Genomic DNA, 216,908 nt, shown 5'->3' on the forward strand with positions numbered 1-216,908 from the left:
TTCCCCATTCGGACATCCCCGAGTCAACGCGTATCTCCAGCTCGTCGGGGCTTTTCGCAGGTAATCGCGTCCTTCATCGGCTCCAGTGCCAGGGCATCCACCGTGGACCCTTAGTATCTTGACCCTTTCATTCATTCACGCACGTCCTGACCCACCCAGGCGAACCCGAGCGGCGCCCGGAAGGCGCTCTCTGTGCTTGTTCTCTCGCACACCTCTTCGCTTGTCATGCTCCCCGCCTCGCTTGAGGCTCAGAAAAGATACAGGGGGGAGTGGGACTTGTCAACTCCCCCTTTGCCCGGTCTTCGCTCAGGCTGTGGGGGGAGCTGGTTTACGCGTGCTGCACGGCGTTAGCGGGAGAGAAGAATCGTCTCCTGAACCTTGAGGCCCTGGCCCAGGGCGTCGCGGGCGTGCTGACGGGCAGCCGTGAGGTCGTGGTCACGGTAGTTGCCGCACTCCAGTTCGCTGACTCCTGGAATGGGACGGTCATGGGCTTCCACATCCCGCAGGGCCTGCTCGAAGGCGCGGAGAACGCCCCCCTCGTTCGGCTCACCGATGACCGCCATATACATGCCCGTACGGCACCCCATTGGGGACACGTCCACCACATCAGTCAGGTGATCGCGCAGGTAACCCGCGAGCAGGTGCTCCAGCGTGTGGATGGCAGCCGGGTCGATGGCGCCCTGATTGGGCTGAAGCAGACGCAGATCGTACTTGCTGATCGCGTCCCCGCTGGGGGTGCGCTTGATTCCGGCCAGCCGCACGTAGGGGGCCTGCACTTTGGTGTGGTCGAGGTCAAAGGATTCCACATTTGCCATACCGCTCATTCTGGCCGGGGCGCGGGCGGACAATGTAAGGCCGAGCGGTTCTGATACCCGGCCAAGACGCCGAATGTTGGCCAGTGGCCCCAGGCTCCGGATTGGCCGCTCCTCATCTCTCGACGCAGGCGGAGATGGGCTGCCCTGCCCAGAACCCAGCGCCACCATTCAAGCGCTGTGGCGACTCCCTCTCCGGGTTCATCTGCGATTCGCTGCGCCCTTGCAGCAGCGGCGAGAAGGCGGGCTCCTCCATCCGGCATACTGCGCGGCGTGCCCACCCTGCTTCGCCGCCCGCGTGCCTTTCCCGTTTGGGTTCCGCTGCTGATCGCCGCGCTGCTGGTCCTCGCCGATCAGGCGCTCAAGGCTTGGGCGCTGGCGAACCTGACCGAAGGGGCGACGCCCATCCCCTTTCTTCCGGGCCTGCTGAGCTGGCAGCTCACCTTCAATACGGGCGCTGCCTGGAGCCTCTTCTCCGGGTCGGCCGTGCCGCTGGCCCTGGTCCGGCTGGCGGTCGGGATAGGGATTCTGGTGTATCTCGCCTTGCGGCCCCAGCCACGCCTCCTCTCGGTGTTGCTGGCGATGATCGCCGCCGGAGCCATCGGCAACAGCATCGATGGGCTGGTGCAGGGCCGAGTCACGGACATGTTCTACTCGCCGCTGCTCAGTGCCGTGACCCAGGCGCTGAACGCTGGACACTTCCCCATCTTCAACATCGCGGACATCTGCGTGGTACTCGGAACGCTCCTCCTAGTGGTCGTGAGTTTTGCCGAGGAGCGGCGGAGCAAGGCCAAGACGACCTGACAGCCTCGCTGAACACTGAAAGCAAAACGCCCCCAGCACTGAAGCCGGGGGCGTTGTCATAGAGGGGATCAGATCAGGCTCTTGCGGCACTTGGTGCAGACGCGCATCCGCACGGCCACGCCGCCCCGGTTAACGGTGAGAGGCTGGAGGTTGGGCTTCTGGACCCGCTTGCTGATTCCAGTAACCTTGCGGCCCACACCGCCCTGAGCACGGGCCTTACCACGGCGAATGACCGAGTTCACGACGATCGGCCCCTTACCGCACACTTCGCACACTTTCGACATGTTCCTTGCTCCTTCTTCAACCTGACCCGCTGTTGTGCCGGGGGCGGGTGACCTGAGATCGGGTGATCTGGGGTGTCGCTGCCACGCCGGGCAGGGTCAGGCAAGCCTTCCAACTCTAGCACATGGACGGGAAGCAGGAAAAAGGCCTGGCTTCCCGCTGGGGAGGCCAGACCTGAGAGAGACGAAACCTTAGCGCAGAATTCGCAGCGCCTTGAGAATGGCGATCAGGACGACACTCCCGACCACGCCCCAGATGATGCTCCAGAAGCTGAAGCCGCTGCCCGCAACCTGGGCACCGCCGATTCCCAGCAGGCCGCCGAAGATCCACTGCGCCAGCACCGCACCGACGATCCCGATCAGGATGTTGGCGACGGCACCCTGCTGGGCGTCGGTCTTCATGATCAAGCTTGCCAGCCAGCCGCACAGCGCACCCACCAGAATAAGAACGATCCAACTCATAGTTTCTCCCTCCAGGACGTTGAACTTCAACGCTTCTCGTGCCTCGTTGTGAGTGCACAATGGGACCGGGCGAGCCCTTACAGTGTTACGCATCCCACGTTCTCAAGGGCAGCCCAAGGGCAGATGGAGAGGGGACGAACTTGGCCTAAACCCAGGAGTTAGGAAGGGCCTCTCGCGGCTCATCTGCGGGGGTTCATACGCGGGAATGGTCCAGTGACCAGCTTGCTTCCCCGCAAACAAGGGAGGGCCTGTCCGCATTCATGCCGCTAGGATGCCTGGGAAGGGCCGCCCGGAGGTGGCCGCAGGAGGACGCCCCGTATGCCTGGACTGCTGGAACGCTACCGCAAGTATCTGCCCATCACTGACCGCACGCCCGCCCTGAGCCTGCATGAGGGCAATACGCCGCTGATTCCTGCTCCCCGGCTCGGGGAACAGCTGGGAGTGCAGCTCTACCTGAAATACGAGGGGCTGAATCCGACGGGCAGTTTCAAGGACCGGGGCATGGTGATGGCGGTCGCCAAAGCGGTTGAGGATGGAGCCGACACCGTGATCTGCGCGAGCACCGGAAACACCAGTGCGGCGGCGGCGGCCTACGCGGCGCGGGCGGGGCTGCGCTGCGTGGTGCTGATTCCAGACGGCAACATCGCGCTGGGCAAACTCGCGCAGGCGGTGGCGTACGGGGCCGAGGTCGTGGCGGTGAACGGCAATTTCGACGCGGCGCTGCGGTTGGTGCGCCAGATCAGCGCCGCGCATCCCATTGCGCTCGTGAACTCGGTCAATCCCCACCGCCTGCAGGGGCAGAAGACGGCTGCCTTTGAGATCGTGGACGTGCTGGGGCAGGCGCCGGACGTGCTCGCCATTCCGGTGGGCAACGCGGGGAACATCAGCGCGTACTGGATGGGCTTTACCGAGTACCACGCGGCGGGGCAGAGCGCGAATCTGCCACAGATGTGGGGCTTTCAGGCGGAGGGCGCCGCGCCCCTCGTGCGGAACGCCATCGTGGACGAGCCACAGACGCTGGCGACCGCCATCCGCATCGGCAATCCGGCGAGCGCGGACCTCGCGCGGGCGGCAGTGCGCGAGTCGGGCGGGCTGCTCGACATGGTGAGTGACGACGAGATCATGCACGCCTACAACCTCGTGGCGCGGGAGGGCGTGTTCTGCGAACCGGCGAGCGCGGCCCCGGTCGCGGGACTGCTCAAGCGGCATGCGGCGGGCCTGCTCACGCCAGGGCAGACCGTCGTGGCGGTGCTGACCGGTAACGGGTTGAAAGACCCCGACGCCGCGCTGCGGGCGGTGGAGGCTCCCCAGGCGGTGCAGGCCAGCCTGGACCACGTGCTGGAGCGGATTCTTTGAGGGAGGTCACTCTGCCCTCCTTTACCGTCCGCACCCCGGCGAGCAGCGCCAACCTGGGGCCGGGGTTTGACAGCCTGGGCCTGAGTCTGCCCCTGTTCACCAGCGTGACCGTGACCCCGCAGACCGTGACTGAGGTGGTGCCGCTGGGGCCGGAGCTGGCCGGAACGCCCGCCGACGAGCGGAACTACGTCTACCGGGCGATGCTCCTCGCGGCGGGGCGGGCCGGACGCGAGCTGCCGCCCGCCCGCGTCGAGATTCGGACGGAGATTCCGCTCGCCCGGGGGCTGGGCAGCAGCGCCGCGGCCCTCGTAGCCGGACTCGTTGCTGGAAACGAGCTGTTGGGGCGGCCCCTGAGTGACGCGGAGGTGCTCGACCTCGCCGCCCGCGAGGAAGGCCACCCCGACAACGTGGCCCCGGCGCTGCTGGGAGGCATCGTGGTCGCCACACTGGACAAGCGTGGCACCCACCATGTGCGGCTGGAGCCGCCGCCGCACCTGGGAGTCACGGTGCTGATTCCCGACTTCGAGCTGTCCACGCACGGGGCGCGGGCGGTCCTGCCGGGCGAGTACAGCCGGGCGGACGCGGTGCACGCCCTCTCGCACGCCGCGCTGCTGGCTGCCGCGCTCGCGCAAGGACGGCTGGACCTGCTGCCGCACGCCATGCAAGACCGCCTGCACCAGAGCTGGCGGGCGCCGCTGGTGCCGGGGTTGAGCGACATTCTGGAGGGCGCGACCGGGCATGGGGCACTCGGGGCGGCCCTCAGCGGGGCGGGGCCGACGGTGCTGTGCTTCCACGATGCGCGGGAGGAAACGGCGAAGCTGCACGCCTTTCTACGGGAAGTGATGGAAGGGCATGGGCTGACAGGGCGGATGCTGGACTTACCCATTGAGACGGGGGGGACGGTGGTTAGGCGGGGCGGGTAGGAAAGACCCTTCACCCCCTCGCTGCGCGAGGCCCCTCTCCCCATGGTAGAGGGGGCTTACGGCTTCAGCTTCAATGCTCCAGCCGCAGCCGGGGCAACAGGCGGTCGAGCCAGTCCGGCAGCCACCAGTTCCACTTTCCGGCGAGCTTGAGGAAGGCGGGCACGAGGACGAGCCGCACCAGGGTGGCGTCCAGCGCGACGGCGACCGCCAGCCCCAGGCCGATGCTCTTGTTCGCCACGACTCGCCCGGCGATAAAGGCCGCAAAGACGATGAACATGATCAGCGCCGCCGAGGTGATGATGCGGGCGGTGCGGCCCACCGCGAGCACGACCGCCTCGTCATTGGGGTGGCCGCGCAGGACTTCCTCCTGCACGCGGGAGAGCAGGAAGATCTCGTAGTCCATGCTCAGGCCGAACAGCACCGCGAAGAGGATGAGGGGCAGGCTGGAATCCAGCACACCCACGTCGTCAGGGATGCCGAGCGGCCCGGCGAAGAGGCCCCCCTGCACCACCAGAGTGACCACCCCGTAGGCCGCGCCCACCGTCAGCGTGTTCATCAGCAGGCTCTTGAGGGGCACGAGCAGGCTGCGGAAGGCCACCATCAGCAGCACGAAGGTCGCCGCGAAGACGGTCAGGACGGCGGCGGGCAGCGCGTCCGTGAGTGCCCGGCTGAACTCGCGCTCGCCCACCGGGGCGCCCCCCAGCAGATACTGGAAGCCCGAGTCCTTCAGTACGCCGCGCAGCCGCCCCTCGAAGGGGTCGATCTGGTCGGCCCGCAGGTAGGCATCGGGCACCACGGTCACCCGCAAGAGGGTGCGGTCCTCGCTGAAGGAGCGGGAGGTCAGCAGGCTGAGGGCGGCGATCGCGTCCGTTCCGCCGCTCCCCGCGTCCCCGGCGAGGTCGGCGGGGGTCAGGAAGGGGCTGATGACGGTCTGGACGCCGGGCAAGGCCCGCAGGTCCTCGACCACCCCCTGAAAGCGGGCGCGGTCGTCGGGGCCGTAACGCTCGCCCCCCAGGTCCAGAATGACCTCGAACTGGCTGAGGAGGCCGCCCGCGCCGAGGTCGCGCACGTCAGCCAGGGCGTCGCGGCTCTCCACGCCGGGGGTCAGGCCCCAGGCGCCCGCGTAGCCCGTCTTCATGTTCAGGGCGGGGAGGGCCAGCACCAGCAGAAAGAGGGTGCTGAGCAGCACGGCGAGGCCGGGGCGGGCCGTGACCCGGCGGGCCAGGGCCGTCCACGCCGCCGACGCGCCCGCGCTCTGTGCCCAGGGAAAGCGCAGGATTCGCGGGCTGTTGACCCGCTCGCCCAGCAGGGCCAGCAGCGCGGGCAGGACGGTCACGCTGGCGAGGACGGTCAGCAGGACAGCCAGGACCCCACCCAGTCCCATCGACCGCACGAAAGCGATGGGCGGAATCACCAGCGCGGCCATCGCAATCGCCACCGTCAGGCCACTGAACAGCACGCTGCGCCCGGCGGTGAGCACCGTGCGGGAGGCCGCCGCCTGCGAGTCGCCGTCCCTCGCCAGCTCCTCGCGGAAGCGGCTGACCATCAGCAGGGCGTAGTCGATTCCGGCTCCCAGCCCCAGCATCGTGATGACGCTCTGGGCGAAGGTGCTGACCTCGGTGACGCGGGTCAGGCCATACACGCCCGCCATCGCCACCGTGATGCTCAGGACCCCCACCATCAGCGGGAGGCCGGTCGCCACCAGCGCCCCGAAGACGCCCAGCAGGACGAGCGCCGTCAGGGGCAGCGCCGCGAACTCACTGCGCTTGGTGTCCGACTCGGCGAACTCGGTGAAGTCGTCCGCGATGGCCTGCCCCCCCGTGACCCGCACGGCCAGCCCCTCTCCCCCCACCCGGTCGGCGTAGGCCCGCACGCGGGCGAGGGTCTCGGCGGCGCCCTCCTCCAGCGGAATCTGCGCGACGGTCAGGGAGAGGCGGCCGTCCTCGCTCACGGTGGGCACGGCCCCCTGCGCCCCGGCGGCGAGGACGCGGGTCACGCCGGGCACGTCCTCCAGCCCGGCCAGCAGGCGGTCGTAGGCGGCCTGACCTACCGGCGTGGTCAGCGGCGGGTCGTGGCGGGTGACGAGGAGGGCGGTGTTCGTGTCCTCCTCCCCGAAGCGTTCGCGCAGCAGGGTGGTCACGCGGGTGCTCTCGGCGTCGGCGAGGCTGCCGGGATCGGCGCTGAGGTTCCGGGGCGCCTGCGAGGCCGGGTAGGCACTCAGCAGCGCAAGCAGCCCCCACAGCGCCAGCACCAGCCAGGGGCGACGGGTCACGAACTCGGAGAGGGCACGCACGCGGGCCAGTAGAGCACGCTGGGGAGGGGACTTTTCCCTCTGGGGGAGGCTAGAACAGTTCGTCCAGCAAGCGGTAGTAGGCGAGCTTGCGTTCATCCACCAGCGCCCGGCCGTACAGGTCGAGGAACCGCTCGGCATGGTCCCGGCCCAGGTGGTGCGTCAGGCTGTGGTGCGCCAGCGCGAGGTCGGCGTGGCGGTCGGCCAGCCCCGCGCGGCCCACGTCCACGAAGCCCTCCACGTACTCACCGTTCACGATCAGGTTGGGCAGCCAGGGGTCGCCGTGGGTGACGACCAGGTCCTCCGACTCGGGCCGGGTGCGGACCAACTCGTTCCAGACGCGGGCGGCCGTCCATCCCTGACGTTCGTCGTCAAAGTCCGACTCGTCGACCACCCCCGCCTCCACCCGTTCGCGGGCGAGGCGCAGGGTGACAGACAGGGTCATGGTGAAGGGGCAGTCGCGCACGGACAGGGCGTGCAGCTCACGCAGGGCACGGGCCAGCAGGTCCACGACGCGCTCGGGGTGCAGCACGGCGTCGGGGTGACTCATGGGGATGCCCGGCAGGCGGGTCATGGCGAGGTAGTCGTGGGTGGGCGTGGCCTCGTAGCCCACCACGGCAGGCACCGGGACCCGCCCCGCCAGCCAGCGCAGGCGCTCGCGCTCCTGAAGCAGCGTGGAGACGGGCAGGCCGCCGCGCTCCTGCACCTTGACCACGTACTTCTGACTGCGCCACACGCCCGCGCCGCTCTTGCCGTCCGTCACGCTCTCCCAGCGGGCGGCGGGCAGCACACGGCGCAGGGCGGCGGGGAGGGTCAGCGTCATGGGCAGCAGGATAGCGGGAGGCCGGGCCGCGCTACCGCGCCGGGGCGGCCAGCTCGGCGGCCATCTGCCGGTTCAGGCCGTAGGCATTCGAGATGATGGCGTAGGCCGTGAGCAGGTCAGCCCCAGAGGGCGGGGCCGCGCCACACACCGTCTTCAGGACCACGCCCAGGTCCATCGAAAGGTGCAGGAGGCTGCTGACCTGCCGGGTCAGGCGCGGATTCGTGTCGAAATTCTGCTGGGTCTGAAAGCCGGTGACCTCAGGGGCGTACAGCGGCTCGAAGACCTTGAAGGCGTTCTGGCGGGCCTCACACCCGGCGCAGCGAGCGCGGGACCGCAGTTCGGCGCGGCGTCCGTCCCTCCCTCTCCCAGCCCCTGTACACTGCCGGGCGATGAAGGTCGGTCTGCTGGATACGCTGGGGGCGCGATATGGGCGGTACTGGGCCGCGTTCCTGAAAGAACTCGGAGTCGAGGGGGTCACGCCGGACCTCCCTGCCGCCGAGGCATTCGCGCTGGGTCAGGAGAGCCTGCCGGACGCCCCAGTGCAGGTGCAGCTCGTGCTGGGGCGGGTGCTCGCGCTGGGCCGGGTGGACCTCGTGCTGCTGCCGCAGACGCCGCCGCTGCGGGGGGACGCCTGGGGCGAGGCCTTGCCCGACCTGCTCGCGCGGCGCCTCAGCGGGTTGCCGCCCATGCAGGCGCTGCCCGACGGCGGGCCGGAGATGGTCGCCGCCGCGACCGACCTCGGGCAGCGGCTCACCCACAACCCTGGCCGGGTGCGGCTGGCGCTGGAGCGGGTCAAGCCCCTGGCGGCCCCCCCCCGCGAGGACATGCCCGCCCTCAGCCGCGCCTCGCGGGTCACGGTCGCCGTGGTCGGGCCGCGTGTGCTGCTGGGGGACCCCGACCTGGGGGCGGGTCTGCGGGCGGCGCTGGAGGAACTGGGGCTGCATCCGGTCACCTCCGCCGAGTTGCCTCCCTCGCAGGTGGCGGCGCGGGGCGAGCGGATGGAGAAGGCGGCCACGGCCCCGGCGGGCGAAAAGGAGCTGTACGGCTCCCTCAAGCTGCTGGACGGCAAGAGCGCAGTGCGCGGGGTCATCCTGGCCGCCCCTGCCCGTGACGGCGCGGCGCGGACGGCGCTGGAGAGGCTGGCGGAGCAGACGCACAAGCCCACCCTGGTGGTGGACGTGGACGCCGGTCAGACCGAGTGGCCCGAGCTGACCGCCTTCCGTGACCGCATCACCGTGGGCGCGGCCGCCCGGCCCGCCGCTGCGGGCGAGGACGACACTTGAAGCTGTGGCGCTGGCTGATGACCCCGGACCCCGAGCCAGGGTTTACCGGGCGCAAGCTGGGGCGGCTGCTGATCCGGGTGCTGCTGTTCACGGTGGTAGCGACCCTGCTCTCGGGGCTGCTGCGGCTGGCGGGGCTGGGACCGTACCTCGACACCGTCTGGGGCACGGTGATCTTCGTGCTGCTGCTGTATATCCCGCTCTTCCGCTTCCTGACGGTGGACACCTTCGTGCCGCGCCGCCTCGCCGGGCGAACGCAGGCGGGCACCCGGCAGCAGTCGGCGGCCCGCACCCAGCGCCGCCGCGAGCGCCACCGCTACGCAGGCGTCAAGAAAAGCCCCCCGCGCGGTGGGGGCGGGCGGCGGTAAGCTGCCCCCATGACCCACGGCAAGGCCCGCCCCGCCCGTGAGTGGGCCGCCGAAGCGGTCTTCCGGCCGCTGGCCGAGCGACTGGTGCCTCCCCTGGCCCGGCGGCGGGTCAATCCGCTGCATGTGGTCCTGACCCATGCGGCGGTGGGCCTCCTCGCGGCAGGGCTGCTGCGGCGCGGCCACTCCCTGACCCCCGCCCTGCTCCTTCAGGTCAAGACGGTGCTGGACAACCTCGACGGACAACTCGCCCGCGCGACCGGGCAGACCACCGAGACGGGGCGCTACCTCGACTCGGAGCTGGACGCGCTGGTGAACGCCGCCGTCCTGACCGGGCTGGCAGGGCGCTGGGGCCTGCCGTTGACCCTGCTGCTGAGCCTGATTCTGAGCACCGACTACCTGTGGGAGCGCGACCACCGGGAGGCGCGGGGCCAGGTTTTCCGTGACCCGCCTGCCCAGGCGGGAGACGATCCCCGGCTGCTGGGGCTGCTGCGGAGGGTCTACGCGCTGTACTTCACCCCGCAGGAACGAGTGCTGGGGGCGCTGTTCGGGGCGCGGCTGCGAGGAGCAGCGGGAGGCGACCCCACCCCCGCCGACTGCCTTACCTACACACCCGCCACGATCAACCGGGTGGCGGTGAACCTGGGGCTCAGCACGCAACTGCTGGCCCTGGGCGCGGCGCTGGCCCTGCGGCGGCCCCGGCTGTACCTCTGGAGCCTGCCCGCACAGGCGGGGCTCCTCGTCGGGGTGCAGCTCTGGCGCGAGGAACAGGTACGCCGGGGCCGTCAGCCCTCTTCCAGCGGGTAGGTCCGCGCGGCCCGCACCGCCAGCGAGATCAGGAAGCCGTAGAAGATGGCGACCCCCAGGAACACCAGCCACCCCGGAAAGTTGCCGATGTCGGCCAGCGCAAAGGCGTCGGGGAACTCCAGAATCCAGCCCTTGGGCATGGACAGGTCGAGCTTGGCGAACCAAGCGATCAGGACTGCCCCATAGATCCACAGGTAGTTGCGGTTCAGGCGCCAGCCCAGGGCGTCGGCGCGGGTCATGGGGGATCGGGGCTTGCTCAGCTCGGCCAGCAGGAGCTGGTGCCACCCGGCGTCCACCCGGTCGCCCAGCATCGCGGGATAGAAGAAGCGCTCCATGATCCGCACCCGGTGGTGGGCGATCTCGAAGGTGCGAAATCTCCGGGCCTCCAGCCGCAGGAAGAAGTAGTTCATGCCCATCGCAAAGAGGAAGGTCGCGTGGCTGTTGTTGGGGTCACCCAGCGCGAAGGAGGCCAGACCCGCCGTCGTCACGACCGACCAGTTGGTCGTCATGTCGAGGCGCTGGCGGTAGGCGGTCATCTTGCCCACCTCGGCGCGGTAGAGGTGAATCAGGGCGTTCGCCGCGTTGGTGGAATAGTCGCGGTCGCTGACGGCACCCAGCAGCGGGGCAGGAACGGTGCCGGAGGTCACGGCCCCGCCTCCAGACGGACAGGCAGGCTCATGGCCTCAGCGTACCCCTGCCCCTCACCGCAAAAAGGGATTGGTGCGCCGCTCGGCCCCCACCGTGGTCGCCGGGCCGTGGCCGGGATAGACCGCCACGTCGTCCGGCAGGCTCAGCAGCTCCCGCGCGATGCCGTCCAGCAGTTGCGTGTGGTTCCCCCCCGGCAGGTCGGTGCGCCCGATGCTCCCCTGAAAGAGGGTGTCCCCGGCGACGACAAACCCGTCCCCGACAAACACCACATGCCCCGGCGCGTGCCCCGGCAACTCCCGCGCCGTGAGGGTCAGGTCGCCCGCCGTGAAGGGCTGCCCCTGGGCGATGCCGTGCTCGGGGTCGGCGGGCTGGGTGAAGGGCAGGTTCCAGCGGGCCGCCGACGCCGCTCCCAGGCGGTAGATCGGGAGGTCGGCGGGGTGCAGCCACACGGGCACCCCCAACGCCTCCCGCACGGGCTGCACCGCCCCGATATGGTCGAAGTGCGCGTGCGTGAGCAGGATGCCCCGCACGGTGACGCCCGACCCCCGCACCAGCGCCAGAATCCGCTCCGCGTCGTCGCCAGGGTCGAAGAGGAAGCCCTCGTTCTCCGTTCCGGCCACCAGGACCGCGTTCTCCTGGAGGGGACCCGTGGACAGGGACCAGACGCGGACCGCGCCATGTTGCCTCGGCTGAATCATGGTCAGGAGTCTACGGCTAGGCTTCCAACCCGAAGGCCTCGCGCAGCCGCAGGGCGAAGACCTGAAAGCTCAGGCTGGGGCTGGCATAAGCCTCCAGCGCGGATTGCAGGGCTTCGAGCGCCGTGTCCGCGCGGGCACGCTCATGGGGGGAGCGGTCCCGCCAGGCAAACCGCAGGGCTTCCGGGTGCCAGGTGGCGTCCCAGCGCTTTTCCAGCCGCTCGGCGGCTTCGAGGGCGGTCAGCAGGCCCTCCCCCAGCGCCCCGGTGAACTCGGCGGCGTCCGCGAGGGCCGCCCGCACTGCCTCCCGCGCGTCCAGGACCCCGGCCCGCCCAGCGGCAAAGGCGACGAGCGCCTGGTCCGTTTCCTCGCCCAGCAGGGTCAGGCCGCGTTCGATGACGCGGTCGGGGGCCGGAGCCACGTCCAGCCGGGCGCTGCGGCTCTGGATGGTGGGCAACACCGAGCGGCGGTCCTCGGCAAGAAAGACGAACAGCGCCCCGTGCGGCGGCTCCTCGACCAGCTTGAGCAGGGCGTTGGCGGCTTCCGGCCCCAGGTACTCGGCCCCGTCCACGACGACCACCCGGCGGCGGAAGGTGGGCCGGACCTCCAGGAACTCGAACACGTGCGTCTCGTACTCGCGGCCCTTGTCGCGGGCCGAGAGCACCGCGCCCACCGGAATGACCTTGCGCCGCGCGGCCTTGCCCGTGCTGGTCGTCGTGCGCGGCTCCACGATCAGCAGGTCGGGGTGCGCCCCCGCCGACAGCGCCCGGCAGGAGGGGCAGGCGCCGCAGCCCTCGCCGTACAGGCCCCGGGTGCCCGAGCAGTTGTGCGCCCCGGCGATCGTCAGCGCCGCTGCCCGCTTGCCCACCCGCGCCGGACCGGTGAGCAGCAGCGCGTTGCCGGAAAAAGCACCCGCCTGTTCGAGCAGCGGGCCGTGCAACAGGGCGGCGGGCAGGGTCATGGCCGGGGCCTCACGCTCCGCCTTAGCGTCCCAGCGCCAGCCGCGCCGCGAGCACTGGGGGCAGCCCGGCTTCCAGAATGGCGGTCTGCGCCGCCTCCACCGGGTAAGGCACCCGGATCACCTCGAAGGTCTGCCGCTCCAGGTCGAACAGGGCGTAGCTGGCGCGGGGGTCGCCGTCGCGCGGCTGACCCACGCTGCCGGGATTGCAGATGGCGCGGACGCCGGGCGGCAGGGCGTAGACGCCGCCGTTGCCGAGGCCCTGGAACTTGACCCACTCGCCCACCGGGGCATGGAGCGCCGCGTACACGCCGGGGAGATGGGTGTGCCCCACGAAGGCAAGGCGCCCGCCCCACCCCGCGAAGGCGTCCCGCGCGGCGGTGACCGAGTCGGTGTAGGTGTCCAGGCTTAGCGGGGTCCCGTGCCGCAGCACCACCCCCAGGTCCCGGTCCTCGCGCCCGTCGGGCCAGGAGGCGACCCAGGCGAGGTCGGCGGCGCACAGCCGGGCGAATTGCCATTCCAGCGCCGCGCCCACCACGCCCGCGCTGCCGGGCAGCCAGCCCCCACCCCGCGCCACGAGGTCCAGCCCCATCTGCTCGTGGTTGCCCCGGATGCACTCGGCCCCGAGGCCCCGCAGCCGGGCCAGCACCTCGGCGGGCTGTGCCCCGTACCCCAGCGCGTCGCCCAGCATCACGGCGCGGTCGTAGCCCCGCCCCGCCGCATCCGCCAGCACCGCCTCCAGCGCGGGGGCGTTGGCGTGGATGTCGGAGAGGACCAGCAGGCGCACCGCGCCATGATAGCCGCCCCTCAGGGAAACACCGTTACCCGGCCCGCCGCCGGGTCCAGCCGCACCCGTCCCCCCAGCGGCAGCGTGAGCTGAGGGCTGGTATGCCCGAAATCCACGTTCGCCACCACCGGGAGGTCCTCCCGTCCCGCCTCGCGCAGCACCCGGCGCACCCAGCCGTACAGTTCCCCCACCATCTCCCCCGTGTAGTCGCGCGCGCGGGCCAGCAGCAGCCCGGCGGCCCCGGCGAGAATGCCCTGCCCGGCGTAGTTCCGCAGCCAGTAGCCCACCTGATGGGGTGGAGGTACATCATTGCTTGTCTCCAGCGCGAGCACTGCCCCGTGCCACAGCTCCGGCCCAGGCCAGCCGGGCGTGCCGTTCAGCATGTCCAGCACCTCCAGGCAACCGCCCATCAGGTGCCCCTCGGCGGCCCGCTCGCCCTGAAGCCAGACCCAGCCGTCACCGGGGTGAAAGGGGCGGCGCACCGCCTGCGCCCCCTCGTCCGCCCAGTCCATCCGGGCCTGCGTCCACTCCGGCGCGGGTGCGAGGTCGAAAGGCTGCGGCTCGTCCACCAGCGCCCGCCGCACACCCTCCACCACGAAGGGATGCATCCCCCCGTTCTCCGCGAGGTCGGTCAGCAGCGCGGGGCCGTGGTAGGCCATGACCCCCGCCCGCAGGAACTGGGTCAGGGTGACCGTGGCGTCGCTGTAGCCCAGGAAGGCCTTGGGATGGGCACGAATCAGCTCCAGATCGAGAAAGGGCAGCAGCCGCACCGAGTCGTCCCCGCCGATGATGCTGACCATGCCGTGAATGTCTGGGTTCTGAAGCGCCCACTGCAGGTCGTCGGCGCGGGCCTGGGGATTGGCATCAAGGTAGTCGGGACCGCGCAGCGCGTTGGGGGCGGGCACCACCTCCCACCCGAACTCGGCGGCGACCTGCCGCACCCCGGCGTGGTAGCGGCCCATTACCTCGGTGACGAAGCCGCTCGACAGACTGAGGGCCGCCACCCGCGAACCGGACAGGAGGCGGGGCGGACGAATGAAGTGGGGCGCCATGCGGCAGGCTAGAGGCCAGCGGCGGCGGGCGCCATACGCCGGATGGCGGGCCAGGACACGAAAAAACCGCCCACTTGGGGCGGTGATGTTCAAAACTATAGCGTGCTATGCACCGGAGGTCAACTTATGCGCGGCTCTCACCACCCCACCCGGCCTCCGCCTCCCGGAACGCCCGCACCGCCTCCTCCCCATGCAGCACCAGCCGCACGGTGAGGCCAGGATGCTCAGCCAGAAAGTCGTGGAGGGTCCGTAAGGTGACCTCAGCCGCCTCCCGGAGCGGGTAGCCGTAGACCCCGGTGCTGATGGCGGGCAGGGCCACCGAGTCGCAGCCATGCTCTACGGTCAACCGCAAGCTCTCGCGGTAAGCCCCGGCCAGCAACTCCGCCTCGCCCTGCCCGCCGCCGCGCCAGACCGGGCCGACGGCGTGGATCACAAAGCGCACGCCCTGACGCTCCAGGTTGAAGGCCGGAGTGATCACCGCCGTTCCGGTCGGCGTGCCCCCAATCTGCCGGATGGCCCGCAGCAGTTCCGGCCCGGCGGCGCGGTGAATCACGCCGTCCACGCCGCCCCCACCCGCCAGTTCCTTGTTGGCCGCCGTCACGACGGCGCAGGTGCGCTCGCGGGCGATGTCCCCCTGAACAAGCTGGAGGGGCATGGTCCTAGCTCTCCACCACGCGGCGCAGGTCCTCGGAGCTCAGCGCCGCGCTGCGGACGGTGTGGGCCAGGCGCCCCGCGGCGCGGTCCTCCTCGGTCCATTCGGCCTCGGGGCGCTGGCGGGCACGCTCGGCCTGCTGCACAGCCCGCAACTCCTCCACGGCGCGGTCCAGGTCGTCGTTGACCACCACGTAGCGGAAGTCGTGGGCGTGCATGATCTCCTCGCGGGCGCGGGCAAGGCGCTTCTCGATGCGCTCGGGCGTCTCGGTCGCGCGGCCGGTCAGGCGGCGGCGCAGCTCGGTGAGGCTGGGAGGCATGATGAAAATCAGGATGGCCTCGTCGCCCAGGCGGTCCTTGACCTGCATGGCGCCCTCCACCTCGATCTCCAGCACCACGTCCTGTCCCCGTGCGAGGGCCGCCTCGATGGGTTCGATGGGTGTGCCGTAGTGGTTGCCCACGAACTGCGCGTGCTCCAGAAAGCCGCGCTGCCGGGCCTTGTTCAGAAAGACTTCGGGCGTCACGAACACGTAGTCCACCCCGTCACGCTCGCCGGGCCGGGCCTCGCGGGTGGTCCACGAGGTTGAGTAGAACACGTCCTGCCCGGCCAGCCAGCGCTCACGCAGGGTGCCCTTGCCCACCCCGGACGCCCCGGTGATCACGAGCAGCAGGCCCCGTGCTGGGCGGGGCTGGGGAGTGGGGTCAGGGCCAGGGGCAGCGTCCGGTACAGTCACCATCATTCGCATCAGCATACGGGGCGAAGGGGGCACGCTGGCCTCCTCCGCCCCGTCTGGGGTCTGCCCCCGGCCTTACTTCTTGCGGCTGCGGGTCTTGCTCGCGCCCCCGCCCGACGAGGTCCGGCTGCGGCCCTTGCCCAGGGCCTGCCCCTTTTCGTAGCTCGCCTGCATCTTGCGCCGGGTTTCTTCCGCCAGCGCCTTGAAATCCACCAGCCCGGCCGCGATGTTCTCGGCGGTGGGCTTCACATTCCCGGTGCGCCGGGTCTGGGCCAGCGCTTCATTGGTTTCCTCGAACCACGCCTCAAAGTCAGGCGTCACGTCAAAGAGCATGTCGCGGGTGTCCCGCTGATAGGTGCCTTCCGCGCCCCGGCGAGAAAAGGTCTTGGGCATGGTGAAGCGCTCGGTCAGAAAGGTGGCATCGAACTTGCCTTCACGGACGGCCTCGCGGAATTGCTTGACAAAGAGGTCGCTGCGTTGCGGATTGCTGAGTTCCTGAACCTGCTCGCTGAGTTTCTTGTAGGCCACACTGCCCTCCTTGCCCGAGTATGGGTTTCCGGGGGGTATCTGTAAAGAGGACGCTTTTTCATGTCGAAGAAATGCCGTCCCTGCTTGAGTCTGCGTTCGCCGTCGTTCGACCCTTCCCTTTCAAAAGAGATGCCCCGTCAACCTTCTGAAAGCGCGGGGGCAAGAAGCCCCGGAGGCAGAAGCGGCAAGCTCAAACCCGGTTTCCTGGCTCCTGCCCTGCTGTCTTCTGCGTGCCTCCATTGAAGTTCGGTTTTCAGGGTCATCCTTCCAGAGGCGTTCCCGCACTTCAGGAAAATGGCCCGCCTTCGTCCAGCCCAACGCCAAAGCCCTGGTCGAGCAGCGCTTCGCTGTAGGTGCGGAACGCCAGCATGGTCTGGGTGCGGGCGATGCCCTCGACCCGGCGCAGGTGGCCGGTCACCACGTCGTCGAGGTCCTCGTAGCGCTCCAGTTTCAGCACCACCACGATGTCCCACTCGCCCGTCACCGAGTACACCTCGCGCACGCCGGGTACTCCTGCAAGGGCCTCGGCGGTTTCCTGGATGCGCTGGCGCTCGGCCTGCACCATCACGATTGCTGTGACCATGCCCTGCATTGTGGCAGGTGAGGACTGTCAGCTTTCCGCCGTCAGCCGTACCGCTCTGGCCAACCGCTGAAAGCCCTCTCCTGACCGCTCGTTCGGGGACGTTCGCCGCCGCGCGGAACCGTACCCTAGAGGGCATGACGGCTCCTGCCCCTGCGCCCGCCCCGGCGACCCCCACGCCGCGCGAGCACCTGCTCAACCGCATCCAGAAGGACATCCCCATCGTGCAGCGGCCCTACCGCGCTCTGGCCGAGGAGGTCGGGCTGACCGAGCAAGAGGCGCTGGCGATCCTGCGTGAGGTCAAGGAGGAGGGCGTGCTGCGGCAGGTCAGCGCGATCTTCGATACCCGGACTCTGGGCTACAAGTCCAGCCTCGTCGCCGCCGAGTACGATGAAGACCAGCTCGACGCGGGGGCCGAGGTTGTCAACGGGCATCCTGGCGTGAGCCACAACTACAAGCGCAACCATGCCTTCAACCTCTGGTACACCATCGCGGTGCCGCCCGAGAGCGACCTCGAAGCGCATGTGCAGAAGCTGCACGAGTTGAGCGGTGCCAAAGTCACCCGGCTGATGCCCACCCTGCACCTCTTCAAGATCGGCGTCGAGTTCGACATGAGCGGCAAGGAGGACTGGAACGCCAAGGCGAAGCCCCAGTACACCGCCGAGCAGCGCAACGTCGGCTACGAGGTGACCGACCTTGACCGCGCCTTCGTGCTGGAGTTCCAGAAGGACCTGCCGATCACCGAGGAACCGTACGCCGACGCCTGCGCCGCGCTGGGCCTGACCACCGACGAACTGGCCGCCCACGCCCAGAAGATGAAGCATGTGGGGGCGCTGCGGCGTGTCTCCGCTGTGTTCCGGCACCAGAAGGCCGGGTTTACCTTCAACGCGATGGGCGTGTGGGCCGTGCCCCAGGAGCGCGTGGCCGAGGTGGGCCGCCAGATGGCCGAGTTCAAGGCCGTCAGCCACTGCTACCTGCGCCCGACTTACCCCGAGTGGCCCTACACCATCTTCACGATGGTCCACGGCCGGAGCAAGGAAGAAGCGTTCGGCAAGATCGCGGCCATCGAGCAGGAGGTCGCGCCCGGCCTGGAGCACGCCATCCTGTACTCGACCAAGGAGTACAAGAAAGTCCGGCTGGAGTTTTACCAGCCCGAGTTCTATGGGTGGGCGCGGGAGCATCTGGGGACTGAGGCCTGAGGGACCGGTTAGACGGTCGCCGTCCATACCGTTCTCGCATCGGGAAAGAACCGATAGCGGGAACTCTTTTCCCGGCCACCGCTGTGGTCCTGCTCGCGCTGCGGCGGCGCCCCACAGGTCCGCTCGGGTTGAACAGAGATGGTCCCTGTTGGGCTGGTGGCGCCTCATTCCTCGCCGCGCGAAGCTCCGTTCTGGCGGAAGCTGGTTCCTCTGCCGCCCACAACACATGGCGGTGGGACGAGGCGCCACGCTTCCCATAGAGAACTGATCCGTTGCCTGTTCCCCGCCGGGCGGGGACGGCCATGTTCGTCTACAGGTGCTCCTGAAAAAAGACCACGCTCCGCCGCAGCGCCAGCCCTAGGTTGCGGCTGAGGTTGTGGTCGTCGCCCTCGTAGCGGTAGGCGGTGAAGCCCTGACCGGCCTCGCGCAGGTCCCCGGCCAGCGCCTGCTGAAAGCTGTAGGGCACGTCCTCGTCGGCGGTGCCGTGGTGAAGCTGGAGGGACCGCCCGTTCAGGTCCTCCAGATACGCGTTGGGGCTGAGCGCCCGCAGGTAGCGGCGGTTGAGCGGGTCCAGCGCGGGCCGATCCTCGCCGGGACCCCGCCCCCAGTCGGTCGCCAGCACGTCGTACCCGGCGACCACGCCCGCCCACAGCGAGGCGGCCCGCAGCTCGCGGTCCACCAGCATCGCCCGCAGCGAGAGCTGGCCGCCCATCGAGTGCCCCCACAGCCCGATCCGGCCCCGGTTGACCCGCCCGTCGCGCTTGAGGCTGGCCGCCGCGTTGAGCACGTCCACCGTGTAGCCGGGGTCGTTGTAGCCGCCGGTCGCCTCGCCCTCCGAATTGCCGTGGCCCCGGTAGTCGCTTTTCATGGTGACGAAGCCTGCCCGCGCAAAGGCGTCCTGATAGGCGACATACCGCTCGGTGGTGCGGTACACGTCCGGCGGGATATAGCCGTGATTGAAGACGATGGCGGGCCAGCCTCCCTCCGGCGGGGTGCCGTTCGGGACCGTCAGCAGCGCGTAGATGGTCAGCCCGTCCGACTCGTAGCTCACGACCTGCCGTGAGTAGTTGACGCCGGAGGGAAGGGTCTGCACGACCGTCAGGGCGCTGCCGAGATACTCACGCTCCCGCAGCGCCTGAATGCTGATGGGCTGCCGGGCGACCAGGCGCTCCAGGGCGGCGTCCGTGACTCCCTCCAGCGCCCCGCCCGGCTCGGCGTTGTCCGGGGTCGGGGCGTCCTCCTCGCCCGTCGGTGCCCTCTGCCCCGCCCACGGCACCCAGGAGGGCAGGGTGAAGGGCAAGCGCTCCGGCCCGACCAGGGCGACATAACCGGCTCCCAGCGCCAGCAACACGAGCAGCAGTTGGAGAAAGCGCCTCACCGCAAGGGACCGGCGGCCCTCACAGCCGCGCCTTGAAAAAGGCCACCGACCTCGCCAGTGCCGTGCCCAGGTTCCGCGTCAGGTCGTGGTTGTCGCCGGGGTAGACGTAGCTCTGGACGGGCTTGCCCACCGCTTTCATCTGCGCCGCGAGGCGCTCGTGGAACAGGACCGGCACGTCCTCGTCGGCGGTGCCGATGTGCAGTTGCAGGGGGCCACCGAGGTCTTTCAGGTACGAGTTGGCGCTGAGCTTGTTCCAGAAAGCGGGGTTGCTCCCCGGTGTGCCGTACTTGGCGACGGCCTTCTGGCGCAGCTCCAGCACGGCGCGGGGAATGGAGGCGGGGACCGGGCTGTTCCAGTCGTTCATGATGCCGTCGTAGTCGGCGACCACCCCAGCCCAGATCACGCCCGCCTTGATCGTGGGGTCAATCGCCATCGCCCGCAGGGTCAGGAACCCGCCCATGGAGTGCCCCCACATGCCGATGCGGGCCGCGTTGACGCGGGAGTCGCGCTTGAGGCTGCCCAGCGCGTTCATCACGTCGGTGGTGTAGCCAGGTGCGAAGTAGCCGCCCAGGGCCTCTCCCTGGCTGGAGCCGTGGCCCCGGTAATCGCTCTTGAGGGTCACGAACCCCGCACGGGCGAAGGCGTCCTGGTAGGCGACGTAGCGCTCAGTGGTGCGGTAGACGTTCGGCGGGATATAGCCGTGGTTGAAGACGATGGCGGGCCAGCCGCCCTTCGGCGGGGTGCCGTTCGGCACGGTGAGCAGGGCGTTGATCCGCAGGCCCTCCGAGAGGTAACTCACGACGTAGCGGCGGTAGTTCACCCCGGCGGCCAGGGTCTGCCGCACGGTCAGCGTACTGCCGGGATAGCTCTTCTGCCGGGCGGCGGGGATGCTCATCTGCGCGGCGTCCACCTTGGCGAGGGCGGCGGCGGATTGTGCCCCGGCGGGGGCCGCGAGGGTCAGGGCGCCCAGCAGGGCGAGGGCAAGGGGGCGGGTCATCTTCTCACCCTACGGAGGAGGGGGACGCGGCACCGGAAGGGCGGCCACGCTTGGACCGACCCTTTAGACTGCGGGGCGATGCTCTGGACCCGCCCTCTGGTGATGCTGCGGCTGATGGCCCTGCTGCTGCTGAGCGAGCTGGTCCGCACCGGGCTGCTGGTGTCCGTGCTGCCGCAGGCCGCGCCGGGGCTGGGGTGGGGAGCGGCGGCGGTGGGGCTGATCGTGGGAGCGCACTACCTCGCCGACGGGCTGGCGAAGGGACCGGTGGGCTGGCTCTCCGAGCGCCTGGGCCTGGGCCGGGTGCTGGCGCTGGGGGCCGCGCTGGGGCTGGGCGTGGTCCTGGGGGCGCGGCTGGCGCCGGGGCCGGGCTGGGTGGTGCTGGCCGCCGGGCTGTGGGGGGTAGGGTACGCGGTCCTGTGGCCGGGACTGATGAGCATGTCGCAGGCGCTGGCCCGGCCCGGCTACGCGGCGCGGGCGCTCGCGGTGTCCGGGGTGGCGGTGGCCCCGGCCATCCTGGGCGGTGTGCTGGGCATCGGGCCACTGATGCAGGCCCGGCCGGAGGCCGCCTGGGCGCTGCTCGCGGGGGCACAGGGAGCGGCGCTGCTCCTCGCGTTGAGTCTGCTGGGGCTGCGGCTTCCGGCGGCGGGAGCGGTGGCCGGGGGCCTGTGGCGCGGCTGGCAGCGGGTCGCCACCCTGCTCCCCGCCGCTTTCGCTCAGACGTTGGCGCCGGGCCTGTTTGTGCCGTTGCTCTATCCCCTGCTGGAGCGGCTGGGCCTGGACCTGAGCGACCTGCTGGGGCCGGGGCTGCTCGCTCTGGCGAGCTTCGGGGTGGGCCTGACCCTCGCCGGGCGCCTCGCGGACCGGGCGCATCCGCGCCGCGCCCTGACGCCGGGGCTGGTGGGGCTGGCCCTGACCTTCGCGCTCGCGGCGCCGCCGGGGGTAGAAGACCGCCTCCTCGTCCTCGCGCCGCTGCTGGGCCTGGGGTACGGAGCTTTTCTCGCCGGGTGGAACGGGCTGGTGGGCCGGGTGCTGCCGAAGGCCAACCGCGCCGCCGCCTGGGGCACCGTGATGGCGGTCGAGGCCCTGGGCTTCGCGGTCGGGCCGGTGTTGGGGGGCCTCGCGTGGGCGGCGGCCGGGCCGGGGGGGGTCTTCGCGCTGGGGGCGCTCGTCTTCCTGCTGGCGGAGGCTTATTACCTATGGCCGGGCCGGGCGGTGGCCCGTATCTCGCCGCACGCGGACGGGTCGCTGTAGAGGCGACACCCCGAGCGTGTTTGAAAAGTCGGCTGAAATGCCCTGTCCCCCTGGTGAATGCAGAGTTTTGCTGCTCCCCTTATGGGAGGTCGGGACTGGCCCAGCTCCGCGGGAGAGGGGGGACCGCGGGCAGCCTCCGGGCGCACCTCACCGACCGTGAGGTCCCTTTGCAAACATGCCCTCAGAGCGCTTCCGGGTCGATCAGCAGCGCGTCTTCCGTCTCGAAGGCCTCGGCATAGCGCACGCGGGCCAGGGTACCCCAGTACATCAGCCGGGCGCGGCGGCGCTCCACGATCTCGGGGGTGACGGTTTCGGAGACGTAGCCGCCGCCGAACTGGCTGGCGTGGGCGCGAATGGCCGCTTCCCACTCGGGCTGCACGGCCTCCACGTCCACGAGCAGGTTGGCCTGAATGTCGGCGTTGCCCTGGTACAGCAGCACCCGGCCCACCCGGTGCGGCTCGCCGGGCACCTCGGCCCGCCGCAGCGCCGCGAGGTGCAGCGCCCGCCGCGCGAGATGGTAGGTGCCGAAGTGGTCCGGGTGACGGTCCCGGTGGTGCGGCACCAGCAGCACGCGGGGCCGCACTGCCCGCAGCGCCGCCGCCAGCGCGTGGGCACCCCCCGGCGTGTCGGCCAGCCCGCCGTCGGGCAGTTCCACCTGACCGCGCCAGCCCAGCCCCATGATCCCCGCCGCCGCCACACACTCGGCCTCGCGTTCCTCGGGGGTGCCCTGGGTGCCGCGTTCGCCGCGTGACAGTTCGAGGATGCCCACTGCCCGCCCCGATTGCGCCAGCCGGATCAGGGTGCCCCCCGCACCGATCTCGGCGTCGTCGGGGTGGGGGGCTAGGCACAGCCAGTCCAGCGGCTGCGCGGTGCCGTACACGGTGCGGAAGGGCAGCAGGGTCATAGGGGCAGCATAGGCCAGCCCCACGCCAACGAAAAACCGCCCACGGGGGCGGTAACGCTGAACAAGACAGCGTGGCAGGCAGCCGGGGTCAAGGTATTCCGGGGGCTTGCTGACCAACCCCACGGGCCACACAACCCAGCGAGACACAATGCCGGAATGGAGACGCGCAGCCTCAGATCGGAAGAGGTCAGGCAGGCCAGGTGCGGCCGGGTCCTTGATCCCCACATCGCACCCTTGAACCGTTGGGCCGGGGAACGCTCTTCCCGGACCGGGCAATGGCTTCCTTTCTTCGACCCGGCGGATGGGGGCGTGGGGGCGCGGGTGCTGCTCCTTCTCGAATCGCCCGGCCCGGTCGTGAGCCGCACACGGTTCGTTTCGGTGGACAACCCCGACGGCACGGCGGAAAACATGCGCTGTTTGCTGCACCTCTCGGGTCTGCGCCGCTCCGACGTGGTGCTGTGGAACGCCGTGCCCTGGCAGATGAGCGAGGGCGGCGTCGTGACGCCCCGGCCCGCGCAGTACGCTGAGGCCGCGCCGCTGACGCGGGAAGTCCTCGCCCTTCTGCCCCAGCTTCAGGCCGTGGTGCTGGTGGGGAAGCACGCGCAGCAGGCGTGGTTGGCCGTTCAGTCTCCCCTCCCCGCCTTCTCCTGTCCCCATCCCAGCCCGCAGAACTTCAACTCGCGTCGGGAGGAAGCGGCGAAGGCCCTCACCGCTTTGGTGGGCGTTTACGGGCGACTCTTGCCGGCGGGTTGAAGGACAAGGACCACCCCCCACGCAGGAAAGCGGTCCTCACGTCCTCCGAGACTCAGCTCCGGGTCATCTCCAGCGGCACGACCCACTCGGCAAACTGCTCCTCGGTGACGTGCCCCAGCGCGAGCGCCGCTTCCTTCAGGCTGGACCCGTCCTTGTGGGCCTTCTTGGCGATGGCGGCGGCCTTGTCGTAGCCGATGTGTTTGTTCAGGGCGGTGACCTGCATCAGGTTGATGTCGAGGTTGTGCCCGATCCGCTCCAGATTCGGCTCGATGCCGACCGCGCAGTTGTCGTTGAAGGCTACGGAAGCGTCCGCGATCAACCGAATGCTCTCCAGCACGGCGTGGACCATCACCGGCTTGAAGACGTTGAGCTGGAAGTTGCCCTGCGACCCGGCAAAGGCGACGGTGGCGTCGTTGCCGAAGACGCGGGTGGCGACCATCGTCATGGCCTCGCTTTGCGTGGGGTTCACCTTGCCGGGCATGATGGAGGAGCCGGGCTCGTTTTCCGGAATGGTGATCTCTCCGATGCCGTTGCGGGGACCACTTGCCAGCCAGCGCACGTCGTTCGCCATCTTCATCAGCGCCCCGGCGAGGGTCCGCAGCGCCGCCGAGGTCTGCACCAGGGCGTCGTGAGCCGACAGGGCCGCGAACTTGTTCTCAGCGGAGCGGAAGGGGAAGCCCGTCTCGGCCTCGTACTTCTTCGCGGCGAGGTCCCCGAACTGTGGATGGGCGTTCAGCCCTGTCCCGACCGCCGTGCCGCCGATGGCGAGGTCGTAGAGGCCCTGCTCGGCGTGCCTGACCTCCGCCAGCGCGTAGTCGAGCTGCGCGACCCAGCCGCCGATCTCCTGCCCAAGCGTGATGGGCGTGGCGTCTTGCAGGTGGGTGCGGCCCACCTTGACCAGCCCCTCGTACTCCTTCGCCTTGGCCGCCAGCGTGTCCCGCAGCTTGCCCACCGCGCCGTAGAGCCGCTCGTTGAGTTCCAGCACGACCGCAATGTGCATGGCGGTCGGGAAGGTGTCGTTGCTGCTCTGGCCCCGGTTGACGTGGTCATTGGGGTGAACGGGCGTCTTGCTTCCCAGCTCGCCGCCCGCGAGTTCGATGGCGCGGTTGGAGATCACCTCGTTGGCGTTCATGTTGCTCTGGGTGCCCGAGCCGGTCTGGAAGACAACGAGGGGAAAGTGGTCGTCGAGTTTCCCGGCAATCACCTCGTCGGCGGCCCGCACGATCAGGTCGGCCACGTCCCCCGGCAGTTCGCCCAGTTCGGCATTGGCCTGCGCCGCGCCCTTTTTCAGGATGCCCAGCGCCCGGATGACGGGGCGGCCCCACACGAAGGTGTCGCGCCCGATGGGAAAGTTGTGGATAGAGCGTTCGGTCTGGGCGCCCCAGTAGCGGTCGGCAGCGACCTGAAGCTGGCCCATGGTGTCGGACTCGGTGCGGGTCTGAGTTGGCTGGGTCTGGCCCGGCGTGGTCTGCGTCATGGGGCCAGTGTACCGGGGGTCATTTGGGGCGGGGGCGTCACAGCCGGGGGGACGCGCCCCATCTCACCGTCTCGCCCGCGCCCCCATGCCAGACTTCCCCCCATGAGCCAGATGTTCGACGTTGCCATCGTGGGGGCCGGGCCGGTGGGCCTCGCCGCCGCCATCGCCTGCAAGCGGGCGGGGCTGAGCTACGTGGTGCTGGAGAAGGGTTGCGTGGTCAACGCGATTTTCGAGTACCCCACCTACATGACCTTTTTTACCACCGCGCCTGAGCTGGAAATCGGCGACCACCCGATGGTCACCGGCCACGACAAGCCCGACCGCCGCGACGCCCTGATGTACTACCGCCTCGTCACCCAGCGTGAGGAGCTGAACGTGCGCCTCTATACGGAGGTTAAGCGCGTCCACGCGGCCCCGGCGGGTTTCACGCTGGAGGTCGAAGCGCAGGACGGCACGCCGGACGTGGTCGAGGCGCGGCGTGTGGTCGTGGCGACCGGGTACTACGACAATCCCGTCGGGCTGGGCATTCCCGGCGAGGACTCTCCCAACGTCAGTCACTACTACACCGAGGCGCACCCCTTCCTGGGCCTGAACGTCACCGTGATCGGGGCGGGCAACTCGGCCGCCGACGCGGCCCTCGACCTGTGGCGCGGGGGGGCGAACGTGACGATGGTCGTGCGGGCACCCGAGCTGAAGTCCACCATCAAGTACTGGGTGCGGCCCGACTTGGAAAACCGCATCAAGGAAGGCAGCATCGCCGCCCATTTCAGCGCTCAGGTGGTCGAGATTCACCCCGAACACGTCGTCGTGCAGCGATTGGACGGCACCACCTTCGAGTTGCCCACCCACTTCACCTTCGCGCTGACCGGCTACCGCCCGGACCTCTCCTTCCTGTCTGGACTGAACCTCGCCCAGCAGGCCGACGAATGCCTGGTGCTGGACGAGCACTACCAGAGCAGCGTGCCGGGCCTGTTCGTGGTGGGGTCGGCGGGGTTCGCGGGCAAGACGAATCAGGTCTTTATCGAGAACGGGCGGCACCACGCGGCCCACGCGGTGGCCGAGATCGAGCGGCAACTCGCGCCGGGATGGGTGGACGGCAAGCCCGAGACGGTGCTCTCGGTCCATTAACCTCTTCCCCCACCTGGGCGAGACACCTTTGGCGCTGGAGAGCGTGGGATACTGCCGGGCATGATCCAAGCCCGCACCCTTCTTCTCGCGGGGCTGCTGCTGGGGACCGCGCACGCCCAGACGGCCCCGGAGCCCATGCCCCCGGTGGACGCTCCGGCACCCGTGGCCGAACCGGCTCCGGCGACCCCCGCGCCCGCTCCTGCCGCCGCACCCGCCCGCACCGCACCGCTGCTGATCACCGTGCAGGTAAATTACCCCGCCCTAATGAACGGCAAGAAGACCACCGTGCCCTTCGTCAGCACCCTGAACCTGCCCGGCGAACGGGTGGCGGTGCTGCGGCAGCGCGGCGTGGTCACCGAGAGTTTGGAGGCGGACCTGAAGACCTTTCTGGCCTCCCTCCCCGTGCAGGGGCAAGACGCCCGCTTCGAGAACCTCGGCACAGCGGGCTGGGCGGTCGTGCAGCGCAACGGGCTGAAGGTGGATACCGAGCAGACCCGCGCCAACGTTCTCACCGCGCTGAAAGACCCCCGCGCCGTGCGGGCGAACGTGGTCGTAACCGGGCAGGTCGCGCCGAAGCGGACGCTGGACTTCTTCGCGGGCAAGGGCATCACGGCGCACCTCGCCACCGGGGTCACCAACTACGCCGGAAGCAGCGCTGCCCGCATGACCAACATCCATGTGGGCACCCGCAACTTTCAGGACCGCCTGTTTGAGGGCAAGACCTTCTCCTTTAACCAGTTTATTGGCACCGTCTCGGCGCGGGCGGGGTACGTGCCCGGCCTGATTATCGCCGGGGACCGCACCGAGACGGGCCTGGGCGGGGGCATCTGTCAGGTCAGCACGACCGCGTTCCGGGCGCTGTACGGGGCGGGCCTCCCGGTCGTGGAGCGGCACACGCACTCCTATCAGGTCCACTATTACCAGCCGCAGGGCCTCGACGCGGCGATCTACCAGCCCACCCTCGACCTGCGGTTCGCCAACGACACCGGCGGGGCGCTGTGGTTTCAGGCCGACTGGAACGACGCCGACGGCTACCTGGAAATCAGCGTGTTCGGCAAGGCCCGCGACTTCACGGTGGAACTGAGCCAGCCGAAGGTGCTCCGGACCGTGCCCTCCCCCGCCGACCGCCTGATTCGCAGCGCCAGCCTTAAGCCCGGCGAGCGCCGACAGGTGGACTGGGCGGCGCCCGGCGCCACGATGGAAGTGACGCGCAAACTGGTCCGGGGGGGCAAGGTCATTCGTCAGGATGTCCTGAAAAGCACGTACCGGCCCTGGCCCAACATTTATCTGGTCGGGCGCTGAGGTTCATGGGGAGAGGGGCGACCGTTGCTAGTACGGTCGCCCCTCTCCCCTCTCGCGGTCATTCCTCCGACGCGTAGCCCAGCAGTTCTAGCAGGCGGTCCAGTTCCTCGCGGGAGGCGAAGCTCAGCTCCACGCGGCCCTTGTCCTCACCCGTGATGCGGACCCTCGTACCAGTGCGGCGGCTCAGCGCCAGTTCAACCTGACGGTGGGCGCGGGGCGGATTGACTGGAATGGGGACAGTGGCGGTGCGGGCCCCGCGTTTCAAGGCTTCGGCCTCCCGGACGCTGAGGCGGCGGGTGCGAATCTCGCCTAGCGCCCACAAGCGGTCCGCTTCTGGTTGCGCGAGCACCGCGCGGGCGTGTCCGGCGCTGATCTCGCCGCCCTCCAGCGCCCGCAGCGCCTCGCCTGGCAGGGTCAGCAGCCGCAGGGCGTTGGAGACGGTCGAGCGGCCCTTACCGACCGCCCGCGCCACCCCCTCCTGATTCAGCCCCTGTTCCAGCAACGTCTGGTAGGCCCGCGCTTCTTCCAGCGGCCCCAGGTCCTCGCGCTGGAGGTTCTCGATGATGGCAATTTCCAGCGCCTCACGGTCCCCGAGGTCGCGGATGATCGCAGGGACCTCGGCCAGCCCGGCGAGTTGCGAGGCCCGCCAGCGCCGCTCACCCGCTACGATCTCGAAGTTTTCGCCGCGCGGACGCAGCAGCAGGGGCTGGAGAACGCCCTTCTCGCGGATGCTCCCGGCCAGTTCCGCCAGCGCCTCCGGTTCGAAGACCTGCCGGGGCTGGTAGGCCGCCTGCACGATGCGGGCAATGGGGACGGTCTGCACCCCTCCCCCGCCCGGCGCGTCCGCCGCAGGTTGAGGCTTACTCAGCAGCGCGTCAAGGCCCCGCCCCAGGCTAGATTTTCTCGACACGTTGCATCACCTCCTCGGCCAGACGCTTGTAGGCGGCGGCTCCGCTGGAGAGCGGCGCGAAGGCCCCAATGGGTTTGCCGAAGCTGGGCGCCTCCGAGAGCCGCACGTTGCGCGGCACCACCGACCAGAACACCAGTTCCCCAAAGTGCCCGCGCACCATCGTCTCGACCTCCTGCGCGAGGTTGGTACGGCCGTCGAACATGGTAATCGCCACGCCCAGCACCCTCAGGCGGGGGTTGAGGCCCCCGCGCACCCGCTCGACTGTCTCCATCAGCCCGGCGAGACCCTCCAGCGCGTAATACTCGGCCTGAAGGGGGATCAGCAGGGCGTCGGCGGCGGCCAGCACGTTTACCGTGAGCGGTCCCAGAGAGGGCGGCGCGTCCACGAGGGCGAGGTCGTAGCCCTGCACCGCCCCCAGCAGCCGCGTCAGCGCCTCCGGGTCGTCGGCCAACTCGACCCCGGCCCCGGCGAGGTCGGGGGTAGCCGGGAGCACGTCCAGCCCCTCTTGCGAGGTGGGCTGGATGAACTCGGCCACCCGGTCCGGCTCGGCGAGCGCCTTGTACAGTCCGGCCTCGGCGCCGCGCAGACCCAGTCCGCTCGTCGCGTTGCCCTGCGGGTCCATGTCGAGCAGCAGCACCCGCCGTCCCCCTGCCGCGAGGTAGGCGGCGAGGTTGATGGCGGTGGTCGTCTTGCCCACGCCCCCCTTCTGGTTCACGATGCCGAGGGTCTTCACGTCGCCCGCCAGAATAACGGCTTACGGGCCGGGACGCCCTCCCGGCGGGGGTACCGCTCGGGGGTGGTGGCCGTCTTCTCCACGATCACCAGCGTCCGCGCCTCCCCCAGCACGGGGAGGGCGAAGGCGTCCACCGCCCGCACCTCTCCCCCGACCTCAGTGGCAGCGAGGCGGCCCGCGTCCAGCTCCTCAGCGGAAATGGGGCCTTTTTGCGCGACCAGCACGCCGCCCGCTCTCAGCAGCGGCAGGGCGAGTTCGGCCAGGGCGGGTAGGGAGGCCACCGCGCGGGTGACGACCCGGTCGTAACGCCCCCGATGCTCGGGGTCGCGCCCCAGCGTCTCGGCTCGGGCGGTCAGCGGCGTGACGTTCTCCAGGCCCAGGGCGGCCGCCGTGCGGGTCACGAAGGCGATCTTCTTCGCGGTGGCGTCCACCGGGACCAGCCGCAGCTCCGGCCGCACGATGGCGAGGGGAAGAGCGGGAAAGCCCGCACCCGTTCCCAGGTCAAGCACCCGCCCGTCCCTATCCAGCCAGCCCCCGCGCAGGCAGGTCAGCGAGTCCACGAAATGCTTCAGGACAATGTCGCGCTCATCGCGCAGGGCAGTGAGGTTGGTCTGTGCCGCTCCCTCCTGCAGCAGGGCGAGCAGCCGCGTGAAGGCCTCTACGTGCGGGACCAGGTCAAGTCCCAGTTCCTCTCCACCCTGGAGCAGAAGCGCCGTCGCCTCCGGCGTCACAGGCTGCGCCTACCTGTCTGTTCATTCATCACCGGGGCATGCTAGCTCTGCAAAGCTGGGACAGGACCATCAGGTTTCACGTGAAACGCTTTGGGCCTGACGAAGATGAACCAGCAAGGCGCTGATGTCTGCGTGCCGCACACCGGGGACCCGCGCGGCCTGTCCCACCGTCGAGGGCCGCGCCCGCATGAGCTTCTCACGGGCCTCGTTCGACAAATTGCCCAGTGCCGCAAACTCTACACCTTCAAGGCTCAACTCACTTCCTTTTGCCTCGGCCTGAAGCTGCCGCTCGGCCCGTTCGATATAGCCCGCATATTTCACCCGGATCTCGACCGCCTCGCGCTCGGCTTCGCTCAGGGAAGGCAACGTGGCACCCAGCGCCTCGATGTCTGCGAGGGAGAACTCAGGGCGTCGCAGCAGGCCATCGGCGGCCTGTCCGTTGATCCGTTGACGACGAAGCGACTCCACGCCCGCCGCGACGCGGGCATATTTCTCGGCGATGGTTCGCGCGGTGCTCTCCCCCACCAATCCCAGCCGCTGCCCCAGGCCCGTCATTCGCTCATCGGCGTTGTCCTGGCGCACCAGTAGACGGTGTTCCACCCGGCTGGTCATCATCCGGTAGGGCTCATCGCTGCCCTTGAACACGAGGTCATCCAACATCACGCCGATGTATCCCGTTTCACGTGAAACCTGTACTTCCTCTAAGCCCAATGCCCGCCGCGCCGCCGCCGTGCCCGCGACCAGCCCCTGCGCCGCTGCTTCCTCATAGCCGCTGGTGCCGTTGATCTGCCCGGCGGTGAAGACGCCCGGCAGCAGGCGCGACTCGAGGTTGAGGGTCAACTCAGTGGAATCTACCACGTCGTACTCGACCGCGTAGGCATAACGCTGAATCACCGCCTGCTCGAAGCCAGGAAGCGTCCGCACCAATGCGTCTTGAAGCCGGGGCGGCAGCGAAGAGCTGAATCCCTGAAGATACACCTCGCTGGTCTGGACCCCGTCCGGCTCCACGAACAGCAGGTGTCGGTCGTGGTGGGCAAAGCGCACCACCTTGTCCTCGATGCTGGGGCAGTAACGGGGACCGAGGCCCTCAATGTCCCCCGCGTACATCGGGGACTCGTGGAGGTTCTCGCCGATCAGGCGGTGCGTCTCGGCGGTCGTGTGGGTCTGCCAGGTGGGCGACTCGGCGGCGCGGGGGCCGGGCTGTCCGGTAAAGCCGCGGGGCTGCGGGTCGGCCGGGATTTCCAGCAGGTCGGCAAACCGAACGGAGTCGGCCCGGACCCGGGGAGGCGTGCCCGTCTTGTACCGCTTCAGCCGATGCCCGGCGCGGGCCAGCGGCTCGCTGAGGAAGCGGGCGGGCGGCTCGCCCTGCCGACCCTCGGCGCGAGACTGGCGGCCGTACCAGGTCACACCGCGCAGAAAGGTCCCCGCCGCGACGACCACACTTCGGGCCGCCAGCCGACGCCCATCCGTCGTCACGACGAACCAGCCGCCCCGCCCATCGGGTTCGAGGTCGGCGGCCTCACCGCGCACGATCTCGATCTCGGGGTGGCCGAAGATCACGTCCTGGGCACGTTCAGCGTAGGCGTCCCGTTCGTTTTGCACCCGCAGGGACTGCACGGCTGGCCCCTTGCTTGCATTCAGGACGCGGGTGTGAATCGCTGTCTCGTCCGCGAGGCGGCCCATCAGCCCCCCCAGGGCCTGTACCTCGAACACCAGTTGACTTTTGCCGGGGCCACCCACGGCCGGGTTGCAGGGCATCCGGCCCACGGTGACGGGATTGCCCACGAGCAAGGCGGTGCGGGCGAACTTCGCTGCCGCCCAGGCGGCTTCCAGCCCCGCGTGGCCTCCGCCAATCACAATCACATTCCAGCCGCTCATCGGGAAGGAGTGTAGAGCGGCGGCCTCCCGCCCACACGGGGACAGCTCACGGTGCCGTGAACGTTTCACGTGAAACTTGAACCCTGTCCGGCTGAGGTGCCCCCACCATTCGGCGGCACAGCTGCATGGTCTAGAATCCAAACGAGCGTTAGGTCAATGTGTTCCGCGTCCGGTGCCGCGCCCCCCAGGGGCTCCCCGGTCCTGCCGCTCAGGAGGCCCCTCATGATTCAGCCGTTCACGTCTGACCCCCTGCGCTGGGTGTCTGAAGACGGCCAACCAATCCGGGAACTTCCCGCCCGGTTCACGCCCGAGCTGCTGCGTGAACTGCACCGCCAGATGGTACGGGCGCGGGAGTTCGACAAGAAGCTCGTCACCCTCTTGCGGCAGGGCCGCACCACCTTCTATGCCCAGGCCAGCGGCATGGAGGCCACCCAGGTGGGCCTTGCCCACTCGCTGCGGGTGGGGCACGACTGGGTCTGGCCCTACTACCGCGACCATACGCTGGGGCTGGCGATGGGCGTCTCGATGCTGGACATCGTGAGCCAATGCCTGGGCACCAACTCTGACCTGTGCCGGGGCCGTCAGATGCCGCACCACTTCGGGGTGGCCGACAAGCGCTTCGTGTCCATCTCCTCGTCCATCGCGTCGCAGGTGCCGCCCGCAGCGGGCACGGCGATGGCCCAGAAGTACCTCGGCACAGACGAGATCACCGTCTGCACCTTCGGGGACGGGGCGACCAGCGAGGGAGACTGGCACGCGGGGCTGAACATGGCCGGGGCCTCCGGGGCGCCCTGCCTGTTCGTTTGCGAGAACAATCAGTGGGCGATCAGCACCCACCTGCGCGAGCAGACCGCCAGCGAGACGATCCACATCAAGGCCAAGGCGTACGGCATGCCCGGCTACTACGTGGACGGCAACGACATCGTGGCGGTCATGGAAGTGATGGGGCACGTGGCCGAGCGGGTCCGCGCAGGGGAAGGTCCCGCCCTCGTCGAGTGCCTGACCTACCGCATCGGTTCGCACTCCAACGCAGACGCGGACGCCGAGAAGCACTACCGCACCCGCGAGGAGGTGGCCGAGTGGGAGGCCCGTGACCCCATCACCCGCGTGGAGCGGCTGCTGGAGCACCTCGGGGCGCCCATCGACCCGCAGGAGATCCGTGACCTCGTGGCTGCGACCCACCGCGAAGTGGACGAGGCCGTCCTGACCGCCGAGGCGACCGGGCAGCCGGGCTGGGAAATCATGTTCGAGGACGTGTACGGGGACAAGCCGGTTCACCTGGAGCTTCAAGAAGACTTCCTGCGGGCTGAGCAGGGCACGGCGACGACGGGAGGCCGCGCATGACTGCCACCCAGAAGCTGGCGCAGGCCGGGGCCGGAGCGGAGGAGACCCGCACCCTCACCCTGATTCAAGCCGTGACCGAGGCCATGCGCGAGGAACTCGCCCGCGACGAGCGGGTCGTGGTCTTCGGGGAGGACGTGGGCGCCCGTGGCGGCGTCTTCCTGGCGACGGCGGGCCTGCAGGCCGAGTTCGGCAAGACGCGCGTCTTCGACACCCCGCTCTCGGAAGCGAGCATCGTGGGGGCGGCGGTCGGGATGGCGGTGCGGGGCATGCGCCCCATCGCCGAGATCCAGTTTGCCGACTACATGGGGCCGGGCTTCGACCAGATCATCAGCCAGGCCGCCAAGATCCGCTACCGCTCGGGTGGGCAGTTCACGGCGCCGATGGTCATCCGCACGCCCTCGGGCGGCGGCGTGAAGGGTGGGCACCACCACTCGCAGAGTCCGGAAAGCTACTTCGCGCACACGCCGGGCCTCAAGGTCGTGATGCCCAGCACCCCCTACGACGCCAAGGGGCTGCTCAAGGCCGCCGTGCGTGGGGAAGACCCGGTGATCTACTTTGAACCCAAGCGGCTGTACCGCGCCGCGAAGGGCGAGGTGCCTACGGGCGACTACACCGTCGAGATCGGCAAGGGGGCCGTGCGCCGCGAGGGCCGGGACCTCACCATCATCGGCTACGGCGGCGTGATGCCCGACGCTGAACGAGCCGCCGCCGCGCTGGCTGCCGAGGGCGTGGAGGCCGAGGTCATCGACCTGCGCTCGCTGGTGCCCTGGGACCGCGAGCTGGTGCTGGAGAGCGTCTCCAGGACCGGGCGGGCCGTCCTCGTCAGCGAGGCGCCGCGCATGGCCAACTTCATGGGCGAGGTGGCCTACGTCATTCAGGAGGAACTGTTCGACCAGCTTCTCTCGCCGGTGGTGCAGGTCGCGGGCTTCGACATCCCGTACCCCTACGTGCAGGACAAGATCTACCTGCCTGGCCCGAACCGCATCGCCGCCGCCTGCGTGCAGGCCCTGAACTACTGATGCCGGGAGAGCCGTGAAGCCTGACGTCTGGCGCTGGGTGCTGGGCGCCCTGGGTCTGGCGATCGGCTTCACGGTGTATCCCCTGCTGGGGCGGCTGCGGGAGCCGTGGCCGGACCTCTTGGCCGGAGCGGCCTTCATGGCGCTGGGCGCGGCGGCGTGGCGTTACGCGCAGGGCGACCGCTTCATCCAGGGGGTGGCCGCTGTGCTGGCGCTGTACGGCCTGGCCCGCATCCTCTTTCTTCGCTGACTGTTGTCCACCTTATTTTCTGCCGAGGTAACACATGAAACAAGTCCTGCTGCCCGAACTCGCCGAGAGCGTGGTCGAGGGCGAAATCCTGAAGTGGTTGGTGAATGAGGGCGACCCGGTGGCCCTCGAACAGCCCCTGTGCGAAGTCATGACCGACAAGGTCACCGTCGAATTGCCCAGCCCCTACGCGGGCGTGCTCCAGCAGCGCCTCGCGCAGGAGGGCGACGTGGTGGCCGTGCACGCGCCCATCGCGATCATCGCAGAGGCGGGCGCGGCAGCCGGGGCCGCCAGCGGGGGAGGGGAGACGGTGCAGAACGCGGCCCAGTCCACCGCCCCCAGCGTCACCCAGGGCATTCAGGACACCGGGGAGAACCCCACGACGGTGGACGCCCAGCTCCCGACCCAAGCCGCCGAGGAGCGCGAGCAGATGGGCGGGAGCATCGTGGAGGCCGGGCACACCCAGAAGGACGACGGGGACGACTCCAGTCTCTTCAAGGCCTTCGCCTCCGACGAGACGGTCAGCCTGCGCGGGCTGGAGAACCGCGCGGGGAGCGGGGCACCGGGCACCTATACCGGGGGCACCGGGAGCATCCTGAACCGCCAGCAGACCCCCTCCGGCCGCACCGACGGGCGGGTGCTCGCCGTTCCGGCGGCGCGGAAGCGGGCGCGGGAACTCGGCGTTGACCTCGCGCAGGTCGCGGGCAGCGGCCCCAACGGCCGGGTGCGGGTGGACGACGTGGTGACGCACGCCGGGCAGGCGCAGCAGGCAGCTCCGGTTTCCGTAGCTGCGCCGACGCCCCAGCCTCAAGCCCAGCCCACCCCCGCTCCCCAGCCCGCTCCGGCGGCGGCCAAGGGCACGGGCGGTATGCCCGTTCCCCCGGTCCAGTACCGCACGCCCAAGGGCTACGAGCACCTCGAAGACCGGGTGCCGCTGCGGGGGATGCGCCGCGCCATCTCCAACCAGATGCAGGCCAGCCACCTCTACACCGTCCGCACCCTGACGGTGGACGAGGTCAACCTGACGCGGCTGGTGCAGTTCCGCGAGCGCGTGAAGGGCGACGCCCAGGCGGCGGGCGTCAAGCTCTCCTACCTGCCGTTCATCTTCAAGGCGGTCGCCGCCGCGCTGAAGAAGTACCCCAGCCTCAACTCGTCGTTCGACGAGGCGTCGGGCGAGATCGTGATGAAGCGGTACTACAACGTCGGTATGGCGGTCGCCACCGACGCGGGCCTGACCGTGCCCGTGTTGCGGGACGTGAACCACAAGAGCATCTTCGAGCTGGCCGGGCAGGTCACCGACCTCGCGGGCCGCGCCCAGGCGGGCAAGCTCACCCCGGACGAGCTGGCGGGCAGCACCTTCTCGGTGACCAACATCGGCTCCATCGGGGCGCTGTTCTCCTTCCCGATCATCAACGTGCCCGACGCGGCCATCCTGGGCGTCCACTCCATAGTGAAGCGGCCCATCGTGAATGAGCGCGACGAGATCGAGGTCGCTCACATGATGTACCTCTCGCTCTCCTTCGACCACCGCCTGGTCGACGGGGCCGAGGCCGCTCGCTTCTGCAAGGAAGTCATCCGGCTGCTGGAAAACCCTGACCGCCTGATGCTCGAAGCGATGTAACACCCACCCCACCTCCATCGGTCAGCCCTCCCCGGCTGGCCGCTTTGCTTTTCAAAGCGTGAACGGAGGGTCAGGGGCGGGTCACGGGGGCGTCAGCTTGAGGGACTAGGGTACGAGGTCATGGGGTCCTGGCCCACGGGCACGGACTGCCGGATTGGATAGAGTGACTGTGATGACCCGCTTGCTGACCCTCGCCACCCTGCTGCTGCTGACCCTGGTCTCCGGGGCCGGGGCGCTGAAGCTGCGGGTGTTCGACCCGGAGTTGCAACTGAACCTGGGCTACGGCGAAAGCAGCGGGGGCCGTATGACCGTGCAGCTTGTCCGGAACTACAGCGGCCCCGTGGTGCTGCTGTTTTCCCGCAGTGAAGACGAACGCAACGAGGGCCTGTTCCTGAACCTCCAGCCGCGCTACCTCGGCACCCTCAAGGCCGGGCAGCTCACGGTGGAGGTCGGCAACACCGAGCAGACCCTGACCCGCTTCCTGAGCGGCCTGAAGCTCTCGCTGACGCTCCAGCCCGTGAGCCAGAGCTTCACGCTGCCGGGCCTGCGGACGACCCTCACGGAGAAGACCGCCCCCGAAGGAGGCCGCTGAATGCTCGCCCAGATCCTGGTCGTGGAGGACGATCCCCACCTCGGCCCGCTGCTCAAGGAATATCTCTCGGCCGATTACCTCGTGCACCACGCCTCCACCCTCAAGGAGGCGCAGGCGTGGCTGGGGACCCACTCGGCGCAACTGATCCTGCTGGACCTGAACCTGCCTGACGGGGACGGCCTCGACCTCGTGCAGGCGCTGCGGCAGTATTCCAGCACGCCGGTGCTGGTGCTCTCGGCCCGCTCGGGGGTGCAGGAGCGGGTGGCGGGGCTGAATGCCGGAGCCGACGACTACCTCACCAAGCCCTTCGCCATGCCGGAACTCGACGCCCGCATCACCGCGCTGCTGCGCCGCACCGCCGCCGGAACGGGCGTGAACCTGGGCAACACCAGCCTCAGCACCAGCAGCCTGCTGCTCACCGTGAACGACAAGAACGTCAATCTCACCGAGCACGAGGCCCGCATTCTCGAACTGATGATGCGCACGCCCGAGCGGGTCTTCTCGCGGGCGGACATCGAGTCGCACCTCTACGGCTGGGAGACGCCCAACAGCAACTCGGTGGAGGTCCGGATCAGCCAGCTCCGCAAGAAACTGGAGCAGGCGGCCAGCGACCTACGGATTCGTACCATCCGCAATGTCGGCTACGTGTTGCAGGCGAGCTGAGCCCCCTGTTTGAGCCCGTCATGCCCGCCGACTCTTGCCCCCCCCAGCCCGACGTGGGGGGGGCTTGTCGTCAGGAGGACGTGGAGTGACCCGCCCCGCCCCCCTCCAGTCGGCCCGCGTGGCGTGGCGGCACAGCCTGCGCTTCCGGCTGGCGCTGGCGTACACGCTGCTGGCAACGGTGGTGATCGGCCTGGTAGGGGTGGGTATCCTGACCCTGCTGCTGCGCGGCATGGACGAGCAGTTTCAGGCCCGGCTGGAAGACCGCGCCGCCGCGACCGCCGAGCGGCTGTCGGTGCCCGAACTGTCGCTGGGCCAGAAGCCGCCACCCATCAGCGGCTACACCGCCCTGCTGGACGACGAGAACCGGGTCATTCAGGCGTCCCCAATCCTGCAACTGAAGCTGGGCGACCCCTTTCCGTACGCCGGGGAGACCAGTTTTTTCATCCTGGGGACGCCGATGCGGGCCGCGACCAGTCCGGTGGAGGACTTCGGCACCGTGTGGGTGGCCCTGCCCGAAGACGACCTCGTGAATGCCCGCGAGAGTGCGACCCGCGCCCTGCTGCTCGCGCTGCTGCTGACCCCCGGCCTGATGTTGATCGTGGGCTGGTGGGTGGGGCGGCGGGCGCTGGCGGACCTCAGCGAGGCGGCGGACCTCGCCGACCGCATCGACCCTACCCGCAGCGTGGCGACCCTGCCGCTGCCGGAGCGGGAGGACGAGGTGCACCGCCTGCTCGCGGCGCTCAACCGCCTGCTGGTGCGAATCGAGGCGGTGCAGGCCCGCGAGAAGCAACTGCTGGGGCAGATCGTGCACGAACTGGGCGCCCCGCTGACCGTGCTGCGGGCCAGCCTGACCCGCGCGACTGAGCGCTCGGGCGACCCCGAGGTGGCCCGCGCCGCGCTGGTGGCCGACGAGCTGACCTTTACCACCCAGGACCTGATGCAGCTCGCGCGGGGGCAACTGGAAATGAAGGTCGCGTGGCACTTCATCCCGGCGGCGACCCTGCACGGACGGCTCGACCGCCTGGTGCCGGGGACGACCTTCGCGGGCGACTGGGGCGGGATGCTGCTGTGCGACCCCGACCGCCTGACCCAGGCACTGCGCAACCTGCTCGCCAACGCCCGCCGCGCCGCCGGACCGGAGGGCGAGGTCACACTGACCCTGCGTGAGACGTCCGAACAGGTCACCTTTACCGTGCAGGACAACGGCCCCGGCCTCCCGCCCGAGCTGGGCGAGCGCATCTTCGAGCCCTTTGTCAGTGGCAGCGGCTCCAGCGGCCTGGGCCTGAGCGTGTCGCGGCAGATCGCGGCGCTGCACGGCGGCACCCTGACAGCGGGCAACGCGCCAGGGGGCGGCGCCGAGTTTGTCCTGACCCTGCCGGGACCGGAACTGGGCGACGAGGAAGACGAGGTGAGCGCCGCCGACCACCCCGAGGACACCCCCATCGGGGCGGGTGCCCCCGCGTCCTGACGGGCGGGCGGGGGCCTTATTCTCCGGGGGTGACCGCCCTCGCCGACTCCGCCGCAGCCCAGGCTGAACTGCTCGCGCTGCTGACCCTGCGCTTCACGCCCGCGCTGGGGCCGCGCCGCACCGAGAGCCTGCGGCGGCACTTCGGCTCGGCGGAAGCGGCCCTCGCGGCTCCTCTGACCGCATTGCGGGCGGTGCCGGGGCTGGAGGCCAAGACGGTCGCTGCCATCGGCACGCCCAAGCCCCGCGAGCAGGCCGAGGCCGAATGGCGCAAGGCCCAGGCTGGGGGCGTGACCCTGCTGGGGCGCGGGCTGCCCGGCTACCCGGAGGCCCTCGAAGCCCTGGGCGATCCCCCGGCGGTGCTCTGGGTCTTCGGCGACTTGCCCGACCTCCCGGCGGTGCCCCGCGCGGTGGGGATCGTGGGGACGCGGGGCGCGAGTCCGCACGCCCTCGCGTTGACCCGCGACCTCGCCGCCGACCTCGCGCGGGCCGGGGTGGTCGTGGTCAGCGGTCTGGCCCGCGGCATCGACACCGAGGCGCACCGGGCGGCGGTGGACGCCGGAGGCCTGAGCATCGGCGTGCTGGGCAGCGCGGTCAACCACATCTACCCCGGCGAGAACACGGGACTGGCCCGGCGCCTCACCCTGGTCAGCGAGTACCCGCTGGGCACCGGCCCCGCCCAGCACCATTTTCCGGCCCGCAACCGCCTGATCGCGGCGCTCTCGGCGGGCGTGGTGGTCGTGGAGGGCGAACTCAAGAGCGGCAGCCTGATCACCGCCACCCACGCGCTGGAATGCGGGCGCACCGTCTTCGCGGTGCCGGGCCGCGCCGGGGACCCCCGTGCCGCCGGGCCGCACCGATTGCTGCGCGAGGGAGCGGTCCTCACCGAGACAGCCGCCGACATGCTGGCCGAGCTGGGCTGGGAGGAAGGCCCCGCTGTCCCCGCCCCCGACCTCCCGCCCGAGCAGGCCCGCGTGTACGCGGCGCTGAACGCCCCCGCCACCCTCGACGACCTGCGCGGGGCGACCGGCCTGGGCCTCGCGGAACTCCAGACGGCGTTGGTAATGCTGCACCTGATGGGCCTGACCGAGGAGGTCGGCGGGCGCTGGACCCGGCGGTAGGGGAGGGGAGAGGTGAGCCTGACGGACGCGGAGGCGCGGGTTCTCCTGGCCCTGCGAGTCGGTGCCGACCTCCTCCGGCACCTGCGGCAGACCGGGCGCGGCCCCTACTACACCCTGGCGGGGCGGCGGCTGAGCGTGGTTACCGTGAAGGGGCTGGAGGGGCGGGGATTCATCACCTTGGAGGGTGGCCCCGGACAGGCCAGGGCGACGTATGCCCTCACCGAACGGGGCGAGGCGGCGCTGGCGGGGTGGGAGGAGAAGCGGCCCCTCGACCTGCCCTGAGCCTGAACGGTGCACCCCCTAGCCGCACCCTTTCGCGCCGTGGAATGCTGCCCCCATGACACCACAGGGGATGAACGTGCTGGTGCTGGGCGGAACCCAGTTCGTGGGGCGGCATATCGTGGAGGCGCTGCTCTCGGCCGGGCATCGGGTCGCGGTGTTCACGCGGGGGCGCACCCCCGACGAGCTGCCGGAGACGGTCGAGCGCCTCCACGGCGACCGCAACGGTGGCGGCGAGGGCCTGACCGCGCTCGCGGACCGCACCTGGGACGCCTGTGTGGACGTGAGCGGCTACACGCCCCGGCAGGTGCGGGCCAGCGCCGAGGCCCTGCGCGGGTCGGTGGGCCGCTACGTCTTCGTCAGCACCGTGAGCGTATACGCCGAGCAGGGCCGCCACCCTATCCGCGAGGATGATCCTCGGTTTCCTCCTGCCGCCGAGGACGTGACGGCAGTGACTGGGGAGACCTATGGACCGCTGAAAGTCACCTGCGAGGACATCGTGGGGGAGGTCTACGGCGAGCGGGCGACCCTGCTTCGCCCGCAGATCGTGGCTGGATCCTACGACCCCACCGGGCGCTACACGTACTGGGTGGACCGGGTGGCACAGGGGGGCCGTTTCCTGGCGCCGGGGGACGGCTCGGACTCCGTGCAGGTCATCGACGCCCGCGACCTCGCACAGTTCACCGTCATGGTGCTGGAAGGAGACGTGCCGGGTGTGTTCAACCTCGCCGGGCCGCGTCTGGAGTGGCGCAAATTCGTGGACGTGGTGGGGAAGGCGACCGGAGCGGATGCTGAACCTGTTTGGGTGGACGCGGCCACACTGGAGGCGCAGGGCATCGGCTGGAATGAGTTGCCCATTTACGTCCCGGCGAACGGCGAGCAGGGCGGCCTGATGGACGTGAGCAATGAACGGGCGCGGGCGGCGGGCCTGACCCTGACAGATCCCCTCACAACGGCCCGTGACACCCGCGCCTGGAGCGCCGGGAGCCCGCAAAAGGGCTTCCTGACCCCCGAGCGCGAGGCGGCGGTGCTCGCCGGGCGGGGGTAACGCCGTGAGTGTGGGCGGCCTCAGTCCCGGCCTGACGCTGGTGTGGGAGCGGGCCGTCGGCATCGCCCGCAGCCTGGTCGCGGCGCTGCCCAACATCGTGGTGGCGCTGCTGGTCTTCGGGCTGTTCTGGCTGCTGTCGCGGGTGCTGGTGGGTCTGCTGAAACGGGTGCTGCGGCGAGCGGGGCAGTCGCCCTACGTAGGGCGGGCGCTGGGGCAGGTCGTGGAGGTCGTGGTGCTGGCGGTGGGCGTGCTGGTCGCCGCGACGATCATCTTTCCCACCCTCAACGCCGCCACGCTCTTCGGCACGCTGGGCTTTACCAGCGTCGCCATCGGCTTCGCGTTCAAGGACATCTTCCAGAACCTGCTCGCGGGGTTGCTGATCCTGATTACGCGGCCGTTCCGCATCGGGGACCAGATTATCAGCGGCGCGACCGAGGGCACGGTAGAGGACATTCAGGTGCGGGCCACGGTCGTCCGCACCTACGACAACCGCAAGGTGGTGATTCCCAACAGCGACCTGTTTACCGGGCGGGTGACGGTGAACACCGCCTTCGAGAAGCGGAGCGTGAGCCTACCCCTGACGCTGCCCCACGGCACGGACCTGGAGCAGGCGCGGACGCTGCTGGTGGGGGCCGCGCGGGGGGTGCCGGACCTCGCCGAGGACCCGCCCCCCAGCGTGGTGCTGACCGACCTGAACTCCGGCGGCCTGACCCTCAGCCTGCGCTACTGGGTCAGTCCCACCCAGCGCCGCGAGGTGACTGCCACCACCGACGAGGTGCTCACCGCTGTCCACGCCCGGCTGCGGGAGGCGGGCGTGAACCTCGCGCCGCCGCCGGGGGTCGCCCTGGAAGGGGTGCCCGGCCGCCCCCTGCGCGTGCAGGTGGAGGGAGGGGCCGGGGAGGCCAGTGGTATGCTGGCCGCGCAAGACTGAGCGGCCAGGCTCGAGGGGGAGGTGCGCCTTATCACGCAGGAAATCTGGGCGGACGTGCTGGGGTACGTCCGCAAAAACATCTCGGAAGTCGAGTACCACACCTGGTTCGCGCCCATGAAGAATCTGGGCGTGCAGGGCGGCTCGCTGGTGCTGGGGGTCCGCAACTCTTTCGCGCAGGAGTACGTGCGGCGGCAGTACCAGGTGCTGCTCGAAGACGCCCTGCGCGACCTGGGCGCGGAAAATCCGCAGGTCACCTTTCAGGTGCTCCCCGCCGTGCAGGAGGCGATGATCCTTCCCGAGGACCCGCCCCCGCCGCGCCCCGGCCCGGCCGGACGCGCGGCACCGGACCCCGCCCCCGCCGAAAACCGCAAGTCGCTGAACCCCAAGTACACCTTCGAGAACTTCGTGGTCGGCCCCAACAACAACCTCGCGCACGCGGCGGCGCTCGCGGTCGCCGAGTCGCCCGGCAAGGCGTACAATCCCCTCTTTATCTACGGGGACGTGGGCCTGGGCAAGACCCACCTGATGCACGCGGTGGGGCACTACATGGCCGAGAGATTCCCCGACAAGCGCATCGAATATGTCTCCACCGAGTCGTTTACCAACGACCTGATCAACGCGATCCGCGAAGACAAGATGACGCAGTTTCGCAACCGCTACCGTTCGGTGGACCTGCTGCTCGTCGACGACATCCAGTTTCTGGCCGGGAAGGAGCGCACGCAAGAAGAGTTTTTCCACACATTCAACGCGCTCTACGAGAACCACAAGCAGATCATCCTGAGTTCGGACCGGCCTCCCAAGGACATTCAGACGCTGGAAGGCCGGTTACGCAGCCGCTTCGAGTGGGGCCTGATCACCGACATCCAGTCTCCCGAGTTTGAGACGCGGGTGGCGATCCTGAAGATGAATGCCGAGCAGAGCCACACGGTTATCCCACAAGAAGTGCTGGAGCTGATCGCGCGGCAGGTCACCAGCAACATCCGCGAACTGGAAGGCGCCCTCGTGCGGGTGGTCGCCTATGCCAGCCTCAACAATGTGCCCCTGTCGCGCGTGGTGGCGGCCAAGGCCCTCAGCAACGTCTTCGCGCCGCAGGAGGTCAAGGTCGAGATGATCGACGTGCTCAAGGCAACGGCTGCCCACTTCGGCCTCTCGCCCGACCAGATACGGGGCTCGGGCCGCGCCCGAGAGGTCGTCGTGCCCCGGCAGGTTGCCATGTACCTCGTGCGGGACTTGACCGGACACTCGCTCCCGGAGATTGGGCAGTTCTTCGGCCGCGACCATTCCACCGTCATGCACGCCGTCTCCAAGGTGACCGAACAGATGGGCAAAGACCTGGAGCTGACGGCCGCCGTGCAGACCCTGCGGGGCCAACTCAATGATGTGGAAGATGAGCGAGAAGGGGCGTAATCTCATGATTAGTTACGTCACAGGGCAAATAAGTTCCAAATTCCGTTCCAAAAGGGTGTGCGAGCTTTCACGATCTGTGGACAAGGTTGTGGATAACCTCCAAAACCTGTGGATAAGTCGCCCTTTTCTGTGGATAAAATTGTGGATAAGTAGAGTAGTTATCCACAGGCGAAAAGGGGCTGTGGAAAACCCCCCGAGTTATCCACAGGTTATCCACAGCTTTTCGAGTTTTCCACAACCCGCCTGTGGATAACTTTTCCGCGCTGGGCGCGGTCCGAGGTGAGTTTTCCACATTATCCACAGGCCCTACTACTACTACTACTAATTTATTAATTTCTAGAAGACAGAAAAAGATAGACCCCTCCAGGGGGAAAGGTGGAAGATGAGAGCACACGTCACCAAAAAGATTCTCAGTGAAGGTCTGAGTCTCCTCGAACGGGTCATTCCCAGCCGCAGCAGCAATCCGCTGCTCACGTCCCTCAAGGTCGAGGCGAGCGCCGAGGGCCTGACCCTCAGCGGGACCAACCTCGAAATCGACCTGTCGTGCTTCGTGCCCGCCGAGGTGCAGGAGCCGCAAAACCTCGTCGTGCCCGCGCACCTGTTCGCGCAGATCGTGCGGAACCTGGGGGGCGAACTCGTCGAACTGGAACTTGCGGGCAACGAACTCGCGGTGCGGGCGGGCGGCAGCGATTTCAAGCTCCAGATTGGGGACTTTGACGCCTATCCGCCGCTGTCGTTCCCGACCCACGCCGACGTGAGCCTTGACGCCGCCGAGCTGTCGCGGGCGCTGGGCAGCGTGCGCTACGCGGCGAGCAACGAGGCGTTTCAGGCGGTCTTCCGGGGCATCAAGCTGGAGCACCGGGGGGAGTCGGCCCGCGTGGTCGCCTCGGACGGGTACCGGGTCGCCCTGCGTGATTTTCCCGCCAACGGGGACGGGCGCAACCTGATCATCCCCGCCCGCAGCGCCGACGAGCTGATCCGGGTGCTGAGGGACGGAGAGGCCCGCTTCACCTACGGCGAGGGCATGCTCAGCGTGACCACCGAGCGGGTGCGGATGAACCTCAAGCTGCTCGACGGCGAATTTCCCGATTACGAGCGGGTGATTCCCAAAGACATCCGCCTTCAGGTAACCCTGCCCGCCACCGCGCTGAAAGAGGCAGTCAGCCGCGTGGCCGTACTGGCCGACAAGAACGCGAACAACCGGGTCGAGTTCCTCGTTTCCGAGGGCAAGTTGCGCCTGGCCGCCGAGGGGGACTACGGCCGTGCCCAGGACACCCTCGACGTGGTGCAGGGGGGCATGGAACCCGCCATGAGCCTCGCCTTCAACGCCCGGCATGTCCTCGATGCCCTGGGGCCGATCGAGGGGGAGGCCGAACTTCTCTTCTCGGGCTCCACGAGCCCCGCCATCTTTCGCGCGAGCGGGGGAGGCGGGTACATGGCGGTCATGGTCACGCTGCGCGTCTGAGGGGCCTCTGCGGGGCAGCACGGGGCATTCCCTCTGCCGTCCCTTCCCTCCGCCCGAGTCAGTCAACCCGCTCCCCGTATAGTGTCAGCGATACACATTCCCCCACGGGGGCAGTGCAGGTCAGGATGCAGGCCAGGAGGTCCCAGCATGAACATCGAGAAAGTGATCGCCCGTGAAGTGCTCGACTCGCGCGGCAACCCGACGGTGGAAGCCGAAGTGCATCTCGACAGCGGCTTTTCCGGCCGCGCCATCGTGCCCTCGGGAGCCAGCACGGGAACCCATGAGGCGCTCGAACTGCGCGACGGCGGCGAGCGTTACGGCGGCAAGGGCGTGCTCAAGGCCGTGCAGAACGTGAACGAGGCCCTCGGCCCGGCCGTGGTCGGCCTCGACGCCTCCGAGCAGGGGGCCGTGGACGCCGCGCTGATGGCGGTGGACGGCACCCCCAACAAGGGCCGGATGGGGGGCAACGCGATCCTGGCGGTCAGCCTCGCCACGGCGCGGGCGGCGGCCAATGAGCTGGACGTGCCCCTGTATCGCTACCTGGGCGGCAGCAACGCCAAGACGCTTCCGGTCCCGATGATGAACCTGATCAACGGCGGGGCACACGCCGACAACTCGGTGGACTTTCAGGAATTTATGGTGATGCCTGTCGGGGCACCGACCTTCCGCGAGGCCCTGCGTTACGGCGCCGAGACCTTCCACACGCTCAAAAAGGTCCTCTCCTCGCGCGGCTACAACACCAACGTGGGTGACGAGGGCGGTTTCGCCCCCGACCTGAAGAGCAACGAGGAAGCCCTGCAGGTCCTGCTGGAAGCCATCGAGAAGGCGGGCTACGAGCCGGGCAAGGACATCGCCATCGCGCTCGATCCGGCCGTGACCGAGCTGTACAAGGAGGGCCAGTACCACCTGGAGAGCGAGGGGCGGACCCTCTCCACCGCCGAGATGGTGGATTTCTGGGCGGACTGGGCGGGACGTTATCCCATCGTCTCCATCGAGGATGGCCTCGCGGAAGACGACTGGGACGGCTGGCAGCAGCTCACCACGGAGATCGGGGACCAGGTGCAGCTTGTCGGGGACGACCTGTTTGTGACCAATCCCGAGCGCCTTGCGCGGGGGATCGAGACGGGCGTGGGCAACGCGATTCTGGTCAAGGTCAACCAGATCGGCAGCCTCACCGAGTCGATGGACGCCATCGAACTTGCCAAGCGCAGCCGCTACGGGACCATCATCAGCCACCGCTCCGGCGAGTCGGAAGACGCCTTCATCGCCGACCTCGCCGTCGCCACCAACGCCGGGCAGATCAAGACGGGTTCGGCCTCCAGATCGGACCGCATCGCCAAATACAACCAGCTGCTGCGGATCGAGGACGCGCTCGGAAGCTCGGCCGTCTACCTCGGCCGCAAGGCGCTGAGGTAAGTCCGGTTCTGGGGATCAGGCGTTCAGGGAGGGCACTTCCTGAGACCTGATCCCCCGACGCTCCACCCTCTGGAAGGGCTTCCAGGCCAGAAAGCAGGCACCCATGAAACACTTCGACAGAGCCACCAAGATCGTCGCCACCATCGGCCCGGCGAGCCGCAATCCGCAGACGCTGGGGCGGATGATGGACACGGGGCTGAACGTGGTCCGCATGAACTTCAGCCACGGCGACCCTGAAGACCACCGCCAGACGGTGCAGATGGTGCGCGAACTCGCCGCCCAGCGCGGGCTGACCATCGGCATCCTGCAAGACCTGCAAGGCCCCAAGATCCGGGTGGCCCGCTTCCGGGAAGGACAGGTCACGCTGGAAACCGGACAGCGCTTCACGATCACGATGGACGACGTGGAGGGCGACGAGGAACGGGTCGGCAGCACCTACAAGGGCCTGGCGCAGGACGTGTATCCGGGCCTGATCCTGCTGCTCGACGACGGCAACCTTTCCCTGAGGGTGGAGCATGTGCGCGGTCAGGACATCCAGACCACCGTCCTGGTCGGCGGCGTCCTGAAGAACAACAAAGGGATCAACGTGCCCGGCGCCGACCTCTCGGTGCCTGCCCTGACCGAGAAAGACGTGCAGGACATGGAATTCGGAGCCGGGCTGGGGGTGGACTGGGTGGCGCTCTCGTTCGTGCGCTCGCGGGATGACCTGCTGCTCGCCCGGCATTACCTCGCCCGCTTTGGCAGCCGCGCCAAGCTGATGGCGAAGATCGAGAAGCCGCAGGCGGTCGAGCGTTTCGAGGACATCCTGCGTGAGGTAGACGGCATCATGGTGGCCCGCGGGGACCTTGGGGTGGAGATGCGGCCCGAGCAGGTGCCCACCATCCAGAAACGCCTGATCCGCCTGTGCCGCGAGGCCGGGAAGCCCGTGATCACCGCGACCCAGATGCTCGAGAGCATGATCGGCCTGCCGCGCCCCACCCGCGCCGAGGCGTCGGACGTGGCGAACGCGATCTACGACGGCACCGACGCCGTGATGCTCTCGGCGGAGTCGGCGGCGGGACAGTATCCGGTCGAAGCCGTCGCCATGATGGACCGCATCGCCCGCGAGGCCGAGAGCAGTGAGCACTACGAGATGCTTCAGCGCCAGATGGTCGTGGAGACCGAACTCGCGCAGGACTCCATCGCCTACGCGGCCTGCTCCATCGGCGAAAAGCTGGAGGCCCCGGCCATCGTGGCGTTTACCAGTACTGGTGGGGCGGCGACCCGCATCGCCAAGTACCGGCCCCGCGTGGCGATCCTGGCCCTGACCCCCAACGAGCAGACCCGCAACCAGCTCGCCCTGACCTGGGGCGTCTCGCCCATGCTCAGCGAGGACCCCCACAACACCGACGACATGGTCCGCATCGCCAACGACGAGCTCAAAAAGAGCGGTCTGGCCGACGTGGGCGACCGCTACGTGATCACGGCGGGCGTGCCCTTCGGTGTGCGCGGCACCACCAACATGCTCCGTGTGGAGCGGCTGCGCGAAGAGGACCTGAGCGACCGCGTTTAAACCTTCACCCCACTTTCATCCCGCTGCCCCTGTCAAGCTGAAGTCAGGGGCGAGCGGGGTTTTTATCCACAGGGAGCGGGTTTATCCACAGGGAGGGTGTGGATAACTCGGGACGGCTGGCCCTTGCGGCCTAGCCTTGCGGCACCACCCGCACGAAACGGTCCTTGCCCTTCTGGAAGACCACGCCCCCAGCCGGAAGCTCGACGGTCGCCTGCGGGTCGGTCAGTGTCTCGCCGTCCAGCTTCAGGCCCCGGTTCTGGATCAGCTTCTTGGCGGCGCCGTTGCTGGGTTCCAGCCCTGCGAGGACGGCCAACCGCACCGCGCTGTAGCGTCCCTCATCGCCCGCGAGGTCAGCGGGCACGGGCACGCTGGGGATGTCGTCGGGAATCGCGCCCTTCGCCACCGCCTTGAAGCGGGCCTCGGCGGCGTCCAGATCGGCCTCAGGGTGCAGCCAGCGCATCACCTCGCGGGCGAGTTCGCGGTGGGCGGCGACGGGGTGCCCGGCGAGCAGTTCGGCAATTCGTTCTTGTGGCAGATCGGTCAGCAGGGTGAAGTAGTTTTCCAGCAGGGGGTCGGGCACCTTCATCAGCCCGGCGAACATGGCGTGCGGCTCGTCGGTCAGGCCGATGTAGTTGTCCAGGCTCTTGGACATCTTCTCGGTGCCGTCCAGCCCCACGAGGAGCGGCAGGGTCATCACGACCTGCGGTTCCTGGTCGTAGTCGCGTTGCAGGGCGCGGCCCACCAGGTTGTTGAACAGTTGGTCGGTGCCGCCGAGTTCCACATCTGCCCGCAGCGCCACCGAGTCGTAGCCCTGGGTGAGCGGGTAGAGGAGTTCGTGGACGCTGATGGGCGTGCCCGCGTTGAGCCGCTTCGTGAAGTCGTCGCGCTCCAGAATGCGGGCCACCGTGTAGCGGCTCGCCAGCCGGATCACGTCGGCGTACCCCATCGGCTCCAGCCATTCGCCGTTGAAGCGCAGCTCCAGCACCTCCGGGTCGTCGCGCAGGATCAGCTTGCACTGGTCCAGGTAGCTCTGGGCGTTGGCGCGGGTGTCCTCCAGCGTCAGCGGCGGGCGCGTCTTGGACTTGCCGGAGGGGTCGCCGATCATGGCAGTGAAGTCCCCGATCAGCATGATGACCCGGTGCCCGAGGTCCTGAAACTGCCGCATCTTGCGCAGGATGACCGCGTGCCCGAGGTGCAGGTCGGGCCGGGTGGGGTCGGCGCCGAGCTTGACGCGCAGGGGCGTGCCCGTCTCCAGGCTGCGGGTGAGCTTGCGGCGCAGGTCGTCCTCGGTCACGAGGTCCACGACGCCGCGTTTCAGGACGGCGAGCTGTTCGTCTACGGAGAGGTTGCGGCGGATGTCATTCATGGGGACTCCAAAAGAAAGGGCGGCGCACATGCTCTGTCGCAGGTGCGCCGCCTCGGGGTTGGATTTCAGGCTGTAGCTGACCCTCCCACCCTAGCGGCGGGGCGGATATGCACGTCGGGTCAGACGCCTCATGCGGCGCAGCATAGCAAGCCGCGCGGCCTCCCGTAGTCTGTCCCCCGTGAAGACGATCCACGAGCTGCGGGCCACCTTTCCCCGCCCCGGTCGCCTGGAGTGGATCGGGCTGCGGGAGGCCCGCCGCGCCCCGGTGCGGAGCGTGTCCGAAGCAGAAGTGCACCCCCTCGTCGGCCTGATCGGGGACCACGGCAAGGTGGCCCCGCCCCGGCTGCGGGCGCTGAGCGGCGAGCCGGGTGAGGAGGCCGCCCCCGCCAACGCTGCTCCGATCCCCGGTGGCCCCGGACGGCGGCAGGTCACGCTGATTCAGGCCGAGCACCTGCCCGTGATCGCCTCTCTCGCGGGCCTGGAGACGGCCACGCCCGAGCAACTGCGCCGCAACCTCGTCGTGAGCGGGATTCCCCTGCTGGCCCTCAAGGAAGCCCGCTTCCGGGTAGGCGAGGTCGTGCTGGAGGGCACCGGGGAGTGCCACCCCTGCTCGCGGATGGAGGAGACGCTGGGGGAAGGCGGCTACAACGCGGTACGCGGGCACGGCGGCCTGACGGCGCGGGTGATTCAGGGCCGCGTGATTCGGGTGGGCGACGTGGTGACGCCGCTGTGAGCCACCCCCCGCTGGATGCCCGGTTGGAGGCGGTCCTGTCGCTCATTTGCGCTGACACGCACGCCGATATCGGCTCGGACCACGCCCACCTCCCCATCCGCCTGATCTGGGAGGGGCGCATCGGGCGCGGCGTGATCGTGGAACTCAATCCTGGTCCCCTGGCGCTCGCCCGGCGCAACGTGGTGAGGGCACGGCTGGAGGGGGTGCTGGAGGTGCGGGAAGGCGATGGCTTTGACCCCCTGGCCCCTGGCGAGGTGGAGAGCGCCAGCGTGACCGGAATGGGCGCGGGCACCATCGCGGGCATCCTGCGCCGGGCGGGAGAACGGCGGCCGCCCGCGCTGGTCCTCCAGCCCAACGATTCGCCCGCCCCCATTCGGGTCTGGGCGCGGGAACACGGCTACCACCTGCGGGCCGAGCGCCTGATTCCGGGGTACTGGCCCTACCCGGTGCTGCGGCTGGAGCAGGCTGGGGGAGAAGACCCGGCCTACGCGGGCCTGCCCCTCGCCGCCGCCCTGCGCTACGGCCCCCACCTGCTGCGGGAGGGCTCCCCCGTGCTGCGCCGCCAGGTCTGGGCCGATGTGGTGCGCCTGACACCGCTCGCCGCCCCTGGCCGCACCGCCCAGACCGAATTGGAGACGGCACAGGCAGCACTGGAAGTCCTGGGCGGAAACGGGCAATAAAAAAGCCGCCTTCTCGGGCGGTGATGCTGAGAACTATAGCCCGGTATACAGGCGGCGTCAAGACCCGGCAGGTCAGTCTGGGCGTCGCGTGCCCGGAGGCCCCTCGCCGAAAGTTGTTTTCGGCTCTCCGGCGGTTGGCTCCGCTCGACTCACAGTGCAGCCGGATATGCAGCCGCGCACTCTCAAATTATGTTTTAAACAGAAAATGTGCTAAGATATTCGCATGAAGACCGTTCCTCATACCCTGGAATTCGGCACGCATCGGCTGCCCGCCAGCGCGGACGGCCTGCTGCATGCCGCCACCGCCCTGCTCGCGCTGGGCCTTCCGATGCCCGCAGATTGGGCGACCTTTGCGACCGAGTACGACCTCGAAAGCCCCGAGCGCGACTTCGGCGCGGGGCCAGAAGCCACCCTGGATGCGGGCGAGTTTGCCCGGCTCGCCTTCGTCCTGAACACCCCCGAAGCGCGGCGCTGGCGCAAGCGGGCACAGACGTTGCTGGCCCGTGCGCTGACCGGCGACGTGCGCCTGGCCGCCGAGATCGCCGAGCGCAACGCCAACCCCGAGGCCCGGCGCTGGCTGGCCGCCCGGCTGGAAAGCACCGACGCCCGCCGCGAGCTGATGAGCACGGTCGCCCGACACGGCGGCGAGGGCCGGGTGTACGGTCAGCTCGGCTCCATCAGCAACCGCAGCGTGCTGGGCACCGACTCGGCCACCATCCGCCGCGAGCGGGGCGTGCGGCAGACCCGCGATGGCCTGCGCAGCGACGAGCTGCTGCGCCTCGCCTACCTCGACACCGCCACCGCCCGCGCCATCGCCGAGGCGGGTGCCCACGGCAACGAGGCCATCCTGCGCGTCCACGAGGGGGTCGCCCGGCGCGAGCGCGACCTGTGGCGCGACTCGCCCCGCGCGAGCTAGGGCGCTCGGCCCACGTCGCCCTCCCTCTCTTCCCCCCCCCAGCGCGTCCCTCCCAGGGGGCGCGTGTTCTCATTGAGGTGGGGCAGATGGCGTGGGGGCACTGGTCTAGAATGCCGCGCGTGCCGCGCCCGCGCCCCCTTCCCGCCCCAGTCGCCCCCTGCCAGGAGGCAGCGTGACCCGGCCCGTCCCCGGCACCCGGCGGGTGGCCCCGGCCCGGCGCGGGGGAGGGCTGCCCCGGACCCTGAACCGCGCGGTGCTCTCGGAGGTGCTGCGCTGGTACGCGGCGGGTGTGGCACTGTTCCTGATCCTGCGGCTGACCGACATCCTGAGCACGAGTGTCGGGGCCTTCCTGACCTATGGGGCCACGCCAGGGCAGGCGCTGGGGGTCTTCGGGGCGCTGGCGCCCAACACGCTCAACGAGGCGCTGGTGCTCTCGGTGCCCTTTGCGGTGCTGCTGGCCTTTGGGCGGATGCAGGGCGACAGCGAACTCAAGGCGGCGGCGGCGGGGGGGGTGCGGCCCCTCTCGCTGGTGTGGCCGCTCGCGCTGCCCTTCGTGCTGGTGGCGGCGCTGGCCTACTGGAACGCGGGGTACGTGGCCCCGGCGGGATTGGCCCGCTTCGACGCCGCGTGGTACACGATCTACGGCGGCCCGCAGCCCACGCCGACCCAGGATAACTACACCTATGCCTCCGAAGATGGCCTCTTTTATGCCGGACGGGTCGTAAACAGTGCGGGCGGCCCGGTCGCCTCGCTGGAGGGCGTGCTGGTGCAGCGCGGCGACGAGACGATCACGGCCACGGGCGGCACCTGGGACACCGCCGCGCAGACCTGGACAGTCACGGGCGCGTGGATCACCCGCCCCGGCGAGGACCCGCAGCCCGCGCCCGGTCCCCTGGTCTTCCGGCAGACCGATCAACCCCGGCCCCCGGCTCCTCCCGCCCAGCAGGTCAGCACTCCCGAGCTGCGGGCACGGCTGGCGAGCGGCGAGGGCACCCCGGAGGAGCGCCGGGTGGACGCCCACCAGCTTGCCGCGCGGGTGGCCGATCCCCTCACAGCGGTGATTTTCGCGCTGGCGGCGGGGGCGCTGGGGCTGCTGCTGCGTAACCGGGCGGCAGCCTTTGCGGCGGTGGTGGTCTTCGTGGCCCTCTTCTACGCGCTGTGGGCGACCGCGCCGCAACTCGCGCGGGTGGGGGCGCTGCCGCCCACCCTGGCGGCGTGGCTGCCCAACCTGTTCTTCCTGCTGGTGGCGGGCGTGCTGTCCTGGAGACTGCGGTGAAGCGCTTTGAGCGCTACGTGATCCAGGAAATCCTGCCCCCCCTCGTCGGGGCGCTGCTGGCGATCATCCTGCTGCTCTTGCTGCTGCTGCTCGAGGAGGTCATCGCGCCGCTGCTCGCCAAGGGGGCCAGCGGCCTGCTCGTGGCGCGGCTGGTGGCGCTGAACATCCCCGAGGCGGTCGCGCTGGGCCTGCCCATCGCGCTGATGTTCGCCACCCTGCTGGGCCTGTCGCGCCTCGCCGCCGACTCGGAGATCAAGGCGGCGCTGGCGAGCGGGGTCCCGGCCTCGCGCCTCTTCCGGCCCGTGCTGACGCTGGCGGCGGTGGTCACGCTGGGGGCCTTTGCGATCAACGAACTGGTGGTCACCCGCGCCCGCGTGCAGGCCCAGAGCGTGCAGCGTGAGATCGTGCTGGACAATCCCCGCGTGATCGGCCTGGGGGACCCCGGTCAGCCGGGGCTGGTGCTGCGCGACGCGCTGAACCGGGCGATCAGCGTGGGGGAAGCATTGCCGGGCGGCGAGCTGCGCGACCTGCGCATCGTGACCATGCAGGCCGGGCTGCCCCCCCGCGAGGTCATCACAGCCCGTGAGGGCCGCTTGCGCCCCGGCAGCAACGTGCTGGAGTTAACAGAGGGTCGCCGCGTCACCTTCGAGAACGGACGGCCCGTGACGGTCCTCTCCTTCGCCCAGGGCACCCTGCCCGTGCAGGACGTGCAGGCGAGCTTTGACGGCTCGGGGGCGGCGCTGGCCCCCTTTTACCTGCCGCTGCCCGAGCTGCTGGCCCGCACCGGGGCCTACCGCGCCCAGAACGTGCCCGCGCCCGCCGACTTCACGGCGCTGTACCGCAAGTTCAGCGAGCCGCTGGCGGCGCTCGCCCTGGCCTTTTTCGCGGTGAGCCTCGCCGTGTACACCTTCCGCAGCGGCCTGAACCTGGGGCTGGTGTGGGCGCTGCTGCTGACCTTCGCCTACTACGCCACCTGGAGCGTGTTCAAGGTGATGGGCGAGAACGGCGCGGTGCCGCCCCTGCTCGCCGCCGCCGCGCCGGACGTGATCGCGGTGCTGGCGGGAGTGGCGCTGCTGTGGCGGGCGAGCCGGAGGTAGGGGCGGAGCGCGGCAGAACCTCCTCGCACGCTCCATTCCCCACGGACTACGCCCCGCTCCCCACCTGCGTCGCCTGAATCGCCGTCAGCGCAATCGTGTACACGATGTCATCCACCAGCGCCCCCCGCGAGAGGTCGTTGACGGGCTTGCGCAGGCCCTGAAGCATCGGCCCGACGGCGACCACGCCCGCCGAGCGCTGCACGGCCTTGTAGGTCGTGTTCCCGGTGTTGAGGTCGGGAAAGATGAACACGGTCGCGCGGCCCGCGACGGGGCTGTTCGGGGCCTTCTGGCGGCCCACGCTCAGGACGGACGCGGCGTCGTACTGGAGGGGGCCGTCCACCGGGAGGTCGGGACGGCGCTCGCGCACGAGGCGGGTGGCCTCCTTGACCTTCTCCACGTCGGCGCCCTCGCCGCTCTCGCCCGTGGAGTAGCTGAGCATGGCGACGCGCGGCGGAATCCCGAAGGCCCGCGCACTGTCGGCGGACTGGATGGCGATGTCCGCGAGTTCCTCGGCATTCGGGTTGGGGTTGATCGCCGCGTCGCCGTACACCAGCACCTGCTCAGGCATCAGCATGAAGAAGATGGACGACACCAGCGACGAGCCGGGGGCCGTCTTGATGAGTTGCAGCGCCGGGCGCACCGTGTTGGCGGTGGTGTGGACCGCGCCGGAGACCAGCCCGTCCACCTCGTCCAGCGCGAGCATCATGGTGCCCAGCACCACCGTGTCTTCCAGCTCCCCCTCGGCCTGGGGCGCGGTCAGCCCCTTGTGCTTGCGGAGGTCCACCATCGGTTCCACGTACTGCCGCCGCACGCTCTCGGGGTCCACGACCTCCAGCCCCTCGGGGACGGTGAGGCCCTGCCCCTCCGCGACCTGCCGCACCCGCTCGGGGTTGGCGAGGAGCACGGGGCGGGCGATGCCCTTCTCCACACAGCGAATGGCGGCCCGCACGGTGCGCGGCTCGTCGCCCTCCGGCAGGACGATGCGCTTGTTCGCGGCCCGCGCCCGCTGAATCAGCTCGTAGCGGAAGGCGCTGGGGGGCATCCGGCGGTCGCCTTCCGCCTGCGGGGTCTTCAGGCGGCTTCTGAGCGGCACGGTGTCCAGGCGGTCCGCGATGAAGTCCAGCGTGCGCTCCATCCGCTCCAGGTCGTCGTGCGGCACGCGGGGGTCCAGCCGGGAGAGGGCCGAGGCCGTGTGGAACGAGTTCGTCTCCACCCGCAGCACGGGGAGCGAACTCGTCAGCGCGGCGCGGCACAGCCGCTCGATGGAGGGTTCGGGGCTGCTCCCGGAGGTGTACAGCAGTCCCGCGAGCGGCACCCCGCTGAGGTGCGAGAGGGCCGCCGCCATGACCACGTCCTCGCGGTCGCCCGGCGTGACCACCAGCGCCCCGGACGCGAAGAGGCCCGCGTCGGCCATCTTGGGGACGGTGCGGGCGGTGACCACCGTGCTCGTGACCCGGCGCTGGGCCGCCTCGCCCTCATTGAGGATCTCGGCCCCGAGATGCCGGGCCACGTCCAGGGTGCGCGGCGCACTCAGGGCCGGAGACTGCGCGATCACGCCGAGGAGCGGCAACTCGCCGCCCGACAGCACCCGGCTCCGCACCCGCAATTCGGCCAGCAGGCCGCCGAAGTCCAGGCCCAGCGGCGCGAAGTTCAGCACGTACCCCGCGAGGCCCGAGCCGTCCGAGCGGCGGTAATTCTGCGCCGCGATTTCCAGCTCGTCCGCGAGCGCCCCCGCCGTGACCCCGGCGAGGCTGGAAACGAGGACCACGTCGGCCTCCAGGTTGCGGGCGAGACTGGCGTTCAGTGCCCCGGCGTAGGTGTTGCGCTCGTTCAGCGCGAGCCCCTCCGCGATCAGCACGTCGGCCCCGCCCGGTCCCCCGGCAGCCTGCCGCGAGAGGGCGACGACCTCCTCCATCAGGTCCTCTTCCGCCCCCTGGCTGAGCTGCTCCTCGGCGTGCGCGAGGGCAATGGGCGTGGGCGGCTGGAGGTGCGCGAGGGTGCGGGCGAAGTGCACCGAGTCGTCGGTCGCCGTCTCGTGCGTCTGGGCGATGGGCTTGAGAAAGGCGACCCGCAGGCCCTGCCGTTCCAGGGCGCGGGCGAGGCCCAGGGCGGTGCTGCTCAGGCCCACGCCGTTGCGGGTGGGCGCGACGAAGAGGGTATGCATGGAAGGCTCCTTCGGGGGGTGGGGGAGGGTGAAGGCTCGGGGCGGCCCGTCTTCTACGCTACAGGCCCCGCGCGACGAGCTGCGCCGTCTCCCGCGCGATCATCCGTTCCTCGTTCGTGTTCACGACGAGGGCGGGCAGGCTCTCCGGCGTGGTGATGACGCCGCCCTGCCCGCGCACGGCCCTTGCGTTCGCCTCCGCGTCCAAATGGAAGCCCAGCAGCCCCAGCCGCTCCAGGGTGGCCGAGCGCACGGCGGCGCTGTTCTCCCCGATGCCGCCCGTGAAGACCAGCCCGTCCAGGCGTCCCAGGGCCACCGCCATCCCCGCGACCGTTTTGGCGAGGCGGTACACGAAGACCTCCACCGCGAGGCGTGCCCCGGCATGGCCCCGCCCGGCGGCTTCCTCCAGCTCGCGCATGTCGTTGCTCAGCCCCGAGAGGCCCAGCAGCCCGCTCTCCTTGTTCAGCGCCGCCGTGACCTGGGTGAGGCTCAGGCCCGCCTCCCGCGCGATGAAGTCGTGCAGGCCGGGGTCCACGTCGCCGCTGCGGGTGCCCATGACCAGCCCCTCCAGCGGGGTCAGGCCCATGCTGGAGTCGGCGCTGCGTCCGCCCGCGACCGCGCACACGCTCGCCCCGTTGCCCAGGTGCGCGGTGACGAGGTTGAGGTCTTCCAGCGGTCTGTCCAGCATCCTCGCCGCCTCGCCCGCGACGTAGGCGTGACTCGTGCCGTGGAAACCGTAGCGCCGCACCCCGTGCTGGCGGTACCAGCTTTCCGGCACGGCGTAGCGGTAGGCGACCTCCGGCATGGTCTGGTGAAAGGCGGTGTCAAAGACGGCCACATGCGGCACGTCCCCGAAGGCTGCCTGCGCCGCCTCGATCCCCGCAATATTGGCCGGGTTGTGCAGCGGTGCGAGGGGCACGCAGGCCCGCACCGCGTCTAACACCTCCGGCGTGAGGAGGGCCGGGGCGCTGAAGAGGTCGCCGCCGTGAACGACCCGGTGGCCCACTGCGCCCACCTGCTCGCGCAGGTCCAACGCGCCCAGTTCGGCCAGCACCACCCCGAAAGCCTCGGGATAGCCCCCACCGGGCAGCGGCACCGTGACCCGCTCCCCGGCACGGTCCACCCGCACCGAGGCGGCGTCGGTGCCCAGCCGTTCAGCCAGTCCCGCGAGGGGCACGTCGGGGGTGTCTGGCCGCAGCAGCGCGAACTTCAGGCTGCTCGACCCGCAGTTGACGACAAGGGTCCACATGGGGGCATTCTGGCCCAGACCGGCAGGGGGGGGCGTCCCGGCTTCCTTGAGGCTGCGGACTTGAGCCTGCGGAAACTACTCTCACCGCACCCGCGTCACCCGCCGAACCTCCACCTCGCCCTCCACATGCTCCAGCCGCAGCACGGGGGCTGCCGGATAGTCCGGGTACAGCCCCTCGCCCCACTCGACCACGCTGAGGCGACTGCCCGCGACGAGGTCTTCGAGGTCCATCTCGTACAGCTCGGCCACGTCCCGCACTCGGTAGGCGTCCACATGCAGGACCCGCCCGACCGGGGTGGGGTAGACGTGCATCAGGGCGTAGGTGGGGCTGGTCACGCCCTCCGAGAAGCCGTAGGCCTCCACCAGCCCCTGCGTGAGCGTGGTCTTGCCTGCCCCCAACTCGCCTTCCAGAAACAGGACCGAGCCGGACGGCAGCGCGTGGGCGAGGGCGGCCCCCAGCGCCCGCTGCTCGCCTTCACCGCGCAGCAGGCGGGACTCGCCGGGGGTCAGGGGCAACTCCGTCATGGGGGCAGGATAGGGGAGAGGCCCGCTCTCTCAGTCCGACCCGGCCAGCCAGCCGCCCACCCGGTCGTCAATGGCCCCGGCGTTGGGGCCACGGGCCAGCCGCCACACGCCCCCGCCTTCCAGCCGGGCTGCCCAGGCGGCGCGGTCGTCGGTCAGGCGCAGGGTCAGCCCGCCGAGGTCGTCGGCCTGCCCGAGGAGAGCCGCGACTCCCTGCGCGGCGGCGTCGGCCGGACCGTCCACAAGCTGACCGCCCCGCACCCGCCAGGTGTCGTAGGGCAGTTCGGCCCCGGTCGGGTCCGCCGCCTCAGTGGTCGGAGTGCCCCCCAGCAGCCCCGCCGGGAGGGTGAAGGCCGGAACAGCCGGGGTCGCCGGGACAGGCTCTGGCACGGCCAGGGGCGCTTCCGACTCCCCGCCGCCAAAGTCGAACACGTCCAGCAACCCGCTGAGGGCGTCCGCGCCAAAGCTGGCGGTGACCTGTTGGGCGGCCTCGTACTCGGCGTGGGCCTCGGCGAGCAGGGCCTCGGCGTCTGTCAGGGTTTGGGCGTAACGTTCGCGGGCCAGTTCGGACATCGGCCCCAGGCGGCGCTGGGCGCGGAGGGTGTCGGCCAGCCGTCCCAGTTTCTGGGTCGTCTCGCCCGCGAGGTGCCGCACCGTGTCGTACTCGCGCACGACGTGATCGGCGCGGGCGTCGAAGTCCTCGCGCTGCTGGGCGGCCTGGGCCATCCGGCGTTCCAGGGCGCTCCACAGAGCCGCCACGTCCGGCGTCTCGCCGCGTGCCAGAGCCTCACGGGCCGCCGCGAGGCTGGGAGCCAGCTCGGCGGCGGCGCCGGGCACGTCGCGGGCCGCGCGTTCCAGCTCCGCGAGGTCGCGCTGGAGTTCCAGGCGCCGGGCCGCCACCTCGGGCGCCGCCTGAAGGGCGTCGAGGGTGGCGTGCAGGTCGCGCAGCTCGTCGGTGGCGAGGCCGCCGCCGTCCAGGGTCAGGCGGGCCACGTCCAGCGCCAGCCGCGCTTCCTCCAGTGCCGGGCTGGGGGGCAGGGCCGCGAGGCCCCCCTCCAGCGCCGCGAGGTCACCGCGCTGCCGGGCGAGTTCGGCCTCGCGGGCCTCCTCCAGCTCGCGCCGCCAGGTGTCCACGGCGGGCGCGGTCAGGGTTCCGGCCGCCCCCTCGGCGCGGAGGGCCTGCAAGCGGGCCTCCAGCTTGGGGCGGGCGCGGCGCAGCGCCTCCGAATCGCGGGCGAGGTCCGCGAGCTGCCGCGAGGCGTGCTCCTGCTCCAGCGCGAGCACGCGGGCCTGCGCTTCCGGGTCTGCGGGCGCGGGCACCTCGCCGGAGGGCAGGGCCTCCACCACCGATGATTCGAGCAGCCGCCGCAGGGTGAAGGTGATTGACCGCGCCCGCTCGACCTCGGCGGGCTGGAGGACGCCGCCCTTCTGGGCCTCCTCGACCTGGGCGATCAGGCTTTCGAGCCGCCGCACGTCCTTGCCGCCCATGCCCTGCACGCGCCCGAAGGCGGCCCGCAGTTCGGCGAGGTCCTGCGCCTGCGCGACCAGCCCTTCTTCGAGGCGGCGCTCCATCAGCGCGATCAGGTCCTGCCCCTCGCGCATCAGCGGCCCGAGGTCCGAGCCCGCTGCCTGCTGCTGCCGCGCGACCCCCAGGATGCCGCGCAGGCGCTGGGTTTCTGGCCAGTCGAAGTAGAGGGTAAATCTCCGGGCGCCCTCCTCCAGCGTGCTCAGGTCCCCGCCGGAGGACGCGGCGGGGGCACTGGGAGCCGCCTCCATCAGCGCCCCGATGACCTCCGAGACGCGGCGCTTGGCCAGGGCGGCGGGCACCGAGAGTTGCAGCCGCTTGAAGACCTCGCGCTTGAGGATGTCCTCGAGGTCGCCCGGCCCCAGCGTTTCGGGCGTCTTGCCCCGCGCCTGCGCCCCGTCGGCCAGGATGCGTTCCAGGGCGCGGGGCGAGACGAGGTCGCCCAGGAGCCGCACGGGAAGGCGGTGGAGGGGTTCCTGACGGGCGGCGGTGTCGGGGCTCACAGGGCTTCCTCCCACTCCACGGTCTGCGCGGGGGCGAGCGTCGCCTCACGGCGGCCCCCCAGCAACCCGAACTGCACGCACAGGCCCCGGAAGCCGTAGGTCGCCAGCCCCAGCGCGGCGGCCGTGAGCAGCGCCCGGAGGGGCAGCCCAAAGGGCGACGACCAGGGCGAGTAGGCCGGAGCCGCCCGCAGCGCGGCCACCCCGATCAGGTCGCCCAGCCAGCCCACGGCCCCCAGCACCCCCTCCACGAAGGTGGGCAGCAGCAGCAGCGCCAGCGCGGCCGTGATCGCCCGCCAGAAGGGGTTGCGCCCTCCAAAGGCGAGGTTCAGCAGGTACAGCGGCACGGGCGCGAGCAGCGCGAGCAGCAGCAGCCCCGCCCGCAGCCCCCCGCCGAAGGTGCCCGTCGCCGAGAGCGAGGCCCTGTCCACTGCCGGAAGCGAGCCGCGCTCCAGCCCGGCCAGTCCCGAGATCAGGGCCTGCACGCTGTCGGGCCGCAGGCCGCGCCGCTCCTGCGCTGCGCCGAGGTCCGCGAGGTAGACCTCGAAATTGGGCGCCGTGCGCAGGGCCTCGGGCGCTGCCTCCAGCGCCGTGCGGGCGCGGGCGAGTTCCTCGCGGGCCGTGACCGGGTCACCGTGGCCGCTGGCACTCAGGGCACGGCCCAGGGCGGCGTAGGCGCGGCCCACGGCATCCACGCTGGAGGGTGCAGCGGTGGCGGGCGCAGGGCTTTCCGCCGGAACGGGAGGCTCCGTCGGAGTGGGTGCTGGAGTCGAGGCCGGATCGCTCGGCTCTGGCGTGCTGGGTGCGGGGGCCGTCAGCGCCGGAGGGGTCGCCAGCGCCTGCGTCAGCTCAGTACCGCCCTGCCGGAGGGCCGCCAGCGAGGCCGTCAGGCCCGCCCGGTCCCCGGCGGTGAGCTGGGTCAGCGCTTCCGTGAACTGCCCGGCCCGCAGGCTTCCGGCCCCAGCCTCCTGCACGGTGGTAAACCAGCCTGCCGCCCGCGCCAGCGCGAGGTAGGAGGCCGTGGTGCGCTCGGGCCGGGCCTCGTTCAGCGCGGCGCGGACCTTGGCGGCCGCGGCCCGTTGCAGCCGCCACGCGACCCGCTCGGCCCGGCCCGCCCCGGCGTCGCTTCGCAGGGCCTGACTTGCGGCGGCGCTCAGGCCGAATTCTTGGCCCAGCAGCCGCACCTGGGCCGCGCCGGGGGGGGTGCCCTCGCCCAGACCATTCAGCGTCTGGGTGTACAGCGCTCCCCGCGCCAGTCCCCGCGCGAGCAGCACCTGGGCCTGGAGGTCGGCCGGGGTGCGGGCCAGCGCGGCGCGGGCCTGCCCCAGCGCTCCCTCCAGCCCCTCCACCATCGGGGGGTTGCCCAGGGTGGGGGCCAGGCGGTTCAGGGCGGCCCCGGCCCGGTCGAGTTGCGCCAGGGCACGCTCGGCGCTCTGCGGACGGGCAGCCGCTGCCGCGTCGAGGCTGCCCACCAACTCGCGGTAGGCGGCGAGGTCCTGGGCAGAGGCGCCCCCCATGCCCAGCAGGGCGGCCAGCAGTACGGCCCGCCTCATGCGGCGGCTCCGGCCTCGACCTGACCAAGTTCAGCGAGCAGCCGCCCGATGTTAACCCCGGCCCCGGCGACGACCGCCACGCAGTAGCCCCCCAGCGGGCGCATGCAGACGGTGCGGTCGCCCATATCGGCCGACATCAGCCGCAGCGAGCGGGCCTGAAACAGCATGGCGGTCGCGGCCACCACGCCGCCCAGCCCGCCGCCCCCGCGCAGCGCCCGCTCGCGCAGAACCTCGCCGTTGGCGCGGCAGACCAGCACGCCCTGCACCCCCTGAAGTCGCCCGAGGTCCTGAATCAGGGCCTCCTGCCCCCCCGGCGTGTCCAGCGCGTAGGTGCGCCCGCCCGCTGGGGCGGCGTACTCGGGGTCGTCGAATTCGAAATCGTCGGCGCTGAGGCTGGTCTCCACAGTGTCCTCCCAGGCGGGTGCGGTCCAGGCCTGCTCGGGGCTGTTCTCGTCCCAGGCGGCGGCGGGCGGCAGGAAGAGGGTGGGCGCCTTGGGATAGCGGGCCTGCACCTCGGCGGCGAGGGCCTGAAGCTCGGCGCGGGCACGTTCGGGGGGCAGCAGCCCGGAGAGCCGCGCGAGGAGGGGGCCGCGCAGCACCTGCTGCATCTGCGCCGCCGTCACGGTGTCGGGGCTGAGGCCGCTCTCGCGCAGGGAGGCCCGCAGCATGGTGTCGGCGGCCCGGTCGGACACGATGCCGGACAGAGCACGCACGATAAGGGTGTACACGGCATTGGTCATAAGAACCTGCCGGGAGTGTAGGCGGGGGGGGCTTACACTTTTCTTCTTCGTGCCCGCGCCCCGGCTCACGGTCCCCGGCCCGCGCCGCCCTCTAGACTGCCCCGCATGACCCTCACCCTTTCCGAGCGCCTCAGCCGCGAACTCGCGGGCCTGCGCGAGCAGGGCCTGCTGATCTCGCCCCGCGTCCTCGAGACCGCCAACCGCGCCCGCACCCGCGTGGACGGCCGGGACGTGGTGAACCTCGCCTCCAACAACTACCTCGGCTTTGCCGACCACCCCGAGATCAAGGCCCGCGCGGGGGAGTACCTGCGCGAGTGGGGCGCCGGGGCCGGGGCCGTGCGGACCATCGCCGGAACGCTGACCATCCACGAGGACTTCGAGCGCCAGCTTGCCGAGTTCAAGCACACCGGCAGTGCCCTGGTGCTCCAGAGCGGCTTCACCACCAACCAGGGCGTGCTGGGCACCCTGCTCCAGCCCGGCGACCTGGTGGTCAGCGACGAGTTGAACCACGCCAGCATCATCGACGGGCTGCGGCTGACCAAGGCCACCAAGAAGATCTACAAGCACGCCGACCCCGACGACCTCGACCGGGTGCTGGCGGAGAACGACACCGACGGCCTGAAGCTGGTCGTGACCGACGGCGTGTTCAGCATGGACGGCGACATCGCGCCCCTCGACCGATTGATCGAGGTGGCCCGCAAGCACGGCGCTGTCACCTACGTGGACGACGCGCACGGCTCAGGCGTGCTGGGCGAGGCTGGACGCGGGACGGTGCACCACTTCGGCTACGAGCACGCGGACGACGTGATTCAGGTCGGCACGCTCAGCAAGGCCTGGGGCGTCGTGGGCGGCTACGCGGCGGGGCACGCGGACCTGCGGCAACTCCTGATCAACCGGGCGCGGCCCTACCTCTTTTCCACCGCGCATCCGCCCGCCGTCGTGGGCGCCCTCTCGGCGGCGCTGGACCTCGTGCAGCGCGACCCCGCCTTCATGGAGCGGCTGTGGGACAACACCCGCTTCTTCAAGGCCGAACTCGCCCGGCTGGGCTTCGACACGATGGGCAGCCAGACGCCCATCACGCCCGTGCTGTTCGGAGAGCCGGAAGCCGCCTTCGAGGCCAGCCGCCGCCTCCTCGACGAGGGCGTGTTCGCGGTCGGCCTGGGCTTTCCGACCGTGCCGCGCGGTCAGGCCCGTATCCGCAACATCGTGACCGCCGAGCACACGCGGGACGACCTAGAGCACGCGCTCGCGGCCTATGAACGGGTGGGACGGGCGCTGGGCGTCATCGGCGGTTGACCGAATACCGCGTTCGGGCGGCGGTGGACTTCGCTGCTCTTGGAGGGCTCCGCGAGGCAGCCTGGGGTGGGCGGGACGACGGCAGCGGGTGGCCGGGCATCCTCGCCCGCAGCCTGACCTGGGTGACCGCGCACGACCGCGAACGCCTCGTCGGCTTCGTCAACGTGGCCTGGGACGGCGGCTCACACGCCTTCCTGCTGGACACGACCGTTCACCCGGACGTTCAGCGGCGGGGCATCGGGAGCGGGCTGGTGTGGGAAGCGGTGCAGGCGGCCTGTGTGGAGGGTGCCCACTGGTTGCACGTGGACTTCGAGCCTCACCTGGCAGAGTTCTACGCGGCCTGCGGCTTCCGGCCCACGGCGGCGGGGCTCCTGCGGCTGGCCTGAAGTCCCGCCCCACTCCCCCTATCATCCCCCCATGACGAGTTCCCGCCCGCCCGTGGGTGACAAGCAGGACCGGGGGCGCGAGGTGCAGGCGATGTTCGCCTCCATCGCGCCCCGCTACGACCTTCTCAACCGCGTGCTGAGCCTCGGCGTGGACCGCGCGTGGCGGCGGGAGGCGGCGCGGGAGGCGCTGGCCCTCTCGCCCCGGCGCATCCTCGACGTGGCGACCGGAACCGGCGACTTCGCGCTGGAGCTCAAGGCCCGTGCCCCGCACGCCGAGGTCGTGGGCAGCGACTTCGTGCCCGAGATGCTGGACATCGCCCGCGAGAAGGCCAGGGGTCGGCATCTGGAAGTGCGGCTGGAGGAGGGCGACGCGCTGAACCTGCCCTATCCCGACGGGTCCTTCGACGCCGTGACCTGCGCGTTCGGCTTTCGCAACTTCGCCGACTACGCGCGGGGCCTCTCCGAGATGTGGCGGGTTCTCGCGCCGGGCGGACGGCTGGTGATCCTGGAGTTTCCGCCGCCCCGCCCCGGCCTCTTCGGGGCGCTGTTCCGCTTCTACTTCCGGCAGATTCTCCCGCGCGTGGGGGCGCTCATCAGCGGCAACGCGGGCGCCTACACCTACCTCCCCGAGAGCGTGCTCGCCTTTCCCGACCCGGAGCGCCTCGCGGGGCTGATGCACGCGACGGGCTTCCGCACCCGCTTTCGCCTGCTGACCTTCGGCATCGCGGCGATTCATGTGGGGGACAAGGGGTAAGGGACCGCTGGCCCGTGGCGTGTGGCGCGGGGAACGGCCCCTCTGTATGCCACACGCCACACGCAGCAGGCCACAAAAAAAGGCCCCCGCGTGGGGAGCCTCCTTGACTTGCTGATCCTCAGACGGCCAAGACCTGACGGCCGTTGTACGCGCCGCAGCTCGGGCAGATGTGGTGCTGGAGCTTCTTGGCGTGGCACTGGGGGCACTCGACGAGGTTGGGGGCGACGAGCGCGTGGTGGCTGCGGCGCATGTCGCGCTTGCTCTTGCTGGTCTTCTTCTTAGGGACGGGATGCTTCGCCATGATGTTTCTCCTCGCTCTCGCCGCTCGGCGCTGGGGGGACTGGGGGACGCGCCGGGGCCATCTTCTCGGCCGGGCCAGGCCGGGGGCGCGGGCCGGACGCGAGACAACAGCCGGGAGTATAGCACGCGCTCTGACAGATGGGAGAGGGCCGCGTTAGCATGGCGGCAAGGTGCATGAACTCGTCCTCCCCGAAGTCACCCTGCAAGCGGGCCTGCGGTGGCTCGATCTGCTGGGCATCCTGGCCTTCAGCCTGTCGGGGGCGCTGCTGGCGGTGCGCAAACGCTTTGACCTGTTCGGGGTGCTCGTGCTGGGCTGCGTGACGGCGGTGGGCGGCGGCGCCATCCGCGATACGCTGACCGGGCAGGCCCTCCCCGTGTTCCTGCGCGACGAAACCTACCTGTGGGTGGCGATTGCCGGGGCCGTGATCGCCTTCGCCTTCGGGGAGCGGCTGGCCCGCTTCGAAAAGGCGCTGAGCGTGTTCGACTCGGTCGGGCTGGCCCTCTTCGCCGCGTCGGGAGCGCTGGGGGCCATTGCCGCCGGGTTAGGGCCGCTGGGGGTGATTTTCGCGGGGGCGCTTAGCGGGGTGGGCGGCGGCATCATCCGCGACCTGATCGCCAACGAGGTCCCCGAGGTGATGTACCGCCGCGACCAGCTCTACGCCACTGCTGCCGCCGCCGGAGCCCTCACCGTGTACCTGCTTCACCCGCACCTCACGCCCTTCCAGGCCCAGCTCGGCGGCGCGGCCACGGTCCTGCTGCTGCGCTACCTCTCGCGCCGGGGCTGGGTGCGGTTGCCGGTGCGGCGGTTGCCGGAGGGGTGAGGGGCGGCCAGCTTCCAGCCGCCAGCAACCAGCTCACGGGGCCAGGGCCGAAGCGCCGGGAGACTGGCGACTGGCCGCTGGAAGCTGGCGACTCGGCTTCCCCATGCCCTACACTGCCCCTACCATGTCTACACAAGCCGACCGGCCCGCCGGATTCCGCACCCGTGCCGTCCACGCGGGACACGGCCTCGACCCCGTGACGGGCGCCCACGCGGTGCCCATCTACGCGACCTCGACCTTCGGCTACGGCACCGCCGAGCGCGGGGGGCGGCTTTTCGCGGGCGAGGAAAGCGGCTACTTCTATTCCCGCCTCTCCAACCCCACGGTGACTGCCTTCGAGGAAAAGGTCGCCAGCCTGGAAGGGGCGGAGGCCGCCGTCGCCTTTGGCAGCGGCATGGGCGCAGCGAGTGCCATCGCACTAACGCTGCTGCGGACCGGGGACGAAGTGGCCTTCGTCGGTCCCCTCTACGGTGGCACCGAGGGGCTGCTGCGCGACATCCTCGGCAATTTCGGGGTGACCGTTCACGAGGCGGCGGACGTGGAGGCGCTGCGCGAAGTGGTGACGGAGCGCACCCGGCTGGTCTGGCTGGAGACGCCCACCAACCCCACGGTGGGGATCGTGGACCTCGCGGCGGCCTCGGCGGTCGCGCACGCGGCGGGGGCGCTCGTCGTGGTGGACAACACCTTCGCCACCCCGTACCTGACGCGTCCGCTGGAGCACGGCGCCGACCTCGTGATGCACTCGGCCACCAAGTACCTCGGCGGGCACGGGGACGTGGTGGCGGGCGTGGTCGTGGGGTCGGCGGACCTCGTGACCGAGCTGCGGCTGCACGGGCTGCGGCACGTCGGTTCAGTGCTCGGCCCCTTTGAGGCGTACCTGCTGCTGCGCGGCCTCAAGACCCTGCCGCTGCGAATGGAAGCCCACTGCCAGGGCGCGATGGCACTCGCGCGGGCATTGGAGGGTCACCCGGCCTTGAAGGCCCTGCATTACCCCGGCCTCCCCTCCCACCCCGGTCACGCGGTCGCGGCGCGGCAGATGCGCTCGTTCGGGGGCCTGCTCAGCCTGGACCTCGGCACCCAGGAGGCCGCCTTCACTTTCCTGAATAATCTGCGCCTCTTCACCCAGGCCGTCAGCCTCGGGGACGTGGAGAGCCTGTCGTGCCACCCCGCGAGCACCACCCACCAACTGCTGGGCGAGGAAACGCTGATGCGCCAGGGCGTCACGCCGGGGCTGGTGCGCCTCTCGGTGGGCATCGAGGACGAGGCCGACCTGATCGCGGATGTGCTGGGCGCCCTGGAGCGGGTGCCGGTGGGCGCGGGAGACTGAAGGCCGGGAGGAGCATTCGGCAGCATCGCCTACCGTCCCGGCGGCGTGGGGCAGGGTAGAACCCGGCCATGATTCAGCCCGAGCGGGTGGAGTGGTTGCGGCCGGGAGAGCCGGGGCGGGGCGGCTTCGTGCTGCTGTGGGTGCAGTCCAGCGTGCGGACGGTGGGCAACCACGCCCTCGAATACGCAGTGGGGGAGGCCCGGCGCCTCGGCGTGCCCCTCGCCGCCGTCTTCGCCCTGAACCCCGCCTACCCCGAGGCGAACGCCCGGCACTTCCAGTACCTGCTGGAGGGGCTGCGCGACCTGAGGGCCGGGCTGTCGACGCGGGGGATTCCCCTCTCCGTCCGCCTAGGGGACCCGCCGGAGGAGGTCGCTAAGGCCGCGCGGGGGGCCAGTCTCGTCGTGACCGACCGGGGGTACCTGCGCCCTGGCCGCCAGTGGCGGGCGAGCCTCGCGGAGCGGCTGGAGGTCCCCTTCGTGCAGGTCGAGTCCGACGCGGTGGTGCCCGTCCGCCTCGTCTCGAACCGGCAGGAGGTGGGGGCGCGGACCCTGCGGCCCAAGCTGCACCGCGTGCTGGAGCGCTTTCTGGTGCCGGTGGAGGTGCAGGAGGGTGGGGTGGGCCACCCCGACTGGGACCCCGGCCTGGACGTGTCTGACCCCGCGCTGACCGTGCGGGCGCTGGGCGTGGACAACAGCGTGCCCCCCGGCGAGGAGGAGGGCGGCGAGGCGAAGGCCCTCGCGCGGCTGGAGCACTTCGTCACCCGGTTGCTGCCGGGCTACGACTCCGGGCGGCGTGACCCCAACGTGGACGGGGGCAGCCGCCTGAGCGCCTACCTGCACTACGGGCACCTCTCGCCCCTGACGGCGGCTCTTGCCGCGCGGGAACATTCGGACGGCGGTCCCGGCCTCGACACCTTTCTGGAGGAGATGATCGTGCGGCGCGAACTCAGCTTCAACTTCTGCGAGTTCAACCCCGACTACGACCGCTACGAGGGCCTGCCGAAGTGGGCACGTGAGAACCTGGAGGCCCACGCCGCAGACCCCCGCCCGCACCTCTACACCCGCGAGGAGTTGGACGCGGCGCAGACCCATGACCCCTACTGGAACGCCGCGCATACCGAGATGGTCCGCACCGGCCGAATGCACAACGCCATGCGGATGTACTGGGGCAAAAAGATTCTGGAGTGGAGCGCGACCCCGCAGGCGGCCTACGCCACGACCCTCTGGCTGAACAACCGCTACCAGCTCGACGGCCGCGACGCGAACTCCTACGCCAGCGTGGGCTGGATTTTCGGCCTGCACGACCGCCCCTGGGCACGCCGCCCGATCTTCGGCACAGTGCGCTACCTAGCCGCGAGTGGCCTGAACCGCAAGTTCGACGCCGACGCCTACGCCCGGCGCTGGACGGGTTTGTCCTGAAGTGCTGTCATCCTTGACCTTGTGAGCCAGACTCCCAAGGGTTGGAATCCAGCCTTCGCCGCCCTGATCGATTTCCTTGTGCTGTGCTTCGCTGTCAGCCTGTTCTACTTCACGCCACGGAATTCGTGTGGGCAGATACTGGGCGGCATAAAGGAGAGGGCGCTCTTCACCTTCTCCCTGAGCGTCATGTCGTTCGTCGTCGCCTACTTCTCCACTCAGTTCACCTTCTGGGCCGCGTTGGGGGTTTCCCTGCTACTGGCGGCGGCTTTCCTCATCTTCACGGCCCCGTTTTTCTGCTGATCCTGGCAACGCGCGGTCGTCGGTGGACGGTGGAACCTCGAAGTTGCCCTCCCAGTGAGTGAGGTGTGTAAAGCACTCACCGGGAGGGGAGGTGCTATGCTCGGCCCGAACCGCGGGTGTCCGGTTCCCCTGACTGAGGGCAAACAGCGACAGGGCAGCGCAAGGTCTGCTCCCTCCCTGGGGGCAGAAGACGAGGTGGAGGTCAGCGAGTTTCTGCGGATGCCTCCAGGCCCCAGCACGGGCCTACCCGACCGCTTACGCGGTGAAGCGCGGCGATAAGCTTCTGCGGCGACGCAGGGATAAGGCCGCGCGGTGCATTCAAATCCAACCCAGACACTGCCCGCCCTGGCCCGAGTGCCGGGCGCGGGAGAGGAGTTCCCATGTGCGGAATCGTCGGATACATCGGCAGCAGGCAGGCGCAGGACGTGCTCATCTCTGGCCTCGCCAAGCTGGAATATCGCGGCTACGACAGCGCAGGCGTGGCGGTCGCGGACGGCGGCCAGATTGAAGTGAAGAAGAAGGCCGGGAAGCTCGCCAACCTCAGCGGGGAGCTGGAGCACTCGCCGCTGCCGGGCACCCTGGGCATCGGGCACACCCGCTGGGCCACCCACGGCCTGCCCAACGACACGAACGCGCACCCCCACGCCACCGAGGACGGGCGCACCGTGATCATCCACAACGGGATCATCGAGAACTACCTGTCCCTCAAGGCAGGCCTGATCGAGCGCGGCCACACCTTCAAGAGCGAGACGGACTCGGAAGTCTTGGCCCACCTGATCGAGGAAGCCTACACGGGCGACCTCGAAGCGGCGGTGCGGACGGCCCTCTCGCAGGTGCGCGGGGCCTACGGCATCGTGGTGACGCACGTGGACCACCGCGAGATCGTCGCGGCCCGGACCGTCAGCCCGCTGGTCATGGGCGTGGGCGAGGGCGAGATGTTCCTCGCGTCGGACGTGCCCGCGCTGCTGCCCTACACCCGCAACATGGTCTTCCTGCACGACGGCGACATGGTCGTGCTGCACGACGACGGCTACCGGGTCACCGACCTGACGGGCAACCCCCAGGAGCGCCCCATCGACCGCATCGACTGGGACGCCGAGGCCGCCGAGAAGGGAGGCTTCGACACCTACATGCTCAAGGAGATCTACGAGCAGCCCACGGCGCTGACGAACACCCTGATCGGCCGCCTGCACGACGACACGGGCGAGGTGAACCTCGACATCGGCCTTGATCCCCAGAGCTTCAAGCGCATCTCGATCATCGCCTGCGGCACCGCGTACTACGCCGGGCTGGTGGGCGAGTACCTGATCGAGCAGCTCGCCCGCATCCCCGTCGAGGTGGACGTGGCCTCCGAGTACCGCTACCGCAATCCGCTGGTCAGCGAGAACACCCTTGCCATCGTGGTGAGCCAGTCGGGGGAGACGATTGACACCCTTGAAGCCCTGCGCGAGGCCAAGAAGGGCGGCGCCAAGACCCTCGGTGTCATCAACGCCAAAGGCTCCTCCATGACCCGCGAACTTGACGACACGCTGTACATTCACGCCGGGCCGGAAATCGGGGTGGCGAGCACCAAGGCGTACACGTCGATGGTGGGCGCCTTCGTGATGCTCGCGCTGTGGCTGGGCCGTGCCCGTGGCACCCTGAGCGACACCCAGGCGAAGGACCTGCTGCACGCGACCCGCGAGTTGCCGCGCTTGGTGGAAGAAGCGCTGAACCCCGCCCGCGTCGCCGAGATCAAGCGGGTGGCCGAGAAGTACGCGCAGGCCCGCGATTACCTCTTCCTGGGGCGCGGCGTGAACGCGCCCACCGCCTTCGAGGGGGCGCTGAAGCTCAAGGAGATCAGCTACATCCACGCTGAGGGCTACGCGGCGGGCGAGATGAAGCACGGCCCCATCGCATTGATCGACGCGAACCTGCCCGTTGTGGTGGTGGCGACCGAGAGTCACCTGCTCGAAAAGACCATCTCCAACGTGCAGGAGGTCCGCGCCCGCTCCGGCAAGGTGATCGCGCTGCTCAGCGACGGCGATACCGAGAACGCCCAGCACGCCGACGACGTGCTGTACGTGCCCCGCGCCCACGAGATGGTCAGCCCCGTCGTGAACGCGGTGGCCCTGCAGCTGCTAAGCTACTTCACGGCAAGCTACCTGGGCAAGGACGTGGACAAGCCGCGCAACCTCGCCAAGAGCGTCACGGTGGAATAGCTCCAGCGCGACAGGCAGATCGCCCTGCGGTCCGCGACATCCGGTCAGGGGTCGACTTCCCGGTGGTGTTCATCACAGCGCCACCACGGGAGCCGACCCCTCACGCCCAGGACCGAAGGGGCCATCCGGCGCTCTAGCGGTAGGTGGGCGCTTTCACGCTGTTGGAGACGGTCATCTTCACGTACATGCCGTTCTGGGCATGCCGCCCGACGCGGCACAGGATCAGGTAGGTGCCCGGCCGGTTCGCCACGAAGCGGGTCGCCGCCGCCGCCCCGCCGGGCGCGATCACGCTGGTCGCCGCGTTCGGGAAGGCGAGGCGTACCTTGCTGAAGTCGGTGGGCACCGCCGTCCCCGCGACCACGGCGAAGTCGTGCGGCATCTTCCCGGCGTTGCTGAGGCTGACCTCCACGGTCCAGCCCAGTGGCACGGTGAGCGTCTTCTCGCCTTTGGCGTCGCCGTTGTAGTTCAGGCCGCCATTGTGGCCCGCGTGCCCCGCGACAAACGCCACCTGCACCGTCTTGCTCGCCGACCGCGAGGTCACGGTGGGCGGGGCAGAAGTGGTGCCCGACGACTGCGCGAGGGCGGGAGCGAGGGCCGTCAGGAGCACGGCGGACAGTGCGAGTCGGTTCATGGTCTTCCCCCTGGCCGCCTGGCAGCGCCAGTGTCCCGCGCCGGACCCACCGCACGGCGGGCACGAGGTGAAGGAAGCTGAGGGCAGGCGGCTCGGGTTCACCGTACAGGGGCCGCCGCCGGGCGGGAATGCCCGGATGGGACGGCGGCATGTCTGTTTTGCCGGTCAGCGGCTGAGGTCGTAGCCCGGCTCGCCCTCCTTTTTAACTGGGCGAGGATTGTCCCCAGTCAGAGCCGCAGCGTGATCGTATAGGTTCCACCCACGCTTCAGGCGTAGGGCGGGAAGCACTTCTCCGTCCCACTCGGGGAAGTACTCCCGGAGACGGGAGGACGCTGAGATAGTGACACGCTTGGATTCCATATCTGCCGGGCTGAAGATCAGCCACTGGCGGTTGCGGGCCGCCTGACCCACCTCGTCGGGGTCGAAGCGGGCATCACCGTCGCGGTCCACGAAGGCCACGACCTGATAGACGCCCAGCACGTCGGGCACCGGGGGCAAGTCCATTCCAAACGTCCAGGTGCCGTCCGACTGCCGCACCGCCGTCTGCTCGTAGCGGCTTTCATTCTTGAAAGCGTCGGGCAGCCCTATCCCGACGAGTGCGAGACGGGGCTTTTCCGCCCAAGTCTCCGACACAGTGCCGCTGAGGTCATGTGCCTCTGGAGGCCGCGCCTCCCGCGACCCGCAGGCAGCGAGCAGGAGGGCGACGGGCAGCAAGAGGGAGAGGCGGCGCATGGCCCCAGCGTAGGCCGCGCACCGCCCTTCTCCGTGAGAGGGCCGGGGAGCGACCTCCTCCCGGCCTCCCCCGTTACTTGCCCTGCTGCGCCAGCCGCAGGAAATAGGCGCTGCTCTTGTCGTTCGGGTCCAGCGCCACCGCCTGCCCGTAAGCCTGCGTCGCGCCCGCATAGTTCTTGGCCTCGTAGCGCACGCGGCCCAGCCACGCCCAAGCCTTCGCGTAGCGGGGGTTCAGGCGGGTCGCTTCCAGGAATCCGGCCTCGGCCCCGGCACGGTCGCCCGCCGTGTACCGGGTGTAGGCGGTGCGAAAGGTCTGCACGGCCCCCAGCCCGAACTGCTCGCCCTCCTGCGCGAGCGCGAGGTTGTAACGGTCGCTCGCCGTCGCGCCGGGCAGGGCCACCGCCCCCTGGTAGGCGGCGCGGGCGGCCCCCGCATCTCCAAGCTCCAGCGCCAGCCGCCCGGCCTCCCGCCACGCTTCCGCGAAATTGGGGGCGCTGCGGGCCGCCTCCTGAAATCCGGCGAGGGCCTGAGTCTTGCGGCCTGCCTCCAGCTCGCCGTAGGCCCGGCTGAACGCACGGGTGGCGGCAGGGCCATAGCGCGACGCACTGGCCGCCAGCCCCCGGAAATAGGTCAGGGTGCGGTCGCCGGGCGCGAGTTGCAGCGCCCGGTCGTAGAGGGTCTGGGCCCCGGCGTAGTTGCCCGACTCCAGCGCGGTGCGGGCCGCCCACGTCGCGCAGGGGACGCTGGTGGGGTCAAGTTGCAAACATGCTGCGAAGGAAGCCGCCGCCTGACTGGGCTGGTTGCGAGTGTAGGCCGCATACCCCAGGTTGTACTGGGCGGTCGCCGCCTGCCGGGCGTCGGCGCTGCCGGGGCTGGCGGGCGCGACGCGGAAGAGGGCCTGCCAGCTCAACTCGGCCTGACGCCAGAAGCCGACCTCGGTGTAGAGCTGGGCGCGGAGGCGCAGGGCGTCCGCGTTGCCGGGGTCCAGGGTCACCGCCGCCTCCGTCGCGTCCACCGCCGAGCGCCACAGCGCCTGGTCGATGCTGGCGCTGCCCGCCGGATAGGTGCGCCGGGCCTCGTCCGCGAGGCGGCGGGCCTCGGCGGTGGCCTGGGCCGCACTCGCGAAGGCAGGCGCGGTCGCGGCGGGCTGAGCGGGTGCCGTCTGGGTCGTCGTCTGAGCAGTGGCAGGTGCGGCGAGCAGCAGGGTGCCGAGCAGCAGCAGGGAACGGGTGGACATGGGACCTCCTTGGGGGCAAAGCAAACGGAAAGGGCCGGAAACGTCCTCCCGATGCTGGGCAGCGGGTATGGCCGCTGCGTGAGAGGGGCCTCAAGGCCCGCCCCCGGCGTGGGACGCTGCCCCCGAAGGTGCCCGCGTGCCGGGGCAGGCTCACCGGCCTCTGGTAAAACGGAAGCATTGTGAAGGCCACTGACGCCCCGCCCCGCATCTACCCCATCCGTCTGTACGGCGACCCCGTGCTGCGCCGCAAGGCAAAGCCCGTGCAACCGGGCGACACCCTGACCGTCCCCGGCTTCGGTCCGCAGACTGTCCGCGAGGTGGCGAACACCATGCTGGAGACGATGTTCGAGGCGCGGGGGGTGGGCCTCGCCGCCCCGCAGGTGGGCCTCTCCGTGCGGCTGTTCGTGGCGGTCGAGTACGAGGACGACGAGGAAGAAAACGAGGGCGGCGACAAGCCCCTGAAGTCCCGAGTCCTGCGCGAGTTCGTGATGCTCAATCCGGTCCTCACTGTCACCGACAAGAAAAAGGACCGCGCCTACCAGGAAGGCTGCCTGAGCATTCCCGGCATCTACGAGGAAGGCGTCGCCCGCGCCCGAGGGGTCCAGGTGCGCTACACCGACCTCGATGGCCAGGAGCGGACCCTGGAAGCAGACGACTACCTCGCCCGCGTCTTCCAGCACGAGACGGACCATCTCGACGGCGTCTTCTTCCTCGACCGCCTGCCCCCCGAGGTCACCGAGGACTACCGCAAGGAACTTGCGGCCATGCAGCGCAAGTCCAAGCAGTTCCTCGCGGAGCTGGCCGAGGTGCAAAAGGCGCAGCGGGAGAGCCGAGAGTGACGTTCACGCCCCGCGTGGCCTTCTTCGGCTCGCCCGCCTTCGCCGTGCCCGTCTTGGACGCGATCCGCGAGCGCTTCGAGGTCGTGCTGGTGGTCACGCAGCCCGACAAGCCCGTGGGCCGGGGCCTGAAGCTCACGCCGCCCCCGGTCGCCGCCCGCGCCGCCGAGGTGGGCCTGCCCCTCGCCCAGCCCCGCAAGCTGCGCGGCAACGCCAGTTTCGAGGCCCGCTTGCGCGACTCCGGTGCGGACGTGGCCGTCACCTGCGCCTACGGCAAGATTCTGCCGGGGCCGCTGCTGGCCGTGCCCCGGCACGGCTTCCTGAACACCCACACCAGCCTGCTGCCCAAGTACCGGGGCGCCGCGCCGATCCAGTGGGCCTTGATTGGGGGCGAGACGGTCACGGGCACGACCATCATGCAGACCGACGAGGGGCTGGACACCGGGCCGATCCTGTTGCAGGAGGAGCTGCCCATCGCCCCCCAGTGGACCAGTCTGGAGCTGTCGGACGCGCTGAGTGTCCAGGCTGCCCGCCTGATCGTGGAGGCCCTGTCGCGCCTGCCCGACCTGACCCCCGTTCCGCAGGACGACGCGCGGGCCACCCATGCCCCGCTGCTTACCAAGGAGGACGGGTTCGTGCGCTGGGCCGACCCCGCGCGAGCGGTCGTCGACCGTTACCGGGGCGTGGCCGCGTGGCCGCAGACGACGGCCTTTCTGGGGGGAGCGCGGTTGAAGCTCTCGGGCCTGACGATCACGGAGGGGCAGGGCCAGCCCGGCGAGGTGCTGGGCGTGGACGCTGATGGTCTGACCGTCGCGTGCGGCGAGGGGGCCGTGCGGGTGGCGACCGTGCAGCCCGAGGCCCGCAAGGCCCAGCCCGCCCCCGTGTGGGCCTCGGGCGCGGGGGTGGGCCGGGGCACCCAGTTCGACCTCTGGGAACCTGTGGCCGACCCAGGGCGTACCGGGTAGCGTGAATCCCGCCTTTCCCCTCACGCTGGAATTCAAGTTCAGCCTGCTGACCGAACTGCGCGTGACCGACGCCGAGGGCCGACTGGTGGCGGTCGTCAAGGAGAAGTTTTTCAGCGTGCGCGACGAGGTGCGCGTCTACAGCGACGAGACGCGGCAGGTGCAGACGCACGGCATCCGGGCGCAGGGGCGGATGGCCGGGGCGCTCGACTGGCGGGCGCGGCGGCTGATCCGGCGGCTGGACGGCACCCCGGTGGGTGCCTTGCAGGCCCACGGCGTCCGGACCCTCTGGGGCGCGAGCTACGAGCTCTACGGCGCGGAGGATGACCTCGCCTTCACCATGCGCGACGACCACCCCTGGATGAGCGTAGTGGAGGGCGTGATCGGCGCGGTGCCCCTGGTGGGCGACCTCGTGGCGGCGGGCTTCGACTACCTCGTCAACCCGACCTACACCGTGAGCGACGCTGCTGGAGAACCTGCTTTCCGCGTCCGCAAGCGCCGCAGCCTCTTCTCGCGCCGCTTCGAGGTCGAGGCGCTGCGCCCGGCCCGCCCCGAGGAGGGCGAACTCGTCACGCTGGGCCTGATTCAACTCGTGCTGCGCGAGCGGGAACGGGGCTGAAGGTCAGGACTTCGCGGGCTTCTCGCTGAAACTGGGCACGTTGTTCCCATAGACGGCAAAGGCGTCGCAACGCTCGCGCAGCACGCAGGCCGGGCACTTCGGGCGGGTCCACGTGCAGACGCGCTGGCCGTGGCGCAGCAGGTTGACGTGCAGTTCGTAGAGGTGCGGCGGGTCGGGCGGCAGCAGCGTGAGGAGTGCCCGGTGCGCCGCCTGCTCGCCCATCCGGGGAATCGTGCCCACGCGGGTGTTGATGCGGTGGACGTGCGTATCCACCGGAAAGACGGGCCGCGCGTAGTTGAACAGCAGCACGAGCGACGCGGTCTTGACCCCCACGCCGGGCAGGTCGGTCAGCCATTTCAGGGCGTCCTTGACGGGCAGTTCGGCCAGAAAGTCGAGGTCGTACCCGCCCCGCTGTTCCCGGATGGCCCGCAGGGTGGCCTGGATACGCGGGGCCTTGCTCTCGGGGTAGTTGCTGCGCCGAATGGCGTGGGCGACGGCTTCGGTCGGGGCCTCTATGATCGCGTCCCAGTCTCCCAGGGTGAGCAGTTCCTGATAGGCCGCCTCCTCGTCCTGATGGGTGGTGCGCTGGGAGAGGATGGTGCTGATCAGCTCGTGCATGGGGGCACGCCGGGGGACGAGCGGGCGCTCGCCGTACTCGGTCCGAAGCAGGCCGGACATCCACTCCAGCAGTTCGGCCCGCTCCCGGGGAGGGCGGGCCGCGTTGAGGGTAGGCTCAGTCACGGGCGGCGCTGGAGCGGTCGGCGCCCTCGCCCCCGGCCTCATCCCGGCCCCCCTCGGCAGGTTGGTCCTTGTCGGCGGGGTCGGTGCCGGGGTTCTCGCCCCGCGCCTCATTGGGGATGGCGTGGCTTTGGCCCTCGGCGGGCGAGGTCTGGGCGGGGTCGTAGCCCTTCTTCTGGGTGTCGTCGGTCATGGCCTCAGCCTGCGCCCCGCTCCGCATGGCCGGGCGAGACGGGGGTAAAGGCGGATTTAGAGCATTTGCTATAGGAATGCGGTGGTGTCCCGCATTCGTTAGCCGGGCAGAGCGAGCGAATTCAAGGAGAGCGTTGGGCGCTTGGGAGACACCTGGGGCGCTGTTCCCCAGGGGCCGTAACTCGGTCAAATGCTCTAGGGCGGTGCCGGAGTGGGCAGCGCCCATCGTGTCTCCCATCCACCCCTGCTCCGCTCAGACTGAACGGGTTCGGAGCGGTTTAACCGGACTTTGTCGGAGCCACCGTGGGAGGGGCGGCGTGGACCGACATGAAAAAACCGCCACTACGGGCGGTTGAGTGAAATAAAGATAGCGCGGTATGCAGGATTCGTCAATCTCAACCGGCCTGAGGGTGGGTTGGGCCATCGGCTGCAAAACGGGGCGGACCATCCTGGGGACCGCGAAGGGAGTTCGCCGTTGATGCCGGAACGCCCGCGCCACTGTCACGCCGCACCCCGCGTCAGAATCCCGCAACCTCCGCCGCGCTCGCCTCGGCCGCCAGCACCACGGTTTCGGCCTCCCCCGGTCGCCGGGCCGCCGCCTCCCGGTCGCGCCAATTCAGCACATGCCCGTCCACGCGCACCTGCCGGGTCAACCCCAGGTCGAGGTCCTGCACGACCCAGCCCGGTGTCTGCCACTTCCCCTCGGCGGCGAGGCCGGTGTCGGGCAGGCCCACGTCGGCGGGGGCGTAGAGGGCCGCCTGTCCCACCGCCGTCTCGACCGCGTAGGTCCAGGCGGCGTCCGCGAGCAGCGGGGCGTGCAGGGCGTAGAACTGGTTTTCCAGGGCACGGGCCATGCTGCCGACCCGGACGCGGGTGTATCCGGCCCGCGTCCCCGTGAAGGAGGGCACCACCAGCAGCTCGGCCCCGCCCTCGGCCAACCGCCGCGCGAGGGCCGGAAATTCGCTGTCGTAGCAGATGGCGACCCCGAAGCGCAGCCCCCCGAGGTCGAAAACGCGCACGCCCTCGCCCGGCACGATGTCCCACTCCTCGGCCTCGAAGCGGGTCATCAGCAGCTTGTCCTGATGGCTGTAGGTCCCGTCCGGCCCGAACACATAGGCCCGGTTGACATATCCGTCCCCGTGCGCGACCGGGTAACTGCCCGCGACGATACCGGTTCCATGCTCCCGCGCCAGCCGTGCGTGTAGCGCCAGAAAGTCGGGCAGCAGGGCCTGAAGCGCGGGCCGCATTCCCAGGATGTCGTGGTGCAGCCCCGGCGGCAGCAGTGCGATGAGTTCCAGCGCCGCGTACTCGGGGAAGACCAGCAGCCGCGCTCCCTGCCCGGCGGCCTCAGCCACCCAGCGGGAGAGCTTGGCCTCGTACGCGGCCCAGTCGGGCAAGCGGTCCACCGGGTAGGCCGCCGCGGCCACCCGCACCACGTCCGTGTTCGTCGCCGTCATGGAGGGAGTGTAGCGGGGCCGCTCCCCGCAGAGGGGAAGCCGGGGCCGCTATCCTGCCTTCCATGACTGGCCTGGTGTGGCTCGCGCTGGACGGGGTGGGCCACCCGGCCGACGCCCCGCCGGAGTCGGTGTGGGAGGCCGAGTTGCCTGCCCTGCGCCCCCTGGTAGACGGGGGAGAGGCGCTGGACGCCACCCTGGGCGTGCCCGGCCTGCCGCAGTCGGGCACCGGGCAGACCTGCTGGCTGACCGGACGGGACGCCGTGCGCGTGATGGGCGAGCACTTTGGCCCGCACCCCGGCCCAACGCTGCGGCGCCTGCTCGCCCAGGAGGGGCTGCCCGCACGCCTCACGCGGGCGGGGGGCCGGGCGGCCCTCGCCAACCACTACCCCCCCGCCTATCACGCGGCGCAGGCGCGGCGGCCCCGGCCAGGCTGTTTTCCCTACGCGTTTCAGGCGGCTGGACTGCCGCTGGACCCCCCGGCGGTGCCCCCGGTGTCTCCTACGCTGGGGCTGGGGTACGCTGCGCCCTGGCCGGAGCAGACCCCACTCGCCGACCTTTCCCGCCTGGGCGAGAGGCTGGCCCACGCCGCCCGCACCCACGACCTGATCGCCGCCGACCTGTGGCTCAGCGATCTGCTGGGGCACCGGGGCCGGGTGCCCGTTCCAGCCGACGCGCTCGCGGCGGGCCGCGCCTATCTGCGCCGGGTCGACGCCCTGCTGACCGGGCTGCTGGAGGGAGGCGCCCCCGTGATCGTCAGCAGCGACCACGGCAATCTGGAAAACCTGGCGGTCAAGGGCCATACGCTCGCGCGGGTGCCCTTCGCCGGGGCTGGACTTTCGCTGCCGCCCGCCGGGGACATTGTGGCGGGAGGGCAAATCATCGCTGGCTTCCTCGGACTCCCGGCAGCCGCCAATTAGCTCTGTGAAACGCCGCATTGGAAGGTCAGCGGGTCTCTCTCAGGCGCGTTGCCGCGAGGCAAACGCGGCCACAACGAGAAAAGTGACCCAGGGCGGATTCGGCTATGGAAGTTATCCACAGCCTTTTCCACAAGGCCTGTGGACAACATCTCGCGTCTGGGCGCGGTTGGACTGGCTGCTACCTCATGGAATCGCGTCTGAGACGGGCTTTCTGTCCCAAACAGAGCATCGACCACAAGCTCGCCAAGTTATCCACAGTGAAACACCAACCTGTGGATAACTTATGGCTCAGGCGCCACGTGCGGCCTGGATGAAGGCCCGCACCCGTTCTGCGTCCTTGATTCCGCCCGCTGCTTCCAGGCGGGTCACGGCGTCCACCCCCGCGGGCTTCAGAATGCGGACTGCCTCCGCCACGTTCTCCGGCCCTAAGCCCCCGGCGAGCCAGCCCCCGGCCGGGAAGAGGCCCCGCAGGGCGGCCCAGTCGAGCGGCTGGCCCCCTCCCGGTTGGGGCGCGTCCAGCATGGGCGTCACGCCGGGGAGGCCTAATTCCTCTGCGGTGGCCTCGCGTCCCAGGTCAGCGGGGCGCAGCACACGCAGGACGGGATAATACGCGGCGACCGCCTTCAGGTAAAGGGGCGCTAAAGGGCCGTGAAGCTGCACGGCGCTGACGCGGGCCGCCTCCGCCGTTCGCAGCACCTCGTCCAGCCCCTGTCCCAGAAAGACGCCCACGCGGGCCACCACCGGGCCGACGTTCAGGCCCGCCTCCCGCGCGACCTCCGGCGTCACCAGCCGCTTGCTGACGGGGGCGAAGATGAATCCCAATGCGTCTGCCCCCGCCTCGGCCGCAAGCACGGCGTCGTGGACGGAGGTGGTACCACAGACCTTGACCCTCACCGGGAAGGGGGGGTCACTCACGGCGGGCCTCCAGTTCGGCCACCCGCGCTTCCAGCTCGCGGGTGCGGCGCAGTAGGGCGGCCAGCAGCAGGGCGTAATGGTCGTAGAGCTTGGGGCGCTCCAGCCGCAGCTCGCCCGCCATCCATGCCGAGAGCAGGCGCTCGGACTCGCGCAGCACCTCGTCGTCGGGCACGTCGCGGTAGGAACGGTCCCCCAGGATCGTTTTGGCGAAGTTGAGTTCGCGGTCGCTCATGACCGCCATTCTGGGCCAAGTGGCGGATGCCGAAAGGTCGGGGCCATGCCACGCTAGCCGAGTGCTCCCGCGCCGTGAAACCACCCTGCACCTTCTCCTGACGCACCCGGACGGCGTGCGGGTGGCCCGGCACACCCTGACCGTGGACACGCGGACGTATTACGGGGCGAACGTGACGGAGGCAGCGCATGCGGCGGGGCTGCCCGTGCGCCTCCTGCGGCGGCTGTCTTTCACCCCACTGGGAGAGGAGGGCGGCGTGGTGCGGGCCGAGACGGTCTGGCACGTCCACGCCGACGCCCTCCCCTCCGGCCTGGTTTAGCAGCGTCCCCAGGAGTGGCCGGAACACGAACGCGCCTGGGCATACGCCGCCCTCAGCCCCCACACCCCCCGGCGGGCACCCTGGTTTCACCCCGATTGGGCCGCCGGGACGCTGGCCTGGCTGGACGCGGAACTGCGAGTGCAGGGACTGACCCGCACGGGCGAGCCGACCGTCCTCAAGCACTGGCAGATCAGCCTGCTGTGGCGGGTGCCGACCTCGGGCGGGCCGGTGTACCTCAAGGCGGTGCCGGACTTCTTCGCGCGGGAGGTGCGGGTCACGCCCGCGCGGGCGGCCGGGGTGCCGGGGGCCGCGCCTCCCGTCCTCGCGGCGGACGAGGGCCGGGGCCTCCTCCTGCTGGCCGACGCCGGGACCGACGTGGACGCGCCCGACCTTCCGGCGCTGCTGCGCCACGTGGCGCGGGTGCAGCGGGCTTCCCTGCCCCTCCTCCCCGCACTGGGGCTGGAGGACCGTGGCCCGGCCCAGGTGCGCTCGCGGCTGGCTGACCTCTTTTCCGATGAGGTGCTGTTGGTGGGAGAGGAGGGCGGCCTGACTCCGGGCGAGGCCGGGCGGCTGCGTGCCCTCCGCCCCGAGCTGGAAGCGGCCCTGACCCGGCTGGAGGCCAGTCCCCTGCCCCTCACCCTGGGACACGGTGACCTGCACGGCGGGAACGTGGTGGAGCGGGCGGGCGAGTTCACCCTGCTGGACTGGTCGGACGCCTGCGTGACCCACCCGTTTCTGGACGCGAACGCGGCCTACCTGACCGCGCACGGCACGCCGACCCCACCGGAGGACATTGCCGCCGCGCACGACGCCTACCTCTCCGAGTGGGCCGACCTCGCCCCGCTGGACGACCTCCGCGGCCTGCACGCCGACGCCCTCCGCGCGGGCGAGCTGTTCCGGGCGCTGGGGTACGTGGACAACATTCAGCCCCACGTGGAGGACCCCCAGGAATGGCGCGGGGCACATCTGGAGCATCTCCGGAAAGTGCTGCCGGAATAGCTCGGGCGGGCGGGTGCTACCCTCCCCCGCGTGTCGGCCACCGCCCCCGCCTCCGCCGCCCCGCAGGGCACCACCCGCGAACTGCTCACGCTCGCCGGGCCGCTGATGCTCTCCAACCTCGCCTACACGGTGGTGGGGTTGACCGACACACTGCTGATGGGCCGCCTGGGGGTGGTGGAGGTGGGCGCGGTGGGGTTCGCGCACATGTGCCTGCTCACGCTGGTGCTGCTGTTTCGGGGCAGCCTGAATACGGCCGCCACCTTCATGGCCCGCTCGCTGGGGGCCGGGGACGAGGCGGGGGTGCGCCGATGGGCGAGCGTCTTTCTGGGCTGCGGGCTGGTGGGGGTGCCGCTCGCGCTGGTGGGGCCGTGGCTGCTGGACGGCCTGTTCGCCCTGTTGCGGCCCGACCCCAGCATCACGGCCGTGGCCCGTACCTACGTGGGCATCCGGGTCTGGGAAGTCCCGGCCCTGCTGCTGGGAAGCGCGGCCCTCGCGGTCATGGTGGGGCTGGGGAACACGCGCACGCCGATGCGCCTCGCTTGGCTGGTGATGGTCGTCAATGCTGCCCTCGCCGTGCTGTTCGTCTTCGGTCTGGGGTGGGGGGTAGTGGGGGCAGCGTGGGCCTCGGTGATCGCCGTGACCCTCCAGAACGGGCTGGCGCTGTGGCTGCTGGGCCGATTGCACGGGCCACGCTTCGGGCGGTTCTGGCCCGCGCGACCCACCCGCGCCGAACTCGGCAGCCTGGGGCGGGTCAGCCTGCCCGCCGGAGTCACCGAACTGGCGGAGGTCAGCGCCTTCACCGTCTTTCAGGGCGTCATCTCGCGGCTGGGGCCGACCGAACTGGCCGCCTCGCAGATTGCCAACCAGCTCGCCAGTCTGGGATTTTTGCCCGCCTTCGCCCTCTCGTCGGCCACCGGGAGCCTGCTCTCGCGGGCGCTGGGGGCAGGCCGGGCGGACATCGCGGCCCGCATCGGCTGGCGCGGGACCGGGCTGGCCGCCGCCTTCATGGGCGTGCTGGGGGTGCTGTTCCTGACGCTGCCGGAGCCCCTGATCGGCCTGTTCAACCGCAGCCCCGAGGTGCTTGCGCTGGGGGCAGGCGTGCTCGCGGTCATGGCCGCCTACCAGATTCTGGATGGGGTCGCCATCGTGCTGGGCGGGGCGCTGGGCGGCGCGGGCGACACCCGCTTCCGGCTGGTCGTGACGCTGGTGGGCGCGTGGTTGGTCATGGTGGTGGGCGCGACCCTGCTGGCCCCCCGCTACGGGGTGACGGGGGCGTGGGCGGCGGCGCTCGTTTTTATCGCCTTTGCCGCCGTCGCCTATGCGATCCGCTTCGCCTCCGGGCGCTGGGTGCGGGCGCGGTTGTAGCGGGGAGAACTCAGTCCGACGGGGCCGCGAAGGTGGCGACCACCGGGGCGTGGTCGGAGGGCCGCTCGTGCCGCCGGGGGGCCACGTCCACCGTGCAGGCCCGGCACTCGGCGGCCAGGGGAGGGGAGACCAGCACGTGGTCAATCCGAAGCCCCCAATTGCGGGGAAACCCCAGGCGACCGTAGGGCCACCAACTGAAAACCCGCTCGGGTTGTTCGTGCAGCCGGAAGGCGTCGTGCAGGCCGAGGTCCAGCAGCTCCCGGAAGGCGTCCCGCTCCGGTCCGCTCACGAGCACCTGCCCTTCCCAGCGCTTCGGGCTGTGCACGTCGCGGTCTTCGGGGGCCACGTTGAAGTCGCCCACGACCGCCAGCCGCCCGTGCGCGGCGAGTTCGTCCCGCAGCCAGTCCCGCGCGGCGGCCAGCCACTCCAGCTTGTAGGCGTACTTGTCCGACCCCACCGCCTGCCCGTTGGGGACGTAGAGGCAGGCGACCCGCACCCCGCCCACCGTCGCCGCGAGCACCCGCCGCTGCTCGTCCTCAAAGCCCGGAATCCCGGTCTGTACATCCCCCAGCGGTGTGCGTGAGAGCAGGGCGACCCCGTTGTAGGTCTTCTGCCCGGAGAAGGCCGCCGAGTAGCCCAGAGTGGCGAAGTCGGCGGCGGGGAAGCGGTGGTCCTCCAGCTTGGTCTCCTGCAACGCCAGCACATCGGGCTGGTGGGCCTCTAGCCAGGCTAGGACCTGCGGCAACCGCACGTTCAGCGAGTTGACGTTCCAGGTGGCAAGCTTCACTGGGGCCTGCCGAGGGAGGAGGGGAGACGGGGCTGCATGGGGCGATGATGCCACGCGGCCCCTCACCGCCCCAGCACCGCCCGCCCCCGCACCCGCCGCGCCCGGAACGCCTGCGCCGCCAGCGCCAGCACGAACTGGAGGCCCAGCACCCCAGCGACCGCTCCCGTGATGCTCGCGTCCAGCGCGAGGGCCACGACGTACCCCAGCACGCTCGCACTCAGTCCCGCCCCCAGCGCGAGGGCGAGCGCCGTGCCCAGCCGCCGGGTCAGCAGCAGCGCCGTCGCGGAGGGAACGATCAAGAAGGCGACGACCAGCACCGCCCCCACCGCGTCGAAAGCCGCCACGACCGTCAGCGCCACCAGCGTCAGCAGCGCCCCCGACAGCAGCCGGGGCGAGAAGCCCAGCGTGCGGGCGAGGCCGGGGTCAAAGGTGGAGAGCTTGAGTTCCTTGTACAGCCCGCCCACGAAGAGAGCATTCACCAGCCCCATCCCGCCCACCAGCACCCACGCGGCGGGCAGGCCCAACCACCCCGTGCGGAAGGGCGTATACGCGATCTCCCCGTACAGCACCGCGTCCAGGTCCAGGTGGACATTGCCGTAATTCAGGCTGACCGCGATCACCCCGGCGGCGAAGAGGGCCGGAAAGACTAGCCCCAGCGCCGCGTCCTCCTTGACCCGGCCGCTGCGGGCGATCAGGGCACTCAGGCCGACCGTCAGCAGCCCGGAGAGCGAGGCCCCCACCAGCGCGGGCAGCGTGGCGAGGCTTCCCCCGCTGAGCCAGTATCCCGCCACGATTCCCGGCAGCGCGGCGTGGCTGATCGCGTCGCCCAGCAGCGCCTGTCGCCGCAGCACCAGAAAGAGGCCCGGCAACGTGCAGGCCCACGCGACCAGCACGGCCGTCCCCACGATCACGAGGTCAAAGGGGAGGGTCACCGCTGCCTCCCCGCGAGGTCACCCAGCAGCCGCGCCCGTGCCCGCCTTTGCCGGGCCAGCCCCGCGAGCAATCCGCGTCCCGGCGCCAGCAGCAGCGACAGCACTGCCAGGGCCGTGGCGGTCAGCACCGTGACGGCCCCGGTGGGCAGTCCGGCCCCGCCCGCCGGGGAGAAGGCGAGGCTCAGGGCCGCCCCCAGCCCGCCGCTGAGCGCACCAAAGACCCCGGCCAGCCGCAGCATTCCGCCCAGACCCCGCGTCCACTGCCGGGCGGCCACGGCGGGGGCGATCAGCATCGCGGCCATCAGCACCACGCCCACCGTCTGGAGGCCCAGCATCACGGCCAGCACGGTCAGCGCGGTGGGCAGCGCCGTCAGCCCCGCCACCGGCCAGCCCTGCACAGCGGCGTAGTCGGGGTCAAAGAGGCTGATCTGGAACTCCTTGTGCAGCGCGGCGACCGTCCCCAGCGCCAGCGCCCCCAGCACCGCGAAGCGGGCCACGTCCCCGGCGGTCAGCGCCGCCGCCTGCCCGAAGAGAAAGCCCTCCAGTCCCGCCTGCGCCGCGTTCCCGCTTTGTCCGATGGCGGTCAGCAGCGCAATGCCGATACCAAAGAAGGTGCTGAAGGTAACCCCCAGCGCCACGTCCTCCTTCAACCGGCTGTATCTGAGGATGGCGAGCGCCAGCAGCGAGGCGAGCAGCCCGCTGAGCCCGCCCCCCACCAGCAGCCCCAGCGTGTCCCGCGTGCCCGTGAGCAAGAAGGCCGCGCAGATGCCCGGCAGCGCCGCGTGCGCCACCGTGTCCCCGATCAGGCTCTGGCGCCGCAGCACGCTGAAGCACCCCAGCGTCCCCGCCACCAGCCCCAGCAGCGCCGACCCCAGCACGATGGAACGCAGGGTGTAGTCGGTGAAGAAGTCGGCGGGACTGAGAGTCACCGCCCACCCCCCGCCAGCGCCGCCGCGAGTGCCCCGTGCCGCTCGCCGTAAGCGGCGCGGAGGTTCGCCGGGGTAAAGGCCACCTCGGTCGGTCCCGCCGCCACCAGCGAGACGTTGAGCAGCGCCACCCGGTCAAAGTAGTCGCGCACGGTGTCCAGATCGTGGTGAACGACGACCACCGAGCGCCCCTGCCCGCGCAGCTCGCGCAGCACGTCCACGATGGCCCGCTCGGTCACGGCGTCCACCCCCGCAAAGGGCTCGTCCATGAAGGTGAGGTCGGCCTCCTGCGCGAGCGCCCGCGCCAGGAAGACCCGCTGCTGCTGTCCGCCCGACAGCTCGCTGATCTGCCGCCCGGCGAAGTCGGCCATGCCCACCCGCTCCAGGCACGCCAGCGCCTGCGCCCGCTCGCGCCGCCCCGGACGCCGCAGCCAGCCCAGGCGTCCGTACAGCCCCATCGTGACCACGTCCAGCGCACTCGCCGGGAAATCCCAGTCCACGCTGGTCCGTTGCGGCACGTAAGCCACCCGCCGCCGCACCTTCGCCAAGGGTGCCCCGAAAAACAGCGCCTCGCCCGCCAGCCGGGGCACCAGCCCCAGCGCCGCCTTGAGCAACGTGCTTTTGCCCGCCCCGTTCGGCCCGATGATGGCGGTCAGCGAGGCGGCGGGCACCTCGAACGACACGTCCCAGACGGCGGGTTCCTCGGCATAGGCCACGCTCAGGCCGCGCAGGGCGAGCGGGGGCGCAGCGGGCGCGTGGGTGGTGGAGGCGGTGCCCGGTACGGTGACAGTCATCGCAGCCCCTCCACGATGGTCCCGACGTTGTGCCGCACCATCCCCAGGTAGGTGCCCTCCGGCGTGCCGGGGTCGCCCGCCGCGTCCGCGTAGAGCGAGCCGCCGAGTTCAACCGCGTGCCCCCGCGCCCGCGCCGCCTCGCGCACCGCCTCCACCGTGCGGGGCGAGACGGTGGACTCCACGAAGACGGCCCGGATGTCCCGCTCGGCCAGGAACGCGGCCAGCGCCCGGACCCGCTGCCCGCCCGCCTCCGCGACCGTGCTGATGCCCTGCACCCCCTGCACCTCCACGTCATACCGACGTGCCATATAATTGAAGGCGTCGTGCGCGGTCACGAGGACGCGCTGCCGCTCGGGAACGGTGCGGAACTGCGCGGCGGTCCAGCGGTCCAGCGCCTCCAGTTCGCCCACGTAGCGGGTCAGGTTGGCGGCGTAGACCTCGCGCCCCTCCGGGTCCACCCGCGTCAGTGCGTCGGCGGCCCCCCGTGCCACGCCCGCCCAGAGGGTCGGGTCAAACCAGATGTGGGGGTCGGGCGCTCCGGCGGGTCCCAGCAGGCGGTCACGCGGCAGCGTCTCGAAGAGGGCCACGCTGGGGGTGCGCGTGTTCAGCGCGTCCAGAACGTCCACCATCTTCCCTTCCAGATGTAGCCCGCCGTACAGCACGAGGTCGGCTCCCGCCAGCCGCCGCACGTCGCCCGCCGACGCCTTGTAGAGGTGCGGGTCCACCCCCGGCCCCATCAGCCCGGTCACCCGCACCCGGTCCCCGCCGATCACGGCCGCGAGGTCACTGAGCATGTTGACGGTCGTGACGACCTGCACGCGCCCATCGTCCGGGGTAGAGGGGGGCGGGGCACAGGCGCTCAAGCCCAGCGCGGCGAGGAGCAGCAGGCTGCGCCTCATTCCGCCCCCCCATGCACGTGAACCTGCGCGGCCACGCCCAGCGCGAGGGTGAGGGGACCGCCTGCCAGCGCCACCGTGAGGGTGCCCAGCGCCGCATCCACCCGCGTCAGGGTCAGCGCCGCCCCCGGCGTCAGCCCCGCTGCCACCAGTGCCCGCAGCCCCGCCGGGTCGCCGTCGGGCACGCGGGCCACGGTCGCCGTCTCCTCCGGGGCAAGCTGGGTCAGCCGCCGCTCGGCGCGGGCCGGAACCTCGCCCCGCAGGGTGGGAATGGGGTCCCCGTGCGGGTCGTGGGTGGGGTCGCCCAGCCACGCGGCGATGCGGGCCTCCAGCCGTTCCGACAGTGCGTGCTCCAGTCGCTCGGCCTCCTCGTGCACCTCGTCCAGCGGCACGCCCAGCGCCCGGTGGAGGAACAGTTCCAGCAGGCGGTGGTGCCGCAACACCTCCAGCGCCACCTGCTCGCCCTCGGCGGTCAGGCGGGCCCCCTGGTACGGCGCGTGCGCGACGAGGCCCTGCTCGCTCAGCTTGCGGAGCATCCCCGTGGCACTCGCCGGGACCACGCCCAGCGCGTCGGCTAGGGCCTGCGTATTGACCTTACCGTCCTGTCCCAGCACATAGAGGTGCTTGAGGTAGTCCTCGGCGGAAGGGGAGAGGAGGCGGGCCGTCATACCCAAGTTTAGGCACGCCAAAAATTAAGATTCAAGGGGGGTGAAAAGGGGGGAGGCGGCGGGGTGGGAACCTTTCCGGCCTTTCCCGCCTCCTACCCTGTGAGGTGGCCTTGAATTCTCTCCCCGACAAGCAGCTCGTGCCCCTCGCCGCGCACCCCGGTCCCCACCGGGAAGCGGCCTTCGAGGTGCTGGTGCGGCGGCATTCGCCCCGGCTGCACCGCCTCGCTGCGGGGATGGTGGGGCCAGGCAGCGCCGACGACGTGCTTCAGGAGGTGTGGATGGGTGTGTACCGGAATCTGCGGGGCTTTCGCCAGGAGGCGCAGTTCACGACCTGGCTGCACCGCATCGCCCTGAACGCCTGTCACAAGGCGCTGGCCGCCCGCCCCTCCCTGCCTCTCGACGAGGCCCCCGAACCCGCTTCCCCCCACAGCCCTGCCCGAACGGGCGAGCAGGCCGACCTCCGCGCCCGCCTCGCGTGGGCGCTCGCCCGCCTCCCTCCCGAACAGCGCGACGCCGTGACCCTGCGCGAACTCGGCGGGCTGGACTACGCCGAGATCGCCGGGGTGCTGGGTGTGGAGGTCGGCACCGTGAAAAGCCGCCTCAGCCGGGGCCGCGCCGCCCTGCGCGAGTTGCTGAGCGCCGTAGGCGTGACCCCATGACCCCCAGAATTGGAGCCCGCACCATGACCGACGACGACCTCGACCTCCTCTTCGCCCAGGCCCGCGCCGAGACGCCCGCCGACGCCGGGGCCGCCGACCGATTCCTGGCCCGGCACCGCGCAGAGCGGGCCGCGCCCCCCCGCCGCGCTCCCCGCTGGCCCCCGCTGCTGGCCGCCGCTGCCATCCTCGCCGGGGTGCTGGTGCTGCGGCCCACGCCCGCCCTGCCTGCCAGCGCCGCCTACGACGTGTATCAGGGCACGCTGGGGGAGGGCTGGTGAAACGGGCCTTTGCCCTCGCGCTGGCCCTGACCGCGCTGGCCCAGGCCACTCCCGCCGACGACCTCGCGGCGGCCCTGCGCCAGTCGCGCACGCTGGCCGCACGCGGCGAGGCGGAAGTCAGCGTGTATTTCCCGCCCCGCGCGGTGCCCACCCGCACGGCGGCGCGGCTTCCGGTGGTCCCCTTCCGCCCCGCGCTGCTGGCCCGCCACTTCACCGTGACCCGCCAGGACGCGCCCGCCCCCGTCGTAGGCCGCGAGGCCATCCGCTACGACCTCACCCCGAAGGTGGGGCAGGCCGCCCGCTGGACCCTGTGGGTGGACCGGGCGTGGAACGTGCCCCTCGCCTACGAGGAACGGATGCCGGACGGCACCCTGGCCCGCCGCGCCGCCCTGACGCGGGTGCAGCCCCAGCCCGTGCGGGTGCAAACGGACGTGCCCCCCATCCCCGCTGGCTTGCGGTCGGCGGTCCTGACCGCACTGCCGGGCCTGCGCTTTCCCCCCGGCTTCGCCCCCGTGTCTGCCGAGGTCCGGGAGGGAGGCGGGGTGACCGTGTCCCTCAGCGACGGGGTGAACGTCCTCGCGCTGGTCGTCGCACCCCGCAACGTCCGCGCCGCGCCGGGGGTGGCCTCGCGGCGGGTGGGCGGGCGCTTCGTGTGGCTGGTGGGAAATCTGCCCGACGGGCCGCTCAGGAACGCTCTTTCCGGCATTCGTGCAGTGGACGAGACCCCCCTGGGAACTTTCCTGCCCTCCGTAGGCTCCAAGAGGTGATCATGCCCCTGCCCCCCCTCTCCCGCAAGCTCAGCGCCGAGGATGCCGCCCACCTGCTGCGCCGCACGGCCTTCGGTGCCACCGACGCCGGGATTCGTGCCCTGGTGGGCCGCCCCGCCCACGAGGTGACCCGCGACCTCCTCTCGTTCGGCGACGAACGCGCCCCCGGCAATCCTTTCGACCCCTCCAGTGCCGCCACCCCCGGCGCGGGCATCCAGCTCACGCGGGCGGCGTGGCTCTACGAACTGTTCTACGGCCCCCACCCCCTGCGCGAGCTGCTGGCCCTAGCCTGGAGCAACCATTTCGTGATCGGCACCGACAAGGTGCGGAACGTGCCCATGCTCACGGCCTACCTCGGCCTGCTGCGCCGTCACTCGGCCACGACCGACTTCGCCCGCTTCACGCTGGAGGTCGCGCAGTCGCCCGCCATGCTGCGCTATCTGGACAACGACCAGAACCGCAAGGGACGGCCCAACGAGAACTTCAGCCGCGAGCTGCTGGAGCTGTTCACCACCGGCATCGGCCCCTACACCGAGGACGACGTGCGCGAGGGGGCGCGTGCCCTGACGGGCTGGAGCTTCGAGGGGGGGCGCGGCAACCAGAACTTCCTGCAAGAGGCCCGCTTCCTCTTCCGACCCGGCCAGCACGACACCGGCCAGAAAACCTATCTGGGCCAGAGTGGGAACCTGGGCGGCGAGGACGTGATTCGTCTCGCGGCCACGCACCCAGCCACGGCTCCCTTCATCGCCCGCAAACTGCACCGCGCCCTCGTCGCGGACGAGCCGGACCCGGCGGCGGTGGCGGCGAGCGCCGAGACCTTCCGCCGCACGCATGGGAACGTTCGCGCCGTGCTGGAAGAACTTCTCGCCAGCGAGCACTTCTACTCGCGCCGCGCTGCCATCATTCGCGGTCCGGTCGCCTTCATCACGGGGGCGGTGCGGACCCTGGGACAACCGAAGCTGGAGGCCAAGCAGATTCTCACGCTCGCGCAGACGGCCGGGCGGATGGGCCAACTCCTCCTGGAACCCGACACCGTGAAGGGCTGGGACGGGGGCCGCGAGTGGATCAACGACACCACGCTGCTGCTGCGGATGCAGGTGGCCGCCTCCCTGACCACCGCAGGCACCGCCCCGAAGCTGGAGGCCCAACCCTCCGACCTCGCCCTGCTGGGCACCGAACGCTCGCCGCTGGCCGGGGTGACGGACGGCCTGAACCCCAAGCAGCGCCTCTACCTGACCCTCATCAGCCCCGAGTTCGGGTTGGCCTGACGCTCCCCCAAGAGGTGACCATGACTGTGGACCGACGCGACTTCCTGAAATACTCCGCCCTCGCGGTGGCCGCGACGAGCGGGATGCCCGGCTTTCTGGCGCGGGCGGCGGCGCAGGCGGCGACCCAGCCCGCCGCGGGCGGCAAGACCCTGGTGGTCATCCAGCTCACCGGGGGCAACGACGGCCTCAATACGTTGGTGCCCTACTCCAACGGGGCGTATTACGCGGCGCGGCCCAACATCGCCATTCCCAGAAAGGACGTGCTGACCCTCACGCCCGATCTGGGGATGCATCCCTCGCTCAAGCCCTTGATGCCCCTCTGGGAGAGCGGCCACCTCGCCTGGATGGAGAATGTCGGGTACCCCAACCCCAACCGCTCCCACTTCGCGTCCATGGCGATCTGGCACACCGCCGACCCCACCCAGGCGCAGGCGGAAGGCTGGATCGGACGGGTGGCCGAGAAGATCGGGGACCCCTTCTGCGCCTCCAACCTCGGCGGCACCACCCCACAGGCGCTGCGGGCGTCCGAGTTCAGCCTGCCCAGCATTGACCGGGTGGACAGCTTTCAGGTGAGGCTCCCGGCGGGGCTGGACGGGGCCTTCGAGCGGCTGCTGAACCTCCCCCGCGAGGGCGAGGCCGACTACCTTGGCCGCGCCGCCCGGCAGATGGTGGCGAACACGCGGGAGGTGCAGGCGAACGTGGCGAAGTACCGCCCCGGCGCGAAGTACCCGGAAGGCCGCTTCGGGCTGAACCTGCAAGACGCCGCCCGCCTCATCGCCGCCGGAACCGGGCAGCGGGTGCTGTACGTCTCGCTGGGCGGCTTTGACACCCACGCGGGCCAGCGGGCCGAGCAGGACGAGTTGCTGGCGACCCTCGCCTCCGGCCTCGCGGCGTTTCAGGCTGACCTGGAGGCGCAGGGCCTCGCCGACCGGGTGATCGTGATGGGCTTTTCGGAGTTTGGACGCCGGGTCGCCGAGAACGGCAGCGCGGGCACCGACCACGGCCAGGGCAGCGTGATGTTCGCGCTGGGTCAGGGGGTGAAGGGCGGCATTCATGGCGACAGCCCCGATCTGGAAAACCTCGCGGACGGCGATATCCGCTACAGGCAGGACTTCCGGGGCGTGTACGCGGGGGCGCTCACGCACTGGCTGGGCCTGAATGCCCGCGACATCCTGCGCGGCGACTTTGCGGGACCGGAGTGGGTGGCATGAGCGCCCGCGTCGGCGGTGCGCTGCTCGCCGGGCTGGTCCTCCTCTCGGCTCCGGCGGCCCTCGCCCTGCCCAAATACCGGGTGGAGGCCGCCCGCTTCCTGGGCCACGACAAGGACGATCCCCTCTGGCAGCTCTCCGGCAAGGTGATGCCCTGCGTGACCTGTCACATCCAGCCCCAGGGCGGGAAGGGCTGGAACCCGTTCGGCCAGAGCCTCCAGGCCGAGTTCCGTGCCCAGCCGACCGCCAGCTTCCGCACGGTCCTGCGCTCGGTGCTGGCGCGGGAAGCCGATGCGGACGCCGACGGCTACCCCGACGCGCTGGAGTTCTTCGCCCGCACCCTGCCCGGCGACCCCAAGAGCAAGCCTACCAAGTCCTTACGTGACCTTCAGGCCGAGTTTGAGAAGGCAGGGGGCCTGCCGGACGAGAAGCCCAAAAAGTAAACTCCACGCCCGGTGGGGGGGCAGTGGAGTCTGATTTAGAAGGGGGAGGAGCTTGCCTCCCCCGCTCGCTTTGAGATTCAGGCGACCAGTTCGGCGCGAATCACGGGGAGACGCCGCCCACCCGCGATCTGCTGCACCACATCCTCGCGCACCTCGTTGGCGCGGCCCAGGCCCAGCTCAGCGATCAGGCGCACAAAGTCGTGGAGGGTGTACGGCCCCTCGTTGCCCTGCGCGTAGAAGAAGTAGGAGGCCAGCTCCTCCATCGTCAACTGTGACATGTCATTAATTTAGCCTTAAAGCTCTGAACATTTTCTGACTTCTGTCCCCTCCCTTCTCAGCCTCTTCTCCCACGTCACCCACATCGCCTCGGGGACGTAGCCCAGCCGGGTATTCACCCGCAGCATCGGCAGATTGAGGATGGCTCCCCCGGTCCCGGCGTGGGTGTAGCCCTCTGTCTGTGCCCAGGCCAGTGCGTGCGCCTTGACCAGCGTGGCGAGGCCCCGGCCCCGGTGCGCCGGGTGGGTGACCGTAAGGTCGCTGGAAACTTCACTCGTGCCCTGGAGGCTGCGGTCCTGCGGCAGCGTCAGGCGGGTCAGGGCCAGCAGTTCGCCGCGCCGCCGTACCACGAAGACGGCTTCCTCGCGGGTCATCACCTCGCGCAGGGCGAGCAGGTCCAGGGGCGCGGTCATCGTCGTCGGGTTGCGCGGCACGTCGGCCTCGCCCTGGCGGTGGAGGGTGTACAGGGCCTGCCACTCGGCTTCCGGGGCGTCCATGCGCCAGCGGTCGACCTCGTAGCCCTCCAGAAAGAGGCGTTCCTCCAGCGCCCGGAACCGCTCGGGGTCCCACCCCCGCAGGTCGAGGTGCGCTCCCCACGACTGCCACGCGTTGCGAAAGCCCGCCGCCGCGAAAAAGGTCATCTTCTCGGAGAAATCTTCGCGGGTCACGCCCAGCAGCCGGGAGTATCCGGCGGGCCACTCGGCCAGCAGCGCCAGATACAGCGGGCTGAACACGGCCCCCTCCCCCGCAAGGTCCAGCCGCAGTGCGTCCGGGGCGCTGTCGCCAAAGGGCGCGAGGTGCGCGGTCGCCACGACCTCGCCGCCCCGCACGGCCACGAGGCGCCGCCGCTCGGGCCGCGTGCTCTCGCGGAAATGCTCCGGGCGGTAGGTCCACAGGCCGCGCACGCTCCGGGTCACGAGATCGGCCACGGCAGGGGCGTCGGCCTGCTGGAAGGAGCGGAAATGTAGGGAAGAGCGGGTGTCAGTCACGCCTCCATCCTTCCTGCTGCCCGGCCGCCGGGCGAATCTCAGGCATACGCCGGATGGCTTAGGGCTGCATATGCGCCGAACTGCTCTTCCCCTTTGCCTGACCTGGCGAGCTTCCCACCCAAGTCGCTGCAATTCATCAGCGACTCACATTCACGGAATGACTTGACAGGATTATGCCTCCGGCGTATTCTGTTTATACCGGAATGGAAGCGCCGTGGGTGTGCTTGTTTCCCGAACCGGATGGAGCCTGTCGGCCCCGAAGTTGTCCTTTGATCACGCCCCTACCTCGTGGCAGGTGGGGGCGTGTCCTTTGCCGCGCGGCCTTGCCCGGTAGACTGCGCCCCATGACAGCCGAACGACAGGGTCAGGACCTGGATCGCCTGAGCATCACCACCATGCGCACGCTCGCCATCGACGCGGTGCAGGCGGCCAACAGCGGCCACCCCGGTGCGCCGCTGGGCGCGTCCCCGATGGCCTACGTGCTGTGGCAGCGTTTCCTGCGCCACAACCCGCAGAACCCCGAGTGGGCCGGGCGCGACCGCTTCGTGCTGTCGGCGGGGCACGCCTCCATGCTGATCTACTCGCTGCTGCACCTGACCGGGTACGACATGCCCCTGGAGGACATCAAGCGCTTCCGGCAGTGGCAGAGCAAGACCCCCGGCCACCCCGAGTTCTTCCACACTCCCGGCTTGGACGCGACCACCGGGCCGCTGGGTCAGGGCGCGGCAATGACCGTAGGCATGGCGATGGCGGAAGCGCACCTCGCCGCCCGCTACAACCGCGACGGCTTCCCGATCTTTGACAACCACGTCTACTCCATCCTGGGCGACGGCGACCTGCAAGAAGGCGTCAACCACGAGGCCGCCGCGCTCGCCGGGCACCTGAAACTCGGCAAGTTGATCTGGCTGCACGACGACAACGCGGTGCAGCTCGACACCGCCACCGAGAAGGCCGAGTCCGAAGACACCGCCGCCCGCTTCCGCGCCTACGGCTGGCAGGTGCTGCGCGTGGAGGACGGCGAGAATTTGGACGAGATCGGGGCCGCCATTCAGCAGGCCCGCGAGCACACGGCGCAGCCCACCCTGATTCAGGTCCGCACCGTGATCGGCTTCGGCAGCCCCCGCGCGGGCACGAGCAAGGCGCACGGCGAGCCGCTGGGTGAGGAGGGCGTGGCCGCCACCAAGCAGGCGCTGGGCTGGGATTACCCGCCCTTCACGGTGCCGGACGAGGTGAAGGCCCACATGGACGCCCGCGAACGTGGCGCCGCGCAGGAGGCCGAGTGGCAGGCGCTGCTCGACCGCTACGGGGAAGCGCACCCCGACCTCGCCGCTGAGGTGATGGGCCTGCTCAAGCGTGACCTGCCGGAGAACCTCGCGGCGGCGCTCCCCACCTATGAACCCGGCGGCAAGGCGGTCGCCACCCGCAACGCCAGCGGCGAGGTCATCAATGCGCTGGCAAAGGTCGTTCCTGGCCTGATGGGCGGCAGCGCGGACCTGTCCGGCAGCACCAAGACCACCATCAAGGACGGCGGGGAATTCCTGCCGGGCCACTACGAGGGCCGCAATGTCTACTTCGGGGTGCGCGAGTTCGGCATGGCCGCCGCCGCCAACGGCCTCGCGCTGTACGGCGGCCCGCGTCCCCTCGTGGGCACCTTCCTGGTGTTCGCGGATTACCTCAAACCCGCCTTCCGGCTCTCCGCGATTCAGATGCAGCCCGTGACCTACGTGCTGACCCACGACTCCATCGGTCTGGGGGAAGACGGCCCCACCCACCAGCCTATCGAGCAGCTCGCCATGCTGCGGGCCGTGCCGGGTGCCCGCGTCATCCGCCCCGCCGACGCCAACGAGACGGCGACCGCGTGGCAGATGGCGCTGGAGTACGGCAAGGGGCCGACCGCGCTGGCCCTCTCGCGTCAGGACCTGCCCATCCTGCCCGCCAACCCGGAAGGCATAAAGAAGGGCGCCTACGTGGTCCGCGACGCCGAGAACGCGGCGGTGGTGCTGATCGCCTCCGGCTCCGAGGTCAGCCTCGCGCTGGACGCGGCAGAGGCGCTGGCCTCGGCAGGCACGCCCGCCCGCGTCGTCTCGATGCCCTGCATGGAGGTTTTCCGCGAGCAGGAGCGCGGTTACCGTGACTCGGTCCTGACTCCCGGCGTGCCCCGCGTCGCCATCGAAGCGGCGAGCAAGTCGCCCTGGTACGAGTGGGTCGGCCACGACGGGGCGGTCATCGGCATGGACACCTTCGGGGCGTCGGCCCCCGCCAAGGTCCTGTTCGAGAAGTTCGGCTTCAGCGTGGAGAACGTCGTCAAGACGGTCAGGGACGTGCTGGCCCGCTGAGGTTGACCCTGGCCCGGCGCCCGCTTTCCAGGAGGAGGCGGGCGCTCCTACTTTCAGTGGCCGTTAGTCGCGGGCGTGGTCGCGGCGGTACTCATCGTGGATCATCTCCAGCAGTTCGGCGCGGGTGGCGCGGGGAAACTTGCGGCGCTTGGCGGTCACGGCCCGCTCGATGGCGCCCCGGTTGCCCCGCGTCAGCGTCAGCAGGCGCCGGAGCCAGACCTCCTCGTCGGTCTTCATCATCCGGCGGGCCGGGGGCCGAAAGCCGCCCGAGTGCCCCGGCCCGCTCCGGCGCGTGAGCAGCAACACCCCCACGCCCGCGAGCGAGATCACGATCAGCACCAGCGCCGTGGTCATGCGGCGAGTCTAGAGCGGGCGCGTCCTTCACACCTCCTCAAGCTTGTGAGCCAAGGCGGGCGGGTGCGGGGGGGAGGTGAGACAGTCGGGCCATGACCGACCACGACAAGAGCCGTCCCAAGGCCCAGCCTGAAACCGCCTCCACCGAGGACTACCCGCAGGAAACGCCGGTCGAGACGCAGGGCACCCAGCCCGGCAGCGAGGCCGAGATGGAGGTCCAGCCCGTCACCATCCGTGAGGACTACCGGGGCAGCGGCAAGCTGGCGGGCAAGGTCGCGCTGATCACCGGCGGCGACAGCGGCATCGGGCGGGCGGTGGCCGTCCACTTCGCCCGCGAGGGGGCCGACGTGGCGATTCTCTACCTCGACGAGCATCAGGACGCGCAAGACACCGTGGCGATGGTGGAGGCCGAGGGCCGCCGTGCGCTGGCCATCGCGGGCGACATCGGGGACGTAGGGTTCGCGCGCCAGGCCGTCGAGCAGACGGTGGCGCGACTGGGCAAGCTCGATGTCCTGGTGAACAATGCGGCCGAGCAGCACGAGCAAAAGGAACTCACCGACATCACGCCCGAGCAACTGGAGCGCACCTTCCGCACCAACATCTTCGGGATGTTCTACCTGACCCAGGCCGCGCTGCCGCACCTCGGGGAAGGCGCGTCCATCATCAACACGACGAGCATCACCGCCTACAAGGGCAGCCCCGAGCTGATGGACTACGCCTCGACCAAGGGGGCCATCGTGGCCTTTACCCGCAGCCTCAGCCAGAACCTCGCGGAGAAGAAGATTCGCGTCAACGCCGTCGCTCCCGGCCCAATCTGGACGCCTCTGATCCCGGCCACCATCAGCGAGGACAAGCTGGCGAGCGATTGGGGCCAGACCCCGTTGGGCCGCCCCGGCCAGCCCGCCGAGGTCGCGCCCGCCTACGTGTTCCTGGCATCGGACGATTCCTCGTACTTCTCCGGGCAGGTGCTGCACCCCAATGGCGGAACGGTGGTCGGGGGGTAGGGTTTTCCCCTCCGCGATGGGCCGTCAGCGTGCAGGGGCTGGCGGCTGATCTTTGGCGGCGATACGCATGCGGGACTGTCCGTTCTGGCCCCCTCCGCTCTTCTGCGGACGCTCAGGAACACGCAGCGGCGGCCCCCAGCGCCCCACCTAGCCTCCCACCACCCGCAGCAGGTGACGTTCCATCTGCCTTACGCTCTGGCGGGCGGCGTGGGCGCTGTCCATGCCCAGCGCATGAACGTAGATCGAGGCCCGGTCGGGGGAAAAGGCCAGCGCGACGGTGCCCGGCAGCAGCCCGGTCAGGGACGCCAGCAGCGTGAGGGGCAGGTCGCCCGTGAGGCGCAGCGGGACCTCCACGATCATCGGGTTGAGGCGGGGCCGGGGTTGCAGGGCCATCAGCGCCATATGGACGTTGGCCCGCACCAGTTCGGCCGAGAAGAAAAGAATCAGGGTCGCGGTTCCGGTCACCGTGCGGATATAGGGAGTCGCTCCCAGCGCCCGGCGAAACAGGGCCAGAATCAGGAAGCCGATCAGCCAGCCTAGCGTCAGGCTCCGCAGGCTGACCTCACCCAGAAACAGCGCCCACACCAGTCCCAGCAGCAGGTTGAAGCCCGCTCCCCTCACGGCCCACCGCTCCTGCCGGGGCAAGGAGCGTCAGGCCAGGGCCGGGGCAGCGGAGCAGCAGGCGTCATGAGGTCAGGATACGGGTTGCCCCGCCGATCAAATTGGGCGAAGGGCGGAGGAGCCCGCAGCACAGGGCTTGCGGGCATCCGTCCCCGCCCGTTCGCTGCGGGGCTTTCACCTCTCTACGTCATTCCTGTCCTGGTCCGCTCTGAACGGGCTGCACTGTCTCCCCCGCGCTCCTCTTCCAGCGGAACCGGGATCAGGACACCGCGTCGGGCCAGCTTGTCAGGCGGGCGCGGGTCCAGAATTCCAGAAAACCCTCGACCTGCGCCACGAAGTCCTGAAAGCTCAGCGATTTGATCAGGTAGGAACTCGCGTGCAGCGTGTAGGCACGGGTGATGTCGTGGTCGTGGTTGGAGGTGGTCAGCATCACCACCGGAATCTGCACCAGCCAGGGATCGGCCTTCATCGCTTCCAGCACCTCGAAGCCCGACATGCCCGGCATGTTCACGTCCAGCAGCACCACGTCGGGCAGGGCACTTTCTGGCGTCCGCAGGACGCGCAGGGCCTCCTGCCCGCTGCTCACCGTGGTGACCTCGCACAGATGAGCGTACTCGGCAAACACCTCCTCGGCGAGGTGGCGGTCCATCAGGCTGTCATCGACGAGCAGCAGGCGCAGAGGACGGCTCACGGACGCGCCTCCCCCCGAGCGCAGGGCGGCAAGGTCAGGAGAAGAGGCTTTAGAGGATGCATAGCTAAGACTCATCTTAGCGGGCCAGGCACGGCTTGGCGGGCGCATGTCTGCTCCGCACTGCTTAAAAAGTCTTGAACGGAGTTCAGCCGCATCCTGGAATCGAGTAAAGACGAACTCAAGGACCCGGCCACCACTTCAGGCCAGCGGGCTCCGCGCTACCCTGCGCCCCATGACTGGCCTGTCCTCTGCCCCCCGGCCCCGTATTCTGGTCGTCAACGACGACGGCATCTTCTCGCCCGGTATCAAGGCGCTGGGGCTGGCGCTGGCCGAGGTGGGCGACGTGGTGGTGGTCGCGCCCGATGTCGAGCAGTCGGCGGTGGGACACGGCATCACCATCCGGCGCCCGCTGCGTTTCAAGCACACGGCGTCGGCAGGCTTCGGGACCCTGCCCGCCTACCGGGTGGATGGCACTCCCGCCGACTGCGTGGTGCTGGGAGTGCATCTGCTCGGAAGGCCAGACCTGGTGGTCAGCGGGATCAACGTGGGGCCGAACCTGGGCGACGACCTGACGCACTCGGGCACGGTCGCGGCGGCCATCGAGGGGCTGGCGCTGGGGCTGCCGTCGGTCGCGTTCAGTGCGCGGGCCAATGGAGATGGCGAGTACGGCTTCGCGGCGGGAGCGGCCTACGCCGCGCGGCTGGCCCGCGAGGTGCTCTCCAGGGGGCTGCCGCCGCGGGTGCTGCTGAACGTCAACTTTCCGGCGGGTACGCCGCGCGGGGTGCGGGTCACCCGCGTGGGCGAACACCGCTGGGAGGACTCCATCGTGACCCGGCAGGATCCCGAGGGCCGCGAGTACCACTGGGTCGCGGGCCAGAGCACTGCCCCTGACGCCGACGACCCCGCGACCGACTATGGGGCGGTGGCGGCCGGGTACATCAGCGTGACGCCCGTGCGGCTCGACCTGACGGCGCGGGACCTGCTGGATGAGGTGGGGGGTTACGTGCCAGAGGTGTGATCCGGCCCCAGGCTGCGCTGCACCTCGAACGCCCAGGCCCGCACCCCGTCCGGCACCGTCAGCGGCGGCACCTCGCCCGTCCAGCGGCTGGCGACGAGGGCGAGGCCGGGCTGCGCCGGGCTGGTCAGCAGTTCGGCGCCCAGAAAACCCGGCTGCCCCGGCAGCGTGTCCAACCACGCAGCGAGGGCACGTCCAGCTTGCTCCCCTCTGGCCTCGGCGTAGTGGACCCGGTGCGGAGCGCTCACTCGTACAGGCTCAGCGGGTCCTTGGGATTCCAGCGCAGGTAGGTGCCGAAATGCAGGTGCGTGCCCGTGCTGCGGCCCGTGTTGCCCACCCGTCCGATGATCTGTCCCTGCGTGACCGTCTCGCCCGCCCGCACGAGGTTGGCGCTGAGGTGCGCGTAACGGGTGATCCAGCCGTCCGGATGCTCCAGCACCACCGTCCAGCCCCAGCCGCGCTTGAAGTCGGCCCGCGACTCGATGACCCGGCCGGAGCGGGCCGCGCGGACCGGCGAGCCGTGCGGGGCGAGGATATCCACCCCGTAGTGCATTTCGCGATCGCCGTCCATCACCCGCTGGCCGAAGTCGCTGCTGATGCCCGCGTACCCCGCCACCGGCCACAGCCACCCGCGCGAGGAGGCGGGCGCGGCGCTGACCCGCACCGACGCTGCCCGCACCACCGCGCCGCCCGTTCTGGCCGGAGTTGCCCGCAGGCCCGAGGCCACCGTGCGTGGGGGAATCCTGACGATAGCGCCCGCCCGTAGCACCTTGCCGCCCCGGTAGGCCGGATTGGCCCCCAGCAGCCGCGCGAGGCTGATCCCGTAGCGCCGCGCGATCACGGTGAGGTTCTCGCCACCCTGAACCCGGTGGGTGCGCCCTGCCAGTATCCGGTCAGGAATCTTCAGCACCTGCCCAGCCCGCACGTAGTTGGCGTTACGGAGGACCGGGTTGGCCGACTTCAGGGCGGCGATGCTCACGCCCGCACGCCCCGCGATCACCGTGAGGTTGTCTCCTGGCTTGACCCGGTAGCTCCCCGCCGCCTCCGCCGTGCCCCCAGGCAGGAGGCCGGGCAAGAGGAGGGCAGCGGCGGCCAGCAGGCCCCGCACCACCGGACGACGGGAGCGCCGGATGAGAGTGGGATTCACGCCGCTTAGTGTAATGGTGGGACACAGACCTGGATGTGAACAAACCTGTCGCGCGTTACCTTGCGAATATGTCATACGGATTCTGGTTGAACAGTTCCCCAAGCTGTTCAACCCGAGCAGAGCGAGAAGGGACAAGACGGTTGCCGGGAAAGGAGTTGATTTATCGGCGCTCTCCCGGTGGGAGAACGGAATGGACGGAAACCGTATCAGGCCCCCCCTACGCCCCACCCCCCGGCTTCCGGCGGCGGCGCCTGCTGCTTGCCTGGGACGGGGCCGAGTTCGCCGGGTGGCAGTCGCAACCCCACGCCCCCAGCGTGCAGGACACCCTGCACGCCGCCTTCACCCGGCTGGGAGCGGATGACGCTGCCCGCCCGGTGGCCGCCGGACGCACCGACGCGGGAGTCCACGCGGAGGCGATGCCCGCCCACATCGACGTGCCGGTGGCCTTCCGGGTGCCCACGGAGCGGCTGGCCCGTGCCCTCAACGCCCATCTCCCGGAGAGCGTGGCCGTGCTGGAGGCGGGCGAGGCCCCGCCCGGTTTTCACGCCCGCTTCTCCTGCACCGAGCGGCGCTACACCTACCGGCTGCTGCACGCGCCCCAGCGCCATCCGCTGTGGGCGGGCCGGGCGCTGCACATACCGGGACCGCTGGACGTGCCCGCCATGAACGCCGCCGCCCTGACCCTGCTGGGCACCCACGACTTCGCCGCCTTCGCCACCCAGGAAGACCGCCAGACGGTGCGCGAGCTGCGGGCGCTCGCGGTGCGGCCCGGTCCCGCCGTCCACGGGGGTCAAGTCTGGGAGGTCTACGTCGCGGGCGAGAGTTTCCTGCGCCACATGGTCCGGGGGTTGGTGGGCACGCTGCTGCTGGTGGGGCAGGGCAAGCTGCGTGGGGAGGAGGTGCCCGCCATCCTCGCCGGGCGCGAGCGGGCGCGGGCGGGCGCAAACGTACCCGCACAGGGGCTGACCTTTACGGGGGCGAGTTACGATGCTCCCGCCAGCACCACGTACCGCTCCTCGCGGTAGCTCAGGCCGCGTGGGGTGGCCCGCTGCTTCCACTCTCCCCGCCGCGCTTCTTCCTCCATCCACGCGCAACGGGTCGCCCAGTCCTCCGGGGTCGGTGCCCAGGCCTGCACCGAGATCCGCCACTCGCCCAGCAGGTCCCACCCGACCCCGCGCAGACGCTCGGGCACCTGCGGCACCTCCAGCCTCGGCCCCACGTAGAGGAAGCGGGCACCCGGCGCGGCGAGTTCAGGGAGCCGCAGGATCACACCCGTCGGCCCCCGGCGTGACACGATTAGGTCAAAGGGGCCACGCAAGGCCCCCGGCACCGTGCCCTTGCCGTCCCAGAGGCAGAACTCGGCCTGGGGGGCATTGATACGGGCCTGTTCCAGCAGCTCCGGCACCCGGTCGTAGGCCACCCAGCGGCCAGCCTCGCTCCCAAACCGGGCCGCGTCGGGGCCGTGGCCGCAGCCTGCCTCCAGCACCCGCACCTCTGGCCCCAGCCGCCCTTGCAGCAGCTCGTCGAAGGTCCGTTCGGGGTCGGGGCCGTCCAGCTCGCGGGTCCAGGGATGACGGTACCCGCCCAGCTCACGGGCCAGGCGGGCATACCACTCGCGCGAATGGGGACGGTCGGGCATCCGTGCAGGGTAGGGCGCTCAGCCCCGCTTGGTCACCCCGTCGGTCGTCATCAGCACGCCGTACAGTTCCGGGCGGCGGTCGCGGAAAAAGCCCATTCCGGCGCGGAACTTGCGGGCTTCCGCGAGGTCGAGGGTGTGCAGCAGCGGCCCTTCCTGGGTTTCCCCGAACTCGGCCACGATCTCGCCCGTGTAATCCGAGATGAAGGAGTGCCCGTAGTAGGTCTGTTCCAGGTCCCCGACCTGCTCGGTGCCGATGCGGTTGCTCGACCCCACGTAGGCCGAGTTGCTCACCGCGTGCCCGACCATCGCCCGCTGCCACATCTGGTGGTTGTTGGGCGTCTCGACCTCGGCGGGTTCACTGCCGATGGCGGTGGGGTAGAGCAGGAAGTCCGCGCCCATCAGCATCATCGCGCGGGCGGTTTCGGGGTACCACTGGTCCCAGCAGATGCCCACGCCCACGCGCCCGAAGCGGGTCGGCCAGACCTTGAAGCCCGTCTCGCCGGGATTGAAGTAATACTTCTCCTCGTAGCCGGGGCCGTCGGGGATATGCGTCTTGCGGTAGTTACCGAGGATGGCGCCGTCGGCGTCAATGCACACCAGCGAGTTGTAGTGCGCCTGCCCCGCCCGCTCGAAGTACGACAGGGGCAGGACCACCCCGAGTTCCTGCGCCAGATTCTGAAAGCGGCCCACGAAGGGATGGTCGTCCAGCGGGTGCGCCAGTCCGAAATAATCCTCGCGCTCGACCTGACAGAAGTAGAGATTCTCGAACAGCTCGGGCAGCAGCACGACGTTGGCCCCCTGCCGGGCGGCGTCCCGCACATGGGCTTCGGCGCGGGCGAGGTTGTCTTCAAGCTGGCTGGTCATGTGCATCTGCACGACGGCCAGATTGACGGTCTCGGGGGTGCGGGTCATGGCCCCAGGGTACCCGGCCGGGGCGCGGGGCAGGGTGAAGGAAAGCGGGTTCGGTGGGTTCACGGGAAGGCCCGGCGGGGCGTGTTAGCGTGCCCGCATGACCGCTTCCCCCTCCGGCACCACCGAGGTCTACGTCGATTTCCTGTGCCCCTACGCCTGGCGCGGCGTGGAGCTGGCCGCCGTGCTGCGGCAGGAGGGCCAAGCCTTTCGCCTGCGCCACTTCTCGCTGACCCAGGGCAACCACCCCGACAACGCGAAGGGGACCGTCTGGTGGCTGACCGACCAACCGCTGGGCGAGGGCGACCGCTTTCAGCAGGCGAGCCTCCCCGCCTTCCTCTCCGCGCAGGCTGCCGCCCGCCAGGGGGAGGAGCAGGCGTGGGCCTATACCCTCGCCCTTTACCGCGCCCACCACGAGCACAAGCAGCCGTTGGAGGAGGCCACCTTCGTCCAGGCGGCTCGGGACGCGGGCCTGGACCTGAACCGCTGGGAGGCCGACCGTCAGGACGAGTCCGGCCTGCGGGCCAGCCTGCGCGCCGACCTCGCGGACGCGGCCGAGATCGGCGTGTTCGGCACGCCCACCTTCGTCCTGCCCGACGGGAGCGCCGCCTACTACCGCTTCGAGAACCTGACCCGCGACCCCGATACGGCCCGGCAGTGGTGGGCACTCTACGGCGAGGTGCTGAATGCGGGCGCCGGAATCGCCACCATCAAGCGGGCGAAGAACCGTCCGGCTCGGCGAAGCTGAGCCTGGGCCCGAGCTGAAGTTCCGAGTCGTTGAAAAAAAGTGGAGTTGCGCGAAAGACCCTCACCCAGCCTCTCCCCTCTAAGAGAGCTTTTCTGCCCCCTCTACGTTGGGGAGACTGGCAGAGCCGCTTGCGGAGGGGCCTCGCGCTGCGAGCGGGTGAGGGGTCCCCCCGTCAGCGGCTCGACCCTGCCGTCTCCAGCCCCAGCCGCCGCGCCACCTCGCCCTGCGGCCGCGTCAGTCCGCTGCGAACGTCCATGTAGTCGCGGTACACGTCGTCGAAGCTGTGGATCAGGACCGCCATCAGCCCGTGGTGGTTGACCTCCAGGCCCTGAATCCGGAAGCCCGCCCGGAGCTTGGGCACGATGACCGCGTTGTTGGTGGCGTGGTGGTGGCTGCGGACCAGCGTGTAACCCGCCGCGCGGAAGGTGCCCAGCAGGTGCGGCAGCAACCGGCTATACAGACCCTTCCCCCGGTGGGCGGGCAGCAGGGCCGTGTTGCTCATGTACACGGTGCGCTCGTCCCAGCCACGGGCCGAATGCCAGCCGACCACCTCGCCGCCGTGGGCGAGCAGCCACGCGAGGGTCGGGGCCTCTGGTCGGGCGAGCCGGGGCGTCTCCGCCCAGTCGAAACTTCCGGTGTCGTAGGCGGCGTCTTCCAGACGGGCGTAGACCTGGCGGTAGGTTTCGTTGGAGACGGGGTGCGCCATGTACCCCCGCCCAAGGTCGAAGGCTGGCCCGTCTGTGTGCGGCAGCGGGACGGACGGCACAGGGACCGAGTCGGCCCGCCGCGAGTCCACCATGTTGATCCCCAGCCGCCTCGCCGCCTCCCCGCTTGTCTGCCGGAAGCCGCTGCGGACGTGCATCGCTTCCCGGTAGGCCGGGTCAAGACTCAGCGTCAGGGCCACGTTCAGCCCGCCCTCGTACAGATTCAGGCCCTGAAGGAGGAAGCCTGCCCGCAGCTTGGGCACGATCACCCGGTTGTTCGTCGCCCGGTGGCGGCTGGTGACGAGGGCGTATCCGGCGTCCCGGTAGGCGTCCAGCAGGTGCGGCAGCAGCCGGGTGTAGAGGCCGCGCCCCTGATGCTCGGGCAGAATTCCCGTGTCCGCCATGTAGACGGTGCGCTCGTCCCGCTGGTGGGCGTGGTGCCAGCCGATCAGGTCATCTCCGTGGTAGAGGCCCCACTGGAACGTCTCGCCCAGGGGCGGCGGGGGCTTGGCGGGCGGGCCGAAAGCGTAACCCCAGCCGCCGCCGAAGATGCGGTCTTCCAGCCGGGCGCAGGCGTCGCGGTAGGTGTCCAGCGAGATGGGGCGGGCCGTGTACCCGTCCCCCAGCGCGATCACTCCCCCTGCCACAGCGTCCCGGCGGGCTGCTGCTGGGTCAGGCAGTGGAAGGAGCCGCCGCCCTCGATGATGGCGCGGCTCTGGAGGCCAATCACCTCCCGGTCCAGGAAGAGGGGCCGCAGCACCTCCAGCGCCCGCTCGTCGTTGGGGTCGCCGTACAGCGGCACGACCACGAAGCCGTTGCCGATGTAGAAGTTCGCGTAGGTGGGTGGCAGGCGGCCTTCCGCCCCCTCCAGCCGGGTGGCAGGCAAGGGCAGTTCCACGATGCGGAAGCGTTCGCCGTTGGGGTCGGTCATCTCCCGCAGCTCGGCCAGATTCTTCGCCATGACGGCAAAGTTGGGGTCCGTCTCGTCCTCCGCCACGCTCGTCACGATGGTCCGCTCGTCCACGAAGCGGGTGATGGTGTCGATGTGCCCGTCGGTGTGGTCGTTCTCCAGGCCGCCGTCCAGCCACAGCAGCCGCTCGATGCCCAGCGTGTCCCGCAAGAGCGCCGCGTAGTCGGCTTCCGTCAGGCCAGGATTGCGGGTGTCGGTGAGGAGGCACGAGCGGGTGGTCAGGCCCACGCCCGCCCCGTTGACCTCGATGCCGCCGCCTTCCAGCACTTCCGGGCGGTCCCAGTGGGGAAGCCCCAGGTGGGCGGCGACGTGTTCGGGGATGCGGTCGTCGTTCTCCCACTCGAACTTGCCGCCCCAGGCATTGAAGCGCCAGTTCACCAGCGAGACGCGCCCCCGCCCGTCCCGCACGAAGATCGGGCCGCTATCCCGAATCCACGAGTCGTCGAGGGGAATCCGGTGGTAGGTCACGTCCGCGCCCATCAGCCGCCCCCGCGCGTCCGCCTCGCTCTCCTCGTCGCGGACCAGCAGATGCACGGGTTCGAAGCGGGCAATCGTCCGCACCAGCTCGGCGTAATCGCCCCGCACCCCGGCGAGGTGCCCGAACCAGAGGTCGTCGTCGGCGGGCCAGCTCATCCAGGTCGCGGCGTGTTCGGCCCACTCGGGCGGCATGACAAAGCCCCGCTCGCGCGGGGTGGGGCTTTCGGGGGAGAAGTGCTGCATGGCCGGTATTAAAACAGACCCGGCCTGGGCCGCAGGGTGACCGGAGCTTCAGCGCCCCTGGATTCAGCGGAAGTTCAGCCCCACCCGCAGCCCCGGAGAAAAGAGGTTCAGGCCCTCGCCCTCGCCGGGCAGCAGAAAGGTGTAGCCCAGGCTGCCCTCCGCGAAAGCGGTGACAGAGCGGGCCACGCGCACTTCCCCGTTGATGAGCAGGTGCGGCCGCACCACCGTCAGGATGCCATTGTGCCGCTCCAGGCCCAACCCGGCCCCCGCCTGCACCCGGCTCGCGGTATTCGGCGTGCCTACCAGCGGGAAGAGCACGCTCGCGTCCGCCCCGAAGCCCAGGGTGTAGCCCACCAGGCTGCGGACATCCACGCCCCCCCGCAGCGCGTACCGCTCGGTGTCGTAGGTGGCCTGTACGCCGACGCCGAAGTCCAGGGGCGTATCCACCGAGACCCGCACACCGAAATAGGTGCTCGGCGCGGCCTGGGCCACGCCGGAAGCCAGCGCCAGCAGGCCGCCGCACATCAGGAGTTTGTTCACATTCTCAGCATAGGCGGGATGGGCGGTCAGCGAGGCGCACATCGGCGGCGTATCAGGGCTGACCGTCCGTGAAGGTCAGGCGTGGCAGCCGCCCGAAGGCCGCCTCTCGCAGCCGCACGGGGAGATCCCAACCGTCAGCGACCGATGTGACGCCCTGCTCCGGCAGCGTCATGTGCAGAAGGGCGAAGCGGTCGCCCCGGCGCACCAGCACCGACGCCCTCAGTTCTCCCGCCTGGATGCACTGAACATCTGGGCGGCAACGGCTGTCCTGCACCCGCAGCACGGTCAGGGTGAACTCGCCCAGCCGCCCGGTTTGCCCCGGCTGAAGCTGGAGGGTGGCGGCACTCGCCGTTCCCACGAGGGCCAGAAGAAGGGCAGACACGAGGCGGTGCATGGGCTTCAGAGTGCCGGGGCCACCTGAGCGGGGGCTGACCCTCACCCCAGCAGCGGCCCGCCCTCCGTGCAGGCGAGTGCCCGGAAGTGCCGGGCTTTGTCGGGCAGACCCATGGCGTCGTAGCACTCGGCAAGCTTGAGGGCGAAAAACTCGACGGCGCGGCAGTCTTCCCGGCGCTCGGCGGCCTCCAGACACTCGCGGTAGTGCAGCACCGCGAGGTGGTACTGGGCTCCAGCGGCAGCGTGTTGGGCTCGGCAGTGGCTCATCCGGAGGGACACGATGTCGGTGCGAACGCCGTTCATGGCCCTGAGTGTAGACACCCTGCCGGGCAGATGAATGAAAGATGAAGCGGATTCGGTCGTGCACAGGGCGTTGTTTGAACTGGGTCAAATCCTACAAAATGCCGTGCAGGGCGGGCCGCGCCACCTATCCCACCACCCGCGCCCGCACGCTCAGCAGGGGCAGGTTCACGCCTTCCAGCCGCACCTTGAGCGCCGTGCCGGGTGCAGCGGGGGTGCTGGTCGGTACGTCAAAGGCGAGGTCGGGAATCAGCAGCGTGGCCTGCGGTCCCCGGCGGTCCACGACCACGGCGTCCCACTCGCGCTCCGGCTGCGCGGCGATGAAGCGTAGGGTGTGGTGCTTGCGGCTGAGGCGCTCGGCCTGCCGGGTGGCGTCGGCGTTCATACCCGCCTGCGCGACCCGGCCCGCGACCGCCTTGCCGTTCAGGGCCTCGCCCCCGGTGAGGTGTGCCCGCAGTTGCTGGTGCACCACCAGGTCGAGGTAGCGCCGCATCGGGCTGGTCGCCTGCGCGTAGAGATCCAGGCCCATGCCGTGGTGCGGCCCCGGCGCAGGCTGAAAGCGGGTGCGGCCCAGCGTCTTGCGCCGCGCCCACTGGGCAGGCAGGGTGTCGCCGCGCACCTCCCGCGTGGGGGCGTCCTGGGTGGCAAAGGGGAGCGCGAGGCCGTGGTCGTCAGCGTAAATGGCCGCCCCCCACCCCGCCAGCGTCATGCACTCCTGCACCACGGAGCGCATCTCCGGCTTGGGCAGCGGCAGGACGGCCGCGCCGTGTTCGTCGGCCTTGACCCGGACTTCCGGCAGGTCAATGGAGAGTGCCCCCTCTCCCTCACGTAACTCGCGGCTCGCGCGGGCGAGGCGGGCCAACGACACGAACGGTTCCTCACCCGCCTCCAGCCGCTCCTGGGACTGGGTGTAGGTCAGCCGCGTGACCCTCACGGTGGTCAGGTGCACGTCCACCGCGTCGGCGTTTCCATCGGCGTCGAGGTCCAGCGAGATGGACAGGGCGGGCGAGGTCTCGTGCAGCCCCAGGCCCGCCCGCTCGACCACCGCGTCGGGCAGCATCCCCACCGTGCGGTCAGGCAGGTAGAGGGTGGCGCCCCGCGCCCGCGCTTCCTGGTCGAGCGGGCTGTCCGCCGGGACGAGCGCGGCCACGTCCGCCACATGGACCCACAGCCGGGTCAGCCCCCCGCCAAGGTCCTCCAGGCCCACCGCGTCGTCAGGGTCGCGGTTGCCCTCGTCGTCGATGGCAAAGGAGGGCAGGTGAGTCAGGTCCAGCCGGGGTTCCGAGGCGAAGTCGGGCACGGGCAGCGCCACGTCTTGCAGCGCCGCGCCCAGGCGGTCAGCGTAGGGCGTCCGCGTCTCGTCCCACACCCCCAGCCGCAGCAGCAGCGTGTGGGCGGCTTCCGGCGTTTCCGGCTGTGAGAGGTCGCGCAGGGTCCGGCTCTTTTCCGCCTTGCCCCGCGCGAGCAACTCCACCTCCGTCCGCTGGGCAGGCGTGAGGTCCGGCAAGGCAGGGGAAGGGCTGGTCATGGGAATGAGGATACGGGGCGGAGGCAAGGAGGGCCGAATGGAAAGCCGCAGTTGCCAAAATCTGGAGGAAGCGTTTGGACTGGGTGCAGACGGGCCATCTCAGGAAGCAGGCTGAACACCGAAAAATGGCGTTAGAGACGGCATCCATCTATAACTCGCTCCAACCGCCTCTCGAAAAGCTATAAAGCCAGACTTGACACACAGGTAAAGAGATGTTTCTATTCTGACAAAGGAGGAGCGCATGAATGAGCAGGCGAACGAAGGATTTCGCGCACAGGTGGAGCGTCTGGTGGCCGAGGGCAAACTCACCCCCGAGGAAGGGCAGGAACTGCTGGGGGAACCGGAGGGAATGGCAGTCGAGGACGCGCCGGAGAACATGGCCGCGCATTACACGGCGTCCGGCGAAGACACGCCGCCCGACCTGCACCTGGACGTAAGCGGGTTTACCCTGCGCGTCGTTCTGGATTCAGGGGTGGTGAGCCCGCAGTTGCACGCCAGCGAGGACGGCAGACTGCTGCTGGAAGCCCGGCCGGACGGCTGGCGGGTGGCGCGGCGGCCGGGGCAGGAGCACATCGGCTGGAGTTCGGTCAGCGCGGTGCTGAGCCTGCCCTTTGCCCCCCGGCATGTGCGGGCGCGGGTCAGCGGCGGCAACGTGACCCTGCCCGACCTCGGCGGCGAACTCGTCGCGCAGGTCAGCGGCGGCAATGTCCGGGCGGGCCGTGCGGCCAGCTTGCAGGCCGAGGTCAGCGGCGGGAACCTCACGGCGGCCGAGCTGAGCGGCCCCACCCAGGTCAGCGTGAATGGCGGCAACCTCTCACTGGAGGGCGCCCGCACCCTGAATGCCACCGTCAACGGAGGCCACCTGAAATGGGCCGGATGCCTGACGGGAGGCGAGCACCGGGCCGAGGTCAACGGGGGAAGTGCCACCCTGCGCCTGCTGCCGGGCAGCAGCGTGACCGTGGAGGCGGACGTGACCGTGGGCAGCTTCAAGGCCGATTTCCCGACCGAGCGCCGGGGCAGCTTCATGACCATGCAGCACACCGGGCGGCTCGGCGCGGGCGAGGCCCACCTCTCCTGCCGGGCGACGGCGGGGCAGATCAAGGTGGTGACCGCATGAGGGAAAAAGTCCGGCGCATTCTCGACCTCGTGCGGGCGGGCAAGCTCACGCTGGAGGACGCCGCCCCGCTGCTGGCCGCCCTCAGCCCCCGGCTGGCGATGACCGACGCCGACCGCGAACTGATCGCTTCGCTGCTCTCGCGCGGCGAACTCGACAGCGGGCAGGTGGCCGAACACCTGCTGCTGCTGCGCGGCGTGAAGGACACCCCCCAACCGCCGCAGCCGCCCCGCCCGCCGCAGTTCTCCGGCAACTGGGTGTGGGACGGGCGCGGACGCCGTGGCCCCGGCCCGGTGAACATTCCCGTGAACATGGAGGGCATCATGGACAGCGTGGGTTCCGTGCTGGAGCGGGTGGGCGAGGTCGTGGACGCGACCCACGGCCACGGCCCGGCGCACCGTCCGTCCCCTTCCGCCACGCCGCGCATCCTGCGGATCGAGGTGGAGTCCAGCGAGGGCGACAGCTACAACGCGAACCTCCCGGTCAGCCTCGCGCCCCACCTGGGCAAGCTGATTCCCCGCCACGGCATCGAGGCGCTGGAACGGGCTGGCTTCACCCTGGAGGCCCTGCACCTCCTGCTGGAATCTGGTCCCCCGCCCGGCAACCTGATCAGCGCCGAGGACAGCGAGGGCAACAGCGTCAGCATCACCCTGAAGTAACGCAGACGGGGCGTGGGGAGGCCGAGCGGTCCCCACGCCCGCCCGCGTCTCCTGACCCCGCCTAGAGTGACCCCATGTCCAGACCCCTGCCCCTGCCCTTTCCCGACGAGACGGAAGCCCCCCTCGTCACCGAACTGCGTTTCCCGACCAGCGGCGTGACCGTGCGCGGCGTCTTTGACCTCAACGAGTTCGCCACCCTGTCCCCCGAGAATCTGGAGTTTCTGCGGCTGTATATCCGCGTGCGGGGCAACCTCAAGGAAGTCGAACGGGTGCTGGGCCTGAGCTATCCCACCGTTCGCGCCCGCTTCGACACCCTGCTGCGCGCCATCGGCTACGAACCCGAACCCGCCGACCCCCAGAGCGAGGTGCTGCTGAGCCTGGAACGCGGTGAAATCACCCCCGACGAGGCGGCACGGAAGCTGCGGCGCTAAGCTCCGCTGCCCTTCGCGCGTAGGCCGCCGCGTGCGGGGCGTGGGCGGGGACGTGGGCGGTGGCGGCGGCGTGCCCGGCGGCGCGGGCAGCGGCTTTCGCGGCCTCGCCCGGCCCTTCCCGCGCCGCCGCATGAGCGGCAAAGGCGGCCGCCCGCGCCACTGGCACCGTGATCTCCCCCCGTGCCCAGGCCCGCGCCGCCTCAATCGCCTCACGGGGCCGGGAGTCGGTCGGACAGGCGGCCTCGAACAGCGGCAAGACCTGCTCGGCCTCGTCGGCGGCGGCCAGGGCGAGGGCGCGGTGGGCGGGGTCGGCGGGGAACGGGGACATGGGCTGGGTTACGCGAGCTTCCGCAGGTCGTCCCACACCAGCCGGACCTCGCGCAATTCGCCGCCGGGAATGGGAACCCTTTTCACGCCGTCCTCGCGCCCGCCCTGCCGCACGTACCACGCCCGCGTGGGGTTGACGTCCAGCACCCACAGGGCAAGAGAGCAGTGCCCCTGTGCGTGGAGCTGCCGGGCCGCCTCTACCAGCAGTGCCCGTCCCAGGCCCAGGCCCTGCGCCTCCCTCAGCGCGTAGAGGGTGTACAGCTCCGCGTCCACGTCCGGATGGTCGCGCGTCGGCCCGGCGGAGGTGAAGGCGACCGCCGCTCCCTCCCGCTCTCCTACCACCACAATCTCCTGACCCTGCAGGAGGGTCTGCCGCCAGGTCGCCTCCCGCCGCTCGCGCATGACCTCATCGGTCATCCGGGCCAGGAAGTCGTCCGGCAGCAGCCCGGCGTAGGTCTCGCGCCAGCTCGTGACGTGAATTCGCGCCAGCGTGGGCGCGTCGGCGGGGGTGGCGGCCCGTACGCGGAAGGGAAGGGTCATGCTCCAGCCTAGACGACCCCGCCGGGTGGGGAATAACCCCAGGGTTGGCGGTGCCCCCTGTCCGGCGGATAACCTGCCCGCCATGTCACGGCGGGCGCCGGGGGTCCTGGCGGGCAGTCCGAAATTCCGCTTTCGGTACGGCTCGCAGTCAGGAACGTGGCCCTCACGGTGTGGCTGTGGCGGCGACCGGACCACTTCACCCGGATCTCGACGCCTGGCTGGGGGGCCGAGCGCGGCGGGGCTGGGGAACCCTGGAGCGTGATCCTCTTCGGCCTCGACCAATTCAAGGCGATTAACAATGCCCACGGGCACCTCATGGGCGACCGGGTGCTCCGGGCGGTCGCGGCGGCGGCCCGCTCCACGCTCGGCCCCGGCGAGCGACTCGGGCGCTGAGGCGGCGAGGAATTTCTGGTCGTGCTGCCCGGACAGACTCAGGCACAGGCCGCCGAACTCGCCGCGTGGCTCTCGGAGACGGTCGCCGCGCAGGAGGTGCTGGGGGAGGGAGGCTCAGTCCTCCCCCTCGCCCCGCCCCGCCCGCCATTGGGTGTAGGTCATCCGGTCCATCTGGAAGGTGTCTCGCGTGTGCGTGTAGGTGCCGCGCCCGCCCATTCGCCCGATCAGGTCCAGCGCCGCCGTGTCCACGTACAGCCGCTCGGGATTTTCCAGCGCCCCGGCCGCCAGATGCAGCCCCAGCACTTCCCCCAGCACGATGCGGGTGCGGCCCACCGTCACCGTCTGGACCTCGCGGCATTCCAGCGCGGCGGGACTCGCGGCCACACGCGGCACCGCTACCCGCACGCCGGGCGCGAGATTTAAGCCCACTGCCCGCGCCTCACCCATGCCGTGCGGAAAGTCGGTCGCCGTCTCGTTCATGGCCTCCGCCAGCGCCGCGCCCACCAAGTTGACCGTGAACTCGCCGCCGGAGCCGATGTTGAGCGCCGTGTCCTTGGGCGTCCCGTCCGGGCGGTCGCCGGGGGCGAAAGCCACCACGCCGGGGTCCGATCCCATCAGGCCGAAAAAGGAATAGGGCGCGAGATTGACCTCGCCGCCCGGCCCCAGGGTGCTCACCCAGGCGATGGGCCGGGGCACCACGACGGCGGTGAGCAGCTTGTAGCGCTCGGGGGCGGAGAGGGCGGCGAAGTCAAAGTGCCGGGTCTCGGGCGTCGGGGCCTCGGGGGTCATGGGGCCAGCCTAGCGGCGCTATCCTGCCCGCGTGCCAGGCGACCCCCTCACCTACCGCGAGGCCTACGCGCGGCTCTCACGCATCGCCGCCGAATTGGAGACGGGCGAGGCCGACCTCGACCGGGTGCTGCCCCTGCTGGAGGAGGCCCGCACCGCCTATGCCGCCTGCCGGGAGCGCATCGCGGCGGTCGAGGCGGCCCTGGCGGGCGACTGGGGCGAGGAGGTGGGAGCCGCAGACGAGGACGAGGCGGACCCGGCCCCCGAGCCCGACGACGACCCTTTCTGAGCGGCCCTGCCCCCGTCCCGCCGGGTATCCTTCTCTCATGAGTGACGCCCGCCGCGCTGCCCCCGACGCCGCCGGAGCGGCCCCCCGCGTGAATCCTCTGGTGTACCGCGCCGTCGTCTTCGTGATGGGCCTGCCGCTGCGCTTGCGGGGCGAGCGGGTGGAGGTGCAGGGCCGCGAATACGTGCCGCCCCCCGGCACCCCCCTGATCGTGGCGGCGAACCACCGCTCGGCGCTGGACCCCTTCATCATTGCGGCCAGCCTGCCGCCGGGCCGATTCCTGCAATTCATGGCGAAAAAGGAATTGTTCGTGCCGGTGATCGGCCACATTATCCGCGCCGGGGGGTCCTTTCCGGTGGACCGCAGCACCAACGACCTCGGGGCGGTGCGGACCAGCCTCCGCATCCTACAAGCGGGGGGCACGCTGGGCATCTTCCCGGAGGGCACACGCGGCGGCGGCGAGTTGCACGGCGGGGTCGCGCTGCTGGCACTCAAGGGCAAGGCCCCCATCCTCCCCGTCGGCTTGAGGCGCGAGGGCAAGCGCTGGCTCGTGCGCTTCGGCCCCACCCTGCCGCCCACCGGGGGCATCAAGGCGCTGACGGCCGAGGTGGGCGACCGCCTCGCGGAACTCGCCGGGGAGCCGCTGCCGAGCTAGGTGGGCGGGGAAGCGCACTAACCTTCCTTTTCCCGCCCCGCTGTGCCCTATAGTGCCCCCGACGGAGGCAGGGAAAGCCGGTGAAAGTCCGGCACTGTCGCGCAACGGTAACCCCCCGCCGAGGGAGGAAGTCCGAACACCGGCCCCGTCCCGGCCTGCTCCCAGCGGGCGAGCCGGTTGGCCTGACCTCTCGCGGACTGGAGGAACCGCCCTGGCGCAGCACAGCCGCCCCCCTGGGGGCAGGAAGCCGCCCCCGGACGTGCCGAGACCCCCATTCCGCCCCCACCGGGGCGGTTTCGTCGTTTCCGGCCCCCACACGCGGAGGAGAGCCCAAGAGGAGCCTCACCCATGAAGACTCTCCCTGCCAAGACCGTGCTGGCCGCGTCCCTCCTCGCCCTGCTGCCCACAGCCGCGGCGACGACCTACCCCCTGACCCTCACCGACGACCTGGGCCGCAAGGTGACCCTCAAGGCCGAACCCAAGCGGATTATCAGCATGGTGCCGGGCCACTCCGAGACGCTGTGCGCCATCGGCGCGTGCGGCAAGCTCGTCGGGGTGGACCGCTACAGCGACTACCCCCAGCAGGTCGCGCGGCTGCCCAAGGTGGGCGACCTCTTCGCCCCCGATGTGGAGGCGATGGTGGCCCTCAAGCCCGACCTCGTGCTGGTGAGCCAGTACAGCAAGCTGGAGGGAACGCTGACCCAGGCAGGCATCCCGACCATCGCGCTGGACATGGAAAAGTACGACGAGGTCTTCTCCAAGACGCTGACCCTGGGCCGGATCGTGAACCGCGAGGCGCAGGCGAAGAACGTGGTGCTGAATATCCGCCGTGATATCGCCCGCGTGGAGATTCTGACCAGGAACGCGGTCCGCAAGCCCACGACCTACCTGGAGGTGGACCCCACCCCGTACTCGGTCGGGCCGAACTCGTTCATGGGGGTGCTGCTGGGCAAGGCGGGTGCCCGCAACGTCATCCCCGCCTCGCTGGGCGACTTTCCCAGGGTGGACCCCGAGCTGATCGTGAAGGCCAACCCCGAGCTGATGCTGGGCCTGACCCGGCAGGCAGCGGCGGCCCGGCCCGGCTGGAGTGGCCTGAAAGCGGTCCGGGCGGGCCGGGTGCTGGACCTTCCGAAGGACCTGAACACCATCCTCAGCCGCCCTGGTCCCCGGATGGGGCAGGCGCTGCGGGGGCTGGCGCGGCTGGTTCACCCCGAGCTGTTCCGGTGAGCGGGCGGGCCGTGAGCCATGAGCCTTGAGCGCACCGACGCCGTGACGCCGCCGCGCCTCTGGCGGGTGGGACGCACCGCCGCGCTGGTGGCGGCCCTCCTCGCCGCCGTCGTACTGGCGGTGGGGCTGGGCAGCGTGTATATCCCGCCAGGCGAGGTGCTGGGGGCGTTGGGGCGCGGGGTGGCGAGCCTCTGGACGGGCGCGGAACTGTCCCCGGAGGACGTGATCGTGTGGCAACTGCGGCTGCCGCGCGTGGCGATGGGCGTGTTGGTGGGGGCGTGCCTGGCGGTGTGCGGCGGGGCCTTTCAGGGGGTTTTCCGCAACCCGCTGGCCGACCCCTACCTGCTGGGCGTGGCGAGCGGGGCGGGGCTGGGGGCCACGGTCGCCATCGTCGCGGGGTGGCCGCGCCCGCTGGTGCCGGTGGCCGCGCTGCTCGCGGCGCTGGCGGCGGTCAGCCTGACCCTGACGCTGGCCCGCGAGGGCCGCCGACTGCCCCCCGTCCGCCTGATTCTGGCCGGGGTGGTAGTGGGCAGCATCCTGAGCGCGGTGTCCACCTTCCTGATCCTGCGCGGCGAGGACCGGGCGCGTCAGGTGCTGGCCTACACCCTGGGTGACCTGGGCTTCAGCGGCTGGGGGGACGTGCTGACCGTGCTGCCCTACGCGCTGGCGGGGGGCGGAGTGCTGATGCTGCTGGGCCGGGCGCTGGACACCCTGCAACTCGGGGACCTGACGGCCCGCAGCCTGGGGGTCCCGGTGGAGCGGTTGCGGCTGCTCGTCGTGCTGGCCGCGAGCGTGGCGACTGCCGCCGCCGTCGCGTATGTGGGCATCATCGGCTTTGTGGGGCTGGTGGTGCCGCATGTCGTCCGGCTGGCGTGGGGGGCGGGGCACCGGGTCCTGCTGCCCGTCTCGGCGCTGGCGGGGGGCACCCTGCTGGTGCTGGCGGACCTGCTGGCCCGCACCACGCCGCTCTCACAGGTGGGCGTGGTGACGACGCTGCTGGGGGGGCCGTTCTTCCTGTGGCTGCTGCGGCGGGGGGGCCATGACTAGCCCGGTGGTCGGCACGGGCACGCTGGAGGCCCGCGACCTCCATGTCCGTGCGGGGAGTTTCCCGGCCGTGCAGGGCGTCTCGGTCGCCTTCCGGGAGGGCGAGTTCAGTGCCGTCATCGGGCCGAACGGGGCGGGGAAAAGCACGCTGCTGCGGGCGCTGCTGGGGCTCACGTCGTCGGAATCGGGCGAGGTGCGGTTGCTGGACCGCCCCCTCCCCCAGTGGACGCGGGCGGAGCGGGCGCGGACGCTGGCCTACCTCGCGCAGGGCGAGGGCCTTCCGGAGGCGGCACGGGTGCGCGACGTGGTGGCGCTGGGGCGCGGGGCGGGGGAGTGGACCTGGGGCCTGTTGCCCCGCCGTCCCTGGACTGCCGAGGACGAGGCGGCGGTGGACCGCGCCCTGGAGCGCACCGACACGGCCCGCTTCGCCGGGCGGCGGGTGGGCGAGTTGTCGGGCGGCGAACGCCAGCGCGTGAGCCTGGCCCGCGCCCTCGCCGCGCAGCCCCGCTTCCTGCTGCTGGACGAGCCGACCAACCACCTTGACCTCGCCTACGGGCTGGAGATCATCCGGCACGCCCGCTGCGAGGCCGCCGGGGGCCTGGGCGTGGTCGCCGTGCTGCACGACCTGAACCTCGCCGCCCGCGCTGACCGCCTCGTGCTGCTGCACGGGGGCCGGGTGCTCGCGCAGGGCGCCCCCACCGAGGTGCTCACGCCCGCGCACCTGCATGCCGCCTACGGCCTGCGCGTGCGCGTGCTGCACGACGGGGACCGGCCCGTTATCCTGCCGGAGGACTGATGCCCCCCAGATACTTCAAGACCAACGGCCACCTGCTCGTCTGCCAGGGCCAGAACTGTCAGGCGCGGGGGTCCGTACTGCTGCACAAGGCCCTCTGGACCCACCTGGAGCGGCAGTCGCTCGCCTACTACAAGACGGGCGGCACCGTGCGCCTCACCGAAAGCGGCTGCCTGGGGGCCTGCTCGTTTGGCCCTGCCCTCTGCGTGTACCGCGCTGCGGAGGGCAGGCTGGAGGAAGGCTGGTACGCGGCAGTGGACTTCCCGCTGGCGACGCGCATCGCCCAGGCCGTGCAGGACGGGGCGGCGTTGCCGACGGAACGGAAGTACGGGCCGGAATAGGCCGTCGCCTCTGACCAGAAGTTTCCCCTGTCCAGCACTCGCCCCCGGCTTCACAGGCCGGGGGCTTTTTCTGGGGCGAAGGATGGTCGCCCCCCCGCATCCCCTTACCCCGGCAGGTCGGTCAGCGCGTCGAGGATCAGGAAGTCGGGCCGTCCCACCGTGCCGCTGGACTGCATGGTGGCGCGAACCTCCGGGTCGTTCAGAAAGCCATCGAAGGCTTCGCGGCTCTCCCACTCGAACAGGACCCGGACCTGATTCGGGTGACCGGGCACGGTGAAGACGCGGCTGCTGCGGCTGCCGTGCTTTCGCCGTGCCTTGGCCCCCGCCGTGGCAAACACGCCGATGAACTTCTCAAGGTCGCTGATCTCGACGGTCGCCCAGATATGGATCATGGCGTGCCCCCTTCTTCCGGCGGGGGGGACCTCAGCCCCGCACCACTTCCAGCAGCTTCTCGCCGTACTTGCGCAATCTCTCCGGTCCCATGCCGCGCACGGCCTTCAGGTCGTCCATCGTGTAGGGCACCCGGCGGGCGATCTCGGCCAGGGTCGCGTTGCTGGCGATGATGAAGCGGCTGACCTCCTGGCGCTTGGCCTCCGCGTTGCGCCACTCGCGCAGCCGGGCGTAGATGGCTGCCTGCTCGTCGGTGAGGTCGGCGGCGGGGTCGGGGGCCGCGCCTGCCTCGGTGGTCACGGGCAGGTCCGGGGCGAGGTCGGGCGCAGCGGGCACGGGATCGGGCTGGGGTTCGGGCGCCGCGTCTTCCGTGCTGGGGGCCTCGTCGGTGGCCTGCTCCTCGGTGGAAGGCGCCTCCTCCTCGGCGGGCTGCTCGGCTTCGGGCTCGGCCAGGGGCGGCTGAACCTCCAGTTCGGGCTCGTCGGGACCGTCGCTCACCGGGATGGGCAGCGGAGCGGGCTCGGCGTAATCGCTGCCACTGAAGACGATCTCGGGGGTCCAGACTTCTTCCTCGGGTTCGGCAGGCGTGGGCGCCTGCGGGGCCGGAGCCTCCGTCACGGGCGCCTCAAAGGTCACGCGGGTAGGGGGGCTGTCCGGCTGGTCGGGGCGGGCCTCGTCCGGCTCGGGGCGGTCGGGCTCGGGCAGGCGGGCAAAGCGTGGCGCCTCGGTCCCCGTCCCCGTGGTCGGCCCCTCCGCACGTCCCCCCCGGTCCCGGCGAAAGCGGTCGCGGTCGCGGCGGAAGCGGCCTTCGTCCTCGCGCTCGGGTCGTCGGTCCTCGGTTCGTCCCCCCTCGCGTGCGGCAGGTGCCGGGGCAGCGGGCGTCTCGCCGCGCAGCAGGGCGAGGGCCGTTTCCGCGTCCTGGAGCCCCGGCGTGAACACCACCCCGCCGTCCACGCTGCGGGTCGCGGCCAGCACGCCGCCGGGAGCCCAGGGGGTGTCGGGGGCGCTCTCGGGCGGGAGCAGCAGCGCGGTGGGGCCAAAGGGCAGCGCACCGCCCCCCAGCCGCTCGGCCATCGCCCCCACCGTGCGGGCCACCCGCGCCAGCCGCAGCGGGAGGGTCGCCACGTCACGCAGCGCGAGGGCCACGGCGGTGTCCGAGGGCGCGGGCGCGGCAGGCGTGGGGGCCTCTCCCTGCCCGAACAGCAGCGCGAGGTCGGTGTCCCCGAAGCCCGTCAGCGTCATCCCGTGGCGGTAGACCACGTAGGTCGCGCCCTGAGCGAACCAGCCGCCGCCGGGGGCCAGGGTCGCGTCCACGATCACGGGCACGCCCAGGCGCTCGGCGCGGCGCAGCAGCCGCTCGTCGGGTTCGGCCAGCCACACGGCCCGCGCCCCGGTCCAGTCGGCGTCCAGTCCGGCGGCGGCCAGCCCGAAATTCGCCAGCGCCGCGCGGCTGACGCCCAGGCGCTCGTCCACCCGCACGGTGCCCGGCCCCAGCAGCGCCCCGAGCTGCCGGGCCAGCGCCGCTTCGCCCGCCAGGGTCAGGCCCCACCCGGCGCCCTCCAGATCGGCCAGAGCACGGGCCAGCCGCGCGTGGGGATCGCCGCGCTCGGCGTGCAGGACCACCAGCCGGGCGTCGGGGCGGGCGGGGGGAGAGGGGAAGTCAGCAGTCATGCCCTCCATTGTGCCGCACCGCGCCGGAAGCGCGGGCCCCCAGATGGAGGGGAAGCCAAGGCAGGTGGGGAGATGTCCGGCTTCCGGATGCCGTACGGTGGACCATGCGACGCCTCCTCTTGACGGCCCTGCTGCTGCTGCCCCCCACCGCCCTCGCCGGGGGCCAGGAGGGACCGCCCCCGGCCGCGCCCCGCACGGCGGCCACCGCCCCGGTGCTGCGGCTCACGGCCCCGGTGGGGACCGCGGTCAACCTGGTCACCGAGACCGTCTCGCGCACCGAGGTGGAAAGCGTGGAGGTGCAGGGCGAGGACGCCGCCGGGATGGAGGCGGCCCTGCGCGAGAGCTTCGGCGGGGGCGAGGCTCAGCGGGCGACCGGGGAGGCCAGCACCCGCGTGCAGTCACGCGGCGCGGACGGCTCGGTCGTGCTCGTCGACACCATGCTGATTCCCTTGCCCGACGGGGGGGAGGTGGCCCTGCGCGTCTTCCAGACCGTACGCCCGGACGGCACCCGCACGGGCCTGCGTTTCGAGGTGGACGACCCGACCCTCCAACAAATTTTCGCCGGTCTGAACACCGAGCAGTTCCTGGAGCAGTTCGCCACGAACGACCCCGCCAACAACCTCTACGGCTTCCCGCTGGTCCCCGGCCAGAGCCGCACCGCCACCGCCACCCTGGACGCGCAGGCCCTGTTCGCGGGGCTGTTCGGCGGTCTGTTTGGCGTCGGGGGCACCGATGTCCCGGCGGTGCAGGCCTCGCCGCTGACCACGCGGACCAACACGACCTACCGGGGCCTGAACGCGGCCCGGCAGCACGTGTTCGAGACCAGCAGCACCTTTTCTCCCTGGAGCTTCGGATTCGGGGGCGGGGCGGATGGCCCGGAGATCCGCGCCGAACTGCTGCCGCAGGGGAGCCGCAGCGCGACGACCACCCTCTTTCGCGCCGACGGCCTGACCGCAGGAGGAACCCAGAGCCAGACCCTGCGAATGCGCCTCACGATGACCGAACCGGACGGCGAGACGATGCAGGTCACCTTCCGCGTCACCACCGAGGCGACCGTCCGCATCCGCTGAGAGGGAAGGGGGTGGGGATCCTCAGCGCCCGAAGCGCCGGTCCCGCCCCTGAAAGTCCCGCAGCGCCCGCAGGAAGTCCACCCGGCGAAATCCCGGCCAGTACACGTCGCAGAAGTAGAACTCCGAGTAGACGCTCTGCCAGAGCATGAAGCCCGACAGGCGAATCTCGCCGCTGGTGCGGATGATGAAGTCGGGGTCGGGGGTGCCCGCCGTGTACAGGTGGGCGCTGATATGGTCGGGCTCCAGCTCCGCGACGACCTCCGGCAGGCCAGCGCCCTCAGCCGCCCGCCGCGAGAGGTGGCACTTGATCGCGTCCACGATCTCCTCGCGGCCCCCGTAGCCCACCGCGATGTTGAGGGTCATGCCGTCGTAGGCGGCCGTCTTGTCCTCCAACTCGCGCAGGGCATCGAGAACGTGGGGTGGAAAGGCGCTGTGCTGCCCAATGGCCCGCACCCGCACCCGGTTGGCGTGGATGCGGGGGTCGGTGGCGAGGTTGCGGGCCTCGCGTTCCAGCAACCCCAGGATGTGCGCGAGTTCCTGGGGGTCGCGGCTGGTGTTGTCGGTGGACAGCACCCAGATCGTCACCGCCGGGATGCCCAGTTCCAGGCACCACTGGAGGACCTCGTGCGCCTTGTCCGCCCCGAAGGAGTGCCCCAGCTCACGCTGCATCCCGGCGGCGCGGGCGTAGCGGCGGTTGCCGTCCAGAATCAGTCCCAGGTGCCGGGGCAGCCGCCCGTGCGCCCGGACCTCGCGGGCAAGGCGCCGCTCGTAGCCCCACAGCAGCGCCCCCCGCCCGGTGTCCCTGACCTTCTGGGCGGTACGCAGCGCGGTGTGGAGGGCGGGGCGGCTCATGTCGGGGGGCAGTCTAGCGCCTGGGCTGTGGGGGCGGGGTCCCTCCAAAGGGGGAGGTCAACCCGGCGCGAACAGCGACTCGGCCCGCTGCCGCCAGAGGTCCAGCGCCTTGTGGTCCAGCCGCGAGAGGGCCTCGGCCGCCACCGGAACCGGGGCCGGGCCGCCCGTCGCCGCGTAGACCGTCAGCCGCACCCGGCGGTGGGTCATGGTGTGCTGAACTTCCCCCAGTTCGCCCGTGACGGCGGCACCCAAGCGGGCGCTCAGGCGAGCCAGCGCGTCCGCCTCCCGCTCGCCCTCCCGCACCTCCTCGGTGGGCAGGCCCATCAACCCCCCCAGCAGTGAGCCCACGCGCCGCTCCAGCACGGCCCGCTCGCTGTCCCCGATCAGGAGGGCCACCGCCCGCACCTCGCGCACGGCCGCCCGCACCTTGGGGGCCGGGAAGCCCGCCGGGTCACCCGACGCTCGCGCCACGCACCACGCCGCCAGCGGACACTCTGGGCAGCGCGGCGCTTTCGGGATGCAGACGGTCGCGCCGAGGTCCATCAGCGCCTCGTTCCAGGCGCCCGGTCGGTCGGACTCCAGCAGGGCGTCGGCCTGGGCCTGCACCCAGCGGTCGGTGGGCTGGCGCTCGCCCCAGAGCCGCGCGAGCACCCGGCGCACGTTGCCGTCGTTCACCGCCCGCGCCTCCCCCAGCGTCAGGCTGCTGATCGCTGCCGCTGTGTACGGCCCCACCCCCGGCAACGCCCGCCAGCCCTCGTAACTCTGCGGCCAGCCCTCCCGCGCCACGATTCCTGCCGCCCGGTGCAGGTTGCGGGCGCGGGCGTAATACCCGCAGCCCTCCCAGGCTTTCAGCACCGCCTCAATGGGGGCGGCGGCCAGCGCCTCCACCGTGGGGAAGGCGTCCAGAAAGCGCTCGAAATACACCCGGCCCCGCACCACCTGCGTCTGCTGAAGCAGCACCTCCGACACCCACACCCGGTAGGGGTCGCGCCTCCCCTCCGGCCCCACCCGCCACGGCAGGTCACGGCCCCGCGCGTCAAACCACGTCAGAAGGGCCGAGCGCAGAGCGGGGAAGTCGGCGGGCACGGGCGTCACCGGGGGAGGATAGCGGCGGGGCCGGGTACAGAAGGCGGCGGGGAGCGCAGTCCGGGCCGGGCCTTGAGGGGAACTTGAGCGAGCCCCGGCCTGTGGCAAAAGCCGCCGTCGGGTCCAATTGGCGGGGGCACAGTGAGGACATATGATCGCCTTCCATCCCCAGATGTTCGTGCGGATCGAACAGCTCGAAGGCCCGCGCTCCCCGGTACCGCGCCCGCTGGACAGCGGTTTTCAGGAGGGGCGTCTCTACCGGGTCCTCGGCGTGTATAACCCCTCGGAAACGTCCGACGCCTACTTCATCCTCGCCAATGACCGCGACGAGCTGTGGTTCATCTGCCAGCGTCACCTGCGCTTCGCGGGGTTACACGACACGGCGGCGCACCACCTGCCCGGCCCGGACCCGGTGCTGGGCAGCGCGGCGGACTGAGGGTGGGGCGGCTTAAGCTGAGGCGTGCTCTGGTTCATTCAGGCCCTCGCCCTGGGTCTGGTCCTGCTGCTTCTGGGTGGGGTGGCTGGGCGGAGGGACGCGGCCTGGAAACCGCTGTCGGTCGTGTTCCTCCTCCTGGGAGGCAGCCTCACGCTGCTCGGCCTCGTCGTCTCCGGGATGGCCGTGCTCTACGCCCAGACCATGCAGTGAACATCCTCCCCATAGCGGAGGCGGGCGCCCCCGCAGGAACGCCCGCCTCCGCTATGCCGTCTGACCGTTACTGCAAGCCCTTCACATAGGTGTGAATGGCCTCGATGCGTTCCGGGGTGGCCTCCTCCCCGTTCAGGCCCGTCTCCGCGAAGCGGGGCATGACGGGGGCAAGGACGCGGCCTCCAGGCGCCTGACCGTGCAGCACGGCGGCATTGAAGTCGGGTCCCGACCACGCGGCGCTCTCGGCCAGGCTGGGGCCGACCCCGCCCTGCGCCTGCGCCCCGTGGCAGCCCCCGCAACTGCTGGCGTAGAGGGTCTGCCCGTTGACGGTGGTGTCCCCGGCGGCGGCCGTCACGATGGCGCCCCCGCCCGTCTCGTGCGCCACGTTCACTCCGGCGCGGTAGGACCCGATGCCGATGACGGCGGCGAGGGCCACGAAGCCCACGATGGCCGTGATTTCCCCACGCGAGAAACCGTCGCCCGACATCAGTAGAGCCTCCAACCGGGAACGAGTTGCATGTTGGCGAACATCCGCGCCAGCACCGGGCCGTACATCAGGATGACCAGCACCAGCGCAACGGCCCACAGCGCCATCAGCGGCTCGGTGGCCTTGACCAGCTTGCTCGCCGTGGCGAGGTTCTCCCCGGCGGGGCTGATCGCCTCCGAGTAGGGGATGGGCGCGGCGGTCTCGCCGTTGTCCACCCGCCCCGAGAGCAGCATCCGGAAGAGAACGTAAAAGTACAGCAGGGCGCTGACCAGCAGAATCACGCCGCTGATCGCGGTGAGCAGAGTGGGAAAGGCGATGGGCAGGTCATTGAACGTCTCCACCAGCGCCGCGCTGACCTGCGAGCGCCGGGGCACCCCGTACAGCCCCTGCCAGTGCATCCCGAGCGCGAAGACCATCATGCCGATAAACCACGTCCACACCGACGCGGAGGCGATCTTCATGGAGGGCAGGCGCTTGCCCGTCAGGTGCGGAATCAGCCACAGGGCGATTCCCATGAAGCTGAGGGTGGTGGCGGTCCCCACCGTGATGTGGAAGTGCCCCGGAATCCAGGCGGTGTTGTGGACCACGCCCGAGAAGGTCGAGCTGGCGTTCACGATGCCGCCCGCGCCCCCCGCGATAAAGGAGATCATCGCCAGCACCTGGGCGCTGAAAATCGCGTTGCCCCAGGGCAATTTGCCGATCCAGCCGAAGAGGCCCCGGCCGCCGCGGGCGCGGGCCGCGTCTTCGAGCGCCGCCCCCACGCTGAAGGCGGTCAGCAGGCTGGGCACCGCGATCAGGAAGGTCAGGAACATGTGGATGTTCTTCCAGAGGTTGGAGATGTTGGGGTCGGCGTACTGGTGGTGAATGCCCACCGGCACGCTGTTGAGCAGGAAGATCACGAAGACCAGCCGGGTCAGCGGCTCGGACACGATGCGCCCGCCCGCATGTCGGGGCAAGAAGGCGTACCACGAGATGTAGGCCGGAAGCACCCAGAAGTACACGATGGCGTGCCCGGTCCACCAGAAGAGCGTCTTGGAGATGAGCGGGTCCACGCCGCCTACCAGCCCCAGCGACCAGGGAATCAGCAGCGCGACCACTTCGATCACGATGCCCAGCGACGCGACCGCCCACATCATCCAGGTCGCCACGCTCATAAAGGCGACCAGCGGCGTCACCTTACCGGGGTTCTCGCGCTTCCAGCGCAGCCACATGTTCACGACCTGCCCGACCACGAACAGGCTGGAGCCCACCATGATCGCCGCGCCGATGTAGAACAGGGCGTCGCCCTGCATGGGCGGGTAGAAGGTGTACAGCAGCGTCGCGCGGTTGAGCAGCAGCGGCACGGCGGCCATCAGGAGCCCCGCCGTCATCACGATGTATGTGAACCACGCGAACTTCATGTTGATGCGCATGCCGAGGTCACGCACCGGGAGGTAGAGCATCCAGCCCGAGATGAAGAACTGGGTGAACACCAGCGCGTTCAGCACCCCGTGCAGCGAGAGGCCCTGGTAATACGAGCCCAGCAGGTTGCGAATAATCGGCCACTCGTAGACGTTGACGCCGCCGTAGTTCAGCGCTTGCAGCGGCCCGATCAGCACGCCGATCAAGAGGGCCAGGAAAGCGGTCACGATGTAGTACTGGGTGACCTTCTTGAGGGAAGCGAGGTAGGCCGCGTCGCTGACGGCCGGGACCTCGCGGATGGGGTGGACCAGCGGCGTGGCCCGTGGGGGAGAGATCGTCACAGGGTTACTCCGTTTGGTCCTGGGCGCGGGCCTGCGTCTCGGGGGCCTCCACGATCACACTGTTGATCATGTTGTGGTGGCCGGTGCCGCAGTACTCGTTGCAGATCAGGCTGAGGGTGCCGGGGCGCCGGAAGGTCGTGGTGAAGCTCGCCACCTGTCCTGGAATCGCCGTCGCGTTGATGTTGGTGCCTTCGACCTGATAGCCGTGCATCACGTCGGCTGAGGTGACGTGGATGGTCACCGGGCGCCCGGCGGGCACGCGCAGCGCGGCGGGCTGGAAGGCGAAGGCGCGGGCGACCACAAAGGCCTCCAGCGTGCCGTCGGGATTCTCGCGCAACCCCGGCTCGGCAAAGGGCGTGGCGGCGAGGTTGCGCGGATCGAGGCGGCCATTGTCCACCCCGGTGATGTGGTGGCCGCCGCCGGTGCCTTCGATGGCGGTGTAGGTGCCGCTGACGAAGCTGGCGAGGGCCGAGACGAAGAGCAGCAGCGCCATCACGACGGCGATACCGAACCAGATGTTCTCGTACAGCTCCAGGGTGTGGTGTTCCAGCCGGGGCGCGGGGGCGGGGGAGCGGGCCATCTCAGCCCCGTCCCTGCTGAATGCCGAGGACCAGCATCCACATCCAGATGAGGGTGAGCACCAGGACGGCCACCACCAGCAGGGTGCCGATGGGGACCACGCTGGGGCGGGAGTGGGAGTCGTGGGCCGCGTCCTGCGCTTGGGCCTGGGCCTGCGGAGTGCGGTCGGGCCGGGGAGGGGGTGTGGTCATGCGGTCTGCTCCTGGGTGCGGGCCTGGGTCTGCCCGGCGTAGTCGCGCAGCAGGTCGGTCACCGTGACCATGCCGACCACCTCGCCGCGCTCCCCCACCACCGGCATCCCGCCGATGCGGCGCTCCAGCAGGGTGCGGGCCACGTCGCGGGCGTCGGCGTCGGGGGTGGTCGTGATCACGCTGCGGCGCATCACGTCGGAGACGCGAATCCCGGCCAGTTGGGTGGTCGCCTCCCACATGCTCAGGGTGGTCACGCGGCCGGGCATGGTCTCGCGCAGGTCCCGGTCGGTCACGATGCCGACCAGCGCCTCGCCGTCCACCACGGGCAGGCGGCGAATCCCGTGCTGGCGAAGGAGGTGGGCCGCGTCCGGAACACTCAGGTCCGGCGCGGCGCAAACGGGGGGATGGGCCATCAATTCGGAAACAAGCAAGGCGAAACCTCCTTCCGAGGAGGGTGTCGGCCTGCCATTACAGGGTCATTACTGATGGGGAGGGTCACCCGGAACGCCCCCGCCGGGGGCAGGGGCCAGAGTGCCTCGCGGCTTGCCTTATCAGTGGACTTCCGGCCCCCGCAGGGCGCTCAGCAGGGGCGCACGGCGCTGCTGCTCGGCTTCCTCGGCCTCGCGGCACAGCAGCTCCCCGGCCTTGAGGCGCTCGGCCAGCAGCACGGTGTCGGGCATGGGCGTGTCGCCCACCTCGTCGCGCAGGAAGCGGCGGTAGCGGCGGTAGTGCTCGACCGCCTCGAACCGCCCGCGCGTCTGCGCGAGGCAGGTCATCAGCCGCTGGTGGTGGTCTTCCCCGATGTAGGGGTCGGCCCCTACCGCCTGCCCCAGCGCCTGCACGGCGAGCGGGCACTCGCGGCGCAGGCAGTGCAGGGTGGAGAGCGCCACGTAAGCCCGCACCCGCAAGGAGCGCCAGTACAGCCGCGCTTCCTCGACCCACTCGGCGCGGACATGCGGCAGGTACTCGCCGTCCACGCACGACAAGGCCCGGCGCAGCGCCTCTTCGCGTTCCGCATCGTCCTTGGCACGGGCGGCAGCTTCCATCCCGCCTTGCAGGATCGCGGTGTCGCTGGCGGCCAGCAGCTCGGGGTGAAGCAGGTAACGTCCGCGCACCTCGGCCACCGCGTCGGAGCGGCCCAGGGCGGTACGCAGGCGGTGCAGCGCCACCCGGAAGCGGTTGGCGGCCGCCGGGCCGTCATCCAGACCCCACAGGTCGGCCAGCAGGTCGGCGCGGTAGGCTCCGTCGGGGTGGGCGTGGAGGTACCACAGCAGTTCTTCGGCGCTGCGGGCGGGCCAAGTCAGCGGCTGTCCGTTCACGGTGACCTGGGCGTCACCGAGCGTACGCAGGTGGAGGGCAGGGGGGGCAGAACGTGGGCTCGTCATCTCTCGTGACTCCCTTCACGAACAGGATGCGCCTTGTGGGGAAGGCAGGTGTCCCAGTTGGGCAGGCAGGGCCGGGGGGATGAACTGGCCCCGACTGTACCATTCCCCTCACTCTTGCGCCGACCGGGCCGCTCGCGCAGCATGGCCCCATGAGCGACCTGCACCCCGCCCACCCCGAGTTCCCCGATCTGTTTCCGGCGCAGGCCCGCGTGACCCGCCTCGCCGGGGGCTTCACCTGGGCGGAGGGGCCAACCTACGTGCCCTCGCGCCGCGCCGTGATCTTCAGCGACGTGCGCCAGAACCGCACCTGGCGCTGGACGGACGCGGGCGCACTGGAGGAGGAACTGCACCCCAGCGACCACCAGAATGGGCATTGCCTGGACGCTCAGGGCCGACTCGTCGCCTGCTCGCACGGCCAGCGGGCGCTGCTGCGTCAGGAGGTGGGTGGGGAGTGGACCGTCCTCGCCGACCGGTTTGAGGGCCGCCGCCTGAACAGTCCCAATGACGTGGCCCTGCACCCGGACGGCAGCCTGTGGTTCACCGATCCCACCTACGGCCTCGACAAGCCCGAAGAGGGCTACGGAGGCGAGAAGGAGCAGCCCGGCAACTTCGTCTACCGCCTCGCGCCGGACGGCACCCTGACTGCCCCCATCCGCAACCGGAAGATGCCCAACGGCCTCGCCTTCCCGTCGCCCGGCCTCCTGCTGCTGGCCGACACGGGCAAGGAGGACGGCCATATCCACGCCTACCGGATCACCCCGGACGGCGGGGCAACCCACGAGCGGGTCTGGGCCACCGTTCGCCCCGGCAAGACCGACGGCCTGCGGGTGGACGAGGCGGGGCGGGTCTGGAGCAGCGCGGGGGACGGGGTGCATGTCCTGTCGCCGGAAGGCGAAGAGTTGGGCCGCATCGCTGTGCCTGAGACGGTCGCCAACCTGTGTTTCGGGGGGCCGGAGGGAACGGACCTCTACATCACGGCGAGCACGGGGTTGTACCACGTGCCGACGCGGGTGCGCGGGCTGGGCTGACACGACCCTTCAACGCGGAAGGGACGGAGCCACGCGCCCCGTCCCTCCCCTGTCCCCGCTCGCCTCAGCGCAACCGGGCCTTGTCGTGCAGCTTCTTGGCGATCTCCATGATCTCGCCCATGTCCCACTCGGGCGAGAAGGCCGCCGAGTCGTGGCCGCCGTCCACGTTCGCGCCGCCCTCGATGGCGGTGTACTCGTCCACGAAGACCTCCGAGCCGTCTTCCGGGTGGGTGCCCTGCCAGATCGTGCCGAGCTGGGTGAAGTCGGTGTCGCTGAAGCGGTAGAGCTTGCGGTGGATGCCCTGGTCGATGATCCGCTTGGACTCGGGGATGAGGGCCGTGGGGATGTTGGGCATGGGGAGCAGCTTTTCCATGTTCACGCCCGAGAGCGACTCCAGCGCCTTGGCGTAGGCGATCTGGTGCACGCCGCCGCGCACGAGCAGGTAGCCCACGAGCGCCTTGGCGGTGGGGTCGTCCACCATCTCGTAGACGCGCAGCTTGTTGTGCCGCGCCGCCCCCTCCAGGAAGAAGTTGTGGGTCAGGTCCAGCATCAGATTTCCGCTGGAATACACGTAGTCGCCCGTCCACGCCTTGCCGTGCGAGTCCGCGATCATCGCGCCCGGTCCCGCCGCGATGAAGTGCTTGGCGTAGCGCACGTCCTGCGCGTAGGAGAAGGGGTGGGTGGTGGGGTCGACTGGGGCCTCCTGCGCTTTCACGTCCGGCCCGGCGAGCAGGCTGTTGATGGTGGCCGCCACGAGTTCGACGTGCCCCAGTTCCTCGGCGCCGATGTTGGCGATCAGCTCATAGTAGGGCCGCAGCGTGTCCTTGCCCCGGAAGTTGAACGACTGGGTCATGTAGTTCATCAGGGTGGACATCTCGCCGAAGCGCCCGCCCATCAGCTCCTGCACGGCGGCGGCGCCGTTGGGGTTGGCTTCCTTGGGGAGCGGGAGATCGAACTGCAGCTTGTCGATACGTAGAAACATGGAAACCCTCCGGAGGCGCAGAAGCGGGGAACGCGGGGCTGACCCTCCCATCTGACGGGGCAGGCCGGGGGGCAGACGTGAGTCACCCCACCATGTAAAGACCGTCACAAGGGGGCAAGTGCGGCCCAGAGGGGCACCGGGCTGTCGTCCGGCAACCTGCCTTAACCCGGCTATCAGCGGCGCGGCCCCGGCGCGGGCGTACTGTGCCGCCGACGACAGGAGGTGCGGTATGGGCATGTTGGACGGCAAAGTCGCCTTCATCACAGGCGCGGCAAGTGGCATCGGGGCGGGCACGGCGCGGCGGTTCGCGCAGGAGGGCGCCCGCGTGGTGCTGGCCGACGTGCAGGACAGGGAAGGCCAGCAGGTCCTGGACGAGATCACCGGGGCGGGTGGACAGGCCCTCTATGTCCACTGCGACGTGTCGGACGCCGACTCGGTGCGGGAGGCGGTGGAGGCGGGCGTGCAGGCCTTCGGGCGGCTCGACATCGTGTTCGCCAACGCCGGGGTCAACGGGGTGTGGGCACCGATTGACGAGCTTCAACCCGAGGAATGGGACCAGACCATCGCCATCAACCTTCGGGGCACGTACCTCACCGTTCACTTCGCGGTGCCGCACCTCAAGCGGGCGGGCGGCGGCAGCATCATCGTGACGAGCAGCGTGAACGGCAACCGCACCTTCTCCAGCCCCGGCGCGAGCGCCTACAGCACCTCCAAGGCGGGGCAGGTGGCCTTTACGAAGATGATCGCGCTGGAACTTGGCCGCGACAACATCCGCTGCAACGCGGTCTGTCCGGGGCTGATCCACACCAACATTCAGGAACGCACCGAGCACCGGGACACCGAGAAGCTGGGCATCGAGGTCGAGCTGCCCGAGGGCAGCCCCGCGCTGAACGAGGGCGAGGGCGAACCCGTGGACGTGGCAGATACTTGCCTTTTCCTCGCGTCGGACCTCAGCCGCCACGTCTCGGGCGTCGAGATCTACGTGGACGGTGGGGCGTCGCTGCTGCGCTGACTCCCCCCGCCTTCCCGAAAGGACCACCGTGGGCTTGATCGTCGTTTCCAACCGTGAACCCTACGCGCCGAGGAAGGGCGAGGACGGACAACTGACCTGGCGGCCCTCCATCGGGGGCCTGACCGCCGCCCTCGACCCGGTGCTGCGGCGGGTGGGCGGCACCTGGATCGCCTGGGGCGAGGGGCAGGCCGAGGTGGAGGAGGTCGCCTTGCCCCAGGGCGACCCCCGCTACCGCCTGAAGCGTGTCCAGCTCTCCGAGGCCGAGGTGCGCGACTATTACCACGGCTTTTCCAACCGGGCGCTGTGGCCCATGAGTCACTATTTCATCGAGCGGACGAAGTACCTCTCGGCGCAGTGGCAGACGTATGTGGAGGTCAACCGCCGCTTCGCGCGGACGGTGCTGGAGAGCCGGGAGCCGGGCGACCCGGTCTGGGTCCACGACTACCAGCTCGCGCTGGTGCCCCGGCTGATCCGCGAATCGCGCTCGGACGCCCGCATCGGCTTGTTCTGGCATATCCCCTGGCCGTCCTCTGAGGTCTTCCGCACCCTGCCCTGGGACCGCGAACTGCTGGAGGGCCTGCTGGGGGCTGACCTGATCGGAATGCATACGCCCGAGTACGTGCGTCACTTTCTCTCGGCCTGCCGCCGGGTGCTGGGCGCGGAGACGGAGGGCGACACGGTGCACTGGCAGGGCCGCGCGGTGCGGGTGGTGGACCGCCCCATCGGGATCGAGGTGGACGAGTACGGGGCCCTCGCCTCCAGCCCCGAGATCGAGGAGGCCGCTGACCGCATCCGGCGCACCCTGCAAACCCAGCTGCTGCTGGGGGTGGACCGTCTGGACTACACCAAGGGGATTCCCGAGCGGCTGGAAGCCTTCGGCGACTTTCTGGACCGCCACCCGGAGGCGCGGGGCCGGGTGACGTTGCTCCAGATCGCGGTGCCCAGCCGCGAGCAGGTCGAGTCCTACCGCCAACTGCGCTCGCGGGTGGAGGGGCTGGTGGGGCGCATCAACGGCAGGCACACGCAGGGAGGCTGGGCGCCCATCCAGTACGTGTACCGGGGCATGGGCCGGGAGGAACTGGTCGCCCACTACCGCGCCGCTGACGTGATGCTGGTCACGCCCCTGCGCGACGGCCTGAACCTCGTCGCCAAGGAATTCCTGGCCTGCTCGCGCGACGGGGTGCTGGTGCTCTCGCGCTTCGCCGGGGCCGCCGACGAACTGCCCGAAGCCGTGCAGGTCAATCCCTACAACCCCACCGGACTGGCCGAGGCGCTCAATCAGGCGCTGGGCATGTCGCTGGAGGAAAAGAAGGCCCGCTTGACCCGGTTGCAAGAGCGGTTACGCGGCAGCGACCTGCGGGCCTGGGCAGACGGCTTCGTGGCGGAGTTGACCGGCGCATGAGCCTGCCTCCCGATCTGCTGTCCCTGGGCGAGCGTCCCCTCCTCGTCCTGGCCGACTACGACGGCACCCTGGCCCCCATCGTCCCCCGCCCGGAGGAGGCGTGGCCCGAGCCCGGAGCGCGGGAGGCGCTGGCGCGGCTGCTTGCTGAGAAACGGCACCGCGCCGCCGTCGTGACCGGGCGCCTGGCCGAACAGGTCCACCGGTTCCTGACCCTCCCCGACCTCCCGGTGGTCGGCCTGCACGGGATGGAATGGCCCGGCGAGCCCATCGCCCCCGCCGACTCCGGGGCCCTGCGGCACCTCGCCGCGCACCTGCCCGCCGTGCCCGGCCTGCGGGCCGAGGACAAGGGCTGGACCCTGGCCGTCCACTTCCGCGAGGTGCCCGAAGAGCGGCAGCCCGACGTGGAGGCCGCGCTCGCCGCCATCCCCCTTCCCCCCGGCTGGGAGGCCATCGCCGGGAAGAAGGTGCGCGAGTTCCGGCCCGGCGGCTTCGGCAAGGGCCGCGCGGCGGAGCGGCTGGCGGGGATGCACCCTGGGCACCTCCCCGTCTTTCTGGGCGACGACGTGACCGACGAGGAAGGCTTCGTGCGCCTCCGGGCGCTGGGCGGCGTGACGGTCAAGGTGGGCGAGGGCGACACCGCCGCCGAGTACCGGGTGGGCAGCCCCGCCGACGTGGTAGCGCTGCTGCGGGCCTGGGCGGGCGCTTAACTCTCCGCGCCGACCACCGCCTGCACCCGGCCCACCTGCCCGGAGGTCAGCCGCACCTTGATGCCGTGCGGGTGGGTGGGCGACTTGGTGAGCAGCGCCGCCACCACGCCGCGCGTGAGTTTGCCCGTGGCCTGGTCCTGCTTCTGCACGATGTCCACGGTGAGGCCGGGGCGAATCTGGGAACGGGAGGGGGGCATGGGGGGAGGATAGGGGAGAGTGGGTACCCGCCCCACTCACTTACCACTCGTTCGCCTCGAAGGTTCGTCGGGCGGCTTCCGTCTCGAAGGAGAGGCCCCACGCCTCCAGCCGTTCCAGATCATCCGGCACCGCGTACAGGCATACCCCAAGTTGGTCCCCCACGCTGAACGCCGCGCCCCGGCAGCTCACGCGCCCGCGCTCTACGCTCGCCCCCCACGCCAGCGTGAATGACCCGGCCGACGAGGGCGCCCCGTGGTCCCCCTCCACCGCTGCCAGCACCCGCTCGGGCGTGGCCTCCTGCACCGTGTAGCGCATTCGGAACCACCGATACCCCGCGTCCTGCACCAGCACCACGCGGCCCCAACCCGACCCGCTCAGCAGCTCGGAAATAAGGGACAGCCACCACGCCCGCACGCTGGGTGGCACGTCCTCCCACCCGTCGGGCTGGGAATCGGCTGCCCAGATGCAGGAGAGGCGGGCGTCAGGGGGAGGGTGGATGCGGGCGAGGGCGGGGCGGAGGTCGGGGGAAGTGGGGGGAAGGTCGAAGGAGGAGACAGGCATAGGCGGGTTCGAGGTTGATGTCGCAGGGCGCATGGCGTTGCGACTCCTCAAACCTCCAGCGCCAGCTTGTCCACATCGTTCAGAAGCGGTGTCCCCGCCGGATACTCCCCGGTAAAGCAGGCCCCGCACAGGCCAGAGCCGCCGATGGCCTCCCGCAGCCCGCGCTCGCTGATAAAGGCGAGGGTGTCGGCGCCGATCAGCGCCCGGATTTCCTCAATGCTGTGGGTGCTGGCGACGAGCTCCTTGCGGGCGGCGGTGTCGATGCCGTAGAAGCACGGGTGCGTGATGGGCGGGCTGGAGACGCGGAAGTGGACCTCGGTGGCGCCCGCCTCGCGCAGCAGGTTCACGATCTGGCGGCTGGTGGTGCCGCGCACGATGGAGTCGTCCACCAGCACGACCCGGCGGCCCCGCACCGCGCTGGTCGGCGAGAGCTTCATCTTGACCTTCAGCTCCCTCGCCTCCTGGGTGGGGGCGATAAAGGTGCGGCCCGCGTAGGGATTCTTGTACAGGCCGTAGTCGAAGGGGATGCCGCTCTCGCGGGCGTACCCGATGGCCGCGCCGATGCCGGAGTCGGGCACGGGGACCACGATGTCGGCCTCGATGGGCTTCTCGCGGGCCAGTTGGGCGCCCATCCGCAGGCGGCTCTCGTGGATGTCCACGCCGTCGAGTTCGCCGTCGCTGCGGGCAAAGTAGATCCACTCGAAGGAGCAGGGGGTGGGCCGCTTCGGTTCCACCATCAGCGAGTGCAGCCCTTCCCGGTCGAACCACACGAGTTCACCCGGTTGCACGTCCCGGATCAGCCGGGCGCCGACCGCGTACAGGGCGCAGGGTTCGGAGGCGAGCACCCAAGCGCCGTCGTCGCGCTGCCCGATCACCAGCGGCCGGACGCCGTGCGGGTCGCGGAAGCCGAGGAGCTGGGTGCGGCTCATCAGCACGCAGGCATAGCCGCCCTTCAGCTCCTTCATGGCGCTGGCGGTCGCTTCGACCAAATCCATGTGCGACTCGCGGGCGATCAGGTTGAGCATGACCTCGGAGTCGTTGGTGGTCTGGAAGAGGGCGCCTTCCATCAGCATTCCGCTGCGGACCTCGCGGGCATTCACGAAGTTGCCGTTGTGCGCCAGCCCCAGAATGCCCTTGTTCGTGCGGGTGGTGAGCGGCTGCGCGTTGAAGCGCAGGTTCGATCCGGTGGTCGAGTAACGCACGTGCCCGATGCTCACGCGGGCGTTGGGCAACCGCAGGCCGTCGAGCCGCCGCTCGTCGAAGACCTGCGTGACCAGCCCCAGGTCCTTGTCCACGTGGAAGCGGTCGCCGTCGCTGACGCACATGCCCGCCGCCTCCTGCCCCCGGTGTTGCAGGGCGAAGAGGCCCAGGTAGGTCAGCCACGCGAGGTCGTTGGGGGTGGGCGAGTACAGCCCGAACACGCCGCACTCGTCCTGCGGCTTGTCGGTCGCCGGGTCGAAGATCATCTCAGAATCTCCCGCAACGGCGACTCATGGGCGGTCCTCAGCGTCTCAAGGTTCACGCTCAACTGTACGTTCGCCCCGCTCACCGCAATGGTCACCCGGTCACTGCCCGGCAGGCTCTCGCCCAGCGCCGTGAAGGGCACGCCCAGGCTCTCCAGCGTGTCCTGCGCGGCCTGCTCGTGGCCCACCGGGACGGCCACGATCACCCGGCTGTGCGCCTCCCCGAACAGCAGGGCGTCCGGTCGCACCCCTTCCGGGGCCTTCAGCTCGACCTTCAGGCCCTGCCCACCTGCAATCGCCATTTCCGCGAGGGCCACCGCCAGCCCGCCCTCCGAGCAGTCGTGCGCGGTGGTCGTCAGCCCGGCGCGGATCAGGGCCAGCGTCCCGGCGATGACCTTTGCCTCCAGCCCCAGGTCGAGGTCCGGCACCCGCCCCGCCTCCAGCCCATGCACGGTTTCGAGGTACTGCGAGGCGCCGATGGTGGTCGCGTGCTCGCCCAGCAGGTAGAGGACGTGCGGCCCCGGCTTCAGGTCCAGCGTCGCCCGCACGGTCACGTCGGGGAGCACGCCCACCATGCCGATCGTCGGCGTGGGGTGGATGGCGACCTTGTGATCACCTTCCGCATACTGGTTGTACAGGCTGACATTCCCGCCCGTGACCGGGGTATTCAGCGCCCGGCACGCGTCCGCGATGCCCTGCACGGCCTGCTGAAGCTGGAAGTACACGCCCGGCTCATGCGGATTGCCGAAATTGAGGTTGTCGGTGATCGCCAGCGGCGTCGCCCCCACGCAGGCGAGGTTGCGAGCAGCTTCTGCGACGGCGGCGGCGGCCCCCGCATACGGGTCGAGATACACGAAGCGCGGGTTGCAGTCCGAGGTCGCGGCCACACCCATTCCGCTCCCCTTGACCCGCAGCACGGCGGCGTCGGCCGCGCCCGGCACGACCACCGTGTTCGTCATGACCTGATGGTCGTACCGCTCGAAGATGGGCCGCTTGGAGGCGATCGTGGGGTGCGAGAGCAGGTCCACCAGCACCGCGCCGAGGTCGCCGGGCACGGGCACGCCGCTCAGGTCGCGCTCGCGCTTGGCTTTGATTTCTTCCAGTTCCACGCCCTCGCGGGTGTACTTGGGCGCCTCGTTCAGCAGGGCGACGGGCAGGTCGCACACCACCTCGCCGCGCCACGTCAGGCGGTAGCGGTCGTGGGCCTCCACCTCCCCGATGGTCACCACGTCGAGTTCCCACTTGGCGAGCAGGTCGAGCAGTTCCTGTTCCCGGCCCGGCACGGGGACCAGAATCATCCGCTCCTGCGACTCGGACAGGCACAGCTCCATCGGCACCATGCCTTCTTCGCGGGTGGGCACCAGGTCGAGGTCCATCGTGATGCCCAGCCCGGCGCGGTAGGCCATCTCGCAAGTGCTGGACACCAGCCCCGCTGCCCCCATGTCCTGCACGCCCGCGACCAGCCCGGCCTCGATGGCCTCCAGGGTGGCCTCCAGCAGCAGTTTTTCCATGAAGGGGTCGCCCACCTGCACGGCGGGGCGGTCGGCCTGCGAGGCGTCACTGAGGTCCGCCGACGCGAAGACCGCGCCGCCTAGTCCGTCGCGCCCGGTCTTGGAGCCGACATACACGATCTGGTTGCCGACCTCGCCCATCGTCCCTTTGGCGAGGTCCTCGTGCCGCAGCAGGCCCAGGGCCATCACGTTGACCAGGGGATTTTCCTGATACGACGGGTGAAAGGTCACCTCGCCGCCCACCGTGGGCACGCCGATCGCGTTGCCGTAGTGACTGATGCCCTCCACCACGCCGTTCACCAGAAAGCGGGTGCGGGGCGAGTCGGGGTTGCCGAACCGGAGCGAGTCCAGCACGGCGAAGGGCCGCGCTCCCATCGCAAAGATGTCGCGCAGGATGCCGCCCACGCCCGTCGCCGCGCCCTGTACGGGTTCCACCGCCGAGGGGTGGTTGTGGCTCTCCATCTTGAAGGCCACGCCCCATCCCTCCCCGATATCCACCACGCCCGCGTTCTCGCCGGGGCCTTGCAGCACCTGCGGCCCGGTCGTGGGAAAGGCCGAAAAGAGGGGCCGCGAGTTTTTGTACCCGCAGTGCTCGGACCACATCGCGCCCACGATGGCAGCCTCCAGCGCGTTAGGCTCGCGCCCGATGCCGGAGACGAGGAGGTCATATTCGCCTTCAGTGAGGCCGAAGGTGGCAGCTTGGGGGCGGAGAGAGTTCACCTGCGTCACTTGACCAGCGCCCCTTTCAAGCTCTCAAAAATTCCCCGCCCGTCCTCGCTCCCCAGCAACGGCTCGACCGCCCGCTCGGGGTGGGGCATCATGCCCAGCACGTTGCCGCCCTCGTTTACGATTCCGGCGATGTCGTTCAGCGAGCCGTTGGGGTTGTCCACGTAGCGGAACACGACGCGGCCCTCGGCCTCCAGCCGGGCGACCGTCTCCGGGTCGGCGTAGTAGTTGCCCTCGCCGTGCGCGATGGGGATTTCGAGGGTCTGGCCCTGGTCATAGGCCCCCGTGAAGGCCGTGTGCGCGTTCTCCACCCGCAGGTGGACCGGGGCGCAGTGGAAGTGCAGGTCGCGGTTGCGCGACAGCGCTCCGGGCAGCAGCCCCGCTTCGGTCAGCACCTGAAAGCCGTTGCACACGCCCAGCACAAAGCCGCCGCGCTCGGCGTGCGCCTTGACTGCCTCCATGATCGGGCTGCGGGCGGCAATCGCGCCCGAGCGGAGGTGGTCACCGTAGGAAAAGCCGCCCGGCAGGAACACCAGCTCGGTGCCCTCCGGCAGCCCGGCTTCGGTGTGCCACACGAACCGCGCCTCGGGGTCGAGGGTCAGGCGGGCGGCGTGCAGGGCGTCGGCGTCGCAGTTGGAGCCGGGAAACTGGATGACGGCGGTCCTCACAGGCGCTCCAACTCGGTCACGGTGCGCTCGCCGCCTGCCGTCCCGGTGTTCACGGTCGAGGCGGGTTCCAGCAGCATCACCCACGTCTCCTCGCCCTCGGCAGCGGGGCAGTGCTCCACGCCGCGCGGCACGATCAGGAATTCGCCCTCGCGCACCCGCACCTCGCGGTCGCGGAAGCCCATTCGCATCGTTCCCCGCACGACGAGAAACAGTTCGTCCTCATGCTCGTGGGCGTGCCAGATGAACTCGTCCCGGAACTTGGCGAGCTTGACCTGCTGACCGTTCAGCTCTCCCACGATCTTGGGACTCCACGCCTCGGCAAAGAGGCCGAACTTCTGCTCCAGATTGACAGGCTGGGGGGTGGTCATGCCTCCTCCAGCTCCCAGCGGGCATCCTCCATGATGGGGTTACTCAGCACGTCCCGCGTGATGTCCGCGAGTTGCGCCTCGACCTCGGGGCGCTCGCCCGTGAGGGTCAGTTCGATCAGCTTGCCCACGCGCACGCCCGAGACGTTGGTGTGGTCCAGGTGCGACAGTGCCCGCTCGACGGTGCGGCCCTGCGGGTCGAGGATGGACGGCTTGAGGGTGACGAAGACTTTGGCGTGGTAGGTGGGCACGGGGGAACTCCTTGGAGTGGGTGGGCGTTGTCCGGGGAGCGGCGGTTCGGAGAGGGTTAGCACCTGAGCCAGTCCAGGTACCATTCCCCGAACGACCTTTTCTGGACGAGCGCGTGGTGCTGGTTCAACTCGTCGAGCAGAGCGGGGGAATTGCCCCATGACGCCAGGGCCGCCCGGAATTCCTCATCCGGCAGCCACGGCACCCAGAGGCCGTCAAGAAAGTCAAAGACGTGCCCGCGTTCTTCCCCCGCCACCACCAGAACGGACAGGTTGCCGCAGCCGTACTCGGAGAGCAGGAGGTAGCCGCCGCCGTCGTCCTCGTCGCTCAGCGGGACAAAGCGCTGTCCCACGCCAGCCGCCGCCGCGCTCTGTGCAGACCAGAGCCCGTGGTGGGGACCGGCGCCGCCCCCCCCGATGGTCGTCAGGAAGAGGCGGTAGTCGGCCGGGAACTCGAAACCGTGCTGCGCCTCGAGGCCCTGCACCTCACGCGCGGACAGCTTCGGCTCCAGCACGTACCGGTCAGCTTGGCCGGGTTCTCGCCCCGCCTTGTCCGCGAGGCGGGCGAGCACGAAAGCTTCGTCAAAGGGCAGGGTCTGCGGAACGCTCATGGTCTGGTCCTTGGAAGTCCGAGCGGTGCTCAGGCGGGGGCCGTCACGCGGCGCAGCATTTCGGCATAGGCGTCCTCTACCCCGCCCAGATCGCGGCGGAAGCGGTCCTTGTCGAGCTTCTCACCCGTCTCAGCGTCCCAGAAGCGGCAGGTGTCGGGGCTGATCTCGTCGGCCAGGACGACCTGACCGTCGTGGGTGCGGCCGAACTCCAGCTTGAAGTCGATCAGGCGGATGCCGCGTGCCTCGAAATAGGGCACCAGGAAGTCGCGCACGTTCAGGCTCAGCTCACGGATGCGCCGCAATTCCTCCTGGGTCGCCCAGCCCAGCGCGACCGCCGTGTCCGTGTTGACCAGGGGGTCGCCCAGCGCGTCGGACTTGAGGCAGTACTCGACGACGGGGCGCGAGAGCGGCGTCCCCTCCTCCAGCCCCAGCCGTTTGCAAAAGCTCCCGGCGGCCACGTTCCGCACGATCACCTCGACGGGGATGATCTCCACCGCCCGCACCCGCTGCTCGCGCCCCGAGAGCCGCTCCAGAAAGTGCGTCGGAATCCCGGCCCCTTCCAGCAGGGGGTAGAGGTGCGCCGTGATCGCGTTGTTGATCTCGCCCTTGCCCGCAACCTGGGCCTTTTTCACGCCGTTGAAGGCGGTCGCGTCGTCCTTGTACTCCACGACGTACTCGTGCGGGTTGGCGGTCGCGTAGACCCGTTTGGCCTTGCCCTCGTAGCGCTGCTCAAGCTTCATGCCGGAACTCCAAAAGGAGACGCGAGCGACTCACGGCAATCAGGAGAACGCTCGTGGGCTGGGTATGGCTGATCATGGGGCCTCCATCGCCGCCTCTCGGGCGGGCTTACCGCGCCTGGGGGCACGGGGCGTCTCGCGGGACGCGGGTGGAAGGAAAAGAGGAGAGGGGACGCAGCCGGGGGCTGCCGTACTCCACCTTAACACCACGTAAAGCCGCCTGGGTCAGCCGTCCCCGCCGCGCGGACGCGGCACAATGCCCCCCATGAACCGCACCGAGGCCACCCTGATCGCCACCGGACTCAAGTTCGCCATCGTCAGCACGCGCTGGAATCACTTCATCGTGGACCGGCTGGTGGAGGGGGCACAGACGGCCTTCGTGCAGCATGGCGGGGACAGCGCCGACCTTGACCACTACCTCGTGCCCGGCTCCTTCGAGGTGCCGCTCGTCGCCCGGCGGCTGGCCGAAAGCGGGCGCTACGACGCGGTGATCTGCCTGGGGGCCGTCATCAAGGGGGCGACTGACCACTACGAATTCGTGGCGGGGGCGGCCACCAACGGCATCCTGAACTCGATGCTGCACACGGGCGTGCCCATCGCCTTCGGGGTGCTGACCACCGACACCACCGAGCAGGCCATCGAGCGGGCAGGGACAAAGGCGGGGAACAAGGGCGGCGAGGCCGTCCTAGCCATGATCGAGACCGTCAACCTGCTGCGCCAGATTCCTGAGCGGGGCTGACTCCGGGGGGCGGGGGAGAAGCCCGCACGAAGCGCTCGCGTCCGGTGAGGTCGGGCAGGACTTCGGCCTCCCAGCCCTGCGCCCGCAAGTCCCCAGCCAGGGTGGGAGCATTGCGGGGGTCGAGTTCGAGGAGCAGGAGGCCCCCCGGCGCCAGCGCCGCCCCCGCCTGCGCTGCGAGGGGCCGCGCCACGTCCAGCCCGTCCGGTCCCGCGTAGAGGGCGAGGTCGGGGTCGTACCTCACCTCCGGGTCAGCCTCGGCGCGGTCCCCATCGGGGAGGTAGGGCGGATTGCTGAGCACGAGGTCGAAGGGGCCGGGCAACCCCGCGAGCAGACTGCCCGACGCGAAGGCCACGTCCAGCCCGTTCAGCGCGGCATTCTCGCGGGCCAGGGCCAGCGCCTCCGGGCTGAGGTCGGTCGCGGTGACGCTGGCGTCGGGGCGGGCGGCCTTCAGCCCCAGGGCGAGGGCGCCCGTGCCGGTGCCGACGTCGAGCACGCGGGGAGCCGGAACGCCGCGCAGCGCCACCAGCGCGAGGTGCAGCAGCCACTCGGTTTCGGGGCGGGGCACCAGCGCCCGCGTGTCTGTCCGCAGCCGCACGCCGCCCCACTCGACCTCGCCCAGCAGGTGCTGGAGGGGCACCCGCGCGGCCCGGCGCTCCACCAGTGCCCGCAGCCGCGCGGCGTCGGCCTCCGGCACCACCTCCTCCGCACGGGTCAGCAGCGCGGCCCCGGTCAACCCCAGCGCGTGCAGGACGAGGGCGCGGGCGTCCGCCTCCGGGGAGGGGACGCCCGCCGCCCGCAGCCGCTCGCGGGCCTCGGTCAGCAAGGTGCGGAGGGGCGGCATGGGCTAGGGAAGCCGCCTCACTCCCCGTAGCTCCTGGGCTTGATGATCAGTCGTCGCGCCGAGCCCTCGCCTACCGACTCGGTGGTCACGTCGGGATGCTCCTTGAGGGCGATGTGCAGCACGCGGCGGTCGGCGGCGGGCATGGGCTGGAGTTCGTGGGCCTCGCCGCTCTTGGCGACCTGCACGGCGAGGCGCTCGGCCAGTTTGCTCAGCGTGTCGGCCTGCCGTTTGCGGAAGCCGCCCACGTCTACCCGCACCCGCAGGTCGGTGCGGCCCGCCTGTTTGGCGAGCACGGTGTACGCCAGCACCTCGATGGCCCCCAACGTGCGGCCGTCGCGGCCCGCGAGCCGGGCGGCATTCTCCCCCGTGATCTCGGCTTCCAGAGCGCCTTCACCCTCGCGCACGCTGACCGAAAGGCCGGGGTCGATGCGGGCGGCGAGGCCCGTCAGAAAGCGGTCGAGCACCGCGCGGGGGTCCTCGTCGGCGGGGCTCATGACCGGGACCGGGCCAGCGGCGACCTCCGGCGCGGGCGGGGGCGCCTCCGTCTCGTCCGCGCCCGAGATGCCCAGCCCGGCGAGGTAGTCGTCGAGGTTCGTGCGGTTGTCCATGAGAAACAGTCTACAGAGCAGGGGGGGCGGCAGGCTGCTGGCCCCCACCCCCCCCAGCCCCGTGCGCTTAGCCTTCCGCGTTCTTCTCCACGAGGTAGGCCCGCTCGATCACGTCCGGCGTGCCGGGCATGCCGGGCTGGATGCGGGTGAGGCGGTCGAGCACGTCCAGCCCCTCCACCACGCGCCCGAAGACGGTGTGCCGTCCGTCAAGGTGCGGGGTCGGTCCGAAGGTGATGAAAAACTGCGAGCCGTTGGTGCCCTGGCCCATCCGCGTCCCCGCGTTCGCCATGCTCAGCACGCCCTTGGCGTCGTGGCGCTGCCCGTTGATCTCGTCGTCGAAGGTGTAGCCGGGGCCGCCCGTGCCCGTGCCGGTGGGGTCGCCGCCCTGCGCCATGAAGCCGTCAATCACGCGGTGGAACTTGATCCCGTCGTAATAGTGGTGCCGGATCAGGTACGCGAACGAATTGACGGTCATAGGTGCGTCGTCGGAATACAGGTCGATCACGATCCGGCCCTTGCTCGTCTCCAGCACGGCACGGTAGGCCTTGCCCGGCTCGATGCCGTCGCCGAGTTCGGGCATCTGGGAAAAGCTGGTCTGGCGTTCGTCGCTCAGGTACGGCGTGGCCTGGAACCCGTCCGCGGTGTAGTCACTCATGGGGAGCATTGTACCGGGGTAGAGCAGAGGATCGCCGGACGCGGCACCCCCCGCAAAGCCACGCTCCGCGCCACCTTGAACTTATACCGGATGCCGACCGCCTCCAGCCGTTCCCCCAGCCGTCTCAGGTTCTCGGGGGTTACGTCCGGGTGCGGCTCAAAACCGATGGAAAGTCCTTCCGTACCAAAGCCAATCTCATTCAGCCTTGGCCCCAGGAGGGGGTCGGTCTTCACCAGGTAAAAGGCGAGGACGAGGTTGGCTGGAGCGTCTTGCGCCACGAGCCGCCGGAGGTTGAGGGTGTCGGTTTCGGACAGGAGGCGGGCGGGGGCAGTGGGGACCTCTGGCGGAAGAAGATCGTCCCAGGAGGCCGGGGCCGTCTGAGCTGCCGCCGTGGTCAGGAGAGTGCTGAGGGCCAACCCCACCGCGAGGCCCCTCACTCCACCACCCACTCCCCCCCGCGCATCAGCGGCTCGCGCCCCCCGTCCGCTGTCACGCCGTCCACGTCGGTCCCGGCGGTACCGATCATCCAGTCCACGTGAATCAGAGAATCGTTGCCGCCCGCCGCGAGCAGGGCCTCGGGGTTCTCGCCGTGCTGCACGTTGGTGGGGTAGCAGCGCCCGAGGGCGATGTGCGAGGCCGCGTTCTCGTCGAAGAGGGTGTTCAGGAAGAGGGTGCCCGTCTGCGACACGGGGGCGCTCGCCGGGACCAGGGCGATTTCCCCCAGCCGGGCCGCGCCCTCGTCCGTCTCGATCAGGCCACGCAGGGTTTCCTCGCCCTTCTCGGCACTGACCTCGACCGCTTTCCCCCCCGCGAAGCGCACCCGGATGCCCTCGATGAGTTGCCCCCGCGCCGAGAGCGGCTTGGAGGCCACCGCCACGCCGTCCACCCGCTCGCGGTGCGGGGCGGTGAACACCTCGTCGGTGGGGAGGTTGGGCACGCCACGAATGCCATTTTTCGCCGTCTCCGCGCCGCCCTGCCAGATGTGGACCTCGGCCAGCCCCACGGTGAGGTCGGTGCCCAGTTCGGAGCGCAAGTGAATCGCCGCGTACTGCTTCGCGTTGAGGTAGGCGGTCAGGCGCTCCAGCCGCCCCAGGTGCGCGTCCCAGGCGGCCACCGGGTCGGGCTGGTCGGCCCGCGTGACGGCAAAGATGTCGTCCCAGAGGCGGGCGACGGCCTCGGCCCCCGGCAGCTCGGGGTAGACGCGGGCGGCCCAGGCGGGGGTGCTCATCGCGGCGACGGTCCAGTTAACCTGAAAGCCGCTGGTGGCCTCCGAGACGGCCTTCATCGCCTGCGCGAGGAGCTTGGAGCGCCGGGCGATGCGGCCGGGGTCCGCGCCCGCGAGCAGCGAGGGGTCCTCGCCCACGATGCCAATGGAGGCGTAGCCGTCCGCAACCATCGCCTCGCGCTGCGCCGCGTGCCAGTCGGGCAGGAAATCCACGGCCTCGTCGCTGCCGTCCTCGAACAGTGCCAGGCCGAGGTGCGCGTCGTTGTAATTCACGCGTACGTCGGCCGCCCCGGCCCGGTACGCCGCCCGCGTCACCAGCCGCACCAGGGGCGCGGCCTCGATGGGCGCCTGCACCAGCAACTTGCCGCCCTGGGGCAGATTCACGCCCGTCCGCACCAGGAGGTCGGCGTAGCGGGCGAGCTTGTCGTCGAAGGAGAGGGTCATGGGGGTCACTCTACGGTCCCCGGCAGCCGCAGGGTGAGGTCGTCGGCCATCTGAGGGGTGCGCGGCGCGGCCTCCCCGGTCACCCGCCAGTACACGCCCCTGTCCCGCGCGAGCAGTCCCAGCCCGACGAGTTCGCGGCGCAGGGTAAAGAAGTCGGGGTGGTACTCGGCGAGCGCGTCGCTGACCTCGCGCTCGGTGTAAGTGCGCCCCGGCTCGAAGAGGGCGGCGAGTTCGCGCAGAATCACGTCGCGTTTCTTGCGCTGTGCGGGGATGCGGGTCAGCTTGCCGCCTTTGAGAAAGGCCCGCAGCACCCGCGCCCGGTAGGGGTCCTCCGGGGTGGGCGGGGCCGCCTCGCCGCGCACCAGGGCGCTCAAGGTGAGGTCGAGGGCCGGGCGGTTCGTTCCGAAGAGGCGGTGGTGGCCGTCCTGCCTCACCGTCATCAGCCCCGCCTCGGTCAGTTGCGAGAGGTGGTGGCTCACCGTGGCGGGCGCGAGGTTCATCAGCCGGGCCAGCATTTCGCCGGACAGGGCGTCGTCCCAGGCCAGCCTCAGCAGCGTCACTCGGGCCGGGTGAGATAGGGCGCGGAAGAGGGCGGCCTGATCGTTCGCGGACGCCCTCACGGGGCCACCTCGCGGGGCCAGGGCCGCTCGCCGTGGGCGTGGACGTGGCACGCGGCGTAGATTTCCAGCGCCGCTCGCAGAGTCTCCAGCCGGGCCTGTGCTTTCGCCTTCCCTGCCCGGTCCCCCACCGCCCGTGCCAGCCGGACATCCCGCTCCGCGTTCGTGAACAGGTCGTCCAGAAGGCGGCGGTACTGCGCGTTCATGTTGTCCTGATTCATTTCGACTCCTTTCGAATTCAGTCTGAGACATTTCGAGACTTGTCGAAATAAGGCGGATGGCCTAACGGTCCTCCTTTCGGTACGCTGGTTCATGCGCCGCCTGCCCATCCTCGTCGCCTCGCTGTGGGCGCTTCTGACTTTCGGACCGCTGCTGGGGGTGATGATCGCCTCGGCGGTGGCGGGTGCTTTCGGCTGCCGACTGGACGAGGCCGGAAGTTACCCCTGCGTGGTCGCCGGGGTGGACGTGGGCGGGCTGCTGTCTACGCTGTTCGTGATGGGGTGGCTGATGCTCCTCACGATTCCGCTGGGGGCGGTGCTGGGTGCGGCCGGACTGGTGGCGTGGCTCGTGGCCCGCCGCCGACCGGGTCAGCGCCCCTGACCTCCTGCCTCACCACCCCTCAATCTGCCGCCCCGCCTCAAACGCCGCCACTCCTGCCGCCACCGCCAGATTCAGGCTGCGGCCCCCGCCAGGCTGGGGCAGCTTGAGCGTGGGCAGGCCCTCCCGAAGCCAAGTGGGCAGCCCGCGCGACTCCGGGCCGAACAGCAGGTGGTCGCCCCGGCGAAAGCCCGCCCGCGTGTGCAGCGTGGTGGCGTGGGTGGAAAAGGCCCACACCCGCGCTTCCGGCGGCAGGCTGGCCTGATACGCGGTCCAGTTCGCGTGCTCGTGCAGCGTCACGCCCTCCAGGTAGTCCATCACCGCGCGGCGGAATTCGCGGTCGTGCAGGTGGAAGCCGAAGGGCCGGATCAGGTGCAGCTCGGCGCCCAGCACGGCGCAGGTGCGCGCCACGTTGCCGACGTTCCCGGCCTTTTCCGGCTCATACAGGACGACGTGGAGGAGGGGATCACTCGCCATCGCGCACCAGCAGCACGGTGACGCGCACCTGCACGTGATCGGGGGCCAGCCCCTCGGAGGTTTTGAAGCTCACGCCGACCTCCGTTTCGGGCAACTCCAGCAGCCCGGCCACCGTGCGGGCGATCTCGGCCCGCAGCGGCCCCAGCTTGGGGCGGTCGAGGGTGACGACCAAGGCCACGTTGGCGGGGCGGTACCCCCACTCCCGCACCAGCGCGAGGCTGTCCCGGAGGATCACCCGCGAGTCCAGTCCCTGATGTTCGGGGGCGGTGTCCGGGTAATAGTGCCCGATGTCCCCCAGCGCGAGGCCCGAGAGCAGGGCGTCCGCGACCGCGTGCAGCACCGCGTCGCCGTCCGAGTGGGCCACCGCGCCGCGCTCGGCGTGCGGGATGGGCACGCCGCCCAGCACCAGGGGGCGGCCTTCTGCCAGCCGGTGCGCGTCCTCGCCGTAGCCGATGCGGTAGGGAAGGGAGGGAACAGTCATGCGGGTAGCTTAGGGGAGGATGTTCCAGAACCACATGCTGCTCAATCTCACGGTGCCCGCCGCGCTGATCTTGCTCCTGAGCAGCGTGGTGCTCGGAGTTATGGCGGCCCGGACCCGCCGGAGGAGCCTGAGGGTCGCCAGCGCGGTCTGTGGAGTGCTGGCCGTATTGATTGGCGTCCTTTCCTTGCTGCTGGGCCTGACCATCCCGTAGGGGCGGGTTCTGGTCAGCCCCCCGCCTCGGTTGCCTCCTCTATCACCTCTGCCGCTCCTCGCGTGCCATCCCGCAGCGCCGCCGCGAAGGCCGCCGCGTCTTCCGGACAGACCTCTACGCTCAGCTCGACGCCGGACGCCGTGTACGCCTCCTCGCCCCGCACGGTGTCAAAGGTGCCCAGCAGGTGATACAGCACGCTGAGGTGCTCGAAGGGAACGCGCACGGTCAACGGCTGCCGGGGCCGGACCTCCAGCCGGGGCGCGGTGCGGAGACACTCGGCGGCGGTGCCCCCATAAGCGCGGACCAGCCCGCCTGTGCCCAGCTTGACCCCGCCATAGAAGCGCACGACGACCACCATGACGTGGTCCACCCCCTGCCCCTCGATCGCCCGCAGAATGGGGGCGCCCGCCGTCCCGCCCGGCTCGCCATCGTCGCTGAAGCGGTAGGCGGGGCCGATGCGGTAAGCCCAGCAGTGGTGGGTAGCACTGGGGTAGCGCTCCCGGAGGGCGGCCAGTTGCCCGAGCGCCTTCTCCGGCGTGTCGGCCCGGTCCGCGAAGGCCAGGAACTCGCTGTTCTCGATCACCGCGTCGTGGCGGTGCCGCCCGGCGAGGGTGGTGAAGGGCGCGGGCAACCCGGTCACAGCAGGCCGCGCTCCTCCAGGTGGCGCCGGGCGTGCCACAGGGTCAGGCTGCTGGGGCCGTCGTGAATCTCGCCCGCCTCCAGCATCCGGTAAACCTCGGGGAGGGGCAGGGTCACGCGCTCGATGACCTCGCTGTCCTCGTGGGCGGTGTCGCCCAGGCGCACGCCCAGCGCCAGCAGCGAGTAAAAGACCACCCCGCTGATGCTGGGCTGCGGGTAGAAGGCGGGGAGGGGCACCCATTCCCCCGCCACGCCGCCCACCTCCTCGGCGAGTTCACGCGCGGCGGCCTTCAGCAGGTCCTCGCCGCGCTCGACGCCCCCGGCCACGACCTCCCACACGGTCGCCCCCAGCGGGTAGCGGAACTGCCGGATCAGTACGGCCTCGCCCTCCGGGGTCACCGGCAACACGAAGGTGGCGCGGGGACCGCGCGGGCGGTACTGGTAGCGCACTTCGGCCCCCGAGGGGGTCTGCACCCGGTCTTCGAGCACCACGCGGAAGCCGTCCACGAGCACCCGCGACGAGAGCGTTTTCCAGGGCTGAACCCCGCCGGGCACGAGCGCGGCCCAGTTGGGGTGTTCCGGCGGTGGGGGGGTCATGGGGGCAGGCTACCGCAGAGCGGCCTCCCGCTAGACTGCTTCCCGTGATCGTGAAATACGGCGGCAACGCCATGAAAAGCCCCGAGCTGCGTCGCGCCGTCGCCCGTGAAATCGCGGCCCTTCGCGCCGAAATGCCCGTCGTGGTGGTGCATGGGGGCGGCCCGGTCATCGAGCGCGAATTGGGGGCACGCGGCATTCCCTCCGAGTTCCGGCAGGGGCTGCGGGTCACCTCGCCGGAAGCGATGGACGTGGTGGAGATGGCGCTCTGTCAGCTCAACAAGCAGCTCAGCCAGGAGGTCGGCGCCGCCGTGGGGCTGATGGGCCGCGACAGCGACTTGCTGCGGGCCGAAGTGCTCGACCCCGCGCTGGGGCGGGTGGGGCGTGTCACTGGAGTGAATGGGGCGCTGCTGCGGACCCTGATCGGCGCCGGACTCACCCCGGTGGTGGGCTGCGTGGCGGTCGGGCCGGACGGCGAGGCCCTGAACGTGAACGCGGACACGGCGGCGGGGGCGGTTGCCGGAGCGCTGGGCGAGGGCATTGTCTTTCTCACCGACGTGGACGGCATCTACCGTGCCTACCCCGATCCGCAGAGCCTTGCCGGGCACCTCACCCGCGCCGAGGCCGAGGCCGGAATCACGCAGGGCTGGATCGCGGGCGGCATGATTCCCAAGGTGCGGGCGGCACTGGATGCATTGGAGGCCGGAGCCCCCTTCGCCGTGATCGCCAGCGGGATGCGGGAGGGCGTCCTCGCGGCGGCGGCGCGGGGGGAAGCGGGGACGCGGCTCACGCCCTGAGGGGCAGGCCGATGGCGGAAGGCAGAGGGCAGATGGCGCCGAAAAGCCTTGGCCTTCTGCCTCCGACCATCTGCTCTCTACCTCGTCAGGCTGAACACCAGCGTGTCCCGCAACTCCGCAGGGTCATCCGCCGCTACGGCGTCGTTCCGCAGCGTCGCGTCGAGCGTGTACCCCAGAGCACGGGGAATGCGGGCGCTGCGTTCGTTGCGGGCGTCCGTGCGGATTTCCAGGCGGCGAAAGCCCAGGCCGCTGTCCTCCTGCGAGCGCAGGGCGAGGTCGGTCAGGGCACGGGCCACCTCGGTCGCGTAGCCCTGCCCGGCGTGTGGAGTGGCGATCCAGTACCCGATCTCGCCCCTGGGCACCCGCCAGTCCAGCGCGTGGTAGCCGCTGCTGCCGATAAACTTGCGCCCGTCCGCGCTCCAGACGTGCAGCCGCAGATTTTCACCCGCCGCGTAGTCCGCCGCCGCGCGGGTCAGGTTCTCCACCGTCCCGGCGAGGTCGAGGGGGGCCTGCGCCCAGATCATCCAGCGCCGCAACTCGGGGAGGGAGGCTTGAATGGCGGCGTGAATCGCCGGGGCGTCGTCGGGGTGGGGCGGACGCAGGAGCAGGCGCGGGGTGCGGAGTTCGGTGGGGAGAATCGGAGGTTTCATGGAATCAGCCCCTCCAACTGCGCCAACCGTTCCCGCAACGTGCCCACGTCCGGCGCGACGAGGTTGACATGCCCCACCTTGCGCCCCGGCCGCGCGGCCTTGTGGTAGAGGTGAGTGCGGGTGCCCGGCAGCGCGTCCACCGCCGCCCAGTCGGATTCTCGCCCATCCGGCGTGCCCACCACATTTACCATCGCCGTGGGGTGGAGGGGCGCCCAGTCGGTCAGCGGCAACCCCAGCACCGCCCGTACCTGCGCCTCGAACTGACTGACCCCGCCCCCGTCCTGGGTAAGGTGCCCGGAGTTGTGGACACGCGGGGCGACCTCGTTGGCGAGCAACTCGCCGCCTGGCAACGCAAAGAACTCCAGGGTCAGCAGCCCTTCCAGGCCCCACGATTGGGCAACCGCCCCGGCCAGGGTGCGGGCCTGCTCCTCCGTCCCGGCAGGCACGGCGGCGGGCCACACGCTGGTCCGCAGAATGCCGTCCCGGTGGACATTTTCCACGAGCGGCCCGAACGCCAGCTCGCCCGCCGCGTTCCGCGCCACCGCGAGACTGACCTCGCGCTCGAAGGCCACCAGTCCTTCCAGCACGCAGGGCACGCTCCCCAGCTCGGCCCAGGCCGCCCGCAGCTCCGTCTCGCTCCCCGCCCGGCGCTGCCCTTTGCCGTCGTAGCCGAGTTCGGAGGTTTTCAGCAGGCCGCGCCCGCCCACAGCCTCCAGCGCCCCGGCGAGGTCGGCCTCCCCCCGCACCTCCACGAAGGGCGCGGTGGGGACCCCCGCCGCCCGCAGCGCTTCCTTCTCGCGGGCGCGGTGTTTGGAGCGGACGAGCAGGGCGCCGCCGGGACGCACCGGGACCCGGCCCTCCAGCGCGGCGAGCGCCTCCACCGGCACGTTCTCGAACTCCAGCGTCACGGCGTCGCAGGCGGCCAGGCGCTCCAACCCGGCGGGGTCGGTGTAGGGGGCCTGGAGGTGCTCGGCGCACAGGCGGGCGGGGGCCTGGGGGTCGGGCTCCAGCACCACACAGCGTACGCCCAGCGGCAGCGCGGCGAGGGCCAGCATCTGCGCGAGCTGCCCGCCGCCCAGGATGCCGAGGGTCCGGCCCGCAGCGCTCACTCTGACCCCGCCTGCGGGTGGCCGTCGAAGAAGGGGTCGTCCAGCACCGCCTGCGTCTGCGCCGCGCGGAAGGCGTCCAGCCGTGCCCGCACCTCCGGGTCGGTGGTGGCGAGCAGGGCGGCGGCGAAGAGGGCCGCGTTCCTCGCCCCCGCCTCCCCGATGGCGAAGGTGGCGACCGGAATCCCGGCGGGCATCTGCACGATGCTCAGCAGGCTGTCTTTGCCTGAAAGGGCGCGGCTCTGCACCGGCACCCCCAGCACGGGCACCCGCGTGAAGGACGCGAGCATTCCCGGCAGGTGCGCCGCGCCCCCCGCCCCCGCGATGATGCAACTCAAGTTCAGCCGCTCGGCCCGCGCCGCGTAGGAGGCCAGCAGCCCCGGCGTGCGGTGCGCCGAGAGGACCCGGACCTCGTAGAGCACGCCCAGCCGGGCGAGCAGCTCCAGCGCCCCCTCCATCGTCCCGAAGTCGCTGCGCGACCCCATCACCACGCCTACGCGGGGCCGCTGCCCCGTCTCGCCTGTCGCCGGAAGGTCCGTCACGGGAGGCATGGTATCCGGCCTATCCTGCCCCATGCGCGTACAGGACCTGAACTGGGAGGGTGTGGAAGCCTTCCTCCGCCGCGACGACCGCGCCGTGCTGCCGCTGGGTTGCACCGAGCAGCACGCCCGCCTGAGCCTGGCCACCGATAGCCTGCTCGCCGAGCGGGTGAGCGTGGAGGCTGCCGAACACCTCGGCATCCCCGTCTTTCCCGCCTTGCCCTACGGCATCACGCCGACCTTCACGGCGTACCCCGGCACGGTCAGCCTGCGGGTGGGCACCTACCTCGCCCTGCTGGACGACCTGCTCTCTGGGCTGCACGCGCAGGGGTTCCGGCGCCTGCTGATCGTGAACGGGCACGGCGGCAACAGCCCCGGCCAGGGCTGGCTGGGCGAGTGGCTGGCCCGGCACCCCGACGCGCGGGTGCAGTGGCACAACTGGTGGAACGCCCCGCGCACCTGGGCCGCCGTGCAGGCGACCGATCCCCTCGCCAGCCACGCGAGTTGGATGGAGAACTTTCCCTGGACCCGGCTGGAAGAGGCAAGCGGCTCCGCCGAACGCAAGCCGATGGTGGACCTCGCCCGGATGCGTCAGCTTCCCCCGGCGGGGGTGCGGGCGCTGCTGGGCGACGGCAACTTCGGCGGCCTGCCGGGGCGACCCGACGCCGAGATGGAGGCGATCTGGCAGGAAGCGGTGGCAGAGACGCGGGAGTTGCTGGAGGGTGGCTGGGCCTCCTGACGGGCGCTACCCTCCCTCCATGACGCCCGACCTCCCCTATTACGACTGGCTGTATGCCCGCACCCGAGCGGGCCGCGAGCGGGGACCAGGGGGAGCGCGGGCGCTGCTGGACCAATTGGGGCGCCCCGACGCCGCCTTCGGAAGCGTCCGCGTCGTCGGCACCAATGGCAAGGGCAGCACCTGCGCGATGCTGGAAGCCGGGCTGCTGGCCGCTGGGGTCCGCGTGGGCCGCTTCACCAGCCCCCACCTCCAGCGCTACGAGGAACGCGTGCGGGTGGGGAGGGAGGAGCTGGACCCCGCCCGCACCGCCGCCTTCATCCAAGGGGCGAAGGACCACGCCCCGGACGCGGCCTTTTTTGACCTGACCCTCGCGCTGGCCTGCCAGGTTTTCGCGGAAGATGGGGTGGAGATCGCCGTGATGGAAGCTGGAGTGGGCGGCGCCTCCGACGCGACGGCGGCGCTGACGGACGTGCGGGCGGTGGCCCTGACCAACGTGGCGCTGGACCATGTGGCAACCCTGGGGCCGACCCTCGCGGACATCGCCCGCGACAAGGCGGGGGCTGCCCGGCCCGGCGTGCCCCTCCTGACCACCGCGGCCGGTGAGACGCTGGCCGTCGTGCGCGAGGTGGCGGGAGCGGTGGGAGCCCCGCTGTTCACCTCGGACACCCACCCCGACCTTTTCACCGTGCCCCACCTGCCGCGCCTGCCGGGACCGCACCAGCACGCCAACGCGGCGCTGGCCGCAGCCACCCTGCGAACGCTGGGCCACCCAGAGGGCGTGGAGGCTGCCCTGAACGCGACCTTCCCCGCCCGGCTGGAGCGCTTTGAGGCGGAAGGCAAGACCGTCTGGGTGGATGGAGCGCACAATCCCCACGCGGCCCTGGCCCTCGCGGCCAGCCTGCCGGGGGGCGCGGATGTGCTGCTCTTCGGCGGCCTCGCCCGCAAGGACACGGCGGCCACGCTTGAGCCGTTGCTGGGACTGGCCCCGCAGCGCGTCTTCACGTCCCCCGGCGCCCCGGCCGCCCCCCCGGAGGAGCTCAGCGCCCGCTACGGCGGCGAGGCCGTGCCCGACGTGGGGCAGGCCCTGGCCCTGGCCCTCGCGCAGACGCCCCCCGGCGGCACGTTGCTGGTGGCGGGAAGCCTGTATCTGGCGGGAGCGGTGCGGGGCCTGCTTGACAGGAGCGGGGCGGGCCGCTAGACTTCTTTCCGCTCTGGGTCGTTAGCTCAATTGGCAGAGCAGCTGACTCTTAATCAGCGGGTTGTAGGTTCGATTCCTACACGACCCACCAGAGAAAAGCCCCGCTGAGTGCGGGGCTTTTGCTTTTGCAGTCGGGCTCATATTGACGCGGCTAGAGCTGAGTGACGCAACCGTGACACAACCAGCTAATTTACGGCTCCAGCCGTGGGGAAGAAGTCGTTGATGTCAAAGGCTGCCTCTTCGCGCTGTTCGTCGTAAAGGTGCGTGTAGGTGCGGAGGGTAAACCCCACATCCGCATGGCCCAGGCGTTCGCTAACCGTCTTGGGCGGAATGCCGCGCCGAATCATCAACGAGGCTGCGGTATGCCGCAGGTCATGGAAGCGGATGCGCGGTACCTCCGCCTCTGCCAGAATCTGGGTGAACCACCTGTAGAAGTTCCGGGGGTCCGTTGCAGTGCCGATCTCCGAGGCGAAGACATACCCGTCGTTCCCGTGACCCTGCCACGCTTCGGCGGCGGCCTTGCGCTCGGCTTCCTGACGTTGACGGTGTTCCTGCAATTTGCTCAAGGTGCCCGCAGACAAGATGATGGTCCGCCGTGACCCAGCCGTCTTCGGCGTTTGCAGGACGAGCTCGACAGAGGACACTGCCAGTTTGCCCGCATGCATCTTCCCGGGCTTCGCCTCCAAACGAACCTCGACAAGGTTGTGCCGGACTTTCAGGCGGGAACGCTCCCAATCAACGTCACTCCACTGCAGCCCCAGCAACTCGCCACGCCGCATGCCCGTCATCAGTGCCAGATAGAACGCCGCGTGTAGGCGGTGGGTCTGCGACTGGTCGAGAAACGCCGCTACCTGTTCGGGGGTCCAGACATGCAGTTCCGGGCGCGTGGTCTTGGGTGCTTTGATCGCCTCGGCCACGTTGCGCGGCAGCATCTGCCAGCGCACGGCCTGCCGGAGGGCCATCTTGAGCACACGCAGGGTATAGCTCATCACTTGTGGGGACTTGCCGTCTCGCCGCAGGGCGGTTAGAGCTGCCTCCACGTCCAGAGGCGTCAGCTTTTCCAGCTTCTTGCGCCCAAGTTGCGGCGTGATGTAGAGCCTCGCCGTATCACGGTAGGAGCGCAGAGTATTGGGTTTGACGCCGTCCCGCTCCTTTGAATCAATCCAGCGGTGAAGGAACGCCGCGACAGTCAGATTCTCGGCATCAGCCAGTGTCCCGGTGTGCTGTGCGGCGAGAAGGGCTGCCATCTTTTCCCGAACCTCGTCCTGGGCCTTCCCACTGACCGTCTTGCGGATCGGCTTGCCTTGCAGGTCATAGCCCAGACTGATCGCGCCGCGCCAGCCGACCACCTTGCCGTTCTTGATCCGCTTGCTGATGGTGCCCTCGCCATTGGCCCTTTTTGCCATGTTTCAACCGTCCTTTCGCGTCACGGTGAGTTGGAGGTCCAGGGCGGCCAGAAGCTTCTGCCACCCCTCAGGGACACTGCCACTCTGGCCGGTGAGCATCCGTGTGATCTGCGGGCGCGGCATCCCCAACTGTTCGGCAATCTGGGCATGTGTCAGGCCGCGCTCGCGCAGCTCAGCTCTGATGGCTTCACGGATGTCTACATTCATCTCAGTCAAGGTAACACCTGCGATTACAACGTAGCACTTTTAATTACACACCTGACTTTGACTGTTCCAAGCGCCTCTCGCTGCCCACAGGTGGGCGAGTTGCCGTTCTGGGTCGAAGCCACAGGCATACAGGGCCGCGCAGGTCAGCACGTACCCTCCCAGGTCCGGCACCATCCCCGAAGGCAGAACACCGGGGCGGTTCAGGCTGTGCCCTGACGCCGCCCGCACCAGCCGTACGAGCGGTTCAGGTAGGCGGGCAACTTGCCCGCCCGTGCTGGCCTGGAGTTCCCGCAGAAGGGCATTCTTCTGCAGCTTGATCTGCTCAGCCAGTTCTGGAGTTACGGCCCCGGAACGCCCGCGAGCGACCAGGCGCCCACCGTCCACAGCCAGGCGCACGCCGCGCCCTTCCAGCTCCCGCAGCAGGTCACCCGCTACCACGTCCCCAGCACCTCCCCGTCTTCACCGTCCGGTCCGTCCCCCGGCGTCCCTGCCACTTGCACCACTACATCAGATGCAAGGGTTTGGTGTGGTGGTGAAACCTCGGGCGCATGGCCCGGCAGGGCGTACCGTCCCCGGTCCAACTTCACCACTTGGCCGGAGTTCTCCAGCGCCTTCAGCGCCCGGTCGAAGGTGCCGCCCTTCCTGCCCAGCTTGGCGCGGGGCAGGGGACCGTCTTGCAGGGCGTCGAGGATGCCGCGCTGAGTCTCCTGTGCCCGCTCGTCCCGCTCCCGGTGAACCGTCCGGGGGCCAGCCTCTCCCAGGAAGTCGAGGCCCAGCGTCTCCAGGCGGTCGCCCGTCCCCACGAACTCCAGCCGGGTCAGGAAGGCATCGAAGGGGGCCGTGTTGCTCTTGTCCACACTCCAGCGCGTGACGTTCCTGTCGCGTTCCTCTTCCTTCTCCAGAGCGACGGAGACACGCGCCCACGCCCGCTTCTGTTGACTCCCCATCGGCGTAGGGATGCCCGCACCACCCGCCGCCGCTTTCGTGGCGTGGTCAATCACCAGCACCGCCGCGCCCGCCTTCCGCGCCGGGTTCAGGCCCAGTCTCAGGGCCAGCGCCACGTCCTGCCCGCTGTTGGTATCGCCCACCATCATCTGACCCAGTGAGTCACACACCACGAGGTCTATTCCCAGGGTCTTGACCGTCAGCGCGAGGTCCGGCCCCATGGCCTCCAGGGATTGCAGAGGGGCGGCTTCGCCCGGAAAGGCGCACTCTTCCGTGTTGGGGCTGTAGTAAACGAAGGCTTCCGGCAGCCCTTCCAGCCCGACCCCCCGGAAGGCCGCTTCAAAGAGTTCCCGGTTGTACTCCCAGGAGCCGTCGAAGTCCAGGTAGAGCACCCGCAGGCCGCGCGTCACAGTCTTCAGGTGAGCGAAGGACCGCCCTACCACCAGACAGGCCACCAGATGCGCCGTGTGAGCGGTCTTGCGGCCTCCGGGCTGCCCGAAGAGCAGCGTTCCCGCTCCCCGCGCCAGAAACTTTTCCACCAGCCATTCCACCGGCTTCACGGGTGGGGCGGTCGTGCCGTTGAAGACCGGGAGCAGCCGAGGTTCACGGGGCGCAGTCACAGCACACCCCCGAACTTCCGCAGCTTGGCCCGGTACTTCCGAAGAGCCAGCGTCTCCGGGTTGTCTTCCACCACCGCACCACTTCTAGGGGTTTGGTGTGATGGTGAAATGTAGGGGGCCGTTCTCTCACCGGTTGGTGAAACGGTGCGGTGAGTGGTGGAATTGGCGGGCCATAACCCCACATGAGTCAGGGGATCGGGAGAAGTCGTACCATCCCGCAGGGCACGGGTCAAAGTGCTCCCTATCTCACTGTCTGGCAGGCCCGTCGCCGCTGCGGCCTGCCACAGAACGGGCTGGGCCTCTTCGCTCTCTAAATGGCCTCCGCCGATCAGTTGCCCAACGCGGAAGCCTGCGCCGTTGAGGTGGTTGTTCCTCTCCCCTTCGCCTGCCTGAGCCAACTCGTCACAAATTCGGGTGAGCGCGGCCAGAGCGTACTTGCGCCGCACGCTATTCGCCCCCGTGGGGACACTGAGCAGAGGGGGCAGTAAGTCAGGGTGCCTACGGACAGGCAGAGGGAAGGCGGCCCGGACCTGGGCCAGGGTGTAGCGCCGTCCAGTGTTGGACAGGATGCGGGTCATGAACGGGTCGCCCTTTTGGTGAAGGAAGCCCGGCAAACGCATTACGCGGCTGAGACCCTTGCAGTCATCCGGACAGCTTCCTACCGCGTGGGCCAGCGCCTCTTGCTGAGCATTGAACGCCGCGCCGTCCAGAGGGGGCGCTTCTCCATTCTCAAGAATCCAGTAGGCATGAAACTTGCCCTGACTGCTCTCGACGAGGAGAGACGGTTCAAGTGACCAGCGGGCGGGGAGGGGTTGACCGTCGAAGTCCGCATAGTAGGCGCGGATGTGGGTCACGTTGCCATTCTTCCGGCCCGCGCCGTCGCCTTCGTTGACCATCACGAAAACGCCCGCGCCTTGCCGGTTCAGGGCGGGCAGCTCTGCCGGACTGTGCAGGATGCGGGACAGCCGCGCGTCTTTGTTGGGCCGGTCGTCGAAGGTCTGGAAGGTATGACGCCCGGCGAACTGAGCGAGGAAGGCGGCAGTTTCGGCGGGAAGGATCATGTCTTCCCCCCCGTCGAGTGCCGGAAGCCCGGCACGTTCAGCAGCGCCTCAAGCACCTTAAGGCCCGCACCGATGCTGCTGGGGCGCTGGGCGTCCTGCTGCGCTAGGTGAGACAGGTGGGTTAGACTGCGTTTGCCCGGACCGTCCCCGTCATGTCCGTGACGGGGGCCTTTCATTGCTGGCTCCTGGTGCCATTCAGGAACTCCTCCAACGCGCTACGCGGAATCAGCCACTTGCGTCCGTATCGAATGGAGCGCAATTGCCCGCTGCGGAGCAGGGCGTTGACGCTGTTCTTGGAGAGACAGAGCAGCCCCTCAATGTTCCTAGGGGTATAGACCAGGGGCGTGACCGCCTGGTCCCGGTCCTGGGCACTGGGTGACCCCTCTTGAAAGAATGCCGAGGGCGCGTCGTTTTCGGGCATGGAGAACCTCTTCGTCGTTGAAAGACGAATTTTGAGTCTTCCCGCACCGTTTAGGGAGTAAGATGACGCCACACGATTCCAGCAAAACGGAACCGTGACTTCTCCCCTCCCTACGGAGCGGGAGCTTGTGAGGGAACTGGTGTGGTTGGCGCCGACGTCCAGTTCTCTCGCCTTTTACTTTTTCAACGTCTGGCCTCCCTCCTGGGACCATGGAGAATCTTTCCATATAAAACCAGCGTTGGCAATAGACAGGGCATGCTTGCTTTAACGCAAGCTCGGGTTTGTCACCCAGAGAGGACAAAAGAGGACAAAAGAGGATGCTTGCTTTCATGCAAGCATCCTTTGATGTTTCAGGCGGTATTTGATTGAATATTCGGGTAGTTTCTGGTCGTCTCCGCCGTCACCCCGCACGCCTGCTCCAGCGCCGTCACCGTCCGGTCAAGTTCGTCGAAGAGGGCCAGCAGGCGGGGGTGGTCCCTGCCGCCGGGAGCCGCCCGGTAGGCGTCTACCAGCAGGCGGTAATACTGCAAGGTCCCGCTCTGCCCCTGTTTGAAGCGGCCAAAGAACGCCGTCCGCGCTTCTGACGAGTCGCCCGCCGTCAGCACATCGGTCAGGATGGCGCGGGCGTTGTGGAGCTTGTCCGACGCGCTGACCAGCAGGGACGAGGCGCTCTGTTGGGCCTCCAGCTCGCGCAGGTAGTTTGCCTTGCGCTCGCCCCACGGGGCTTTCTCCTCGCCCGCCTGCGGTTCGGCGTCGGTGGCGTCTTTGACCAGCCGGGCGACTTCCGGCCCGAAGGTGTCTCTGATCTCCCCGTGCAGCGCGTCCGCGCTCCGCCGTGTGTATTCCGGGCCATCCTCCAGGGCGTCGTGCAGCAGGGCGGCGATGGCTTCGGTTTCGGTAGCACCGAACTCCAGGGCGACCGAGGCCACGCCGAGCAGGTGCGAGAGGTAGGGCACGGTGGGCGTCTCGCCTGGCGCCACCTTGCGGTACTGGCCCCGGTGCCACTCGTGCGCGAGCCGCATAGCGCCAGTAAACCTGTCCGTCAGCGGGAAGTCGGCGGGGGGCTGCTTTTGCTGCGGAAGGGTCATGCCCAGACCATAGCCAAGCAGCGCCGCCCTCTGCGCCGAATGCACCCGTCGGGGGAAGGGTGGGGCGTGGCATCCTGAGGCACCCTTCCCGGCCCTTTCACTTCCCTTCCTGCGAGGTTTCCCCATGTCCCCACCCCCGGCCCAGGCCGCCCTGCCCATGAACGCCCTGACCCTGCTGCGCTCGCCCGAGGGCCTGACCCGCCTGTACCACGACCTCGGCTACCCCGCCGACCCCGAACCGGCGATCTTCTCCCCGGAGGAAATCGGGCTGGAAGGAGCTGCCGCCCAGGACGCGCTGGACGCCACGCTGCTGGTGGACCTGGAAGACCCGGACGGCACCCTGCTGCAGCACTGGCATTTCCGGCTGCGGGGACGGCGCAGCACCCTGGCCGTCCGGCGCGTGACCGAAACCTTCCTGAAACGCTCCGGGCACTACCTGCTGAGCTTCACCGACGAGGAAGGCGGCTACAGCAGCGTGCAGTTCGTCAAACCGCGCCAGGAGTTCCAGGGGACAGGGGACGCGGGGAAAGAGGGGGCCGGGGCCAAAACCCTGGTGCGCCTGAGCAAGCTCACCGTCACGCCGGGCCGCCCCACCGCGCACGACCTGAGCGTGCTGCGCTCCGTGGCCGTCACGCCGCACACCAGCGCCGCCGAGGCCCATACCCGGCAGGTGGACGCCTTCAACGTCGAGCGGGTCACGCGGCGGTTTTTCGAGACGTACCGGCGGCTGTTCCGGCACGTGCGCGACGTCATCCGGGCCGAGAACCCCGGCGCCCGCATCGGGCCGTACGAGCGCAGCACCACCCACGACGACCCCACCCTGCACGCCTTCACGCAGCGCCTGCTGGGCCGGCTGCTGTTTCTGTACTTCATTCAGAAAAAGGGCTGGCTGAGCGGCCAGGGCGACTACATCACCCGGCTGTACGAGGACACAGTGGCCGCGCCGGGCGGCAACTTCTACCGCGACGGCCTGGAAGTCCTGTACTTCGCCACGCTGAACACCCCGCAGCCGCGCACAGGCGGCCTGCCCGGAGACATCCCCTACCTCAACGGCAGCCTGTTCGAGCGCGAGTACCCGGACACCACCGTCCTGAACCTGCCCAACCGCCTCTTCGACCCGGCTTGGGCGGGGGACGGCGCAGAGGACCCCGGCGGCATCCTGCACGTCCTGAACAACTTCAATTTCACGGTGGGCGAGAGCGCGGCGCTGGAGCAGGACATCAGCCTCGACCCGGAGATGCTGGGCAAGGTCTTCGAGAACCTGATGGAGGAGGAGGAGGCCGCCCAGAGCGGCACCTTCTACACGCCCCGCAGCGTGGTGCAGTTCATGGCCGAGGAAACGCTGACCCGCTTCCTGGCCGACCAGACCGGGCTGCCCCAGGAGCGGCTGCTGCCCCTGACCGCCAACGACAGCGAAGCCCACGACCTGAGCACCCCCGAAGCCCGCGCCCTGAAAGACGCCCTGGCCGACGTGCGCGTGCTCGACCCCGCCGTGGGCACCGCGTCCATGCTGGTGGGGATGCTCAGCGCCATGATCCGCATCCGGCGCAGCCTGGAAGCCCGCATCCTGAACACGCCGATCCCCGAAGGCAGCCCCGCCATCGCCGAGTGGAAACGCGAGTACATCCAGCACTGCCTGTACGGCGTGGACATCAAGCACGAGGCCATCGAGATCGCGCGGCTGCGGCTGTGGCTCTCACTGGTGGTGGACGCGGGCGAACCCGAACCGCTGCCCAACCTCGACTACAAGCTGATGGCCGGCGACGGCCTGCTGGAAACCGTGGACGGCCAGCCCTTCATCCGGGCGCAGCGGCAGATGCTGGGCGGACAGGGCGACGTGACCGAGAAAGCCGCCGAAATCGAGCGCCTGCACGACGCCTTCTACCGCGAGCAGCACCCGGGGCAGCGCAGGCACCTGCGGGCCGAGATTCAGCGGCTGGAGCGCGAACTGTTTAGGGCCGACGTGGACGACCGCATCAGCGGCCTGGACGCCGAACTGACCGACCTGAACCGCAAACTGGCCGACCCACGCCAGACCGACGCCGCCCGCACCCGCTTTCGCAAGCGCCACGCCGCCTTGAGCGACAACCTCCAGGCCCTGCTGATGCAGCGCCGCACCGTCTGGGACGAGCAAGAACCGCTGCCCTTCTTCCTGCACAACGTCCACTTTGCCGAGGTGATGAAGGACGACAACCGGGGCGGCAACGGCGGCTTCGACATCGTGCTGGGCAACCCGCCGTACGTCCGGCACGAACGGCTGGGCAAGGAGTACAAGGCCGCGTTGCAAACCGCCTTCCCGGAGGTCGGCACCGGCACCGCTGACCTTTACGTGTACTTTTTCCAGAAGGGGCTGAACCTACTGCGGCGGGGTGGGCGTCTGGCGTACATCACGCCGAATAAGTTCATGCGGGCGGGTTACGGCGCCAAGCTGCGGGGTCACCTTGCCAGCACCACGCGACTGGAACTTCTGGCCGATTTTGGCGACCTGCCCGTGTTCGACGCCACCACGTATCCCCTGATTACCCTGCTGCAAAAAGGCAAGCCCGACGGCCAGCCCGTGCAGATGCTTCCCGAGCGCACCTTGAAAGCGCATCTGGCTGAAGCCATTGAGGGCGGCGTACCTGCCGTGCGGGAGGCTCTGAGCGGCTTTCACGAGTACGCCCGCGCCCTGACTGCGCCCCTGGCCCCCAACGAACTGACCGAGCGCGAATGGACGCTGGACGACCCGCGCGTGCTGAGGCTGATGGACAAGCTGCGCCGGGCCGGAACGCCGCTGGGCGAGCTGGTGGAGGGCAAGTTTTACCGGGGTATCGTGACCGGGTTTAACGAAGCCTTCGTGGTTGACGAGGCCAAACGCGCCGAGCTGGTGGCTGCCGACCCGAAGAGTGCCGAGGTCATCAAGCCGTTCCTGCGCGGGCGCGACGTGCGGCGTTGGAAAGCGGAATGGGCGGGCAAGTACATCATCTTTACTCGCCGTGGAATCGCCATTGACAAGTACCCGGCCATCAAAAGGCATTTGGAGGCCTATCGCACTCGCCTAGAACCAGGAAGACCCGGAGGAAGAAAGGCGGGGAGCTATGAGTGGTACGAGATTCAGGACAATATTGCCTATTTCGAAGAATTTACTGGAAGAAAAATAATATACCCGGATATATCACAAACCCCCAGATTCTGTTTAGATGTAAGCAACTCCTATCCGGATTGCACTCTATTCGTAATACCGGTTAATGGTAAGGAATTTCTCCTCAGCGTGCTATCCAGCCGAGCGGTGGAGTTCTTTATGACTCAAATTATGCCGTCTGTCATGGGTGGTTCTTATCGTTTCAAGTCCATATACATGTCTCAACTTCCCATCCCCACACCCACCCCAGCCCAGGCCGCGCGGCTCGAAGGCTTCACCGACGACAGCCGCCTGGACGAACTGAACGCGCTGGTGTACGAGCTGTACGGCCTGACCCCCGCCGAGATTCAACTGGTGGAGTCGCTGACGGCGGGGGCGTATGCGGGGGCCGGGGAAGTGGCGGTGGGGGAAGGGGAGGAGGAGTAATGGCACCTGAAAATGCCAGCAGCGAAAGCCTGAAACAACTCGTGGAGCAGATTGACGCGCAGCCGCCCGTGGTGCTGCTGCCCGAGTTTCAGCGGGATTTCGTCTGGGAGATGGAGCAGACCTATGCGCTGTTCGACAGCCTGATACGCGGGATTTTTGTGGGCAGCGTGATTTACGGCAAGCCGTCCTTCGAGATGACGTTGCGCCGCATGGACCACCGACCGCGCAAAGGCGCGGGCAGCCGCGCGAAGGTGGAGCGCCTGAGCTACACCGAGGAGAAAATCAAGCACGACAGCCAGGTGTACGGCCTGAAAATTGTGCTGGACGGCCAGCAGCGCACGACCAGCATCTACCGGGCACTGAAGGGCATTGACCGGGTGTATTTCGTGGTGCGGCCCAGCGTGACGGCGGCGCAGGTGAAAGAAGATGACCTAGAGGCGCTGATGCATCCGGACCACGGCGTGCAGGGCGAGGACGTGGAAAACGCGGTGTGCATCCCGTTGCACTACGCCTTCCGGTACATGTCCGAAGCGCCCTTCGACGACGAGGTGCGGGAATACTTCGACAACGAGACGCGGCTGGGGCGGCGACTGGCGCAGGCGGGGGACGACGCCGAGGCCCGCGAGGCGTTCAAGGTTTTCCGGCAGATGCTGCCCAAGTTCAAGACCATGTTCGAGCAGCCGCAGCTTCTGTCGTACTACCTGCTCGACATGGGGCTGGACAAGTTCACGACCTTCTTCGAGCGTAGCAACAGCCGGGGCATCCAGCTCAACTTCACCGACATCCTGGCGGCCAAGGTCTTTGGCAACTTCAACCTGCGCCAGGCCTTCGAGGACTTCGGAGAAAAGCACCCCGGCATGCCGGTCAACCGGGAACTGCTGGTGCGCGCCACGGCGCTGATGTCTGGGCAGTTCGCCGACAAGATTGAAAAGGCCCGCATTCTCAAGGACCTGCGGGCCGACCACTTCAAGGCGCACTGGGAGGACGTGACCCGCCTGTACGACCGAGCGCTGGCTTTTCTTGTCGAGCAGCGGTTTGTGGTGGCCGTGAAGTGGATGCCCTACGACAACATGCTCATTCCGCTGATGATGTTCTTCGCGGAGATGGAGAGGCAAGGCCAGGGCAGCCTGACGCAAAAGCAGCTTCTGTTCCTGCGCTGGTGGTTCTGGGCGTCGGTGTTCTCCGAGCGCTACACGGCGGCGTCCAATGAGAAAATCATGGCCGACTCGGGCATCTTGCGCCGGGTGGCACGCGGGGAGATGCTCGAAGGCAGCTACTTCCTGCGCTTCCGCCCGTCGGTGGGGGACGCCGAAGAGCTGATGTCCTATTCCCGGTCCCAGAGCGCCATCTACCGGGGCGTGCTGAATCTGGTGCATTTCGAGGCGGGGGGCCTGCGCGACTGGACGAACGACGGTCTCATTTCCACCGGGCCACTGGGCGTCAAGGAACTGCAAGACCACCACTTCTTCCCCAAGGGATTCCTGAAAAAGACCGAGAGCGTGCAGGACCGCCCAGACGAGGTAGACGCCATCAAGGACTGCGTGCTCAACCGCGTCCTGATGCCCAAGAACACCAACCTGCGGGCCAGCGACAAGAAGCCCCACAGCTACTTGCAGGAGCTGCTGAAGCTGAACCCCAGTCTGAAAGGCAGCCTGACCAGTCACCTCGTGCCGGTGTCGCTGCTGGAAGACGAGTCCCAGAGTCTGCGTGTGTACGCCACGCTGCTCGAACGCGGTGGGTACGTCGTGGAGCTGATCCGGCGCGAGACGGTAGACGCCGAGCAGCAGGTCCGCGCCGCCTTTGTGAGCGAAGCTCCGGTCCGCGTTCAAGCATGACTGGGCCGCGCCGCAGGCCAGGACGCGGCGGCCCAGACGGGGCAGAAGGGCAGGCCCTGGCTCTGGGGCTGTCTCCAGCAACGGCCCTGAGGTGCGCCGACCTGGCCGGGCGCGGCTGGCCCGACCCCGCCGACGTGGAGCAGCCGCAGCGGGACTTTTTCGCGCTGTATGCGGCGGCCAGGAACCGCGCCCCGGCCTTCCGCGAGGCGGTGCGGGCGTTCGGTGCGCGGCGGGGCGTCCAGGCCGACACCCGGCCAGGGGACGTGAAGCGCCTCGACCGCATCGTGGAGAAATACAGCGTGTCGCTGGAGCAACCGCTGGACCTGCTGGGCGGCAAGGTGGTGGTGGGTAGCCTGCGGCACCTGTACGAGGTGGCGTTCACGGTGCCGGAGCACTTCGAGGTGGTGGCCTACCGCGACCGGGTGCTCCGGCCCCAGAAAAGTGGCTACCGCGACCTGCAATTTGTGGTGGCGCTGGGGGGTGCGGGCGGGCCGCCTCACTACGCCGAACTCAAGGTGTTGCATACCCTGTTCGACCAGATGGACGGCTTCGAGCACCGCCTCTACGAGATTCGCCGGGGCCTCGAAGCGAAGGAGCGGGACAGGCTGCGGGAACCCCAGGCGGGCCAGGGCTGGGGAGAGGAGCCGTGGGGGACGAACTTCGGCTCACCCATCCTGTCCCCCGTCGAGCAGATGGTCCTGGAGGAACTGGGGCAGTCCAGCCGAACGCTGTTCGAGCGAACCTGGGCGCTGGTGCAGGCGCAGGAGCACCCCCCATGAGCCGGGAACCAGGAGACAGGTCCTGGCACCCGCTGGGCAGGCGTGCCACCATGAAGCAGAGCGAGGAGGTGGCCGCATGACGAAACCAGAGGGGCGTGGTCCGGGCGTCAGGTTCTATCTGGTGGGCCGGGTGCCGGTGCGCCTGGAGGAGCGCGAGGGCGGCGGGGTAGATGTGCTGGCCTTCAACCCGCTGCTGGGCGGCTTCGTGCGGGACGCCCGCTATTACGGCGCGGTGCAGTTCGAGGACATGGGCCGCGTGCGCGAAATCGACGAGGCGAACTTCGGGGCGGCGGTCCAGACCCTGCAAAAGGAGTACGGCCAGACGGCCTGAGCCGCCGCGAGTGGAGAGGGGGCCTGTCCGCAGGGAGGAGGCCCCCTTCTGCTGCCGGGTTGCAGGAATACCGTGAGGGCTCAGCAGGCATCATGACCCCTGATGCCGCCCACCAAAATCCCCGACTTCACCGACAACGAGACCTACCACCTCTCGAAGGTCCTGGACACCCTGATCGGCGAGTACGCCGAGCGCACGCTCGACGTGGCGACGGGGTTTTTCAGCCCCGATGTGTGGGGCATCGTCGGGGAGTCGTTCGGCAAGCTCGACGCGCTGCGGCTGATGCTGGGCAAGGAACCGGACCTGCCCCCCGAACAGACGGGCCTGAACCTCGTGCGGCACTACCGCCAGCGGGTGCGCGAGGAGCTGGAGGGCGAGGCCCTGACCAGCGCGAAGGTGCGCCAGATCGAGGCATTGGTGGAGTTCCTGAAGCGGGACAGTGTGCAGGTGCGCCTGTTCGCTGACCCTTTCTTGCACGCCAAGGCGTACCTGTTCCCCTGTTACAGCATCGTGGGGTCCAGCAACCTGACCGTGAACGGCCTGCTGCGAAACAGCGAGCTGAACACCGTGACCAAGCAGGAGGGTGTGGCCCAGCAACTGCGTGAGCAGTGGTTCACGCGGTTCTGGGACCGGGCCGAGGACTACAAGACCGAACTGATCGAGGAGCTGGAGCAGAGCAAGTTCGGCACCTATCCGTGGACGCCGCATCAGGTGTTCCTGAAAGTGCTGCTGGAGAACTTCCGCGACTCACTGGGCTTGGAGGACCAGCCCGACGGGGCGGGCGTGATTCAGCTCGCCGAGTTCCAGGCCGAGGGCCTGCGGCTGGCGCTGGGGCTGCTCGACCGCTTCGGCGGGGTGATGGTGGCCGACGCGGTGGGCCTGGGCAAGTCGTTCATGGGCCTGGGCATTCTGGAGGAATACCTCATCAAGCGCCGGGGCGAGTTCGGCGGGCGGGTGCCGCGCGGGCTGGTGGTGTGTCCCGCGCAGCTTGAACGGCTGGTGTGGCGGCCTCTGCTGGAGCGCTACGGGCTGCCCGTGCAGGTGGTCAGCATGGAGTCGCTGGGCCGGGACGACTTTCCGTGGCGAACGTACGCCAACTACGACCTGGTGGTGGTGGACGAGTCGCACAACTTCCGCAACCCGGCGACCGGGCGGCACATCAACCTGATGCGGCTGCTGACCGGGGGCCGCGCCGACAAGCGGGTGGCGCTGCTGACCGCCACGCCGGTCAACAACACGGTCTGGGACTTCTACCACCAACTGCTGCTGCTGGCGCGGGGCCGCGACGACCTGTACGCGGCCTACGGCATTCCCAGCCTCAAAACCTTTTTTCTGGGGGTGGCGCGGGGCAGCCAGGAGTTCTACGACGTGGTGGAACACAGCATGGTCCGCCGCTCCCGCCGCGACGTGCGCCGCCGTCAGGAGCGCGGCGAGAGCGTGGTCATCGCCGGACAGGAGATCCGCTTCCCGGAGCGCACCCTGCACCGCGTGGAGTACAGCCTGACCGACCAGTTCGGCGACTTTTACGACGGCCTCGTCACGCGCATCGAGCGCCTCAATCTCGTGGCCTACAACCTGGAGCGCTACAAGAAGCGGGCCGACGAGCGCGAGGTCAGCAAGCGTGAGGCTCTGGCGGGCATCTTCAAGACCAACTTTCTCAAGCGGCTGGAGAGCAGCGTGCATGCCCTTGCGGCGAGCGTGGGCAACCAGCGCCGATTCCAGGAACGCTTCGAGGAGTTATTCCGGGACGGGCGGCTGCTCGACGCCGGGGTCAACCGCAAGGTGGAGCAACTGCTGCGGGCGTCCGGTGAGGACGACACCGAGACGGGAGGACGCATCGAGCGGCTGCTCGACAGCCTGCCGGAGGTGGCCCAGGGGGAGTACGACACCTTCCGCATGGCGCAGGACCTCCACGCCGACCTTGAGGCGCTGCGCTGGATGGAAGCGGCCATCAAGAACCTGCTGGTGTCGCGCGGCACGCATGAGGAGCAGGACGCCAAGGTTGCCGCCATCAAAAAGGCGCTGACAGAGCGCGTGGCTGGGCAGGGGCACACCAAGGCCATCGTGTTCAGCTACTACCACGACACCGCCGAGTACCTGTACCGCGCCCTGGTGAACGACGCGGCCTTTCTCGCGGCCATGAACCTCACGCCGGGGCAGGTCGAGCTGCTCAGCGGGGCGAGCAGCGCCGAGAAGCGCAGCGACGTGGTGCGCCGTTTCGCGCCGGTTGCCAACCGCCGCAGCGACGAGGACGAGCTGTCCTATGGGGCGCTGCTCGCGCAGCCGGTCCACCTGCTCATCAGCACCGACGTGCTCAGCGAGGGGCAGAACCTTCAGGACGCCGGCTACCTGCTCAACGCCGACCTGCACTGGAATCCGGTGCGGATGATTCAGCGCGCCGGGCGCATCGACCGCCTGGGCAGCACCTTCGAGACGCTGGAAATCGCTAACGTCTTTCCAGAAGAGGGTCTGGAGCGGCTGCTGGGGCTGGTGGAGCGCCTTCAGCTCCGCATCGCCGACATCGACCGCACGGTGGGCCTGGACGCCAGCGTGCTGGGCGAGAACATCAGCAAACGCTCCTTCGAGGAGCTGCGCCGCATCCGCGCCGAGGACCGCAGCGTCCTGGACGAGCTGGAGGCCGAGAGCGAACTCAGCGCGGGCGACGAGATGCGCCTGCCCCTGATCGCGGCCTTGCAGCACCTGGGCCTGGGTGACGTGGAAGAGATGCCGCTGGGCCTGCACAGCGTCCACCGTGCCCCGGCGGGAGCCCGGAGTGTGTTCTTTGCCTTCCGTGCGGGTGACCGGGTGCTCTGGCGGGTCTACCCGGTGGGCGAGGACGCGGCGGCGCGGTCCGTGCTGACCTCCAAGCGCGACATCTACCGCCTGATCGAGGCGCAGCCGACCGACGCCCGCCAGTCGGAACCTGCAGACCTGGAGGTGTACCCCTACCTGGACCGTGCTGTGAAGGATGTGCTGGCCGAGTCCAACCGGACAGGCCGCAAGGCGAGGGTACGCATGCCGTTACGGGGCGTGAACCTGACGCTCAGCAACTGGCTTCAGGACATGCACGTGCGTGCTGCCCTAGACCCGGAGCAGCACGCCCGGCTGCGCTACACCCTGGAAAACCGCCCCCTCACGGGCTTTGAGCGCGACCCGGCGTTGCGGGGTATCGTGGCCGGGTTAGGCCGGATAAAGACCGAGGAGACGGCTGCTGCGCTGGAAGCTTTTTTGGTGGACGCCAGTCTGCTTACGGACGCTCCTGACGAACGGGTGACCGTGCAGCAGCTCACGGCGGCAGAGATCATGCTGATCGCCTACGAATGGCTGGTATGACAGGAGCTGGCATTCCAGTAGTCCCAGGCGATCTGCTCCTTTCGCAGACGACGTTGACGGTAAGCCTCGACCATTGGGGCGATGGGAATTCCTGGCAAGCGGGCATACCGGCCATGGATGACCGGTCGACCTGGTGTCAGCAACCTCTTGCCTGTCTGGAGCTCGTGCAGGTAGCTGAGATAAGGATCGCGTTGTCGGGGCGTGCTGCCGCCATGACAACGGCATAGGAACTTTCCCTTCACGCTCCGGTCACTGGCGTACCTGCCGCAGTAGTCGCATTTCCAGGCCCAACCTCCCTTGGGAACACGGCGGAGCTGGTCGGGATAATCCAGAACGTCTTGTGCAGTCACAGGGGGAAGCAGGCTTCTTTTCCGGCGGGCCATGAACCAAGCGTGGCATCCAGAGCGGGGGGATAACTGGGGATAAGGGATGACCCTATCCCCTATGGGGACAATGCATGGGGTTAGCTGCCGGGGGATGACCTGCCGTGTAGGCCATCCACTCTGAGCGAACCGAAGGCTCGTCAAAGTGAGGATGCACCAACCTACGCAGTGACACAACAGTGACACAACCAGGCTGGGAAGCAGAGGGAAATCGAGAGACCCCAGGGACGCGTCGTCCGGAAAGATGCCGTCAGGGACAGCATCTGTGGGAGGGAGCAAGCTTGCACGGGAATCAGCCGGAGCAACTCTTAATCAGCGGGTTGTAGGTTCGATTCCTACACGACCCACCAGACCAAAAGCCTCGCCACGCGCGGGGCTTTTTTCTGCATTTGCAAGGGCGAATTATGCGCTCAGTCGCATGCCAAGCTCAGCGTCCGCTGGGCGTGCGGGGCCGCCAGCGGCTTGGCATACCACGTCATCACCGGGCGGGCGTCGAGGGCAAAGGCAAAGCCCTGCCGCTCCCAGAAGCGGGCGCCGCGCGGGTTGTCGCCCAGCACGCTCGCCAGGATGCGGGCCGTGCCGGGGGGCACCCGCCCTTCCAGGTCACGCACGGCCCGCTCGCCCAGGCCACGCGACTGCCGGTCCTCGCGGATCAGCAGCAGGTTGATGGTCAGGTCGCCGTCTTCGGGATAGTGCAGTTTGTAATCCAGGCTGCCCACGCACTCACCTGCGTCGTCGTGCAGGAGTTCCAGGCGGCGCCGGGGGTCGAGCAGGGCGATTTCCACGTCGCGCGTGACCTCGCCCTCGGTCGGCACGCGGGTGCCGAGCAGGGCGAAATAACCGGGTGCCGCCGCGTACAGCGTGTGCAGCAGGGGCGCGTGTTGGAGGGCCAGGGGGGTCGCCTTCAAGGTGAATGCCTCCCGTCCGGTGGGCGGGACCAGAGTGAAACGGGGGGACCGGACGGCCCGCAGCATACGCCCCCCCGCCTGGCCAGAAGCGTGAAATGCCCTCCAGATTCCACTTGAGCCTCGCTTCACCCGCTGGGGGCAGGGGGTGCGCTACCCTGCTAAGATGACCCCCGGTTTCTACGCCCGGCGACTCCAGGCCCCCGGCGCCGTTCTCGCGCCGATGGCCGGATACAGCGACGCGCCCCTGCGTCAGCTTGCCGCCGAGCAGGGAGCGCTGTGGACCGTCAGCGAGATGATCAGCTCGCGCGGCCTGGTGCTGGGCGGCGAGTCCGAGAAACTCACCCTGGGCCGTCCCTACCCCGGCGAGGAGGGCCGGGTGGTGCAACTCTTCGGCGCCGAGCCGGACATCCTGGCGGAAGCCGTGCGCCGCGCCGAGACGTGGTTCACGCCCGCTGCCATCGACCTCAACATGGGGTGCCCGGTTCCCAAGGTGCGTGGGCGCGGTGGCGCCTGCCTGCTCCAGACGCCGGAGGTGGCCTACGGGCTGATCACCGCGATGCGCGGGGCCACCCGGCTCGACGTGAGCGCCAAGATTCGCCTGGGCTGGGACGAGAACCGCAGCGTGGAGATCGCGCAGGGCCTCGCGGCGGCGGGCGCCTCGCTGATCACCGTGCATGGCCGCACCAGCGCCCAGCGGTATACCGGCGAGGCCGACTGGGACGCCATCGCGCGGGTCGCGGCGGCGGTGCCGGTGCCGGTGGTGGGCAGTGGGGACATCCTCACGGCGGCGCAGGCCCGTGCTCGGCGGCGGGAAGCGGGGGTGGCCGCCGTGATGATCGGGCGCGGGGCGGTGGGCAACCCCTGGCTCTTCCGGGCGCTGGCGACGGGCGACGATGCCCTCCCGCCCGCCGCCGGGCGTGCCCGCACCGCCCTGCGGCACGCCGAACTGCACGTCGCCTTCTACGGCCCTGACCGCTATGGCCTCGCCAGCGTGCGGCCGCTGCGCAAGGTGTTACCCCGCTACCTCCCCGACTTCCCCGAACTGCGTGACGCGCTCGTGCAGGTCGACACGGTGGCGGACGTGGCGGCGGCGCTCTCACCCCTGCTGGAGGACGCGGTCCCGCTCCCCGCGCCCGTGGCAGTCGGCGCGTATGCTGGGAGGCGCCCATGAATGTCCGCGAGTACTACATTTATCTGTCCGGCGCACGCGAGGAGCTGTGGAACTTTCTGCGGGCACTCCCCGAGGCCGAACTGAACCGCCCGCTGATCGAGGGCGGCGACCGCTTCCAGTCCATCAAGGACCTGGTGCTGCACGTCGTGGACGTGGAAGACCACTGGATTCACGACGTGGCGCGGGGCGGGCAGGGCGTCTCTTCCCGCTACCCTCACGACTGGGTGCGCCCCCGCGCCGAGAAGTACGCGCTGGGCTGGATTCTGCAGTACGGGAGTGAGGTGCAGGAGCGCACCCGCGCCTTTCTGGACACCCAGCCTGACTTGCAGCGCCGCGTCAAGCTGATTCAGGACGACCCCCAGAGCGAGACGGTCACACTGGACGCCCTGCTGAGCCACGTCATGACCCACGAGGTGCGGCACACCGCGCAGGTCGCCCTCCTGATCCGCCTGCTGGGCCATACCCCGCCGTGGCTGGACTTCCTGCGCTTCGTGCGGCCGCAGCCCGCCCCAACCCAGGGTTGAGCCCGGCGCGGGGCTGAATCCCGCTCAACTGCAGCCCCTGTCCCGGCCGGGAGGGGGGCTTGCCCTTATACTGCCCAGGTTATGCGGACGGTGACGGTAGGTACGCGCGGCAGCACCCTTGCGCTCGCGCAGACGCGGTGGGTGGTGGCCCGCCTGAAGGAGGAGTGGCCGGAGACGGACTTCCGCATCCAGACCATCAGCACCCAGGGGGACCGCAACCGGGGCAGCCTGGAAGCGCTGGCCCAGAAGGGCAACCGGGGCTTCTGGGTCAAGGAGATCGAGGAGGCCCTCCTCGGCAGCCGCATCGACATCGCGGTGCATTCCCTCAAGGACCTGCCCACCGAGCAGCCGGAAGGCCTGGAGGTGTCCTCCATCCCCAAGCGGGTGGACGCCCGCGACGTGCTGATCGGCAAAGAGGGCATGAAGCGACTCGCGGACCTGCCCGAGGGCGCCCGTGTGGGCACCAGCAGCATTCGCCGCAAGGCCTTCTTGCGGGCCTTTCGCCCCGACCTTCAAGTGATTGACCTGCGCGGGAACATCGACACCCGCCTCGCGGCGCTGGGGACTCCCGACTACGACGCGATCATCCTCGCGGCGGCGGGCCTGATCCGCACCGAGATGCGCCACCGCATCGACGAGTTCGTGGAACCCGACCTGCTGCTGCCCGCGCCGGGGCAGGGCGCCCTGGCGCTGGAAACCCGCGCCGACGACGACCTCACCATTGAGGTGGCGTACGCGATCCACGACCACCTCACCGACGACCGGGTGACCGCCGAGCGCGAGTTCCTGGCCGGGCTGGGGGCGGGCTGCATGGCCCCGGTGGGCGCCCACGCCACCGTCAAGGGCGGCCTGCTGACCCTGGAAGGCTGGGTGGGCGCCGTGGACGGCTCGCAGGTGATTCGCGCGACCAGTTCCGGCGACCCCGCCGAGTGCGCCGACCTGGGCGCCGAACTCGCCGCCGACATGCTCGCGCAGGGGGCGGCGGCCCTGATCGACGCCGCCCGGCCCTGAGGAACTGGCCTTGAGGAGGGCCGGGCCTTGACCCGCTGGCCCCGTGTTCTGGCCGTCGCCCTGCTCGCGGCGGGGCTGTGGTTCGGCATCGGCGTGTGGCAGCGTACCCGCGCGGGAGTGGACTTCGGGGACGCGGCCCGTGCCGAGCTGCTCCTTACGCTGATAATTTTCGTGGTCGCCGCCGGGTGGGTGATCGTCTCCGACCGCGTCCGAGGCCGCAAGTGACCCTGCTGGGTCAGCGCCTCGCCGTCATTCACACCGGGGGGACCATCGCCAGCCGTCCCGATCCGGGCGGGCCGGGTGTGACCCCGCAGGAGGCGCCCGCCGTGCCGGGCCTGCCGGGCGTCACGGTCACGGCCCACCAGCCCTTTCGCCTGCCCAGTCCCCACGTCACGCCGGGGCACATGCTGGAACTCGCCCGGCTGATCGAGCGGCTGGCCCCGGACGCGGACGGCATCGTCGTGACCCACGGCACCGACACGCTGGAGGAGACGGCCTTTTTCCTCCACCTTGCCCTGGCGACCGACACCCCGGTCCTGCTCACGGGGTCCATGCGCCACGCCGAGGAGGTGTCCTGGGACGGCCCCGGCAACCTGCTGGACGCGGCGTACGTCGCCCTGCACCCGGAGTCGCGGGGGCGCGGGCCGCTGGTCGTGTTTGGCGGGGACCTCTTCGACGCCCGCACGGTCACGAAGGTCCATACCAGCGCGGTGGACGCCTTCGGGGGCTATCCCGGCCCCATCGGGCGCATCGACCGGACGGGGGAGACGGCCCACCTGCGCTTCTTCGCCCGGCCGGAAGCGCGGCCCGTGTACGCACCCGCCCAGGTGGACGCCCGCGTGGAGATTCTCTATGCCTACGCGGGCTGGCAGGGCGAGGGCTACGCCGAGGCCGCCGCCCGCGCCGACGGTTTGGTGATCGCGGCGCTGGGCACCGGCAACCTCCCCGCCGAGCTGCTGCCCCTCGTCGCCGCGAGTGCTGGTGCTGGGCAGCCCGTCGTGATCGCCACCCGCACCCACGCGGGGCCGATTTTGCCTGTGTACGGTTACCCCGGCGGCGGCGCAACCCTGGTGGCGGCCGGGGCGATCCCCGCGAGCTTCCTGAACGCGCACAAGGCCCGCTTGCTGCTCCTGCTGCTGCTCAGCCTGGGGCAGGGGCTGGAGGAGATTCGGGGGGTGTTCGGGGAGGGAGGGTTCTAAGGGACGCCCTCACCCCGCTGCTTCGCGGCGTCCCTCTGCCAGCAGCTCTACAAGTCTCCCGGAGGTAGAGGGGTCAAAAAAACCCTCTCCCCTGGGGAGAGGGCCTTGCGCAGCAAGGGGTGAGGGGTCCTTACCCCCGCCCCCCCAGGAACGCGTCGTAGGCGGCCATAAACCGCTTCGGTTCCTCGAAGTAGACCAGCGCTCCCGTGTCAAAGCGGCTGAAGGTCCAGTTGTCCCGGTGCTGCACGTTCGTCCGGTCTCCGAAATCGGTGAAGCGGTCGTTGGTGCCGTAGGCCACCCACACGGGCAGGCGCAGCGCCTCATAGATGCGGTCGATATCCGCGCTGAACAGCAGGCCGCTGATAAAGGAAAAGGGCGCGTGCCGGGCGCCGGGCACGTGCGAGGCGGGGTAGTCGTAGCGCAGCAGCCCCTCGTCGATCGCCGCGTAGGAGCCGAAGGTCTGCTTCAGGAAAAATCGGATGCTGGGGGCACTCGCCAGCGCGTCGTAGAAGGCCTGCCCCAGCAGCGGATGTTCGTAGGCCCGCTTGAGTCCGGGTCGGCCCCGCGTGCTGCCCAGCGGCCCGTAGAACTGCTCGGTCTTGCCGAAGCCGGTCGGCGTGACGAACGCCACCGAGCGGAAGCGCTCCGGGCGCTCGGCGGCGGCGCGGGCCAGGAACTCGGCGCCCAGCGAGAGGCCCAGCGCGTCCACCGGCTCGCCGCTCTCGCGGGCGATCTCATCCAGCGCGGCGTGGATGGCGTCCGTCATCAGGCGCGGGCTGTACTCGCGGTCAGAGCGCTCGGAGAAGCCGAAGCCCGGCAGGTCCAGCGCGTACACGCGGCGCGTGGCCCGGTAGTGCTCAAAGAGGGGCCGCACCTCGTAGGTGCTCGCTGCCGCGTTCACCCCGTGAATCAGCAGCAGGGGCGCTCCCGACCCCGCCACGTACAGGTTGAGCCTCCCGGCGCGGCTCCCCAGGGTGCGCCGCTCGGCCTCCACGGCGGGCGGCAGCGGGAGGTCGTGCGGCACGCGCAGGCGGCTGAAGAGGGTCCACCCCAGCCAGGCGGCGGGGAGGGCAGCAGCGGCGGCAAGAAGTCTCTTCTCCATGCACCACCTTAAAAGGCCCTCTCTGGGAGGAAGGTTAGCCCCCGGCCAAACGGGGCTGATGGAGCCGTTCCCTTCTCCAACTGGCGGCTGACCGCTACAGGTTCCACCCCCCTGCCACCTCCAGCTCCTGCCCGGTCACGTAATCGCTGGCCCGCACGAAGTACAACGCGGCGTCCACGAGTTCGGCCACTGTGCCCACCCGCCCGGCGGGAATCTCGCGCAGGGGCTGGCTGACCGAGGTTTCAATCACGCCGGGCGACACCACATTCACGCTGACCCCCGTGCCCGCCAGCACCTTCCCCAGTGCGTGCGAGAGGTGCAGCACGCCCGCCTTCGCCACCGCGTAGGGCACGATCCCCGGCCGTGCGACGAGCTGCCGGGCGCCCGCGTAGCCCAGGTTCACGATGCGTCCGAAGCCCGCCTCCCGCATCAGCGGTGCGGCGGCCTGACAGGTGGCGAAGCTGGCGGTCAGGTTGCTGCCCAGCATGTCGGCCCATTCGGCATCGGTGGTCTCCAGCAGCGGCTTGTGAACGTAGTTGCCCACGTTGTTCACGAGCACGGCCAAGGGCGAGCCGGAAAAGGCCCCGTGCGCCGCCGCCACCAGCGCCCGCGCCTGCGCCGGGTCGGTGAGGTCAGCCTGAAGGGTGGTTGCGGGCATACCCCTTTCCTCGCACAGCCGCGCCGTCTCCTCTGCGTCCGCCCGACTGTCCCGGTAGTGGACGGCGACCGCGTACCCTTCCCCCGCCAGCGCGACCGCCAGCGCCCGCCCGATGCCCCGCGCCGCTCCGGTGACAAGGGCGGTGCCCTTTCCTCTGGCCTCGGTCACCGGCCCTCCCGGCGGGCCAACTCCACCAGCGTCCGGGTATAGGTGTTCAGCGGCAGGGTCAGCGCCTCGTCCAGCGTGGCCCACGACCAGTCCACGATCTCCTCGTTGGGGGTGACTGTCAGCGAGGCGGTGCGGGCGAAGAAGTCCACCAGCAGCAGGTGGGTGGGCTTGTGGAACTCGGGGCTGAGGACGGCCTCCTGGGTCTGGGCGTAGCGCACGCCCGTGATTTCCAGGCCCGTCTCCTCCCGGAACTCGCGCGTGACGGCGGCCTCCAGCGTCTCGCCCCAGTCCACCTTGCCGCCGGGGACCCCCCACAGGCCGCGCCACTTCGTCGTTTCTACCAGCAGCACGCGCTCTCCCGGTCCCCACACCAGCGCCCCCACACACACGACGGGTCTGTCCATGGGGAGCAGGGTACGGTGCGGGGCGGGGGCCGGGGCTAGAGTGGGGTCATGACCGCGCTGGGGTGGCTCACCGTGGGTGGGTTGGTGCTGCTCGCTCTCCTGCTGTCCGGCGGGCTGGCCCGCAAGCCCAATCTCCCGCTGGGAAGGCTGCTGCTGGGGCTGATGGAGGTATATCTGCTGGCCGGGGTGGCGGTGGTGGTCCTGTGGAACCTGTGGCCCGGCCAGGAGGACACAGATGCCCCCACAGGCTACCTGCTGGTCGGGGCGCTGACCCTCGTGCCCCGGCTCGCGGAGGTGCCCGCCGTCCGTGCCCTGCGCCTCCCCGCCCGCTGGGGCGTCATGGGGTTGGGGCTTGTCCTGCCTGTCCTGGGCTTGATGCTGGGGGCTGCGCTGTTCCGGCCTGAAACGCTGGGTGTCCTGACCGAACTGCTGCTGTGGTCACTGGGTCTGGCCGCCGCCTTGGCTGTCCTCGCGGCGCTGTGGCAGGGGCTGGAGCGGGTCTGGGTCCTTCCGGCCGGGGAGCAGCAGACCGGTGTGGGCAGTCCCGACGAGCGCCCCACCGAGGGCCGCTGACCCCTACCGCGCCCTGCGGTGGCGCAGCACCCGCCGCTCCAGCGCCGCGACGGCGAGGTACAGGGCCACCCCCAGCCCGACCAGCAGCGCGATGGCCGCAAACTGCCGGGGGGTGTCGTAGTAGGCGCGGGCCTGGTTGACCGCGAAGCCCAGCCCCGGCTGGTTGCTCACGAACTCCCACACGACCGCGCCGATCAGTGCCAGCGAGAGGGCCAGCCGCAGCCCCCCCAGCATCACGGGGAGGGCCGAGGGCAGCTCCAGCCGCGTCAGCCGCTGCCACGGGGAAGCCCGCAGGGTGGAAAAGAGTTCGTGGTCGGTGCGCCGCACCTCGCGCACGCCGACGATGGTGGCGATCATCACCGGATAGAGGGCGCTCAGGGCGCTCACGAGGACCGCCGGAAAGCGCCCGAACCCGAACCAGGTGATCAGCAGCGGGGCCAGCACCGCGATGGGCGTGCTCTGCGCCGCGACCACGAAGGGGCTGAGCAGCCGTTCGAGCGTGCGCGACTTGCCCAGCGGATAGCCGATCAGGGCACCGGCGAGTGACCCCAGCAGCGCCCCCAGCAGCGTGACCCCGGCGGTCGCACCCGCAAACGACACGAACTCTCCCGGCGTGGCGGCGAGTTCGGCCCACACCTGCCCCGGCGAGGGCAGCAGCAGGGGCTGGCCCAGCGCCCGCGCCGCCAGCTCCCACACGGCCAGCCCGACCACGATCGCCCCGACCGGCGCCAGCGCCCCCAGGTCCAGCCGCGCCGGGGGGTCGGTGCGCAACCGGGTGGAGTCGCCCGTGCCCAGCAGGTTCCGCAGCCGCGCCTCCAGCCCGTCGGTGTAGGCGGTCACGCGGCCCTCGCCCCGCGTATCGAGTTCATCCACCACCCGCCCGTCCCGCAGCACGACCACCCGGTCGGCCAGCCACACCGCCTCGCGGATGGAGTGGGTCACCAGTACGGTGGTCCGTCCGGTCTTGTCGTGGAGGTGGCGCAGTTCGGCGTTGAAGCGCTCGCGCACCAGGGCGTCGAGCGCGGCGAAAGGTTCGTCGAGCAGCAGCACGTCGCTGCTCTGGGCCAGCGCCCGCGCCAGGGCCACCCGCGCCCGCATGCCGCCCGAAAGCTGCGCCGGGTAATAGCCCGCGTACCCGTCCAGCCCGACCAGCCTCAGCGCCTCGCCCGCTTCCAGCCCCCCGCCCGCCCCGAGGTCGTGGGGCAGGGCCACGTTCCGCAGCGCCGTGCGCCAGGGCAGCAATCGGTCGTCCTGAAACATCAGCGCGGGCGGTGTGGCGACCTCCACCCGGCCTGGCCCGGCCCGCAGCAGCCCCGCCAGCACCCGCAGCAGGGTGCTCTTGCCGCTGCCCGACGGCCCGATCACCGCCAGGAACTCGCCGTGGGGCACCTCCAGCGTCACGTCCTCCAGCACGGTCTGGCCGCCCAGCCTCACCGTCACATTCGTCAGGCGGATGGCCGTCTGGCCGTCCCCCGTTCCCACCTCTCCCGGAGTGCTCATGCGGCGGGCCTCCCGCGCGTGTTCACGAGCACCACGCCTGCAATCGCCACCGCGCCCCCCAGCAGCGTGAGCAGGGTGGGCACCTCGCCCAGCCACAGCCACGCGATCAGCACGGCGAACACGGGCGAGACGTACAGGAAGGAGGTCGCCGCACTTGCCCCCACCCGCGAGAGCGCGAAGGTCCACGTCAGGTAGGCCAGCGCCGCTGGAAAGAGGCCGATGTAGACCACGGCCAGATGCGCCTCCAGCGGTGCCCGCGCAAGTTCTCCCCCGAAGCCCGGCAGGAAGATGAGCAGCGGCAGCGTTCCCGCGATCAGGCTCCAGACGGTGAAGGGCAGCGGCCCCATCCGCGCGAGCAGCGGTTTTTGAAACACGAAGTACAGGCTGGTAAACAGCGCCGCCGCCAGAATCAGCCCCGCCCCCCGTGCGAAGCCCACGCCCTCGCCCTGCCCCAGCACCAGCAAGGCCACCCCCAACAGGCTGATCAGCGTTCCGAGCCACCCCAGAGCGTTGAGCCGTTCGCCCGAAAAGCGGGTCGCCAGCAGCGCCGTGATCACTGGCCCGGCCGCGATGATCAGGCTGGCGGTCCCGGCAGGCACGCTGACCTCGCCGTAGTTCAGGCAGACGTGGTAGAGGGTGATGCCCAGCAGGCTCAGGCCAAAGAGGGGTCCCAGGTCGGCCCGCGACGGCAGTGGAAGCCGCGCGGCCAGGGCGTACACGATCAGCGCGGCGGCCGCCACCAGAAAACGGTAGAGGGTCAGGTGTCCTGGCGAGAAGGCCTTCAGCCCCGCCCGGATGCCCGCGAAGGCCGAGGCCCAGAACACGATGGTGACCACCAGGGCACCCAGCGAGAGGGGGTCCATGCGGCCCACCTGGGGCACCCGCGTCGTCATGACGGCCAGCCTAGCGCGGCCCCGGCCCGAGCGTGAGCGGCCCGTCAAGGCGGGCACATCCGCCCCCCGCCGCCCAGCCGGGAGCATGGGCAGGAAGTCTTTTCCTCAGGAGGTCTCAGCATGGATGACCGCAAGACAGACACCGGCACCCACGGCGCGTCCTACATGGGCGCGGACAATACGCCCGACACGAACACCAACCTCGACCCCAGCGTGTCCGGCGGTCCCCAGACCGGCGCCGACCGCGAGGCCGCCGAGGAGGTGGCTGACCAGTACGCCCAGGGCGGCCTCGCGGGGGGGATGGCCGCCACCCCCGACCCCACCCGCCAGAACGACAACAGCGGGATGCTCCAGCCCGGCCTGACCCCCCGCGACGAGGAGGCCGACGGCGCCGACACGATCGGGCAAAGCGGCAACGACCGCAACGACGAATAGATGAGGTCACCGGGAACCTCTCCCCAACGACACCTTAAATGTGAGTTGGGCAAGGATTAACCCAGGCTCAAGACCGCCGGGCCTAGACTGCCCGGTACGGAGGAACCAGCGATGAGCGCAAACATGGACAACAGCGGCAGCAAGGAAGGCAGCAAGAGCATGGACCAGGGCCGCCTGATCAGCAGCGCGGCGGGCGCGGCCCTGATGATTCTCGGCCTGCGGAAAAAGGGCCTGATGGGCCTGCTGATGGCGGGCGCGGGCGGCTACCTCGCCTACCGCGGCGCGACCGGCAACGACCCCGTGATGAACGCAGCGGGCCTCAGCGGGAATGCAGGCGCGGCCAAGCCCATCTTCGTGGAGCACAGTGTGGTCATCGACCGCCCCGCTGATCAGGTGTACGGCTACTGGCGCCAGCTCGAGAACCTGCCCCGCATCATGAGCCACCTCGAAAGCGTCACCGTCCTTGACGAGCGCCGCAGCCGCTGGGTCGCCAAGGCCCCGCTGGGCACCCACGTCGAGTGGGAAGCCGAGATCGTCAATGACAAGCCCGGCGAGCGCATCGGCTGGCACAGCCTCCCCGGCGCGACCGTGGACAACGCGGGCAGCGTGCAGTTCGAGGGCCTCCCCAACGGCGGCACCCGCATCCACGTGGCGCTGTCGTACCGCCCGCCTGCTGGGGCGCTGGGCGCGGCCGTCGCCAAGCTGTTCGGCGAGGAACCCAGCCAGCAGATCGCCGACGACCTCCAGAACTTCAAGCAGACCTTCGAGGGTGCGAACCCGGTCAACTGAGCTACGGCGCCAAGAGAGAGGGCGGCCTCCCGGTATGGGGGCCGCCCTTCTTCAGACGATGTACTACCAATTCAGGTCGTAGTTGCCAAAGGGCCGGGTCTGCGAAACGGTCGTGCCGTCAAAACGGTTCCAGCCCTTCTTGACGGTGAAGCCGAAGAGAGAAGCGTCCGAGGTGGCATAGATCAGGCCGCGCGTGCTCCGCTGGGTCCGGGGCTCGTTCGCGTCGAACTTCTTGTTGTTGTTGAGGTCCACGTAGGCGAGGACCTCGTACACGCCCGCCTTCGCGGTGTCCGGCAGCGAGATCGAATACACCCGCTTTTGGGGGTTGAAGGTGCCGATGTCGAGCTGATCGACCGCGTTGTTCTCGAAGCCGGTGCCTGTCAAACCGATGAGCGCGATGCGGACATTGCCGCTCTGGGGCTGGGTGCCGCGAATCTCGCCGGTCACGTCGCCGCGTGGCACGCCCAGCAGGTTGCACGACGCCAGCGTGAGGGAAAGACCGAGGGCCAGGGCCGCCTTTGTCATGGATTGCATGGCCGGAGCGTAATTGGGCCGGGCCGCCGTGGGGTACGAGGGGGCTAAACCTCCGGTGAAGCTTCGCCTTCCTGAAGGTCTGCCGCCCCCGCCTCCACCACCGTCAGCGAGCGCAGGGTCGCGCCCTGGTGCCAACCGTACTGCGGGTCGCGCAGCCCCAGCGCTTCTGCAATGGCGCGGGCCGTACTCTGATCCGGCTCCCCCTCCAGACAGAACAGCAGGAACTTGCGCCCGCCGGGGCCGATGCGGATAAACAGGTTCTCGCCCAGTTCAAGCTGCTGGGTGCGGCCCAGCTTCTCGGCGCGGCCCTGCGCGTACCGCAGCGCGTCGCGGATGCGGACGGTGACGGTGGGGTGGCTCATGGGGTCGCCTCCTTGGGCGGTGGGCGCAGGCCGTCCAGCAGCAGCCCGGCGTAGCGGTCGGCCACCTCGCGCGGACTCAGCCGCCCACCGGGGCGGTACCAGGTATAGGCCCAGTTCACCGCCGAGAGGATCAGGTTGGCGGTCATCTTCACGTCCAGATCGGCGCGGAAGACCCCCTCGCGCACTCCCCCAGCGACGAGGTCCCGGTAAAAGGCCTCGGTGGTATCCCGCCACGCCGTGACCCGCGCGTAGGCCTCCGGCGAGAGGTGCTTCCACTCATGGAAGAAGACGGTCGCGCTCTCCAGATTGCCCGCGACCACCGTGAGGTGCCGGGCCATCGCCTCGCGCAGCCGCTCGTCGGCGGGGCGGGGGTCGGTCTGAAGGTCCATCAACGCCCCCTCGAACTGCCGGGCGGCCTGCTCTACGATCTCGATCAGCAGGGCTTCCTTGCCGCTGATGTGCGCGTAGAGGCTGCCCCCCTGCATCCCCAGCTCGGCGGCGAGGTCGCGCATGCTGGCCCCGTGGTAGCCCCGCTGGGAAAACAGGCGGCTGGCGACCTCGTGAATCTGCTCGCGGCGTGTCCGCGCGGGCGGGGTGGGGGCAGGGGAGGGGGCAGAGGGGTCCGTCATGGGGGGACGCGGCGGCGTGCGGGCAGGGTAGCACGGCCTTCCGGGGGGGCAGGGTGCTAGAACGGACGGCATGACCTCCACTCCCTCCCTTCCCGGTCAAGCGGCCCCGGCGGGCGTGCGCCCCGCGGTGCGGACGGTGCCCGCCTACCCCTTTACCCCGCTGGACGTGCCCATCAAGCTCGACCAGAACGAGAACGCCTACGACTTCCCGGCGGAGCTGAAGGCCGAGGCCACCGCCCGCATGCTCGCCCGCCCCTGGAACCGCTATCCGGACCTCGGAGCGGAGGGGATTCGTGCCCGCCTCGCCGCGCTGACCGACTGGAACGAGGCGGGCGTGGTCCTGACGCCGGGCAGCAACCTGCTGATCAAGCTGCTGACCGAACTCGCGGGCATCGGGCAGACGGTCTTGACGGTCAGTCCCACCTTCGCGGTGTATACCCTGGAAGCGCGGATGCTCGGCGCCCGGCTGGTGCAGGTGCCGCTGAACCCCGACTTCTCGCTCCCGGTGGCCGGGCTGGTGGAGGCGCTGCGGACCCAGCCTCCCGGCGTCCTGTACATCACCCAGCCGCACGCCCCGACCGGGCACGTGGACCCCGCCGGGGCCGTGCGCGAGGTCGTGGAGGCGGCGGGCCGGGACTGGATCGTCGTGCTGGACGAGGCCTACGGCGAGTACAGCGGGACGGATTACCGCTCGCTCGTGCGCGAGGGCGGCAACCGCCTCAGCCTGCGGACCTTCAGCAAGGGCTGGGGACTGGCGGGCATTCGGCTGGGCTACGCCCTGACCAGCCCCGCCCTGGCGACCGAACTGCGCAAGCTCGTCCCCGCCTTCAACATCGGTGTGCTGGCGGAGGCCGCGCTGGAGGTTGCCCTGGAGAACCCCGGCTACGTGGCCGAACGCGCCGCCGAGGTCCGCCGTGAGCGCGAGCGCGTTCTCGCGGCCCTGCGGGAGCACCCGGTCTGGGGACCCCTCCCCAGCGAGGCCAACTTCTACCTGCTGCGGACGCCCGACGCGGAAGCCGCCTACCGTCACCTCCTCTCGCACGGCATCGTGGTGCGCCGTCAGGACTCGCTGCCGGGGCTGGCGGGGTGCCTGCGGGTGGCGGTGGGGACGCCCCAGGAAAACGACGCGCTGCTCGCGGCGGCGCGGGCCTACGTGACCTCGGACAAGTAAGGCCCGTCCGCGAGGGCGGTCACGCCGGGGCACGGGCGCACGCGCTAGCCTCGGCGGGACCGCCTTCCCCGTATGGACGCCTTCACCCCACCCCCCAACTTCGCGCCGCGCTCGCCCCTTGTGCGCGACTGCACGGCGTGCGGGGCGTGCTGCTCGGCCCCAGATATCCACGCCCTGCGCAAGCCGTTGGGCGTGCCGTGCGTCCACCTGCGGCCCGATTGCCTGTGCGCGGTGTACGCCGCCCGGCCCGCCGTGTGCCGGGGCTACCAGCCCGACTGGGTGTGCGGGGAGGTGGCTCCGTTGCCCACGCTGGAGGCGCGGATGCGGCGCTTTCTGGAGGTTTACGGGTTGGACGACGAAGCCCGGCTCTAGAACAGCATCGCGCCCACGGCCGCGCACGCCCCCACCACCGCCCACGCAGGCCAGCGCCCGGCGGTGAGCGCGGCGTAGGCGAGCAGCGCCAGCGCAATGTGACGCGGTTCGCGAATGCCCGCTGTGAAGACCGGGTGGTACAGGGCGGCGAGCAGCAGGCCCACGACCCCCGCGTTCAGCCCCGCCAGCGCCGAGCGGGCGGCGGGCCGCACGGAAAGGGCCGCCCAGAAGGGCAGCGCCCCCGCCATCAGCAGGCCCCCGGCCAGGAAGATGCCCAGCGTGGCAATGATGGCCCCCACCAACGCAGGCAGGGCCGTCTGCGCCGCGCCCAGGTAGGTCGCGAAGGTGAACAGCGGCCCAGGCACCGCGTTCGCCGCCCCGTACCCGGCGAGAAAGGTGGACGGCGAGACGTGCTCCGGCACGAACCCCGCCTCCAGCAGCGGCAGGACCACGTGCCCGCCCCCGAACACCAGCGCCCCCGCCCGGAAGGTGGTGGCAAACAGCGACCACCCCGGCCCCAGCGCGGCCAACAGCGGCAGCGCCAGCAGCAGGACCGCGCACAAGGCTAGCAACGTCGCCCCCACCCGCCGCGAGATGGGCACCGGGGGCAAAGTCGCCTCCGCCCCTGCGCCGGGCAGGAGGCGCCAGCCCACCACCGCACACAGCGCCAGCGCGGCCACCTGCATTCCAGCGACAGGCCACACCACCAGCAGGGCCGCCACCCCCAGCGCGAGCGCCGCCCGCACCCGGTCCGCTCCCACCAGGCTGCCCCACATCCCGGCGACCGCCTGCGCGACGACCGCCACCGCCGCGACCTTCAGCCCCGTCAGCCACCCAGCCTCCGCTCCACCCCTGAAGCGGGCCACGCCCAGCGCGAAGGCCACCATCAGCAGCGCACTCGGCAGGGTGAAGCCCACCCACGCGGCCAGCAGGCCCCACCCGCCCGCCCGCAGCAGCCCCAGCGCCATGCCGACCTGACTGCTGGCCGGACCCGGCAGAAACTGCGCGAGCGCCACGAGGTCGGCGTAGGCCCGCTCGGTCAGCCACCCCCGCCGCTCCACGAACTCGCCCCGGAAGTAGCCCAGGTGCGCGACCGGCCCCCCGAAGCTGGTCAGGCCCAGCCGCAGAAAGACAAAAAAGACCTCCAGCGTTCGCATCTAGAGGTCAGCTTAGGGTGGGAGGGTCAGTCGTCGGCCGCCTGCCCTTCCTTCTTGGGCACTTCCGGGTTCTCCACGAACTCGGTGGGGTCAAAGCGGTCGAAGCCGATCTCCTTCTCGTAGTCCTGAATCTTGACGTGCAGGCGGCGCACGTCGCCTTCAACGGCCCCGTAGTCGAAGGTGTCGAAGATGGCGGTCGTCTTGTGGTTGCCGCCCTCGAAGTCGGGCACCTCGCGGGTCTTGCGGATGCCTTCTTCCAGCGCCTTGCGGCTCTCGATGCCGAGGTTACGGAACGCCACCTGCATCACGTCGCGCTGGAAGTCGCGGGGGCCGTAGATGCCAGCGCGGTAGACGGTTTCCGCGAAGTCCTGCCAGTCGGGAACCAGCGCCGAAGCGGGCATGGAGAACTGGCCGATCACGTTCTTGATCGCGTCCAGCGTGCGCTCGGGGTAGTAGTAGAGGTACATCCGCACGCCCTCGAGGAAGAAGTTGTAGTGCGCCGCCTCGTCCACCGCAATGGTCTGCGCGACCTTGGCGAGCACAGGGTCAGAGAAGTCCTTGTACTGCGGCTTCTCGCTCTTGCCCTGAGCGATTTTCATCATGTTCAGGTAGTTGAGCTGGGTGGCCCGCTCCTGAAACACGGTGTACACGAGGTTGTGAATGGCGTCGGGGAAGGGCAGTTCCCAGGTCTGCGACCGCAGGCGCTCCTTGTACTCCTCAATCCACTGCGGGGAGCGCTGGCCGCTGAACAGCACGGCGTTTTCCCAGGCGTCGGCGTGCTTTTCTTCCTCGCTGCCCCAGCGGAGCTGGAAGTGGCTGCGTCCATGGCTTCTGCGCACGAGGTTCACGAGGCTGGAGGTGAAGTCAGGCGCGTACTGCTCGACCGCGAAAAAGCCCTGAATCACCCGGACGATCTCCGGCGGCAGGTCCTGACGCAGCTTGAGCCACTCGAAGGAGCGGTCAGGGTTCCAGTTGCGCGTCTCCTGACTGCGGGCGGTGTACCAGCGGTAGAGGCCCAGGAAACCGCGCTCGATCAGGCGGTCTTTCTCGGCGTTGCTGAGCAGCCCGGCCGGAGTGCGCGGGCGCTCGTTGAGCATGTTGGGGGGCAGAATGTCGGCCATCGGAAACTCCTTGTGAGGCGGCGTGCACGTGGCAATCCGCCGGAGGGGTAGGGAAGGGGGACGTTACCCTGCTAGGCTACGGTTCCCCACCTGACGGAGGCGTGAACTGGGACGCGGTTTAACTTGATCCTCGCCCCATGCGGCTCCAGCCCGGCGCGGGACGGAGGCAAGCAATGGTCCTGACCCTGACCGCCCTCGCGGCGCTCCTGGGAGGCGGCGCCGCTCCGGTGTCCAGCCTCGTCCCCCCACCCGCCCTGAGCGCGTCCGGTCCGGTGCGCGAACTGGCGCTGGCCGCTGACCCGGATGGGCGGCTGGTCCTCGCGGTGATGACCGACGCCGGGCGCTTCAGCAGCGGGCGGGGCACCTTTACTGGGCGGCAGCTCCGGGTGTGGCGGAGGCAAGGCACCACCTGGGAGGCGCTGGGCGGCGTCCTGAACTACGACCAGCCGCGCCCGGTATCGGACCTGAACCTCGCGCTGGACCGGGCCGGGACCCCGGTGCTGGTCTGGAACGAGAACTACGGCGACAACGACGTGGTGGTCTTCCGGGCCTACCGGGACGGGGCCTGGACCGACTGGCGCACCCGCTACCTGGGCGACGATCTGCCCTACGCGGCCCGCACGCGGGGGGTCGCGGCGTGGGACGGTGAACCCGTGCTGGCCTGGGGCGAGACGCTGCGGACCCCCTACGGCAGCCGCCTGACGGTGCGGACCTGGGACCCGGCGGCGCGGACGTGGACCCGCAGCCCCCCCTTTAACGACGGTCTGATCTTCGCCCGCACCCCGGCCCTGGCCCTGGACCGCTCGGGGCGGGCGACGGTGGCCTGGCTTCAGGGGGACGTGCTGACGAGTGACGTGTTCGTCAAGCGCTGGACCGGCACCCGCTGGGAGGCGCTGGGAGCCAGCCTGAACCGCCGCCCGCACACCTACGTCGCCTCCACCCGGTTGGTGCTGGATACCGAGGAGCGCCCGGTCGTCGCCTGGCTGGAGGACGCAGGCGGCGAGGACGCCTTGCACGTCTCGCGCTGGACGGGGCGGGCGTGGCAGGCGCTGGGTGGGCGGCTGGGCACCCGCGCGGCCTCGGCCCCAGCGCTGGCGCTGGACCGGGCGGGGCGGCCCGTCGTCGCCTGGGTGGAGGAGCCGGGTGGAGTGGGCCGGGTCTTCATGGCGCACTGGACCGGGCGGGAGTGGCGGATACGAGGGCCGCTGAACCGCGACGCCCGGCGGGATGCCCGCTCGCCCTCGCTGGCGGTGGACACTTCGGGAGCGGCGGTGCTCGCGTGGCGGGAGGACGTGGGCGGGGTGTACCGGGTGCAATTCGGGCACTTCGGGTTCTGAGCCGGGGCGCCTACACTCTGGGCATGACCTCCCGCCAGAGCCTCGTCGGTCAGCCCGCGCCCGACTTCACGCTGCCCTCCACGTCGGGGCAGGCCGTGACCCTCAGCTCCTACCGGGGGCATCAGCACGTCGTGCTGGTCTTCTACCCGCTGGATTTCAGCCCGGTGTGCTCCATGCAACTGCCCGAGTATTCCGGACGGCAGGACGACTTCGCGGAGGCGGGGGCGGTCGTGCTGGGCGTCAACCGCGACAGCGTGTATACCCACAAGGCCTGGGCCGCCGAGTACGGCATTGAGGTGCCGCTGCTGGCCGACCTCAACCTGAATGTGGCCCGGCAGTACGGCGTGGCGATTGATGAGCGCGGGGTCACCGGGCGGGCGGTGTTCCTGATTGACCGGGGGGGCGTGGTGCGCTTTGAGCATGTGGAGGCGCAGACCGGGGACTATACGGTGCGGCCCGAGGTGGTGCTGGGCAAGATTCGGGAGCTGGGCTGAAGCCCCCTCCCACTGCGCCACACGGCGGATGCTCCGGCCCCCTCCCCCGCACTAGCCTGGGGGAATGCCGGACGCGCCCCCCTCTCCTCCTTCCTCCCCCTTACGCGGCGGGTCGCTGGCCGTGCTGCGGGGCTACCTGGGGCCGCTGAAATGGCAGGTCGCGGGCCTCGCGGCGCTGCTGCTCTCCGCGACGGGCCTGAGCCTCACGCTGCCGCAACTGCTGGCTCGCTTCGTGGACACGGTGCGGTTGGGGGCGGGGGCCGATGTAGGGCGGCTGGTGCAGCTCGCGGGCTTTTACCTCGCGCTGGCGGTGGGGGTGCAACTGCTGAACGCCGGGGCTACCTACCTGGGGGCGCGGGTGGGCTGGACCGCCACCAACCGGCTGCGGGTGGACCTGCTGCGGCACATGCTCTCGCTGGACATGCGCGAGCACAAGGAACGCACCCCTGGCGAGATGATCGAGCGCATCGATGGGGACGTGACCGCCCTGAGCAATTTCTTCTCGCAGTTCGCGGTGCGCGTCTTCGGGGCGGCGCTGCTGCTCACGGGCGCGGTCGTGATGTTCTACCTGACCGACTGGCGGGTGGGGCTGGGCGTGACCGTCTTCGTCCTCCTGACCCTGATCGCCATGAACCGGGTCCGCAAGCTGGGCGTGGAGCCCACCCGGCTGGAGCGCGAGGGCAGCGCCCAGCTGTTCGGCTTCGTGGAGGAACGGCTGGCCGGGCTGGAGGACGTGCGCTCGCTGGGCGCGGGCGGGCACCACCTGCGCGGATTCCTGCGGGTGCAGGGCGAGTATTTCCGGCGCGGCGTGTACTCCTGGCAGCGCCGCAGCGTGGTGTGGTGGCTGAGCATGGTCCTGTTTGCGGTGGGCTACGTGGGCATCCTCGCCTCCGCCATCGGGCTCTACGCGGCGGGGGCGATCACGCTGGGGACCGCCTTCCTGATGTACCAGTACATGAGCATGGTGGAAGAACCCATTGACCAGCTCACCCAGCAGCTTCAGGACCTCCAGAAGGCTGGGGCCAGCCTGGGCCGCATCTCTGAACTGCTCGCCCTGCGCTCGGGGCTGCCGGAGGGGGACCGCGAGCTGCCGGACGGCCCGCTGGACCTGCGTTTTGAGGACGTGACCTTCCGCTACGACCCGGAAGACCCCACCGCGCCCGCCGTCTTACAGGGCGTGTCTTTCCACCTCCCCGCCGGGCAGACGCTGGGGCTGCTGGGCCGCACCGGGAGCGGCAAGACCACCCTGACCCGGCTGGTCTCGCGCCTCTACGACCCCACCGAGGGACAGGTGCGGCTGGGCGGCATGGACACCCGCGACGTGCGGCTCGCCAGCCTGCGGACCCGCGTGGCCGTCGTGACCCAGGACGTGCAACTGTTCCAGGCCAGCGTGCGCGACAACCTGACCTTCTTTGACCCGGCCCTGCCCGACGAGGCGGTGGAGGCCGCCCTGCACGAGGTCGGCCTGGGAGACTGGCTCGCCCGGCTGCCCGAGGGCGTGCGGACGCCGCTGCCCACCGGGAGCCTCAGCGCGGGGCAGGCGCAACTGCTGGCCTTTGCGCGGGTGATGCTACGTGACCCCGCCGTGATCATCCTGGACGAACCCAGCAGCCGCCTCGACCCCGCGACCGAGGCGCAGCTCACCCGCGCCATGACCCGGCTGCTGTCGGGCCGCACCGCCATCGTGATCGCCCACCGCCTCGACACCGTGGCCCGCGCCGACCGGATTCTGGTGCTGGACGCGGGCCGGGTCGTGGAGGACGGCCCCCGCGCCCTCCTCGCCGCCGACGGGCAGAGCCACTACGCGGCGCTGCTGCGGGCCGGAACGCTGGCCGAGGACGGGGGGGTGCTGGCGTGAAGCGGCTGAACCCGCCGGAGCCTCGGCCTTCCGCCCCCACACCCGATCAGCGACAGGCCACGCACCCCTCCCGGAGCCTCCCATGACCCCCAGCACGCCCGCCGCCACCCCTCCCTCCCGCACCCTCGCGCTTTCGCGGCGGCTGTTCGCGTACCGCCCCGGCCTGTTCGCCTTCAACGTGGGCATATGGGCGCTGGTGTATATGGCCCCGGCGCTGCTCACGGTGGCGGTGAGCACCCTGTTCGGGCATCTGGAGGACGCCGACCGGCTGCGGGTGGCGGGGGACCCCATCACGGTGCCCATCGCGGCGGCGTGGGTGGCGCTGGGATGGTTCGCCTTCGTGCGGCTGAGCCGCTTTGGGCTGTTCTACGGGGCCTTCCGGGGTCTGATTGAGCTGCTGTACACGCTGGATGCCCTGATGCGGCGCAACCTGCTGAACTACCTCCTGACCGCGCGGGGGTCGCGCCGACTCCCCGACACCCCCGCCGAGGCGGTCAGCCGCTTCCGCGACGACGTGGACGACGTGGCCGCCTACACCGAGGTGTGGGTGGACAGCCTCGGGATCGCCCTGTACTGCGTGCTGGCGGTCGTGCTGATGGCGCGGGTGGACCCGGTGATCACGGCGCTGGTCTGCACGCCGCTCGTGCTGATGATCGTGTTCGTGGGCCGCCTCTCGCCGCGCATCCGGGCCTACCGCCGCCGCATGCGCGAGGCGACCGCCCGCGTGACCGACTTTATCGGGGAGACCTTCGGGGCCGTCAGCGCCGTCAAGCTCGCCGCCCGCGAGGAACCCATGATCGCCCACTTCGCCCGGCTGGGCGAGACGCGGCGGCACTCGGCCCTGCGCGACGTGCTGCTCACCGAGCTGATCCGGGGCGTGAACGTCAACATGGTCAACCTCGCCGTGGGGCTGGTGCTGCTGCTGGGGGCCAACCAGGTGCGCGGGGGCACGATGACGGTCGCCGACTTCGTGCTGTTCATCGGCCTGCTGCCGCGCCTGACCGGGAGCATGGGCTTTTTCGGGGACGCCATCGCCCGGCACCGCCGCACCGGGGTGAGCTACGACCGCATGACCCGGCTCTTGCAGGACGCGCCAGGGAACACCATCGTGGACCACCACCCCCTCTACCTGCGAGGGGAACCGCCCGTGCAGAGCCAGCCCGCGCCCACCCTCCCGCTGGAGGAGCTGCGGGTCGAGGGTCTGACCGCCCACCACCCCGACGGCTCGGGCGTCACGGACGTGAGCTTCACCCTGCGCCGGGGTGAGTTCGTGGTCGTCACCGGGCGCATCGGCAGCGGCAAGACCACCCTGCTGCGGGCGCTGTTGGGGCTGATGCCGAGTCAGGGCGGGCGCGTGTTCTGGAACGGGCAGGAGGTCAAGGACCCCGCCACCTTCTTCGTGCCGCCGCGCAGCGCGTACACCGGGCAACTGCCCAACCTCTTTTCCGACACCCTGCGCGAGAACGTGCTGGGGGGCGGCGACCCCGAGCGCCTGAACCGCGCCGTGCGGCTGGCCGTGCTGGAGCCCGACCTCGCGCAGCTTCCGCAGGGGCTGGACACCCAGGTCGGGGCACGCGGGGTCAAGCTCTCGGGCGGGCAGATGCAGCGGGCGGCGGTGGCCCGGATGCTCGCCGCGCCCGCCGACCTGCTCGTCTTTGACGACGTGTCCAGTGCGCTCGACGCCCGCACCGAGGCCGAGCTGTGGGACGGCCTCTTCCGCGAGACGGACGCGACCTGTCTGGTGGTCTCGCACCGCCGCGCCGCCCTGACGCGGGCCGACCGCATCCTGCTGCTGGAGGGGGGCCGCCTGACCGACGAGGGCACGCTGGAGCAGTTGCTGTCGCGCAGCCCCGAGATGCGGGCGCTGTGGGCGGAGGAGGGGGTGGAGGGGTAGGTCGGCTCGCCCCTACCCTTCCCGCTGCCCGGTCACCCAGTAGCGCACCCGCTCGGCCACGTTCTCCATGTGGTCCCCGACCCGCTCCAGGCTGCGCCCCACCCGCATCAAGGTCAGCGCCTTGGAGATGTGGCGGGGGTCTTCCAGCATGTAGGTCACGAGTTCGCGCTGGGTCTGCTCGTACAGCTCGTCCACCTCGTCGTCCATCCGCAGGGTGGCTTCCGCGCGGGACACGTCGCGGTCGGCGATGGCGGTGCGGAGGTTCTGGCTCATCTCCGACAGGCGTTCGAGCATCCGCGCGAGGTTCACGTACCGCTTCAGCGCGGGCTGCTGCGCGAGTTCGGCGCCGTCCTCCGCGACGTGTACGGCGTAGTCCCCCATGCGCTCGATGTCGCTGAGACTCTTAAGAATCAAGGCCACCAGCCGCAGGTCCCGCGCGACGGGCTGGTGCAGGGCGATGATCCGCAGGCACTCGGCCTCAATCTGCGCCTCCATCGCGTCCACCTCGCGGTCGATGGCGCGGACCTCATCGAGCCGCTCGGGGCGGGCGTGCAGCAGCACCTCCCCCGCGATGGGCAGCATCCGCTCGACGGTGCCCAGCATGTTCAGGGCGCTGTTCAGGACGTTGCGGAGGTCGGTGTCGAGGGCTTCACGCATGGGGACTCCTTGGGGTGACTGGGACAGGGGACGCGGCGGGAGGAGGCGGGCTACAGCTCACGGTGCCCCCCGCCCGGCAGGGTGAAACAGAAGGCGTTGCGCTCGCCCCGGCGCTCGGCCCAGACCTGACCGCCCCAGCCTTCCACGATGGACCGGACGATATACAGGCCCATGCCGCTGCCCTGCCCGTCTGCGCTGGGGCCACGGGTGTGGGCACGGAACAGGCTGCCCGTATCGCCCAGCGGGGCGCCGTGGTCCAGAACCGCGACCTCCACCCAGGCCCCGCGCCCCGACGTGGCGATCTCCACCGCCCCGGCGGGTGGGCCGTAGCGCAGCGCGTTCTCCACGAGATTGAGCAGCACCTGCAGCAGCTTGTCGGGGTCGGCGCGGACGAGGTGGTCGTCGCCAAACGTGAGGGTGGCCCCCCGCGCCGTGACCTCGGGGGCCAGCAGCCGCTCGGCCCGCGCGAAGGCTTCCGCGAGCGGCAGGGTGCGGGCACGGGTGGGCCGGAAGCCCACGGCGAGGTCCTCGACGAGGCGCCCCAGCCGCTCGACCTCCTGCAACCCCTGCCCGACAAACTTGCGGGCCAGCTCGGGGGGCAGGTCGTACTCCAGCGCCTCCAACACGCCGCGCAGCCCGGCCACGGGGGTGCGGAACTCGTGTGAGAGGACGGCCGCTGCCTCGCGCAGCTCGGCCTCGCGGCGGCGGTGCTCGGTCACGTCCTCCACGATGAGCGCTCCGGGTTCCCCCGCCCCCGCGCGGGTCGCGGTGCAGCGCAGGGTGCGGCCCGCCATCTCCAGTTCCAGTTCGCCGCCGCGCTCGGCCAGCGCCTCCAGGGTGTGGCGGCGCACAACCTCCAGGAGCGGGCGTCCGGCGGCCCGTTCCTGCGGCACGCCCCACAGCCGGGCGGCGGCGGCGTTCACCCGCAGAACGGTGGGGGGACCGCCCTGCACCGCGCCGAACAGCAGCACGGCCTGCCCCAGCGCGTCCATCCAGGCGTCGGAACGGGGGGTGGGGGGTGCCTCGGTCATGCCTCCCCCGTCCAGGGGCGCATGCGGTAGCCCTTGCCGCGCACCGTTTCCAGAAAGCGGGGCCGGGCCGGGTCGTCGCCCAGGTGCGCCCGGAGCTGGGTCACGTGCTGGTCGACCGTGCGCTCGCCCCCCAGGAAGTCCGGTCCCCACACCCGGTCGAGCAGTTCGGCCCGCGAGTACACCCGGCCGATGTGCGCCGCGAGAAAGGCCAGCAGATCGAACTCGCGCCGGGTCAGTGGCAGCCCCTGGCCCGACAGCCGCGCGTCGGCGGCCCCCAGGTCGAGGACGAGGGGGCCGTTGGAGAGCTGTGGGGGCACGTCGGGCAGCGAGCGGCGCAGCAGCGCCCGCACCCGCGCCACGAGTTCGGCGGCCGAGAAGGGTTTGGTGAGGTAGTCGTCCGCGCCCGACTCCAATCCCTCGACCCGCTCGGCCTCGGCGGCGCGGGCGGTCAGCATCAGCACCGGGAGGCGCCGCAACGCAGGGTCCGAGCGCAACCGCCGCAGGAAGGTCAGGCCGCTCTCGCCGGGAAGCATCCAGTCGAGCACCAGCGCATCGGCGCCCACCAGCGCCTCCTGCGCCGCCGGGACCGTCTCGTAAGCGCTGACCCGGAATCCGGCCCGTTCCAGATGAAAGCGCACCACGTCGCGCACGGTGCCCTCGTCCTCGATCACGACCACGTGGCTCATCGGTCCTCATTCTGGGGGCGGGGAGGTCAGGGGCGTGTCAGGAGAAGAGGGGAACGGCGCCGGTTGTCAGGCCGTCGTTCCCGTGCGCGGGGCGTCGTCCTCCGGGCCGCCCTGTTCGGGGAACTCAAGCACACGGGCGTCGCTCCACAGGCCCTCGAGGTCGTAGTACTCGCGGGCGTCTTTGGTCATGATGTGCACCACGACCGAGCCGCCGAAGGCCAGCAGCAGCCAGCGCTCGCTGGGGCCTTCCACGCTGGGGCGCGGCAGCCCGGCCGCCTGCGCCTTCTCGCGGATGTTCTCCTGCACGGCGTTGAGCTGGAGGCCAGCGGTCGCCGTGCAGATCACGAAGTATTCGAGGGTGCTGCTCACGTCGGTGAGGTCGAGCACGACCACGTCCTCGGCGCGGCGCTCGCGGGCCGCGTCCACGATGGCGCGGAGTTGCGCGTGCAGTTCGGTGTCACTCTGGTTCTGAAGCTCGTTGTGGGCCTGGGTCATGGAGTCTCCGTGGAGGTGAGGGGGGTGTCGGGGGAGGGCGGCAGGGCGCTGAGGGCCGCGAGGCTCTGCCGGGCATCTGCACCCAGCAGGATACCTACCTCGCCCGCATTGACGGGAAAGCGCTCGCCTTGAAGCCGGGGCAGCCCCAGGGCGTCGGCGAGTTGCGAGGCCGCCGCCACGTCCGGCCCGGTCACGACTTGACTGGCTTCGCGGCTGGCGGGCACCGTCTCCGCGCTCACCCGCGCGTAACCCAGCGTCCGCAGCGCCCCTGCCAGCCGACCGCCGAGGTCCGCGCCGCTCGCGTCCCGAATTCGCACAGTCACGTCCGCAAGGTCGCCGGGGGTGGCCGCCGCCGGGCCAGCCGCCGCCTCGCCCCCACTGCCCCAGACCTGCGCGAGCGCTTCCGGGTTCACGGCGAGGTTGGACGTGCCCGGAATCGGCGTGGTGGGGAGGGTGGCGAACCTCAGCCGCAGCTCGGGCAGTTCGGGGAGCAGCGTGGTCAGCAGCGCGGGGTCGGCGTCCGTCTCCACCCCGTTGCCCACCCCACCCAGGATGGTGGGGAGCGCGGTCAGCCCCTGGGCGGAGGTCAGGCGCGAGGCGAGCTGCGTCAGAGCCTGCTTCTGGTGGTCGATGCGGCCGTAATCGTCTCCTACGCCCTTGCGGACACGCAGGTACAGCACGGCCTGCTCGCCGGTCAGGTGGTGGGGACCGGGCGGCAGGCGCAGGTCCACCCCCGCCGCCTGATCTACCCACTCGATGCCGCCTTCCGGGACCGTCACGTCCAGCCCGCCCAGCGCGTCGATCACGCGGGCCACGTAATCGGTCCGCACGATGACGTGGGCGTCGATGCTCTCGCCGGTAATCGTCTCCACCGCCTCCACCAGCGCCGCTGGTCCCCCCGCCCAGTAGCGGCCGTTGACCTTCTGCTCGGCCCACCGCAACTCCGGGTTGAAGGGGCCGACGTTGGTGTCGCGGGGAATGTTCAGCACGTTGACCGCCGAGCCGTCCACCTTGACCAGCATCAGGGTGTCGGTGTTGGGGGGTTGCAGCAGGCCCGTGCGCTGCTCCTGATCGGCGCAGGGGGTGCGGTAGGCGCAGTACACGATGTCGCGCCCGGCCAGCAGCAGCGTGAACTGCGGCACGCCTGCCATCCCGGCGGCTGAGGCGTCCCCCGAGCTGTTCAGCACCGCGAGGCCGCCCAGCGACAGCGCCGCGAGCGTCAGCCCGCCGAGCTGCGCGGCCCGAACGCCGCGTCGGGAGCGGGAGACGGACGCGGGGGCCGGGGCCGCGAAGTCGAACTGAAAGCTGCCCGGCACGCCGGGTCCGGCGGGAGGATCGGTCATGAGACGCCGGGCAGGTCGCAGGCGGGAGGGCAGAACTCTGGCAGGGCGTGGTAGGCCCGCAGGGTGCGCGGATGCACCTGGATGCCCCGGCCCTGGAGGTAGGTCACCTTGGACACGATGGCCCGGTTCAGCGCTGCCCCCAGGTCGCACAGGGCGAGTTCACGGATGTCGGCGTTGACGCCCCGGCCCGGTTCGGACACGTCGGCGATATACACGCAGGCGGCGACCGGATTGCCCCCGCGCGGCCCGGTCGTGTGGTCCTCCACGGCCTCCAGCACCACCGCGTCGGGATAGCCCCAGCGCTCCAGCAGGGTGCGGGCCGCCCGGCCGTGCAGGGCGAGCGGATGGCCAACGTCAATGGCGCACTCCGGCGGCGCGAGGCGCAGCAGCTCGGCGTCCGGGAGGTCGCGGGCAATGTCGTGCAGCAGTCCGGCGGCGTAGGCCCGCGCCTCGTCCAGCCCATTGGCGCAGGCGATCTGGCAGGCGAGTTCGGCCACCCGCAGCACGTGTTCGTAGCGCCGGGGCCGCACCATCAGCCGCACCCGTTCGTCCCAGCCCGCCAGTTCGGCGAGGGGGTGCCGGGGAAACTTCAGTTCCGCGATCATAGGGCCGCGTGGGTCAGACGCCACACCATGAGTGAAGTATACGCCCCCCACCCTGGCAGTGTGAAAGAAAGGTCGCGGTCGCTTCTGCATCTTTATCCAGTCAGAGGTCACGGCGCGTCGTCCCCCCCGGCGGGCTCAGTGGCCGCCTCCTGCACGGTCAGGCGTACCCGTACCTCCTCCAGCGCCTGCACCCCGTCGGGCAGCTGCAGGGTCACGGGGGCTGTATAGCTGCCGACCCGGTAGGGCACGCGGCCCGGAACCTCCCGCAGCCGCGCGAGCAGGGCCGGGTCGGCGACCACCCGCACCCCGCCCGGCTGCACGCTCAGCGCCGTGACCCGCAGGCCGGGCGGGGGGTCCTCCAGCACGACAGGCAGGGTCTTGACGGGCACCTCGCCGCTGTCCACCCGGCGCACGGTGACGGTCGCGGGCGTCAGGGTAAGGCCCGCGACAGGCTCGCCCCGCTCGTTCAGGGCGATCAGCGCCGCCTCGCGCGTCTCGCCCGGCCCCGGCGCCACGGGTGCGTTGACCACCCGCGTGACCGTGGCGACCACCCGGCCTGGCCCGCTGACCGTGGCCTGTGCGGGAGCGACCTCGTAGCGCGGCAGGCTGTTTTCCGGCGGGTTCGCCACGCTGAGGGTCACCCCCAGGGTGCGGGTCACCAGCGCGTCCACGAAGCCCTGCACCCGCTCGGGCACCTGCCGCTGAAGGATGGTCCCGGTGGGGGCCTGCACGGTGACCGGACGGGTAAAGCTCCCCTCCGGCACTCCAGTCACGTCCACCACCGCCTCGATGCTGTCGCCGCGCAGCTCGCGCAGGCGCTCGGGACGGCCGCTCAGAAAGACGCGGATCGTCGGCGGGCTCAGGTCGCGCACCGCCCGTTCGCCCGCCCCGCGCTCGGCGGTGGTGTCGCTGACCGTGATCGGCACGTCGTAGCCCTGCTCCACGTTGGCGCGGCGGTCGGTGGTCGCCACGAACCACAGGGTCAGCGCCACCCCCAGCGCGAGCAGCTTGGGCAGCAGGTTGTGAAGGAAGCGCCGCCACAGCCGCAGCGGGGACCAGCGGCCTTCCGTGCCCGTCACGCTGGTCCCCCACCCTCGCCGCCCGGCGCCCGGCTGGGCTCGGGGGCCTCGGCCCGGCGGGTAAAGGGCAGGTCCCCCAGCACGGGCCGGTCGTACAGCAGCGCCCGCAACTGCTCGCGCAGCTCGGTGCCGTTGAGATCCGGCCCCAGCCGCCCCGCGAGCGCGATCCGCATGCTGCCGCGCTCCTCGCTGGCGACGAGCACCACCGCGTCGGTCACCTCGGAGAGCCCGATGGCCGCCCGGTGCCGCGTGCCGTAGCGGCGGTAGGTGCCGTCGCTCGACTGGAGGGGAAACAGGCATCCCGCCGCCACCACCCGCGACCCCTGCACGATCACGCCGCCGTCGTGTAGCGGCGCGTTGCGGGCAAAGAGCGCTTCGAGAAAGGGCACACTGATCACCGCGTCGATCTGCACCCCGGTCGCGGCGTACTCGCCCAGCGGCGTGCGGCGCTCAATGGCGATCAAGGCGCCCGTCTTGCGCTCGGCCAGCCGCTCCAGCGCCCGCGCGAGGTCTTGCAGCGCCGCCCCGCTCGGCCCGGTTTCGCGGCCACGGGGGCGGCCCACCCGTTCCAGCGCGGCCCGCAGCTCGGGCTGAAACAGCACCACCAGCGCGAAGAGGCCCACCGTCCCCGCCCGCCCCAGGATGTAGCTCAGGGTGGTCAGCCCCAGCAGCTCGGCCGCCGCCCACACCCCTGCAAAGACCACGATGCCGCGCAGCACGTTCACCGCGCGGGTGCCCACCACCAGCAGGTAGCCCTGATACACCAGGAAGGCCACCAGCAGCACGTCCAGCACGTCCCGCAGGCTCACCGAGCCGGGAATCAGGGACATGGGCGGCGCTCCACCGGGCCGCCCCGCACAGGGGCCTGCGGCACGCCGCCCACTATACGCGGGGGGAGGGGAGAGGCCGCCCCGTTACACTGCCCTATGGAACTGCGTTTTCTGGGCCACAGCACCTTCCTGCTCTCGCACGGGGGGCACCGCGTCCTGATCGACCCCTTCCTCGCGGGGAATCCGCAGTGCCCGGTCAGCCTGGAAGAAGCGCTGGGCTGGAACCTCAGCGCCGTCCTGATCAGCCACGCGCACGGCGACCACTGGGGGAACGCCCTGGACTTCGGGCGGGCCGGAGTGCCGGTCATCGGCACTGCCGAGATCGGTGGGTACGCGGCGGCGAACGGGGCCACGAATGCGGTCGGCGCGAACATTGGCGGCACCGTGCGCGGCGAGTGGGGCAGCGTGTATTTCACCCCTGCGTGGCATTCCTCCTCCTTCCCCGACGGCACCTACGGGGGGATGCCCACCGGATTGGTCGTGGAGATGGGCGGCAGGCGTGTCTACCACGCGGGCGACACCTCCCTCTTTTCCGACATGCGCCTGATCGGGGACCGAGGGCTGGACGCGGCCCTCCTCCCCATCGGCGACCACTACACCATGGGGCCGGAGGAAGCCGGGCGCACGCTGGAACTGCTGCGCCCCCGCGTGGCTGTGCCTATGCACTACGGCACCTTCCCGCCCCTGACCGGCGACCCGCAGGTTTTCGCGGCGGCGGGGCAGGCGCAGGGGGTAGACGTGCGGGTGCTGGGGCCGGGGGAAAGGGCGGAGCTGTAAGCCTGTGGTGCTGACGGCTGAAAGCGGAGGGCTACCTGCTTTCACGCCATCCCCTGAAACTGCACCTCTACCCCCTGCCCGTCGGCCGCCTGCCGCGCCTGGGCGAGCGCCGAGTGCGCTCCCGGCAGCAGCGCCCGCTCGGGCCGCTGCCACAGCGCCTGCGCGAGTTTGCTGGCCCGGCGTACGGTCAGGTGCTCGCCGGGCCGCGCCAGCGTGATCGCCGCGAGCAGGGCCTGGGCGCTGGGCGGCACGTCCGAGAGGGGGTCCAGCGGCACATGCGCCGTGACCCGCTCGCCCGGACGGCGCAGGCTCACGCGGGCTTCGGGGACGGCGGGGCGCTGCTCAATCAGCACTTCCGCCTGTGGCCCCTCCAGCGCGGGCACGCTCAGGCCCCGGCGGGCGGCATTGGCGAGGTCATGCGCCGAGAGCATGTGTCGCCGGGTGCGCGGCGTGTAGCCCACCCGCAGGGCGACGCCCCGCGCCTCGGCCTCGTCCATAACCTCCCGCGCGAGGTCCGCCAGCAGCCACGGCCCCCGCCCCCGCCCCACCGAGGCGATCACGGCCTCGTTGTCGGTGTGCACGCTCAGCCCCTCGCCGGGGGGAGCGTGCCGCACGGCTTCCAGCACCGCCCGCAACTCGGCCGCGTTGTTGTCGGGGGCCGCCATCTGGCCCTGGTAGCCCACCGGCAGGGTCCCCGGCCTCAGCAGGATCAGGCCCCAGCCGCCCACGCCGTGTCCGCCCTCCGTCTCGTGCCAGCTCGCGTCCACGTAGGCGTGGTTCATGTCACCCTCCATCATGCCTGCCCGGAGGGGGGCACAATGCGATACTCGCCGCATGGACGTTCTGGCCCTCTACCGCGAGGCGGGCGCGTACCACGAGGGGCATTTCCTGCTCGCCTCGGGCCGCCACTCGCCCAAGTTCCTGCAATCCACCACCGTGCTGCAGTACCCGCACCTCACCGAGCAAATCGGGCAGGCGCTCGCCCAGAAGGTGGAGGAGGCTGGCCTGTCCCCCCGCCTTGTCGTCGGCCCCGCGATGGGCGGCGTGGTCCTCGCCTACGAGGTGGCCCGCCACCTGCCGGAGAGTCGCGCGATTTTCGCAGAGAAAGACGGCCAGGGCGGGATGAAGGTCCGCGAGGCGTTCCGCCTTGAGCCGGGCGAACCCTTCATCGCTGTGGAGGACGTGCTGACGACCGGAGGCAGTGTCCTGAAGGCCGTTCGCGCGGTGGAGGCGCTCGGCGGGCAGTGCGTGGCGGTCGCCTGCATCGTGGACCGCCGGGCGGAGGAGGGGCCGCTCGCGAGGTATCCGCTCGTCTCGTTGACCCGCCTGACCTTTGACACCTATGCCCCGGACGAGGTGCCGGAGTGGTTGGCGCAGGTGCCCTTGCAGGAAATTTAACTATTCCAGGCGTCCCGGAACTCCTCGGCGGGGGCGTCGGCCCAGATCACGGCGTTCCCGCCCTGCCGGACGAGGAAGCGGCGGACCAGCTCATAACCGAGGGCGTACTCAGCGGAGTCCAGTAGAGGTTGCGCCCGCTTCCATAGCCTGTCCAGATCGGCAGAAATGCTGGCGTAGGGCGGCGGCCCGCCCCGTTCCCCGGCCTCGTAATGCTGCGCCAGTCCCTCCGAGACCAGGGCTTCCAGGAGCGTCGTGCCGTACCCCGGCCCCCGCCAGCGCCGCGCGTGGTGCAGTTCGTGGGCGAGGGTGGCGGGAAGCTCGGTGCGCCAGCCGCCCGCAAAGTTCGGATTGTCCGGCGTCAGCGTGATGTCCACGAAGTGCGGCAGGGGAGCGTATCCCAGCACGCCCGTCTCGGGCAGGGTCCACGGCGCGACCCGCACGGCCACGTCCACCCCGTCCACTTCCAGCCGCGCCGCGTGCCGGGTGAGGGCAGCTCCGGCCACCTCGCGCACCTCGTCGGCCAATGGGTCGGGGAGCAGCCCGCCCGCGTTCATCAGGTGCAGCACGTTCGCCATGTCTGACCCTACCCGCCCTTCTCCGGCCCCCGCCTCCGCCACCTGGCCCAGCCCACCCACGTGAAAGCGGCCAACCCCGTTGGGGGCTGACCGCTGACGGCTCTAAGGCTCAGGGCTTCAGATCTCCAGCAGCATCCGCGCCGGGTCCTCGAGGATGTTCTTGATGGTAACGAGGAACTGCACGGCCTCCTTGCCGTCGATGATGCGGTGGTCGTAGCTCAGAGCCACGTACATCATCGGGGCGATCACGACCTGACCGTTCTGGGCAATCGGGCGCTCGATGATGTTGTGCATCCCCAGAATCGCGCTCTGGGGTGCATTGATGATCGGGGTGCTCATCATGGACCCGAAGGTGCCGCCGTTCGTGATGGAAAAGGTGCCGCCCGACATGTCCTCCATCGTGAGCTTGCCGTTCCGCGCCTTGGTCGCGTACTCGGCGATCTGCTTCTCGATGCCCGCGAGGCTCATCTGGTCGGTGTCGCGCAGGATGGGCACCACCAGCCCACGGTCGGACGCCACCGCGATGCCGATGTCGTAGTAGCCGTGGTAGATGATGTCCTTGCCGTCTACGCTGGCATTGACGACCGGGAACTGCCTCAGGGCCTCGGTCGCGGCCCGCACGAACAGGCTCATGAAGCCCAGCTTGACCCCGTGCTTGGCGACGAACTGGTCCTGGTACTTCTTCCGCAGGTCCATCGCGGGCTTCATGTTGACCTCGTTGAAGGTCGTCAGCAGCGCGGCGGTGTTCTGCACGTCCTTGAGGCGCTCGGCGATGCGGGCGCGAATGCGCGTCATGGGCACGCGCTGCTCAGGCCGGGCACCCTGGGGGATGGGAGTGCTTGCGGCGGCGGGCGGGCTGCTGGCCGCTGGTTGCTGGCCGCTGGTGCCCTCCGCCTCGCGCATACTGGCGGGCTGCGCGGCGTCCTGCGGTCCCTGGTAGGTCAGCCCGCCCTGGGCCGCGACCACCGCGTCCTCCTTGGTGATGTTGCCCCTCGGCCCGGTCGCGGGAATCTGCGCGGGGTCCAAGCCCTTCTCCGCCACGATCTTGCGGACGGCGGGGGAGAGGTCGTCGCGGCGGGCGGGAGCGGTGCCCTGGCTCCCCTGGCTGTCGGGCTGGACGGCTGTGCCGCCCGCGCTCGTCTCACCCGCGACGGGGCCGCTGGCCTGGTCCGCGCCCGCCGCCGCCGGAGTGCTCGCGGCCGGGGCGCTGCCCGCCTCGCCCACGGTGCCCAGCACTTCCTCGCTGAGCACGGTGTCGCCTTCTTGCTTGGCGATGGCCGTGAGCACGCCGTCTTGCTGGGCGGTGACCTCCAGCACGACCTTGTCGGTCTCGATCTCGGCCAGGACCTCGCCGCGCTTGACGGGGTCGCCGGGCTTCTTGTGCCAGGTCAGGAGCGTGCCCTCGCTCACCGACTCGGAAAATACGGGAACCTTGATGTCGGCCATAACGTGTTCCTTTATACCCCCCCGAGCGCGTGACTGGCCGGGTGACGGGCTTGGGCCTCCGCAGAGGCAGCGAGAAGGGCCGGGGCACGTAGCCCCGACCCCGGCAGAAGCGCGGCTCAGCCCTGCGCTTTAGCTTCCTCGGCGATCTCGATCTGCGCCTCGAAGTCCTCGCGGCTGACGCGCTCGCCCAGAGCGTCCGCGATCACGCGGGCCTGCTCCTGCGCGTGCACGCTGGCATAGCCCACCGCCGTGCTCGCCGCGCGGGGGCGGCTGGCGTAGGTCAGGGTCTGGCCGTCTTGCAGCGCCCGCTCCAGATCGTCACGGATCATCAGCCACGCGCCCTGGTTCTGGGGTTCCTCCTGCGCCCACACGACCGCTGCTCCGGGATGACGGGCGAGTTCAGCCGCGAGCGCCTCGGCCGGGAAGGGATAGAGCTGCTCGAGCCGCACGAGCGCCGTGCCCGCGTACCCTTCCTTGTCGGCGTCCCGCGCCTCCGAGAGTTCCCAGTGCAGCTTGCCGGAGGAAATGACGACCCGGCGGGCCTTCTCGACGGTCGGGTCCCCGATGACCTCGTGGAAGCGGCCCTCCGTCAGCTCCGAGAGCGGGCTCATGGCGAGCTTGTTGCGCAGCAGGCTCTTGGGGGTCATCACGATCAGGGGCTTGCGGTAGGGCCGCAGCACCTGACGGCGCAACAGGTGGAAGATCTGCGCGGCGCTGCTGGGCACCACGACCTGCATGTTCTTCTGGGCGCACAGTTGCAGGTAACGCTCCAGCCGGGCGCTGGAGTGCTCCGGCCCCGCGCCCTCGTAGCCGTGGGGGAGCAGCAGCGTCAGCCCGCTGAGGCGCTGCCACTTGCTCTCGCCCGCCGAGAGGAACTGGTCCACGACCGCCTGCGCCCCGTTCGCAAAGTCCCCGAACTGCGCTTCCCACGCGACGAGCGCCTTGGGTTCGGAGGTCGAGAAGCCGTACTCGTAGGCCATGACCGCTTCTTCCGAGAGGGTCGAGTCGATGACCTCCACCCGGCCCTGCTCGGGGGCGAGGTGCGCGAGGCCCAGGTACTCGCCTTCCAGCGGCTCCTGCGCGTTCTGGTCATGCAGCACGGCGTGGCGGTGCACGAAGGTGCCGCGCCCGGAGTCCTGCCCGACGAGGCGCACCCCGTAGCCCTCCACCAGCAGCGAGGCGTAGGCCAGCATCTCGCCCATGCCCCAGTCCAGCGGCTGCTCGCCCCGGCTCATGGCGGCGCGGGCGTCCAGCACCCGCTTGACCCCCCGGTGCGGGGTAAAGCCCTCCGGCACCTGCGCGAGCTTCAGGCCCAGCTCGCGCAGCCGCTCTTCCGGTACGGCGGTCGCCGTCTCGTCGGTCCAGTGGGTGTCCGTGTAGCCCTTCCAGTCGGCGGCGAGGCGGCTCTGCTCCTGGTTGTCCATCTCCTCGACCACCGCGTCGCCCGCGTCGAGCTGGTCGCGGTAGCGCTCCACCAGGGCGTCGCCCTCGCCCGCTTGCAGCACGCCCGCTCCTTCCAGCGCCTGCGCGTACAGGGCGCGGGTGCCGGGATGCGCCTTGATCTCGCGGTACATGATGGGCTGGGTCATGGTGGGGTCGTCGGCCTCGTTGTGGCCGTGGCGCCGGAATGAGATCAGGTCGATGAACACGTCCTTGCCGAAGGTCTGCCGGTACTCCAGCGCGAGGTCGCCCGCGTAGGCCACTGCCTCAGGGTCGTCCCCGTTGACGTGCAGCACGGGCGCGTTGGCGATCTTGGCGACATCGGTGCAGTAGCGGCTGGAACGGGTATCGCGCGGGTCGGAGATCGTGAAGCCGATCTGGTTATTGATGACGATGCGCACCGCCCCGCCCGTCGTGAAGCCGCGCAGCCGCGAAAGGTTCAGCGTCTCCATGACCACGCCCTGCCCGCTGACGGCGGCGTCGCCGTGGATGGTGACGGGCAGCACAGCCCGGCGCTCGGTGTCGCCCCGGCGGTCCTGCCGGGCGCGGACGCTGCCGTGCACGACGGGCGAGACGATCTCCAGGTGCGACGGGTTAAAGGCCAGCGCGAGGTGCATCGGCCCGCCGGGGGTCCGCACGTCGCTGGAAAAGCCCATGTGGTACTTCACGTCGCCTGCGACATCGGGGTCGTCGCTGAGGCGCTTCTTGCCCTCGAACTCGGCAAAGAGGTCACTGGGCTTCTTGCCGAAGATGTTGACCAGGACGTTCAGCCGCCCCCGGTGCGCCATCCCGATCACAGTTTCCTTGACCCCGTGCTTGCCCGCCTGCTGAATCAGGCGGTCCATCAGGGGAATGAAGCTCTCGCTGCCCTCCAGCGAGAAGCGCTTCTGGCCCACGTACTTGACGTGCAGGTAGCGCTCCAGGCCCTCGGCGGCGTTGAGCTTGGTCAGCAGTCGGCGGCGTTCCTCGGCGCTGTACTGGCCCCGGCCGCGCCCCGGCTCGATGCGCTCTTGGAACCACTGCCGCTCGGTCGCGGGGAGGTAGTTGTACTCGAAGCCGATCGACCCGCAGTACGTCTCCTGAAGTTGCGCGATCACGTCCCGGAGGGGTCCCTGGAAGACGCCGTCATGGACAGGCTCGTTCAGGTCGGCTTCCGAAAGGCCGTAGTACTCGGGCGTCAGCTCGGGCACCACGGGCAGGCCGCGCATCTTCAGCGGGTTCATCTTCGCGCTGATGTGGCCGTAGACCCGGTAGGCGGTGATTAGGGCTCCGGCGGCCTGTTGCGCCCCACTCACGCCCTGCGGCGCGGGCACGACGGCCCCGCCCCGGCGCTGGGTGCCGAGCTGGTAGAAAGCCTGCTGCACGGGCGAGTGCGCCGTCTCACGGGCGCCGTCCCGTACCTCGTCGAAGTAGTCCCGCCAGGCCGGGTCCACGCTTGCCGGATCGGCCAGATACGCCTCGTACAGCCCCTCGATAAAGGCCGCGTTCGCGCCGGACATGATGGTCTGCGACTGCGTCATAACGCTCTCCAGCATACCCCTGCCCTGCCCCAGGCCCCGTGTGCCCCGGCTCCTTTAGCATCTTTGCCCCTATGGCGGTGACACCGGATTTCTTCATGAGGGGGTGGGGGAGGGCGCCTTAGCCTGCCTGTCATCCCCAACAGGTGTCTAGACGGGTATCAAGGAACACGCATGACCTGGCAGGGGTGCCCAGGACCGCCGGACGTTCCGGCGGGGGCTGCCGCTGTCCACCCCAAGGCGGAGGAATCCCATGACCCGTTACCGTGATGACCGTTACGACGACCGCGATATGACCAGCGACGACCGCCGCGGAATGATGGACCGTGGCTGGGGCCGCGACCAGGGCCGGGATGACGACCGCCGGGGCGAGCGTTACCTGTACGCCGACCGCGCGGGCATGGGCGGCGGGATGGGCCAGGGCCGCAGCATGGACGACGACCGCTCCGGTTACGGCATGGGGCGCGGGCAGGGCATGGGCAGCATGAGCTCCGGCTCGCAGGACTATGGGCAGGAGCGCTACGGGCAGGGCAGCTCCCGCTCGTCCTATTCCTCGTACTCCGATGACCGCCGAATGTCGGGGGGCATGGGCATGGGCGACGACCGCTATGGCCGCCAGACCTACGTGGCCGATCCGCAGGGCGGCATGGATGACCGTTACGGGCGCTCCTCGATGGGGGGCCAGTACGGGGGCAGTCAGTATGGCCAGTCGGGCGGCGGGCAGTACGGCAGCTCGTCCAGCTCCGGCAGGATGGGCATGTCAGGCAGCATGAGCGGCATGGACAGTCACCGGGGCAAGGGACCCAAGGGCTACCAGCGCAGCGACGACCGCATCCGCGAGATGGTGAACGACACGCTCGAAGACGACGACCATGTGGACGCCAGCGACATCGAGGTGCAGGTGCAGGGCGGCGAGGTTACCCTGACGGGCACCGTGAGTGACCGCCAGCAGAAGCGCCGCGCCGAGGAAGCCATCGAGCACCTGCGCGGCGTGCGCGACGTGCACAACCACCTGCGCGTGTCGCGGGGCGGCATGGGTCAGGGCAGCGGCGGCTCCGGCATGGTGATGTCCAGCATGGGCCAGGGCAGCGCGGGTCAATCTGGCATGGGCCAATCCGGGATGAGCCAGTCTGGAATGGGGCAGTCCAGCATGAGCGGCGACATGGACAACCGGGGCATGGACACCTCCGGCATGGGGCAGACCAGCCTCGGCGGATCCAGCATGGGCCAGAGCAGCAGCGGCCTGGGCGGGAGCAGCACCGGCGGCATGATGGGCGACACTCAGACGAGCATGGGCCAGACGGGCAGCAGCCAGACCAGCATGGGCAGCACGGCGGGCGGCACCGGGATGGGCGGGAGCAGCGACTCCAGCGTGGACCGCACTGGCAGCACCGGCTACAGCTCGGACACCGATACCCCCGCCGGGTCGCTGGGCAGCAGCGTGGACAGCGACCGCGCCAACGACACCAAGAAGTAACCGCGTCCCGACCTGCGCCTGAACCTTCCCTGACCGGGCCGCCGACCCTGCCGCACCACCGGGGTCGGCGGCTCTCCCCACCCGCAGGAGTTCCCATGACCCACGACGACCGCACCTCTCGCACCGACCAGCCCGCCCTCCCTGATGACCTCGGCAACGAGCTGAGCGAACGCTCCGGCTACTACGACGAGTCCGAGAGCGGCATGAGCAATACGCCGACCTTTCCGGGCAACCCGGCCTCGCCGCTTGATGTGCCCGGCTCCGACGCCATCACCGACACCGGGACCACGTTCGGCACGGGCGGCGACGACAAGGGGATGTAACGGACAAGAGCGCGGAAGGGATCATCCTCCGCGCTCTTTCTCTGCTGGTGTTCTACCGCACCCGCACCCGGAAGCCGCGCAGCTCGGAGCCCTTGACCACCTCGTTGAAGGTGACGCGCGGCTCAGAGACGACCTCCAGGCCCTGCCACATCATCAGGCGGCGCAGGAACACGTCCGACTCCTTGATCGCCAGAAAGGCGCCGGGGCAGCGGTGGTGCCCGTCCCCGAAGGAGAGGACCGGGGCCGTGACCCCGCGCGGGAGGGGCCGGGCCGGGCAGACCGCGCCTGCGTCCTCGCCCACCACCTCCGGGTCGAGGTTGGTGCCCTGAATGTCCAGCGCGAGCAGGCTCCCGGCGGGGATGGTCTGGCCGCCCACGGTGAGCGGTTCCTCGGCGCGGCGGTAGAGGGTGTTCACGACGGGTTCGAGACGCAGAATCTCGTGCAGGATGGCGTGCCGCTCGGCCTCGGTGCCGTGGACATACTCGGTCCGCAGCTCGGGGTTCCGCAGCAGGTGCCACGCCGCCACGCTGATGAACTCGCGGGTGGTTACCATGCCCGCCGTGCCGTAGGTCAGGCACTCGGTCATGATCTCCATGTCGCTGTAGCCGCGCGAGAGCAGGTGCGAGATCAGGTCGTCGCCCGGCTCGCGGCGGCGGGCAGCGATGGCGGGTTTGACGTCCAGCAGGTAGAACAGCCCCAGGTTGGTCTGCTGGCGCAGCGACTCGGCGCGGCTGCCCCGGCGCTGGCTTCCCGGCTCGCTGTCGCCGCCCCCCTCCACGAACGCGGTGATGCGCCGCTCCATGCCCGGCAGCAGGCTGCTGGTCAGGCCCACGACCTGCGCGGCGACCGTCACGGCGAGGTCCAGGCTGAGGTCGTCCACATTCGCCTCACCCTGGTGGGCCAGCCGCGTCAGCAGCCGCTCCACGTTCCCGGCGATCATCGGGGCGTAGGTGTCCACCTGCTTCGGCGTGAAGTAACGGGCGGTGGAGCGGCGCATCTCGTGGTGTTCCTCGCCCTCCGCGAACAGCACCGGGGCGCGGCCCAGGAAGGCCACGTCGCGCGTCATCTCCGACATGAAGCCCGCCTGCCGCACCCCCTCCGAGCGCAGCACCTCGCGGGCAGGGCCGAAGGCGTGCAGGCGGTAGACACCAGCCTCATCAGCCTCCACCGCCGGGAGGTCGCGCGGGTCGGGACCGGGGCGGCGGGTCAGGGCGGCGGTATCGCTGAACCCGAAGGGGCAGCGGGGGGTGTCGGGCACAGAGTCGGCGGTGGTCATGGGGTCATCTCCTGGGGAGTTGAGAAAGCGCGGGTCGCTGCGGCGACAGCGCTGAGGGAACGGGGCAGACCCGCGCGGTCGGTGGGGGGCAGGGCGGCGAGTGCGGGGCCAGTCACTTCCCGCACCGTCTCCAGCGCCCCTTCCCACAGGGCACGGCCCGCCGGGGTCACGGCGACGGTCACCCGCCGGGCGTCGGGGTCGTGGTGGCCGCGCGTGACGGCCCCCTGCGCCTCCAGCGCGGCGAGCACCCGGCTGACCTCGTAGCGGGGCACCCCCAGCTCGCGGGCGAGGGCAGCGGGCTGCGTGGTCCCGCCCTGCACGTAAGCCAGCGCGATAAAGGAGCGCAGGTCCAGCCCGTGCCGCCCCCGCAACTCGGCCTCGCCCCGCTCGCTGAGGGCCTGCCACACGTCCCATAGGGCCGTCAGGAAGGCCAGTTCGGGCGTCTGGAGGGGGTCGGGGTCGCGCACGCCTCCCAGGATGCTCCCCGCTCATGTGAGTTGTTGCAGAGTGCAATCAAGTTGAGGGGGGTGGGTGTTGGTCGTGGGTTGGTTCTGGATGCTTGGCCGGTTCACCCCCACCCTGCGGAGCTATACCATTCCTAGCTTCCCCCCCTTAAAACGTTTATGTGCAATAGCGAGATGTTGTGTGGGTGAAGCATTTTTCTCCCTCTCCCCTTGCGGGGGAGGGTTGGGGAGGGGGGTGGCGGGCGAAGCTCGCCCTCATGCCAGACGGCGAAAACGGTCCCACTCGGCCACCCTGCACCCCCATCAAGCGCCGCAGGAAGCCAAGGTCCTCTCCCAAATGCCCTAGCCTGCCCCCATGAGGGTCGCTGTTGCCGACGTGGGCACCAATTCCAGCCATCTCCTGATTGCCGAAGTTCGCGGCGAGGGCGGCGAACCCCGCGTGCTGGACGCCCTCAAGGACCGCACCCGCCTGGGCGAGTGCCTGGACGCGGCCGGGAACCTGACCCCCGAGGGCGAGCGGCGGCTGCGCGAAGCCCTGACCCGCTTCCGCGACCTCGCGGGGGCGGCGGGCGTGGCCGAGGTGCAGGTCTACGCGACCTCCGCCCTGCGCGAGGCCCCCAACGGCCCGGAGGTCGCCGCCCGCGTGGGGGCCGAGGTGGGCGTCTACCCGGTCATCATCAGCGGGGAGCGCGAGGGCGAGCTGACGTACCTGGGCGCGGCGCACAGCGTGGAGTTCGGCACCGACAACGTGCTGCTGGACCTCGGCGGGGGCAGCCTAGAGTTTGTGCGGGGTGGTCCCGAGCGGGCGTCCGACGTGCTGAGCCTGCCGCTGGGCGCCATCCGCATGACGCGGGCGCACCTCCACAGCGACCCGCCCAGGGGGGGCGAAGTGCGGGCGGTCCGGGAAACGGTGCAGGCGGCCCTGCGGCCCCACCTGGAACGCTTCCGGCCCGGCCCGGATACCCGAGTGATCCTGTCGAGCGGGACCGCCGAAGCCGCCGCGACCCTGCTGGCCGCGCGGGGCGACGAGGGACCCGAGCGGGTCAACGGCCTGAGCTTCACAGTTGCGGAACTGGGGGCGGCGCTGGAGCGGGTGCGGTCCCTCCCGGCGGCGCGGCGGGCGCGGCTGCCGGGACTGGAGCGGCGGGCCGACACGGTGGTCGCGGGCTTCGCGGTGCTGCACGCGGCGCTGGAGGAACTGGGGGCGCAGACCTTTACCGTCAGCGAGGGGGCACTGCGCGAGGGGATGCTCATTGAGGAACTGGAACGCACCGCCGCCTACGTCTCGGGCCTCAGCCCCCGGCAGCGCAGCGTGCTGGCGACAGCCGAGCGCTTCGGGGCGAATCTCGGGCACGCGCGGCAGGTAGCGGCCCTGTCGCGGGACCTCCTGGCCGGGCTGGAGGCGGCGGGCGAATCCTTCCCCCCCGAGGCCCGCAGCCTGCTCACCGCCGCCGCCGGGTTGCACGAGGTCGGGCAGATCGTGGCGCAGAGCAGCCACCACAAACATTCGGCCTACCTGATCCGGCACGCGGGGCTGCGCGGCTTCTCCCCCCGCGAGATCGAACTCATCGCGCAACTCGCCCGTTACCACCGCAAGAGCCCGCCCAAGCCCTCGCACCCGGAGTTCATGGCGCTGCCCCCCGCCGACCGCGCCCTCGTCTCGCGGCTGGCGGCGGTGCTGCGGGTCGCGGACGGGCTGGACCGCTCGCACGCGGGGCAGACGCGGGTGCGACACCTGGGCCGGGACGCTGGGGGCTGGACCCTGGGCGTGGAGGGGGCTACCCCTCTGGACCGGGAGGGCATGGAGGCCAAGGCCGACCTCTGGACCCGCGAATTCGGCCCGCTGCGGCTGGCGGTGGCCGAGCCCGTTATCCTCGGCGCATGACCGCCGCCGACCCTGCCGCCCCGCAGACCAGCCTCCCGCACAACATCCTCAGCATTCAGTCGTGGGTGAGCTACGGCCACGTCGGGAATGCCGCCGCCGTCTTCCCCCTTCAGCGCCTGGGCTTCGAGGTCTGGGCCATCCATACGGTGCAGTTTTCCAACCACACCGGGTATGGGGCGTGGACGGGAAGCGTCTTTCCGCCCGAGCACGTCGCGCAAATCATCGACGGCATCGAGGCGCGGGGAGCGCTGCCCTCCTGCGGGGCCGTGCTGAGCGGTTACATGGGCTCGGAGGGCACCGTGGACGCCGTGGTGGGCGCGGTGCGGCGGGTGCGGGCGGCCAACCCGCAGGCGCTGTACTGCTGCGACCCGGTGATGGGCGACGTGGGGCGCGGGGTGTTCGTGCGGCCCGAGCTGCCGGAGCTGATCGGCGAGCGGGCGGTGCCGGAAGCCGACCTCGTGACGCCCAACCAGTTCGAGCTGGAACTGCTGACCGGGCGCACGGTGAAGACGCTGGACGACGCGCTGGGCGCAGCCCGGCTCCTGCGCGGGCGGCTGCGGGAGGGCGGTCCCCGCATCGTGGTCGTGACCAGCCTGGTGCGCGAGGACGCCCCGGAAGGTGTGATTGAGACGCTGGCCGTCACCGGGGAGGGCGCGTGGCTGTGCCGCACGCCGCTGCTGCCCCTGGACCCGCCGCGCAACGGGACCGGGGACGCCATCGCCGCGCTGTTTTTCGGGCACTTCCTCCAGACCGGGGACGCGGGCGAGGCCCTGAGCCTCAGCATGAGCGCCCTGTATGCGCTGCTGGAGCTGACCCACCGCGCCGGAACCCGCGAGATTCAACTTGTGGCCGCGCAGGACGAATATGTGCGGCCCTCGCGGGTGTTCCCGGCGGAGCGGGTGGGCTAACCGTCCAAGGCCACCAACGCCGCCGCGATGGGCACGTTGCTGGGCAACAGCCGCAGCCGGGTCAGGTCGGCGGGCGCGACCCAGGCCAGGGCGCGGTGCTCCAGCGGCCGGGGATCCTCCGACAGCAGGCGCAACCGCAGCGCCACCAGCGTGAAGGGGCCGACCGGGGTGTCCAGCGCCGAGCGGTAGACCTCGTCCAGCACCTCGACCTCGGCGCCGAGTTCCTCACGCCACTCGCGGGCGAGGGCCTCAGCCAGCGTCTCCTCGCCCTCCACCTTGCCGCCCGGAAACTCCCAGAAGCCCGCTGCCCACGCTGGGGCCGAGCGTGCGCCCACCAGCACCTTGCCGTCCCGCTCCAGAATGCCCGCCACGACGGTTCGCATGAGAGACAGTCTGGCGCAGGGGGGCGCGGCCTGACCCGCTACACTCCCCCCATGACCTATGAAAGCGTGCGCCTCTCCCACGCGGGCGAGGTGGCGACCCTGACCCTGGCGCACCCCAAGAGTGCGTTTGGCCCGGCGACGTGGCGCGACATTCCCCAGGCCCTGCGTGAGCTGGGAGAAGTCCGCGTGCTGATCGTGCGCGGCGAGCGGCACTTCAGCGTGGGGCTGGATGTGGCGGCGACCGCCCCCCTGATCGCCCCCACGCTGGGCGACCCCGAGGGATTCTCGGCGCTGGTGGCCGAGATGCACGCGGCCATTGAGGGGCTGGCGGCGTTGCCCATCCCGGTGATCGCCGCCATTGACGGCTGGTGCATCGGTGCGGGGCTGGAGCTGGCCTCGGCGTGTGACGTGCGGATTTGCAGCGCGGGCGCCCGCTTCAGCCTGCCGGAGGTCAAGCTGGGCATCACCGCCGATCTGGGGGGCCTCCAGCGCCTGCCCCACCTCATCGGACGGGGCCGGACGGCGCACCTCGCGCTGACGGGGGAACCCATCGACGCGACCACCGCCGAACGCTGGGGTCTCGTCACCGAAGTTCATACGGATGCGGACACGCTCTATGCCCGTGCCGATGCGCTCGCCGCCCACCTCGCCGCCCTGCCCCCGAGGGCGCTGGAAGGCACCAAGCGGACCCTGCACGACGGCCTGCCGCACGCCGAAAGCCTCGCCGCCGCCGTGGAGTGGAACGCCCGGCACATGACGGCGGACGCGCTGCTGAGCGCCATCAAGAAAGCCTGACCCCCTCCACCTCTTTCCAAGGAGCCTTCCCATGACCCAACCCCACGACCCCGCCACCACCTTCCGCCCCGACCTGCTGCGCGGCAAGCACGCCCTGATCACGGGCGGCGGCAGCGGCATCAACCTCGGCATCGCGCAGAGTTTCGCGGCCCACGGGTGCGCCGTAACCATCCTGGGGCGCAATCTGGAAAAAGCGCAGAACGCCGCCCGTGGCATTGAGGAAGCGGGGGGCCGTGCCCTGGGCGTGTCCGCCGACGTGCGCGACTTCGCGGCACTTCAGGCGGCGGCGCAGGCGGGTGTGGACGCCTTCGGGCCGCTCGACATCGTGCTGGCGGGGGCGGCGGGGAACTTCCCGGCTCCGGTGGACGGCATCTCGCCCAACGGGTTCAAGACCGTCGTGGACATCGACCTGCTGGGCACCTACAACACCATCAAGGCGTGTGCGCCGCACCTGAAGACGCCCGGCGGGACCATCCTCTCCATCAGCGCCTACGGGGTGCCGGTGCCCATGCAGGCGCATGTGGTCGCGGCGAAGGCGGGGGTGGACGCCCTCACCCAGACGCTGGCGGTGGAGTGGGGCCTGCGTGGGGTGCGAGTCAACGCGATTATTCCCGGTCCCATCGACGGCACCGAGGGCATGGCCCGCCTCGCCCCCGACGAGAAGACCCGCGCGGCCTTTACCCGCACCGTGCCGCTGGGCCGCTTCGGGGTGCCGCAGGACATCGCCAACGCCGCCCTTTTCCTCGTTTCCGACGCCGCGAGCTACGTGACGGGTGTGATTCTGCCCGTGGACGGCGGCCAGAACATGCTGGGCGGGGCGCCGCAGTACCAGATGTACCTGGGGATGCAGGAGGCCGAAGGGCGCAAGCAGAAGGCAGAAGGCTAAAGGCAGAAGGCGGGGTCGGCCTTGGCCTTCTGCCTTTTGCCATCCGCGCCCTGCCCTATCCTGCCTCCCGTGCGCCGCGTCCTCGCCCTGCTTCTGCTGCCCCCGGCTCTGGGGGCGCTGTCGCGGGCGCAGGCGCCGCCACCTTCCACGCCCGTCCACGTCACGCTGACCCGTTCGCCGGGCCTGAGCGCCGACGTGCGGCGGGCGCTGTCGGACATGCCGCCCGGCGTGCGGCTGGGGCTGCTGGTCCGTGACCTGGAGACGGGCGAGGTGCTGGAGGCCCGCGAGGACACCCTGTCCCTGATTCCCGCGAGTACGGTCAAGCTGGTGACGGCGGCGGCGGTGCTGCTGGACCGAGGCGACGCGGGCTGGTGGAGTACCGAGCTGACGGTCCTCGCCGCCGAGCAGGGCCGGGCGCGGGTGTCCCACCTGACGCTGCGGGGTGGGGGAGACCCTACCCTGAGCGCCTCGGACGGCCCCAACAGCCTGCGGGCGCTAGCGAGACAGGCCTACGCCCGTGGCCTACGCGAGGTCGGCGCCGTGCGGCTGGATGAGAGGCGGCTGAACGCGGCGGCCTGGAACGACCTCGTGCTAGGGGTGCCCATGACTGCTGTGGGGCTGACCGACTGGTATGCCTCGCCCCCCACGTCGGCGGCGCAGGCCCGTGCGTGGGCAGGAGCGGCGCTGATTCGGGAACTGCGGCGGGCCGGGGTGCGGGTGCGCTCGGATGCGGTGGGCACGGCACCCCGTTACGTCCCCCCCGTGCCGCCCCTGCGCCGGGACAAGCGGGGCCGCTTCCTGCCGCCCGATCCCCTCATCCCAGTAGCCCAGCGGCCCGAGCAGGCCGTCGCCTCCGTCCGCAGTGCGCGGCCTTTCCGGACGCTGGCGAACGTGCTGCGGCCCAGCGACAACCTGCGCTCTGAGGAACTGCTCGCCTCCCTCGCCTCCCCGCCCGGCACCCTGACGCGGGCGCTGGGGCGCGAGTGGGCGGCGCTGTGGCAGCTCGGGGTGGACACCTCGGGCGTGGAACTCGCCGATGGTAGCGGCCTGAGCCGCGACAACCGCCTGACCGCGCGGGCGCTTGTTGATCTGCTGGACCGCATGTATGACGTGCCCTACGTGCGGGGCGAGGCGCGGGCCGAGGTGCCGGGCCAGACCTACCGGGCGCGGCGCAACGCCTTTGCCGAGGCGCTGCCGCAGGCGGGGGTAGGGGGCGACAAGGCGGGGCGGGGCGGCACCCTCGCGCTGAGAATGCAGGGCACCGGTCTGGACGTGCGGGCCAAGACGGGCACGCTGCCGGGCGTGTCAGCACTGGCGGGATACGTGACGGCGGAGAGCGGGCGGGTGCTGGGGTTCGCCCTGCTGATGAACGGGCCGCGTGAGACGCCGATTCTGACCCTGCGGGCAGTGCAGGATGAGGTGGTGGAGGCGGTGGCGGGGCGGTATTGAGTGGGGGCCGGGCATCTTGATTGCGGCTTACCCCAGCCCCCCTCCCCGGAGGGAAAGGGGGAGCGGCGCTGCGCTAGGCAAAGGTCGTCCCCCCATCTGGACGCGTGTCTAACCCCGCCCCCGTTTCCCCCTCCGCGCCATCCTCTGCTGCGCAGCTTTGCAAGTCCGCCCAAGTGAAAGGCCTCGGCCCTGACGCGCCGAACGGCCTGTCTGCCTGGACGTTAGGCTTACGAGGCGCGGACGCTGAGGTCGGCTGACACAGAGAGAAGACAGCTTATGCAACAGCAGGTCAATGTCTACTCCTCCCCCCTTGTGGGGGAGGCTGGGAGGGGGTGGCCACCGCAGGTTGCCCTCGTTCCTGCACGGCGACCGTCCCGTCCGCAAACTCCAGCGTCAGCCGCTCCCCCGGCCCCACCCCCGCCGCCCGCGTCACGGGCCTCCCCGCCTCGTCTCGCACCAGCACGTAGCCCCGTGCGAGGGTACGCTCTGGCGTGAGTCCCAGCGCCTGCCGCATCAGGGCGTCGGTATTCAGGCGGGCAGTGTCGGCCTGTCGGCGGGCGCTTCCCAGCACCCGGTCCAGTGCCCAGCGCGACCCGGCTTCGGCATTCACGAGGGCTTCCCGGCCGTGGGCGCGGATGCGGCGGGCATCTTCCTGAGCTTGGGCGGCAGCGGCCGCCACGGTGCGGACAATCAGGGCGGCCGCCTTGCTGGGCGTGTCGGTGCGGGTGTGGGCCACCTCGTCGGGGAGGGTGTCGTCGCGGGCGTGGCCCAGGCCCGTGATCACCGGGGCCGGAAAGGTCGCCAGGGCACGCGCCACCGCGAGGTCGTTGAGCCAGGCGAGATCGGTCACCGCCCCACCCCCGCGAATCACGACGAGCGCGTCCAGCGGTTCATCCTCGTGCGCGGCCCGCGCCTCGGCAATCGCCGCCGTCAGGCTGTCCGCCGCCGCCGCTCCCTGAAAGGTCGCCTCCAGATACACGAGGTCCAGCACGCCCGCCGCCTCCAGCGCGTCCACCTCGCGCCGGAAGTCGCCCAATCCCGCCGCCCCCTCTGGGCTGATGACCGCCACCCGCGCGAAATCGGTGGGGGCAGGCAGGGTGCGGTTCAGGCCGTAGACCCCCTCGCGCACCAGCGTCTCGCGGAGGGCGTCCAGCCGCAGGGCCGCGTCTCCCACGGTGAATTCGGGCGCCACATCCAGAACGTTCAGGGAAAAGCCGTACTGCGCGTGGAACTCGGCGGTGCAAAAGAGCAGCACCTTGAGCCCCGCCGTCAGCCCTCCGCCCCCAGTCACCCGGCGGAACTTGCCCTCCAGCGCGAAGCGTTCGCGTGCCCACACGGTCGCGCGGCACTTGGCGACCTCCGCGCCGCCGTCGAGTTGCACGAGGTCCAGGTAGAGGTGACGGCGGTCGGTGAGGCTGGCGATTTCCGCCCGCACCCACACGGCGCCCGGCACCCCCCGCGCGATG

The 216,908-nt window shown here is 70.3% G+C and carries 239 protein-coding genes, 1 tRNA gene and 1 rRNA gene (1 of these 241 running past the window's edge); 109 read left to right on the top strand and 132 right to left on the bottom strand.

What is annotated here, in order from left to right; translation table 11 throughout:
* A 23S ribosomal RNA gene (locus F8S09_RS09920) occupies nt 1-124 on the bottom strand; the annotation flags it as partial.
* Between the two features lie 223 nt (nt 125-347).
* A complete protein-coding gene (locus F8S09_RS09925; protein ID WP_194165300.1) occupies nt 348-815 on the bottom strand; it encodes an S-ribosylhomocysteine lyase in 468 nt (155 codons plus the stop codon).
* A gap of 270 nt (nt 816-1,085) precedes the next feature.
* On the opposite strand from F8S09_RS09925, the gene lspA reads away from it, so the two are divergent.
* Nucleotides 1,086-1,616: a signal peptidase II gene (gene lspA, locus F8S09_RS09930; RefSeq protein WP_407643660.1), complete on the top strand. Its 531-nt coding sequence runs from the start codon at nt 1,086-1,088 to the stop codon at nt 1,614-1,616.
* 68 nt (nt 1,617-1,684) lie between these two features.
* Here the strand turns inward: lspA and rpmB are convergent, their stop codons facing one another.
* Nucleotides 1,685-1,900, bottom strand: a complete 216-nt coding sequence (rpmB, locus tag F8S09_RS09935; protein WP_152871349.1) for a 50S ribosomal protein L28 — start codon at nt 1,898-1,900, stop codon at nt 1,685-1,687.
* Between the two features lie 189 nt (nt 1,901-2,089).
* Complete coding sequence (locus F8S09_RS09940) at nt 2,090-2,359, bottom strand: GlsB/YeaQ/YmgE family stress response membrane protein (RefSeq protein ID WP_152871350.1); 270 nt, start codon at nt 2,357-2,359, stop codon at nt 2,090-2,092.
* A gap of 318 nt (nt 2,360-2,677) precedes the next feature.
* Between F8S09_RS09940 and thrC the strand changes: the two genes are divergently transcribed.
* Nucleotides 2,678-3,715: a threonine synthase gene (thrC, locus tag F8S09_RS09945; RefSeq protein ID WP_152871351.1), complete on the top strand. Its 1,038-nt coding sequence runs from the start codon at nt 2,678-2,680 to the stop codon at nt 3,713-3,715.
* Between the two features lie 11 nt (nt 3,716-3,726).
* Nucleotides 3,727-4,638: a homoserine kinase gene (thrB, locus tag F8S09_RS09950; RefSeq protein WP_194165316.1), complete on the top strand. Its 912-nt coding sequence runs from the start codon at nt 3,727-3,729 to the stop codon at nt 4,636-4,638.
* 70 nt (nt 4,639-4,708) lie between these two features.
* Here the strand turns inward: thrB and F8S09_RS09955 are convergent, their stop codons facing one another.
* From F8S09_RS09955 to F8S09_RS17660, 3 genes are read right to left on the bottom strand one after another with little or no spacing between them, the layout of a single operon-like run.
* Nucleotides 4,709-6,931, bottom strand: a complete 2,223-nt coding sequence (locus F8S09_RS09955) for an MMPL family transporter (RefSeq protein WP_322618699.1) — start codon at nt 6,929-6,931, stop codon at nt 4,709-4,711.
* A gap of 49 nt (nt 6,932-6,980) precedes the next feature.
* Nucleotides 6,981-7,751: an APH(3') family aminoglycoside O-phosphotransferase gene (locus F8S09_RS09960; protein ID WP_152871354.1), complete on the bottom strand. Its 771-nt coding sequence runs from the start codon at nt 7,749-7,751 to the stop codon at nt 6,981-6,983.
* Between the two features lie 31 nt (nt 7,752-7,782).
* Nucleotides 7,783-7,926 carry a hypothetical protein gene (locus tag F8S09_RS17660; RefSeq protein ID WP_194165301.1) on the bottom strand — a complete coding sequence of 48 codons (144 nt, stop codon included), beginning with the start codon at nt 7,924-7,926 and terminating at the stop codon, nt 7,783-7,785.
* 214 nt (nt 7,927-8,140) lie between these two features.
* Here F8S09_RS17660 and F8S09_RS09965 point away from each other — a divergent pair, with 214 nt between their 5' ends.
* From F8S09_RS09965 to F8S09_RS09975, 3 genes are read left to right on the top strand one after another with little or no spacing between them, the layout of a single operon-like run.
* Nucleotides 8,141-9,034, top strand: coding sequence for a hypothetical protein (locus F8S09_RS09965; RefSeq protein WP_152871355.1), 894 nt, complete (start codon nt 8,141-8,143; stop codon nt 9,032-9,034).
* Nucleotides 9,031-9,399 (top strand): hypothetical protein, encoded by a 369-nt coding sequence (locus tag F8S09_RS09970; protein ID WP_152871356.1) that lies wholly within the window; start codon nt 9,031-9,033, stop codon nt 9,397-9,399. Before F8S09_RS09965 ends, F8S09_RS09970 begins: the two co-directional genes overlap by 4 nt.
* A 9-nt stretch (nt 9,400-9,408) precedes the next feature.
* Entirely contained in the window at nt 9,409-10,203 is a 795-nt protein-coding gene (locus tag F8S09_RS09975) for a CDP-alcohol phosphatidyltransferase family protein (protein WP_152871357.1), read from the top strand.
* Here F8S09_RS09975 and F8S09_RS09980 read toward each other — a convergent pair.
* From F8S09_RS09980 to F8S09_RS10020, 9 genes are all read right to left on the bottom strand, one after another.
* Entirely contained in the window at nt 10,182-10,850 is a 669-nt protein-coding gene (locus tag F8S09_RS09980) for a DUF2270 domain-containing protein (protein ID WP_322618700.1), read from the bottom strand. The genes F8S09_RS09975 and F8S09_RS09980 overlap by 22 nt on opposite strands.
* Nucleotides 10,851-10,904: 54 nt before the next feature.
* Entirely contained in the window at nt 10,905-11,549 is a 645-nt protein-coding gene (locus tag F8S09_RS09985; protein ID WP_194165302.1) for an MBL fold metallo-hydrolase, read from the bottom strand.
* Between the two features lie 16 nt (nt 11,550-11,565).
* Nucleotides 11,566-12,507, bottom strand: a complete 942-nt coding sequence (locus tag F8S09_RS09990; protein ID WP_152871359.1) for a DNA polymerase III subunit delta' — start codon at nt 12,505-12,507, stop codon at nt 11,566-11,568.
* Between the two features lie 22 nt (nt 12,508-12,529).
* Nucleotides 12,530-13,291 (bottom strand): metallophosphoesterase family protein, encoded by a 762-nt coding sequence (locus tag F8S09_RS09995; protein ID WP_322618701.1) that lies wholly within the window; start codon nt 13,289-13,291, stop codon nt 12,530-12,532.
* Nucleotides 13,292-13,311: 20 nt separating this feature from the next.
* Nucleotides 13,312-14,343 carry a S66 family peptidase gene (locus tag F8S09_RS10000; RefSeq protein WP_152871361.1) on the bottom strand — a complete coding sequence of 344 codons (1,032 nt, stop codon included), beginning with the start codon at nt 14,341-14,343 and terminating at the stop codon, nt 13,312-13,314.
* Between the two features lie 124 nt (nt 14,344-14,467).
* A complete protein-coding gene (locus F8S09_RS10005) occupies nt 14,468-14,998 on the bottom strand; it encodes a macro domain-containing protein (protein ID WP_152871362.1) in 531 nt (176 codons plus the stop codon).
* A gap of 4 nt (nt 14,999-15,002) precedes the next feature.
* Complete coding sequence (gene gmk / locus F8S09_RS10010; protein ID WP_407643661.1) at nt 15,003-15,734, bottom strand: guanylate kinase; 732 nt, start codon at nt 15,732-15,734, stop codon at nt 15,003-15,005.
* 69 nt (nt 15,735-15,803) lie between these two features.
* Entirely contained in the window at nt 15,804-16,256 is a 453-nt protein-coding gene (locus F8S09_RS10015) for a hypothetical protein (RefSeq protein ID WP_322618702.1), read from the bottom strand.
* Between the two features lie 286 nt (nt 16,257-16,542).
* Nucleotides 16,543-16,839 (bottom strand): Lrp/AsnC family transcriptional regulator, encoded by a 297-nt coding sequence (locus F8S09_RS10020; protein WP_194165303.1) that lies wholly within the window; start codon nt 16,837-16,839, stop codon nt 16,543-16,545.
* A 134-nt stretch (nt 16,840-16,973) separates the two neighbouring features.
* Between F8S09_RS10020 and ahbA the strand changes: the two genes are divergently transcribed.
* Nucleotides 16,974-18,035 (top strand): siroheme decarboxylase subunit alpha, encoded by a 1,062-nt coding sequence (gene ahbA, locus F8S09_RS10025; protein WP_152871364.1) that lies wholly within the window; start codon nt 16,974-16,976, stop codon nt 18,033-18,035.
* 310 nt (nt 18,036-18,345) lie between these two features.
* Here the strand turns inward: ahbA and F8S09_RS10030 are convergent, their stop codons facing one another.
* Both F8S09_RS10030 and F8S09_RS10035 read right to left on the bottom strand, forming a co-directional pair.
* Complete coding sequence (locus F8S09_RS10030; protein WP_407643663.1) at nt 18,346-19,233, bottom strand: alpha/beta hydrolase family protein; 888 nt, start codon at nt 19,231-19,233, stop codon at nt 18,346-18,348.
* 199 nt (nt 19,234-19,432) lie between these two features.
* Complete coding sequence (locus tag F8S09_RS10035) at nt 19,433-20,410, bottom strand: alpha/beta hydrolase family protein (RefSeq protein WP_152871365.1); 978 nt, start codon at nt 20,408-20,410, stop codon at nt 19,433-19,435.
* A 78-nt stretch (nt 20,411-20,488) separates the two neighbouring features.
* On the opposite strand from F8S09_RS10035, the gene F8S09_RS10040 reads away from it, so the two are divergent.
* Entirely contained in the window at nt 20,489-21,661 is a 1,173-nt protein-coding gene (locus F8S09_RS10040) for an MFS transporter (RefSeq protein ID WP_152871366.1), read from the top strand.
* A 181-nt stretch (nt 21,662-21,842) separates the two neighbouring features.
* Here F8S09_RS10040 and F8S09_RS10045 read toward each other — a convergent pair whose 3' ends face one another.
* Nucleotides 21,843-22,565, bottom strand: coding sequence for a PIG-L family deacetylase (locus F8S09_RS10045; RefSeq protein ID WP_152871367.1), 723 nt, complete (start codon nt 22,563-22,565; stop codon nt 21,843-21,845).
* Nucleotides 22,566-22,799: 234 nt separating this feature from the next.
* Here F8S09_RS10045 and F8S09_RS10050 point away from each other — a divergent pair, with 234 nt between their 5' ends.
* A complete protein-coding gene (locus tag F8S09_RS10050; RefSeq protein WP_194165304.1) occupies nt 22,800-23,318 on the top strand; it encodes a uracil-DNA glycosylase in 519 nt (172 codons plus the stop codon).
* 52 nt (nt 23,319-23,370) lie between these two features.
* Here F8S09_RS10050 and fumC read toward each other — a convergent pair whose 3' ends face one another.
* On the bottom strand, nt 23,371-24,795 hold the full coding sequence (gene fumC / locus F8S09_RS10055; protein WP_152871369.1) for a class II fumarate hydratase: 1,425 nt from the start codon (nt 24,793-24,795) through the stop codon (nt 23,371-23,373).
* A 102-nt stretch (nt 24,796-24,897) separates the two neighbouring features.
* Here fumC and F8S09_RS10060 point away from each other — a divergent pair, with 102 nt between their 5' ends.
* On the top strand, nt 24,898-25,923 hold the full coding sequence (locus tag F8S09_RS10060) for a YpdA family putative bacillithiol disulfide reductase (RefSeq protein WP_194165305.1): 1,026 nt from the start codon (nt 24,898-24,900) through the stop codon (nt 25,921-25,923).
* A gap of 60 nt (nt 25,924-25,983) precedes the next feature.
* Nucleotides 25,984-27,225: a VanW family protein gene (locus F8S09_RS10065; protein WP_152871370.1), complete on the top strand. Its 1,242-nt coding sequence runs from the start codon at nt 25,984-25,986 to the stop codon at nt 27,223-27,225.
* Between the two features lie 58 nt (nt 27,226-27,283).
* Here F8S09_RS10065 and F8S09_RS10070 read toward each other — a convergent pair whose 3' ends face one another.
* The 4 genes from F8S09_RS10070 to mnmG form a co-directional block, all read right to left on the bottom strand.
* Nucleotides 27,284-28,135, bottom strand: coding sequence for a ParB/RepB/Spo0J family partition protein (locus tag F8S09_RS10070; protein ID WP_322618704.1), 852 nt, complete (start codon nt 28,133-28,135; stop codon nt 27,284-27,286).
* On the bottom strand, nt 28,119-28,868 hold the full coding sequence (locus tag F8S09_RS10075) for a ParA family protein (RefSeq protein WP_322618705.1): 750 nt from the start codon (nt 28,866-28,868) through the stop codon (nt 28,119-28,121). The genes F8S09_RS10070 and F8S09_RS10075 overlap by 17 nt, the downstream gene beginning before the upstream one ends.
* On the bottom strand, nt 28,865-29,599 hold the full coding sequence (rsmG, locus tag F8S09_RS10080; protein WP_322618706.1) for a 16S rRNA (guanine(527)-N(7))-methyltransferase RsmG: 735 nt from the start codon (nt 29,597-29,599) through the stop codon (nt 28,865-28,867). The genes F8S09_RS10075 and rsmG overlap by 4 nt, the downstream gene beginning before the upstream one ends.
* Before the next feature lie 69 nt (nt 29,600-29,668).
* The gene (mnmG, locus tag F8S09_RS10085) at nt 29,669-31,477 is read right to left on the bottom strand and encodes a tRNA uridine-5-carboxymethylaminomethyl(34) synthesis enzyme MnmG (protein ID WP_152871372.1); all 1,809 of its coding nucleotides are present in this window, start codon (nt 31,475-31,477) and stop codon (nt 29,669-29,671) included.
* A gap of 222 nt (nt 31,478-31,699) precedes the next feature.
* Between mnmG and F8S09_RS10090 the strand changes: the two genes are divergently transcribed.
* The 15 genes from F8S09_RS10090 (at nt 31,700) to pyk (ending at nt 47,644) form a co-directional block, all read left to right on the top strand.
* Nucleotides 31,700-32,821, top strand: coding sequence for a thiamine pyrophosphate-dependent dehydrogenase E1 component subunit alpha (locus tag F8S09_RS10090; protein WP_152871373.1), 1,122 nt, complete (start codon nt 31,700-31,702; stop codon nt 32,819-32,821).
* Complete coding sequence (locus F8S09_RS10095; RefSeq protein ID WP_152871374.1) at nt 32,818-33,840, top strand: alpha-ketoacid dehydrogenase subunit beta; 1,023 nt, start codon at nt 32,818-32,820, stop codon at nt 33,838-33,840. The genes F8S09_RS10090 and F8S09_RS10095 overlap by 4 nt, the downstream gene beginning before the upstream one ends.
* A gap of 13 nt (nt 33,841-33,853) precedes the next feature.
* Nucleotides 33,854-34,087 carry a hypothetical protein gene (locus F8S09_RS10100; protein WP_322618707.1) on the top strand — a complete coding sequence of 78 codons (234 nt, stop codon included), beginning with the start codon at nt 33,854-33,856 and terminating at the stop codon, nt 34,085-34,087.
* A 34-nt stretch (nt 34,088-34,121) separates the two neighbouring features.
* Nucleotides 34,122-35,705, top strand: a complete 1,584-nt coding sequence (locus tag F8S09_RS10105) for a dihydrolipoamide acetyltransferase family protein (protein WP_152871375.1) — start codon at nt 34,122-34,124, stop codon at nt 35,703-35,705.
* Nucleotides 35,706-35,877: 172 nt separating this feature from the next.
* Complete coding sequence (locus F8S09_RS10110; RefSeq protein ID WP_152871376.1) at nt 35,878-36,297, top strand: hypothetical protein; 420 nt, start codon at nt 35,878-35,880, stop codon at nt 36,295-36,297.
* Nucleotides 36,298-36,960 carry a response regulator transcription factor gene (locus F8S09_RS10115; RefSeq protein ID WP_152871377.1) on the top strand — a complete coding sequence of 221 codons (663 nt, stop codon included), beginning with the start codon at nt 36,298-36,300 and terminating at the stop codon, nt 36,958-36,960. It abuts the gene before it with no gap.
* 85 nt (nt 36,961-37,045) lie between these two features.
* Nucleotides 37,046-38,428 carry a sensor histidine kinase gene (locus F8S09_RS10120; RefSeq protein WP_322618708.1) on the top strand — a complete coding sequence of 461 codons (1,383 nt, stop codon included), beginning with the start codon at nt 37,046-37,048 and terminating at the stop codon, nt 38,426-38,428.
* Nucleotides 38,429-38,457: 29 nt separating this feature from the next.
* Complete coding sequence (gene dprA / locus F8S09_RS10125) at nt 38,458-39,546, top strand: DNA-processing protein DprA (protein ID WP_322618709.1); 1,089 nt, start codon at nt 38,458-38,460, stop codon at nt 39,544-39,546.
* Nucleotides 39,547-39,558: 12 nt separating this feature from the next.
* A complete protein-coding gene (locus F8S09_RS10130) occupies nt 39,559-39,828 on the top strand; it encodes a hypothetical protein (RefSeq protein WP_322618710.1) in 270 nt (89 codons plus the stop codon).
* Nucleotides 39,829-39,883: 55 nt separating this feature from the next.
* Entirely contained in the window at nt 39,884-40,873 is a 990-nt protein-coding gene (locus tag F8S09_RS10135) for an NAD-dependent epimerase/dehydratase family protein (RefSeq protein WP_152871379.1), read from the top strand.
* Between the two features lie 4 nt (nt 40,874-40,877).
* Nucleotides 40,878-41,804, top strand: coding sequence for a mechanosensitive ion channel family protein (locus F8S09_RS10140; RefSeq protein WP_152871380.1), 927 nt, complete (start codon nt 40,878-40,880; stop codon nt 41,802-41,804).
* 30 nt (nt 41,805-41,834) lie between these two features.
* The gene (gene dnaA / locus F8S09_RS10145) at nt 41,835-43,211 is read left to right on the top strand and encodes a chromosomal replication initiator protein DnaA (protein WP_322618757.1); all 1,377 of its coding nucleotides are present in this window, start codon (nt 41,835-41,837) and stop codon (nt 43,209-43,211) included.
* A gap of 382 nt (nt 43,212-43,593) precedes the next feature.
* A complete protein-coding gene (gene dnaN / locus F8S09_RS10150) occupies nt 43,594-44,676 on the top strand; it encodes a DNA polymerase III subunit beta (RefSeq protein WP_152871381.1) in 1,083 nt (360 codons plus the stop codon).
* A gap of 147 nt (nt 44,677-44,823) precedes the next feature.
* The gene (gene eno, locus F8S09_RS10155; RefSeq protein WP_152871382.1) at nt 44,824-46,092 is read left to right on the top strand and encodes a phosphopyruvate hydratase; all 1,269 of its coding nucleotides are present in this window, start codon (nt 44,824-44,826) and stop codon (nt 46,090-46,092) included.
* Nucleotides 46,093-46,195: 103 nt separating this feature from the next.
* Entirely contained in the window at nt 46,196-47,644 is a 1,449-nt protein-coding gene (pyk, locus tag F8S09_RS10160; RefSeq protein ID WP_152871383.1) for a pyruvate kinase, read from the top strand.
* 130 nt (nt 47,645-47,774) lie between these two features.
* On the opposite strand, the gene tyrS is transcribed toward pyk, so the two are convergent.
* Nucleotides 47,775-49,010, bottom strand: coding sequence for a tyrosine--tRNA ligase (gene tyrS, locus F8S09_RS10165; protein ID WP_194165306.1), 1,236 nt, complete (start codon nt 49,008-49,010; stop codon nt 47,775-47,777).
* A 178-nt stretch (nt 49,011-49,188) separates the two neighbouring features.
* On the opposite strand from tyrS, the gene F8S09_RS10170 reads away from it, so the two are divergent.
* The 5 genes from F8S09_RS10170 (at nt 49,189) to F8S09_RS10190 (ending at nt 53,712) form a co-directional block, all read left to right on the top strand.
* Nucleotides 49,189-49,743, top strand: coding sequence for an MOSC domain-containing protein (locus tag F8S09_RS10170; RefSeq protein ID WP_322618711.1), 555 nt, complete (start codon nt 49,189-49,191; stop codon nt 49,741-49,743).
* Complete coding sequence (locus F8S09_RS10175) at nt 49,740-50,423, top strand: tRNA (adenine(22)-N(1))-methyltransferase TrmK (protein WP_322618712.1); 684 nt, start codon at nt 49,740-49,742, stop codon at nt 50,421-50,423. The genes F8S09_RS10170 and F8S09_RS10175 overlap by 4 nt, the downstream gene beginning before the upstream one ends.
* 223 nt (nt 50,424-50,646) lie before the next feature.
* Nucleotides 50,647-51,339 carry a DNA damage response protein DdrC gene (ddrC, locus tag F8S09_RS10180; RefSeq protein WP_152871386.1) on the top strand — a complete coding sequence of 231 codons (693 nt, stop codon included), beginning with the start codon at nt 50,647-50,649 and terminating at the stop codon, nt 51,337-51,339.
* A 172-nt stretch (nt 51,340-51,511) separates the two neighbouring features.
* Nucleotides 51,512-52,615: an LptF/LptG family permease gene (locus F8S09_RS10185; protein ID WP_322618713.1), complete on the top strand. Its 1,104-nt coding sequence runs from the start codon at nt 51,512-51,514 to the stop codon at nt 52,613-52,615.
* A complete protein-coding gene (locus tag F8S09_RS10190) occupies nt 52,612-53,712 on the top strand; it encodes an LptF/LptG family permease (RefSeq protein ID WP_322618714.1) in 1,101 nt (366 codons plus the stop codon). Before F8S09_RS10185 ends, F8S09_RS10190 begins: the two co-directional genes overlap by 4 nt.
* 46 nt (nt 53,713-53,758) lie before the next feature.
* Here the strand turns inward: F8S09_RS10190 and pta are convergent, their stop codons facing one another.
* The 6 genes from pta to F8S09_RS10220 form a co-directional block, all read right to left on the bottom strand.
* Nucleotides 53,759-55,876, bottom strand: coding sequence for a phosphate acetyltransferase (gene pta / locus F8S09_RS10195; protein WP_152871387.1), 2,118 nt, complete (start codon nt 55,874-55,876; stop codon nt 53,759-53,761).
* Nucleotides 55,877-55,934: 58 nt separating this feature from the next.
* Nucleotides 55,935-57,122, bottom strand: a complete 1,188-nt coding sequence (locus F8S09_RS10200) for an acetate kinase (protein ID WP_152871388.1) — start codon at nt 57,120-57,122, stop codon at nt 55,935-55,937.
* An 81-nt stretch (nt 57,123-57,203) separates the two neighbouring features.
* Nucleotides 57,204-57,647, bottom strand: coding sequence for a tRNA (adenosine(37)-N6)-threonylcarbamoyltransferase complex ATPase subunit type 1 TsaE (gene tsaE, locus F8S09_RS10205; RefSeq protein ID WP_152871389.1), 444 nt, complete (start codon nt 57,645-57,647; stop codon nt 57,204-57,206).
* Nucleotides 57,648-57,677: 30 nt separating this feature from the next.
* Nucleotides 57,678-59,672 carry a hypothetical protein gene (locus F8S09_RS10210; protein WP_322618715.1) on the bottom strand — a complete coding sequence of 665 codons (1,995 nt, stop codon included), beginning with the start codon at nt 59,670-59,672 and terminating at the stop codon, nt 57,678-57,680.
* Complete coding sequence (locus F8S09_RS10215) at nt 59,669-61,222, bottom strand: hypothetical protein (protein ID WP_152871390.1); 1,554 nt, start codon at nt 61,220-61,222, stop codon at nt 59,669-59,671. Before F8S09_RS10215 ends, F8S09_RS10210 begins: the two co-directional genes overlap by 4 nt.
* A complete protein-coding gene (locus F8S09_RS10220; protein ID WP_152871391.1) occupies nt 61,219-61,962 on the bottom strand; it encodes a roadblock/LC7 domain-containing protein in 744 nt (247 codons plus the stop codon). The genes F8S09_RS10215 and F8S09_RS10220 overlap by 4 nt, the downstream gene beginning before the upstream one ends.
* A gap of 105 nt (nt 61,963-62,067) precedes the next feature.
* On the opposite strand from F8S09_RS10220, the gene F8S09_RS10225 reads away from it, so the two are divergent.
* The 3 genes from F8S09_RS10225 to ubiE are packed head-to-tail and all read left to right on the top strand — an operon-like array spanning nt 62,068 to nt 64,398.
* Nucleotides 62,068-63,258, top strand: a complete 1,191-nt coding sequence (locus tag F8S09_RS10225; protein WP_152871392.1) for a glycine C-acetyltransferase — start codon at nt 62,068-62,070, stop codon at nt 63,256-63,258.
* Nucleotides 63,255-63,644: a GNAT family N-acetyltransferase gene (locus F8S09_RS10230; RefSeq protein WP_152871393.1), complete on the top strand. Its 390-nt coding sequence runs from the start codon at nt 63,255-63,257 to the stop codon at nt 63,642-63,644. The genes F8S09_RS10225 and F8S09_RS10230 overlap by 4 nt, the downstream gene beginning before the upstream one ends.
* A gap of 31 nt (nt 63,645-63,675) precedes the next feature.
* Nucleotides 63,676-64,398, top strand: a complete 723-nt coding sequence (gene ubiE / locus F8S09_RS10235; protein WP_152871394.1) for a bifunctional demethylmenaquinone methyltransferase/2-methoxy-6-polyprenyl-1,4-benzoquinol methylase UbiE — start codon at nt 63,676-63,678, stop codon at nt 64,396-64,398.
* 118 nt (nt 64,399-64,516) lie between these two features.
* On the opposite strand, the gene rpmF is transcribed toward ubiE, so the two are convergent.
* Nucleotides 64,517-64,699 (bottom strand): 50S ribosomal protein L32, encoded by a 183-nt coding sequence (rpmF, locus tag F8S09_RS10240; RefSeq protein WP_152871395.1) that lies wholly within the window; start codon nt 64,697-64,699, stop codon nt 64,517-64,519.
* A 169-nt stretch (nt 64,700-64,868) separates the two neighbouring features.
* Here rpmF and F8S09_RS10245 point away from each other — a divergent pair, with 169 nt between their 5' ends.
* From F8S09_RS10245 to glmS, 5 genes are all read left to right on the top strand, one after another.
* Nucleotides 64,869-65,519: a trimeric intracellular cation channel family protein gene (locus F8S09_RS10245; RefSeq protein WP_322618716.1), complete on the top strand. Its 651-nt coding sequence runs from the start codon at nt 64,869-64,871 to the stop codon at nt 65,517-65,519.
* 124 nt (nt 65,520-65,643) lie between these two features.
* The gene (locus tag F8S09_RS10250) at nt 65,644-66,846 is read left to right on the top strand and encodes a trans-sulfuration enzyme family protein (protein WP_152871396.1); all 1,203 of its coding nucleotides are present in this window, start codon (nt 65,644-65,646) and stop codon (nt 66,844-66,846) included.
* Nucleotides 66,847-66,914: 68 nt separating this feature from the next.
* Nucleotides 66,915-68,264, top strand: coding sequence for a deoxyribodipyrimidine photo-lyase (locus tag F8S09_RS10255; protein ID WP_152871397.1), 1,350 nt, complete (start codon nt 66,915-66,917; stop codon nt 68,262-68,264).
* A 21-nt stretch (nt 68,265-68,285) separates the two neighbouring features.
* Nucleotides 68,286-68,564, top strand: a complete 279-nt coding sequence (locus F8S09_RS10260) for a hypothetical protein (RefSeq protein WP_152871398.1) — start codon at nt 68,286-68,288, stop codon at nt 68,562-68,564.
* A gap of 380 nt (nt 68,565-68,944) precedes the next feature.
* The gene (glmS, locus tag F8S09_RS10265) at nt 68,945-70,765 is read left to right on the top strand and encodes a glutamine--fructose-6-phosphate transaminase (isomerizing) (protein ID WP_152871399.1); all 1,821 of its coding nucleotides are present in this window, start codon (nt 68,945-68,947) and stop codon (nt 70,763-70,765) included.
* A 133-nt stretch (nt 70,766-70,898) separates the two neighbouring features.
* Here the strand turns inward: glmS and F8S09_RS10270 are convergent, their stop codons facing one another.
* The 3 genes from F8S09_RS10270 to F8S09_RS10280 form a co-directional block, all read right to left on the bottom strand.
* Nucleotides 70,899-71,396, bottom strand: coding sequence for a sulfocyanin-like copper-binding protein (locus F8S09_RS10270; RefSeq protein ID WP_152871400.1), 498 nt, complete (start codon nt 71,394-71,396; stop codon nt 70,899-70,901).
* A 165-nt stretch (nt 71,397-71,561) separates the two neighbouring features.
* Entirely contained in the window at nt 71,562-72,128 is a 567-nt protein-coding gene (locus F8S09_RS10275) for a hypothetical protein (protein WP_152871401.1), read from the bottom strand.
* A gap of 73 nt (nt 72,129-72,201) precedes the next feature.
* On the bottom strand, nt 72,202-73,365 hold the full coding sequence (locus F8S09_RS10280) for a tetratricopeptide repeat protein (RefSeq protein ID WP_152871402.1): 1,164 nt from the start codon (nt 73,363-73,365) through the stop codon (nt 72,202-72,204).
* A gap of 179 nt (nt 73,366-73,544) precedes the next feature.
* Here F8S09_RS10280 and def point away from each other — a divergent pair, with 179 nt between their 5' ends.
* Genes def through F8S09_RS10295 form a run of 3 tightly spaced genes read left to right on the top strand, consistent with a single transcriptional unit; the run spans nt 73,545 to nt 75,782 of the window.
* Entirely contained in the window at nt 73,545-74,204 is a 660-nt protein-coding gene (gene def, locus F8S09_RS10285; RefSeq protein ID WP_322618717.1) for a peptide deformylase, read from the top strand.
* On the top strand, nt 74,201-75,166 hold the full coding sequence (fmt, locus tag F8S09_RS10290) for a methionyl-tRNA formyltransferase (protein WP_322618718.1): 966 nt from the start codon (nt 74,201-74,203) through the stop codon (nt 75,164-75,166). Before def ends, fmt begins: the two co-directional genes overlap by 4 nt.
* A gap of 1 nt (nt 75,167) precedes the next feature.
* The gene (locus F8S09_RS10295; RefSeq protein ID WP_322618719.1) at nt 75,168-75,782 is read left to right on the top strand and encodes a hypothetical protein; all 615 of its coding nucleotides are present in this window, start codon (nt 75,168-75,170) and stop codon (nt 75,780-75,782) included.
* A gap of 3 nt (nt 75,783-75,785) precedes the next feature.
* On the opposite strand, the gene F8S09_RS10300 is transcribed toward F8S09_RS10295, so the two are convergent.
* The 3 genes from F8S09_RS10300 to F8S09_RS10310 form a co-directional block, all read right to left on the bottom strand.
* Nucleotides 75,786-76,565, bottom strand: coding sequence for an endonuclease III domain-containing protein (locus F8S09_RS10300; RefSeq protein WP_152871404.1), 780 nt, complete (start codon nt 76,563-76,565; stop codon nt 75,786-75,788).
* The gene (locus F8S09_RS10305; protein ID WP_152871405.1) at nt 76,516-76,713 is read right to left on the bottom strand and encodes a hypothetical protein; all 198 of its coding nucleotides are present in this window, start codon (nt 76,711-76,713) and stop codon (nt 76,516-76,518) included. The genes F8S09_RS10300 and F8S09_RS10305 overlap by 50 nt, the downstream gene beginning before the upstream one ends.
* A 517-nt stretch (nt 76,714-77,230) precedes the next feature.
* Nucleotides 77,231-78,169 (bottom strand): carbon-nitrogen hydrolase family protein, encoded by a 939-nt coding sequence (locus F8S09_RS10310; RefSeq protein ID WP_152871406.1) that lies wholly within the window; start codon nt 78,167-78,169, stop codon nt 77,231-77,233.
* A gap of 62 nt (nt 78,170-78,231) precedes the next feature.
* On the opposite strand from F8S09_RS10310, the gene F8S09_RS10315 reads away from it, so the two are divergent.
* Complete coding sequence (locus tag F8S09_RS10315; RefSeq protein ID WP_152871407.1) at nt 78,232-79,086, top strand: metalloenzyme domain protein; 855 nt, start codon at nt 78,232-78,234, stop codon at nt 79,084-79,086.
* Nucleotides 79,087-79,374: 288 nt separating this feature from the next.
* Here F8S09_RS10315 and F8S09_RS10320 read toward each other — a convergent pair whose 3' ends face one another.
* Together F8S09_RS10320 and F8S09_RS10325 are read right to left on the bottom strand one after the other, a co-directional pair.
* Nucleotides 79,375-80,001: a phosphoribosylanthranilate isomerase gene (locus tag F8S09_RS10320; RefSeq protein WP_322618721.1), complete on the bottom strand. Its 627-nt coding sequence runs from the start codon at nt 79,999-80,001 to the stop codon at nt 79,375-79,377.
* A complete protein-coding gene (locus F8S09_RS10325; RefSeq protein WP_152871408.1) occupies nt 79,994-80,233 on the bottom strand; it encodes a hypothetical protein in 240 nt (79 codons plus the stop codon). The genes F8S09_RS10320 and F8S09_RS10325 overlap by 8 nt, the downstream gene beginning before the upstream one ends.
* Nucleotides 80,234-80,294: 61 nt before the next feature.
* On the opposite strand from F8S09_RS10325, the gene F8S09_RS10330 reads away from it, so the two are divergent.
* The 3 genes from F8S09_RS10330 (at nt 80,295) to F8S09_RS10340 (ending at nt 82,916) form a co-directional block, all read left to right on the top strand.
* Nucleotides 80,295-80,552, top strand: a complete 258-nt coding sequence (locus F8S09_RS10330) for a hypothetical protein (protein WP_152871409.1) — start codon at nt 80,295-80,297, stop codon at nt 80,550-80,552.
* 138 nt (nt 80,553-80,690) lie between these two features.
* Nucleotides 80,691-81,551, top strand: coding sequence for a phosphotransferase family protein (locus tag F8S09_RS10335; protein WP_194165307.1), 861 nt, complete (start codon nt 80,691-80,693; stop codon nt 81,549-81,551).
* A gap of 30 nt (nt 81,552-81,581) precedes the next feature.
* Nucleotides 81,582-82,916: an MATE family efflux transporter gene (locus tag F8S09_RS10340; RefSeq protein WP_322618722.1), complete on the top strand. Its 1,335-nt coding sequence runs from the start codon at nt 81,582-81,584 to the stop codon at nt 82,914-82,916.
* A gap of 10 nt (nt 82,917-82,926) precedes the next feature.
* Here the strand turns inward: F8S09_RS10340 and F8S09_RS10345 are convergent, their stop codons facing one another.
* From F8S09_RS10345 to F8S09_RS10370, 6 genes are all read right to left on the bottom strand, one after another.
* Nucleotides 82,927-83,703, bottom strand: coding sequence for an exodeoxyribonuclease III (locus F8S09_RS10345; RefSeq protein ID WP_322618723.1), 777 nt, complete (start codon nt 83,701-83,703; stop codon nt 82,927-82,929).
* Between the two features lie 62 nt (nt 83,704-83,765).
* Nucleotides 83,766-84,635 (bottom strand): metal ABC transporter permease, encoded by an 870-nt coding sequence (locus tag F8S09_RS10350; RefSeq protein ID WP_322618724.1) that lies wholly within the window; start codon nt 84,633-84,635, stop codon nt 83,766-83,768.
* Entirely contained in the window at nt 84,632-85,564 is a 933-nt protein-coding gene (locus tag F8S09_RS10355) for a metal ABC transporter permease (protein WP_322618725.1), read from the bottom strand. Before F8S09_RS10355 ends, F8S09_RS10350 begins: the two co-directional genes overlap by 4 nt.
* Nucleotides 85,561-86,355, bottom strand: a complete 795-nt coding sequence (locus F8S09_RS10360) for a metal ABC transporter ATP-binding protein (RefSeq protein ID WP_152871411.1) — start codon at nt 86,353-86,355, stop codon at nt 85,561-85,563. Before F8S09_RS10360 ends, F8S09_RS10355 begins: the two co-directional genes overlap by 4 nt.
* Complete coding sequence (locus F8S09_RS10365; protein WP_152871412.1) at nt 86,352-87,254, bottom strand: metal ABC transporter solute-binding protein, Zn/Mn family; 903 nt, start codon at nt 87,252-87,254, stop codon at nt 86,352-86,354. The genes F8S09_RS10360 and F8S09_RS10365 overlap by 4 nt, the downstream gene beginning before the upstream one ends.
* Entirely contained in the window at nt 87,251-87,919 is a 669-nt protein-coding gene (locus tag F8S09_RS10370; protein ID WP_152871413.1) for a metal-dependent transcriptional regulator, read from the bottom strand. Before F8S09_RS10370 ends, F8S09_RS10365 begins: the two co-directional genes overlap by 4 nt.
* 104 nt (nt 87,920-88,023) lie before the next feature.
* Here F8S09_RS10370 and F8S09_RS10375 point away from each other — a divergent pair, with 104 nt between their 5' ends.
* The 6 genes from F8S09_RS10375 to F8S09_RS10400 are packed head-to-tail and all read left to right on the top strand — an operon-like array spanning nt 88,024 to nt 92,542.
* Complete coding sequence (locus tag F8S09_RS10375) at nt 88,024-88,578, top strand: RNA polymerase sigma factor (protein ID WP_322618726.1); 555 nt, start codon at nt 88,024-88,026, stop codon at nt 88,576-88,578.
* Nucleotides 88,575-88,856, top strand: a complete 282-nt coding sequence (locus tag F8S09_RS10380) for a hypothetical protein (RefSeq protein WP_227978626.1) — start codon at nt 88,575-88,577, stop codon at nt 88,854-88,856. The genes F8S09_RS10375 and F8S09_RS10380 overlap by 4 nt, the downstream gene beginning before the upstream one ends.
* The gene (locus tag F8S09_RS10385) at nt 88,853-89,623 is read left to right on the top strand and encodes a serine/threonine-protein kinase (RefSeq protein WP_322618727.1); all 771 of its coding nucleotides are present in this window, start codon (nt 88,853-88,855) and stop codon (nt 89,621-89,623) included. The genes F8S09_RS10380 and F8S09_RS10385 overlap by 4 nt, the downstream gene beginning before the upstream one ends.
* Before the next feature lie 2 nt (nt 89,624-89,625).
* Complete coding sequence (locus tag F8S09_RS10390; RefSeq protein ID WP_152871415.1) at nt 89,626-90,891, top strand: DUF1800 domain-containing protein; 1,266 nt, start codon at nt 89,626-89,628, stop codon at nt 90,889-90,891.
* A gap of 20 nt (nt 90,892-90,911) precedes the next feature.
* The gene (locus tag F8S09_RS10395; protein WP_152871416.1) at nt 90,912-92,102 is read left to right on the top strand and encodes a DUF1501 domain-containing protein; all 1,191 of its coding nucleotides are present in this window, start codon (nt 90,912-90,914) and stop codon (nt 92,100-92,102) included.
* Nucleotides 92,099-92,542, top strand: a complete 444-nt coding sequence (locus F8S09_RS10400) for a hypothetical protein (protein WP_152871417.1) — start codon at nt 92,099-92,101, stop codon at nt 92,540-92,542. The genes F8S09_RS10395 and F8S09_RS10400 overlap by 4 nt, the downstream gene beginning before the upstream one ends.
* Before the next feature lie 77 nt (nt 92,543-92,619).
* Here the strand turns inward: F8S09_RS10400 and F8S09_RS10405 are convergent, their stop codons facing one another.
* Nucleotides 92,620-92,820, bottom strand: coding sequence for a hypothetical protein (locus tag F8S09_RS10405; RefSeq protein ID WP_152871418.1), 201 nt, complete (start codon nt 92,818-92,820; stop codon nt 92,620-92,622).
* Between the two features lie 15 nt (nt 92,821-92,835).
* Complete coding sequence (locus tag F8S09_RS10410) at nt 92,836-93,807, bottom strand: GNAT family N-acetyltransferase (protein ID WP_322618728.1); 972 nt, start codon at nt 93,805-93,807, stop codon at nt 92,836-92,838.
* Between the two features lie 344 nt (nt 93,808-94,151).
* On the opposite strand from F8S09_RS10410, the gene tkt reads away from it, so the two are divergent.
* Nucleotides 94,152-96,143 (top strand): transketolase, encoded by a 1,992-nt coding sequence (gene tkt / locus F8S09_RS10415; protein ID WP_152871419.1) that lies wholly within the window; start codon nt 94,152-94,154, stop codon nt 96,141-96,143.
* 63 nt (nt 96,144-96,206) lie between these two features.
* On the opposite strand, the gene F8S09_RS10420 is transcribed toward tkt, so the two are convergent.
* Entirely contained in the window at nt 96,207-96,497 is a 291-nt protein-coding gene (locus F8S09_RS10420) for a hypothetical protein (RefSeq protein WP_152871420.1), read from the bottom strand.
* A 92-nt stretch (nt 96,498-96,589) separates the two neighbouring features.
* Here F8S09_RS10420 and F8S09_RS10425 point away from each other — a divergent pair, with 92 nt between their 5' ends.
* Nucleotides 96,590-97,501 carry an SDR family oxidoreductase gene (locus F8S09_RS10425; protein ID WP_152871421.1) on the top strand — a complete coding sequence of 304 codons (912 nt, stop codon included), beginning with the start codon at nt 96,590-96,592 and terminating at the stop codon, nt 97,499-97,501.
* A gap of 147 nt (nt 97,502-97,648) precedes the next feature.
* On the opposite strand, the gene F8S09_RS10430 is transcribed toward F8S09_RS10425, so the two are convergent.
* Nucleotides 97,649-98,122 carry a Na+/H+ antiporter subunit E gene (locus tag F8S09_RS10430; protein ID WP_322618729.1) on the bottom strand — a complete coding sequence of 158 codons (474 nt, stop codon included), beginning with the start codon at nt 98,120-98,122 and terminating at the stop codon, nt 97,649-97,651.
* Between the two features lie 259 nt (nt 98,123-98,381).
* Entirely contained in the window at nt 98,382-98,813 is a 432-nt protein-coding gene (locus F8S09_RS10435) for a response regulator (RefSeq protein WP_322618730.1), read from the bottom strand.
* A 232-nt stretch (nt 98,814-99,045) separates the two neighbouring features.
* Between F8S09_RS10435 and surE the strand changes: the two genes are divergently transcribed.
* Complete coding sequence (gene surE, locus F8S09_RS10440) at nt 99,046-99,831, top strand: 5'/3'-nucleotidase SurE (protein ID WP_152871424.1); 786 nt, start codon at nt 99,046-99,048, stop codon at nt 99,829-99,831.
* Here the strand turns inward: surE and F8S09_RS10445 are convergent.
* Both F8S09_RS10445 and F8S09_RS10450 read right to left on the bottom strand, forming a co-directional pair.
* Entirely contained in the window at nt 99,813-100,076 is a 264-nt protein-coding gene (locus F8S09_RS10445; protein WP_322618731.1) for a hypothetical protein, read from the bottom strand. The genes surE and F8S09_RS10445 overlap by 19 nt on opposite strands.
* Nucleotides 100,073-100,975 carry a M23 family metallopeptidase gene (locus tag F8S09_RS10450; protein ID WP_322618732.1) on the bottom strand — a complete coding sequence of 301 codons (903 nt, stop codon included), beginning with the start codon at nt 100,973-100,975 and terminating at the stop codon, nt 100,073-100,075. The genes F8S09_RS10445 and F8S09_RS10450 overlap by 4 nt, the downstream gene beginning before the upstream one ends.
* Before the next feature lie 158 nt (nt 100,976-101,133).
* Here F8S09_RS10450 and truA point away from each other — a divergent pair, with 158 nt between their 5' ends.
* On the top strand, nt 101,134-102,000 hold the full coding sequence (truA, locus tag F8S09_RS10455; RefSeq protein ID WP_322618758.1) for a tRNA pseudouridine(38-40) synthase TruA: 867 nt from the start codon (nt 101,134-101,136) through the stop codon (nt 101,998-102,000).
* On the opposite strand, the gene F8S09_RS10460 is transcribed toward truA, so the two are convergent.
* Together F8S09_RS10460 and aguB are read right to left on the bottom strand one after the other, a co-directional pair.
* Nucleotides 101,958-102,614 carry a class I SAM-dependent methyltransferase gene (locus tag F8S09_RS10460; RefSeq protein WP_152871427.1) on the bottom strand — a complete coding sequence of 219 codons (657 nt, stop codon included), beginning with the start codon at nt 102,612-102,614 and terminating at the stop codon, nt 101,958-101,960. The genes truA and F8S09_RS10460 overlap by 43 nt on opposite strands.
* Nucleotides 102,615-102,632: 18 nt before the next feature.
* A complete protein-coding gene (gene aguB / locus F8S09_RS10465) occupies nt 102,633-103,526 on the bottom strand; it encodes an N-carbamoylputrescine amidase (RefSeq protein ID WP_152871428.1) in 894 nt (297 codons plus the stop codon).
* 97 nt (nt 103,527-103,623) lie between these two features.
* Here aguB and F8S09_RS10470 point away from each other — a divergent pair, with 97 nt between their 5' ends.
* Nucleotides 103,624-104,271, top strand: a complete 648-nt coding sequence (locus tag F8S09_RS10470; RefSeq protein ID WP_152871429.1) for a DsbA family oxidoreductase — start codon at nt 103,624-103,626, stop codon at nt 104,269-104,271.
* 172 nt (nt 104,272-104,443) lie between these two features.
* On the opposite strand, the gene F8S09_RS10475 is transcribed toward F8S09_RS10470, so the two are convergent.
* The 6 genes from F8S09_RS10475 to F8S09_RS10500 form a co-directional block, all read right to left on the bottom strand.
* Nucleotides 104,444-105,610, bottom strand: a complete 1,167-nt coding sequence (locus F8S09_RS10475; RefSeq protein ID WP_322618733.1) for a GNAT family N-acetyltransferase — start codon at nt 105,608-105,610, stop codon at nt 104,444-104,446.
* Nucleotides 105,607-106,665 (bottom strand): agmatine deiminase family protein, encoded by a 1,059-nt coding sequence (locus F8S09_RS10480; protein WP_152871430.1) that lies wholly within the window; start codon nt 106,663-106,665, stop codon nt 105,607-105,609. The genes F8S09_RS10475 and F8S09_RS10480 overlap by 4 nt, the downstream gene beginning before the upstream one ends.
* Before the next feature lie 63 nt (nt 106,666-106,728).
* Nucleotides 106,729-107,205 carry a hypothetical protein gene (locus F8S09_RS10485; protein ID WP_152871431.1) on the bottom strand — a complete coding sequence of 159 codons (477 nt, stop codon included), beginning with the start codon at nt 107,203-107,205 and terminating at the stop codon, nt 106,729-106,731.
* A gap of 52 nt (nt 107,206-107,257) precedes the next feature.
* The gene (locus F8S09_RS10490; protein WP_152871432.1) at nt 107,258-107,599 is read right to left on the bottom strand and encodes a hypothetical protein; all 342 of its coding nucleotides are present in this window, start codon (nt 107,597-107,599) and stop codon (nt 107,258-107,260) included.
* A 41-nt stretch (nt 107,600-107,640) separates the two neighbouring features.
* Entirely contained in the window at nt 107,641-107,901 is a 261-nt protein-coding gene (locus F8S09_RS10495; protein ID WP_152871433.1) for a hypothetical protein, read from the bottom strand.
* Between the two features lie 124 nt (nt 107,902-108,025).
* A complete protein-coding gene (locus tag F8S09_RS10500; RefSeq protein ID WP_152871434.1) occupies nt 108,026-109,426 on the bottom strand; it encodes a ribonuclease R family protein in 1,401 nt (466 codons plus the stop codon).
* A gap of 241 nt (nt 109,427-109,667) precedes the next feature.
* On the opposite strand from F8S09_RS10500, the gene F8S09_RS10505 reads away from it, so the two are divergent.
* From F8S09_RS10505 to F8S09_RS10515, 3 genes are all read left to right on the top strand, one after another.
* Nucleotides 109,668-110,543, top strand: a complete 876-nt coding sequence (locus tag F8S09_RS10505; protein ID WP_152871435.1) for a DUF4097 family beta strand repeat-containing protein — start codon at nt 109,668-109,670, stop codon at nt 110,541-110,543.
* Nucleotides 110,540-111,199 carry an SHOCT-like domain-containing protein gene (locus F8S09_RS10510; protein ID WP_152871436.1) on the top strand — a complete coding sequence of 220 codons (660 nt, stop codon included), beginning with the start codon at nt 110,540-110,542 and terminating at the stop codon, nt 111,197-111,199. Before F8S09_RS10505 ends, F8S09_RS10510 begins: the two co-directional genes overlap by 4 nt.
* A 74-nt stretch (nt 111,200-111,273) precedes the next feature.
* A complete protein-coding gene (locus F8S09_RS10515) occupies nt 111,274-111,630 on the top strand; it encodes a DUF2089 domain-containing protein (RefSeq protein ID WP_152871437.1) in 357 nt (118 codons plus the stop codon).
* Here F8S09_RS10515 and F8S09_RS10520 read toward each other — a convergent pair.
* Both F8S09_RS10520 and F8S09_RS10525 read right to left on the bottom strand, forming a co-directional pair.
* The gene (locus tag F8S09_RS10520) at nt 111,593-111,958 is read right to left on the bottom strand and encodes a putative immunity protein (protein ID WP_152871438.1); all 366 of its coding nucleotides are present in this window, start codon (nt 111,956-111,958) and stop codon (nt 111,593-111,595) included. The two genes, F8S09_RS10515 and F8S09_RS10520, sit on opposite strands and share 38 nt — an antisense overlap.
* A gap of 8 nt (nt 111,959-111,966) precedes the next feature.
* A complete protein-coding gene (locus F8S09_RS10525) occupies nt 111,967-112,497 on the bottom strand; it encodes a GNAT family N-acetyltransferase (protein ID WP_152871439.1) in 531 nt (176 codons plus the stop codon).
* A 156-nt stretch (nt 112,498-112,653) separates the two neighbouring features.
* Here F8S09_RS10525 and F8S09_RS18165 point away from each other — a divergent pair, with 156 nt between their 5' ends.
* Nucleotides 112,654-112,890 carry a diguanylate cyclase domain-containing protein gene (locus F8S09_RS18165; protein ID WP_152871440.1) on the top strand — a complete coding sequence of 79 codons (237 nt, stop codon included), beginning with the start codon at nt 112,654-112,656 and terminating at the stop codon, nt 112,888-112,890.
* 114 nt (nt 112,891-113,004) lie between these two features.
* Here the strand turns inward: F8S09_RS18165 and F8S09_RS10535 are convergent, their stop codons facing one another.
* Nucleotides 113,005-113,679 (bottom strand): flavin reductase family protein, encoded by a 675-nt coding sequence (locus F8S09_RS10535; protein ID WP_152871441.1) that lies wholly within the window; start codon nt 113,677-113,679, stop codon nt 113,005-113,007.
* A 31-nt stretch (nt 113,680-113,710) separates the two neighbouring features.
* Here F8S09_RS10535 and xseB point away from each other — a divergent pair, with 31 nt between their 5' ends.
* The 6 genes from xseB to F8S09_RS10565 all read left to right on the top strand — a co-directional run bounded on the left by xseB (nt 113,711) and on the right by F8S09_RS10565 (nt 118,022).
* On the top strand, nt 113,711-113,965 hold the full coding sequence (xseB, locus tag F8S09_RS10540; protein WP_322618734.1) for an exodeoxyribonuclease VII small subunit: 255 nt from the start codon (nt 113,711-113,713) through the stop codon (nt 113,963-113,965).
* Nucleotides 113,966-114,002: 37 nt separating this feature from the next.
* Nucleotides 114,003-114,617 carry a lysophospholipid acyltransferase family protein gene (locus tag F8S09_RS10545; protein ID WP_152871442.1) on the top strand — a complete coding sequence of 205 codons (615 nt, stop codon included), beginning with the start codon at nt 114,003-114,005 and terminating at the stop codon, nt 114,615-114,617.
* Between the two features lie 348 nt (nt 114,618-114,965).
* Nucleotides 114,966-115,844, top strand: coding sequence for an ABC transporter substrate-binding protein (locus F8S09_RS10550; protein WP_152871443.1), 879 nt, complete (start codon nt 114,966-114,968; stop codon nt 115,842-115,844).
* 18 nt (nt 115,845-115,862) lie between these two features.
* The gene (locus F8S09_RS10555) at nt 115,863-116,891 is read left to right on the top strand and encodes a FecCD family ABC transporter permease (RefSeq protein ID WP_152871444.1); all 1,029 of its coding nucleotides are present in this window, start codon (nt 115,863-115,865) and stop codon (nt 116,889-116,891) included.
* A complete protein-coding gene (locus F8S09_RS10560; RefSeq protein ID WP_152871445.1) occupies nt 116,884-117,684 on the top strand; it encodes an ABC transporter ATP-binding protein in 801 nt (266 codons plus the stop codon). Before F8S09_RS10555 ends, F8S09_RS10560 begins: the two co-directional genes overlap by 8 nt.
* Nucleotides 117,684-118,022, top strand: coding sequence for a (2Fe-2S) ferredoxin domain-containing protein (locus F8S09_RS10565; RefSeq protein WP_152871446.1), 339 nt, complete (start codon nt 117,684-117,686; stop codon nt 118,020-118,022). Before F8S09_RS10560 ends, F8S09_RS10565 begins: the two co-directional genes overlap by 1 nt.
* A 104-nt stretch (nt 118,023-118,126) precedes the next feature.
* On the opposite strand, the gene F8S09_RS10570 is transcribed toward F8S09_RS10565, so the two are convergent.
* On the bottom strand, nt 118,127-118,414 hold the full coding sequence (locus tag F8S09_RS10570) for a putative quinol monooxygenase (RefSeq protein WP_152871447.1): 288 nt from the start codon (nt 118,412-118,414) through the stop codon (nt 118,127-118,129).
* Between the two features lie 31 nt (nt 118,415-118,445).
* Entirely contained in the window at nt 118,446-120,083 is a 1,638-nt protein-coding gene (locus F8S09_RS10575) for an HRDC domain-containing protein (RefSeq protein WP_152871448.1), read from the bottom strand.
* A gap of 104 nt (nt 120,084-120,187) precedes the next feature.
* Here F8S09_RS10575 and F8S09_RS10580 point away from each other — a divergent pair, with 104 nt between their 5' ends.
* Complete coding sequence (locus F8S09_RS10580; protein ID WP_152871449.1) at nt 120,188-121,153, top strand: hypothetical protein; 966 nt, start codon at nt 120,188-120,190, stop codon at nt 121,151-121,153.
* 21 nt (nt 121,154-121,174) lie between these two features.
* Here F8S09_RS10580 and F8S09_RS10585 read toward each other — a convergent pair whose 3' ends face one another.
* The gene (locus tag F8S09_RS10585) at nt 121,175-122,005 is read right to left on the bottom strand and encodes an isoprenyl transferase (RefSeq protein WP_194165308.1); all 831 of its coding nucleotides are present in this window, start codon (nt 122,003-122,005) and stop codon (nt 121,175-121,177) included.
* Between the two features lie 57 nt (nt 122,006-122,062).
* The gene (gene mutY, locus F8S09_RS10590) at nt 122,063-123,100 is read right to left on the bottom strand and encodes an A/G-specific adenine glycosylase (RefSeq protein ID WP_322618735.1); all 1,038 of its coding nucleotides are present in this window, start codon (nt 123,098-123,100) and stop codon (nt 122,063-122,065) included.
* A 142-nt stretch (nt 123,101-123,242) separates the two neighbouring features.
* Between mutY and F8S09_RS10595 the strand changes: the two genes are divergently transcribed.
* Both F8S09_RS10595 and F8S09_RS10600 read left to right on the top strand, forming a co-directional pair.
* Entirely contained in the window at nt 123,243-123,527 is a 285-nt protein-coding gene (locus tag F8S09_RS10595; RefSeq protein WP_152871451.1) for a hypothetical protein, read from the top strand.
* A gap of 24 nt (nt 123,528-123,551) precedes the next feature.
* Nucleotides 123,552-123,737: a hypothetical protein gene (locus F8S09_RS10600; protein WP_152871452.1), complete on the top strand. Its 186-nt coding sequence runs from the start codon at nt 123,552-123,554 to the stop codon at nt 123,735-123,737.
* 67 nt (nt 123,738-123,804) lie between these two features.
* Here F8S09_RS10600 and F8S09_RS10605 read toward each other — a convergent pair whose 3' ends face one another.
* The 6 genes from F8S09_RS10605 to F8S09_RS10630 form a co-directional block, all read right to left on the bottom strand.
* Nucleotides 123,805-124,224, bottom strand: a complete 420-nt coding sequence (locus tag F8S09_RS10605; RefSeq protein WP_152871453.1) for a c-type cytochrome — start codon at nt 124,222-124,224, stop codon at nt 123,805-123,807.
* Entirely contained in the window at nt 124,224-125,966 is a 1,743-nt protein-coding gene (locus F8S09_RS10610; protein ID WP_322618736.1) for a b(o/a)3-type cytochrome-c oxidase subunit 1, read from the bottom strand. The genes F8S09_RS10605 and F8S09_RS10610 overlap by 1 nt, the downstream gene beginning before the upstream one ends.
* A gap of 4 nt (nt 125,967-125,970) precedes the next feature.
* Nucleotides 125,971-126,546: a cytochrome c oxidase subunit II gene (locus tag F8S09_RS10615; protein ID WP_152871454.1), complete on the bottom strand. Its 576-nt coding sequence runs from the start codon at nt 126,544-126,546 to the stop codon at nt 125,971-125,973.
* 1 nt (nt 126,547) lies between these two features.
* On the bottom strand, nt 126,548-126,736 hold the full coding sequence (locus tag F8S09_RS10620) for a hypothetical protein (RefSeq protein ID WP_152871455.1): 189 nt from the start codon (nt 126,734-126,736) through the stop codon (nt 126,548-126,550).
* Nucleotides 126,733-127,167 carry a CBS domain-containing protein gene (locus F8S09_RS10625; protein WP_227978628.1) on the bottom strand — a complete coding sequence of 145 codons (435 nt, stop codon included), beginning with the start codon at nt 127,165-127,167 and terminating at the stop codon, nt 126,733-126,735. The genes F8S09_RS10620 and F8S09_RS10625 overlap by 4 nt, the downstream gene beginning before the upstream one ends.
* 120 nt (nt 127,168-127,287) lie before the next feature.
* Nucleotides 127,288-128,121, bottom strand: a complete 834-nt coding sequence (locus F8S09_RS10630; protein ID WP_152871456.1) for an AfsR/SARP family transcriptional regulator — start codon at nt 128,119-128,121, stop codon at nt 127,288-127,290.
* Between the two features lie 149 nt (nt 128,122-128,270).
* Here F8S09_RS10630 and F8S09_RS10635 point away from each other — a divergent pair, with 149 nt between their 5' ends.
* Entirely contained in the window at nt 128,271-129,149 is an 879-nt protein-coding gene (locus F8S09_RS10635; protein ID WP_152871457.1) for an SMP-30/gluconolactonase/LRE family protein, read from the top strand.
* Between the two features lie 64 nt (nt 129,150-129,213).
* On the opposite strand, the gene F8S09_RS10640 is transcribed toward F8S09_RS10635, so the two are convergent.
* Nucleotides 129,214-130,131 (bottom strand): manganese catalase family protein, encoded by a 918-nt coding sequence (locus F8S09_RS10640; RefSeq protein ID WP_152871458.1) that lies wholly within the window; start codon nt 130,129-130,131, stop codon nt 129,214-129,216.
* A 235-nt stretch (nt 130,132-130,366) separates the two neighbouring features.
* Here F8S09_RS10640 and F8S09_RS10645 point away from each other — a divergent pair, with 235 nt between their 5' ends.
* From F8S09_RS10645 to otsB, 3 genes are read left to right on the top strand one after another with little or no spacing between them, the layout of a single operon-like run.
* The gene (locus tag F8S09_RS10645) at nt 130,367-131,143 is read left to right on the top strand and encodes an SDR family oxidoreductase (RefSeq protein ID WP_227978629.1); all 777 of its coding nucleotides are present in this window, start codon (nt 130,367-130,369) and stop codon (nt 131,141-131,143) included.
* Between the two features lie 28 nt (nt 131,144-131,171).
* Nucleotides 131,172-132,545 carry an alpha,alpha-trehalose-phosphate synthase (UDP-forming) gene (locus tag F8S09_RS10650; RefSeq protein ID WP_322618737.1) on the top strand — a complete coding sequence of 458 codons (1,374 nt, stop codon included), beginning with the start codon at nt 131,172-131,174 and terminating at the stop codon, nt 132,543-132,545.
* Nucleotides 132,542-133,252 (top strand): trehalose-phosphatase, encoded by a 711-nt coding sequence (gene otsB, locus F8S09_RS10655; protein WP_152871461.1) that lies wholly within the window; start codon nt 132,542-132,544, stop codon nt 133,250-133,252. Before F8S09_RS10650 ends, otsB begins: the two co-directional genes overlap by 4 nt.
* Here the strand turns inward: otsB and F8S09_RS10660 are convergent.
* The 9 genes from F8S09_RS10660 to purC are packed head-to-tail and all read right to left on the bottom strand — an operon-like array spanning nt 133,249 to nt 140,343.
* The gene (locus F8S09_RS10660; RefSeq protein ID WP_152871462.1) at nt 133,249-133,449 is read right to left on the bottom strand and encodes a YwbE family protein; all 201 of its coding nucleotides are present in this window, start codon (nt 133,447-133,449) and stop codon (nt 133,249-133,251) included. The two genes, otsB and F8S09_RS10660, sit on opposite strands and share 4 nt — an antisense overlap.
* Nucleotides 133,450-133,489: 40 nt before the next feature.
* Entirely contained in the window at nt 133,490-134,011 is a 522-nt protein-coding gene (locus tag F8S09_RS10665) for a hypothetical protein (protein ID WP_152871463.1), read from the bottom strand.
* A 47-nt stretch (nt 134,012-134,058) separates the two neighbouring features.
* Nucleotides 134,059-135,477 (bottom strand): amidophosphoribosyltransferase, encoded by a 1,419-nt coding sequence (purF, locus tag F8S09_RS10670; protein ID WP_152871464.1) that lies wholly within the window; start codon nt 135,475-135,477, stop codon nt 134,059-134,061.
* Nucleotides 135,474-137,714, bottom strand: a complete 2,241-nt coding sequence (gene purL, locus F8S09_RS10675) for a phosphoribosylformylglycinamidine synthase subunit PurL (protein WP_322618738.1) — start codon at nt 137,712-137,714, stop codon at nt 135,474-135,476. Before purL ends, purF begins: the two co-directional genes overlap by 4 nt.
* A complete protein-coding gene (gene purQ, locus F8S09_RS10680; RefSeq protein ID WP_322618739.1) occupies nt 137,711-138,379 on the bottom strand; it encodes a phosphoribosylformylglycinamidine synthase subunit PurQ in 669 nt (222 codons plus the stop codon). The genes purL and purQ overlap by 4 nt, the downstream gene beginning before the upstream one ends.
* Complete coding sequence (locus F8S09_RS10685) at nt 138,376-138,747, bottom strand: cupin domain-containing protein (RefSeq protein WP_152871465.1); 372 nt, start codon at nt 138,745-138,747, stop codon at nt 138,376-138,378. Before F8S09_RS10685 ends, purQ begins: the two co-directional genes overlap by 4 nt.
* A complete protein-coding gene (gene purS, locus F8S09_RS10690; protein ID WP_322618740.1) occupies nt 138,744-138,995 on the bottom strand; it encodes a phosphoribosylformylglycinamidine synthase subunit PurS in 252 nt (83 codons plus the stop codon). Before purS ends, F8S09_RS10685 begins: the two co-directional genes overlap by 4 nt.
* A 56-nt stretch (nt 138,996-139,051) precedes the next feature.
* Entirely contained in the window at nt 139,052-139,603 is a 552-nt protein-coding gene (locus F8S09_RS10695) for an SMI1/KNR4 family protein (protein ID WP_152871467.1), read from the bottom strand.
* 29 nt (nt 139,604-139,632) lie between these two features.
* A complete protein-coding gene (gene purC / locus F8S09_RS10700) occupies nt 139,633-140,343 on the bottom strand; it encodes a phosphoribosylaminoimidazolesuccinocarboxamide synthase (protein ID WP_152871468.1) in 711 nt (236 codons plus the stop codon).
* A 262-nt stretch (nt 140,344-140,605) separates the two neighbouring features.
* On the opposite strand from purC, the gene ribH reads away from it, so the two are divergent.
* Complete coding sequence (gene ribH, locus F8S09_RS10705; RefSeq protein WP_152871469.1) at nt 140,606-141,079, top strand: 6,7-dimethyl-8-ribityllumazine synthase; 474 nt, start codon at nt 140,606-140,608, stop codon at nt 141,077-141,079.
* Here ribH and prmC read toward each other — a convergent pair.
* The 7 genes from prmC to F8S09_RS10740 form a co-directional block, all read right to left on the bottom strand.
* A complete protein-coding gene (gene prmC, locus F8S09_RS10710; protein ID WP_152871470.1) occupies nt 141,045-141,920 on the bottom strand; it encodes a peptide chain release factor N(5)-glutamine methyltransferase in 876 nt (291 codons plus the stop codon). The two genes, ribH and prmC, sit on opposite strands and share 35 nt — an antisense overlap.
* 17 nt (nt 141,921-141,937) lie before the next feature.
* Nucleotides 141,938-142,528: a Jag family protein gene (locus F8S09_RS10715; protein WP_152871471.1), complete on the bottom strand. Its 591-nt coding sequence runs from the start codon at nt 142,526-142,528 to the stop codon at nt 141,938-141,940.
* A 67-nt stretch (nt 142,529-142,595) separates the two neighbouring features.
* A complete protein-coding gene (locus F8S09_RS10720) occupies nt 142,596-143,183 on the bottom strand; it encodes a peptidylprolyl isomerase (RefSeq protein ID WP_194165309.1) in 588 nt (195 codons plus the stop codon).
* Nucleotides 143,180-143,620 (bottom strand): hypothetical protein, encoded by a 441-nt coding sequence (locus F8S09_RS10725; protein ID WP_152871473.1) that lies wholly within the window; start codon nt 143,618-143,620, stop codon nt 143,180-143,182. Before F8S09_RS10725 ends, F8S09_RS10720 begins: the two co-directional genes overlap by 4 nt.
* Nucleotides 143,617-144,852 carry an aminopeptidase gene (locus F8S09_RS10730; protein WP_152871474.1) on the bottom strand — a complete coding sequence of 412 codons (1,236 nt, stop codon included), beginning with the start codon at nt 144,850-144,852 and terminating at the stop codon, nt 143,617-143,619. Before F8S09_RS10730 ends, F8S09_RS10725 begins: the two co-directional genes overlap by 4 nt.
* A 5-nt stretch (nt 144,853-144,857) precedes the next feature.
* Nucleotides 144,858-145,472, bottom strand: a complete 615-nt coding sequence (locus F8S09_RS10735; RefSeq protein WP_194165310.1) for a DUF2087 domain-containing protein — start codon at nt 145,470-145,472, stop codon at nt 144,858-144,860.
* Nucleotides 145,469-145,690, bottom strand: a complete 222-nt coding sequence (locus F8S09_RS10740; RefSeq protein ID WP_227978630.1) for a hypothetical protein — start codon at nt 145,688-145,690, stop codon at nt 145,469-145,471. The genes F8S09_RS10735 and F8S09_RS10740 overlap by 4 nt, the downstream gene beginning before the upstream one ends.
* Nucleotides 145,691-145,781: 91 nt before the next feature.
* On the opposite strand from F8S09_RS10740, the gene F8S09_RS10745 reads away from it, so the two are divergent.
* Entirely contained in the window at nt 145,782-146,069 is a 288-nt protein-coding gene (locus tag F8S09_RS10745; RefSeq protein ID WP_152871476.1) for a hypothetical protein, read from the top strand.
* Nucleotides 146,070-146,078: 9 nt separating this feature from the next.
* Here the strand turns inward: F8S09_RS10745 and F8S09_RS10750 are convergent, their stop codons facing one another.
* Both F8S09_RS10750 and ispF read right to left on the bottom strand, forming a co-directional pair.
* The gene (locus tag F8S09_RS10750; protein ID WP_152871477.1) at nt 146,079-146,543 is read right to left on the bottom strand and encodes a tRNA (cytidine(34)-2'-O)-methyltransferase; all 465 of its coding nucleotides are present in this window, start codon (nt 146,541-146,543) and stop codon (nt 146,079-146,081) included.
* On the bottom strand, nt 146,533-147,024 hold the full coding sequence (gene ispF, locus F8S09_RS10755; RefSeq protein ID WP_152871478.1) for a 2-C-methyl-D-erythritol 2,4-cyclodiphosphate synthase: 492 nt from the start codon (nt 147,022-147,024) through the stop codon (nt 146,533-146,535). The genes F8S09_RS10750 and ispF overlap by 11 nt, the downstream gene beginning before the upstream one ends.
* Before the next feature lie 19 nt (nt 147,025-147,043).
* Between ispF and F8S09_RS10760 the strand changes: the two genes are divergently transcribed.
* Nucleotides 147,044-147,235, top strand: coding sequence for a hypothetical protein (locus F8S09_RS10760; protein WP_152871479.1), 192 nt, complete (start codon nt 147,044-147,046; stop codon nt 147,233-147,235).
* Between the two features lie 13 nt (nt 147,236-147,248).
* Here the strand turns inward: F8S09_RS10760 and F8S09_RS10765 are convergent, their stop codons facing one another.
* Nucleotides 147,249-147,875, bottom strand: coding sequence for an IMPACT family protein (locus F8S09_RS10765; RefSeq protein WP_322618741.1), 627 nt, complete (start codon nt 147,873-147,875; stop codon nt 147,249-147,251).
* The gene (locus F8S09_RS10770) at nt 147,872-148,471 is read right to left on the bottom strand and encodes an NUDIX domain-containing protein (RefSeq protein WP_152871480.1); all 600 of its coding nucleotides are present in this window, start codon (nt 148,469-148,471) and stop codon (nt 147,872-147,874) included. Before F8S09_RS10770 ends, F8S09_RS10765 begins: the two co-directional genes overlap by 4 nt.
* A 44-nt stretch (nt 148,472-148,515) precedes the next feature.
* Here F8S09_RS10770 and argB point away from each other — a divergent pair, with 44 nt between their 5' ends.
* A complete protein-coding gene (gene argB / locus F8S09_RS10775; RefSeq protein WP_322618742.1) occupies nt 148,516-149,265 on the top strand; it encodes an acetylglutamate kinase in 750 nt (249 codons plus the stop codon).
* 77 nt (nt 149,266-149,342) lie between these two features.
* On the opposite strand, the gene F8S09_RS10780 is transcribed toward argB, so the two are convergent.
* From F8S09_RS10780 to purE, 3 genes are read right to left on the bottom strand one after another with little or no spacing between them, the layout of a single operon-like run.
* Entirely contained in the window at nt 149,343-149,915 is a 573-nt protein-coding gene (locus F8S09_RS10780; RefSeq protein ID WP_152871481.1) for a GNAT family N-acetyltransferase, read from the bottom strand.
* Nucleotides 149,912-151,024 carry a 5-(carboxyamino)imidazole ribonucleotide synthase gene (purK, locus tag F8S09_RS10785; protein ID WP_322618743.1) on the bottom strand — a complete coding sequence of 371 codons (1,113 nt, stop codon included), beginning with the start codon at nt 151,022-151,024 and terminating at the stop codon, nt 149,912-149,914. The genes F8S09_RS10780 and purK overlap by 4 nt, the downstream gene beginning before the upstream one ends.
* Nucleotides 151,021-151,563 (bottom strand): 5-(carboxyamino)imidazole ribonucleotide mutase, encoded by a 543-nt coding sequence (gene purE / locus F8S09_RS10790; RefSeq protein ID WP_322618744.1) that lies wholly within the window; start codon nt 151,561-151,563, stop codon nt 151,021-151,023. The genes purK and purE overlap by 4 nt, the downstream gene beginning before the upstream one ends.
* Before the next feature lie 31 nt (nt 151,564-151,594).
* Here purE and F8S09_RS10795 point away from each other — a divergent pair, with 31 nt between their 5' ends.
* From F8S09_RS10795 to F8S09_RS10805, 3 genes are all read left to right on the top strand, one after another.
* Nucleotides 151,595-152,299, top strand: a complete 705-nt coding sequence (locus tag F8S09_RS10795; protein WP_152871483.1) for a creatininase family protein — start codon at nt 151,595-151,597, stop codon at nt 152,297-152,299.
* Between the two features lie 19 nt (nt 152,300-152,318).
* On the top strand, nt 152,319-153,497 hold the full coding sequence (locus F8S09_RS10800) for a glutamate ligase domain-containing protein (RefSeq protein WP_152871484.1): 1,179 nt from the start codon (nt 152,319-152,321) through the stop codon (nt 153,495-153,497).
* A 15-nt stretch (nt 153,498-153,512) separates the two neighbouring features.
* Nucleotides 153,513-153,588 (top strand) — tRNA-Lys (locus F8S09_RS10805).
* Nucleotides 153,589-153,682: 94 nt separating this feature from the next.
* Here F8S09_RS10805 and F8S09_RS10810 read toward each other — a convergent pair.
* The 7 genes from F8S09_RS10810 to F8S09_RS10840 form a co-directional block, all read right to left on the bottom strand.
* Nucleotides 153,683-154,903, bottom strand: coding sequence for a tyrosine-type recombinase/integrase (locus F8S09_RS10810; RefSeq protein ID WP_152871485.1), 1,221 nt, complete (start codon nt 154,901-154,903; stop codon nt 153,683-153,685).
* A gap of 3 nt (nt 154,904-154,906) precedes the next feature.
* Nucleotides 154,907-155,110 (bottom strand): helix-turn-helix domain-containing protein, encoded by a 204-nt coding sequence (locus F8S09_RS10815; RefSeq protein WP_152871486.1) that lies wholly within the window; start codon nt 155,108-155,110, stop codon nt 154,907-154,909.
* 39 nt (nt 155,111-155,149) lie between these two features.
* Nucleotides 155,150-155,548 carry a TubC N-terminal docking domain-related protein gene (locus F8S09_RS10820; RefSeq protein ID WP_322618745.1) on the bottom strand — a complete coding sequence of 133 codons (399 nt, stop codon included), beginning with the start codon at nt 155,546-155,548 and terminating at the stop codon, nt 155,150-155,152.
* Nucleotides 155,542-156,675 carry an AAA family ATPase gene (locus F8S09_RS10825; RefSeq protein ID WP_152871487.1) on the bottom strand — a complete coding sequence of 378 codons (1,134 nt, stop codon included), beginning with the start codon at nt 156,673-156,675 and terminating at the stop codon, nt 155,542-155,544. Before F8S09_RS10825 ends, F8S09_RS10820 begins: the two co-directional genes overlap by 7 nt.
* Nucleotides 156,672-157,736 (bottom strand): DNA-primase RepB domain-containing protein, encoded by a 1,065-nt coding sequence (locus F8S09_RS10830; protein WP_152871488.1) that lies wholly within the window; start codon nt 157,734-157,736, stop codon nt 156,672-156,674. The genes F8S09_RS10825 and F8S09_RS10830 overlap by 4 nt, the downstream gene beginning before the upstream one ends.
* A 172-nt stretch (nt 157,737-157,908) precedes the next feature.
* Nucleotides 157,909-158,157 carry a helix-turn-helix domain-containing protein gene (locus F8S09_RS10835; RefSeq protein WP_152871489.1) on the bottom strand — a complete coding sequence of 83 codons (249 nt, stop codon included), beginning with the start codon at nt 158,155-158,157 and terminating at the stop codon, nt 157,909-157,911.
* 350 nt (nt 158,158-158,507) lie between these two features.
* The gene (locus F8S09_RS10840; RefSeq protein ID WP_152871490.1) at nt 158,508-159,245 is read right to left on the bottom strand and encodes an HD domain-containing protein; all 738 of its coding nucleotides are present in this window, start codon (nt 159,243-159,245) and stop codon (nt 158,508-158,510) included.
* Nucleotides 159,246-159,369: 124 nt separating this feature from the next.
* Here F8S09_RS10840 and F8S09_RS10845 point away from each other — a divergent pair, with 124 nt between their 5' ends.
* The 5 genes from F8S09_RS10845 to F8S09_RS10865 all read left to right on the top strand — a co-directional run bounded on the left by F8S09_RS10845 (nt 159,370) and on the right by F8S09_RS10865 (nt 169,070).
* Nucleotides 159,370-162,792 (top strand): Eco57I restriction-modification methylase domain-containing protein, encoded by a 3,423-nt coding sequence (locus tag F8S09_RS10845; RefSeq protein WP_152871491.1) that lies wholly within the window; start codon nt 159,370-159,372, stop codon nt 162,790-162,792.
* Nucleotides 162,792-164,627, top strand: coding sequence for a GmrSD restriction endonuclease domain-containing protein (locus tag F8S09_RS10850; RefSeq protein ID WP_152871492.1), 1,836 nt, complete (start codon nt 162,792-162,794; stop codon nt 164,625-164,627). The genes F8S09_RS10845 and F8S09_RS10850 overlap by 1 nt, the downstream gene beginning before the upstream one ends.
* A complete protein-coding gene (locus F8S09_RS10855) occupies nt 164,624-165,406 on the top strand; it encodes a nucleotidyltransferase family protein (protein WP_152871493.1) in 783 nt (260 codons plus the stop codon). Before F8S09_RS10850 ends, F8S09_RS10855 begins: the two co-directional genes overlap by 4 nt.
* Before the next feature lie 76 nt (nt 165,407-165,482).
* Nucleotides 165,483-165,737, top strand: coding sequence for a hypothetical protein (locus F8S09_RS10860; RefSeq protein WP_152871494.1), 255 nt, complete (start codon nt 165,483-165,485; stop codon nt 165,735-165,737).
* Between the two features lie 102 nt (nt 165,738-165,839).
* The gene (locus F8S09_RS10865) at nt 165,840-169,070 is read left to right on the top strand and encodes a helicase-related protein (RefSeq protein ID WP_152871495.1); all 3,231 of its coding nucleotides are present in this window, start codon (nt 165,840-165,842) and stop codon (nt 169,068-169,070) included.
* Nucleotides 169,071-169,863: 793 nt separating this feature from the next.
* Here F8S09_RS10865 and F8S09_RS10870 read toward each other — a convergent pair.
* Complete coding sequence (locus tag F8S09_RS10870) at nt 169,864-170,361, bottom strand: GNAT family N-acetyltransferase (protein ID WP_152871496.1); 498 nt, start codon at nt 170,359-170,361, stop codon at nt 169,864-169,866.
* A 163-nt stretch (nt 170,362-170,524) separates the two neighbouring features.
* On the opposite strand from F8S09_RS10870, the gene F8S09_RS10875 reads away from it, so the two are divergent.
* From F8S09_RS10875 to F8S09_RS10895, 5 genes are all read left to right on the top strand, one after another.
* Complete coding sequence (locus F8S09_RS10875; RefSeq protein ID WP_152871497.1) at nt 170,525-171,532, top strand: tRNA dihydrouridine synthase; 1,008 nt, start codon at nt 170,525-170,527, stop codon at nt 171,530-171,532.
* Nucleotides 171,529-172,056, top strand: coding sequence for a DinB family protein (locus F8S09_RS10880; protein ID WP_152871498.1), 528 nt, complete (start codon nt 171,529-171,531; stop codon nt 172,054-172,056). The genes F8S09_RS10875 and F8S09_RS10880 overlap by 4 nt, the downstream gene beginning before the upstream one ends.
* Nucleotides 172,057-172,137: 81 nt before the next feature.
* The gene (gene hemC, locus F8S09_RS10885; protein WP_152871499.1) at nt 172,138-173,067 is read left to right on the top strand and encodes a hydroxymethylbilane synthase; all 930 of its coding nucleotides are present in this window, start codon (nt 172,138-172,140) and stop codon (nt 173,065-173,067) included.
* Nucleotides 173,068-173,094: 27 nt separating this feature from the next.
* On the top strand, nt 173,095-173,292 hold the full coding sequence (locus F8S09_RS10890; RefSeq protein WP_152871500.1) for a hypothetical protein: 198 nt from the start codon (nt 173,095-173,097) through the stop codon (nt 173,290-173,292).
* The gene (locus F8S09_RS10895; RefSeq protein ID WP_322618746.1) at nt 173,289-174,266 is read left to right on the top strand and encodes an asparaginase; all 978 of its coding nucleotides are present in this window, start codon (nt 173,289-173,291) and stop codon (nt 174,264-174,266) included. Before F8S09_RS10890 ends, F8S09_RS10895 begins: the two co-directional genes overlap by 4 nt.
* A gap of 130 nt (nt 174,267-174,396) precedes the next feature.
* Here the strand turns inward: F8S09_RS10895 and F8S09_RS10900 are convergent, their stop codons facing one another.
* The 3 genes from F8S09_RS10900 to F8S09_RS10910 form a co-directional block, all read right to left on the bottom strand.
* Entirely contained in the window at nt 174,397-175,368 is a 972-nt protein-coding gene (locus F8S09_RS10900) for an alpha/beta fold hydrolase (protein ID WP_152871501.1), read from the bottom strand.
* A gap of 94 nt (nt 175,369-175,462) precedes the next feature.
* Nucleotides 175,463-176,194, bottom strand: a complete 732-nt coding sequence (gene tmpR / locus F8S09_RS10905) for a bifunctional dihydropteridine reductase/dihydrofolate reductase TmpR (RefSeq protein WP_322618747.1) — start codon at nt 176,192-176,194, stop codon at nt 175,463-175,465.
* Entirely contained in the window at nt 176,191-176,598 is a 408-nt protein-coding gene (locus F8S09_RS10910) for an NUDIX domain-containing protein (RefSeq protein WP_152871502.1), read from the bottom strand. Before F8S09_RS10910 ends, tmpR begins: the two co-directional genes overlap by 4 nt.
* Before the next feature lie 48 nt (nt 176,599-176,646).
* Here F8S09_RS10910 and F8S09_RS10915 point away from each other — a divergent pair, with 48 nt between their 5' ends.
* Nucleotides 176,647-177,171: a hypothetical protein gene (locus F8S09_RS10915; protein ID WP_152871503.1), complete on the top strand. Its 525-nt coding sequence runs from the start codon at nt 176,647-176,649 to the stop codon at nt 177,169-177,171.
* 3 nt (nt 177,172-177,174) lie between these two features.
* On the opposite strand, the gene F8S09_RS10920 is transcribed toward F8S09_RS10915, so the two are convergent.
* Together F8S09_RS10920 and F8S09_RS10925 are read right to left on the bottom strand one after the other, a co-directional pair.
* Nucleotides 177,175-178,671: an ABC transporter permease subunit gene (locus F8S09_RS10920; protein WP_152871504.1), complete on the bottom strand. Its 1,497-nt coding sequence runs from the start codon at nt 178,669-178,671 to the stop codon at nt 177,175-177,177.
* Nucleotides 178,668-179,564 (bottom strand): DMT family transporter, encoded by an 897-nt coding sequence (locus F8S09_RS10925; protein ID WP_152871505.1) that lies wholly within the window; start codon nt 179,562-179,564, stop codon nt 178,668-178,670. Before F8S09_RS10925 ends, F8S09_RS10920 begins: the two co-directional genes overlap by 4 nt.
* Before the next feature lie 120 nt (nt 179,565-179,684).
* Between F8S09_RS10925 and F8S09_RS10930 the strand changes: the two genes are divergently transcribed.
* Nucleotides 179,685-179,999, top strand: coding sequence for a hypothetical protein (locus tag F8S09_RS10930; RefSeq protein ID WP_152871506.1), 315 nt, complete (start codon nt 179,685-179,687; stop codon nt 179,997-179,999).
* Between the two features lie 111 nt (nt 180,000-180,110).
* The gene (locus F8S09_RS10935; RefSeq protein ID WP_152871507.1) at nt 180,111-180,788 is read left to right on the top strand and encodes an SRPBCC family protein; all 678 of its coding nucleotides are present in this window, start codon (nt 180,111-180,113) and stop codon (nt 180,786-180,788) included.
* 63 nt (nt 180,789-180,851) lie between these two features.
* Here the strand turns inward: F8S09_RS10935 and F8S09_RS10940 are convergent, their stop codons facing one another.
* Genes F8S09_RS10940 through F8S09_RS10950 form a run of 3 tightly spaced genes read right to left on the bottom strand, consistent with a single transcriptional unit; the run spans nt 180,852 to nt 182,313 of the window.
* Nucleotides 180,852-181,322, bottom strand: a complete 471-nt coding sequence (locus F8S09_RS10940; protein WP_152871508.1) for a DUF2141 domain-containing protein — start codon at nt 181,320-181,322, stop codon at nt 180,852-180,854.
* Nucleotides 181,323-181,366: 44 nt separating this feature from the next.
* Nucleotides 181,367-181,684 (bottom strand): hypothetical protein, encoded by a 318-nt coding sequence (locus F8S09_RS10945; protein WP_152871509.1) that lies wholly within the window; start codon nt 181,682-181,684, stop codon nt 181,367-181,369.
* The gene (locus F8S09_RS10950) at nt 181,681-182,313 is read right to left on the bottom strand and encodes a TetR/AcrR family transcriptional regulator (protein WP_152871510.1); all 633 of its coding nucleotides are present in this window, start codon (nt 182,311-182,313) and stop codon (nt 181,681-181,683) included. The genes F8S09_RS10945 and F8S09_RS10950 overlap by 4 nt, the downstream gene beginning before the upstream one ends.
* Nucleotides 182,314-182,383: 70 nt before the next feature.
* Here F8S09_RS10950 and F8S09_RS10955 point away from each other — a divergent pair, with 70 nt between their 5' ends.
* Together F8S09_RS10955 and F8S09_RS10960 are read left to right on the top strand one after the other, a co-directional pair.
* Entirely contained in the window at nt 182,384-183,484 is a 1,101-nt protein-coding gene (locus F8S09_RS10955; RefSeq protein ID WP_152871511.1) for a pyridoxal phosphate-dependent aminotransferase, read from the top strand.
* A 72-nt stretch (nt 183,485-183,556) separates the two neighbouring features.
* On the top strand, nt 183,557-183,856 hold the full coding sequence (locus F8S09_RS10960) for a YkgJ family cysteine cluster protein (RefSeq protein ID WP_152871512.1): 300 nt from the start codon (nt 183,557-183,559) through the stop codon (nt 183,854-183,856).
* Here the strand turns inward: F8S09_RS10960 and chrA are convergent.
* A complete protein-coding gene (chrA, locus tag F8S09_RS10965; RefSeq protein ID WP_152871513.1) occupies nt 183,853-185,013 on the bottom strand; it encodes a chromate efflux transporter in 1,161 nt (386 codons plus the stop codon). The genes F8S09_RS10960 and chrA overlap by 4 nt on opposite strands.
* Nucleotides 185,014-185,039: 26 nt before the next feature.
* Nucleotides 185,040-186,134: an acyl-ACP desaturase gene (locus F8S09_RS10970; RefSeq protein ID WP_152871514.1), complete on the bottom strand. Its 1,095-nt coding sequence runs from the start codon at nt 186,132-186,134 to the stop codon at nt 185,040-185,042.
* Nucleotides 186,135-186,307: 173 nt separating this feature from the next.
* Between F8S09_RS10970 and F8S09_RS10975 the strand changes: the two genes are divergently transcribed.
* The 4 genes from F8S09_RS10975 to F8S09_RS10990 all read left to right on the top strand — a co-directional run bounded on the left by F8S09_RS10975 (nt 186,308) and on the right by F8S09_RS10990 (nt 191,717).
* Entirely contained in the window at nt 186,308-187,471 is a 1,164-nt protein-coding gene (locus F8S09_RS10975) for a hypothetical protein (RefSeq protein ID WP_227978631.1), read from the top strand.
* Between the two features lie 23 nt (nt 187,472-187,494).
* Nucleotides 187,495-187,965, top strand: a complete 471-nt coding sequence (locus F8S09_RS10980; RefSeq protein WP_152871515.1) for a peroxiredoxin — start codon at nt 187,495-187,497, stop codon at nt 187,963-187,965.
* A 64-nt stretch (nt 187,966-188,029) separates the two neighbouring features.
* Nucleotides 188,030-189,823, top strand: coding sequence for an ABC transporter ATP-binding protein (locus F8S09_RS10985; protein WP_152871516.1), 1,794 nt, complete (start codon nt 188,030-188,032; stop codon nt 189,821-189,823).
* Between the two features lie 82 nt (nt 189,824-189,905).
* Nucleotides 189,906-191,717, top strand: a complete 1,812-nt coding sequence (locus tag F8S09_RS10990; RefSeq protein ID WP_152871517.1) for an ABC transporter ATP-binding protein — start codon at nt 189,906-189,908, stop codon at nt 191,715-191,717.
* Between the two features lie 12 nt (nt 191,718-191,729).
* Here F8S09_RS10990 and phoU read toward each other — a convergent pair whose 3' ends face one another.
* The 8 genes from phoU to cdaA form a co-directional block, all read right to left on the bottom strand.
* Nucleotides 191,730-192,374, bottom strand: coding sequence for a phosphate signaling complex protein PhoU (gene phoU, locus F8S09_RS10995; protein WP_152871518.1), 645 nt, complete (start codon nt 192,372-192,374; stop codon nt 191,730-191,732).
* Between the two features lie 50 nt (nt 192,375-192,424).
* Complete coding sequence (locus F8S09_RS11000) at nt 192,425-193,405, bottom strand: sensor histidine kinase (protein ID WP_152871519.1); 981 nt, start codon at nt 193,403-193,405, stop codon at nt 192,425-192,427.
* Nucleotides 193,402-194,091 (bottom strand): winged helix-turn-helix domain-containing protein, encoded by a 690-nt coding sequence (locus F8S09_RS11005; protein ID WP_152871520.1) that lies wholly within the window; start codon nt 194,089-194,091, stop codon nt 193,402-193,404. Before F8S09_RS11005 ends, F8S09_RS11000 begins: the two co-directional genes overlap by 4 nt.
* Before the next feature lie 66 nt (nt 194,092-194,157).
* Nucleotides 194,158-194,586, bottom strand: a complete 429-nt coding sequence (gene rsfS, locus F8S09_RS11010) for a ribosome silencing factor (protein ID WP_152871521.1) — start codon at nt 194,584-194,586, stop codon at nt 194,158-194,160.
* On the bottom strand, nt 194,583-195,929 hold the full coding sequence (locus F8S09_RS11015; RefSeq protein WP_152871522.1) for an LCP family protein: 1,347 nt from the start codon (nt 195,927-195,929) through the stop codon (nt 194,583-194,585). The genes rsfS and F8S09_RS11015 overlap by 4 nt, the downstream gene beginning before the upstream one ends.
* Nucleotides 195,926-196,534, bottom strand: a complete 609-nt coding sequence (gene yqeK / locus F8S09_RS11020; RefSeq protein ID WP_194165311.1) for a bis(5'-nucleosyl)-tetraphosphatase (symmetrical) YqeK — start codon at nt 196,532-196,534, stop codon at nt 195,926-195,928. The genes F8S09_RS11015 and yqeK overlap by 4 nt, the downstream gene beginning before the upstream one ends.
* Nucleotides 196,535-196,641: 107 nt before the next feature.
* Nucleotides 196,642-197,613, bottom strand: a complete 972-nt coding sequence (locus tag F8S09_RS11025) for a CdaR family protein (RefSeq protein WP_322618748.1) — start codon at nt 197,611-197,613, stop codon at nt 196,642-196,644.
* Nucleotides 197,610-198,443, bottom strand: a complete 834-nt coding sequence (cdaA, locus tag F8S09_RS11030) for a diadenylate cyclase CdaA (RefSeq protein WP_227978632.1) — start codon at nt 198,441-198,443, stop codon at nt 197,610-197,612. Before cdaA ends, F8S09_RS11025 begins: the two co-directional genes overlap by 4 nt.
* 96 nt (nt 198,444-198,539) lie before the next feature.
* Between cdaA and F8S09_RS11035 the strand changes: the two genes are divergently transcribed.
* A complete protein-coding gene (locus tag F8S09_RS11035) occupies nt 198,540-199,220 on the top strand; it encodes a metal-dependent hydrolase (protein ID WP_152871523.1) in 681 nt (226 codons plus the stop codon).
* A gap of 41 nt (nt 199,221-199,261) precedes the next feature.
* Here the strand turns inward: F8S09_RS11035 and F8S09_RS17665 are convergent, their stop codons facing one another.
* Nucleotides 199,262-200,002: a ribonuclease H family protein gene (locus F8S09_RS17665; RefSeq protein ID WP_194165312.1), complete on the bottom strand. Its 741-nt coding sequence runs from the start codon at nt 200,000-200,002 to the stop codon at nt 199,262-199,264.
* 52 nt (nt 200,003-200,054) lie between these two features.
* On the opposite strand from F8S09_RS17665, the gene pyrE reads away from it, so the two are divergent.
* Nucleotides 200,055-200,618, top strand: a complete 564-nt coding sequence (gene pyrE / locus F8S09_RS11045) for an orotate phosphoribosyltransferase (RefSeq protein WP_152871524.1) — start codon at nt 200,055-200,057, stop codon at nt 200,616-200,618.
* On the opposite strand, the gene F8S09_RS11050 is transcribed toward pyrE, so the two are convergent.
* From F8S09_RS11050 to F8S09_RS11060, 3 genes are all read right to left on the bottom strand, one after another.
* Complete coding sequence (locus F8S09_RS11050; RefSeq protein ID WP_194165313.1) at nt 200,615-201,193, bottom strand: DUF2268 domain-containing putative Zn-dependent protease; 579 nt, start codon at nt 201,191-201,193, stop codon at nt 200,615-200,617. The genes pyrE and F8S09_RS11050 overlap by 4 nt on opposite strands.
* Before the next feature lie 117 nt (nt 201,194-201,310).
* Complete coding sequence (odhB, locus tag F8S09_RS11055) at nt 201,311-202,639, bottom strand: 2-oxoglutarate dehydrogenase complex dihydrolipoyllysine-residue succinyltransferase (protein WP_152871525.1); 1,329 nt, start codon at nt 202,637-202,639, stop codon at nt 201,311-201,313.
* A 116-nt stretch (nt 202,640-202,755) separates the two neighbouring features.
* Entirely contained in the window at nt 202,756-205,599 is a 2,844-nt protein-coding gene (locus F8S09_RS11060; RefSeq protein ID WP_152871526.1) for a 2-oxoglutarate dehydrogenase E1 component, read from the bottom strand.
* Nucleotides 205,600-205,849: 250 nt separating this feature from the next.
* Here F8S09_RS11060 and F8S09_RS11065 point away from each other — a divergent pair, with 250 nt between their 5' ends.
* Both F8S09_RS11065 and F8S09_RS11070 read left to right on the top strand, forming a co-directional pair.
* Nucleotides 205,850-207,073, top strand: coding sequence for a BON domain-containing protein (locus F8S09_RS11065; protein WP_152871527.1), 1,224 nt, complete (start codon nt 205,850-205,852; stop codon nt 207,071-207,073).
* 95 nt (nt 207,074-207,168) lie between these two features.
* Nucleotides 207,169-207,396 (top strand): hypothetical protein, encoded by a 228-nt coding sequence (locus tag F8S09_RS11070; protein ID WP_152871528.1) that lies wholly within the window; start codon nt 207,169-207,171, stop codon nt 207,394-207,396.
* 52 nt (nt 207,397-207,448) lie between these two features.
* Here F8S09_RS11070 and F8S09_RS11075 read toward each other — a convergent pair whose 3' ends face one another.
* Entirely contained in the window at nt 207,449-208,672 is a 1,224-nt protein-coding gene (locus tag F8S09_RS11075) for a cytochrome P450 (RefSeq protein ID WP_152871529.1), read from the bottom strand.
* Nucleotides 208,669-209,139 carry a MarR family winged helix-turn-helix transcriptional regulator gene (locus tag F8S09_RS11080; RefSeq protein ID WP_194165314.1) on the bottom strand — a complete coding sequence of 157 codons (471 nt, stop codon included), beginning with the start codon at nt 209,137-209,139 and terminating at the stop codon, nt 208,669-208,671. The genes F8S09_RS11075 and F8S09_RS11080 overlap by 4 nt, the downstream gene beginning before the upstream one ends.
* Nucleotides 209,140-209,491: 352 nt before the next feature.
* Here F8S09_RS11080 and F8S09_RS11085 point away from each other — a divergent pair, with 352 nt between their 5' ends.
* A complete protein-coding gene (locus tag F8S09_RS11085) occupies nt 209,492-211,021 on the top strand; it encodes a Ppx/GppA phosphatase family protein (RefSeq protein ID WP_152871531.1) in 1,530 nt (509 codons plus the stop codon).
* Nucleotides 211,018-211,929 carry a pyridoxal kinase PdxY gene (gene pdxY, locus F8S09_RS11090; RefSeq protein WP_152871532.1) on the top strand — a complete coding sequence of 304 codons (912 nt, stop codon included), beginning with the start codon at nt 211,018-211,020 and terminating at the stop codon, nt 211,927-211,929. Before F8S09_RS11085 ends, pdxY begins: the two co-directional genes overlap by 4 nt.
* Here pdxY and F8S09_RS11095 read toward each other — a convergent pair.
* On the bottom strand, nt 211,926-212,312 hold the full coding sequence (locus tag F8S09_RS11095) for a (deoxy)nucleoside triphosphate pyrophosphohydrolase (protein WP_152871533.1): 387 nt from the start codon (nt 212,310-212,312) through the stop codon (nt 211,926-211,928). The two genes, pdxY and F8S09_RS11095, sit on opposite strands and share 4 nt — an antisense overlap.
* 51 nt (nt 212,313-212,363) lie before the next feature.
* Here F8S09_RS11095 and F8S09_RS11100 point away from each other — a divergent pair, with 51 nt between their 5' ends.
* From F8S09_RS11100 to F8S09_RS11110, 3 genes are all read left to right on the top strand, one after another.
* Nucleotides 212,364-213,107, top strand: coding sequence for an enoyl-CoA hydratase-related protein (locus F8S09_RS11100; protein ID WP_152871534.1), 744 nt, complete (start codon nt 212,364-212,366; stop codon nt 213,105-213,107).
* Between the two features lie 31 nt (nt 213,108-213,138).
* Nucleotides 213,139-213,993, top strand: coding sequence for an SDR family oxidoreductase (locus F8S09_RS11105; RefSeq protein ID WP_152871535.1), 855 nt, complete (start codon nt 213,139-213,141; stop codon nt 213,991-213,993).
* Between the two features lie 69 nt (nt 213,994-214,062).
* Nucleotides 214,063-215,442 (top strand): D-alanyl-D-alanine carboxypeptidase/D-alanyl-D-alanine-endopeptidase, encoded by a 1,380-nt coding sequence (locus F8S09_RS11110; RefSeq protein WP_322618749.1) that lies wholly within the window; start codon nt 214,063-214,065, stop codon nt 215,440-215,442.
* A gap of 289 nt (nt 215,443-215,731) precedes the next feature.
* Here F8S09_RS11110 and xseA read toward each other — a convergent pair whose 3' ends face one another.
* On the bottom strand, nt 215,732-216,908 hold the 3' portion of the coding sequence (xseA, locus tag F8S09_RS11115; RefSeq protein WP_322618750.1) for an exodeoxyribonuclease VII large subunit. The gene runs 86 nt beyond the window's last position; only the last 1,177 of its 1,263 coding nucleotides appear in the window; its start codon lies beyond the right edge, outside the window; it ends in the stop codon at nt 215,732-215,734.

The organism is Deinococcus terrestris, from assembly GCF_009377345.1.
Lineage (GTDB): Bacteria > Deinococcota > Deinococci > Deinococcales > Deinococcaceae > Deinococcus > Deinococcus terrestris.

Coding starts and splice junctions, on each gene's coding strand:
- F8S09_RS09925 (WP_194165300.1), bottom strand. CDS start 815: ATGGCAAATGTGGAATCCTTTGACCTCGACCACACCAAAGTGCAGGCC.
- rpmB (WP_152871349.1), bottom strand. CDS start 1,900: ATGTCGAAAGTGTGCGAAGTGTGCGGTAAGGGGCCGATCGTCGTGAAC.
- F8S09_RS09940 (WP_152871350.1), bottom strand. CDS start 2,359: ATGAGTTGGATCGTTCTTATTCTGGTGGGTGCGCTGTGCGGCTGGCTG.
- thrC (WP_152871351.1), top strand. CDS start 2,678: ATGCCTGGACTGCTGGAACGCTACCGCAAGTATCTGCCCATCACTGAC.
- F8S09_RS09960 (WP_152871354.1), bottom strand. CDS start 7,751: ATGACGCTGACCCTCCCCGCCGCCCTGCGCCGTGTGCTGCCCGCCGCC.
- F8S09_RS17660 (WP_194165301.1), bottom strand. CDS start 7,926: ATGGACCTGGGCGTGGTCCTGAAGACGGTGTGTGGCGCGGCCCCGCCC.
- F8S09_RS09965 (WP_152871355.1), top strand. CDS start 8,141: ATGAAGGTCGGTCTGCTGGATACGCTGGGGGCGCGATATGGGCGGTAC.
- F8S09_RS09975 (WP_152871357.1), top strand. CDS start 9,409: ATGACCCACGGCAAGGCCCGCCCCGCCCGTGAGTGGGCCGCCGAAGCG.
- F8S09_RS09985 (WP_194165302.1), bottom strand. CDS start 11,549: ATGATTCAGCCGAGGCAACATGGCGCGGTCCGCGTCTGGTCCCTGTCC.
- F8S09_RS09990 (WP_152871359.1), bottom strand. CDS start 12,507: ATGACCCTGCCCGCCGCCCTGTTGCACGGCCCGCTGCTCGAACAGGCG.
- F8S09_RS10000 (WP_152871361.1), bottom strand. CDS start 14,343: ATGGCGCCCCACTTCATTCGTCCGCCCCGCCTCCTGTCCGGTTCGCGG.
- F8S09_RS10005 (WP_152871362.1), bottom strand. CDS start 14,998: ATGCCCCTCCAGCTTGTTCAGGGGGACATCGCCCGCGAGCGCACCTGC.
- gmk (WP_407643661.1), bottom strand. CDS start 15,734: ATGATGGTGACTGTACCGGACGCTGCCCCTGGCCCTGACCCCACTCCC.
- F8S09_RS10020 (WP_194165303.1), bottom strand. CDS start 16,839: ATGGTCACAGCAATCGTGATGGTGCAGGCCGAGCGCCAGCGCATCCAG.
- ahbA (WP_152871364.1), top strand. CDS start 16,974: ATGACGGCTCCTGCCCCTGCGCCCGCCCCGGCGACCCCCACGCCGCGC.
- F8S09_RS10035 (WP_152871365.1), bottom strand. CDS start 20,410: ATGACCCGCCCCCTTGCCCTCGCCCTGCTGGGCGCCCTGACCCTCGCG.
- F8S09_RS10040 (WP_152871366.1), top strand. CDS start 20,489: ATGCTCTGGACCCGCCCTCTGGTGATGCTGCGGCTGATGGCCCTGCTG.
- F8S09_RS10045 (WP_152871367.1), bottom strand. CDS start 22,565: ATGACCCTGCTGCCCTTCCGCACCGTGTACGGCACCGCGCAGCCGCTG.
- fumC (WP_152871369.1), bottom strand. CDS start 24,795: ATGACGCAGACCACGCCGGGCCAGACCCAGCCAACTCAGACCCGCACC.
- F8S09_RS10060 (WP_194165305.1), top strand. CDS start 24,898: ATGAGCCAGATGTTCGACGTTGCCATCGTGGGGGCCGGGCCGGTGGGC.
- F8S09_RS10065 (WP_152871370.1), top strand. CDS start 25,984: ATGATCCAAGCCCGCACCCTTCTTCTCGCGGGGCTGCTGCTGGGGACC.
- mnmG (WP_152871372.1), bottom strand. CDS start 31,477: ATGAGCGGCTGGAATGTGATTGTGATTGGCGGAGGCCACGCGGGGCTG.
- F8S09_RS10090 (WP_152871373.1), top strand. CDS start 31,700: ATGATTCAGCCGTTCACGTCTGACCCCCTGCGCTGGGTGTCTGAAGAC.
- F8S09_RS10095 (WP_152871374.1), top strand. CDS start 32,818: ATGACTGCCACCCAGAAGCTGGCGCAGGCCGGGGCCGGAGCGGAGGAG.
- F8S09_RS10105 (WP_152871375.1), top strand. CDS start 34,122: ATGAAACAAGTCCTGCTGCCCGAACTCGCCGAGAGCGTGGTCGAGGGC.
- F8S09_RS10110 (WP_152871376.1), top strand. CDS start 35,878: ATGACCCGCTTGCTGACCCTCGCCACCCTGCTGCTGCTGACCCTGGTC.
- F8S09_RS10115 (WP_152871377.1), top strand. CDS start 36,298: ATGCTCGCCCAGATCCTGGTCGTGGAGGACGATCCCCACCTCGGCCCG.
- F8S09_RS10135 (WP_152871379.1), top strand. CDS start 39,884: ATGACACCACAGGGGATGAACGTGCTGGTGCTGGGCGGAACCCAGTTC.
- dnaN (WP_152871381.1), top strand. CDS start 43,594: ATGAGAGCACACGTCACCAAAAAGATTCTCAGTGAAGGTCTGAGTCTC.
- eno (WP_152871382.1), top strand. CDS start 44,824: ATGAACATCGAGAAAGTGATCGCCCGTGAAGTGCTCGACTCGCGCGGC.
- pyk (WP_152871383.1), top strand. CDS start 46,196: ATGAAACACTTCGACAGAGCCACCAAGATCGTCGCCACCATCGGCCCG.
- tyrS (WP_194165306.1), bottom strand. CDS start 49,010: ATGAATGACATCCGCCGCAACCTCTCCGTAGACGAACAGCTCGCCGTC.
- ddrC (WP_152871386.1), top strand. CDS start 50,647: ATGAAGACCGTTCCTCATACCCTGGAATTCGGCACGCATCGGCTGCCC.
- pta (WP_152871387.1), bottom strand. CDS start 55,876: ATGCATACCCTCTTCGTCGCGCCCACCCGCAACGGCGTGGGCCTGAGC.
- F8S09_RS10200 (WP_152871388.1), bottom strand. CDS start 57,122: ATGTGGACCCTTGTCGTCAACTGCGGGTCGAGCAGCCTGAAGTTCGCG.
- tsaE (WP_152871389.1), bottom strand. CDS start 57,647: ATGACGGAGTTGCCCCTGACCCCCGGCGAGTCCCGCCTGCTGCGCGGT.
- F8S09_RS10215 (WP_152871390.1), bottom strand. CDS start 61,222: ATGAGGCGGGCCGTACTGCTGGCCGCCCTGCTGGGCATGGGGGGCGCC.
- F8S09_RS10220 (WP_152871391.1), bottom strand. CDS start 61,962: ATGACCAATGCCGTGTACACCCTTATCGTGCGTGCTCTGTCCGGCATC.
- F8S09_RS10225 (WP_152871392.1), top strand. CDS start 62,068: ATGACCCTCACCCTTTCCGAGCGCCTCAGCCGCGAACTCGCGGGCCTG.
- ubiE (WP_152871394.1), top strand. CDS start 63,676: ATGACGAGTTCCCGCCCGCCCGTGGGTGACAAGCAGGACCGGGGGCGC.
- rpmF (WP_152871395.1), bottom strand. CDS start 64,699: ATGGCGAAGCATCCCGTCCCTAAGAAGAAGACCAGCAAGAGCAAGCGC.
- F8S09_RS10250 (WP_152871396.1), top strand. CDS start 65,644: ATGTCTACACAAGCCGACCGGCCCGCCGGATTCCGCACCCGTGCCGTC.
- F8S09_RS10255 (WP_152871397.1), top strand. CDS start 66,915: ATGATTCAGCCCGAGCGGGTGGAGTGGTTGCGGCCGGGAGAGCCGGGG.
- glmS (WP_152871399.1), top strand. CDS start 68,945: ATGTGCGGAATCGTCGGATACATCGGCAGCAGGCAGGCGCAGGACGTG.
- F8S09_RS10270 (WP_152871400.1), bottom strand. CDS start 71,396: ATGAACCGACTCGCACTGTCCGCCGTGCTCCTGACGGCCCTCGCTCCC.
- F8S09_RS10275 (WP_152871401.1), bottom strand. CDS start 72,128: ATGCGCCGCCTCTCCCTCTTGCTGCCCGTCGCCCTCCTGCTCGCTGCC.
- F8S09_RS10280 (WP_152871402.1), bottom strand. CDS start 73,365: ATGTCCACCCGTTCCCTGCTGCTGCTCGGCACCCTGCTGCTCGCCGCA.
- F8S09_RS10300 (WP_152871404.1), bottom strand. CDS start 76,565: ATGAGGCCGGGGGCGAGGGCGCCGACCGCTCCAGCGCCGCCCGTGACT.
- F8S09_RS10305 (WP_152871405.1), bottom strand. CDS start 76,713: ATGACCGACGACACCCAGAAGAAGGGCTACGACCCCGCCCAGACCTCG.
- F8S09_RS10310 (WP_152871406.1), bottom strand. CDS start 78,169: ATGACGGCGACGAACACGGACGTGGTGCGGGTGGCCGCGGCGGCCTAC.
- F8S09_RS10315 (WP_152871407.1), top strand. CDS start 78,232: ATGACTGGCCTGGTGTGGCTCGCGCTGGACGGGGTGGGCCACCCGGCC.
- F8S09_RS10325 (WP_152871408.1), bottom strand. CDS start 80,233: ATGAGCGACCGCGAACTCAACTTCGCCAAAACGATCCTGGGGGACCGT.
- F8S09_RS10360 (WP_152871411.1), bottom strand. CDS start 86,355: ATGACTGTCACCGTACCGGGCACCGCCTCCACCACCCACGCGCCCGCT.
- F8S09_RS10365 (WP_152871412.1), bottom strand. CDS start 87,254: ATGAGGCGCAGCCTGCTGCTCCTCGCCGCGCTGGGCTTGAGCGCCTGT.
- F8S09_RS10370 (WP_152871413.1), bottom strand. CDS start 87,919: ATGACGGCCCGCCTCCTCTCCCCTTCCGCCGAGGACTACCTCAAGCAC.
- F8S09_RS10380 (WP_227978626.1), top strand. CDS start 88,575: ATGACCCCCAGAATTGGAGCCCGCACCATGACCGACGACGACCTCGAC.
- F8S09_RS10390 (WP_152871415.1), top strand. CDS start 89,626: ATGCCCCTGCCCCCCCTCTCCCGCAAGCTCAGCGCCGAGGATGCCGCC.
- F8S09_RS10395 (WP_152871416.1), top strand. CDS start 90,912: ATGACTGTGGACCGACGCGACTTCCTGAAATACTCCGCCCTCGCGGTG.
- F8S09_RS10400 (WP_152871417.1), top strand. CDS start 92,099: ATGAGCGCCCGCGTCGGCGGTGCGCTGCTCGCCGGGCTGGTCCTCCTC.
- F8S09_RS10405 (WP_152871418.1), bottom strand. CDS start 92,820: ATGTCACAGTTGACGATGGAGGAGCTGGCCTCCTACTTCTTCTACGCG.
- tkt (WP_152871419.1), top strand. CDS start 94,152: ATGACAGCCGAACGACAGGGTCAGGACCTGGATCGCCTGAGCATCACC.
- F8S09_RS10420 (WP_152871420.1), bottom strand. CDS start 96,497: ATGACCACGGCGCTGGTGCTGATCGTGATCTCGCTCGCGGGCGTGGGG.
- F8S09_RS10425 (WP_152871421.1), top strand. CDS start 96,590: ATGACCGACCACGACAAGAGCCGTCCCAAGGCCCAGCCTGAAACCGCC.
- surE (WP_152871424.1), top strand. CDS start 99,046: ATGACTGGCCTGTCCTCTGCCCCCCGGCCCCGTATTCTGGTCGTCAAC.
- F8S09_RS10460 (WP_152871427.1), bottom strand. CDS start 102,614: ATGCCCGACCGTCCCCATTCGCGCGAGTGGTATGCCCGCCTGGCCCGT.
- aguB (WP_152871428.1), bottom strand. CDS start 103,526: ATGACCCGCACCCCCGAGACCGTCAATCTGGCCGTCGTGCAGATGCAC.
- F8S09_RS10470 (WP_152871429.1), top strand. CDS start 103,624: ATGACCGCTTCCCCCTCCGGCACCACCGAGGTCTACGTCGATTTCCTG.
- F8S09_RS10480 (WP_152871430.1), bottom strand. CDS start 106,665: ATGCAGCACTTCTCCCCCGAAAGCCCCACCCCGCGCGAGCGGGGCTTT.
- F8S09_RS10490 (WP_152871432.1), bottom strand. CDS start 107,599: ATGCACCGCCTCGTGTCTGCCCTTCTTCTGGCCCTCGTGGGAACGGCG.
- F8S09_RS10495 (WP_152871433.1), bottom strand. CDS start 107,901: ATGAACGGCGTTCGCACCGACATCGTGTCCCTCCGGATGAGCCACTGC.
- F8S09_RS10500 (WP_152871434.1), bottom strand. CDS start 109,426: ATGACCAGCCCTTCCCCTGCCTTGCCGGACCTCACGCCTGCCCAGCGG.
- F8S09_RS10505 (WP_152871435.1), top strand. CDS start 109,668: ATGAATGAGCAGGCGAACGAAGGATTTCGCGCACAGGTGGAGCGTCTG.
- F8S09_RS10510 (WP_152871436.1), top strand. CDS start 110,540: ATGAGGGAAAAAGTCCGGCGCATTCTCGACCTCGTGCGGGCGGGCAAG.
- F8S09_RS10515 (WP_152871437.1), top strand. CDS start 111,274: ATGTCCAGACCCCTGCCCCTGCCCTTTCCCGACGAGACGGAAGCCCCC.
- F8S09_RS10520 (WP_152871438.1), bottom strand. CDS start 111,958: ATGTCCCCGTTCCCCGCCGACCCCGCCCACCGCGCCCTCGCCCTGGCC.
- F8S09_RS10525 (WP_152871439.1), bottom strand. CDS start 112,497: ATGACCCTTCCCTTCCGCGTACGGGCCGCCACCCCCGCCGACGCGCCC.
- F8S09_RS10535 (WP_152871441.1), bottom strand. CDS start 113,679: ATGACCCCCGAGGCCCCGACGCCCGAGACCCGGCACTTTGACTTCGCC.
- F8S09_RS10545 (WP_152871442.1), top strand. CDS start 114,003: ATGAGTGACGCCCGCCGCGCTGCCCCCGACGCCGCCGGAGCGGCCCCC.
- F8S09_RS10550 (WP_152871443.1), top strand. CDS start 114,966: ATGAAGACTCTCCCTGCCAAGACCGTGCTGGCCGCGTCCCTCCTCGCC.
- F8S09_RS10555 (WP_152871444.1), top strand. CDS start 115,863: ATGAGCCTTGAGCGCACCGACGCCGTGACGCCGCCGCGCCTCTGGCGG.
- F8S09_RS10560 (WP_152871445.1), top strand. CDS start 116,884: ATGACTAGCCCGGTGGTCGGCACGGGCACGCTGGAGGCCCGCGACCTC.
- F8S09_RS10565 (WP_152871446.1), top strand. CDS start 117,684: ATGCCCCCCAGATACTTCAAGACCAACGGCCACCTGCTCGTCTGCCAG.
- F8S09_RS10570 (WP_152871447.1), bottom strand. CDS start 118,414: ATGATCCATATCTGGGCGACCGTCGAGATCAGCGACCTTGAGAAGTTC.
- F8S09_RS10575 (WP_152871448.1), bottom strand. CDS start 120,083: ATGACTGCTGACTTCCCCTCTCCCCCCGCCCGCCCCGACGCCCGGCTG.
- F8S09_RS10580 (WP_152871449.1), top strand. CDS start 120,188: ATGCGACGCCTCCTCTTGACGGCCCTGCTGCTGCTGCCCCCCACCGCC.
- F8S09_RS10585 (WP_194165308.1), bottom strand. CDS start 122,005: ATGAGCCGCCCCGCCCTCCACACCGCGCTGCGTACCGCCCAGAAGGTC.
- F8S09_RS10595 (WP_152871451.1), top strand. CDS start 123,243: ATGATCGCCTTCCATCCCCAGATGTTCGTGCGGATCGAACAGCTCGAA.
- F8S09_RS10605 (WP_152871453.1), bottom strand. CDS start 124,224: ATGTCGGGCGACGGTTTCTCGCGTGGGGAAATCACGGCCATCGTGGGC.
- F8S09_RS10615 (WP_152871454.1), bottom strand. CDS start 126,546: ATGGCCCGCTCCCCCGCCCCCGCGCCCCGGCTGGAACACCACACCCTG.
- F8S09_RS10620 (WP_152871455.1), bottom strand. CDS start 126,736: ATGACCACACCCCCTCCCCGGCCCGACCGCACTCCGCAGGCCCAGGCC.
- F8S09_RS10630 (WP_152871456.1), bottom strand. CDS start 128,121: ATGACGAGCCCACGTTCTGCCCCCCCTGCCCTCCACCTGCGTACGCTC.
- F8S09_RS10635 (WP_152871457.1), top strand. CDS start 128,271: ATGAGCGACCTGCACCCCGCCCACCCCGAGTTCCCCGATCTGTTTCCG.
- F8S09_RS10640 (WP_152871458.1), bottom strand. CDS start 130,131: ATGTTTCTACGTATCGACAAGCTGCAGTTCGATCTCCCGCTCCCCAAG.
- F8S09_RS10645 (WP_227978629.1), top strand. CDS start 130,367: ATGTTGGACGGCAAAGTCGCCTTCATCACAGGCGCGGCAAGTGGCATC.
- otsB (WP_152871461.1), top strand. CDS start 132,542: ATGAGCCTGCCTCCCGATCTGCTGTCCCTGGGCGAGCGTCCCCTCCTC.
- F8S09_RS10660 (WP_152871462.1), bottom strand. CDS start 133,449: ATGCCCCCCTCCCGTTCCCAGATTCGCCCCGGCCTCACCGTGGACATC.
- F8S09_RS10665 (WP_152871463.1), bottom strand. CDS start 134,011: ATGCCTGTCTCCTCCTTCGACCTTCCCCCCACTTCCCCCGACCTCCGC.
- purF (WP_152871464.1), bottom strand. CDS start 135,477: ATGATCTTCGACCCGGCGACCGACAAGCCGCAGGACGAGTGCGGCGTG.
- F8S09_RS10685 (WP_152871465.1), bottom strand. CDS start 138,747: ATGACCACCCCCCAGCCTGTCAATCTGGAGCAGAAGTTCGGCCTCTTT.
- F8S09_RS10695 (WP_152871467.1), bottom strand. CDS start 139,603: ATGAGCGTTCCGCAGACCCTGCCCTTTGACGAAGCTTTCGTGCTCGCC.
- purC (WP_152871468.1), bottom strand. CDS start 140,343: ATGAAGCTTGAGCAGCGCTACGAGGGCAAGGCCAAACGGGTCTACGCG.
- ribH (WP_152871469.1), top strand. CDS start 140,606: ATGAACCGCACCGAGGCCACCCTGATCGCCACCGGACTCAAGTTCGCC.
- prmC (WP_152871470.1), bottom strand. CDS start 141,920: ATGCCGCCCCTCCGCACCTTGCTGACCGAGGCCCGCGAGCGGCTGCGG.
- F8S09_RS10715 (WP_152871471.1), bottom strand. CDS start 142,528: ATGGACAACCGCACGAACCTCGACGACTACCTCGCCGGGCTGGGCATC.
- F8S09_RS10720 (WP_194165309.1), bottom strand. CDS start 143,183: ATGAGTGACTACACCGCGGACGGGTTCCAGGCCACGCCGTACCTGAGC.
- F8S09_RS10730 (WP_152871474.1), bottom strand. CDS start 144,852: ATGACCCTCTCCTTCGACGACAAGCTCGCCCGCTACGCCGACCTCCTG.
- F8S09_RS10740 (WP_227978630.1), bottom strand. CDS start 145,690: ATGAATCAGGACAACATGAACGCGCAGTACCGCCGCCTTCTGGACGAC.
- F8S09_RS10745 (WP_152871476.1), top strand. CDS start 145,782: ATGCGCCGCCTGCCCATCCTCGTCGCCTCGCTGTGGGCGCTTCTGACT.
- F8S09_RS10750 (WP_152871477.1), bottom strand. CDS start 146,543: ATGGCGAGTGATCCCCTCCTCCACGTCGTCCTGTATGAGCCGGAAAAG.
- ispF (WP_152871478.1), bottom strand. CDS start 147,024: ATGACTGTTCCCTCCCTTCCCTACCGCATCGGCTACGGCGAGGACGCG.
- F8S09_RS10760 (WP_152871479.1), top strand. CDS start 147,044: ATGTTCCAGAACCACATGCTGCTCAATCTCACGGTGCCCGCCGCGCTG.
- F8S09_RS10770 (WP_152871480.1), bottom strand. CDS start 148,471: ATGACCCCCCCACCGCCGGAACACCCCAACTGGGCCGCGCTCGTGCCC.
- F8S09_RS10780 (WP_152871481.1), bottom strand. CDS start 149,915: ATGAAACCTCCGATTCTCCCCACCGAACTCCGCACCCCGCGCCTGCTC.
- F8S09_RS10795 (WP_152871483.1), top strand. CDS start 151,595: ATGCGCGTACAGGACCTGAACTGGGAGGGTGTGGAAGCCTTCCTCCGC.
- F8S09_RS10800 (WP_152871484.1), top strand. CDS start 152,319: ATGACGCCCGACCTCCCCTATTACGACTGGCTGTATGCCCGCACCCGA.
- F8S09_RS10810 (WP_152871485.1), bottom strand. CDS start 154,903: ATGGCAAAAAGGGCCAATGGCGAGGGCACCATCAGCAAGCGGATCAAG.
- F8S09_RS10815 (WP_152871486.1), bottom strand. CDS start 155,110: ATGAATGTAGACATCCGTGAAGCCATCAGAGCTGAGCTGCGCGAGCGC.
- F8S09_RS10830 (WP_152871488.1), bottom strand. CDS start 157,736: ATGATCCTTCCCGCCGAAACTGCCGCCTTCCTCGCTCAGTTCGCCGGG.
- F8S09_RS10835 (WP_152871489.1), bottom strand. CDS start 158,157: ATGCCCGAAAACGACGCGCCCTCGGCATTCTTTCAAGAGGGGTCACCC.
- F8S09_RS10840 (WP_152871490.1), bottom strand. CDS start 159,245: ATGACCCTTCCGCAGCAAAAGCAGCCCCCCGCCGACTTCCCGCTGACG.
- F8S09_RS10845 (WP_152871491.1), top strand. CDS start 159,370: ATGTCCCCACCCCCGGCCCAGGCCGCCCTGCCCATGAACGCCCTGACC.
- F8S09_RS10850 (WP_152871492.1), top strand. CDS start 162,792: ATGGCACCTGAAAATGCCAGCAGCGAAAGCCTGAAACAACTCGTGGAG.
- F8S09_RS10855 (WP_152871493.1), top strand. CDS start 164,624: ATGACTGGGCCGCGCCGCAGGCCAGGACGCGGCGGCCCAGACGGGGCA.
- F8S09_RS10860 (WP_152871494.1), top strand. CDS start 165,483: ATGACGAAACCAGAGGGGCGTGGTCCGGGCGTCAGGTTCTATCTGGTG.
- F8S09_RS10865 (WP_152871495.1), top strand. CDS start 165,840: ATGCCGCCCACCAAAATCCCCGACTTCACCGACAACGAGACCTACCAC.
- F8S09_RS10875 (WP_152871497.1), top strand. CDS start 170,525: ATGACCCCCGGTTTCTACGCCCGGCGACTCCAGGCCCCCGGCGCCGTT.
- F8S09_RS10880 (WP_152871498.1), top strand. CDS start 171,529: ATGAATGTCCGCGAGTACTACATTTATCTGTCCGGCGCACGCGAGGAG.
- hemC (WP_152871499.1), top strand. CDS start 172,138: ATGCGGACGGTGACGGTAGGTACGCGCGGCAGCACCCTTGCGCTCGCG.
- F8S09_RS10900 (WP_152871501.1), bottom strand. CDS start 175,368: ATGGAGAAGAGACTTCTTGCCGCCGCTGCTGCCCTCCCCGCCGCCTGG.
- F8S09_RS10910 (WP_152871502.1), bottom strand. CDS start 176,598: ATGGACAGACCCGTCGTGTGTGTGGGGGCGCTGGTGTGGGGACCGGGA.
- F8S09_RS10915 (WP_152871503.1), top strand. CDS start 176,647: ATGACCGCGCTGGGGTGGCTCACCGTGGGTGGGTTGGTGCTGCTCGCT.
- F8S09_RS10920 (WP_152871504.1), bottom strand. CDS start 178,671: ATGAGCACTCCGGGAGAGGTGGGAACGGGGGACGGCCAGACGGCCATC.
- F8S09_RS10925 (WP_152871505.1), bottom strand. CDS start 179,564: ATGACGACGCGGGTGCCCCAGGTGGGCCGCATGGACCCCCTCTCGCTG.
- F8S09_RS10930 (WP_152871506.1), top strand. CDS start 179,685: ATGGATGACCGCAAGACAGACACCGGCACCCACGGCGCGTCCTACATG.
- F8S09_RS10935 (WP_152871507.1), top strand. CDS start 180,111: ATGAGCGCAAACATGGACAACAGCGGCAGCAAGGAAGGCAGCAAGAGC.
- F8S09_RS10940 (WP_152871508.1), bottom strand. CDS start 181,322: ATGCAATCCATGACAAAGGCGGCCCTGGCCCTCGGTCTTTCCCTCACG.
- F8S09_RS10945 (WP_152871509.1), bottom strand. CDS start 181,684: ATGAGCCACCCCACCGTCACCGTCCGCATCCGCGACGCGCTGCGGTAC.
- F8S09_RS10950 (WP_152871510.1), bottom strand. CDS start 182,313: ATGACGGACCCCTCTGCCCCCTCCCCTGCCCCCACCCCGCCCGCGCGG.
- F8S09_RS10955 (WP_152871511.1), top strand. CDS start 182,384: ATGACCTCCACTCCCTCCCTTCCCGGTCAAGCGGCCCCGGCGGGCGTG.
- F8S09_RS10960 (WP_152871512.1), top strand. CDS start 183,557: ATGGACGCCTTCACCCCACCCCCCAACTTCGCGCCGCGCTCGCCCCTT.
- chrA (WP_152871513.1), bottom strand. CDS start 185,013: ATGCGAACGCTGGAGGTCTTTTTTGTCTTTCTGCGGCTGGGCCTGACC.
- F8S09_RS10970 (WP_152871514.1), bottom strand. CDS start 186,134: ATGGCCGACATTCTGCCCCCCAACATGCTCAACGAGCGCCCGCGCACT.
- F8S09_RS10975 (WP_227978631.1), top strand. CDS start 186,308: ATGGTCCTGACCCTGACCGCCCTCGCGGCGCTCCTGGGAGGCGGCGCC.
- F8S09_RS10980 (WP_152871515.1), top strand. CDS start 187,495: ATGACCTCCCGCCAGAGCCTCGTCGGTCAGCCCGCGCCCGACTTCACG.
- F8S09_RS10985 (WP_152871516.1), top strand. CDS start 188,030: ATGCCGGACGCGCCCCCCTCTCCTCCTTCCTCCCCCTTACGCGGCGGG.
- F8S09_RS10990 (WP_152871517.1), top strand. CDS start 189,906: ATGACCCCCAGCACGCCCGCCGCCACCCCTCCCTCCCGCACCCTCGCG.
- phoU (WP_152871518.1), bottom strand. CDS start 192,374: ATGCGTGAAGCCCTCGACACCGACCTCCGCAACGTCCTGAACAGCGCC.
- F8S09_RS11000 (WP_152871519.1), bottom strand. CDS start 193,405: ATGACCGAGGCACCCCCCACCCCCCGTTCCGACGCCTGGATGGACGCG.
- F8S09_RS11005 (WP_152871520.1), bottom strand. CDS start 194,091: ATGAGCCACGTGGTCGTGATCGAGGACGAGGGCACCGTGCGCGACGTG.
- rsfS (WP_152871521.1), bottom strand. CDS start 194,586: ATGACCCAGGCCCACAACGAGCTTCAGAACCAGAGTGACACCGAACTG.
- F8S09_RS11015 (WP_152871522.1), bottom strand. CDS start 195,929: ATGACCGATCCTCCCGCCGGACCCGGCGTGCCGGGCAGCTTTCAGTTC.
- yqeK (WP_194165311.1), bottom strand. CDS start 196,534: ATGATCGCGGAACTGAAGTTTCCCCGGCACCCCCTCGCCGAACTGGCG.
- cdaA (WP_227978632.1), bottom strand. CDS start 198,443: ATGTCCCTGATTCCCGGCTCGGTGAGCCTGCGGGACGTGCTGGACGTG.
- F8S09_RS11035 (WP_152871523.1), top strand. CDS start 198,540: ATGGAACTGCGTTTTCTGGGCCACAGCACCTTCCTGCTCTCGCACGGG.
- F8S09_RS17665 (WP_194165312.1), bottom strand. CDS start 200,002: ATGAACCACGCCTACGTGGACGCGAGCTGGCACGAGACGGAGGGCGGA.
- pyrE (WP_152871524.1), top strand. CDS start 200,055: ATGGACGTTCTGGCCCTCTACCGCGAGGCGGGCGCGTACCACGAGGGG.
- F8S09_RS11050 (WP_194165313.1), bottom strand. CDS start 201,193: ATGGCGAACGTGCTGCACCTGATGAACGCGGGCGGGCTGCTCCCCGAC.
- odhB (WP_152871525.1), bottom strand. CDS start 202,639: ATGGCCGACATCAAGGTTCCCGTATTTTCCGAGTCGGTGAGCGAGGGC.
- F8S09_RS11060 (WP_152871526.1), bottom strand. CDS start 205,599: ATGACGCAGTCGCAGACCATCATGTCCGGCGCGAACGCGGCCTTTATC.
- F8S09_RS11065 (WP_152871527.1), top strand. CDS start 205,850: ATGACCCGTTACCGTGATGACCGTTACGACGACCGCGATATGACCAGC.
- F8S09_RS11070 (WP_152871528.1), top strand. CDS start 207,169: ATGACCCACGACGACCGCACCTCTCGCACCGACCAGCCCGCCCTCCCT.
- F8S09_RS11075 (WP_152871529.1), bottom strand. CDS start 208,672: ATGACCACCGCCGACTCTGTGCCCGACACCCCCCGCTGCCCCTTCGGG.
- F8S09_RS11085 (WP_152871531.1), top strand. CDS start 209,492: ATGAGGGTCGCTGTTGCCGACGTGGGCACCAATTCCAGCCATCTCCTG.
- pdxY (WP_152871532.1), top strand. CDS start 211,018: ATGACCGCCGCCGACCCTGCCGCCCCGCAGACCAGCCTCCCGCACAAC.
- F8S09_RS11095 (WP_152871533.1), bottom strand. CDS start 212,312: ATGCGAACCGTCGTGGCGGGCATTCTGGAGCGGGACGGCAAGGTGCTG.
- F8S09_RS11100 (WP_152871534.1), top strand. CDS start 212,364: ATGACCTATGAAAGCGTGCGCCTCTCCCACGCGGGCGAGGTGGCGACC.
- F8S09_RS11105 (WP_152871535.1), top strand. CDS start 213,139: ATGACCCAACCCCACGACCCCGCCACCACCTTCCGCCCCGACCTGCTG.